Source organism: Curvibacter fontanus, from assembly GCF_054780335.1.
In genome coordinates this window covers 1-221,568 of sequence record NZ_BAAGWN010000016.1, presented here as the reverse complement: position 1 = coordinate 221,568, position 221,568 = coordinate 1, and the positions used below count along the sequence as shown (strand labels likewise).

Here is a 221,568-nt window from a genome sequence, read left to right as displayed (position 1 = left end):
CTACGGACATTCCGGACTGCTCAACATGATCAAGACTTATGACCTTCTCATTTTGAAAAAGGAAGAGGGTGGGCATTGGTCGGTCGGATTGAAAGCCAAAGCGGACGGCATAGACAGCGGCGACAGTCTTCCTGCATCTGCATGACGACCGCATGACCCCGCAAGACATCCTCACCTTCTGGTTCGAAGAACTCACGCCCAAGCAGCACTTCAGCAAAGACACCGCGCTGGACGCGCAGATGCGCGAGCGCTTCGGCGCCACGCTGGCCGCCGCGGCGCGTGGCGAGTTGCAACCCTGGCGCACAGACGCGCCGGGCCGGTTGGCGGAGATCATCGTGCTGGACCAGTTCAGCCGCAACATCCACCGGGACACGCCGCTGGCTTTTGCGCACGATGCGCTGGCACTCACGCTGGCCCGGGAGCTGGTGGCCTTGAAGCTGGACCAGGCCCTGCCCATGGCGCAGCGCGTCTTTGCCTACATGCCCTATATGCACAGCGAAGAGCTGGCCGCACATGCCGAGGCGCTGCCCCTCTTCTCCTTGCCGGGCCTGGAGTACAACCTGCAGTTCCTGCACCGGCACACGGACATCATCCGGCGCTTCGGCCGTTACCCACATCGCAATACCATTCTGGGCCGGGCCTCCACGCCCGAGGAGCTGGCTTTTCTGCAGCAGCCCGGTTCTTCGTTCTGAGCCGCACCCCTACCCCGGCGCTCGCATGGACCATCCTTTGCTGACCCTGACCCCGGTGAACCCCGATGTCTGCAGCGTGCACGCCCCCGATGGCACACACGTGGGCAACCTCAAGCGCATCGGCGCGGCCTGGAAGTTCAAGGCCATCGGTTACGACGCCGCGGGCAAGGTGGTCCCAGGGGGCGGCCCGCTGACCGACAGGCACAACACCGCGTTCAGCGCGCCGGATGCCACCGAGGTGAGCGCCAAACTCGGTGTCATGCCTCTGGGTTAATCTCGCGGCCAGACAAAGAAGGAAACACCATGAAAAAACTCAAGGTCCAGATCCATCTGGAGATGACCGTGCCCGGCGACTGGGAGCTGGTCCAGACCTCGGAAGGCACGCCCGTGCTGAAGCTGCCCAACGGTCAGTACCTGGACCTGGCCATCGAGCCCCTGTTTGCCGACGACCCCGAAGACACCTGGCGCAGCACCGACAGCGACGCGGCGCTCAACGACATACTGGACATGGTGGAGAGCGAGGAGATCAGCTACGAGTTCGTGACGCACTGAGGCGTCTGCGCTGCGCCGGATGGCTCAGCGCTTTTTCTCGACCGGGTTGGCCAGCAGTGCCGTGGCCGGGTAGGCCCGCAGGAATTCCCGCGCTTTCTCCACGGGGGCGCTGAGCCAGGCGTCCCACGCGCCTTCGTTCAGGATGACGGGCATGCTTTTGTCGCTGCCGGGCTGCTGGTAGCGGTGCATCAGCGCATGGCTGTTGGCGTTCACGGTCAGCAACGCGTAGCTGACGATCACCTCGCCCTCAAGCCCTTTCCAGCACTCCCACAGACCGGCCACACCCATGGGCTTGCCGTCCACCCGGGCGATGCGGGTGGGCACGGCCTTGCCGCTGCGCCAGTCGTCCGCCAGAAAGGCCATCATGGGCACGATGCAGCGCTGCCCGGCCAGCCAGGCCTCACGGAAGTTGGTGGAGGTGCTCATGGTGTCGGCCCGGGCGTTCACGAGTTTGGTGGAACGCAGCTTGGCGTCCGACGCGGACTTGACCCAGCGCGGCACCAGGCCGAACTGCCCGGCCACCAGCGCGCGCTGAGATGGGTCGGGATGGGCAGGCGCTTCGGCTTCGCTCCCAACAAGACGGATGAACACACCCGGCTGGCGCGGCCAGACCTCGCGCCCCAGCGGCGCCTCGGGTGCAGCCACATGAAAGGCGTCGGGGTAGAGCGTGTTGGGCAGGGTCTCGTAATGGGAACTCATGGGCCCATGCTATCCCACGGCCACTGCGCAAACCATTGATCTCGGTTATTCTGGCCTGGCCCCATCGAGGGCCATGTAAAAAACACGAGGAGACACCATGTTCAAGAAGCTGTTCTGCGCAGCGGTTGCTGCGCTGCTCGCCAGCTGCGCCGGCACGCCCCCTGCCCCGCCCAACGATCCGGTGACGCTGCGCGTCAACATGTTCCGCGGGGCCAGCAACATCCCGGTCTACATGGCCATGGAGCGCGGTGCTTTTGCGCGCCGCGGCATCACGCCGGTGCTGCAGTTCACACCCAACTCGGACGCGCAGCGCGCGGGCCTGGCGGCGGGGCAGTTCGAGATTGCGCACGCGGCGGTGGACAACGCGGTGGCGATGGTGGAGGTGGCGCACGAGGACGTGATCATCGTCGCCGGGGGCGACTCGGGCATGAACGATTTCTTCGTGCGCCCGGAGATCACGCACCTGGCCGATCTGCGCGGCCGCAACCTGGTGGTGGACGCGCCCAACACGGCCTACGCGGTGCTGGCGCGCAAGATCCTCAAGGACGCGGGCCTGACCAGCGGCAAGGACTACGCGCTCAAGCCCATCGGCGGCACACAGGGGCGGGTGGCCTCGCTGGCCACGCAGGGGGGCGCGGGCACCATGCTGAACCCGCCCTGAAGCTACCTGGCCCAGCGCGCCGGCGCCAAGAGCCTGGGCAGCACGAAAGAACTGTTCGGCGCCTACCAGGCCTCGGGGGCCTTCGTGATGCGACGCTGGGCCACGGCCAACCCCGGCGCGCTGGAGCGTTACCTGGGCGCCTACATCGAAGGCTGCCGCGCGGCGCAGGACCCGGCCCAGCGCGAGCCGGTGATCATCGTGCTGCAGCGCGAGCTGAAGCTGGAGCGTGGCATTGCCGAACTGGCCTACAAGGACCTGCTGACGCCCGGCCATGGCCTGGCGCACGACTGCGCCTTCGACCTGGCGGGGTTCCGCAACGTGCTGGCGCTGCGCGCCGAGATCGAGGGCCAGTGGAACGGGTAGGCCCCCGCACCCGACAAGTACCTGGACCTGGGCTACTACACGCGGGCCCGCGCCGTGCCATAACAACACCCCGGGCCCGGAACGTATCGGCCCGGCGCGTTTTTCGCTACAGTACCTCCCACATGCGGAGGACCGCAGTCGGGAAAGAAACGTCATGCAGCCATCGCGCCAAGGATCACGACGCCGGGCCAGGGACACCGTGCTGGAAAAAGGCATCCTGGTCACGGTCTTCGGCATCGTCTTCCTGATCTCGCCGCTCATCCTCAAGGGTTCAGGCACGCTGGTCGCGGTGTCCAGCGGTATGCGCACCGCGGGCTGGTGGGTGCTGGGCCTGGGCCTGTTGCTGATCGGCCTGCACCTCTTCCTGCTGCGTTTTGCCCGGGAGGTGCGCCCCGAACCGGAGGCGTCGGTCTCGCGGTTCCAGCATTCGATCCTGCCCGATGAGCTGCTGTACCCGCCCAGCCGCGTGCGCCTGGAGCCCATGCTGCGGGATGCCCCCGAGACCGACCCCTTCGAGCCCTCCACCCTGCCGGCCGAACTGGAAGCGCAGGACGTTCTCGCGCCGCCGCGGCCCGAGCAGGCCTGGGGGCCCAGGGTGTGGGCGCAGATCGAGTGGCGCCGCTTCGAGGCGGTGTGCGAGGCCCTGTTCGCGCAGGTGGGTTTCCAGACCCGCGCCCAGCCCCACGGCGCGGATGGCGGGGTGGACATCTGGCTGCATTCGCGCAACGCCCAGGGGCCGGTGGCCGTGGTCCAGTGCAAGCACTGGCAGCGCAAGCCGGTGGGTGTGAAGGAGCTGCGGGAGCTGCTGGGGGTGATGGCCTCCCAGCAGCTCAAACGGGGCACCTTTGCCGCCAGCGGCCGCTACTCCCGGGAAGCGCTGCAGTTCGCGCACGACAACGGCATCAATGTGCTGGACGGGGCGGCCCTGCTGGCGCTGATCGCCCGGCGCAAGCCCGACCAGCAGCAGGCACTGCTGAACGTGGCCTACGAGGGCGACTACTGGCGGCCGACCTGCGCGAGTTGCGGCACCAAGATGGTGGAGCGCCATGTGTCGCAAAGCGGTTCGGTGTTCTGGGGCTGCACGGACTACCCGCGCTGCCGCAACACCCTGTCGATGGCCCACGCGGTCTGAAGCCTTGTACGCAGAAACCGCAATCTTTCACAAGCCGGGCCGCATAAACTGAGATGCTGACCCGGCCGTCACCGTGCAGCTCGACCCCACCACCCTGATTTTCCTGAACGTCGCCAATCTGCTGGCGATGTCCATGGCCTTGCCGCTGGTGATGGGGCAGAACCCGAGCCCGGCCGCGCACCGCGCGCGCGCCTCGCTGATGATCAGCGCCGCCGCCTGGCTGGCCCTGATCCTGGCCGGTTTCTGGCGCGAGCAGTGGCCGGACCAGTTGCTGTCCAGCCTGGCCATGGCCCTGCTGAGTTTCAGCAACTGGCTGATCTACCAGGCCTTGAGCCATTGGCTGGGGCCGCGCCCGCTGGGCCGCCTGCTGCTGGCACTGGTGCTGGCCACGCCTGTGGGCTACGCGCTGAGCTTCGGCAGCTACCCGGTGCGCGTGGGCTGGGCCAATCTGCTGATCGCGGGACAGTTGCTGATCCTGGCGCGCGCCACGCTGCTGCCCACGCGCAGCGAGTTCGGCCAGGGCACCTGGCGTTTCCTGATGTTCGGCTGCGTGAGCGTGATGGCCGTGCTGACCGCCACGCGCGGCATTCTGGGCGCCTGGTTCACCGAGCTCTACCCCTTCTTCCACGCGCCCACGCCGGTCAACCTGACGGCCCTGGTGGCGACCAATGTGACGCTGGTGCTGGGCAATATCGCCATCCTCGCGGCCTGGCGCGAAGAGGCGCAGCAGCAGTTGCGCACCCTGGTCATCACCGACGCGCTCACGGGCCTGTCCAACCGCAACGGCTGGGCCGAACAGGCGGGCCGTGCCCTGCGTTACGCGCAGCGTCACGACTACCCGCTGTCGCTGCTGATGATCGACCTGGACCACTTCAAGCGCATCAACGACACCTACGGCCACGAGACCGGCGACGCGGCGCTGCAGTTCTTCGGCGGCCTGCTCAAGCGCTGCCAGCGCGCGGGCGACGTGAACGCGCGCCTGGGCGGCGAAGAGTTCTGCGTGCTGCTGGCCCATGCCGACACTGCGGCCTCCCTGGCTTTCGACCAGCGCCTGCGCGCCGAACTGGCTCAGGCCGCGCCACAGGCCATCCACTTCGCGCTGGACTTCAGCACCGGCCACGCCCTGCGCCAGGGCCGGGACGAGACGCTGGAGGCGCTGATGGCGCGCGCGGATGCGGCGCTCTACCGCGCCAAGCACGCCGGCCGCGGCCACCTGGTGTCGGCCAACGCAGCGACCCGCTGAGCCGGGGCCCTGCGTCCGACCGGCAGCCCCCATATTCATGGAAGCCCCATGTTCATGGGAGGTCCGATGGAGCGCTTGCTGGCAATATCAACGGCTGACCCAATGATCTGGACGCCACGACTGCTCTCGACATGACCGAACTCGCCTACAGCGCCGCCGCCGAGCGCAACAAACAAGCCATCCTGACGGTGCTGCGCACCTTCCTGCCCCCCAGGGGCGTTGCGCTGGAAATCGGCTGCGGCACGGGCCAGCACGTAGCCTGGTTCGGCGCCAATCTGCCGCAGTGGACGTGGGAGCCCACGGACCTGAAGGCCGATCTTTTCCCCGACATCATGGTGCGCATCGGCGAGGCCCGCCTGGGCAATGTGCTGCCGCCGCGGCTGCTCAATGTGCTGGGCGAGGCCTGGCGCATCGAGCGCGAGAACCCGGACCTCATCTACTGCGCCAACATGCTGCACATCGCGCCCTGGTCCTGCTGCGCGGGGCTCATGCGCGGCGCCGCCCGTCATCTCGCCGCGGGCGGCCGGCTGGTGACGTACGGGCCCTGCCTGGAAGACGATGTGTCCACCTCGGAGGGCAACCTGAAGTTCGACGCCGCGCTGCGCGACGAGAATCCCGACTGGGGGATACGCCGGCGCGAAGCCGTGGAGCAGGTCGCCCACGCCGCCGGCCTGCAACTGGCCGCGCGCCACGCCATGCCGGCCAACAATCTCATGCTGGTCTGGAAGCGGGCAGACTGACACCTGGAAGGCTTCGGCCTGGGCGCCTGGATCCTGGCAGCGGTGTGCACCGTGGCCTGTTTCCCGATGGGCTCGGTGGTGGTCATCAAGCGCATCCGGCAAAGCCGGAAGCTTGAACGCCTGTCCACGCCGGAGTCCGGAACCGACCCGGCCGCCACGGACAATGCTGCACACTGATCCCGCACGGTTGGGGCAGGCGGTGACCGTCGCGCTGTTGTTATTCGGAAATGCTTCATTTTTGATAGCAAATAAATCATTGCTCTGTGCCAACTCCGTCACGCTGCGGCCGCCTCCGCGCCGTGCCGGGCTTCGATAATTCAGCCATGGATACGGTTCAAAACATCGTCTGGGCCATCATGACGGGCGGGCTCTTGTCGCTCGCCCTGCTGGCTGCGGCCGACGCACTCATGGTGCGCACGTTCGGTGCGATCCGCAACCTGCTCCTGATCAGCATCCTCGGCAGTGCCTGCGTGCTGCTGTCGGGCCTGCCCGAGGTGCTGTTCCCGGACCTGCCCGAACGCCTGGTCATGGCGCTCAAGGCCGGTTTCGGCCTGCTGAGCAGCGCGCTGGGCCTGCGCTTCCTGGGCATCTGGACCGGCGGCGACGAGGAAGACCACGTGGTCTATCGCATCACGGTCTGGGGCTGCTACGGCATGCTGATCGCGTCGCTGGTGATGGCCATCCTGGCCACCCTGGTGCCGCACGATGACTTCCGGGAGCTGCTGGCGCTGACGGCGGCGCTCAACGGGGTGGCCGCGCTGCTGTGCATGGTGATCGCGGTGCGGGCCGCTCTGCTGGGTGACCCGCTGGCGCGCTGGCTGGTGCTGGCCTGCGTGCTGCTGGTGGGCATGATCAGCGGTCTCTACCTGCATGCGCTGAAGATCGAGAGCTGGAGCCTGGGCATGGCGATCGGCACCGCCAGCTGCGCGCTGCTGTTCATGCTGATCGTGATGGTGTTGATGGTCGTGCGCAACCGGCAGCAACGACTGCTGGCCCGGCTGGCCCGGCTGGATTCGGGCTGGGACCCGGCCACCGGCCTGCCCACCGGCGCCAAGCTGCTGAGCGAGGTGGAACACGCCTTCTGGCGCACCGGCCGCCTGCACGGCCAGTGCATCGTGGTCTGCCTCTACCTGAGCAATCTCTACGAACTGGGCGACTCCCTGGGCCGCACCAGCGACAACCAGATCCTGGCTGCCACGGCCGCGCGCATCCGCCGCGCCGCGGGCTTTCGCTGCGTGGTGGGCATGTACCACCCGCGCTGTTTCATCGTGGTGTTTTCCATCGATCGCAAGCGCGCCTTCGACGAGGCCGTCATCACCCGCCTGCAGGGCCTGGTCACCCAGCCGCTGCAGGTGGTGAGCGACAAGGACAAGCGCCAGCAGTTCACCCCACAGGTGGGCGTGGCGGTGCGCACGGTGCAACCCGACCTCGCCGTGCCGCAGGAGGTGATCGACGAGGTGGAGCACGAGGCCATGACCGAGGTGCGCCGCCCGGCGGGCGACGACGACCGGATCGACACGACCTGGTAAGGCTCAGGAATCCTCTGCGAAAAAACGTGAAATAAGTCACAAAATCGGCTCGCCCTGCGCACCATAATCGCTGGATGCCCATTTCCGAAGTCGCCATCTGGTCCGCCATGCTGGGAGGTCTGCTGACCCTCACGGCATTGTCGCTGGCTGATCTGGTCCTCAACCGCAAGGTCGGCTCGCTGCGCAACCTGTTCTTCGTGCTGGTCGTGGGCGCCAGTTGCCTGGTCATGACCGGCCTGCCCGAGGCGCTGTGGCCAGGCCTGCCCATGAAGCTCTTGCGGGTGCTCAAGGGCAGCCTGGGGCCGCTGGCCGGCGCCCTGGCCCTGTATTACCTGGGCATCTGGCTGGGCGGCAGCCGCGAGGACCGCACGGTCGGCCGCATCACGACCTGGGGCGCCGGCGCGCTGTTCCTGGCCGCCGTTGTGCTGGCCCTGCTGGTGGCGCGCTCCGGCCCCGCCGAATTCGAACAGCTGCTGCTGGCCACGGCCATCGTCAACATGGCGGCGGCGGTGATGGGCCTGATCGCCACGCTGCGTGCGGCCGCGCTGGGCGACCCGCTGGCGCGCTGGATGGTGCTGGCCTGCGTGCTGCTGGCCGCCATGGTGACCGGCCTGTACCTGCGCGGTCTGAACGTGCCGGGTTTCGGCCTGGGCACCTGGATCGTGACGGCGGTGCTGACCGTGCTGTATTTCCTGGTCTGCAGCGTGCTGATCTTCGTGCGCAATCGCCAGCAGCGCCAGCTCACGCGCCTGTCGCGCCTGCAGGTCGGCGCCGACCCGGCCACCGGCCTGCCCACCGGCTCCCTGCTGCTGTCGGAGGTGGAACACGCCTTCTGGCGCTCGGGCCGCCTGCACGGCAGTTGCACGGTGGTGTGCCTGCACCTGCGCAATCTCTACGAGCTGGGCCAGGCAGCCGGCCACGGCGTGGAACACCAGATCCTGGCGGCGATGGCCGCGCGCATCCGCCGTGCGGCGGGTTTCCGCTGCGTGGTGGGCCTGTACCACCCGCGCTGTTTCGTGGTGGTGATCTCCACCGATCAGCGGCGCGATTTCGTCAACGAGACGGTGGCGCGGCTGCGTTCCACCGTGGGCCGCCCGCTGCTGGTGATCGGCCGCGACCAGGGTCGCCACGACTACACACCGCAGCTGGGCGTGGGCATCGTCACGCTGGAGCAACCGGCCCAGGCCATCCCGCTGGACGTGCTCAACGAGGCCGAGCGCCAATCCCTGGGCACGGACGGCGGCCCGGTCAGCGTGAGCTCCATGCTGCCGACCCAGCAGGACACCATCGACACCACTTGGTAAGGCGCGACGGCGGCGCGGATAATGCGCTGTCATGAACCTCCTCACCACCCTCTTCCCCCTGGGCTGGCAGCACTACCTGCTGGGCGGCCTGCTGATCGGGCTGGGCACCGCCCTGCTCTTCCTCTTCACCGGCCGCATCGGCGGCATGAGCACGGTGTTCTCCAGCAGCTGGTCCTGGCTGGTGCGCCGCCCCTTTTTCCAGCAAACGCGTTTTGTGGAGACCCGCGGATGGCGTCTGGTCTATGCGGCCGGGCTCATCGTCGGCGCGCTGGCCTGGTGGCTGGGCTGGAGCGATGGCACAGCCCTGGCCACCAGGGTGCCGGCCTGGCAACTGCTGGTGGGCGGCTTCTTCGTGGGTTACGGCGCACGCCTGGGCAATGGCTGCACCTCGGGCCACGGCATCTGCGGCCTGGGTTCGCTGCAGCTGCCCTCATTGGGCGCGGTGCTGACCTTCATGGCCACGGCCTTCCTCACGGCCAATCTGGCGGCGAGGTGGCTGGCATGAGCAAGAACAACTTCAAGAGCGCCCTGGCCACGCTGGCCGCGGGCGCGCTCTTCGGTTTCGGCCTCTCGCTCGCGGGCATGGTCAGACCCGAGGTGGTGCTGAGCTTCCTGCGCTTCGAGGACTGGGGCCTGATGCTGGTGATGGGCGGCGCGGTGCTGGTGACGCTGCTGGCCTACAAGGGCCTGCCGCGCCTGCTGGCCCGTCCCCTGCTGGGCGGCAGCTTCGGCGCCCACCCCAGCGTGTGGAACCGCGACACCGCCCTGGGCGCCGCACTCTTCGGCGTGGGCTGGGGCCTGTGCGGTGTCTGCCCCGGCCCGGCCATCGCGGGCCTGGGCACGGGCAACGGGGACCTGCTGTGGGCCCTGGGCGGCATCGCCCTGGGCGCGCTGGCGCAGGGCCTGCGCGCGCGCAGCTGAGGCCTGCGCCCATCTCCTGGGTGACAGCGGCGCGGGCCGGGTGCAGGCATGCTCGTGTTTCGTTCGGAAGGAAGCCCCATGAACGCCGCCACCGCTGTGCGTTTCTGTGTCAGCCGCGCTGACCTGCATGCCACCTGCCTGCTGCCCGACCCCGATGCACCCACCGCGCGCGCCCTGGCCGAAGGCGAAGTGCGTTTGCGGGTGCACGACTTCGCGCTGACGGCCAACAACATCACCTACGCCGCCTTCGGCGACAAGATGAAGTACTGGCAGTTCTTCCCCAGCGGGGCCGGGGGCTGGGGCTGCATCCCGGTCTGGGGTTTTGCCGAAGTGGTGGAATCGCGCAACCCCGAGGTGGCCACAGGCCAGCGTGTGTATGGTTACCTGCCCATGGGCCACTACCTGGTGGTGCAGGCCGCGCGCGTGAACCCGCGCGGCTTCATGGACGCCTCGGAGCACCGGCGCGAACTGGCCGCGGCCTACAACCAGTTGATCTTCTGCGCCACAGACCCGGCCTACGACCCCGCGCTCGAAGGCCCGCAGGCCGTGCTGCGGCCGCTGTTCACGACCTCTTTCCTGATCGACGACTTCCTGGCCGAGCACAAATTCTTCGGCGCGCACCAGCTGCTGCTGTCCAGCGCATCGAGCAAAACCGCCTACGGGACGGCCTTCTGCCTTGCGCGCCGCTCCGGCGGCCCCATGGTCCGCGGACTGACCTCGGCGGGCAACCTGGACTTCACGCGCGGACTGGGCTGTTATGGCGAGGTGATGCGCTACGACCATGTGCAGACCCTGGACCCGGACACGCCCACGGTCTACATCGACTTCGCGGGCAACGCCGGCTTGCGCCGCACGGTCCACGCGCATTTCGGCACGGCCCTGGCCTACAGCTGTTCGGTGGGCGGCAGCCACTGGGAAGCCCTGGGTGGCGCCAGCGGCCTGCCCGGGCCGCGGCCCGAACTGTTCTTTGCCCCGGCCCAGGGCAAGAAGCGCAGCGCGCCTCCCCCCGAGGGCTGGGGGCCGGCAGGCTTGGAAGAGCGCCTGGGCCTGGCGTGGTTGGCTTTCATGCAGAAGGTGAACGCGCCCGAGCGCCCCTGGCTGGTGATCCGCGCAGACCGCGGCGCCGAGGCCGTGAGCGCGGCCTACCAGCAGGTGCTGGCCGGGCGCAGCGATGCGCGCGAAGGACTGATGCTGGCGCTCTAGGGGCTCTCTGCCTCACTCGCGTCGCACGCGCGACGCGAGTGAGGCAGAGAGCCCGCTAGTAGACTGAATCTGTGAGATCGCCGGCAAGCGGCTGACCAGCACTGCGGCAGGCAAGGCGCAAAGCACAGACGGGCCCGTAGGCCCGGCGAGCATTTGCAACGCCGCATGGCACAGCGAGGGGCAGACGAGTGCCAGTGAATCTCACGGATTCAGTCTACTAGGGTTTAACCGTGGCCGGCAGTTCGGCCTTGGTCAGCAGCTTGCGGTATTCCAGCAGTTTCACCCTGAGCCGGCGGTGGTTGACCGGGCCGGTGCGCAGCAGCATCTTCTGCCCGGCGGCCAGCGACTGGAACTTGTCGTCGGCGAACTCGTAGCGGGTCCAGGGACGTTCGGAGGCGATGGGGCCTTTCACGTCCACCAGGGCGACGGCCAGCGGGTCCTCGATCACCGGCGTGGCGAGCAGCTGGTCGATGACGGCGATCAGGCGGTCGTTGAAATAGGCCTTGGGAAACCCGAGCTCCACATAGGCCTCCTGGAACAGCGGATAGAGCCTGGCGTAGAGCTGCACGGCCTTCTTCGCATCCACGGATTCGATGAACTGCACCAGGGACACGTAGCGCTGCCCGTTGTCGGGGTTGATGATGTCGATCTCGCCCCGCTTGAGCGTGGCGAAGCGCCCGGCGGTGGGGGGCACGGGCCACATGCTGGGCGCGGCATGTTCGCGACCCAGGTTGTCCACGGTGGCGACCACCCGGCGCACGAAGCTCTCCAGCAGCAGGAAAGTCAGCACGTTCTTGCGGCCCACCAGGCTGTTGAGCTCCTGCTGCACGCGCGCGTCGGACTGGCCCAGGGCGGGCAGGGGTTTGGGCGCGGCCGGCTCGGCGGCTTCGATGGCCTGCACCGGATGGCGGATGACCGGCGGCGGATCGTTGGAGGGCACGGGCGTGGCCGTGACGGCCGGGCCGCTGACGGGCTGGCTCACGGGTTCGGGCTTGGGCGGCGCAGGCTGGGGCCAGAGCAACCAGGCGGCAAGGCCCAGCAGCGCGGCGGTGACGAGGACGACCAGGGCGATTCTGCTTTTGTTCATGGACGCACACCAAGGCAGGGTTGCGGGAAGGCCATGCTAGCACCGCCCCTGGACGGCACCAAATCAGGCGCGTCACCATTTGTAATCACAGCGCTTTTCTGGCTTACCATGCGGGACTGGTGCCGTTCCGGGACCGCAACCCATGGAGGACTTATGGCCAAAGGTGAACAACGCAGCAACAAGATGGCAAAGAAACCGAAGAAAGACACTTCGCCGCCCAAGACATCGACCTCCGACCGTCCGATGCCGCCGGTCACGGCCGTCATTCCGCGCGGCAAGGAAAAGAACAAATAAGACCGTCCAGCCGGTGCCCGCCAGCGCAGCGGGTCCGGGCCTGTACGCCCCGACGACAGCGCGAGGGCAATCCCAACTGGAGACTTCATGAGCCAAGCCTGCAAGATCCTGATCCTCGGCGCGTCCTATGGCTCGCTGCTGGGCATCAAGCTGGTGATGGCCGGCCACCGGGTCACCCTGGTGTGCCTGCCCAACGAGGTGGATCTGATCAACCGCGAAGGCATACGGGTGCGCCTGCCGCTCAAGGGGCGTGAAGGCCTGGTGGAGCTCGACTCGCGTCATTACCCCGGGTTGCTCAGGGCCGCCGGCCCGGCCGATGTGAAACCGGCCGACTACGACCTGGTGGGCCTGGCCATGCAGGAGCCGCAGTACCGCAGCCCCGGTGTGCGTGAGCTGCTGGACGCGGTGGCCAGGAGCCGCGTGCCCTGCATGTCCATCATGAACATGCCGCCCCTGCCCTATCTGGCGCGCCTGCCCGGGGTGGCCACCGAAGCCTGCCGTGGCGCCTACACCGACCCCACCGTGTGGGACAGCTTCGGCCCGGCCAGCATGACACTGTGCAGTCCCGACCCGCAGGCCTTCCGCCCGCCGGAGGAAGCCGTCAATGTGCTGCAGGTGCGCCTGCCCACCAACTTCAAGGCTGCGCGTTTTGTCTCGGACACGCACACGGCGCTGTTGCGCAGCCTGCAGGCCGACATCGAGGCCATCCGTCATGAGGTGGATGGGCAGAAAGTGGAACTGCCTGTGAAACTCAAGGTGCACGACTCGGTCTTCGTGCCCCTGGCCAAGTGGAGCATGCTGCTGGCCGGCAATTACCGCTGCGTCACGCCGCAGGGGGTGCGCCCCATCAAGGAGGCGGTGCACAGCGACCTGGCGACCTCGCGCGCGGTCTATGACTGGGTCGGCGAGCTGTGCAAGTCGCTGGGCGCCAAAGAGGAGGACCTGGTGCCTTTCGAGAAATACGCTGCGGCCGCGCAGGGGCTGGCCAGCCCCTCCTCGGCGGCGCGTGCGCTGTACGCCGGCGCGCCCCACATCGAACGCGTGGACCGTCTGGTGCAGGCCGTCGCGGCGCAGAAGGGCCTGCGACACCCCGCCGTGGACGAGGTGGTGACGCTGGTGGACGCGCAGCTGGAACGTAACCGCGCGGCAAAGAAGTAAGCTCCGCCCTGCCGGTTCTCGGCAGGGCAGATGGCCGCCAGCCCGTCGGCGGCAGGCGGAGGTCCCCCGAACGGGGCGCCCGAAGACGGGCCGCGCGGTGGCCGGAGCGGCCCGTCTCAAGGCTGGTAATAGGCCTGCACCGTCTCCCAGGCCACGGTCTGCAGGTGGTGCGCCACTTCGGGTGGCAGACCGGCGTTGTAGGCCAGGCCTACGGGTGACTTCTTGAACAGCGATGCGTACACGGTGCAGGCCGCCAGGTAGGTGCCGGCCAGGCTGGGGTGGCGCTTGTCAGCGACGTAGAGGTTGAGATCGGGCTTTTGCGCGATGGAACGCGCGAAGGCCAGGCCGGCGGGGATCACGAAGACGTCGTTCTCGTTGCCGGCCTGCGTGTAGGCCTCGGCCAATTGCGCGGTCATCTCGGGCGCGTCCTGGTAGGCCCAGGACATGAAAAACACGGGCTTGGCGCCGTGCTTGCGCACGGTGTCGCTGTGCTTCTTGGCGTAGTCCTTGAAGACGGTCTTGAGCTGCGGGTGCAGCGGGCACTGGCTGCAGTCCATCATGATGGCCACGTCGAACAGCTTGTCCAGCTTGTTGAAGCTGACCACGTTGTTGGCGCCGAAGGAGTAGGCGCCGATGGCGTTGGGACGGAAGTAGGCGTCGACGTCGTGCCAGTCGAAGCCCGAACCGCTGATGGTGACCGAGCTGGCGCGGTGGCGGAAACCCGGCATGCCCTGCGAGATGAGCCGGCCCACATGGCCGTGCAGGCTGTTGTTGTAATAGAAAAAGCTGTTGCCGATGTAGATGGCCGAAGCCGGATTGGCAATGCCGGCGTCGAGCAGGCGCGGCTTGGTCTGTGCGCTGGCCGTCAGGGTGGCCAGGGACAGAAAGACCACCCCCAGGAAAACCCGTAGCCGGGCGGCATGCATGCGTGTCATGAATTGCTCCTCTTTGTTGTGGAATGCGTGCAGGCAAACTCTACCAGGGCCTGATTTTCTTTACAAAGGCAAACGGCCCCAAACGCCGGCGCCGGTCGGCCGCTCGCCCACCCGCCGCGTTAGAGGAGGCATCGTCAGGAGCATGACCATGAAACATCTGTACGTACTGGCCGCCACCCTGCTGTACACCGGTCTGTGTGCGGCCCAGGAAGAGGGGCTGGTGATCTCCTCCACCCCCGTGGTGCAGAAAGTGGCTGTGCCGCGCCAGGTCTGCACGACTGAACAGGTGGCGGTGCAGCCGCCCAAGCGCGGCGCGGGGGCGGCCATCGGCGCGGTCGCCGGCGGCATCGTCGGCAACGCGGCCGGCCAGGGATCGGGTGCGGCCACGGTGCTGGGCGCCATCAGCGGCGCGGTGATCGGCGACCGCATCGAGGACAACCCGCCTGCCGAACTGCACGAGGTGCAGCGCTGCAGCACGCAGACCTTCTACGAGAACCGCACCGTGGCCTACGATGTGGAGTACGAATACGCCGACAAGCGCTACAAGGTGCGGCTGCCCTACGACCCGGGCCAGACCATCGCGTTGCGGGTGGCGCCCGAGGATCTGGGCGAACCGGGTGCGCCGCCGCCCCGGCCCATCGTGACGGCGCCGGTCTACGCGCCACCCGTGGTGGTGATGTCGCCCCCGGTCTACTACGTGCGGCCCTATCCCTATCCCTACCCCTATTACTACTACCCGCCCGCCGGTGTGCAGTTGCGCTTCGGCTATGGCGGTGGCTACCGGTACCACGACCACGGCCATGGTGGCGGCCACAACCCCGGCAACATCGGCCGGCGTTGATCTTCCTGGCAGGACACTGGACGCACATGCCCTTGCCACCCGCTCGTGCATGGATCCGCCCCGCCCTGATCGGCGGCCTGATCCTCTCTGCGGCCATGGCCCTCACGCCCGCGCTGGCCGGCGACTGGTCGGTCGATGCGCCGCTGGACGAAGCCGGCGCGCGTGCCCTGCTCGAGCGCCTGGGCTACGGCGCCACCCCGTCCAGCCTGCGCCAGACCACGGGGATGACAGCACGCCGTTACCTGCAACGCGCCCTCCAGGACGTGTCGGTGCTGCCGCGGGAAGTGAGCGAGCGCATCGCACGCATGCCCGTGCAACAGGCCCTGGAACCCCTGTGGCAGCGCCTGGGTCCGGGCGGCAGCGAACGCAAGGGCATGGACGAAGCACCGAAGGAAGAGGTGCAGCGCGAGATGAACCGGTACGCCGCGGCCACGGTGCAGGCCCGCCTGCTGACCATGGCCAACAGCGACAACCCGGGGCGCGAGGTCTTGCTCTCGTTCTGGCTCAACCACTTCTCCATCTACGCGCCCAAGGGCCCGGTCAAGCTGTTGGCCTGGGACTACGTCGCCGCCCTGGACCGCGCGCTGCGTGAGGATTCCTTTGAAGCGCTGCTGCGCGCCAGCTTTCTGCACCCGGCCATGCAGGTCTACCTGGACAACGCGCAATCCACGGCGCCCGATTCCCGCGCGGCCACCTCGGCGACGGGGCGCGGACGGCAACGGGGCATCAACGAAAACCTGGCGCGTGAGCTGCTGGAGCTGCACACCCTGGGCGTGGACGCGGGCTACACCCAGTCCGACGTGCAGGCCCTGGCCCGCATCATCACCGGCGCCGGCGTGTACACGGCCGGCATGCAGGAGCGCAATCTGGAGCGCGCGGGCGCCGTGCGCAAGGGCCTGTTCCTGTTCGATCCGCGCCGCCACGACTTCGGCGAGAAGACCTTCCTCGGCGAGCATTTCCCCGGTGGCACGGCGGGGCTGACCGAGATCGATCGTGCGCTGCAGCTGATGGCGCGCCACCCGGCCACCGCGCGGCGCATCAGCGCCAAGCTGGCCCGGCGTTTCCTGGCCGACGAGCCGCCGGCGGCCGTGGTCGAGGCCATGAGCGCGGCCTGGCTGCGCAGCGGCGGCCGCATCTCGGCCACGCTGCTGGCCCTGCTGGAGTCCCCGGCTTTCGGCGCCTCGCTGGCGCAGCCTGCCAAGTTCAAGGAACCGCTGGACTACCTGCTCTCGGCGGCCCATGCCGTGTGCGGCGACCGGCCGCTGAACAACCCGCTGCTGCTGGCCGCCAGCGCGATGGACATGGGCCAGGCGCCGCTGATGCACACCACACCCGACGGCTACGGCACGCAGGAATCGGACTGGCTCTCGCCGGCGGCCATGGCCAAGCGCACGCGCCTGGCCATCGGCGCTGCGGCGGGTCGCATGCCGCTGGCCGATGGCGCCCAAGGCGACGAATTCCAGGCGCGGCCCGATCGCCCGCAGGACCTGCTCAAGGGCACGGCCTGCAGCACCGACGGGCAGGCGCTGACACAACTGCTCGGTCCGCCTTCCGAAACACTGCGCCAGCAGGGCGCCGCCCTGGGCGCGACGGAGCGCGTGGCGCTGCGCCTGGCCTCCCCCGCCTTCATGCGCCGCTAGAAAGAGGACGTGCCCATGTCACTGCAACGTCGCCGCCTGCTGCAAGCGCTGCCCGCCACCCTCGCCCTGCCCCTGCGCGCCTGGGCCGCCGAAGGCCGCACCGTTGCGCCCGGACGCTTCCTGCTGATCTTCCTGCGCGGTGGCTTCGACGGGCTGTTTGCCTTCGCCCCGCAGGAAACGCGGCTGGCCGAACTGCGCCCCACGCTGTCGCGCGCGCTGCTGGCCGAGGGCAAAGCCCTGGGCCAGACGGGTTTTACCGCGCACCCGGGGGCCGCGGACCTGGCCGCGCTGTACGCCGCGGGTGAACTCAGCTTCGCGCCCTGCGCCGGCACGCTGGACACCAGCCGCAGCCATTTCCAGGCGCAGGATCTGTTCGAGATCGGTTCGGGCGCCATCCACGGGCGCACCGGCTTCATGGCTCGGGCGGCCGCGCAGCTCGGCGCCGGCAGCGGCGCGATCAGCTTCACGCGCGAGATCCCGCTGGCCTTTCGCGGCGGAGAGATCCCACCGGCCGTGGCCCCGCTTTCGGGCAGCGGCTTGAACCTGCCGCAGGGGCGCCTGCTCGATGCCATCCGCGCCTCGCACCGGGGACAGGCCACCGGCGAGGCGATGGAGCAGGCCCTGGCCACGCAGGCCGAGATCGAAATGGCCACGGGCATGGAGCCGCGCGCCTCACGCGGCGCGCCCGGCGGCAACGGACTGTCATCGATGATGAAGACCATGGGGCAGATCCTGCGCGGCAACCGGCGCATGAGCCTGGCTTTCATGGACATCGGTGGCGTGGACACGCATGCCAACGAGGAAGCGGCGCTGACACGCCTGCTGCCGGCGCTGGGCGAAGGCCTGCTCACGCTCAGGAGCACCCTGGGCGCCGAGGAGTGGCAACGCACGCGGGTGGCCGTGCTCAGCGAATTCGGCCGCACCGTCCGTGAGAACGGCACGCGCGGCACCGACCACGGCCACGGTGGCCTGTGCCTGCTGGCCGGTGGCGCACTGACGGGCGCCGGTTTGCTCGGCGGCTTCGACGGACTGGCCGACGGTGCACTGAACGAGAACCGCGACCTGCCGGTGCGGGCCGACTGGCGCGACCTGCTGGCCAGCGCCATGCGCGAACCCTGCGGGCTGGATGCAGCCGCACTGGATGCCGTCTTTCCGGGCCGGCCGCGCCAGAGCTACCGGGTCTGAGGCCCGGTGTGTGCCGCCCGCGCCTCAGGCGGGCGCGCCGGCGGGATGGATCACCTTGGTATAGGGATGGGGCTCCCCCTCGACCCACCAGTTGGCCCAGTAACGACCGGCGCCATCGGGCGCATCCGGCTGCAGGGTAAGAAAGTTGCGGCGGGCCATCACGCAGTGGCTGGTGGCGGGGAACTCCAGCATGCGGGTGCTGATGCCACGGTCGATCTGCTCCACATGCCGCGCCACGTGCTCCAGCACAAAGACCTCCATCGCCGACGAGGGCGGGTGCACGATGGCGCTGCTGGTGAGCTGGTTGATGATGCGCGCGTTGCCCTCACCGCCGTCTTCGCGCGCGGATTCGATGACACCCAGCGCCGCGACGTGCACGTCGCCCGAGAGGAGGGTGACACGCACACCCCGGGCGCTGAGCTGCAGCAGCCGGTGGATGAGGCGCAGGCGCTCGGCCCTGTGCGGCGGGCTGTCCCAGTGGTCGCGCAGGTCGTCCTCCATCTCCTGCTGGCCGGGCAAGGCGCCCAGCAGCTTCTCGATCAGCTCCAGGCCCGGGTGCACCACGGGCACGCTGCTCATGACAAAGAGGTGCCTGAGACCGCCGGCAGCCTCCTGCTCGGCCAGCCACTGGTAGACCGCGGCCCAGCTCCGGGGGCTGAGCACCTGCTCGGCCTGCAGCAATTCAACGCCATCCTGCGTGCGTGTGGCGCGCGGGCAGCGCTCGCTGCGCATGTCCAGCACCAGCAGGCCCAGCGCGCCGATGCGGCAGGCACTGTTGTGCTGGTCCTGGCCCGGCAGGGTGGCCGGCGGCAGCGCGCCGATGGCCTGGCGCTGGAACAGCGCAAAGGCGGCGCGCGCCACCTCGAAGATGCCCTGGTAGACGGCGCACTGGTGCTGCTCGACCGGGTAGGAGCCCCAGCCGTCCATGATGTCGTGGTCGTCCCACATCATCACCGTGGGCAGGCTGGCCAGGGCGGCGGCCACCTCGGGCTGGGACCAGCGTTCCAGATAGAGCTTGCCGAAGAATTCCTCCACCTTGCGGCGCAGACCGGCCGTGAACGCGGCCTTGAGGCGTTTGTCCCAGGGCAGCGCGCTCCAGGCCTTGAGCTCGGGCACCATGACCCACATGGCGTCGCTGTAAACCTGGTCACCGCCCAGCAGCAGCAGGTGCAGGGGCCCGTGTGTCTGGCCCTCCACGCGCTCCTGTCCCCTGTGCAGGCGAGCCAGGCGCGCCCACTGGGCATAGGGCGCCTTGACCGATTTCATGGCACGCGGATCGGAAAAACCGTTGCACGAGGCGTAGCCCAGGGCCGGCAGGGTATCGCGTGCGGGCACGCAGAAGGCGTGGACCTCACCCCCGATGCTGTAGCCCACGTCCTGCGCGGCCGCACCCTGCGCCACGGCGAATTCGAAACGCCAGGCCGTGCAGGCCTGGCCGGGCACCGGGGCCTGCGTGACCTGCACCGGGCGGCCGCCGGCCGTGAGCACGGGCGCCGCGTCGGCGCTGTCCTGCACCCAGAGCGCGCTGACGCGCCACTGGCCCTGTGCGCAGTCGAGAAATTGCAGGACGGGACCGAGTCGTTTCATAGCGCCTCCCTGGTTCGAGATCGCGCGACTTTAGCCGCTCGGGCCTGCGCCGTCATCCCCTGAACGTGGGAGATGTCGCCATACCGCACAATCTTTGCCCATCACCTCATGGGAGCGGCCCGGACTGTAAACCCGCGCTGACTGCGTCGCGCGTGCTGCGAACGAGCGCGTCAAGCCAGGGCGCGGAACATGGTGCGTCTGGTGTTGGTGAAATGCGGCCGCACGATGTCGCTCCAGGGCGTGCCGCGCACGGCCAGCCAGGGCGGCGAGCCCAGCACCTGTTCGGCCACCAGGTCATAACAGGCCAGCGAGTACGGTCCCTGGTCGTGGTTGTAATAACGCTGGGCCAGGATGCAGCCCGGCACGGCGGCCAGGCCGGGCATGTGCTCGGTGTCGTACCAGCGCTCCAGCTCGGGCTGCCAGCCGGCTTCCGGGTCCGTCTCGACCACGTAATGGAAAACCGGGGCCTCGCCCTGGGCATGGCCCGGGGCGGCGTAGACCTGCTGCAGGCGCGAGACGCGGATGTCACGCGCCGCCGGTATGCGCCGGCCCAGCGCGGCGTCCAGCGGCGGCAGGGCATCCCCGTCGAGCTGGGTGCGCGCCGGCAGACGCGCATAGAGATAGGCCTGCCCGTCCTGCGCACAGGCCAGGCGTTGCAGCCGCAAGCCGCTGTCGGCGCACAGCTGGGCGGCGGCCGCGGCCAGGCGCTCCGTGGACGCGAGCTCGAGCGTGAACTGCAGCAGCAGGCTATCGGTCGGCGCTTGCATATTCAGTGCCCGATCCGCAGCGCCACCAGGAAACGCGACACCATGTTGTAGGCCGCCACCGTGGCCACCAGATCGATCTGGCCCTGGGCATTGAAGTGTTCGCGCACCTCGGCATACAGCGCCTCGGGCACCTCGATGTCGCGTGTCATGGCATCGGTCAGGCGCAAGGCCACACTTTCGGCCGGCGACAGGGGCAACCCGGCCGAAAGCGGCACGGCGCGCAACCCGTCGATGAGCGCCTGCGCCACACCCGCCTTCAGCGCGTGCGGCACATGGGCGTCGAACTCGTAGGGCGCGCGGTTGAGTACGGCCACGCGCAGGATGACGAGCTCGCGCAGGCCCGCGGGCAGGCTGTTGCGGTTGCGCACGGCCGAAAGCATCTGCTCCCAGCCCTGGGCGATGGGCGGGCTGTTGAGCAGCACCTGGTACAGCGGCGAGATGCGACCGCGTTCGGCCTGGATCTGCGCCTCCTGGGCGGCCAGTTCGGGACGTGTGCCGGGGGTGACGGGAGCGATGCGCATGGGGGAGTGAATTTCAGTCGGGTTGGATGTTCTTGGCCTTGACCACACGGGTCCACTTGGCCGTGTCGTTCTTGAGCAGGGCCGCGAGCTGGGCCGGCGTGGATGCAGCCACCTCGGCGCCCGAGGCCTGCAGCCTGGCTTTCACGGCCTCGTTGCCCAGGGTGCGGCGCACCGCCTGATTGACGCGGTCGATCTCGGCCGCCGGTGTGCCCTTGGCGGCGAACAGGGCGTACCAGTTGTCGGAGTCCACGCCGGGCACACCCATCTCCTCGAAGGTCTTGACCTCGGGCAGCAAGGGATGGCGTCTGGTCGCGGCCAGGCCGATGGCCTTGAGGCGGCCCGACTTGATGTGCGAGATGAGACCGGGAATGTCACCGAAGAAGCCGTTGACGTGGCCGGCGATCACATCGGTGATGGCCGGCGCGGCGCCCTTGTAGGGGATGTGCATGAGGTTGATCCTGGCGGCGTCGTTGAGCAGTTCCATGGCCAGGTGCGGCACGCTGCCCGTGCCCGAAGAGGCCATGGTCAGGGGCTTGCCCGGGTTCTGGCGACTGGCCGCGACGAATTCGGCGCCGGTGTTGTAGGGCGCGCCGGCCCCCACCACCAGGACTTCGACGTTGTTGACCACCCCGGACACGGGCGTCAGGTCACGCTGCGGGTCATAGGAGAGTTTGTCGTACAGCGCGGGGTTGATGGCCACCGCCCCCACGCTGGTCAGCCACAGGGTCTGGCCGTCCGGGGCCGAGCGCGCGACGTATTCGGCCGCGATGGCGCCGTTGGCGCCGGCCTTGTTCTCGATGATGACCTGGTGACCCAGCTCCTTGCCCAGCTGCTCGGCCAGGGTGCGCGCGACAAAATCCACCGGGCCACCTGGCGGGAAGGCCACGATGATGCGGGTGATTTTGGCTTGCTGGGCCAGTGCAGCCGTGGCCAGCAGCAGGGACAGACAGGCCAGGCCGAGCGTGCAGGCACGGCGGATGGGGTGGTGCAGCTTCATGTGGATCTCCTCGCTTTTATGGAATGTGATGCTCTTCAGTCGCAGCGCACGGACATGCCGCCGTCGACAACGATCTCGGTGCCCGTGACAAAACGCGATTCGTCGCAGGCCAGGAAAAGCGCGGCATTGGCGGTGTCACGCCCGTCGCCCATGAAGGGCAGCGGGATGCGCGACTGGCGCTGCTGGAGCAGGGCCTCGACATCGCCCCCCGCGCGCTGGCCGGCCAGCCGCACCTCGACCATGGGCGTGTGCAGCTGCCCCGGCACCACCGTGTTCACGCGCAGGCCCTGCTTGGCGTACTGCACGGCCAGCACGCGCGAGAACTGGATGACGCCGGCCTTGGTGGCCGCGTAGGCGATCTGCGCGGCGCCGGTCCAGCGCAGTCCCGAGGTGGAGGAGATGTTGACGATGGCGCCGCTGCCCTGTTCCAGCATGTGCGGGATGACGTGCTTGCACGTCAGGAACACGCTCTTGAGGTTGTGGTCGATCTGTGCATCCCAGACCTCCACGCTCATCTCCACCGGGCCGCCCTTGGCCGAGCCGCCCACATTGTTGACCAGCACGTCGATGCGGCCGAACGCGCTCATGCAACGGGCCACGGCGTCGGCGATGGCCTCACCGCGGGTGACGTCGCAGCTGACGCCGACGAAGCGCCCGCCGGCGGCGCTGACCAGGCGCTCGGTCTCGGCCATGCGATCGAGGTCGCGGTCCAGACCGAAGATGCGGGCCCCCTCCTCGGCGAAACGCACGGCGATGGCCCGCCCGTTGCCCCAGCCGGGGCCGACCGAGCCCGCGCCGGTGACAAAGGCGACCTTGCCGGCGAGGCGGCCAGGATGGGGAGTGGAAGTGCTCGTCATGCGTTCAGTGCTCGAAGCGGTAGAAGGCCTGTGGATTGCGCACCAGCAGCAGCTCGCGCTGCGCAGGGTCGGGCGCGATGCGGACCAGCGCGTTCACCAGCGCCCCGTCATCGGGCATGTGGGTATGGTTGGGGTGCGGCCAGTCCGTGCCCCAGAGGCAACGCTCGGGGTAACTCTCCATGAGCAGGCGGGCCAGGACCACGCCCTGCGCATAAGCGGGTGCGGCAAGCGGCTTCGAATCGATGCGGTCGATGCCGCTGAGCTTCACATGGAACAGCGGGTTCGCGAGCAGGGCATGCAGGGCCAGAAAATCGGCATGTTCCGCACCGAGGGTGGCGTCGACCCGGCCCATGTGGTCAATCACCACAGGAACGGCGCTGCGCGCCAGCACCGGCCCGAGGCGGTGCACCAGGCCGCTCTCGAAATGCACCTGCAGGTGCAGGCCGGCGGCTTTGAGCCGCGGTGTCAGCGCCACGACCTCGTCCACGCTGGCCGCGGCGGCCAGGTGTGTCATGAAGTTGAAGCGCACGCCGCGAAAACCCACGGCGGCCAGGCGACGCAGCTCAGCGTCGGCCACATGGGCCGGCACCAGCGCCACACCCAGGTAACGCCCCTGCCCGGCCTGGATCGCGTCTCCGACCACGCGGTTGTCGAAACCGTGCACGGCCGACTGGACGATCACGCAGCGGCCGATGCCGAGCTGATCGTGCAGGGCGAACAGCGTTTCCTTGGGCGCATCCACCGGCGTGAAGTTGCGGCCGGGTGCATAGGGGAAACGCTCAGCCGGGCCGAACACGTGCACGTGGGCATCGCAGGCGCCGGGGGGCAGTTGCAGGGTGGGACGGGAAGGCTGCGTCCGGTAGGTCTGGACGGGCGTCTGGAGATCGGGCATGGCAACCATTGTGGTGCGGCAGGGTCGTTTTCTTCTCCACTATTTATCAATACCAGCTATCCGTAGAATGCATACAACCTGAAACCGGCAGTTGACCGCTTGCTTCCTACTGGAGAGTCGTATGCACACGGGCATGTTCGGCCGCAAAACCCGTCACGTCCTGGCTGAAGGCGCTACGCACCCGATTGCGCCGCTCTGGCGCGCGCTGGCGGCGTTGCGCCTCCTTGCTGGCACCAGCCAGCCGCGTCGTTGCGCCTTGCCAGCCCACCCCAGATCAGCCCACTCGGGCGCGTCCAACCGCCGGATTCAGGTTTCATGGACCTGACCCGCCTGCAGTACTTCGTGGCCGTGTCGGAGGCCGGCAGCTTCAGCCGGGCGGCGGCGGCCCTGCACATGTCGCAGCCGGCACTGAGCCGGCAGGTGCTGCTGCTGGAGGAGGAGCTGGGGCAGCGCCTGTTCGAGCGCACCGGTCGCGGCGTGCAGGCCACCGAGTCCGGTACGGCCCTGCTGGCCCATGCGCGCGGCATCTTCGACCTGGCCGAACGCGCCCGCGTAGACATGCGCGAGCGCCAGGCCAGCCCGCGCGGCCGCCTGACCGTGGGCCTGCCGCCGCGCCTGGCCCATGTGCTGACGGCCGACCTGGTCGAACGTTTCCACGCCCAGTTCCCCGAAGCCACGATGACGGTGGTGGAAGGGCTGAGCATCCGCCTGCGTGAATGGCTGGTGGCGGGCCGCATCGACGTGGCCTTGATGTTCGACCCGCCGGCCTCTCCGCAATTCCAGCAGGAGACCCTGCTGCGCGAGCCCCTGGTGCTGATCAGCGTGCAGGCCCTGCCCAAGCGCATGCGTCTGGCCGATGTGGCCCAGCGCCCCCTGGTCATGCCCAGCGGACCCAATGCCCTGCGCCAGCTGCTGGAGCAGCACACCCGGCCGCGCGGCCTGCCGCTGCAGCTGGTGGCCGAGGTCGATTCCGTTCAGACCGTGCTCTCGCTGGTGGCGCGCGGCGTGGGCGACACCGTGCTGCCGCAAGGCGCCATCCGGGCCTGGACCTACCCGCAAAAGCTGAACGTGGCGGCCATCCACACCCCGGCCATGCGCAACCTGCTGGTGCTGGCCGTGCCCACCGCGAGGCCGGCCACGCGGCTGAGCCGTTTTGTCAGCAAGGCCTTGCGCGAACTGGTGACCGAGCATTTCGACACCGCGGCCTGAGGCGGCAGCGCTCAGCCGGCAAGGTGTCATGCCTGAAGAAAACATCAATAGAATGAAGACAGATTCCAGACACACCATGAATCCGAACGACACCCCGCCCTTCTACATCGGCCGCACCGGGCCCTTCGACCAGCAGTTCGACGCCTGGACCGACCGGCCCCTGCTGATCTCCATGGAGCAGGGCGGGATCGACTGGCCCAGCTCCTGCCGCAACGGCACCTGCCGCACCTGCATGACCCAGTTGGTGAGCGGCACGGTGCGCTACGAAATCGAGTGGCCGGGTCTGGCGTCCGAGGAGAAGGAAGAGGGTTATGTCCTGCCCTGCGTGGCCCACCCCTGTTCGGATGTGACGCTCAAAGAGGGCTACTGAAACGCCGGGCTGAGCCGGCTTCAAGCCAGGGCATTGAAGCGGGTGCCCAGGCTGCCCGAGGTGGCCAGGGGCTGGTTGCCGATGGCGGTGGGTTGCAGCAGGGTCTGCACGCTGGCCTGCTGCATGTCCATGGCCTGGTGCAGCACGTAGATCTGCACGCTCTGCGCCAGCCGCGCCGAGGGCATCTGGCTGGCGATGGCGATGATCTGGTTGCTGATGCCGTCCATGGTCGATACCGGGTGGTTCCACACCCTTTATCGGCAGGCCGGTCGACAACTTGAGCCAGGAACCGACGATCAGGCGTTGAGGGTGCCGCGCAGCAACTCGGGCAGGCGCTCCGCGCCCATGCGGAAACCGCAGGCCTGGGCGTGGCCACCGCCGCCCATGCTTTCGGCCAGGGGGATGCAGTCGAAGCTGCGCTGTGAGCGCAGGCCCACCTTGATGAGGCCGCCCTTGCTGGCGCTCCACATCAAGGCGTAGGTACCGCTTTTCTTGCTCAGCAACTCGCCGACCAGGCTGTGGAACATGCCCGGCGCGTTGACCATCAGACCGGCCTGGCCGTTGAAAGTGACGGTCTCGGCGCCGGCCGCGATGTCCTCGCAGAGCTTGCTGAACTTCTCGTCCATGGCTTGGCCACGCAGCATGAAGGTCGCCAACTCATCGTCGGACCAGGAGGCGATCTGCGCCCAGCGCTCGAAGTCCATGGCCTCCATGTCGAGCGCGGCCAGGAAACCCGCGCTCTCGGGGTATTGCCAGGCCCAGATATCGCGGTCTTCGATGTAGCGCACCAGGGCCGGCAAAACGCGGTCGGACTGGAAGAACTCCCAGGCCAGGCGCGCGCCGGACTTGCTCATGTCGAAGTGCACCACACCGCAACGGCAGGCAAAACCCGTGAGCTTCTCGGCCGCGCTCTTGTGGTGGTCCAGCATGACGAGCTTGGCAGCGCGTTGTTCGATGGCCGACATGATCTCGGGCGCGAAGGAGAAGTCCAGGATGTAGACCGCGCGGCCGTCCAGCGCCGGCAGCTCGTCCACGGTCTTCACGTCGCCATGGTCGCAGGGGCGGAACTCGGCGCGGCCTTCGTAATACAGCCAGGCTGCCAGCGCGGCGCCGAAGCCGTCGGCGCAGCGCGCGTGGTAGAGGATGAGCGGCGAGGGATCGTGGCGGTCGGGATGGACCAGCAGTTGCTGGGGCAGCAGGGTTTTCATCGGGCGGGTTTCCTGGAACGGGGGGCAGCCTGGGGTGGCGCGGATTTTTTCGCGACGGGCTTGCTGCGGATATGGCCGGCGCTCTGGAGTTCCTCCTTGCGCAGCTGGCGCTCGGCGTCCAGCTGCCTGCCCTCGGCCAGCCAGCGCGCATATTCCTGCGGCGTCTCCAGCGAGATGCGGCCCAAGGCGCCGGATCGGAAGTCGTGGATCAGCAGCTCGGCGGCCTTCTGCAGGTTCACCTGGTTGCCGGCCTGCAGCGCGCCGCGGTTGCGGCCGATGGCTTCGAGCAATTCCTCGCTCTGCAATGCATCGATTTCTTTGAGCTGGTAACGTGCGGCCAGCTCGGCAGCGTAGTGCGGCTTGAGATAGTCCAGCAATTCGAGCGCCACCTCCTGGTCATCGAAGGCGTTGCGACCCACGGCGCCGCTGGCGGCCAGGTTGTAGCCGCTTTGCGCGACGATGATGCGCGGCCACAGCATGCCCGGTGTGTCGAACAGATAGAAACCGTCTTCGAGCACGATGCGCTGCTCGTTGCGCGTGACGCCGGCCTCGTCGGCCACCTTGGCCGCGCCCTTGCCCACCAGACGGTTGATCAGCGTGGACTTGCCCACATTGGGGATGCCGCAGATCATCACGCGCAGCGGGCGCGCCATGCTCGCGCCACGTGTGGGCGCCAGTTCACGGCAGGGTGCGATCAGTCGCCTGGCGGCGTTGCCGTCGGTGGTGTCCAGGGCGATGGCCCGCGTGCCCTCGCGGCCGTTGTAATGCGCCAGCCAGAGCGCGGTGCGCGTCGGGTCGGCCAGGTCCTGCTTGTTCAGCACCTTGAGGCTGGGGCGTTGGCTGGTGAGCGAGGCCAGCATGGGGTTGGCGCTGGAACCCGGCAGGCGCGCGTCCACCATCTCGATGACCACATCAATGTGCTTGATGCGCTCCTCGATGGTCTTCTTGGTCAGATGCATGTGACCGGGGAACCACTGGACGGCCATGACGGGAGGGTATTCTTTCGTGTTGGGGGCAGGGGAATTGTCGCCGAGACGGCTTGATATCTGGATAGGGAACTGCTTTCGTGGCAGGCCGGGTCTCGCCCCGGCATCGTCACAACAGAGAAGATGCCGCCCGAAAAAAGAAGTGCCACCCGGAGGTGGCTTTGCGCAGTGAGCCGGCGAGACGGTCAGAACACGTCCACCGACCCTGTCCGCGCCACCTCCCCAAACAAACCCTTGCGCACCAGGTCCGGATGGCTGCAGACCTTGTTGCGGCCGTTTTTCTGGGCGTAGTCGATGGCCTGCTCAGTGCGTTCCAGCGCGGTGCTGGGCGAGTCATCGGCCAGCACACGGGTGAAACCGGCGCTCACCGTGACCCGACCGACCTGGGGGAAGCTGAACTTCTCGACATTGGCGCGCATGCGCTCATAAGCGCCCAGGGCCAGGGCCTCCTCGGGGCAATGGAAAAGCACGGCGAATTGCTCGCCACCGAAACGGTAGAGCCGGTCGTGCGTGCGGAAGGTGCTGTTCATGATGCGCGCCACCAGCAGGGTGACCTCTTCCATGATCAGGTGGCCGTGCTTGTCGTTGAGCAGGTGGAAGTTGTCGATGGCGATGGTGCCCAGCCAGTAATTGGGCGGCACGCGGTGGCGGCGCTCCTTGCCAGGGGCCGGTTCGTTCTTGGCGTCCTCCAGGATGCCGTCCATCTCCTCGAGCACGGCGCTGTAGAAAGTGTCGTCCAGGGACTTGCGGTTGAGCAGGCCGGTCAGCGCATCACGGTCGCTGTAGGCCAGCAAGGTGTACATATTGCGGTAGATGTGGTGCAGCTGCTCGATGGTCTGCCGGTCCGCGGGCTCCAGGATACCGGCGGTGTGGACCTCGATCACGCCCTGCTCGGCATCGGCGCGTGAATCGGCAAACAGCGGCAGATAGTAGATGCGCGGGCCCTCGGGTCCGGCCCAGGCCACTTCGATGACCTGGCGCCCGTTCAGGCTGCGCAGCCGGTCATAGGACTCCTCCAGCCTGGGCAGGCTCTGGAAATCGATGCGCAGCGGATCCACCACCTTGCCGCCCCCACGCGCATCCAGCGAGACCAGGTCCAGCCAGCGCTTCTCGTTGTCCTCGACACTGACACGGGAGATCACCACGCGCTGGATCGGCGCCAGGTCGATCAGGGCCTTGGCCAGCGTCAACTCCAGCAGATCACGATCACGGTGATCGGTCAGCTTGATCAGGTGTTCGGTGAGGGTCGCCATGGTGCGGTCCACTATAGCCGGGAAAGCCCCAGACGTCACCCCCGGTTTCCCGGGAGCAGACGGGGAAGGAAATCAGCCCCGGGCAGCCTGGCGCCAGGCTTCCAACGCCGCTGCGCCGTCTTCACGCTGTTCGGCCAGGCGGGCCAGGGCCGCCCAGGCCCGCCGGCGCAGCGCCTCGTCGGCCAGTTGCGTGAGGGACTGGCGCAGGAGCTGCTGGGCCTTGCCCCACAAACTCAGGTGCATGCAGGCCACGCCGGCCAGGTACTGCAGCAGGGCTTCGCGAGGATTGCCCATCTGGGCCGCCTCGATGCGCGCCAGCCACACACCATCGGGCTGGCCCGGGGTCTGGTGAAAACCCCGCTCCAGCACCAGCACCAGGCGCAGGCGCAGTTCCTGCGGCAGTACCGAGCCGGGACGCACCAGTTGCTCCCACACCGGCAGCAGCCACTGCTGCACCAGCGCAAAGTCCCCACCCAGGGCCAGCATGCGCTCGCCGGCCTGCAGGGCCACTTCGGGCATGCGGCGCTCGCTCTCGTCCAGCTGGGTCCAGGCCTTGTGCAGTTGGGCCGGATCGTGGCTGGTGCGCAGCCATTCGGTGACCAGCCCGCGCACGATGCTGCGGCTGGCCGATTCGGAGAAGGCGCGGTGTTTGCCCAGCAGGCGCGCCGTCTCCAGCGCCAGCCGGGACTGGCCCGCCAGGCGCGTGACTTTGAGGCGCAGGCGCAGCGCCAGGGTGCGGCGCGCCACGCCCTGGGGCAGCTCGTCCAGGCGCTGCAGGGCGGCCTGCACGTCGCGGTCATCAAAGGCCCAGCGGGCCACGCGCAGCTGCACGCCTTCGCGCACTTCCTGTTCGTCGCGACGCTTGCCCTGGGTCAGGGCCAGGGCCTGGCGCACGTGTTCGTCACGGCCCGCGCGATCCTGCAAGGCGTGGGCGCACTCGGCGGCCAGCAGATGCAACAGGGCCATGAGCCGCGTGCTGTGCGGCAGGGCCTGCTCGGCGCGCGACAACGATGCCGTCTGGCTCACCACGTTCTCGGCCGCCTTGCGGGCGCGGATGTAGCGCCCCGCCGTCAGATGCGACAGCGCGTCCAGCAGGCCCTGCTGCAGCACACGTTCCTGATGGCGGATACGCCAGCGCCGCGCCTCGCCCGGCAGGGCCAGCAGCAGGGACATGCCGCGCAAGGCCGCATAGAACAGCAGGAAAGCCGCCAGCAGGAGCAGCAGCACCAGATTGAGCGAAAGATCGACGCGGTAAGGCGGCCAGAACAGCGTGACCGTGCCCTGGTTGTTGCCGGCGAACAGCGCCACCGCCGCCGCCATGGCGAAAAGGGCCAGAAACCAGAGCAGATTGCGCATGGGGTCCGCCTGCTGCCTTCAGCGCCCGGCAGCGGCCGTGGCCAGCGCCGCCAGCGTGTCGTCCACCCGCGGCAATTCAAGCGACTTCATCTGCTCGCGGGTCTGCTGCAACAGGGCCGCGGCCGCGCGCAGGCGACGCGAGTTGGCGTCGAAATATTTCTCCAGGGCCGCAGCCGCCTTGAGCAGGTCGGCCCGGGCCGCTTCGGGCTGGCGCGCCAGCAGGCCCAGGCGGGCGTTGAGCAGGAGCAGCTTGAGGTTCTCGCGCACAAAGAAGGACTGCGCGGGCGTGAGCAGCGCGGCTTCGGGGTGGTCGATGCGACGCACGCGCACCAGACTCCGCATTTCGTCCAGCACCGCTTGCAGGCTGCGTTGCCACCAGGCCTGCAGACCCGCCACGGTCGTGCGCGACGGGGCAGGCGGTTCGTCGACCGCAGCCGACGGCGCAGGGGCCAGGCCCACCGCATTGGCCAGCGGCAATTCGTCGACCAGACGCACCAGCTCATCGAACCGGGCCAGCAGCGTCGGCGTATCGATGTGGGGCGTCGCCTTGATGCGCGCCATGTCGCGCGCCAGCGCGCGCTGCACGGGCGCCAGCCGGGCCTGCGGCACGCGCTGCACGCGTTGTTCGGCGGTGCGCAGCGCCGCCAGCAGGGGTTCCACGCTGCCGGTCAGCTGGGCCTGCTGCTGCGCCAGGCGCAGGGCCGATTCGATGTCCACCACCAGGTTCTCGTCGCGCGAACGCGTCAGGCTCTGCATCAGCTCGTCAAGCTGGCTGCGCTGCAGCGCCACTTCACCCAGGCGCGCTTCCAGCACGGCCTGGCGGGCCGCCAGCTCGCGCTCCTGCTCCTGGGTCTGGCGCGCCAGCGTGCGGGCCTCGGCCGCGTTGGCCCCGGCATCGGCGGTCTGGCGGGCCAACTGGTCCTGCAGGGTCGACAGGCGATCCCACAGCAGGACACTGAGCAGGAGGGCCAGCAGGGCCGCAGCGCCCAGGGCCAGCACCAGGGGACGCGATACCGGGGTCGCCGGCGCAGCTTCGACCGCAGCAGATGGCGCAGACACCACGGGGCCTGCAGGCTCCGTGCTGCCGGTGGCTTGGGGTTCCAGGGGCTCGGGTGTCGTCATTGCATCGATTCTATCGAGGCCCGGACGTCGGCCAGGGCCGGGCGTGACTCGCGCACCAGGGCAAAACCGGCCGCGCGTGCGGCCTGGGCGATGCGCGCATGCGTGGCCACGGCGCGCGCAGCGCGCCAGTCCTGCTGCGGCAGGCTGGCCTGCAGGTTCGACACGGCCTCGCTGCTGCTGAACAGCCAGACCGAGCCGTCACCGGCCGCCGCCCGCGCCCGTCGTAACTGCACGGCATCGAGCTGCGGACGTTGGCGCTGGTAACTGGCGACGAAGTCCACCTGGCCACCGGCCGCGCCCACCTGGCGCGCGAACCAGTCGCGCCCGGCGCCCTGTGGGCTGCTCTCAGCCGCATCGGCCCCGCGCACGATCAGTACACGGCTGCCGGGAACGATGCGCTGGGCCACCAAGGCCCACAAGGCCTCGGAATCGAACTGCGGCGCATCGGCCGGCGGCGCGGTGATGAGGGACGCGGGCAGGCCGGCACGCAAAAGCGCCTGGACCGTGCCGGGGCCGGTGGCCCAGGCCTGTACACAAAGGTGCGCATCGGCCGGCCGGGCCGCAAAAAAACCGTCCACGGCATTGGCGCTGACGAACATCAGGCCCAGACACGTGTCAAGTTGCCGCCAGGCCTGCTGAACCGCCGCCATATCGGGTGCCGGGGCGATCTCTATCAGGGGCAGGGCCTGTGCGTCGTGCCCGGCCTGCCGCAGCGCCTGCACCCAGTCCTGCGCTTCGCGCCGGGGGCGGGTGACGATGACGCGCATGGTGCTCAGTGCTTCTCTGTGTCCAGCGACCCGCCGGCCCGCAGCACGCCATCCCTGAGCCGGGCCGCCACCTGGGTGCCCAGCACTTCGGCCGCGGCCAGATCGGTCGCCGGGGCTGACGCATCGGCACTCACCAGAGACACGCGCCCCTCGGGGTCGCCCCAGGCGGCCTGGATGCTCAGGCTTGAGCCCGCCAGCGTGGCATAGGCCGCCAAGGGCATGGAGCAGCTGCCACCCAGGGCCCGGCTCACGGCGCGCTCGGCCGCCACGCGCAACCAGGTGCCCGGGTGCGTCAGCGGCCCCAGCGCCTCCTGCACATCGGCGCGGTCGCTGCGGATCTCGATGCCCAGCGCGCCCTGGCCGGCGGCGGGCAGCATCTCGGACGGCGCGAAGACCGAGCGGATGCGGTTTTCCAGGCCCAGGCGCTTGAGGCCGGCCGCGGCCAGCACGATGGCGTCGTACTGGCCTTCGTCCAGCTTGCGCAGGCGCGTGTCGAGGTTGCCGCGCAAGGGCTCGATCTTCAGGTCAGGGCGGGCTGCACGCAGCAGGGCCACACGGCGCAGGCTTGAGGTGCCCACCACGGCGCCCCGGGGCAGCGCGGCGAGGTTGGCGTATTTGGGGGAGACAAAGGCGTCACGCGGGTCTTCGCGCTCCATCACACAGGCCAGCACGAAACCCTCGGGCAGCTCCATGGGCACGTCCTTGAGCGAATGCACGGCCAGGTCGGCGCGGCCCTCTTCCAGTGCGACTTCGAGTTCCTTGACGAAGAGGCCCTTGCCGCCGACCTTGCTCAGCGAGCGGTCCAGGATCTGGTCGCCCTTGGTGGTCATGCCCAGCAGCGTGACGCTGTGGCCCCGCTGTTCCAGCAGGGCCTTCACGTGTTCGGCCTGCCACAGGGCCAGGCGGCTCTCACGGGTGGCGATGGTCAGTTTCATTTGGCTGTCAGTTGTCGTTCGAAAGCACGGATTCATCAGTCGTGGAATACGGATTCATCAGTGGGCCGGCGATGCTAGCATGGCATCGCCCAGCTTTAGTTTTACCACTACACCGCACATCGCCATGCCCGCCACCGTCGCCCGCTCCAGAGACAACGAACGCCCCCTGGTTGAAGACATCCGCCTGCTCGGCCGCATCCTCGGCGATGTGATCCGCGAACAGGCCGGTACGCCCGCCTATGAGCTGATCGAACAGATCCGCAAGCTCTCGGTGGCCTTCCGCCGCGACGCCGACACCGAGGCCGACAAGACCCTCAAGAAACTGCTCAAGGGCCTGAGCGACGACCAGACGGTCAGCGTGATCCGCGCCTTCACCTACTTCAGCCACCTGGCCAATCTGGCCGAGGACCGCCACCACATCCGCCGCCGCGCCGTGCACGAGCGTGCCGGCAACGAGCAGGAAGGCAGCATCGACGTGGCGCTCTCGCGCCTGCGCTGGGCCGGCATCAGCCCCAAGATGATCGCCAACACCCTGGCGCACAGCTACCTCTCGCCCGTGCTCACCGCCCACCCCACCGAGGTGCAGCGCAAGAGCATCCTGGACGCCGAGCGCGACATCGCGCGCCTGCTGACCCAGCGCGACGAGATCAAAACCCGCGCCGTCGGCGTGGACCCGCGCAAGGACATGCTGACCCCGCGCGAACTCGCCAGCAACGAGGCCCTGCTGCGCGCGCGCGTGCTGCAGCTGTGGCAGACCCGCCTGGTGCGCAGCAGCAAGCTCCAGGTGGAAGACGAGATCGACAACGCGCTCAGTTATTACGAACCCACCTTCCTGCGCGAGATCCCGGCCATCTACGCCAACCTGGAGCACGAGCTGGGCCAGGCCCATGTGCACAGCTTCCTGCGCATGGGTCACTGGATCGGCGGCGACCGCGACGGCAACCCCAATGTGGGCGCGCACACCATGGTCATGGCCCTGGGCCGCCAGGCCGAGGTGGCCCTGCGCCACTACCTGACCGAAGTGCACCTGATGGGTGCTGAGCTGTCCGTCTCCGACCTGCTGGTGGGCTGCAGCCCCGAGATGCGCCGGCTGGCCGACAGCTCGCCCGACACCAGCGAACACCGTAAGGACGAACCCTACCGCCGCGCGCTGACCGGCATGTACGCGCGCCTGGCCGCCACCCTGCAGGCGCTCACCGGCACCGAGGCCGCCCGCCACGCCGTGGCACCGCAGAACCCCTATGCCAGCGCCGCCGACTTCCTGGCCGATCTGCAGACCATCGACGCCTCGCTCAACGCCCACCACGGCCAGGCCCTGGCGCAGCAGCGCCTGCGCCCCCTGATCCGCGCGGTGGAGGTCTTCGGTTTCCATCTGGCCACGCTGGATCTGCGCCAGAGCTCGGACAAGCACGAGGAAGTCATCGCCGAACTGCTGGCCACGGCCCGTGTCGAGTCGCAGTATTCGAAACTCGACGAAATGGCCAAGCGCGCCCTGCTGCTGCGCCTGCTGGGCGACGCCCGGCCGCTGCGTGTGGTCGGTGTGGACTACAGCGCGCGCACGCAAAGCGAGCTCGCCGTGTTCGAGACCGCGCGCCAGATGCGTCAGCGCTACGGCCATGAGGCCATCCGCCACTACATCATCAGCCACACCGAGACGGTGAGCGACCTGCTGGAAGTGCTGCTGCTGCAGAAGGAAGTGGGCTTGATGCGCGGCACATTGGACGACCCCCACGCTGACGCCGCCCCCCAGGGGGGCGCTCACGCCTTGGGGCGGCCCGGCGGCGTCCGGGACGAGCCCGGCTGCGTGAGCGACCTGATCGTCGTGCCCCTGTTCGAGACCATCGAAGACCTGCGCCAGGCCGCGCCCATCATGCGCGACTACTACGCCCTGCCCGGCATCGCCGCCCTGATCCGGCGCAGCGGCGGCGAGCAGGACATCATGCTGGGCTATTCCGACAGCAACAAGGACGGCGGCATCTTCACCAGCAACTGGGAACTCTACCGCGCCGAGATCGCCCTCGTTGAATTGTTCGATCAATTGCACGGTGTACAACTGCGCCTGTTCCACGGCCGCGGCGGCACCGTGGGGCGCGGCGGCGGCCCGAGCTACCAGGCCATCCTGGCCCAGCCCCCGGGGACGGTGCGCGGCCAGATCCGCCTGACCGAGCAGGGCGAGGTGATCGCCTCCAAATACGCCAACCCCGAAATCGGCCGGCGCAACCTGGAAACCCTGGTGGCCGCCACGCTGGAGGCCACCCTGCTGCAGCCCACCAAGCCGGCCGCCCCCGCCTATCTGAAGGCCGCCGCAGCGCTGTCCGAAGGCAGCATGGCCAGCTACCGCGCCCTGGTCTACGAGACCCCGGGGTTTGCCGAGTACTTCTTCGGCGCCACCCCCATCCGCGAGATCGCCGAACTCAATATCGGTTCGCGTCCCGCCTCACGCAAGGCCACGCAGAAGATCGAGGACCTGCGCGCCATCCCCTGGGGCTTCAGCTGGGGCCAGTGCCGCCTCACCCTGCCGGGCTGGTACGGCTTCGGCACGGCGGTGGAGCAGTTCCTGAACGCCGGCAGCGCCAAGGACAACAAGGAGCGCCTGGCCCTGCTGCAGAAGATGGCCCGCCAGTGGCCCTTCTTCAAGACCCTGCTCTCCAACATGGACATGGTGCTGGCCAAGAGCGACCTGGCCCTGGGCTCACGTTATGCCGAGCTGGTGGGCGATGGCAAGCTGCGCAAGAAGGTGTTCACCCAGATCGAGGCCGAGTGGCAGCGCACGGTCAACGCCCTCACGCTGCTGACCGGCGAGAAACAGCGCCTGGCCGGCAACGCCGCGCTGCAACGCTCCATCCGCCACCGTTTCCCCTACATCGACCCGCTGCACCATCTGCAGATCGAGCTGATGCGCCGTTACCGCGCGGGTCAGGCGGATGAGCGCGTGCGGCGCGGCATCCACATCTCGATCAACGGCATCGCGGCGGGCCTGCGCAACACGGGCTAAGCGGCATCAGCCGGGCACCAGCGACCCGTAGACGGGCACACACGGGCCCGTGCGCTGTTCAGCCAGACCTGCTCATCCTCCAGCAGCAACGCGCTTGAGGGGTCGATGTCGAAGGCGATCCGGAGTTCACGTCCGACATGGACATTCTCGATAGGAAGCTCCCAGCTCAGGAAGACCTGGGTGCACTCCTGGTCGGGCGGGAAGTCGGCCACATCAAAGCCGCTGCTGTGGCGCTTGATGACGGCGTGAGGCTGGCCCGTATCGAATAGCACGACCGTCCCCCTGACCAGAGGAATTCGAAGACCGGTCGCCGGGAAATGCAGGTCCAGACCCCTGTCCTCGCTCAGAAAGAGATTGCAAAAAGCCGCACCGCCATAACGTTCGCCGTCATGGTGGTACTTCGCGCCGCGGCAGACCATCAGGGCGACGTCAGAGGAGGCCAGCACCTCCTGCAGACCGCGCGCGCGCGTCCAGTCGGCCACCGCCTGCACACAGTGGCGGTAGTCGGGCCAGCGGGCTCGCGCACGTGCCAAAGGCAATGGTTCGACGTCTCCGGGCTCCAGGTCCAGGCGCAACGCTATCTCCCTGTTCCAATCGGCCACCAGCCTTGTAGGGGGCGCCGGCACATCGACTGTTCCTGTCAGCACGACATCACTCACGCTCCGGCTGCGGATGGCATCACCACGCCAGTAATAGGATGCAAGGACATGTCGCATGGAATCCACTTTAACCCTCTGTGGGCTACCGCACATTCATCGCGCGAGACAAAAAGTACATTGGCATGAATCTGGGCGAGCCATCTCCAACCCGCCCCACTCCAAAAGCCCTGAATGTCCGCCAAACCCGAGCCCCAACCCCAGCAGAACCATCTGCTGGCAGCCTTGTCACCCGAGGTTCAAGGACGGTTGTTCCCCTACCTGGAACTGGTGCCGCTGCCCTTGCGCGCGCTGCTGTATGAATCCAAGCGCCCCATGCGTCACGTTTACTTTCCCACCGACTCGATCGTCTCGCTGCAATATGTGATGGAAAACGGAGCGTCGACCGCCATCTCCGTAGTGGGCAATGAGGGATTGCTGGGCATCACCCTGTTTCTGGGCGGTGAAAGCACGCCGAGCCGGTCGCTGGTACAGAGCGCCGGTTACGCCTACCGGCTCCCCAGGCTGCGGGTCAAAGAGGAGTTCAACCGCCACGGCCAGTTGCTGATGCTGATGCTGCGCTACACGCAGGCGCTGATCACGCAAGTGTCCCAGACCGCCGTTTGCAACCGACACCATTCGATCGACCAGCAGCTCTGCCGCTGGCTCCTGCTTTCCATGGATCGCCTGTCTCACAACCATCTGACCATGACACAGGAATTCATCAGCCACATGCTCGGCGTTCGCCGCGAAGGCGTGACCCAGGCTGCATTAAAACTGCAGCGACTCGGCGTGATTTCATACCAGCGCGGATTGATCAAAGTGCTGGACCGCGCGAAGCTGGAGACTCTGAGTTGCGAGTGCTATGCCGTCGTCAAAAAGGAAACCGATCTGCTGCTGGATTACATACCGCAGCGCCAAGTGATCACGAATACCGACGCCATTCCGGTTGCGGCGCTTTGAGCCTACATCCGGGTGATGCCTCACAAGGCATCACTGAGGCCGGTACACGCACTTATCACCCAAAGCCTGGCGCTCCACGGTCACGGCCGACAAGCCGGGCACCTTGGGCTGCAACTCCTTCCAGATGAAGGTGCAGAGGTTTTCCAGCGTGGGAACGCCCAGGCCCGCGACTTCATCGAGGAAATGGTGGTCCAGCTTCTCCCGCAGCCCCTCGATCTCGCGGCGGACATAGCCTAAATCCAGCACCATGCCCGACTGGCCCTGCGGCTCGCCGCGCACAAAGACCTCGGCGTAATAGGTGTGGCCATGCACGCGCCGGCTGCCCGCCGCCTCGATATCGCGCCGCAGGGTATGGGCCGAGTCAAAGAAAAAACGTTGGCTGATCTCGTACATCACCGAATTCCGATCATCTTGTGCGACTGGATGCCCAGCCGCCATTGCGGGTGTTGCTGACAGTATTCAATCGCGCGTGCCGTGTTGGTCGCACGATCCGGCCCGTCCATGGGCTGCAGAAAGAAATGCTCGAAAGGCAGGCCTGCGAAACGCGCCGGGTCCACATTCACCTGCGGGTAGACCAGCTTGAGTTCGTTGCCCTTTGTGAGCACCACCTCGGCATCGGCCTTGGGGCTGACGCAGATCCAGTCCAGCCCCGGCGGCGGCGCCACCGTGCCATTGGTCTCCACGGCGATCGTGAAACCGCGCGCATGCAGAGCGGTGGTCAGCGCCTCGTCCACCTGCAACAAAGGCTCACCACCGGTCAACACCACGTAGCGACCGGACCGCCCCTGCGGCTCCCAGCTTGTCTCGACGGCATCGGCCAGCGCATTGGCCGATGTGAACTTACCGCCGCCCGTGCCGTCCGTACCCACAAAGTCTGTATCGCAAAACTTGCAGACCGCTGCCGCCCGGTCTTCCTCGCGCCCCGTCCACAGGTTGCAGCCCGCAAAACGGCAGAACACGGCAGCCCGGCCTGACTGCGCGCCTTCGCCTTGCAGGGTGTAGAAGATCTCTTTGACGGAGTAGGTCATGGGGTGGGTAGGGGTGCGATGGTGTGATTTTCGCAGGTTATGTTCTTCCTCGTCTGTATTGGTCTGCATAGGGCACAGGGATTCACCCCCGAAGAATTGACCACCTAATCTTCAGTTCGCCAGAAATCTCGCATTTCCTTCGATTTCTTGCGGCGCTCCAACCAGACCGCATAGGGGATGAATAAAGCCAACTCGATAAGTAGAAGGATCCAGACGCCATATTTGCGCTGAATCCCAAGGATTTCAGCAAGCAACTCCGCACAAAAAATGGCAACCGGTATCCCAACAAAAACAGCGACCATGAACACAAGGAGCGACGCACTATCGCTCGACCCTCTACGATTGGACTTCTGGTCAGAGAAGCCTCCAAGAACCGCAAAGATCAGGAGAATGAATGGGGCGCCGACTATCAACCATCCCCAACCGTCGGCGCCACGGGCGAACGCCGAAGGGGAAGTCGTGACTAAGGTAAGGGCAACGAGTCGACGCATGTCGCTTACATTCTTTCGGGAAACCCGCCCCTTGGCAATCGACCCATGATCAACACACCAGTGCAACAATAAGCGGAGGCCAGTGCCTTTGGGTTTAGAGATAGGAGAGAGTATGAAACTCGACCCCAAGTATCCAATGCAAACCGGCGGAATATTGCATGCTTGGCAAAGCCAAAATGGCGATTTCAAGCACGCGTTTCTCAAATTAGATTTGGACTGCGAAACTGACAAGCATCCAGGCATTCTCATCATCGCGGACGAAGCCTTCCAGAATGCCTTCGCTATCGCCGTAGATAACTTACAAAAGGAACTGCCAGCATTGGCAAAAAAGGTTTCCGAAAAATCAGTTGCCTATTGGTGGCTAGAAAAGGATCTGAATGAGCGCAAACGGATCCTTTCCGGCTTAACAAGCCACCCCGTTTTCGCAGACATCAGATAGGAAATGTCGTCTTCTTCAAACAAGGACGTGCCATGGCGCGTCCTTGTTGTCTTGGTTTCTGGTATTCGGTTCCCACCGCCGTAATGAGGAGGCGAGTAGCGCAGGGAGCGGCGGAAAAAGAAGCGCAGATGTTTGAGGCGTTAGCCGAGTTTCTGCGCTTCCCGCCGGTCCCGAGCAACGCAGCGTGCCCGCGCAGCGGGTCGACGAATCCGGCTCGCCTTTCTTTTGGGTACTTTGCTTTGGCGAAGCAAAGAAAAGTACCTCGCCCGCCGGGGCGAGACCCGGCCTGCAACGATCGCCCGGGCGCAGAGCAAAGAAGAAACGAAGCCCTAGAATCCCCCGCATGCCCCCCGCAGCCGCCCCCCATCAGCCTTTAGCCGAACGCCTCCGCCCCAAAACCCTGGGCGAAGTCATCGGCCAGCAGCAGTTGCTGGGTGTAGGCATGCCGCTGCGCATCGCCTTCGAATCGGGCCAGCCGCACAGTTGCATCCTCTGGGGGCCGCCGGGCACGGGCAAGACCACGATTGCGCGGCTCATGGCCGATGCCTTTGGCGCGCAGTTCATCAGCATCAGCGCGGTGCTGGGCGGCGTGAAGGACATCCGCGAGGCGGTGGAGCTGGCGCAGGTCGCGCTGGGCCAGAGCAAACGAACGATCGTGTTCGTGGACGAAGTGCACCGCTTCAACAAGAGCCAGCAGGACGCCTTTTTGCCGCATGTGGAGAGTGGCCTCTTCACCTTCATCGGCGCCACCACCGAGAACCCCTCCTTCGAGGTCAACTCCGCCCTGCTCTCGCGCGCGGCGGTCTACGTGCTGCAGTCGTTGAGCGAAGACGATCTGAAGCAGATCGTCCAGCGCGCGCTGGACATCAACGCCGTGCCGCCCATGGACGACGCCGCCCGCGACCGGCTGATCGCCTACGCCGACGGCGACGCACGCCGCCTGCTCAACACCCTGGAGACGCTGGCCGTGGCGGCCACGCAGCAGAAGCAGGAACGCATCGACGATGACTGGCTGCTCAGGGTGCTGGGCGAGCGCATGCGCCGTTACGACAAGGGCGGCGAGCAGTTCTACGACACCATCAGCGCGCTGCACAAGTCGGTGCGCGGCTCGGACCCCGACGCCTCGCTCTACTGGTTCATGCGCATGCTCGACGGCGGGGCCGACCCGCGCTACATGGCGCGCCGCCTGGTGCGCATGGCCAGCGAGGACATCGGCCTGGCCGACCCGCGCGCCCTGCGGCTGGCGCTGGACGCGGCCGAGGTCTACGAGCGCCTGGGTTCGCCCGAAGGCGAGCTGGCCCTGGCCGAATGTGTGGTGTACCTGGCCATCGCGCCCAAGAGCAATGCCGTCTACAAGGCCTATAACGAGGCCAAGGCCTTCATCAAGAAGGACGGCACCCGCCCGGTGCCCATGCACCTGCGCAATGCGCCGACCCAGCTCATGAAGGAGCTGGACTACGGCAAGAACTACCGCTACGCGCACGACGAGGAGGGCGGTTTTGCCGCCGGCGAGCGTTATCTGCCCGAGGGCATGGCCGAGCCGGGTTTCTACCGACCCGTGGAACGCGGTCTGGAGATCAAAATCGCCGACAAGCTGCGTGCGCTGCGCGCGCTGAACGAAAAGAGTCGGAACCAGCCATAAAAACGGGACCGGACGCAAGTGGCATGAAGCTTGCTGATGGGAATCTATGGATATCTTCCTGCAGCAAATCATCAACGGGCTGGTGCTGGGCAGCATGTACGCGCTGGTGGCCTTGGGTTACACCATGGTGTACGGCATCATCGGCCTGATCAACTTCGCCCACGGCGAGGTGCTCATGGTCGGGGCCCTGGTGAGCTGGACGGTCGTCGGCCTGCTGCAGCCCCTGCTGCCGCCCTGGCTGGTGCTGGTGATTGCGCTCATCGTGGCCTGCGTGCTGGCCGCGGCGCTGAACTACAGCATCGAGAAGGTGGCTTACCGGCCGCTGCGCAACAGCCCGCGCCTGGCGCCGCTGATCACGGCCATCGGCATGTCCATCCTGCTGCAGACGCTGGCCATGATCATCTGGAAGCCCAACTTCAAGTCCTATCCCACGCTGCTGCCGAGCACACCTATCCAGCTCGGCGGCGCCAGCATCACGCCCACCCAGATCATGATCCTGGTCGTCACGGCACTGACACTCGCCGCACTCATGTGGCTGGTGCACGCCACCAAACTCGGCCGTGCCATGCGCGCCACCGCCGAGAACCCGCGTGTGGCGGCCCTCATGGGCGTGCAGCCCGATCGGGTGATCTCGGCCACCTTCATCATCGGCGCCGTGCTGGCCGCGATCGCCGGCGTGATGTGGGCCAGCAACTACGGCACGGTGCAGCACACCATGGGTTTCCTGCCCGGGCTCAAGGCTTTCACGGCGGCGGTCTTCGGCGGCATCGGCAACCTGGCCGGCGCGGTGGTGGGCGGTGTGCTGCTGGGCCTGATCGAATCCATAGGCGCGGGTTACATCGGCGACCTCACGGGTGGCGTGCTGGGCAGCCACTACGCGGACATCTTTGCTTTCATCGTGCTGATCGTGGTGCTCACGCTGCGGCCCTCGGGCCTGCTGGGCGAACGCGTGGCGGACCGGGCTTGACCATGAAACACTCCCAGGCTCCGCTCCCTTCGTTCGCTGCGCCACCCCCCTTGCAGGGGGCAACGCCAGTGGCCCGGCAAAGCCGGTTCCACGGCGTTCGGCGCTCAGTACATTTCATGCGTTGCAAGACTGCAGGCAACGTGACATGAACAGTCGTCACCGCCTCATCGCCATCCTGGTCGCGGCCATCGGCCTGCTGGCGCTGCCGCTGATCCTGCAGGGCTACGGCAATGCCTGGGTGCGCATCCTGGACATGGCCCTGCTCTTCGTGCTGCTGGCCCTGGGCCTGAACATCGTGGTGGGCTACGCCGGCCTGCTGGACCTGGGTTTCGTGGCCTTCTTCGCCATTGGCGCCTACATGTTCGGTCTGCTGGCCTCGCCCCACCTGAGCGACCACTTCCCCGCCTTTGCCGCGATGTTCCCCAACGGCTTGCACACACCTCTATGGCTGGTGATTCCGCTGGGTGCCCTCTTGGCGGGCGCTTTCGGCGTGCTGCTGGGCGCACCCACGCTGCGGCTGCGCGGCGACTACCTGGCCATCGTGACCCTGGGTTTCGGCGAGATCATCCGCGTCTTCCTGAACAACCTGGACCACCCGGTCAACATCACCAACGGCCCCAAGGGCATCGGCCAGATCGATTCGATCAAGTTCTTCGGCTTCGACCTGGGCAAGAAGCTCAACGTCTTCGGTTTCGACGTGGCGCCGGTCACGATGTACTACTACCTCTTCCTCGCCCTGGTGGTGGTGAGTGTGGTCATCTGCCACCGCATCGAGTTCTCGCGCATCGGCCGCGCCTGGATGGCGATCCGCGAGGACGAGATCGCCGCCAAGGCCATGGGCATCAACACCCGCAATATGAAGCTGCTGGCCTTCGGCATGGGCGCCACCTTCGGCGGTGTCTCGGGCGCCATGTTCGCGGCCTTCCAGGGTTTCATCTCGCCCGAGTCCTTCAGTCTCATGGAGTCCGTGATGGTGGTGGCCATGGTGGTGCTGGGCGGCATCGGCCACCTGCCGGGCGTGATCCTGGGCGCGGTGCTGCTGGCCTCGCTGCCCGAGGTGCTGCGTTACGTGGCCGGTCCGCTGCAGGCCATGACGGACGGGCGGCTCGACGCCTCCATCCTGCGCCAGTTGCTGATCGCCCTGGCCATGATCGTCGTCATGCTGCTGCGCCCGCGCGGCCTCTGGCCCTCGCCTGAACACGGCAAGGTGCGACGTACCAAGGGAGGACCGGCATGAGCGCGCACGGCCGCCCCGAAGCGCTCATCCCGCAGCGCATGGCGCGGAGGGCATCCCTATGAGCGAGGTGTTGTTGCATGTCAGCGGTGTCTCCAAGCGCTTCGGCGGTCTGCAGGCGCTCAGCGATGTCAATCTGCGCATCGCGCGCGGCATGGTCTACGGCCTGATCGGCCCCAACGGCGCGGGCAAGACCACCTTCTTCAACGTCATCACGGGCCTGTACACACCCGACAGCGGCACCTTCGAGCTGGCCGGCCTGGCCTACAAGCCCACGGCCGTGCACGAGGTGGCGCGCGCCGGCATCGCGCGCACCTTCCAGAACATCCGCCTCTTCGCCGACATGACCGCGCTGGAGAACGTGATGGTGGGGCGGCACATCCGCTCGGGCTCGGGCCTGCTGGGCGCCATCTTCCGCACGCGTGGTTTCGAGCGCGAAGAGGCCGCCATCACGCGCCGCGCCAACGGACTGCTGGACTACGTGGGCATCGGCCACCTGGGTGACTACAAGGCGCGCACCTTGAGCTACGGCGACCAGCGCCGCCTGGAGATCGCCAGGGCCCTGGCCACCGAACCCCAGCTGCTGGCCCTGGACGAGCCCGCCGCCGGCATGAACGCCACCGAGAAGGTGGAGCTGCGCGCCCTGATCGAACGCATCCGCCAGGACGGCGTGACCGTGCTGCTGATCGAGCACGACGTGAAACTGGTCATGGGCCTGTGCGACGGCGTCACCGTGCTCGACTACGGCCGCCAGATCGCCGAGGGCACACCGGCCGAGGTGCAGAAGAGCGAGCAGGTGATCGAGGCCTATCTGGGCCAGGGCGGCGCCAAGGCCGCCGCGGAGGCCACGGCCACATGACAACCTATGACGCCCGCTGCGCGGGCATGATCTCGCGCCAAAGGCGCCTCAATGACGCTGGCAAAGCCCGCATGACTTTCATCATGGCGCCCGCGGCGCCGTCATTGATGCTGCACAGCGGCGAAGTCATGCCCGCGCAGCGGGCGTCATCACGTCCATGGAGCCAGCCATGAGCCACGACGCAGACATCCTGCTGCAGGTCAGCGGCCTGAAGGTGGCCTACGGCGGCATCCAGGCGGTCAAGGGCGTGGACTTCGAGGTGAAGCGCGGCGAGCTGGTCTGCCTGATCGGCTCCAACGGCGCGGGCAAGACCAGCACCATGAAAGCCGTCACCGGCACCCTGCCCTGCCTGGGCCAGCTGCACTACCTGGGCAAGCCCCTGCGCGGCCAGGGGCCCTGGGACCTGGTGCGCCAGGGCCTGGCCATGGTGCCCGAGGGGCGTGGTGTCTTCACGCGCATGAGCATTGCCGAGAACCTGCTCATGGGCGCCTACACGCGCGACGACAGCGACGGCATCGCCGCCGACCTGGAGCGCATGTACACCCTGTTCCCGCGCCTCAAGGAACGCCACACGCAACTGGCCGGCACACTCAGCGGCGGCGAGCAGCAGATGCTGGCCATGGGCCGCGCGCTGATGAGCCGGCCCCGGCTGCTGCTGCTGGACGAACCCTCCATGGGCCTGAGCCCCATCATGGTGGACAAGATCTTCGAGGTGGTGCGCGAAGTCTCCAGCCAGGGCATGACGGTGCTGCTCGTGGAGCAGAACGCCAGCCGCGCGCTGGGCATTGCCGACCGCGGCTACGTCATGGAGTCCGGCCTCATCACCCTCAACGGACCCGCGCAGCAACTGCTGCACGACCCGGCCGTGCGCGCCGCCTACCTGGGCGAGAGCTGAAGCTCAATCCACCTTCGCGCCTGAGGCCTTGACGACCTGCTCGTACTTGGCAAGCTCGGCCTTCATGAAAGCGGCAAACTCCTCGGGCGTGGTGGGCACGGGTTCGGCCATCAGGGCGGCAAAACGGGCCTGCGTCTCGGGCGCCTTGAGCGCGGCCACAAAAGCCTGGTTCAGGCGGGCCACCACATCCCTGGGCGTGCCCGCAGGCGCCACCAGCCCCCACCAGGTGTCCACCGCAAACCCCTTGAGTGTCTCGGCCACGGCCGGCACCTGCGGCAAGGCCGGCGAACGCTTGAGCGTGGTGACGGCCAGGGCCTTGAGCTTGCCGGCGCGGATATTGGCCGAGGCCGTGGCCAGGTTGTCGAAATTGAAATCCACCTGCCCGCTGAGCAGGGCCAGCTGCGCCGGGTTGCCGCCGTTGTAGGGAATGTGTACGGCGTAGATGCCGGCCTGGGCCTTGAACAGTTCACCGGCCAGATGGCCCGCGCTGCCGTTGCCGCCGCTGCCGTAGTTGAGCTTGCCGGGGTTGGCCTTGGCGTAGGCGATCAGGTCCTGCAGGGTCTGGACAGGGAGGCGCTGCGCGGTCTCGGCATTCATCACCAGCACATTGGGCACACGCAGCATCTGGGTGATGGGCGCGAAATCGGTGTCGGCCTTGTAGGGCATGCGGCTGTAGAGCCAGGGGTTGACCGCATGCGTGGCGGTGGCCGCAATGCCGATGGTCAGGCCGTCAGGCGCGGCCTTGGCCACGGCATCGGCGCCGATATTGCCACCGGCGCCGGCGCGGTTCTCGATGATGACGGTCCCCAGCGTGTCCTTGACCCCTTCGGCCAATGCACGCGCCGTGATGTCGATGGGGCCGCCCGCGGCATAGGGCACGATCAGGCGGATGGGTCTGGTCTGGGACAGGGCTGGAAAGTGGTTGGCCAAGGCGAGCATGGCCAGGATGAAAAGGGGAAGGCTGCGAGGTTTCATGCCGCCATTGTGCAGAATCCGGTCACATCCCTTTACAAGACTTTGCAGTGGTCTGTCGGCTGCCGGGCCGGCCTGCCGCGTTGCAGGTCCATGGAAGTCGTTTCCATACGTCAACCCAGAAGGAGATCCGCATGAAGACCAAGATCGTGTTCAGTATCCTCGCCCTGGCCGCCGCCGGCACCGCCCTGGCCCAGTCCGCCAGTACGGGCAGCGCCCCCAACCCCACGGCCACACCGCGCGCGGACCAGCGCGAGGCGAACCAGGAACGCCGCATCGAGCAGGGCGAGAAATCGGGTCAGTTGACCCCGCGCGAGGCCAACCGCCTGGAAAACCAGCAGGGCCGCATCGAGCGCGCCGAGGACAAGGCCAAGGCGGACGGCAAGGTCAGCGCCAAGGAGCGCGCCCATCTGAACAATATGCAGGACCACGCCAGCCGTGACATCGCCCGCGAAAAGCACGACCGCCAGCGCGACATGAACCACGACGGCCGCAAGGACAGGCCGCAAGCCCAGCACGCCGAACGCGGCGAGCGTGGTGAACATAACCGTCGTCGCTGATCCAGCGCTGGCCGGCCATGCGCCCAAAGGGCTGGCAGTCACCTGACTGCCAGCCCTTTGTTTTGTCCCAAGGTGGGGAAGACCGGGTTCAGGCCGCAAGCACGGCTGCGCCGTGCTTGTCAGCCTCGCTGGTGAAGGCGTCGGCGTAGAACTCTTCCTCGGGCAGGCCGGCCTGCGTGTAGTCCTGTCGGGCCGAATCGACCACGATGGGGGCGCCGCAGGCATAGACCTGGCAGGCTGACAGGTCGGGCAGGTCCTGCAGCACCGCCTGGTGCACGAAGCCGGTGCGACCGGCCCAGTGGTCTTCGGGCAAGGCATCGGACACCACGGGCACGTACTTCAGGTTGGGCATCTCGCGGCACTTCTGCAGCACCCAGTCCTGCAGGTAGAGGTCAGCCGGACGGCGGCCGCCCCAGTACAGGGTGGCCGTGCGCGTGATGCCTTTGTGCTGCATCTGCTCGATCAGGGCCTTGAGCGGCGCGAAGCCCGTGCCCGAGGCCAGCAGCACCAGGGGCTTGTCGCTGTCCTCACGCAGGTAGAAGCTGCCGTAGGGGCCTTCGATGCGCAGGATTTCCTTCTCTTTCATGACGCCGAACACATGGTCGGTGAACTTGCCGCCCGGCATGTGGCGGATGTGCAGCTCCATCGTGGCCCCCACCGGCGGCGTGGCCGTGGGCTGGCCGGCACGGCTGTGCGGCGCGTTGGCCATGGAGTAGCTGCGCCGCGCGCCGTCGCGCAGCAGGAACTCGACGTACTGGCCGGCGTGGAACTGGAAGTTGTCATTGGCCGGCAGTTGCAGCACCAGGCGCATCACGTCGGGCGAGAGCCGCTCCATCTGGTTCACGCGCACCGGCATCTTGCGGATGGGGAAGGCCCCGGCCTCGGTCACCTGGCGCGACGCCAGCACCACGTCGCTCAGCGGCAGGCCGCAGCAGGTCAGCACATAAGCGGCGGCTTCCTCGGCCTCGCTCAGGGCCTTGCTCTGGTGCGGGCCATGCACCACCTCGCCGGAAAGCTTCTTGCACTTGCAGGAACCGCAGGCGCCGTCCTTGCAGCCATAGGGCAGGCCGATGCCGGTGCGGATGCCGGCGGCCAGGATGGTTTCCCCCGGCAAAACCTCGAAGCTACGGCCGCTGGGCTGCACCGTGACCTGGTGGGAAGACATCTTTTCGTTATCCTTGAACAGTTTTTCAACGCAAAGACAGGAATTTTGCCAGTGTTAACAAGCCCCTTGGGCGCGCTGCCCATGCGTTTCCGGCGCCAGCGTGTGCTGATCGTCGGCTGCGGCGACGTGGGCCTGCGCGCCGCCACCGCCCTGCCCGCCCGTGTGCGGGTGCTGGCGCTCACCTCCACGCCCACCCGCCGGGGCGAGCTGCGGGCCCGCGGGATCACGCCGCTGCCCGGCAATCTGGACCAGGGGGCCACGCTGCGCCGCCTGGCCGGCCTGGCCACGCATGTCCTGCATCTGGCGCCGCCCCCGGCACAAGGAAAGGACGATCCACGCACCCGCGACCTGCTGCGCGCCCTGCGGCGGCGCACGCCACCGGCCGCTCTGGTCTACGGCTCGACCAGCGGGGTCTACGGCGACTGCGGCGGCGAGTGGGTGGCGGAAACCCGCGCCCTGCAGGCCGGCACGGCACGCGCGCAGCGGCGCGTGGCGGCGGAGCGACAGCTGCGCTTCTACGGCCGCAGCGCGGGGGTGCGCACCAGCATCCTGCGCATCCCCGGCATCTACGCCCCGGATCGCCTTGGCGGCACGCCGCGCGAACGGCTGCTCAAGGGCACGCCGGTGCTGCGCGCCGAGGACGACGTCTACACCAACCACATCCACGCCGACGACCTGGCCCGCGCCTGCCTGACCGCGCTGTGGCGTGGTGCGCCGCAGCGCGTCTACCACGCCAGCGACGACAGCGAGCTGAAAATGGGCGACTACTTCGACCTGGCCGCCGGGCTCTACGGCCTGCCCCGACCCCCGCGCCTGCCCCGCCTGCAGGCCGCGCAGGAACTGCCCCCCTCGCTGCTGAGTTTCATGAGCGAGTCGCGCCGGCTCGAAAACACGCGCCTGAAGCGTGAATTGCGTCTCACATTGCGTTACCCCACGGTGACGGCCGGCTTGCGGGCGACCTGAGATCGCCCGGATAATCCCTGTATGTCCCCCCTGCGGCACTCCCTGGCGACGCGACGCGGCACGTCCGGCTTCACCCTGATCGAACTGGTCATGGTGCTGGTCCTGCTCGGCATCCTGGCGGTTTTCGTGCTGCCGCGCATCGATCTGACGCGCGGCTTCGACGAGGTGGGCTACCGCGATGCGGTGCGCGCCACGCTCGAATTCGCACGCAAGAGCGCCGTGGCCGAGAGGCGCAATGTGCGCGCCACCCTCGTCGGCAACAACCTGACGCTGACGATAGAAAACGTCGGCCCCGAAAGTTCCACCGGTCTTTTCCCGCGTGCACTTGCCTTGCCGACACCCGATCGACGCTGCGGCGGCGCCGCCAACCAGCTCTGCGCCCCCGGCGGCCTTGCATTGAGCGGTCCGGCCACGCTGGACTTCGGCCCCTTGGGTCGGCCGTCGGGTGCAGCCACCTACACCGTCACGGGTGACGCACCCTGGACCGTCACCGTCGAGGCGGAGACCGGCCATGTGCACTGAACCGCGCAGGCTCCCAGACCGGTCGCGCCAGCGCGGTCTGACCTTCATCGAGCTGATCTTTTTCATCGTCATCGTGACGGCCGGCCTGACCGGCATCCTGCTGGTGCTGAACCAGACCAGCAGCAGCAGCGCCGACCCCATGGTGCGCAAGCAGATGCTGGCGATTGCCGAGAGCGTGCTGGAAGAGGTGCGCCTGCAGGCCCACACCTGGTGCGACCCGGATGACGTCAACGCCACCACGGCCACCAGCGCGGCCGGCTGCACGGGCGGCGCTGGCGGACCCAACGACCAGCTCGCCACGGCGCCCACCTCCGGTGAAACGCGCGGCAATGCCGTCACCCCCTGGGATCATGTGATGGACTACAACAACGCAACCATCACCAACAGCCTGGCCGGCACAGCCTACCCGGGCTACAGCGCCGGCGTGCAAGTGCTGCAGGAAGCGCTGGGAGGGATCGCGGCCGGTGAAGCCCTGCGCATCCGTGTCACCGTCACGCGTGGCGCCGACAGCGTGGTCCTCGAAGGCTACCGCACGCGCTACGCGCCGAATGCCCTGCCATGAAACCCCACCACCGAAGCTCCACACCGCTGCGGCGCATGGCCGGTTTCACCCTGGTCGAGGCGATCATCGTGATCGTCATCACGGGCATCCTGGCCGCCATCGTGGCCGTTTTCATCCGCGCCCCGGTGGATGGTTATTTCGATTCGGTGCGCCGCGCCGAACTCACCGACACGGCCGACGTGGCCCTGCGCCGTCTGACACGCGACGTGCGCCTGGCCCTGCCCAACAGCCTGCGCGTGACCACGACGGGCGGCATGAACTACATCGAGTTCATCATGACCAGCGCCGGCGGACGCTACCGTGATCCGAGCGACGGCTCCACCGGCGGCAACTTCCTCAGCTTCACGAACACAGGCAGCACGACCTTCGACGTGCATGGCCCCATGCCGGCCATGAATCCGACGGTTGATTACATCGTGGTCTACAACCTCGGTCCCAACCACACACCGACAGACACGGCTGCCGATGCCTATGCGCCGGCAGACCCTTGCACCAATTGCAACCGGGCGCGCATTTCCAGCTTCACCGGCAATACCGTGACGCTGGTGAGCAACCCTTTCCCCACGCAGGTTCCGCCCCTGCCCTCGCCCAGCGGGCGGTTTCAGGTCGTTCCCGGCGCCACCAAGGCTGTGACCTACAGCTGCCCGACGGCGACGGCAGGTAACCTCACGCGCTACTGGAACTACGGTTTCAACGCCGCGCAACCCACCAGCTTTGCCAGCGGCAGCCAGGCCCTGCTGGCCGCAGGCGGCGTCACCTGCGCCGTGGCCTATGCCCCCAGCCTCGGCGGACGCAACGGCCTGCTGGAAGTGCGGCTCACACTGACCTCGGGTGCCGGCGCCAACGCCGAGACCGTGACGCTGCAGCACCAGATCCGCGTGGACAATTCGCCATGATGCGCCCCCTCGCTCCCCGGCTCCAGCGCGGCTTCACCGCCATTTCGGCCATCTTCATCATGGTGGTGTTGACGGCGCTGGGCGCCTTCATCCTGAGTGTCTCCACCGGCCAGCAGATCGGCTCGGGCCTGGATGTGCAGGGGGTGCGCGTCTACGAGGCGGCGCGCAGCGGCGTGGAATGGGGTCTGTACCGCCAGCTGCGCGATGGCAGTTGCGCTGCCAGCACCAGTTTCGCACCCGCCGCGCCCACGCTCTCGGCCTATACCGTCACCGTGAGCTGCACGGCCACGGCCGGGACCAACGGCGGGCCGGCCACCTACGAAGTGCGGTCCTGGGCCTGCAACCAGCCCGCGCTGGGCGCCTGCCCCAACACCAGCCCCGGCGCCCGTTACATCGAGCGCCGGCTGGACGTGACCTTCAACCAGTGATGCGGAGATGCCCGTGAAACGCCTGTCCCGTCTCCTACTGTCTATGGCGCTGTCCGGCATCACAGCCACTTCGCTGTGGGCCCAGACCACAGTTACAAATGCCCCGGCCAGCTGTGTGAGCGTTGCAGGCCCCGACGGCCTGGCCTGGGCCAATCCACCCAATGCCCAGACGCAGAACGCCATCGGCGCTACGCGCTCCGTCAACGACGGCGAAATCAGCGACTACCTTCAGTGCTCGAACTACGGTTTCACCATCCCGGACGGCAACCGGGTCACCGGCATCACGGCCACCATCCGGCGTCAGGCCAACAACACCAACGTGATCGACGACACCGTGGTGCTGCTGCGCGCCGGCGCCCGGGAACCGAACAACCTGGCCACGACAACCACCTACTCCAACGGCAGCTACCGCGACGACACCTATGGCGGGACAGGCAATCTCTGGGGCGCGGAATGGTCGATCAACGAGATCAACGCCACGGGCTTCGGTCTGGCCCTCGCCGCGCAGAAAAGCAACAACTCGGGCGGCGCCCGGACCGTCAACGTGGACGTGATCAGCCTGGGCGTGACCTATGTGGCTGACAACAGTTACCCCATTGTCTCCTCCATGGTGCTGGCCGATCCCAGCCCCACCAATGGAGCCGCCACCGTTTCGTGGACGGTGACCTTCAGCAAATCCGTGACAGGGGTCAACGCCGCCGACTTCGCGCTGGTCCAGGCCGGCGGTGTCAGCGGCGCCAGCATCACCAGCGTCAGCGGCAGCGGCGCAACGTGGACGGTCACGGCCGGTACGGGCACAGGCACCGGCACCCTGGGTCTGAACTTGGTGGACGACGATTCGATCCGCGACCTGGCCAACAACCGCCTGGGCGGCACAGGTATCGGCAATGGCAATTTCACCGGCGCGGTCTACACCGTGACGGCGGTTCCCTGCAACCCGCCGAGCAACATCCCTGCGGGCGTCTCCGTCAGTTGCGTCTGCGACAACTTCAACCGCGCCAGCCTCAATCCCTCGACCATCTTCGGCCAGAACTGGATCACCTCGACCAGCGACGGCACCGGCATCCTGCCCAGCATCGTCGCCAGCAACTACCTGCGCCTGACCAACAACACGGCCAACAACGCCAAGGCGGCCACCGTGCCCGCGGCCTTCCCGGCTGCCGGCAACTACATCTCGGTCGAGTTCCTGCATTACGCCTACAACGGCAGCGGCGCCGACGGCATCGCCGTCACGCTGTCAGACTACAACGTGCCGGCCGTGCCGGGCGCTTATGGCGGATCGCTCGGTTATGCACAGCGCACCGGCATCAACGGTTTTGCCGGCGGCTGGATCGGCGTGGCGCTGGACGAATATGGCAATTACCAGAACCCCACCGAAGGCCGCAACGGCGGCCCGGGCTTCCGGATGGATTCCGTGGGCGTGCGCGGCTCGGGCAGCGGCACCACCGGCTACCCCTGGCTGTCCGGCACGGCCGCGAATCTCTCGCCGGGCATAGACGCGGCAGGCGCGACGCCGGCGCCGGGGTACCGCTACCAGATCGTGGTCGATGCACGCAACGCGGGCTCGGCCACGCCTCAGACCATCGTGTCGGTGAACCGGGACACGGGTGGCACCGGTGCCAGCTATGCCAGCCTGATCAGCCCCTTCGACGCCTATTCGGCCAACCCGGCCCAGGCCCCGGTGCCGGCCAACTGGCAGATTTCCTTCACCGGCTCCACCGGCGGCGCGAACAACATCCACGAAATCGGTGGTCTGCGCATCTGCGCGCAAACGATCGTGCCGCCCAACGGCGGCGTGGCATCGGGCTTTGCCGTGATCGACGAGGCCTACGGCACCCCGGCCATCGCCGTGCAGAACTACCTGACAGGCCGCATCTACACCAAGCTGGCCGGCACGCCCTTCAAGCTCAACGTCGCGGCCATCAACAACAACCAGATCCAGACCGGTTACGCGCTCAGAGGCACCAAAACCGTCAACGTCAAGCTGGTCGACAACAGGGACGGCGTTTGTGTGCTCAACAGCGCACAGGCCAACTACTGCAGCGCCGCCTGCCAGGCCAAGACAGCGGTGAGCGGCGGCAGCCAGACGCTGAGATTCGTCTCGGCCAACGCGGGCCAGAAGCAGAGCACCGACTTCACCATCCCCGACGCCTGGAGCAATCTGGTGGCCATCGTCGGTGACGACACCACCACCGCCTGCTCCACCGATGCCTTCTCGGTGCGTCCCCTGAACTTCAACACCCTGAGCAGCACCGCCAGCAACGCCGCCCTGACCGGCACGCCGGCCCTGCGCGCCGGCAGCGACAGCTTCAGCATGACGGTGGGCACCGCCACGGCCGGTTACGCCGGCGCGGCTGCCGTGCCGACCATCAACCCTGCGGCTGTAACGGCCAACGCGGCAGGCTGGACGGTGGGCACCCTCAGCCCGGCCAGCTTCCCCGCCGCCACGGCCTCCAGCTCCACCGGCAGCAGCTTCACCTACAGCGAGGTCGGTCACTTCCGTTTCCTGGGCTACGACCCGGCGAGCAACACTGCCTCGCCGCGCGGCGTGTACGACCGCACCTGGACTGCGGTAGACCAGGGCGCGCAGCAGGACTGCATCACCGGCAGCTACGCCAATACGCGCGACATCAGTGGCACTTTCGCGAGCAACACCAACTACGGCAAGTACGGCTGCCTGTTCGGCATCACGGCCAACAGCGCGCTGTTCGGTCGTTTCATCCCCGACCGTTTCACGCTGGTGTCGGGCAGCGTCACACCTTCGTGCACCGGTACCACGCGCAACTTCACCTACATGGGCCAGGCCCGTCTGGGTGTGGCCTACCAGCTCGAAGCGCGCAACGGTTTCGATGCCAAGACCGTGAACTATGACAACACCCTGTACGGCAGCGGCGTGCTGCCGGCGCCCGCGCTGCTGGCCGAGGACCAGACTGCGGCCAACCAGGGCTGCGAACTGGGCAACGGCGTGGGTGGCCGCCTGAGCGGCGCACCCACCGCCACCTGGGCAGCCGGGGTCTACACAGCCTCGACAGCCACCGCCAGCTTCAGCCGCCCGGGCACGGCTGCGCCCGGCACGCTGGACGCCAGCACCCCAACGCAGTGCACCAACACACGCACCAATGCCGGCAACCCCTTCTGGAACCTGGACCTGGGTGTGTTGGTCACCGAAGGCACGGCCGTTATGGCTGCGGCCGACATGAACGCGGGCAGCACGGGCACCTGCAGCGGCGCTGCCTGCAATGCGAAAAAGCTGGGCAGCACGGGCATGGTGCTGGGCCGCCTGAACCTGCTCAACGCCTACGGCTCTGACGCCCTGCCCCTGCTGGTGCCCGTGCGCGCCGAATACTGGAACGGGACGACCTGGCAACTCAATGCGGATGACAGGTGCACCACGCTGGGCGCGACGACCCTGGCCGTGGGCAATGTCACCCCGGCCAGCGGCTCCAGCCTGAACGTCACCAGCGCCAGCCTGGCGCTGAGTCCCGCTGCGACGATGAGCGGCGGCGTGACGAACTTCCGCATCAACCCGAGCATCAGCCCGAGCGTGAGAGGCGCCGGCAGCGTGGACCTGGTGCTCAATCTCGGCGCGGGCGTAGCGAACAGCAACTGGTGCGGCAGCTGGACCACCGGTCCGGCCGCCGGCACCGGCACCGCACCCAGCCCCGATCTGAGCTTCCTGCTGGCCAACTGGTGCGGCAGCAACGCCGACCGCGCACCCGCAGCCCGCATCCGCTTCGGCAGCCCCACCGCTCCCTACATCTATCTGCGTGAACGCTACTGAGCAAGTGCGCATACGCCAGCCATGCACACGCCGCTGGCTTGAGAAAGGTTAGATCGTGGAGAAAGGTGCCCGGGGCCGGGTCAGCCGCCGCGCCAAAGAAGTGGCGTCGGTGTCTACTTGATCCAGGACGAGAACGGTCAGCCTCTGTCGAGTCGTACCTTGCGCTCTCGCTTTGAGAAAGCACGCGAGTTAGCCAAGGTGGACTTCCAGTTTCGAGATATCCGGGCCAAGACCGCGACCGACACCGGGGACCTTGCCCATTCGCAAAAGCTGCTGGCGCACAAGCATCGGGACATGACCGAGCACTACGTCAAAGCACGCATCGGGGATAGGGTCAAGCCCCTGCGTTGAACGACCGGGAGGCGTTTCAGTCGTACACCGTCGAGCGGTGCCCCAGCGTGACAACGGACACCAGAAGTTGGCCGTGTTCAATGCGGCAGATCAGGCGATAGTCACCGACACGGTAGCGCCAGTGCCCTGCAAATTCGGCTGTCAGCGCTTGTCCCCTGGCGGTTGGGTCTTCGAGCCGGCAGACACCGGCCATGTAGGTTTTGATGCGCTTTTGGACTGAGGAATCGAGCCGCCGGAAAGTGTTGGCCGCCGACTTTTCGTACCTCAGATCCCACATTCGCGGTACAGATCCTCAGCGGCGATGCTGGGCTTGCCCTTGTTGACTTTGATTGCGGCACGGAGGGTTTTTTCCTCGGCGCGGAGTTCGGCTTGCTCGACGAGCCATTCCTTCATGTAGGTCGCGATTGGCTTGCGATGCGCACGCGCCTCGGCCTTGAGCATCACGACCACATCGGCCGGCAACTCAATGGTCTCGGTTTGCAGTCTGCTCACGCTCGATACGCTCATGATCGGAGCCCTCCAGCCCAAATTGTAGGCCGTTTTGTAGAAAGCAAGAGGGATTTGTAGAAACGGCCAGCCTCCAAAAAGAGGCGAAAACCGTGTGGTGCCCGGGGCCGGAATCGAACCCGCGCACGAAGTGCGCTTCAACATGACCGCCCTTGGGCGTGCCGGTTCGCGAGAGAAGTCATGTCTCAGGATAAAAGACATGGTGCCCGGGGCCGGAATCGAACCGGCACGCCTTGCGGCGGGGGATTTTGAGTCCCCTGCGTCTACCAATTTCACCACCCGGGCGGAGATGGCCATCCACGAGGGATGAAGGCCGAAATTATGGCACAGTGGCGGTCATGAAGTACCCGACCATCGAAGACGCCATCGGCAAGACGCCGCTGGCGGCCCTGCAGCGCATCGGCACTGCCGACAACGCCGAGCGCGGCAACGTCATCCTCGGCAAGCTCGAAGGCAACAACCCGGCCGGCTCGGTCAAGGACCGCCCCGCCCTCTCCATGATCAAGCGCGCCGAGGAACGCGGCGAGATCAAGCCCGGCGACACGCTGATCGAAGCCACCTCGGGCAACACGGGCATCGCCCTGGCCATGGCTGCGGCCATCAAGGGTTACCGCATGGTGCTGATCATGCCGGAGGACCTGTCGATCGAACGGGCCCAGACCATGAAGGCCTTCGGCGCCGAGCTGATCCTGACCCCGAAGTCCGGCGGCATGGAATACGCGCGCGACCTGTCCGAGCAGATGGAAAAGAGCGGCAAGGGCCGCGTGCTGGACCAGTTCGCCAACCCCGACAACCCGCGCATCCACTACGAGACCACGGGCCCCGAACTCTGGGAACAGACCGGCGGGCGCATCACGCATTTCGTGAGCGCCATGGGCACCACGGGCACCATCACCGGCGTCTCGCGTTTCCTCAAGGAAAAGAACCCCGCGATCAAGATCATCGGCGCCCAGCCCAGCGAGGGCTCGCGCATCCCCGGCATCCGCAAATGGCCGCAGGAATACCTGCCCAAGATCTATGACCCAAGCACGGTGGACGAACTGGTCTCTGTGAGCCAGAGCGACGCCGAAGAGATGTGCCGCCGCCTGGCGCGCGAGGAAGGCATCTTTGCGGGCATCTCCGCCGCCGGGGCCTGCTGGGTGGCGCAACAGATCGCCGCGCGCGAGAAGAACGCCACCATCGTCTTCGTGGTCTGTGACCGCGGCGACCGGTACCTCTCCACCGGCGTCTTCCCCGCCTGAACTTGTGAATAAATCTACTGCGCATGAACGAGGCCTACCGCTACTGCCCGGCCTGCGCCACGCCGCTGGCCTTCATCAGCCAGCAGGAAGACGGCGGCGCGAAAGAGCGCCTGCGCTGCCCGGCCTGCAGTTGGACGCACTGGAACAATCCCACGCCGGTGCTGGCCGCCGTGGTCGAGTACCAGGGCCAGATCCTGCTGGCGCGCAACGCGGCCTGGGAAGGCAAGATGTACGCGCTGATCACCGGCTTCATGGAAGCCGGAGAGACACCGCAGGAGGGCATCACGCGCGAGATCCAGGAAGAAACGAATCTGCGGGCGCTGGAGCTGAAGCTGATCGGCGTCTACGATTTCCAACGCATGAACCAGGTGATCATCGCCTACCATGCGAGCTGCGAAGGCGAGGTGCGGCTCTCGCCCGAACTGGTGGACTACCGCCTGTTCACGCCGGACAAGGTCAAGTGCTGGCCCGCCGGCACGGGTTATGCCCTGGCCGACTGGCTGCGCTCACGGGGCCATGAACCCCAGTTCATCGAATGGTCGCGCCCCACACAAAACCACGTGCCACCCGTCTGACTCCAGGATTGCTTAAAATTAAGCCAATTTTGATATATCTGGACCTGTGATGAACATTGACCGAGAACTCGACACCCGTGGCCTGAACTGCCCCCTGCCCATCCTCAAGGCCAAAAAAGCCCTGGCGGAAATGACGAGCGGACAGACCCTGCGCGTGGTGGCCACCGACTCCGGCTCGGTGCGTGACTTTGCGGCCTTCGCCAAGCAGACTGGCAACGAGCTGCTGGAACAGGTCACCGAGGGCAAGGATTACATCCACGTTTTGAAACGTAGATAAGGCCAACCCCCACTCCGTTCGCCCTGAGCCTGTCGAAGGGCTGCTGAGGCTTCGACAGGCTCAGCCCGAACGGAGGTGCTCTCAGCGTGAACGGAGTTCAGTGACTCAGACCGCGAGCGACTTCAGATAGTCGCGAAAACGCGCGCCCACCTCAGGGTGCGCCAGGGCCAGTTCCACGGTGGCCTCCAGAAAACCTTCCTTGCTGCCGCAGTCATAACGCTTGCCCGCATAGGCGTAGGCGTAGGCCGCCTCGTGCGTCAGCAGGCCCGCAATGCCGTCGGTCAGCTGGATCTCGCCACCCGCGCCACGCGGCTGCAGGCGGATCTGCTCGAACACGGCCGGGGTCAGGATGTAGCGGCCGGCCACGGCCAGGCGTGAAGGCGCCACCTCGGGCGCCGGCTTCTCGACGATGCGCTCGATCTGCAGCAGGCGCTCGCCGGCCGGCGTGCCGGCCACGATGCCGTAGCGGCGCACCTGCTCCTGCGGCACCTCCTGCACGGCCAGCACCGAGCGCCCCAGGCGCTGGTAGACCTCGGCCATCTGAGCCAGCACAGGCTGGCCACCGGGCGGGCCCATCATCAGATCGTCGGCCAGCAGCACGGCAAAAGGCGAGTTTTCCGTCAGGTGCTCGGCACACAGCACGGCATGGCCCAGGCCCAGGGCACGCGGCTGGCGCACATAGGAACACAGCATGTCCTCGGGCTGCACCGAGCGCACCAGGTCCAGCAGGGCCTGTTTGCCCGATTGCTCCAGCTCGTTCTCCAGCTCGTAGGCGGTGTCGAAATGGTCTTCGATGGCGCGCTTGTTGCGCCCCGTCACGAAGACCATGTGGCGGATGCCGGCCGCATAGGCCTCTTCCACCGCGTACTGGATCAGCGGCTTGTCCACCACGGGCAGCATCTCCTTGGGCGCTGCCTTGGTGGCGGGCAGGAAACGCGTGCCCAGGCCGGCCACGGGGAACACCGCTGTCTTGATTTTGTTATTCAACTTCGACTCCCTTCAATGGCTATGACGCCCGCTGCGCGGGTATGACCTCGCCGCCAAGCGGCATCGATGACGAAATGACTGAAGTCATGCGGGCGCAGCCCGCATCTTCCATACGCCGCAGGCGCAAGATCATTTTGTCATGCTTCATGCGACCAGCCGCGCCAGCTGGTCCCGGATCTTGGCCAGCGTGGCCGTGAAGTCGGCCATGCGCTTGTTCTCCTGCTCGATCACGGCCGGCGGCGCCTTGGCCACAAAGGCCTCGTTGCTCAGCTTACCCCTGGCCTTGGCGATCTCGCCTTCCAGACGCGTGGCTTCCTTGCCCAGGCGCAGCTTCTCGGCGGCCACATCCACCTCCATGTGCAGGCACAGGCGGGCTTCACCCACCACGGCCACGGGCGCGGCCTGGGCGGCAGCGGCCCATTCGGCTTCGGCCTTGAAGACCCTGACCTCGCTGAGCTTGGCCAGGGCCTGCAGCACCGGCGCCCACTGCTCCAGGAAAGCCGACTCGCCGGCGCTGCTGGCCACGGCGTAAAGCGGCAGGCGCGTGGAGGGCGAAACGTTCATCTCGCCGCGCAGGTTGCGGCAGGCGTCGACGAACTGGCGCAGACGGGCCACCTCGGCCATGGCGGCGGCGTCGATGCGCTCAGGCTGGCTCACGGGATAGGCGGCCACGCTCACCGACTCACCGGCACGGCCGGCGACGGGCGCCACCTTCTGCCACAGCTCCTCGGTGATGAAGGGGATCAGCGGGTGCGCCAGGCGCTGGATGGTTTCCAGCGTGCGGATCAGGGTGCGGCGCGTGGCGCGCTTTTGCGCATCGTCGCCGGTATTGATCTGCACCTTGGCGATTTCCAGGTACCAGTCGCAGAACTCGTTCCAGACGAAGTCGTAGAGGGTGTTGGCGACGTTGTCCAGGCGGTAATCGGCAAAACCCTGGGCCACTTCGGCTTCGACCTGCTGCAGCAGCGAAACGATCCAGCGGTCGGCGGCACTGAAGCTCAGGTAGCCATGGAAGGGGCCGCCGGGTACACATTGCTCCTTGGTGTGCTCCTCCAGGCCGCAGTCATGGCCCTCGCAGTTCATCAGCACGAAACGCGTGGCGTTCCAGAGCTTGTTGCAGAAGTTGCGGTAGCCCTCGCAGCGCTTGCTGTCGAAATTGATGTTGCGCCCCAGCGAGGCCAGCGAGGCGAAGGTGAAGCGCAGCGCGTCGGCGCCGAAGGCCGGGATGCCTGCGGGGAACTCCTTCTCGGTGTTCCTGCGCACCTGGGGCGCGGTCTCGGGCTTGCGCAGGCCGACGACGCGCTTGTCCAGCAGAGCGCTAAGCGCGATGCCGTCGATCAGGTCCACCGGATCCAGCACATTGCCTTCGGACTTGCTCATCTTCTGGCCCTGGGCGTCACGCACCAGGCCGTGGATGTAGACGTGCCTGAAGGGCACCTTGCCGGTGAAGTGGGTCGTCATCATGATCATGCGCGCGACCCAGAAGAAGATGATGTCGTAGCCCGTGACCAGCACGCTGGAGGGCAGGTAGAGGTCGAAGTCCTCCGTCTGCTCGGGCCAGCCCATGGTGCTGAAGGGCACGAGGGCCGAGGAGTACCAGGTGTCGAGTACGTCCTCGTCACGCACCAGCTTCTTGCCGGCGCCGGCCTTGGCCTGCGCTTCCGCTTCGTTGCGCGCCACGATGACGTTGCCAGCCTCGTCGTACCAGGCCGGAATCTGGTGACCCCACCAGAGCTGGCGCGAGATGCACCAGTCCTGGATGTTGTTCATCCACTGCTTGTAGGTGTTGACCCAGTTCTCGGGCACAAACTTCACCTGGCCCGAACCCACGGCGTCGATGGCCTTCTGCGCGATGCTCTTGCCCGTCGGGTCCTGGTCGGACACCTTGCTCATGGCCACGAACCACTGGTCCGTCAGCATGGGTTCGACGATCTGGCCCGTGCGCGTGCAGATGGGGACCATGAGCTTGTGCTTTTTGGTCTCGACCAGCGCACCGATGGCTTCCAGGTCCTTGACGATGGCCTTGCGCGCCACGAAGCGGTCCAGGCCACGGTATTTCTCGGGGGCGTTCTCGTTGACGGTGGCCTGCAGCGTGAGCACGCAGATCAGCGCCAGCTTGTGACGCTGGCCCACGGCATAGTCGTTGGTGTCATGGGCCGGCGTGACCTTGACGACACCGGTACCGAACTCCTTGTCCACGTACTCATCGGCAATCACCGGAATCTGACGGCCCACCAGGGGCAGGGTGACTATCTTGCCGATCAGCGCCTTGTAACGCTCGTCTTCGGGGTGCACCATCACGGCCACGTCGCCCAGCATGGTCTCGGGGCGGGTGGTGGCCACGGTCAGCGAACCTGAGCCATCGGCCAGGGGGTAGGCAATATGCCAGAGCGAACCGTCCCTCTCTTCGCTCTCGACTTCCAGGTCGGACACGGCGGACTGGAGCACCGGGTCCCAGTTGACCAGGCGCTTGCCGCGGTAGATGAGCCCTTGCTCGTACAGACGCACAAAGGTCTCGGTCACCACCTTGGACAGCTTCTCGTCCATGGTGAAGTACTCACGGCTCCAGTCCACGCTGTCGCCCATGCGGCGCATCTGCGTGGTGATGGTGTTGCCGCTCTGCTCCTTCCACTCCCAGACACGCGCCACGAAATTCTTGCGGCCCAGGTCGTGGCGGCTGACCTTCTGCTCCTGCAGCTGACGCTCCACCACGATCTGCGTGGCGATGCCCGCGTGGTCGGTGCCCGGCACCCAGACCGTGTTGGCGCCGGCCATGCGGTGGTAACGCGTGAGCGAGTCCATGATGGTCTGGTTGAAGGCGTGCCCCATGTGCAGCGTGCCCGTCACGTTGGGCGGCGGCAGCTGAATGGCGAAGGATGGCGCGCCCGCCTTGGCCTTACCCGTGCCGCGGAAACCGGCGGCGCCATAACCCCGCTTCTCCCACTCGGGCCCCCACTGGGCCTCCAGCGCGGCGGGTTCGAAGGACTTGGACAGGCTGTTGAGGCCCGGTTGCTGGACGGTGTCGGTCATGGTACGGACTGGAAATGCGAAACGGCGCCCCTGTGGGCGCCGTTCCGGGGAATGTCTGGGAACTGACCTGATTTTACCGGGCGGACCGCCGGATAACCGTCTCAGGCCGCCTGAGGCAGCTCCCGGGCCGCCCGTATGCACTCGGCCAGCACTTCCCGGCTGCCGATCTGGTTGGCCAGGATCAGGATGAGCCTGGCGTTGAGCAGCTCGGACTGCTCGCGGTTCAGGCCCGTGTGGGCGTCCAGCAATTGCTCGTAAAAGGTGTCGGCGTCCTGGAAATGGGGGGTGGTTTTCATGAACTACTCCTTGATGCCGATGGCGCGCTCGATGGCCTGGATCAGGCCGGCGTCCACGCTCTCGCCCGTGGCGGCGATGTAGGCGTCGGGCCGCACCAGGGCCCAGGCATGGCCGAAGACATGGCAGGCCCCCTGCAGATGGCCCTGGGGGTCGATCACGTGTTCCATGGCCTGTGCCGCCGTGTCCGGCCCCACCACCTGCACGCAACGCACCGGGGCGGCAACGCCCAGGTGGCGCAGGCGCTGGGCCGCCGCGGCCGAGATGTCGCCGAAGACCAGCACCAGCAGCTGGCCGCCGGCCCAGGCGATCAGCTCATTGACGCATCCGGCACTGTGATCCGCCCAGCGAAAGCTCACGTTCTGGACCGACAGCCCGCCGCTGCGGTCACAGATGCCCGAATGGGTGTAGCTGTTGGCCACGGCCATGCGGCCGGTGTTGATGAGCGCGCGCGCAAAGGGGTGCTGGCGCGCCAGACCGATGGCGGCGCTGCGGAAGGTGCGCTCCATGCCATCGGCCGGGCGCAGGAAACGCGCCGTGCGGTTGGTCACCATGACGTTCTGTGCCGCCGCTTCATGGCGTTCCTCGTCATAACTCTCCAGCAGGCTGGCCGGGGCCTGGCCGCGCAGCACCGCGGCCAGCTTCCAGGCCAGGTTGTCGGCATCGGCCACGCCGGTGTTGCCGCCGCGCGCACCGAAGGGGCTGACGATCTTGGCCGTGTCACCCATGAAAAAGACGCTGCCCATGCGCAGCCGGTCCAGGCACTGGCTGCGGTAGGCGTAGGGACCGACCCAGACGATCTCGCAGTCCGCATCGGGGCCGAACTGCCCCTTGAGGCGCTCGCGCACCACCTCCTCGCGGCTCACGGCCTCGGGGTCGGCGTTGGGCTCCATCTGGTAATCGATGCGCCAGACCTCGTCGCCCATGAGGTGCTGCCAGACCGCGCGGTTGCCGTTGAAGGGCGCCTCGATCCAGGTGTGGCGCTCCTGCGGCGGGCGGTGCTTGAAGCGCACGTCGACGATGCACCAGCGGTCGTCGCCGCGGCGCGAGGTCATGGTGGCGCCGGTCCAGGCGTGAAAGGGCGAGTGCGATCCGCTGGCGTCGATCACGTGCTCGGCCTCCAGCGTGTAAGGGCCGGCCGGCGTCTCCACGGTCAGCGTCGCATGATCCTCATGCTGCTCGAAACCGGTGACACGGGACTTCCAGCGCAGGTCCACCTGGCCCAGTGCGTGGATGCGCTCGACCAGATAACCCTCGATGTAGAACTGCTGGATGTTGATGAAGGGCGGCTGGGCCGACAGGCTGTAGCTGCTGTTCTGCCGCAGGTCGAAGGCATAGACCTCGTCCTTGCCGGCGAAGGTGCGGCCCACGCTCCACTGGATGCCCTTGGCCGCGATGCGCTCGTAGACCCCCAGGCGCTGGAAGATCTCCAGCGACTTCTGCGTGTAGCAGATGCCGCGCGAGGAGGCCCCCTTGACGCCCACGGTGTTGTCCTCGTCCAGCAGCACGGCCGCCACGCCCAGCCGGGCCAGGCCGCAGGCCAGGGTCAGGCCCGTGATGCCGGCGCCGACGATGACGATCTTGTGGCGCGTCACTTCGCCGGACTTGAGCTCCGGCGGCTCGACAAAGGGGTACTCGGGCAGTTCGTAGCCCGACCCTTGCGTGAATTCGTAGCCATTCGTGCAGGCCACGTCGCGGTAGGCGGCGCGTGCAGGATCACCCTCGGGCGGCCGTGCGGTGTTCATGCGCGGTCCTTCTGCGGGCTGCGTGCCGCCAGCTCGGGCCGGTCGTTCTGCCGGGGCTTGAGCGGCGCTGTCGCTTTGCCGGCCGCGCGCTCCTGGCGCCAGACGGCCTTGCGCGCGCTCCACTCGTTCAGGCGCGCATGGGCTGTCTTGCTTTCCTGCAGCATCTGGAACTCGTCGGCCACCTGGGCCGAGAGCTCGAGGCGGATGCCGTTGGGATCGAAGAAATAGACGCTCTTGAAGACATGGTGGTCGGTCACGCCGATCACCTCGATGCCGTTCGCCTCCAGCCGCGCCTTCATGGCCTCCAGCTGCGCGATGCCGTCCACGCGAAAAGCGATGTGGTTGACCCAGCGCGGCGTGTTGGCGCTGGGCTCGGCGGCCACGTCGTCGCCCAGATCGAAGAAGGCGATGAAGGAGCCGTCCTGCAGGCGGAAGAAGAAGTGCGTGTAGGGGCAGTACTCGCCCGTGCTGGGCACGTGGTCGCTCTGGATGATGTGGTACAGCGGCAGGCCCAGGATGTCTTCGTAGAAGTGCCGCGTCTCCTCGGCGTCGCGCGCGCGGTAGGCGTAGTGATGCAGCTGCTGGATGGGCGGGGGTGGCGGCAGGCCGGCGGCGGGCTGGGACATGGCGGCTCCTCGGAATTTCTTTATGCGTAATGCATTCACCTGAACGTAACCATTGTCGCCACAGCCCGCACCCCGCGCAAGAGCCGGGGGCGCCCAGCACGGGGCTAAACTCCGGGCAGTTGCTCCGTTTACCCATGTCGTCTACATCCTCCTCCACGCCCTCCCGCCTGCGCAAACTCTTTCCTTTCCTGAACTGGCCGCGACCCACGGCAGGCCTGTTGCGCGGCGAAGCCCTGGCCGGCCTGGCCGTCGGCCTGATGGTGATCCCCCAGGGCGTGGCCTACGCCGTGCTGGCCGGCATGCCGCCCGTCACGGGCATCTACGCGTCCATCCTGCCGGCCCTGGTGGCCGTGCTCTTCAGCGCTTCACCGCGCCTGTCCGTCGGCCCGACCGCCCTGACCTGCCTGCTGGTCGGCGCCGGCCTCACCGGCCTGGCCGTGCCGGGTTCGCCCCAGTGGGTGCAGCTGGCCGTCTGGCTGGCCCTGCTCAGCGGCCTGCTGCAACTGGCCCTGGGTTTCATGCGCTTCGGCTGGCTGCTCAATCTCGTGAACTCGCCGGTGCTCACGGCCTTCACGCAGGCCGCCGCCGTGCTCATCATCGCCTCGCAACTGCCGGATCTGCTGGGGCTGCAGTCCGAGCACGCGCACTGGAGCCAGGCCCAGGCCTGGCACCTGCCTTCGCTGGCCTTCGGTCTGGGCAGCCTGCTGCTGCTGCTCGCGGCCCGGCGCTGGCGGCCGGCCTTTCCCACGGTTCTGTTTGTCGTGCTCGGTGCGGCCGGGCTCTCCAGTCTGATGGGCTTTGACACCGCAGGCGGCCATGTCGTGGGCGCCCTGCCCACCGGGCTGCCGCCCCTGGGCCTGCCCGAGCTGCCGACGCCACAGCTGCTGGGCCAGCTGCTGCTGCCCACCCTGGTCATCACGCTGGTCAGTTTTCTGGAAACCGCGTCGAGCGCCAAGGTCGACAACGAAAGCCGCGGCGCACGCTGGAACCAGGACCAGGACCTGATCGGCCAGGGCCTGGGCAAGATCGCCGCCGCCTTCAGTGGCGCCTTTCCCACCAGCGCCTCCTTCTCGCGCTCTGCGCTCAATCTCTACGCCGGCGCGCGCACGGCCTGGGCCACGATCTTCTCGGCGGGGGTGGTGCTGATCGCGCTGTGGATCCTCGTCCCCGTGCTGCGCCACGTGCCCCAGGCCGTCCTGGCGGCCATCATCGTCGCGGCCGTGCTGGGCCTGCTCAAGCCGCGGGAATTCCTGCGCCTGTGGCGCATGGCGCGCGTGGAGGCCGTGATCGCCGCCCTCACCTTCCTCATCACCCTGGCCGCCGCGCCCCAGCTCTACTGGGGCGTGCTGGCCGGCGTGCTGATGTCGCTCAGCTATTTTCTCTACCAGCGCCTGCATCCGCGCATCATCGAAGTGGGCCTGCACCCCGACGGCAGCCTGCGCGACCGCCACCTCTGGAAGCTGCCGCCGCTGGCGCCCGACACCTATGCCCTGCGCATGGACGCGGCGCTGGACTTCGCCGCAGCCGCCGAGTTCGAGCGGGCCATCGTCGAGTACCTGTCCGAGCACCCGGACACCCGCCACATCTGTCTTTTCGCCCAGCCCATCAGCCACATCGATGCCACAGGCGTGGACGCCTTCCTCAAGCTGGGCAAGCAGCTGCGCGAACATGGCGTGCTGCTGCACATCAGCGGCATGAAGCTGCCGGTGGAAAAAACCTTGCTGCAAGCCGGCTGGAAACTGGGCGACGCCGGGCACCGGCTCTACCGGACCGAGGCGGAAACCCTCGCGGCGCTGCGCACGCTGGCCTGAGCCGGCATCGCGCCCGATCTGCGCAGCACGCTCAACTGAATTTCAGGAACAGGCCGCGCCGGCCTGCACGTCTTGATGCAGATCCACACCGCGTGGCCACAGCGCCCAGCCAGGGCCGCCGGATGCCTCGATGCAAAGCGCCGCGCCGTGCACAGGCTGTCGCAGCTCCAGTCTTGCCGCGTGCAGCCACAGGCGCCGCACCCCGAGCAGCCCCGCCACCGCCCGGTTCAACGCGCCCTTGCCATGCGTGGCGTCCCCGAGAATGGGATGGGCGATGTGTTTCATGTGCCGGCGCAGCTGGTGGCGCCGGCCCGTGAGCGGCTGCAACTCCACCAGGGCGCAGCGTGTGCTCGCGAAATCACCATAAGCCAGCGGCAGCTCGTAGCGCTCCAGCGTGCGATACCGCGTCTGCGCCTCCTGCAACCCGGTGCGGCCGGCACGGGCATCGTCTTCCATGCGCTTGAGCGGGTGGTCGATGAGCCCCGATTCCGGTGGCCAGCCGCGCACCACGGCGCGGTAGGTCTTGTGCACCAGATCCGGCGCCTCGAAGGCCTGCCCCAGCGCACGGGCCGTGTCCGCATCCAGCGCGAACAGCAGCACGCCGCTGGTGCCCTTGTCGAGCCGGTGGGCGGGCCAGACCGGGCGGCCCAGCTGGTCGCGCAGCAGCTGCAGGGCAAATGACGTCTCGCCGGCGTCCAGGCCGGTACGGTGCACCAGCAGGCCCGGCGGCTTGTCCACGGCCACGAGCTGCTCGTCCTGATAGAGAATACGCAACATGCTTTTTCTGCTCTCGCCCGCCAAATCGCTGGACTATGACACGCCCACCGGCGACGTCCCCCACACCCACCCCCTCTTCACCAAGCAATCCGCCGAGCTCATCCAGCTCCTGCGTGACTACTCGCCGCAGCGGATCTCCGATCTCATGGACCTGAGCGATGCGCTCGCCGGCCTCAACGTCGCGCGCTACCAGGCCTGGCGCCCGAAGTTCACAGCCAGGAATTCCAAACAGGCCGTGCTGGCCTTCGACGGTGATGTCTACGACGGCCTGGATGCCAGGACGCTCAAAGCCGAGGACCTGGACTGGGCGCAGGAACACCTGTGCATCCTCAGCGGCCTCTACGGTGTGCTGCGTCCGCTGGACTGGATGCAGCCCTACCGGCTGGAGATGGGCACGGCGCTGGAGAACCCCCAGGGTAAGAACCTCTACAAGTTCTGGGGCAGGCAGATTGCCGATTACCTCAACGAACGCCTGCAGGCCGACAAGACGCCCGTGGTCGTGAACCTGGCCTCGCAGGAATACTTCAAGGCCGTGGACACCAAGGTGCTCAAGGCCCGCGTGATCGAATGCGTGTTCGAAGACTGGAAGGGTGGACAGTACAAGGTCATCAGCTTTTTCGCCAAACGTGCACGGGGGCTGATGGCGCGTTACGCCCTCACCAAGCGCCTCACCACACCCAAACAGCTGGAAAAATTCAATCTCGATGGCTACGCTTACGAAGCGGCCGCATCCGAACCGGATCGTCTGGTGTTCAGGAGAAAAGTGGACGCATGAGCATGTCCGAACGCCACCCATCTTGTTCCATCTCCCCCTGGGAGAAGGCCAGGGGGAGGGCGACCGCAACGTGCCATACCCTCACCCCGCCCTCTCCCAAAGGGAGAGGGAGAAAGAAACCGACCCATGACCCGTCCTGAAGACTCGTTGCTCGGCAAGGCCGTGCCCTATGTGGACCAGTACGACGCCACCCTGCTCTTCCCCATCCCCCGGCTGACAAAACGCCAGGAGATCGGCGTGCCCGCCATCCTGCCCTTCCTGGGCGCGGACCTGTGGACGGCCTACGAGCTGAGCTGGCTCAACACGCGCGGCAAACCCCAGGTGGCCCTGGCCCAGGTCACCGTGCCCTGCGAGACACCCAACATCATCGAGAGCAAGTCCTTCAAGCTCTATCTCAACAGCTACAACAACACGAAATTCGCCGACACAAGCGAGGTGCTGTCGCGCCTGCGCGCCGACCTGAGCGAAGCCGTGTGGCGCGACTCCGGCAAGACCGGGACCGTGGGTGTGAAACTCATCGCGCCCGAGCTGTTCGACCGGCAGCCCATCCACGAACTCGACGGCCTGAGCCTGGACCGGCTGGACCTGGAATGCACGCACTACACACCGGCCCCGCAGCTGCTGAGCGCCGCCTTCGACGAACAACCGGTCAGCGAGGTGCTCACCAGCCATCTGCTCAAGAGCAACTGCCTGGTGACCGGCCAGCCCGACTGGGGCAGCGTGCAGATCGCCTACAGCGGACCGCAGATCGACCAGGCCGGCCTGCTGCAATACATCGTGAGTTTCCGCAACCACAACGAATTCCACGAGCAATGCGTGGAACGCATCTACATGGACATCTGGGCGCGTTGCAAACCCGCCAAGCTCACGGTCTACGCGCGCTACACGCGCCGCGGCGGCCTGGACATCAACCCCTGGCGCACCAGCCACCCGCAGGCCCTGCCGGCCGACATCCGGACCGCGCGGCAGTAAGCGCCTCCCCCAGAGCCAGGTCTCAGGGGCGACCTTGCGGCCATTGCAACTCCAGCAGTTTCCAGCCCGCCCCTGCTGTCTTCTGCACCGCGCATTGGTACCCGGAACGCACCATGGCCGCACCAAAGCTGGCCTGGGCATGGATCGCGCCCGAGGCCAACCAGACTTCGGTCATCCCCGCCCAGCGCTTGTCGTTCGCAGGCGCGGGTGTCGCTGGCCGTGAGGCGTCGGCCCTGGGCTTGCCCAGGGTCTTCAGCGCCGCCAGGGCGTATTGCTGGCAGGCGTAGCTGGCATACAGCGCATCGTCCTTGTCGGCCGCATGCGCCAGGCCGCAAGCCAGAACAAGAAGCAGGCCCCGGCCCGCCTTACTGGCCGGCATCGCGGAAAGACCGTAGCGGCGCCAGATCCGGGAACTTGCCCGCCCGCTTTTCCTTCATGGCCGTGACGGCCTCCATCACGTGCTTGTTGCTCCAGACCGCCCCCTGCAGCCAGCCCATCTGCTTGAGCGCGTCGTCCACGCCGTGGTCGCGTGCGTAGTGCAGGGCCTGCTTGCTGCCCCAGATGGCCACGGGGGGTTTGCTGGCAATGTCCTTCGCTGTTTGCAGCGCAGCGGCCAGCAGGGCCTCGGGCGTGTCGAAGACCTGGTTGACCAGGCCGTAGCCCAGGGCCTGGGCCGCCGGCATGCGCCGGCCCGTGTAGGCCAGTTCCTTGACGACGCCCAGCGGGATCAGCTTGGGCAGGCGCTGCAGCGTGCCCACATCGGCCACCATGCCGATATTGATTTCCTGGATGCAGAAGAAGGCATCGGCCGTGGCGTAACGCAGGCAGCAGGCGCTGACCATGTCCACCGCGCCGCCGATGCAACCGCCCTGGATGGCCGCGATGACGGGCATGCGCAAGGTCTCCAGCCTGGTGAAGGTGGCCTGCATATCGGTCAGCAGGTCGAAGATCGCTGCGCGGCCTTCGGCGCTGTGGTCGTCCAGCGTGATGGCGCCGCCAAAGGTCTCCAGCGCCATGCCGGCGCTGAAGTGCTTGCCGGTGCTGCTGATCACCAGCACCCGCGCCTCGCCGCTGGCATGCAGCTGGGTGAGCACCTGGTCCAGCTCGCGCCAGAACTGCGGGTGCATGGTGTTCATCGCCTCGGGGCGATGGAGCACCAGGTGGGCAATGTGATCGGTGATGGAGAGGGTGAAACAGTGCAGGGTGTTCATGCCCTCACTGTACTAGTAGACTGAATCTGTGAGATCGCCGGCAAGCGGCTGACCAGCGCTGCGGCAGGCAAGGCGCAAAGCACAGACGGGCCCGTAGGCCCGGCGAGCATTTGCAACGCCGCATGGCACAGCGAGGGGCAGACGAGTGCCAGTGAATCTCACGGATTCAGTCTACTAGGAGAGCCAGTCGCACCTGAGACGGCGCATCAGGTGTGCATGCCGGCGCCAGTCCACATAGAGCCGCGGCGTCACGCTGGCCAGCAGGCACAGCGGCCAGGCCCAGAACACGTCCAGCACAAAGGCCGGCAACCAGCCGACCCAGCCCATCAGCCAAAAACAGAGCACAGCATCCCAGAGCTGGTATTCCAGCGGATGTCCGTCCCTGTGCTCCAGATGCCAGTTCCGGATGCGCTGTATCTCCGTCAGGGTCAGAGGGGGTGTCATGGAAGCCTCCTGAACACGAGCCCAATGTAAGTTTGACGTCAGTCTCTGTCAATGCTGGATGCCCAGACATCGGACTCAGAACAGAGGCAAGGTATTTGCTCCTGAATTGATAGCTTCAGATTCAGACTTGTTCTTGTCTTCCGCCTGCTGCGCCGCAGCATCTTCGGCGCCGATCCGGCGCAGCGAGCCCACGCGCACGCCCAGCAGGCGCAGGCGACGGCTCAGGTCCACGCGCTTGAGACACAGGCCTGCGGCCTGGCGTATGGTTCTGGCATCCGCCGTGTAGTGCTCCAGGGTCTGGTCGCGCGTGACGCTCCTGAAGTCGTCGTAACGCAGCTTGATGCCGATGGTCTTGCCCACATAGCCCTTGCGCTGCAGGTCGGCGGCCACGCGCTCGCACAGGGCGGTGAAGATGGCGCCGAGTTCCGCCCTGTCGCGCACGGCATGCAGATCGCGCTCGAAAGTGGTCTCGCGGCTCAGCGACACCGGTTCGCTCTCGGTCACCACCGGGCGTCCGTCGCGCCCCCAGGCCGCCTCATGCAGCCAGGCGCCGTAGCTTTTGCCGAAGTGCCCGATCAGCCCCTCGCGCTCGCGCGCGGCGAGTTCACCGATGGTGTGGATGCCCTGGGCCTGCAGCTTCTCGTCGGTCTTGGGGCCCACGCCGTTGATCTTGCGGCAGGGCAAGGGCCAGATCAACGCCTGCAGATCGTCGGGCATGACGATGGAGATGCCCCTGGGTTTGTCGAACTCGCTGGCCATCTTGGCGATCAGCTTGTTGGGCGCCACGCCGATGGAGCAGGTCAGGCCCGTGGCGTCGAAGATGCTTTTCTGGATCAGACGCGCCAGGCTGCGGCCGCCGTCGCGCTGGCCGCCCGGCACCTCGGTGAAATCGATGTACTGGCCGTATGCGAAAGCTCTAGTTCGTATCCATTGAATTTTTTCTGTTTCCAGAGTCGAATTTGGACCAAATCCTCACCAATGGTACTCATTACCTTGTTTTTTTGTATTGCAATAGACGTTTTTCAGTGATTTTTGCCAGTTGGAATACATCGCTATATCTCGCCTAGTCCCCTTCAACGGAGGCTCCAATAGGCGACAGCAATTGAACGACGTCGACTCCCAGGGCAACCGCGATTTTTTCAATGTTGTCGATAGACACATTCCGCTCGGCTCTTTCAATGCCCCCAATATAAGTGCGGTGAAGGCCTGCAGCCTCGGCCAATTTCTCTTGGGAAATTCCGATCTTTAGTCGAAGCTCACGCATCTGTCCAGCAAGACACTCGCGAGCAGACATTCGGGATGTTTTTCTACGGGGCATGTGCCCGATAGCTTCCCTGCATTGACGACTATAAGTCTACAGACTATAAGTATCCTTTTCAGATTCTGGAGTTCCGATGCTGCAGACATTGAGACCAATATCCACAACCGATCTCTCTTTGCTTAGTAGGTTTGCTGAGAGCAGGCCCGTGGAGGAGCTCCTTCCTTCAAAGTTAAGTGAGCCGATCCTGTTGTCCCTCGCGTTGGATCTTCGCCGTGTCGAATTGATGGTGAAACAGGACGCCGAGGCTTCGAGCAGCCTGAGCGTAGCGGTGTATCTCGTTGTGAAGTACCTCATGCTTCTGGCATCTCCAAAAGGAGATCGCAAGATATCGATTCCAGAGGAGTCACTCATTCAGGCCGTACAGATCCTCTCTATTACCGTAGAACGCGAGATCGTGACGCGAATCATCGGGGTGAGTGACCAGAATGGAGACGAATACCTTTTAAGCGCGTTGAGAACGATAAAGGTCTAGTCTGTCTGCGGCTGAAGATTCGCTCAAGAAAAGCCATGGGAGACGTTCCAGTCGATTTTCCTCGTGGGTTTACCGCGCCAACGGTTCCTGGAGCTCAAGCCAAATTCATGGCTCGAAAGATTGATGGTCGATATGTGGTGGGACCGACCGCATCTGAATTGCACGAACGATGGGTCTATTGCGAAGATCTGGCTCAGCAACTGGCGGAGCGAACGCGTCGCAAGCGGGCGGCTGGCCTCGTTTCTAACCTGGACGTCTTCCACCGAGAAACCGAGCATCGTGTTCGCGGTCAAGGTTGGGGCCTCAGCAACGACGAGGTAATCTGGCTGATGAAACGCACGCGCGAACTCGCGGGGCACTCCACCCCATCGTCTCCAGAAGGCTAGTCTCGGACTAACCACCAAGCATCCCGGATACCACCATGCTTGACCGAAAAGTCAAAGGACTGGGCCTGCCGATCCTGTACCTGGACTTCGACGGTGTCCTTCATCCCGAGTATTGCTACTGGCATCCTCGCAAGGGCCCCTACCTCAAAGCTCCTGGCCACAGCCTGTTCGAACATCTCGCTTTACTGGAACGACTGCTCGAACCCCATCCTGAGGTCAGGATTGTGCTCTCCACCACCTGGGTGCAGACCTACCAGTTTTCTGAAACTGCCCGCAAGCTTGGCCCGTCTCTTCGACCACGGGTGATCGGCGCGACGTATCACACCGGCAAGAATGCCGAGTGAGTCGTGCGTGATCATTTGTCCACGATACTAGACAAGTAAACATGGCCTATCGACTTGGCAAGGCTTGCTTTTATTGTTCTGGGATTTTGGTTCTAATAAAAACCAATAAGCCTAAAATTTCATTTATTGGTCTTAAAGAAATCCAATAGCATCAAGTCCTAAATCGATCTATTGATCAACCCATGGCAAAAGATCTCTCTACGCCGGCCGAGCTCGAAGTAACGTTGGGTGAGCAAATCCGTGCTGCTCGATTGCTACGGAACTTATCCCAGGAAGCGCTGGCCCGGGATGCTGGTGTCTCCCGTACAGCGGTGCGCAATCTTGAGGGCGGGAAAGGAGCCACGGTCGAGACTCTGGTGCGGGTCCTAAAGGCCATGGAAAGGACGGATTGGATCTCAATGCTGCAGCCGACGGTCACCATCAGTCCGCTGCAGATGCTGAAATCTATATCGCCCCGCCAGCGGGCTCGTGCATCAAAAGAGCAAGATTGACTGAAGCTCCCCCGGAGAATTCACGGCACGCCCGGTGCCGCAAGTAATGTCAAAGCGGCAATACCATGACCATGTGGTGTCATCTAGTATCTGCATTGAACTTTTCGGCAAGCCACCCAATCTCAGTTCAAGAAATACTTGTGTAATTCATTAAATTAGTGTGGTTCACAGTCGTGGCGGGAATGTCAGTTCAAGGCTGACTGCAGTCACTTGACTTCGGAGCGTCAATGACTGCTGCCATCGACACCAGTCACTGAGCAGCTCGCTGACTGGGTGGCCGCTATCGGGGCCCATGAATTAGCGTTGTTGAACCTTCGCTCCTTGCTAAAGCAGATATTGAATCAGCGCCTACCAGCCCGTTTCGGAGTTGCCGGGACCGTGCTGTGCGGTGCTGCTGTTGCCAACCTCAGTTGCTGTCCCTGCCACTGCACACCATAGCCTAGCCGCTTTGCCATGGCGTAGACGGCCGCGTGGCCGTGCTGGCATACCAGTCGCCGTACGTCGGGCATCTGACCCAAGGCCGTAGCTAGCAGGGTCGTGCCCACGCCCCGACCATGCAGGGCGGCGGCCACTGTGAGGGCAAGTTCCCAACTGCCAAGCCGGCGTGTGGGGGTGAGCTGAAGCACGGCGACCAAGCCTAGGTCTCCCGGAAGCCAAGCCCCCAAGCATCGTTGCCGCTCCCAGGCCAAGCGAGCCACCCAGCGCAGCAGGGCCTCGTCGCTGAGCGTGGCGCCGAAGCGAGAGTACCGGTGCTCGGCCGGGAGGGCCAGCAGGTGCAGGCCCAGCGCACCACGGTGCACGGGCAGCAGCGGCGAGATCTCAAGCCTCGATGGCCACATAAGTCAGCGGGGCCGAGGCGCAGAGCCGGCGTTCGCCGCTACTCGACGACTCAGCCCACATATCTACCTGCACACGGATGGAGCGCCGGCCGGTGCCGATAACGCGGGCCGTGACCTCGACCACATCCCCCACCCTCGCCGAGGCGACGAAGTCCAGCTGTTCGGTGCCCGCCATCACCACGGGTCGACGCACCTGGCGCGTGGCGGCCACGAAACCGGCCTTGGCCATCCAGGCCATGGCGGGACCGCCGTGCAGCACGCCGCGGTGGTTCACATGGCCAGGGAAGACGATCTCAGCCACGGTGGCGCAGGCCATGGCCGTGTTTTCGGCACCGGCCTCATGCCTGGCCTGCGCCACCTCGGCTGCCTCAGCTGCATCGGCGGGCGCCTCGTCAGCCTGGCGCACCATCACGAACTCACCCGAGAGGCAGTGGGTACGTGCACCGCTGAGCAGGTCTTCGGCGATCAGGCGGGTGTCTACGGTGACGGACCGGCGGCCCCGCTGCAGCACCTCGGCGCGGCACTCCACCAGATGGCCCGCAGGCGCTGGTGCGGCAAAGTCCAGCCGGCTCACCGCGGCCGTGACCACGGAACCACGCAGCACCTTGCTGCCCACGATGAAGGCCATGCGGTCGAGCATGGACAGGGCCGCACCGCCGAACAGGGTGCCGTGGTGGTTGGATTGATCGGGCCAGACCATGTCGACCACGACCAGGGACATGTTGGGGGTGTCCGCGGGCGCGGACGTTTCGGGCTCAACGAGTACAGACAAGGTGCTTCCTCCGGTTAAGAAGGCGGGAGCACGGCAAAACCAGGCGCAACGCACGCGGACACGGCCACACGCGCTGACCCGAAGACGCAGGCGCGCGGAAGACGAAGGCAGGACGAAGCACCACCGATCTTGCTCGAGGACACCCCGCCCCATGCACAATCACATCGCCCCGTGGCAGGTCTCCTGGCTCTCGGGTCGTCGTCCGCTGCGGCCTTCCCGGCATATAGCCAGTGGTTGTCAGGCAGCGGACTCGCCGATCACAGTTGCGGGGGCAGCCACAGCTTGGATGGCGTGTCCATCCCTCTGTCGTTCCCTTTTCATTCCTGCTGTTGGGCAGGAAACCGCGAGGCGAGTTCAGTATACGTCCTAGGCTGCGACGGTGGCGCGCAGCTGACGCGCCGCGCCCACCATATGCGTCAGCGCTGGCAACACCTCGGACCACTGCCGGGTCTTGAGGCCACAGTCCGGGTTCACCCAGAGGCGTTCGGCCGGAATGCGCTCGGCGGCCTTGCGCATCAGCTGCACCATGTGTTCCTGCGTCGGGATGTTGGGTGAGTGGATGTCGTAGACGCCGGGGCCGATCTCGTTCGGGTACTTGAAGTGGTCGAAGGCATCTAGCAGCTCCATGTCCGAACGTGAGGTCTCGATGGTGATGACATCGGCATCCATGTCGGCGATCGAGGCAATGATGTCGTTGAACTCCGAATAGCACATATGGGTGTGGATCTGCGTCTCGTCACGCACGCCGTTGGCCGTGATTCGGAAGGACTCCACCGCCCAGTCCAGATAGACCTTCCATTGAGAACGACGCAGCGGCAGGCCTTCGCGCAGCGCGGCCTCGTCGATCTGGATCACTTGCACGCCGGCCCGCTCCAGGTCCAGCACCTCCTCGCGGATAGCCAGCGCCAGCTGTTTGCAGGACAGCGCACGCGGCTGGTCGTCACGCACAAAGGACCAGTTGAGGATGGTCACCGGGCCCGTGAGCATGCCTTTCATGGGCTTGGCCGTGAGCGATTGCGCGTAGCGTATCCACTCCACCGTCATCGCCTTGGGGCGGCTGATGTCACCGAAGAGGATGGGCGGCTTCACGCAACGCGAACCATAGGACTGCACCCAGCCGAACTGGCTGAAGGCATAGCCCTCAAGCTGCTCACCAAAGTACTCCACCATGTCGTTGCGCTCGGCCTCGCCGTGCACCAGCACGTCCAGGCCCAGGGCCTCCTGCTCGCGCACGCTGCGTTCAATCTCCTTTTTCATCGCAGCCTGGTAGCCGGTCTCGTCCAGGCGGCCGGCCTTGAACTCGCTGCGTGCATGGCGGATCTCGGCCGTCTGCGGGAAGGAGCCGATGGTGGTGGTCGGGTAGACAGGCAGTTGCAGCAGGGCGGCCTGCTTGGGTGCGCGCTGGGCATAGTTGTGTTCACGCTGGCCCAGGCTGTCGCTGATCGTGGCCACGGCGGCCTGCACAGCCGGGTTGTGCACACGCGGTGAAGTGCGCCGTGCAACCAGCGCGGCCTGGTTGGTGGTAAGCGCGTCTTGCACCGCAGCGCGCCCCTCACGCAGGGCGGTGCCCAGCACCTGCAGCTCATCGAGCTTCTGCAAGGCAAAGGCCAGCCAGGATTTCACCTCGGCATCGAGCTTCTGTTCATTGTCCAGGTCTACCGGTACATGCAGCAGCGAACACGTGGGGGCGATCCACAGGCGGTCACCCAGGCGTGCGCTGAGCGGCTCCAGCCAGTCGAGCACCGCGTTCAGATCGGTCTTCCAGATATTGCGGCCGCTGATCACCCCCAGCGACAGCACCTTGTGCGCCGGCAACAGATTCAGCACGGGCAGCACGTCGTCACGGCCCTGGACCGCATCGATGTGCAAGCCGGCCACGGGCAGGTTGGCAGCCAGATAGCCATTCTCCAGCAGGGGACCGAAGTAGGTCGCCAACAGCAGCTGGACCTTGCAGCTCTTGAGCTGGTGGTAGGCGGTGTTGTAGGCGTGTTGCCAGTCAGCATCGAGCTCGGTCACGAGCAGGGGCTCGTCGATCTGCACCCAGGTCACGCCCTGCGCGGCCAGGGTCTCCAGCAGTTGGGCATAGACGTCGAGCAGGCGAGGCAGCAGGGCCAGCTTGTCGGAATCATCCTTGGCTTTTCCGATGGCGAGGTAAGTGACGGGCCCGACGATGACCGGCTTGACCTTCACACCCTGGGCCTTGGCTTCGGCCAGCTGTGCCAGCAGGCGCGAGGCATCGAGCTTGAATTCGGTGGCGGCCGTGAACTCCGGCACGATGTAGTGGTAGTTGGTGTCGAACCACTTGGTCATCTCGCCCGCGGCCACACCAACGCAGCAGGCACTGTGCTCGTCGGTCCCGACGGCAGAACGGCCCCGTGCGATGCGGAAGTAGTTGTCCAGGGCTTCGCCGTGGAAACCCCGCACGCGCTCGGGCAGATTGCCCAGCGTAAAGCTCATGTCCAGCACCTGGTCGTAGAAAGAGAAGTCGCCCACGGGCACCAGGTCCAGCCCGGCCTGCTGCTGCCAGTGGCGCTGGCGCAGCTGGGCGCCCGTGGCCTGCAGGGTTGCGCGCGAGGACTCGCCTTTCCAATAGGACTCCAGGGCGAATTTGAGTTCACGCTTGGCGCCGATACGGGGGAAGCCTAGGTTGTGGATCAGGGCCATGTTGTTGTTGCCTATCGTGTGTGTGATGTCGAAGCTCGGCATCCTAGGCAAGCAGACCCATTACGTAAAATGGTTTTATTTCAATCATCCATGAGATTGGCTCATATATGCTGGAACGCATCCATCTGGCCATCGTGCAGGAAGTCGCCAAACAGGGTTCGTTGACGGCCGCCGCCGACACCCTGTGCCTGACCCAGTCAGCCCTGAGCCATTCAGTGAAAAAGCTGGAGTCGCTGCTGGGCACGGCCATCTGGCTGCGCGAAGGGCGCCAGCTCATCCCCACTCAGGCGGGTGAGTACCTGCTGGCGGTGGCGAACCGTGTGCTGCCGCAATTGGACCAGGCCGAAGAACGCCTGCGGCAATACGCCGAGGGTGAACGCGGCACGCTGCGCATCGGCATGGAATGCCACCCCTGCTACCAGTGGCTGCTCAATCTCGTGGCCCCCTACCTCACGCGTTGGCCCGATGTGGACGTAGACGTGAAGCAGAAATTCCAGTTCGGCGGCATCGGCGCGCTGTTCGGTTTTGAGATTGACCTGCTGGTCACGCCCGACCCCCTGTTTAAACCCGGGTTGCGCTTCGAACCCGTGTTCGACTACGAACAGGTGCTGGTCGTCCCGCGCAGCCACACGCTGGCCGGGGCGACCCATGTGCTGCCAAAACAGCTGGCGCAGGAGATCCTCATCACCTACCCCGTGGCACCCGAGCGGCTGGACGTGTTCAACCAGTTCCTTACGCCCGCAGGCATCGCGCCGCGCCAGCACCGAACCATCGAGACCACCGACATCCTGCTGCAGATGGTGGCCAGCGGCCGTGGTGTCACGGCACTGCCGCGCTGGCTAATCGAGGAGTACGCCGAACGCATGGACATCGTGCCCGTGCGCCTGGGCCGGCACGGCCTCAAGAAACAGATTTTCCTGGGCCTGCGTGAATCGGATGGCGATGTGGATTACCTGCAGGCCTTTGTGGAGCTGGCGAGGGGCTGAGGCTAGGGCCTGGAAATTCCTGAATCTCTGGTATTCCAAAGGTAATAACAAGGCTGGGAAACCCGTCGGCACATGGTGTCCACTCTGCGCTTTCCACGCTACCGTCCGCACCTGGCCGGATCAGTGTCTACCCGGGGCGTGCCACAAGCTGACTCTGACCAGCCGTTCTAGCCCGCTTGTAAACCAAGATCGTAGTCCGCCGGCGGTTCTCGGCGCATCCTACGTGCCCCTCAACTCGATGGGAGACCATCATGGAAACAGTAGGTAACACCACACATCGCGAGCCGTGGAACAAGGGCAAGATCGTAGGGCAGAAGGCGCCGTTCAAGCCCAAGGACATCTGGGCACTCCGCGTCCGCCTTCAGATGGAAGGACGCATACGAGAACTTGCGCTCCTCAATCTGGGCATCGACAGCAAGTTACGTGGATGCGATCTCGTCGCGCTCAAAGTCCGGGACGTCTGCCATGGCGACCAGGTGGCAACCCGCGCCATCGTCATGCAGCACAAAACTCAGCGTCCGGTTCAGTTCGAGATCACCGCAACCACTCGAGATACCCTGCAGGCGTGGATCAAGTACGCTGGGCTGAAACCGGACAATTTCCTGTTTCCCAGCCGACTTCACGAGTCGCCCCATCTCGGAACCCGGCAGTACGCGCGGATTCTCGGGCACTGGGTTGACGAACTAGGGCTTGACCGTGCCGACTATGGAACGCATTCGATGCGCAGGACCAAGGCGACGCTGATCTACCGGCGAACCAAGAACCTTCGCGCCGTGCAGTTGCTTCTCGGGCACGCCAAGCTGGAGTCGACGGTGCGGTACCTAGGCATTGAAGTTGACGACGCCCTCGAAATCTCTGAGCAAACGGAGATCTGAGGGGTGGGTGGTGTCCACCCGGACAAACAGGCCGGGTTGGGCATCCTGCTTTTCAGCTATGGATCTCCACGCAGAGATGGCGTTAGCGACCAAGTAGCAGCCGCTCAGCATTAGTTACCGACCGGCGGCTATCGCTGCAATCTGGCCCTTGACCTGTGGGTTGTTGGGGTGCAGCAACTAAGGCAAATGAACACCAGAGGCCGTTAGCGCCGATGGCGCTCAACCAAGCTCGGAGCCAAAGTCTGTCGTTCCATGCCGCATTTGGAGAATATCCCCCTAGGCTGAAGATTGAAGGCCAGTTGTTGCTAGATCACGACCAGGTAGCTGGCCTGATACCCAGGATTCTCCAATTGAAGCGACTCGCGCCCTGAGAGCCTGCAGCGGGGACTCAGCGAATAGCCAGCCGGGTTCGAGACCACCCTGCATCGCCCCACCTGATAGTCGAAACTGTCATGAGCATGCCCATGGATCCAGAGATCCGTCCGATACATCAGCTCCGATAGGTCGGAGGCAAAAGCGGGTGTCAATGGATGGCCAACGTACTTGCGGTGCACGCTCAGGCGATGGGGTGCATGATGGCTGATCACCACCGTCTTGCCGATGAACTCACGCCGTAGCTCGCCTTCCAGCCATGTACGGGATGCCAGGTGATCAGCCAGCATCAGGGCCGGCGTGATCCGCCCCGTGGAGGCCTCGGCTGACCGGGTGTGAATCTCAAAGAAGTCCTTCAGATAAGTCCCCGCCAACTCCATGGCGCTGGGTGCTGGACGCGCCCTATCGACGGCGAAGTCGGTCCAGAGGGTCGTCCCAAGAAAGCGGACACCGCCGATAACGCAGGCGTCGTTGTCCAGGACCTGGATGAGCGTGCCGGCAGTCGCCTCCCGCAAACTCGCCCGGACATCTTCCCAGGTCTGTCCATAGAACTCATGGTTTCCCGCGACATAGAGTACGGGGACAGGCCAGTTTCGGAAATGCCGGATGGCCTCAACCCCGGTATGGATGTCCCCTGCCAAGATCAGTAGCTCAGCGTCCGGGTGGGGGTCGACCAGGAGCTCTACCCTCAGATCCTCAGGCAGAAGTTCCAAATGCAGGTCAGAGGCGACTTGGATTCTCAAGCGTGTTCAACCAATGTAAGGATTGGTACTCCAGCCCTATCTCCCAATATAAGAGCTTCATGCATGTGCCAGCTGCACTGTGCTTTCCGGGTTAACAAGGTCATTCTCACCTAAAGAGGGGCTTGATGCTCGACGTGTTCTTGCTCCGGAGCTCCGCCTCACCAATTCTGTAGTGCAGCCGAGGAGTGTGCATTGTGTCGCACGCAGTAGCAAATGCCATCCTGCACTCTTTAAGATGGGGCACTCGATAGCACTCAGAGAATGAAATGGCCAACTTTTCCAGCCAGCTTAAGGCAGAGATCTCCCGTATTGCCCGTAAAGAGATCCGCGCCGAAACCCAAGCCTTGAAGAAGGCATCAGCCCAGTACCGCACTGATATTGCGGCACTCAGGCGGCGTATTGCCGAGCAGGATCGCGTGATCGCCAGGCTGCGTAAAGGTAAGCCGCCTCTTGCAGTGGGGCTAAGTCATGTCTGCGGCCGTATCGCTCATAGATGATGGAAATAAGCGGTATTGAGCTTGTAAGTGTGGAGCCTTCCCACCTTGGGACCACGCAGCACAAACCCCGCCTTGAGCAACGTCTGCATGCCGTTTGTGACTGTAGCGATGGTCAGGCCCAGTTCATCAGCAAGCTGGCTGAGATTCAGAGGCTGTCCAGAAATGGGCAGGAGACCGACCAATTTCCAGAGAAGCAACGCAGTGGCTTGAGTCAGGCCCGGCTGCTTTGCCAAACTGGCAATGGCACGTTCTGTCAGGACGATTGCGCGTGATGCGGGCGCCATACTTATAATTAATTTTATTAATATAATTTATTATATACATTTTGGAAGGCGCATGGATATTGCGCTGACAAGGCACCTCAACATCCATGACCGCTAAAAATCCAAGACAAATGTCGAAATTTCGCTCGCCCACAATCCACCGGCAGAAATCACTGCGCTAGCGTCGGCTGTGATGGCAATGTCGGTTCAAGGCTGAGTGCCGTCACTTGATTTAGAAGGGCCAATGACCGGTGTTACCGGCGCCGGTGACTAGGTGGCTCTCGGCCTGGCCGGCCGGATCAGAACGCGAAGCGGCCGTTCAGGAGGACAATAACCGCAAGTGATCGAGGCTAGCTCACTCATTTCATAGGTCTTTTTAATGCCACCTTCAGTCCATCCCAATGTGAACAAGCGCAGGAGTCGTCGTCTACGCAAGAAGCTGCGCATCGCTGAGTTTCAGCAACTCGGCTTTGACTACTCTATTGTCTGGTCGCAGCTTCCGACTGTCAGCCAGCAAGACCGCTTCATCAACGGATTCTTGGAGGAAATTATCGTGGCAAGAGACTTACTACTCGGTGGCGGCTGCACAGAAGGTGCGATTGTCGGTGCTGTTCAAAATCCGACTGAGCTTGATCGCGACGCAGTTCTGTCCTGGTTGCGAGCTATCCCGGGTGTTGTTAAGGTCCATGTTGGTCCATTGGTAGACGCTTGGCATGGTGATTATTGACTCGCAGATACATGCCCTTCCGTGAAAGCAAACATTAGCCGCCGGTTAAAAATGGTCTCTCGGTTTCTCGAGTCGGTTGACCACTTCGGGCTGATTGCGATCAGTGGGTTGTCCGTTGCGAAAGAACGCAATCAGCCTTGAACTGACATTGCCACCACTACCGACTGGTGTGCAGCGATTGCCGTCGGTCGCGGCCGTGCCGACAAGTCACGGTTTCTTCCCTGCAGCAGTCATTCGGGTGCACGAGCCCTGGCCGATCCGACGGCCGGTTTCATAGGAAGAGCCGACACCGACCGTATGCTGCATCGCAACGTCATCGTGAACGACTACTGCCCCGATTTCCAACCGGCACTCTCGACCCGAAGCGGCTACTCCCCCGTCCAAGAGACCGGTCGCTCACTGGTGACGATCACCCAACGACATTCAGCCGATCATTGCACTCGCCGGTGCTTCCACTGCGTTTGCCCGCATCGCGAGTCACTCCTCTGCTGATGGCTGAATGCGCTTATATGTCTTGCCCTGGAGGACGCGCTGGACCTGCTCGAGGTTCCTTGCGCCCACCGATTCGAATATTTGCTGGGGCGATCGCCCTTTAGTGGCTAGGTTACGGATGGCGTGTTGAATTCCGCCGAAATCTGACCCACTTAGGACAGTGATTTCCATCCAAAGTTGACCCACGTAGGCCCTACCCTGCTAGTTTTAAATGCAGGGGGAAATTAGGAGTGATAGACGTGGCGACATTGAATGTCATCAGACGTTGGGCACTGCGAGAACAGATGTCCATCCGCGAGATCTCCAGGCGTACAGGCCTGGCTCGCAACACGGTGAAGAAGTACCTGCGGTCCGACGAGACCGAGCCCACATACGCAAAGCGGGTCAGCCCAAGCAAGCTCGATCCCTACGCCGAGAAGCTGACCACCTGGCTAGGAATCGAGGCAACAAAATCGCGGAAACAGCGGCGCAATCTGAAGCAGATCTACACATCAACGGCTTGTGTGCAGTGGGAAGCGGTCATAGTACAAACACGACTGGATGACGGCACCCAGCTCTTGGCCGGCAGCGCTATTTCATACTACCAAGCCACACCGCATGCGAGCGCTATATGGCAGTTTGCGACTTCACGAGAGAAATCACGAACCTGAGGCAGACTGCATGAAATCCAAGTACGTGCCTACGACTAAAGCTGGAATATCCTATTTGGAGCTAATGTCAGATGGGACATGGCCCAACGCCTTGGACAAAACCTTGGCTTCCTGCAACAGTAGCAAGCCATAAGCCTCGATCTGTGCTGCATGCAACCTGGCACTGGGACCGAATACGCCAATTGACCCCGCCACCCTGCCTGCGCCATTGAAAAACGGGGCGGCCACTGCGACCGCACCCTCAATTAATTCATCCTTGCTGATGGCGTAACCACGCTTGCGAATTTGCGCGAGTTCAGCGGGATACCGCGTCAGATCAATCGGGGAACCGGTTGCATAGCTCTTCAATTCGCTCGCATCGTTCACCGCATAAGCCAGGATGGCTCGCCCACTGGCGCCCAACAGGATGCGTTCTTGATAGCCTGCTCCTCGTTTGAAACTCAAGGGTTGGGCGCTTGGCAGTTCAGCAATGCAAAGACGATAGGCCCCCTGCGGAACAAACAAGGCCACCGTCTCTCCAGTCTGTTCCCAGATTCGGCGCATGACGGGCTGTGCCAGCGCGCTGATGTCCAGACTGGACGTCCACACATGTGCCAGATGAGCTACGGACGGACCCAGTCGGAATTTTTGCGGTTCTCCGACCGATATCACAAAGCCGCTCTGCTCCAGCGTGTGCAGCAGGCGATATAGCGTGGGCCGACTCAGATCGACGCGCTTGAGCAGTTCAGCGACTGAGAGTTCGTAATCGGTGGCGGTAAACGCCATGAGGATGTCCAGCGCGCGGTCCACCGCACGGACGCTGTCGCTCATTTTTTCAGTCTGGGCCAATCCACTTTCCTTCGAATGACGGGCAGAGGCCGCATCGTATCCCGGGCAGAACCAGGCAACGGCGGTGGCTGGAGGTTTTCTTGAGAAAGCGTTTGACATAGCTCAAATAGTCCGTACAATGGACACTGTTCTTATCTGATGGACATCAAAGGATCGGCATTTTTTACGGAAATGCCGGCTTTCACAACCGAAGGAGACCGCACTCATGAACAAGGAAATGTCTGAAACGCTTACCCGTGTCGGCCCCGGCACCCCCATGGGCAACCTGATGCGCCGCTACTGGGTCCCTGCCCTGCAATCGAGCGAGATTGCCGATCCCGACGGCCCCCAGGTGCGTGTCCAGCTGCTGGGCGAGAAACTGCTGGCTTTCCGCGACAGCGATGGCAAGGCCCGTCTGATCGACGAGTTCTGCTCACACCGCGGCGTCTCGCTGTATTTCGGCCGCAATGAGGAAAACGGCATTCGCTGCGCCTACCATGGCGTCAAGTTCGACGGCGATGGCAAGTGTGTGGACGTGCCGTCGTCGCCACAAGCCTGCGAGCGCATGCACATCAAGGCCTATCCCTGCATCGAGCGCGGCGGCATCGTCTGGACCTACATGGGCCCGGCCGACAAGCAGCCGGCACCGCCGGAACTCGAATGGTGCACGCTGCCTGCAGACCATGTGTTCGTCTCCAAGCGGCTGCAATATTCGAATTACCTGCAGGCGATGGAGGGCGGCATCGACACCGCGCACGTCTCGTACGTGCACAGCTTCGAAGTGGATTCGGACCCGATGCACCAGGGCGTCAAGGCGCTTGACTACATCAAGGCCGATGGCAATGTGGTGTTCGAGATCGAAAAGACGCCTTTCGGCTTGAGCCTGTTCGGCCGCCGCAACGGCGAGCCTGACTCGTATTACTGGCGTGTCACGCAGTGGCTGTTCCCGTGGTTCACGCTGATTGCCCCTTTTGGCGGGCATGCGCTGGGCGGTCATGTCTGGGTGCCGATCGACGATCACAGCTGCTGGGCCTGGAGCATCAACTGGCAACCCGGCCGGCCCCTGTCAGCAGAGGAGCGTTCGGCAATGGAGGCCGGCAAGGGCATCCACGTGGAGTACGAGGCACCGGGCAGCTTCATCCCCAAAGCCAACAGCGACAACGATTACATGATGGACCGTGTCGCCCAGAAGGAAAAGCGCGCCTACAGCGGTATCTTCGGCTTCGCTGCGCAGGACTACTCGCTGCAGGAAAGCATGGGGACGATCCAGAACCACGAGGCCGAGCACCTGCTGCCGACCGACAAGGCGATCGTCATGGCACGGCGCATGCTGCAAGAAGCGGCGCTCGGCCTAGAAGAAGGTCAGAATCCGCCGGCGCTGGACGCAAGCCAGCAGCGGGTGCGTCCGGCCGGCGTGCTACTGCCCAAGGGGCAAGACCCAGTCGAATGGGCGCGAGAGAACCTTGCCGACGGAATCAGCAAGCCGGTTTTCAGCCTCTGATGCCGACCGAACCTCAATAAACAAAGGAGACAAAATGAAAAATCTCAAACGGTTCATCGCTGTAGCCGTGTTCTATGTCTGCGCGTCCGTATCGGCGTGGGCCCAAAGCGCTGGCGCCGACTGGTCGCCCAGCAAGCCGGTGCGCATCGTTGTACCCATTACCGGCAGCACCAACGACGTGCTGGCTCGCCTGGTCGCACCCAAGCTGCAGGAAGCGCTGGGCCAGCCTGTGGTGGTAGAGAACAAGCCCGGCGCGGGCGGCAATATCGGTGCCAACGAGGTCGTCAGATCCGCGCCGGATGGCCATACCTTGCTGGTGGGCTACAACGGACCTCTGGCGATCAACGTCACGTTGTTCGAGAAAATGCCCTACGACCCGCTCAAGGACTTGGCTCCCATCACGCTGGCCGTGAAGGCACCACAGTATCTGGTGGTCAACCCCGCCACCGGCATCACCAGCGTGAAGGACTTGGTAGCCAAAGCCAAGGCTGCACCGAGCCAGTACTCCTATGGCTCGGTTGCTCTGGGTAGCGCCTCGCACCTGACGATGGAGATGTTGAAGTCGGCCGCGGGCTTCCACATGACGCACATACCTTATCGGGGTGCCGGTCCGGCCGTCACGGACCTGATTGCAGGCAACATCCAGGCCGGCTTTTTCGTGCCAGGCAATGTGCAGCAATTCGTCAAGGAAGGACGTCTGCACCTGCTGGCCACCTCTGGCAGTAAGCGTTTTGGAAGCACGCCAGATATTCCAACGCTTGTCGAGTCGGGTTACAAGGATTTCGAAGCCACCTCCTGGATCGGTTTTCTGGCCCCGGGCGGCACGCCGGCACCCATCATCGAGCGCTACAACCGCGAGATCGTCAAGATTCTCAACCAGCCTGACATCAGAAAGCGGTTGATCGAGATGGAATTCGATATCGTGGCCTCCAGCCCCAAGCAGTTCAGCGACTGGATCCGCACCGAGATCGGGCGTTGGGGGAAGGTCATCAAAGATACCGGCGCAAAGGCAGAATGAGTATGGGTCAAGCACGCTTGGGAGGCAAGACCGCCTTGATCACGGGTGGAGGTTCCGGCATTGGCGCGGCTGCCGCCAAATGTTTTGCGCAGGAAGGCGCGTCCGTTCTGCTGGTCGACGCCAACGCCGAAGCATTGCAGCGCACCTGCGAGGCTATCCGCCAGGCCGTGCCACAGGCACGCGTGGCCAGCGCCACAGCGGATGTCTCTGATACGGCGGCAGCACTTGCTGCGGTGCAGTCAACAGTAGCGCAGTTCGGTGGCCTGGACATTCTGGTGAACAACGCCGCCATGCGCAACTACAGCGCCACGGCGGCGGTCACACCAGCTGAATGGCAGGCCATAGTGGGCGTCAATTTGGTGGGTATCTCCAATTACTGTCAGGCCGCGCTGAAGTACCTACGAGCTTCGGGGGAAGGCAGTATCGTCAATGTCTCATCGTGCTATGCCGTAACTGGCCGCAAGGGCATGGCCCTGTACGATGCGACCAAGGCGGCGCAACTGGCCTATACCCGCACGCTGGCCTTCGAGGAGGCCGAGTATGGTGTCCGTGCCAATGCGATATGCCCGGGCTCGACGCTGACCGACTTTCACGTCGGGCGTGCACAGCAGACAGGCAAATCCGTGGAGCAACTCCGGACAGAGCGTAAGGACACTTCGCTGATCGGCCGGTGGGCTAGTCCGGAGGAAATTGCCTGGCCCATCCTTTGGTTGGCGTCCCGCGAGGCATCTTTCATCACCGGGACCACCCTGATGGTTGACGGTGGCCTTCATATCATGTAACTCGATGGGGCCTTGCCGGCTCCATCTTTGTGGCGCGCGCTCGTCATGCCCTCACACCTCCTCCAAGCACTTGTCTTCAATATCCGATATGAGGCACGCGACATCATCAGTGTTGAGCTTCGCCCTGCCACGCCCGAGGTCGTCTTTCCAAGTGTGGAGGCCGGCGCCCACATCGATCTTCATCTGGACACCGGACTTGTAAGAAGCTACTCCCTAACCAACCCTGGCGAGTCCAACCGGTACGTGGTGGCCGTTCTCAAAGATCGAGCAAGCCGTGGTGGATCGCGCTACGTGCATGAGCAGCTGCGAGTTGGACAATTCATTGCGACAAGCGTGCCGCGGAATCACTTTCACCTCCATGAAGACGCAAGACTGAGTGTTCTACTTGCGGGAGGTATAGGCATCACCCCTCTTGTTGCCATGCTTAAGCGCCTTTCGGCGCTTAAGCAACAAGTCCATCTTATCTACTGCGCGCGTAGTCGACTGGATGCCGCATTTATGACCGAAATCACGGAACTGGTCACTAGAAGCAAGAAGAATTCCATCACTACATTTTTCCATTTCGATGATGAAAACGGCGCTCCGCCCAACATCACTCGATTGCTCAGCAACTTTCCGCCGGACACTCACTTTTACAGTTGCGGGCCAGGGCGGATGCTGGAAGCCTATGAAAAGGCGTGCGTTCAGCTAGGCTACAAAAATTTTCACATGGAACGCTTCGCCGCTGCTGATTTGCCAAAGGGCCGAGCCGTCGACCAAGAAGGGTACTGGGTTGAGTTGCGAAGGTCTAACAAGACAATTCACGTTCCGTCAGACTCGACTCTGCTTGACGCATTACAGACCGCTGGCTGCAAGGTTGAGTCCAGCTGTCGGGAAGGGCTGTGCGGCGCCTGCGAAACACGCGTTTTATCGGGCGACGTCGAACACCGAGACAGTATCTTGACCAAGGAAGAACGTGCGGCTAACAAATCGATGATGATCTGCGTTTCGAGTTGTCGATCTGGAACATTGGTACTGGATGCGTAAAGAGGCCTGGATTTGGCGAGCTTCTATTTTTTTGAAAAGCCGAACCCGAATCCGGATACGCTGTCGCGCTCACTACTATGAATGCCGCTTAGGGCGAAGGACAACCTGTTGACTTCAGGACAACCTTGAGCGTACCCACGCCTGGCTACGAAGCATGGCTGGCAGCAATTGCTCGGCCATTTCACTTGCGGTCATGCGGTCGGCGCGACTGGAAAGACTCAGAGCGCCGACAACCAGGCCCCCCATGTTGTACAGAGGGACAGCGATCGACCTGACCCCTATTTCAATTTCCTCGTTACTTAATGCATAGCCATTTTCGGCGCAGGCCTTGAGCAGCTTGCGCAGACGAATCGGGTCCGTGAGAGTGTGTGGAGTCAACCTGTGCAGAGACATGGCATTGAAGAGGATCTCAAACTCCGCCGCTGGACGCGAACTTAGAAGCACACGGCCGGTGGCCGAGCAGTGCAGAGGAAGGCGCGACCCCACCCCCAGACCTACGGTCAGACTTTTACGGGCCGTCGATCGCGCGGCGACCATGACTTCCGTCCCGTGCAGAACGGCCACGGATGCCGACTCACGTGTGCGTTCGCTCAAGGCGTCCAGAGTGGGCTGCAGAAGGCGCGGTAGACGAGTGGATGCCGAGTAGGCGTAGGACAGCCGCAGTATTCCGTGGTTCAACCAGAAGCGCTTGCCGTCGGTCTGGGCGTAGCCGCCCTGGCACAGAGTCAGTAGGCAACGTCGGGCCGCAGCCGGGCTTATGCCGACTCGGCGAGCTGCCTCGGACGAGGTCAGTCGGGAGTGCATTTCATCAAAGGCCTCGATCAGACGCAAGCCTTTGGCCAGGCCGGCGATCAGGTCCTTGTCATTGACAAGTGGAACTGGAGGGTGTGTGTCCATCGCATCGATTCTGCATTGATGGTGGTCAAAAGAATTTCACCAATTTTGCGCTATTCGCAAAATTGACTTTATCAAACTGAGGCCGGAGCCACACACTTCCCCCCTGTTTTCGCCATCCGTCTGGTTCATCCGGACAGTCATTACCCGAGGAGAAGAGACTTGAGACAACTGATGATTTGGCTGTGCGCCGCTTTCGCCTGGACCAGCCTTCACGCCGCCGACTTTCCGAGCAAGCCGATCCGCCTGATCGTGCCCTTCCCCGCGGGGGGCACAGCCGACGTGCTACCGCGCATCCTGGCCGAAAAAATACGCCACCGCTTTCCGGCCGGCGTGATCGTGGAAAACAAGCCGGGCGCCGGCGGCAATATCGGCGCCGATATCGTCGCCAAATCCGAACCGGACGGCCACACCTTGCTGGTTGCGCCGCCCGGCCCCCTTGTGATCAATCAAAGCCTCTACCCCAAACTGCCCTACGACGCCACCAAGTGGGTGCCGGTGACCGTGCTGGCCGCCGTGCCCAACGTCCTGGCCGTCAGCAACCAGTTGCCGGTGAAAAATGTGCAGGAGTTCATTGCCTACCTCAAGGCCAACCCCGGCAAGGTGTCCTATGCCTCGCAGGGCAACGGATCGACCTCGCACTTGACGGCCAATCTGTTCCAGCTGCTCACCGGGACACAGATGACCCACATTCCCTACAAGGGCACGGCACCGGCGCTGACCGACCTTGCCGGCGGTCAGGTCGACGTCTTCTTTGACAATCTCGGCGCCTCCGCCCCGCTCCACAAAGGCGGAAAGATACGCATCTTCGCCGTGGCCGACAGCAAGCGCTCGCCGGCTGTCAAAGAAGTGCCGAGTTTCGCCGAAGCCGGTCTACCGGGCATGCAGGCGGTGACCTGGTTCGCGGTTGTCGCACCGCCTGGCACCCCGGCTGCCGCGGTGAAATCTCTCAACAACGCCCTGGTCGAAGCGCTCAATCAGCCTGATGTCCAGTCGCGCTTCGCCGAGCAGGGCGCCGAAGTCATCGGCAACACGCCCGAAGAAATGGGCCGTTTCATGCACAGCGAAGCCATACGCTGGGCCAAGGTCATCAAGGACGCTCACGTCACGGTCGACTGATCGACGCGCAGATCCCCCAACGCAAGGTAACCATCATGAGCCAGATTCACCCCATCCAGTGGGTGCGGGGGCAGCACACCCGCGTGCCCTACGCTGTCTACCAAAACCAGGATGTTCTCGAACAGGAGCAGAAGCGTGTCTACGAAGGACCGGCCTGGAATTACCTTTGCCTGGAAGCCGAGCTTCCGGAGCCGGGTAGTTACCGCACGACCTTCGTCGGGCGGGCGCCCATCGTCGTGGCGCGCGACAACGATGGCGAGATCTACGCCTTCGAAAACCGCTGCAGCCACCGCGGCGCGCTGATCTGCCTGGAAAAGGCCGGCACGGCCAAAGACTTTCAGTGCGTCTACCATGCCTGGACCTACGATCTGCAGGGCTCGCTCAAGGGCGTGGCCTTTGAGGCCGGCCTCAATGGCGCCGGCGGCATGCCGGCCACCTTCTGCAAGGAAGACCATTCGCCGCGCAAGCTTCGCATCGCCACCTTCTGCGGCCTGGTGTTCGGCAGCTTCAGCGACGAGGTGGACGGCATCGAGGACTACCTCGGCCCCGAGATCTGCGCGCGTATCGAGCGGGTGCTGCACAAGCCCGTGGAGGTGATCGGGCGCTTCACGCAGGCGCTCCCCAACAACTGGAAGCTCTACTTCGAGAACGTCAAGGACAGCTACCATGCCAGCCTGCTGCACCTGTTCTTCACCACCTTCCGCCTCAACCGCCTGTCGCAACGCGGCGCGGTCATCGTGAGCGAGTCAGGCGGACACCACGTCAGCTATTCGATGGTGGATGCACCGCAGGCCGAGGCCGGCAAGCAGTACCAGGAACAGGGCCTGCGCTCCGACCAGGAAGGCTACAAGCTGGCCGACCCGACGCTGCTGGCGGGCTTCAAGGAATTCGAGGACGGCATCACGCTGCAGATCCTCTCGGTCTTTCCGGGCTTCGTGCTGCAGCAGATCCAGAACTGCCTGGCCATCCGCCAGGTACTGCCGCGCAGCGTGGAAAAGACGGATCTGAACTGGACCTACCTCGGTTACGCCGACGACACAAGCGAACAACGCAACGTACGCCTCAAGCAGGCCAACCTGATTGGCCCGGCCGGCTTCGTTTCCATGGAAGACGGCGCGGTCGGCGGCTTCGTGCAGCGCGGCATTGCAGCGGCTGGTGAAGATCAGGCCGTGATCGAAATGGGAGGCGACAGCACCTCGTCGAGCCCGTCACGGGTGACAGAAGCCTCGGTGCGGGGCTTCTGGAAACTCTACCGCCGCCTCATGGACATCTAGGAGCCAGATTGATGGACACCGCTACCCTACGCGAAAAGATCGCGGCTTTTCAGGCTGCCTACATCCGCTGCATCGACAACAATGAACTCGAGAGCTGGCCGGACTTCTTCCTGCCGCAATGCCAGTACACCGTCACCACCGCTGACAACCAGCGCGACGGTCTGGCCGCCGGCCTGATCTGGGCCAGCAACCGCGCCATGCTGCAGGACCGCATCTCCGCCCTGCGCCACGCCAACATCTACGAGCGGCACAGCTACCGGCACATCGTCGGCTTGCCCTTCGTCACGGACAGCCAGGCGAAGACGGCCAGTGCCGAAACTCCCTTCATGGTGGCGCGCATCATGCACGACGGAGAGACCAGTCTGTACTGCACGGGGGTCTACCACGACGTGTACGACACGGGCACCGATACGCTACGCCTGCAAAGCCGCATCGTGGTGTGCGACAGCAGCCGGATCGACACCTTGCTGGCCGTGCCGCTGTGAGCCGGAAGGTCGTCCGCATCGCGCTGCCTGTCGGCGATCCGAACGGTATCGGGCCGGAAATCGCCCTCAAGACCGTTGCCGCCTATGCCGGACGCGATGACGTGCAGATCACGTTGTTCGGACCCCAGGCGGTGCTCCAACGCACGGCGTCCCAGCTGGGACTCGGCCCCCTGCTGGACGCCTGCGCGGTCGTTCCGACTGAGGCGGGGGTCAGCAGCACCTTTGTGCCGGGGCAGGTCTGTGCCGAAGCCGGTGCCGCCATGATCGCTGCGGCCAGTGCTGCCATCGCGGCCGCACGGCGCGGCGAGTTCGACGCCGTGGTCGCCGCGCCGCACCACGAGACGGCCGTGCACCTGGCCGGCATTGCCTTTTCCGGTTACCCCTCACTGGTCGCACGCGTCTGTGGGCAGCCCGAAGACAGCGTATTCCTGCTGTTGGTCGGGGGTGGCCTGCACATCGTGCATGCCACCTTGCACGAGAGCGTGCAGCACGCTCTGGACCGACTCAGTCCCGAGCTGGTCGAGCAGGCCACGCGGGCTGGGGTGCGCGCCATGCAGCGCTTGGGCGTGGCAGCACCGCGCATTGGCCTGTTTGGCATCAATCCACATGCCGGTGAGAACGGCTTGTTCGGCGATGCGGACGAGCGCATCACCCGACCTGCCGCTGAGCGTCTGCGTGCGACCGGCCTGCAAGTGGACGGTCCCGTGGGTGCCGATGCCTTGCTGGCGGATCGTCGCCACGACCTCTATGTCGCCATGCTGCATGACCAGGGCCATATCCCGGTCAAGCTGCTGAGTCCCAAGCAGGCCAGCGCCCTGTCCATCGGCGCCGATGTGATCCTCTCCAGCGTGGGCCATGGCTGTGCCATGGATATCGCCGGACAAGGCATCGCCGACGCAAGGGCCATGATCCATACCGTCGCGCGGCTCGCCGCCGTGCCGGTACCTCTTTGAATATTTGAATGACGCATCAGATCAAGATCGACGGCAGCGAAATCGCCTTCTCCTGCGAGCACGGCGAAACCGTGCTCGACGCCGCCGTGCGTAACGGCATCGAACTGCCATACTCCTGCCGCAAGGGCGTGTGCGGCAACTGTCGCGGCGTGGTACTCGAAGGCCAGTTGGTGCCCGGCACCGCCGGCGGCAGTGCCGAGGCCGGCATCCACGCCGACAACGAGCACCTTTTCTGCCATGCCCAGGCCGCCAGCGACCTGTTGATCCGCCCGCGCAGTTGGCAGCGCGTCGACCCCCATGCCCGCAAGATATTGCCGGCCAAGATATTCCGCATCACACAGCCGGCCAGCGATGTGACCGTGCTGCAGCTGCGTTTTGCCGCCGGCCAGCGCGCCAAGTTCCAGGCCGGCCAGTACCTGCAGGTGATCCTGCCTGACGGCCAGCGCCGCTCCTTTTCCATGGCCAACGCCCCGCATGAAAGCGACGGCGTGCAGTTGCATATTCGTCACGTACCGGGTGGCCACTTCAGCATGGGTGTTCTGCCCGGCCTCAAGGCTGGCGACCTGCTGCAGCTCGAACTGCCGCACGGCGACTTCTGGCTGCGCGAGGATGGTGAACGACCGCTGATCATGGTAGCCGGGGGCACCGGTTTCGCCCCTATCAAGTCCATCATCGACCACATGGTGCGGCGCAAGATCAGCCGTCCGCTGGTGCTGTACTGGGGCTCGCGGCAAGTGGAGGGACTATACGCGTCGGAGGTGATAACCAAATGGCAGCAGATACTGCCGGGATTGCATTACGTGCCGGTGGTCAGCGATGCCCCCGCAGGTACGTGGCCCGGCCGCACCGGCTTGGTCCACGAGGCTCTGCTTGCCGACCATGTTGACCTGTCCAGCCACGATGTCTACGCCTGCGGAGCGCCGGCTATGGTGGCGGCGTTACGACGTGTCTGCGTTGAGCAGATTGGGCTTCCCGAGGACAGATTCTTTTGTGACGCGTTCGTTAGTCATGCTCCACGAAATGTCACGGAGAAGATCTGATTGAGAGTCAGCGAAGCCGAGTCCACGGAGCCGGCAGCAGCGCAGTCGAACAACCCGTCTATCTATTGCCCTTGATACAGGTGAGACCGAGCGGTGGCAAACTGCCAACATAGGGTGTGAGGGCGATGTCTGTGTCGCCTGAAGCCCACTGAACCGCATGGTGCTGACCATCTTCCAGTGCCACGACCCCTTTCAGCCTCAGTAACGCTCCATCGCACAATGCATCTACTTGGGCCTTCAAGGCCGGTGTTGACATGGGATTTGCGAGCGGAATAAAACTAGCTTCAGCATGGTGATGGTGCCCGTCCGCGCCACGCGGCGATGGCTTCGTAGAACCGGCCAGGCCGGAGACAAGCGCTTGGACCTGCGACCACGCTAGTGACGCTTGGGCCGACTCTGCGATGCCTGCGTGCGGATTCAATCGATTCAGTGCGTTAGCCAAGAATGCGCCGGATGCCCGATCGACTTTGGTGATGATCACCGCATCGGCCGCCTCGATCTGCGCGCGCGCTTCAGGCTGCGCCTCGATCAGGGCCAGACCGGCCGGCGCACTGGCGGTGGTCAGCACGCCGGCCAGCCGATAGCGCTCGCGCAAGAAGGGTACTGTTTCAAACGCAGCGATGATCGGCCGGGGATCAGCCAGGCCGGTTGTCTCGATCAGCACGGAAGAAAACGCCGGGCGTCGCCGGTGCAGGCGGTCCCACCAGAGTTCGGTGAGCGCCTCTTCCAGCCCGGGCAGGCCGGTGCAGCAGACGCAGCTGTTGGACAGCAGCATGGCGCTGTCCATGGCGCTGGCCAGCAGGCGGTCGTCAAAACCGATCTCGCCGATCTCGTTCACCACCAGCGCGGCATCGGCCAGCGCAGGATCGCGCAGCCAGCGTTTCAATAGCGTGGTCTTGCCGCTGCCCAGGTAGCCGGTCACGATCCAGACAGGGGTCCGGCGGCTGGTCATTTGTAGCCAGGCTGATGACCCAGGCGGGCAGAAATGGCGTGGCCGGCTTGCACCACCAGGGCGGAGAATTTGCGCAAGCCGGTCTTGCTGACCCGCTGCGCGGGCCCGGCCAGTCCCACGGCGGCCACCACCGCGCCACTGGCATCGAAGATCGGTGCTGCCACGCCGCGCATGCCGTCTTCAGACTCCTCGTCGTCGATGGCATAACCGCTTTCACGCACCTGCGCCAGGATTTTCGTGAGCTTGGCCTTGTCGGTCACCGTGTGCTCGGTGCGCGGCTGCAGTTTGGCCCGCATGATGTGGGCCACCACCAGTGGCGGGCTGTAGGCCAGCAGGGCCCGCCCTTCGCTGGTGCAATACGCCGGCATGCGTACACCGAGGTAGGAGCGGGTGCGGATGGCGTGGGGACTGTCGATGTTGCGCAGGTAGAGGATTTCGGCGTCGTGCAGCACCGCCAGGTGCACCGTCTCGCCGCTTTGGGTGCTCAGCGCGTGCAGGTGCGGCACCGCCTGCTCCGACACGTCCATGCGCCGGCGTACCTGGGCACCCAGAGAAAACAGCAGTAGTCCGAGCCGGTAGCGGCCATCGACCGGGTTCTGTTCCAGAAAACCTTCGGCCACCAGCGTGCTGGCCAGCCGGTGAGCCGTGCTCTTGGCCACGCCCAGGCGTTTGGCCAGGGCCGTGATGCCCAGCTCCGGCTCTTCCGGGGTGAAGGTCTTAAGCAGGCGCAGTGCGCCGCCGACAGACGAGAGGCGGCGCGACGGGCTGTCCGGGTCCGGGGTCGTCACCGTTGGGGCTCGATGGTCATGTGGATGGGACCTTCCACCCCTTGTCCGACCAGAGAGCGCAAGGCCAGGTCGGTTTCCTGCAGGCTGAAGGTGTGGGTGCTCATGGAGGTGACATTATGGCGATTGCCGCCGATGAGCTGCAGCGCCAGTTCCACCGACTCGTAGGAATGCCCGCGCATGCCCTTGACGGTCAGGAAGTTGGCGATGATGCGGTCGCTGTCGAAGGCCGGGATCTTCTGCCGCTTCTGTCCGCCCAAGATGACACGGCCGCGCTTGCGCGCCAGCTCGATCGCGCTGAGCACCGAGGCAGGCCCGCCGGCCGCGCAGTCGATCACCAGGTCGGCCATGCGCCCGCCGGTAAGGTCGGCCACGGTCTCCAGCAGGTCCTGCGCCTCGATGTCGATGGTGTGGTGCGCGCCCAGCTGCCGGGCCAGCACCATGCGCTGGCGGTCGGTCTCGCTGCCCAGGCCGGTGAGGATGATCTGCTCGGCCCCCGCCTCGCGCGCAGCCACCACGCAGGCCAGGCCTTGCTGGCCGGGCCCCTGGATCAGCACCGTCTGCCCCGGCCCGGCGCCGCCCTGCAGATAGGTCCACTCGATGCCATTGGACAGGGGCAGGGCCAGGGCCGCGTGGCGTGCCGAGACACCGGGCGGCACATGGTGGAACACCGTGTTGAAGTGCAGGTGCTGCTGCTGCGCAAAACCGCCCCACAGGCCGGGCGCCACCGACAGCCCGGTGGCGCCGTAGCGCAGCCCGCCCAAGCGCCAGTCGGTGGCATTGCACAGCCGGAACTCGCCCGAGCGGCAGTACTCGCAATGGCCGCAGGGCAGGTACTCCTCCAGCGCGACCAGATCGCCTTCTTTCACGTTCCAGTGCCGGGCCGCGAATGCGCCGATCTGCTCGACATGGCCCACGGTCTCATGGCCCAGGATCAGTGGGCCGCGCGCCTGAGGCAGGTTCTGGTAATAGCCCCAGTCGCTGCCGCAGACTCCCGTGCTGGCTACGCGCAGCACGCCGGATGCAGCATCCGGAGGCGGCACCTCAATGTCGCGGATCTCCGTAGTTCCAGGCGCAATTGCAACCGCCGCCTTCATCGAATGCCCTCGGTGACAGTCATCGGGTATGGCGTTGTACTCATACCGAGTCGTGCGGCTTGTTAGGCTCAGCCCGCAACGCATCTTTCGCCGCCTCATGGAAGGGCTGGCCTTCAGGCAGAACGATCGCCACGGAGCGCACCTTCTGGACCCGTGGTTCGGTGCCAGGCGGGGGCGTCCCGCGCTCGGCCAGCGCCGTCGCCGCGGCCATCAGACGACGGCGTGCTTGCACAATGCCGCGGTCCGTCCCGGTGAGATGCTCGCGGGTGCGGTTCTGGATTGGCCCCATGCTTTCCTGCAGGGAGGAGTCCTGCACGGCAATGCCTTCGATGCCGCTGTAGAGTTCGCCGGAGCGCTGCTTCTCGCGGTCCATCAGGTAATCGTTCGACTTGTTGGCCAGGGGAATGTAAGTGCCGGGCACGTACTTGCAATGGATGCCGTGGCCCTCCTGCATGGCCTGGCGCTCGGTCGTGCTGAGCGCGCGCGTGGGATGGTAGTCGAAGCTCCAGGCCCAGCAGTTCTCGTCGTCGATCGGCACCCAGAAATGACCATGCACCGGATGATCGCCGCGCGGCGGCACCATGGTGAAGCAGGGCATGATCCAGGGCGTGATGCGCCAGTACAGCTTGCCGGCCTCGGCCTTGCGGCGCGCCCCGATCAGCAGCCCGCCCTCGGCGTCGACCACTTCGAACTGCGGCCGCAGGTCCTGCATGTTGTAGTCATTGCCCTTGGCGCCCTTGAAGAGCGGGTCACGGCTCAGGCCGCCGCGATGCAGGAAGGAGACGTGGCTGGAATCGATGCCGCCTTCGAGCGCCTGCAGCCAGTTGCATTCCTGCAGCCGCTTGGACATGAAGCTCTGCTCGGCGGGCACGGTGGCAAATTCCCACTCGGGCGCCGGCGGCTGGTGCTCGGGCGGGCCCATGTAGATCCAGATCACGCCGCCGCGCTCGATCAGCGGATAGGACTTGAGCTTGACCTTGTCGCACAGGCGGCTGCCCTCCGGTTCCGAGGGCACGTCCACGCACTGGCCGTTGACGTCGAACTTCCAGCCGTGGTACGGGCAGCGCAGGCCGTTCTCCTCGTTGCGGCCGAACCAGAGCGAGACCCCGCGGTGCGCGCAGAACTCGTCCATCACGCCAAGCCGGCCCTGCGTATCGCGGATGGCGATCAGGCGTTCGCCCAGCAGCTGGACGCGCACCGGCGCGCAGTCGGGCGCGGGCAGCTCCTCGGACAGGAGCGCCGGCAGCCAGTAGCGACGGAAGAGCTCACCCATGGGCGTGCCCGCATCCGTCCGGGTTACGAGTTCGTTTTGTTCCTTGTTCAACATTCTGATCTCCTGTTCCGTATAGAAGAATGATTTTCCTTTTGGAGGAACAACGATACCATACCGTCAAACAATTCTGCAACCCACAGGAGACATCAGTGATCAGGAAACTTTTCCCCATCGTCGCGCTTATCGGGCTCTCAACCTTCGCTCTGGCTCAGGCCCAACCCAAAAACGGCGACTGGCCCAGCAAGCCAGTTCGCGTCGTCGTTCCCTACGCCCCGGGCGGCTCCGCGGATACGCTGGGGCGCATGATCGCTCAACAACTACAGTCATCTCTAAAGCAGACTTTTGTAGTCGAGAACAAGGGTGGCGGTGGCGGCACCATCGGCTCAGCTATGGTGGTCAAAGCCCAACCAGACGGCTATAGCCTGGTGGTATCGGGCATCGGCTCGCATGTCATTGCGCCGATCGGCATCAAGGCCTTCAATCCGATGAAAGATTTCACGCATATCGCACTGTTGGGCGGACCGCCTACTGTCTTGGTAGTTCATCCGTCGCTCCCAGTAAACACTCTCAACGAGCTGATTACCCATGCGCAAAGGATGAAGGAAGGCTTGAGCTGGGGCTCTCCTGGACAGGGCACACACGGCCACCTGATAGGCGAATTGTTCGCCAAGCAAACCAAGGTGCAGCAGACGCACATCAGTTACAGGGGTGCGGCCCCGGCCGTGACAGATCTGGTGAGCGGCCAGATTCCGGCGGCCTTCGTAACCTACTCTTCGGCCAATGCATTCATCGCGAGCGGAAAGCTCAAAGCCTTGGCGGTTACGGCCAGCAAGCGCCTGGCTGATATGCCCAACGTACCCACCTTCACCGAACTGGGTTACCCCGCCCTCACGGCCACGACATGGTTCGCCCTGTCCGGCCCGCCAGGCATGTCGCCAGCGCTGGTCAAAAAGATCAATGAAGAAGTGCGTCACAACTTGAAGACCGAGGCCGCACAGAAGCAGATGGGCTTTGAAGGCATGGAGACGCAAGACTGGGACGCCGACACCTTCACGCGCTTCGTCGACAGTGAGATCCAGCGCTGGACGCCGTTGGTGCAGTCGATCGAAAGACCGAAAAGCCCCTGAACGGGATCTCGCAACCATGACCAAACTACAACTTTCCGTCGCCATGGGCGACTACGACCGCACCCGCGCGCTCTATGACGGCCGGGTCCAGATCGACGGCGTCGACCCGGTCTACATGCTGCTCAACCCGGAGGAGATGTTTTTCCGGGCCATGCGCAGCCGCGACTTCGACATCGCCGAACTGTCCTTCTCCAGCTACCTGGTCAAGCACTCGCAGGGGGATTGTCCCTACATCGCGGTACCGGTGTTCCTGTCGCGCGCGTTTCGCCACACCTCGATCTATGTGCGCAAGGACCGCATCAAGCACCCGGCCGACCTCAAGGGCCGGCGCGTGGGCCTGCCCGAATACCAGCTCACGGCCAATGTCTGGGCCCGTGCCATCCTGCAGGATGACTATGGCGTGCGGCCCGAGGACATCACCTGGGTGCGCGGCGGCATCGACACGCCGGGACGGCCGGAGAAGATAACGCTGCAATTGCCGCCGGGCGTGAAGGTGGAAGCCGCGCCCGAAGGCAGCACCATCTCGGAACTGCTGGACCGTGGCGAGATCGACGGTTTCATCGGGCCGCGCCCGCCCAACCGCGTGGCCCTGCGCAACCCGAACATCGGCTGGCTGTTCGACGACCCCACGGCCGAGGCCAAGGACTACTACCGCCGCACCGGGGTGTTTCCCATCATGCATGTGGTGGGCATCCGCAAGGAACTGGCGCAGGCCCATCCCTGGCTGCCCGCGGCGGTCGTGAAAGCTTTCACGGCGTCCAAGGCGGAGGCGCTGGAGCTGCTGTCCGACACTTCGGCCACCAAGGTGACCCTGCCCTTCGTGGAAGAGCAGCTGAAGGCGGCACGCGAATCTTTGGGCGAGGACTATTGGTCCTACGGCGTGCAGGCGGCGCGCAAGACGCTGGAGACCTTTGTCCGACACCACCACGCCCAAGGCCTGTCGAAGCGGCTCATGGCGGTGGAGGAACTGTTCCACCCCGCCACCTACGAGACCTACTCAATCTAATTTCGCCTCACATTCCGACTCAAACGAGCAACGTCGAATCGTATGCATCTTGACAAAATTCCCGTACAGATCAATCAAATCCGGCTGGAAAGCCCAGACACAGCTTCCTTTGACCTGGTCCCGCTTGACACCGATTTCTTGCCTCCGTATGGCGCAGGTGCACATGTCGACATCGAAATTCCTGGGGGACTGCAACGATCCTATTCACTACTGCTTGCCTCGTCTAGACCGCACTACTACCGGATTGCCATCAAGCGCGAAAATGACAGCCGCGGCGGCTCTGCCTGGTTCCACGACACAGCGCGTGTCGGCGCCCGGATTCAAATCTCGCCGCCCGTCAACGACTTTGCCCTGATCGAGAATGCTCAGCATAGCGTGTTCATTGCCGGAGGGATCGGCATCACCCCGTTCTTGTCTATGGCAGAACGCCTGAACGAACTCGGGCGCACATGGGACCTGCACTATTCCGCGCGCCGCCAGACGCATATGCCATTCCTGGAAAGCTTGGACAGACTTGCAAGCAAAGGATTCGGAACAGTTCTGAAGCATGTGACTGGCGACACAGGCAGGCGGATGGACTTGGAGAGCGTCATCCAGTCCACCCCGGCAGGGGCACACCTCTACTGTTGCGGCCCCAGCGGGCTGATCGATGCCTTCATTGTCAACACTCAACGCCGTCTTTCCAACTGCGTTCACTACGAGCGATTCAACTCAAGTCAGGAGGCAGCCGTTGATGGAGGGTTTGATGTGCAATTGATACGAACCGGTCGGACACTGCCTGTCCCGCAAGGCAAATCCATCCTTGACGTCTTATTGGATGCCGGAATCAATGCCCCCTTCGCCTGCACGCAGGGAATCTGTGGAACATGTAAGGTCAAAGTTGTGAGCGGCACTCCAGACCACCGAGATGACTGCCTGACGGATGAAGAGCGTGCGGCAGGAGATGTCATCATTACTTGCTGCTCGGGCTCGTCTTCGCGTGTCCTATCCCTTGATCTCTAGGTGTTGATGCCGACGCCAGTACGGCTAAGGGACCGAGGATCATTAATTGGGCGTGGCTGGATCGGAAAGTTGAAGCCCGTCGCTGAAGCGAACGCCTCGATCCACGACGTCTGGTTCTGATCGGTGGTCAGCACTTGGCCGTTGGCGTCGAAAAGGGCTCAGGTGGCTGACTCATCTAAGCCTCACACGTTGAGCAGTTGCTTCCGTGGCCGGAGAGTGTCCCCTTCGGGACGGCAGCACCAGTTCGTGGACCGCGATAGCGGCCACCCGCTGGTCCAAGTAGGGCCGTCATGACCATCTGCGGCAAAAAGTGCCTTGAACGGCCGCTTCGCGCTCTGAAGCGGCCGGCCATTCTGCGAGCTGCTCAATGACTGGTACCAGCGACAGCAGTCATTGGCGCCCCGAAACCAAACGACGGCAGCCAGCCTCAAGCAGGCGTTCGTCCGCCGCCGGCCGGTTGGCAGCGGTTGCTGCCGTTCGAGTTTTCAACGTGCATGCCCTTGGCGTGCCGGATTGCGATCACTCCTATTCATGCATCGTGGTAAGGCGCAGAGACAGGTTTCAGGCGCGTAGTTGACATTGCTAGAGAGTTGACAACAGCGTGCAGAGATCTGCAAGCTCGACGAGCAAGACTGCAGCAGCATCAAGCATGGTGCGATCAATCACCTGGGCGTGTCGCCAGCGTTGATGGCTTACCGCGAGCACAAGGCCATGCTGGGCAAGACTTAGGCCGGCGAGAAGTTCCCGGCGGTTGTGATGATGGGGGCTGGCTGGATGGTGGTCCCCGACATCAAACCAGGCAAGTGATGGTGAGTGGCTGACCCGCCCTGGGTCAGCCACTCAGTCGGGATCGCTGTTTGCAGGTGATCCCGTCCTTTTTGTCAGTTGGCGCAGCAGCGCTGTGGCCAACCAGCCATCACTTTGATCCACCCGAAGCCTTGGCCACGTAGGCCGCCAGGGCGGCAATTTGCGCATCACTGAGTTTGCCGTTGTAGGACGGCATCTGCCCAATCCCGTTGCGCAGCGCGGTGGCCACGCGCTTGGCATCGGGCTTGAGCTCGTCCAGGCTGGGGCCCACGGCGCCTTCGGCTCCCGCGTCCTTGAGCGCATGGCACAGGGCGCAGGCAGGCACCGCGCCTTGGCCGAACAACACCTTGCCTTGTTGAAGTTGCGCGGCATCGTCGGCGGCGTGCACGGGCAGCACTGTGAATGCCAACGACCACAGGGCAGCGACCAACGCGTGTTTTTGGATTGTGCGCTTCATGCCACGCTCACTTTCACGGCGTGGTCGGCCCAGCTGGTGTTGTTGTAGCCGCCCGCGTTTTCCATGCGTTGTTCGGGCTGCACGTTGCCTGCGGTGTCGGTGGCTCGGCTCGCCAGGGTGAACTGGCCCGCCGGCAGGCGTGCCGCAAAAACAAACTGCCGCCACGCAAAGCGGCCGAGGTCGGGCCCCACCATGCGCGCGAGCTGCCAGGTTTTTCCGCCGTCCAGAGAAACCTCGACCTTGGCCACCGCGTTCATGCCGCCAAACGCCACGCCATGGATCTGTGTGTCACCCGCTTTAAGCGGGGCGCCGTCCGTGCCGGGACCGTTGATCCACGACTTCACCGTCATTTCCTGCACCGATGGCTGCGACGGGTCGCCCTTCGCGCCGGGCGGTGAAATGCGGTAGCCGTGCGACATGATGCGTGCGTCGGTCTCCTGAGCGGTGAAGGCCAGGCGTTTGACGTACTTGATGTTGTTCACGCCCGTGTAACCCGGCACGATCAAGCGCAGTGGGCCGCCGTGGGCCAGCGAAATCGGCACACCGTTCATTTCCCAGGCCAGCAGGGCATCGGCGAGTGCGGCAGCAGGCACCGAGCGTTCCACGATCACGCTCTTGGGGTCCAGTCCATCGGGGAGTTTTTCGCCGCCTGTGCCGGTGAGGTAGGCCATGCCGGCCTCCACGCCGCCCAGGGCATCCACCACCCAGCGCACCGGCACACCGCTCCACACCACACAGCCTGCTGCGCCCACTTGCCAAGGCGTTCCACTGGGCTTGTTGGGGAAGTAGCCGCGTCCGTTGCCAGAGCATTGCAACACCATCGCCGTGGTCTCGATGCCCATGCGCTTGAGGTCGCCCAGCGTGAGTTTGCGCGGGTTCTTCACCCCCTCGATGTTGATCTCCCAGGCATCGCGGTTGCCCAGGATCGAGACGTCGGGCGCGGGCAGGTTGTTGCGGATGTAGAGCTGCTCGGACGGCGTGATTACGCTGGTGCCGAACACACTGCGCTTGGTCTCAATGGTGGTGCTGCTGTGCACGATCAGGCTGGCCGGGTCCTTCCAGCCCACGTACGCTGGCAGAGGCTTGGCAGCACCGGCCACGGCGACGGGCGCGGTCTCACCAGCAGCGGCTGCGGTGCGGCCAAAGCTGGCCAGACCAACGGCAGCCAAAGCAGCGCCGCTGCCGGCCAGCAGGTGGCGCCGGGGGAGCGAGGTGGGTTGTTGGTTCATTTCTGGGGTCTCCGGTGGTTGGGCGTCGTGCGCCGGTTGGGGTGAAAGGGGTGAGCGGTTGATTCGTTGACAGGGACGCGGTGCCTCAGCCTGGCCCGGACACGGGAGGTGCCTGCAGTGCCGTCTGCGCGACCGCCAGTGCCTTCTTTTTCTGGGCCACCAGCAACAAGGGCTTGCCCTCGCGCGAGCGGATCACCTTCCAGTGCACGTTGCTCCACCAGCCGCTGGCCTCGCGCAGGTCCACAGGCTGGTCAAAGGCATACACCGTCACCATGCCGCCCTTCTCGAAGAACGTGGTGAGGTGGTAAGCGAGGTGACCTTCGATATCGCATGGCCGCATGAGTTGGGGAAACCCGGGCACCACGTTGGCGTCCCGCATGCCCAGGTGCATGAGCAACTGGCGCTGCTCCATGAAACTGCCCCGCAAGCTGCGCTCGTGGTATTCGTGGTCGATCGCGTCGCGCACCATCGCTGGCGGTCGCACGGCTAGCACCCCGCCGCTGGTGCCACCGGCCAGCAAAAGCGCAGCCAGAAAACGCTGCAAGCCGCGTCGCGCCAGCAGCGGCTGCGGCTTTCGGTACAGGTGTGCCGGTGCGTCGCTGGCCTCGAAGGCGATCGCCAACTCGGCGCGCGCGCGCAAATCGAATTCGCTGTCGGGCAGGAAAGGCGCGTCGGTATCGGGGCTCATGTCTTGGTCCTGCGAAACGGGGTAACGTTGACATCGGCCTTGGGTGTCGCAGGTACCCCCATGGCCAGCTTCAAAGCGTCGCGCGCACGGGCTAGGCGCGACAACACCGTGCCGGGCGCGATCTCCAGCGCCTCGGCCATCTGGGCGGTGGGCATGTCGTCGAAATAAAACATCACCAGCACCTCGCGGTGGATGGGCGCCAGGCGCGCGAGCGCCTTGACGACATCGAGTTTGTCGTCCAGCCCCGCGTCGGGCGCCGCTTGCTCGGGCTGCTCTTCATCGTCCAGCGACTGCATGCTGGGTGCGGCCTGGCGAAAGGCGGCGCGGCGCATGATCTGAAAGAGCCAAGCCCGTGCCAGCGCAGCGTCGCGCAGTTGCTCCCGGTGCTTCCAGGCGTTGGCAAAACAGTCTTGCACCACGTCTTCGGCAATGGCGCGCGAACCAGTGAGCGCCCACGCACTGCGCAGCAAAAAACGGTAGTGCTCACGCACCCATTGGTTATAGCGGGACTCGGCAGACTGGAACAGCATGGTGATCAAGAGCGCTGCGTGGCTTGGTTCATTCCGTGGCGCTCATCGGTACTTTCCCTAGGGCTGTCGATCAAGGCCCCCGCGTCCCACCCAGCGACGGAAATTCCGCTTCCGCACCTTTGGCTGTGCGCTGCTGCAGGGTGTGCAGTCGGCGTTGCATGCTCTGGATCTCCACCGTCTGCCCGGCAATGATTTCCTCGGCCAACTGCCGGGTGACAGGATCGCGCCCATGCTGCAACACCAGCCGCGCCATGTCCACAGCGCCGGCGTGGTGCGGAATCATCATCGCCAGAAAGTCCTGGTCGGCCTGGCCTGCGTAGCCCGGGCTGTGCATGGCCTGCATCATGCGGGCCATCGATTCGTCCATATCCCGCTGGAATGCGCTGGTGTGCGCGGCGCTGGCGCCGTGGCTGGTGTGCGCGCCGCTCATGCCGTCTGGCCCTTCTCGCCCACACGCACGTAGACGAGGTTGATGCTCTTTTTGTTGCGCAGCGCGCCAGAGGGCAGCGTCAGATTGCCCAGGGGGATCTGCGCAATGAAGGTCGGGCGCAGCGGGTCGCTCACATCAAATGCACTGCACACGGTCTGGCCCGCGTTGGGCGTGCCGGGCAGCTCGTCCTGTTCGTGGGCCACATACAGCAGCGTGTTCTCGGGGTTGGTCCACAACCCGTGCGACTCGCGGCCACGGCTGGAGAAGGTGCCCACCACCTTGCGCTGTCCGCCCGGAGCGCTGCGGTCGATGATGGCGATCGGGCTCGACGCCACGCCGCCGGGGCCACCATCGTCGATGCGCGCCAGGCTGGCATAGACCACGCTGCCGCGCGCATTGCGCACGAACTCAACGTGGTTGGGCCGCGCGCCCATGCCCAGCGGCACGGTGTCGATCAGGTCGAAGCCACCCTGCGTCGAGCGGCAAGACACCGCATCAGCCAGCTTGTGCGAGAACCACACCTCGGCACCGTCGGGTGTGGTCTTCATGAAGGGCGTGAAGCCGGGTTTGTCCTGTGCGCTGATGTCCAGCGTGGTCAGCCGCTGCGGTTGGCTGTGGCCATCCGCGCCGGGGTTGACGCGGAACACGTCGATCTTCGACACCTTCTGGCTGGCCACAAAGGCCAACGTACCCTCACGGTTGAACCACACCTGCGCCGGGCCGCTCAGCGTGGGCAGGTATTGGCGAACCGCGCTGGAGCCCGGGCTGTCGGCCCCCTTGAGCTGGCGAACGGCACGATCGACGCCGACGATGGCAATGCGGTCTTCACCGCGCAGCGTGACCCACAGCTCGCGGCCGTTGCGCGTGAAAGTGGGCTCGTGCGGTTCGCGGCCCAGCAGCAGGCCACTACTCAGGCGCTCGGGGTTGGTGGTGGGCCCAGACGCAGGGTTGGGTGTGTTGCCGATGACGCGGCGCTGCTCGGCGTCGATCAGATAAATGTTGCTGGAGCCGCGCCCGCTGGTGGCCAGCAACCGGCCATCGGGCGACGGCACCGCGCCGTGCGCATCGATACAGCCGTGGTACAGCGGCTTGTGGACCATCGCCGCGTGCGTTGGCGCCACGCCGGCCGTCACAAAGCGAAACGGGGGACGAGGGTCTTCGTCAAAGCTGGTCAGGTTGATCGTCGACTCGACGGTGTTGGTCTTCGGGTCGATGACCACCAGCGTGTTGGAGTCTTCATTGGTGATGAAGACGCGATCGCGCGGGTCGATGCCGGTCGCTGCGGCTCCCGCTGAAGCGCCGGACGGGGCCTGGGCATGTGCTGCGGGCAGCGCGCTGGCTGCCGCGGCGGCCAGGGTGTACTTGAGAATGTCGCGGCGTTGGGTGGTCATGTTTGCTTTCTGAGTTGGTGTGGAGAGTGATCGCTTGGGTCGTGGGCCGGCAGCCGCCGATGAACCACTGCCCAGCGCTTGCTTCAGGTCAAGAGCGCGGCTCAGGCCGTTTCATTCCCTGGCGCGAGCCGACAGCGCGTCGCGCCGACGCCGCCCTGGCCTTCAGCGCGGGGTGCCAAGTTGCCGATAGACCTCGGCCGACACCTGCGCCAGCACGCTGCGGTCGGCGTCGGACGACAGGGCGTAGCCGAAGGGACCGTCGACCCAGTAGAAGACATTGACCGCACCTTCGCGTGCGAAGCGGAAGGCCGTGTCTGTGTTCTTCACGCCGGCCTGCAGTGCCTTGTCCGGCCTCGCGGCACTGCCCACGTCGGCGACATCGTTGGACACGTACAGCGTCAGCTTGCTGCCGAGCTCGTTGCGGTACATGAACTGCGCAACCGGCCCCTGGCCACCCGGCAACAGGCGCCCGCCTTCCAGCGTGTAGCCCTGGGCCTGCAGGTGCGGCGGCTTCATCGGCGCGCCCATGCGCTTGGACAGCCATGCCACCAACTGGTCCTCGTGCGCCGCGTCCACCTCGACCGGGCGGCGCGCGTCGGGACTGTATACCGCGTGAGCCACCGCCGCGCGCTGCGCGAAGCCGCCCGCTGACGCCAGCGTCAGGCCGCGCTCGGCGGGTGCCGCGGCGGCCATGCGGCCGGCATCGTCGCCCCCCGCGGGCAGGCCGCCCCGCAAGCCCCAGCCAGTCGCGCCGCTGATGACGGCGATGGCGATCCCAGCGGCCAGGCGCTGGAGGTACCAAGGCGTCTGCGGCACGGCGCGCGGGCGCGCCGATTTCAGCAGGCGCTGCGGCGGCTGTTCATCCAGCACGGGATCGAACAAGGCGTGCAGTTCGCGCTTCTGCGCCCGGTAGGCCTCCAGGCGCTGCGCGTCTTCAGGGCGTGCGGCCAGATAAGCGGCGATCTCGACCTGGCGCTCAGCGGGCAGGCGGCCATCAACGAACGCATGCAGGTCGGCCTCGGTGACCGGGGGAATGGACGGTGGCGGACGGTCGGTATTCATGGGTTGATTCGCAATACATTCATTTGACGACTTTCAGCCGCACCGGTTCTGCGCGGCCTTCCATCAGGCCGCGCAGGCGCTCACGGCCTCGCGACAGGCGCGACATCACGGTGCCGATGGGGATACCCAGGGCCTGCGCCACATCGGCATAGGCCATGTCTTCCAGCGTCACCAGAAGAAGCACTTCCTTCTGCTCGACGGGCAGCAAGTCCAGTGCAGCCTGCAGATCCAGTACAGCCAGCCTGTCGGTTTGTGTCGGCGCCACCGGCACTTCGGGCGTGTCGTCGTCCATGGTCACGGTGTGCAGCCTGGGACGGCGCACGCCATCGACGTGCAGGTTGTGCATGATGCTGAAGAGCCAGGCGCGCATGTCGGCCACGCCGCCCCACAGGTTCGACTTGGCCCAGGCCCGCTCCAGCGTGTCCTGCACCAGATCGTCGGCGTCGTCACGGTTGTTCACCAGCGCGCGCGAATAGCGGCGCAGGCGCGGCACCCAGCTCAGCAGGCTTGCGTCGTCTTGCATCGGGGGGTCGTGGCCTGAGGGACTGGACGGAAGTCGACAGCAAATGTCATTCCTTGATGATGTGCCAGACGTCTTTGAAGTTGTCGCCGGCGCGGTCGCCGGGCTTCTGGTCGGCCTGGTAGGTGTAGACCGGCTTGCCCTTGTAGGCCCACTGGCGCGCACCGTCGTCGCGCATGACGATCGTGTATGCACCGGCGGGTTGGTCGCTGGCGGCGGCCATCGCGGGCGGCCACAGCGCGGCGCAGCCGCCGTTGCAGGTGCTCTTGCCGCTGCCTGCCACGTCCTTGTCGAAGGTGTAGAGCGTCATGCCCTTGGCGTCGACCAGCGCGCCGTTGGCGAGCTTGGCCGGCGCGTCGGCAGCCATAGCGCCGGTGAGTGGTGCCGCGAAGGAAGCCGCTGTGATCAGCAGCGCGGCCAGAGTCGAAAGGTGCTTCATGGGGTTGTCCTTTGGGGTCTGGTGGAGAGTAGCCACGCTGCGTGCCGTTCAGTAAGCCGCAGCCACCGCCAGCTTGGGGTCGATCTGCCAGGTTTCACTGACGATCTTGCCTTCACGGAACGTCAGCACGTAGCGCACCTTGATGGGCATCTTGCCTTCGAAGACGACGTTGGCCGAGACGGTGGCGCCCTTGGGGTTGGCCGATTCTTCAATCTGGCCGACTGTGAGCTTCAGTGGGCCGACGGCCTTGCCGAACTTCTCCCAGGTGCCGCGAATGGCATCGGTGGTGGCATAGGTGCCGTCGAGTGGGCCGCCTACCCAGTTCAGCTGGGCCTGGTCGGCATAGGCACGCATGACGATCTGGGTGTCGCCCGAGGCGATGGCCTGGAAGTGCGTGCGGGCGTCGTCGCTGGGGGCGGCGAAGGCGCTGCCGGAGGCGAGCGTCAGGGCGGTGGCGGCGAAAGCGAAAGTCTTGAACATTGTGGGCTCCGATGAAGGGTTGGTGTGAAGTGAAGGGGGGTGAGTGCGGGACGAAGGGTCAGATAGGTCCCGACAAAAGAGCAGACGGCGTCGGCATGCGGTCTATTCCAGAGCGTGCAAAGAAATTTAGGGTCAGGGCCCTGGGCCGTGAATTCGAGGCTTCAGCCCAGCAGGGCCGGCACCCAGCGGTTGATGAGCGCGCCTCCGACGATGAGCCAGCCGAACAAGATCAACGCCAGCAGCAGCGGCTTGGCCCCGGCCTTGCGAATGGCGCCGATGTGCGTGGCCAGGCCGAGCGCAGCCATCGCCATCGCCAGCAGCGCGGTGTCAATCTCGGTCGTCACTGCCACCACCGACGCCGGCAGCCATTGCAGCGAATTGAGCAACACGACCGCGACGAAGCCGAAGGCGAACCAGGGCACAGCGAGTTGACCCTTGGCGTGAGCATGCTCTGCCTCCACTAGGGCTTGCAGGGTGCTGTCGCGCGCCAGCCAAGCCGACAGCATCACCAGGAACGGCGCCAGCATCATTACTCGAACCATCTTCGCGATGACGGCCGAGTTGGCTGCGTCCGGGCCCACCGAACGTGCTGCGGCCACCACCTGGGCCACCTCGTGGATGGTCGATCCGACGTAGATGCCGAACCCGTTGGCGCCGCCGGGGATCAGCGCCCAGTGCCGGTTCAGCTCGAACAGCGCCGGGTACAGGAAGATCGCCAGCGTGCCGAACACCACCACCGTGGCCACCGCCACCGTGACCTGCTCGGCGCGCGCCTTGACCACCGGCTCGGCGGCCATCACCGCAGCAGCGCCGCAGATGGCACTGCCAGCGCCGATCAGCATCGCCGTCTTGCGCTCCAGGCCCAGCCAGCGCGTGCCGATGAGGCAGGCCAGTGCGAAGGTCGAACCCAATATCATCGCGTCGATGGCGACACCAGCGATGCCGACATGGTCAATGTCCTGCACGGTGAGCCGCAGGCCGTACAGCACCACGCCCAGGCGAAGCAGGTTCTGCTTGGAGAAGTTGACGCCGGCGCCGCTGGCTACCGCCAAGCGCGGGGCCCACGGGTAAACCGTGTTGCCCACGATCATGCCCAGCACGATGGCCAGCGTCAGCGCACTGAAGCCATGGTCCTGCAGCCAGGCGATGCGGCCCAGCGCGATACCGGTGGCAGCCAAGGCGCCGCTCAGGGCCAGGCCGGGGAGCATGCGTGCGAAAGCCGATGCAGAGGCCAATGTGCGTGGCTCAGGAAGTACGTTGATGGTCATGCTGCTTGCCTCCGGTTGAAGTTCGTGAGGACAAAGCTTCCGGCTTCATGGATGACCCGTCAAACGGGTTGTATCGCTAAGATGTACCCATCTAATCGCTTTGCAAACGAATCCGCCATGAATACCCTTCGCCTCACGCTGCGACAGCTGCAGATCTTCGTGGCGGTTGCGCGCAGCGGCACTACCACGGCAGCCAGCGCCGAGATTGCGCTGTCGCAGTCGGCCACCAGCTCGGCCGTGAATGAACTTGAGCGGCTGCTGTCGCTGCGCCTGTTCGACCGCGCGGGCAAGCGCCTGCTGCTCAACGACAACGGCCGTGCGTTACTGCCGCGGGCCCTGGCGCTGCTGGACGGTGCCGCCGGCATCGAGCTGATGTCCCGCGATGGCAGCGCCCAGGCGCAGTCGCTGCGCATCGGCGCCAGCACCACCATCGGCAACTATGTGCTGCCCAGGCTGCTGGCCCGTTTTGTCGCAGCGCAACCGGGCCATGCCAGTGCCTGGCGCTCAAAGGTCGTGATCGGAAACACGGCGGCCATCTGTGACGCGGTCGCTGCGTTTGAACTGGACGTGGGCCTGATCGAAGGGCCTTGCCACCAAGCGGCGCTGGCCGTCACGCCATGGCACCAGGACGAGATGGTGGTCGTTACATCGCCTGACAGCGCGTGGGCACGAATGAGCCTGGCCGGCGAGCGGGTGCCAATGCGGACACTGCGTGAAGGGGTCTGGCTGTTGCGTGAGTCGGGCTCGGGAACGCGCGAGGCCACCGACCAAAGTCTGCTGCCCCACTTGCGCTCCTACCGTCGAAGCATCGAGCTGGGAAGTTCGGAGGCGATCAAACATGCGGCCGAGGCGGGTATGGGGGTGGCCTGCCTTTCGTCGTGGGTCGTGAGCGACGCTTTGGAGGCCGGCCGCCTGTGCCGCATCTCCACGACCTTGCCGCGGCAGCTCCGACAATCTCACCTGGTCGTGCATCGCGACAAACAGCCCACCGCTTCGCTGCTGGCATTTGTCGACCAGGTATTTGGCGCCGAGAACACGGCGCCATGAAATGTGACTCCATCGAGGTCAGGCCTGAGCAGCTCGCCAGTCGGCGCTCAAAGTTTATCCACGCACCTTCAACGAGATTCACGGCAGGCTCACCTGCACAAATGCCGGATGCGGATGGCGACGTCAAGACTGCCGCATATCCACATACCGCGCGCGATGTCTTGGGCATTGCGATCCAACGGCCACCCCTTGTTTCCTTCTTTATTTGCGGCGAGAGCAATGATCAGAATGTTGCAACAGCATCAGGTCAAAGTGAACTATTGCCCGTCTATCACGCACTTTGAGGAGCACAGGGAACCCGGGTGGCGGGTATTGCGCTACGGACACTGAAGGACCAAAAGAAGTGATTCGCCCTCCCTGCTGGCGCTTGAAGAAGGCCTGCCCATGGTCCAGAACACCGTTTCGTCCGTGACGCAAAGGGCCATTCCAGAACTTTGCACTTCGCTACAGTGCCGAACGACCGGTACAGGTAATCGATCGGTCGCTTGAGATCCTGACCGGTAAGCGACCGCTTGCGTTGGCGCCCATGGACTCTGCCGTCGAACCTAAGTGGCAGCAATCAGCCTTGAACGGACATCGGCCACGATTGAGTGAACTACCGCCCCTGGCCGCCAGCGTGAGTACCAGGCGTCGCCAGGGAGCTGATCTTCAGCGCGGCGGCCCTGCCGGCCAGAGTCTGCTTGCGACATACCCCGGGGAGACCCGGTCCCGGCCAAAAGCGGTCACTGAGTGATCCTTTTTGGGGGATAGACGTTCCGTGGCGCTCGTAGCGGCAGCCGGCCGTTACATTGCGGGGTTTCACGGTTTGTTATGAGCGCGGCTCTGCGCTATATTCGTGAGAATTCTTCAGACAAAACAAGCACTTAGCTTGCAGCAAGGGAGGCGCCAGGATGAACGTCCGTCCATGTAATTCCGCACTTTTTTGCGGTCCATATCACGTTAGATGACAGACGCCGCCCCATCCGTCGCCTCACCATTGCTAGCTCTCGCCGAGCAAGTAGGGAAAGCCGTGGCCGTAATTGCTTCGCTGCTTCTTGTCGTCTCGGTCTTCTTCGACTACAGCTTCTTGCTTGCCATCGGCCTTTCCTTTGACGAGATTCCAAGCTCATTGTCTGAGCATGTCAGAAGCGCAATCCTGTGGGCGCCAAAAGTGCTTCTGACGGCCCTTGCATTTTTCATGTACGGGTTATTCCTTCGGAGGGTGGAAGGCGGAAAGTCCGAAGAAGAACTTATTGCGAGTTCGCCAACGCCCCGGTTTACACGGGCATTCCGAAAGTTCGGAGACTTGGTTGTCCCCGTTGTCGGCTCACTTGCAGCCTTGGTTGGACCATTCCTATCCAACGACCTACAGTGGGCCTACCTGCTCTTTATCCTGCTGTGGGGGTTTCTTGCGTTATCGGTAATCAATCACCCTCGCTTGGGAGCTTCGCTTTTGGGCCTACGCGCTCGACTGTTCGTCATGATCCCAATACTGCTTTCTATGGCTGGACTTCACGGCTATCAATCTGGTACTCGTATGCTCACAACGGCAACGCCGAAATGGGAGATGGTTCTCCGTGATGGATCAACGACGACGAAACAGACTCTATTGGGCATTCGTCGATTTGGTGGCTTCGCAATCGTTGTCGACCAAGCAAGGCTCGTCAGTGTCATTCCAAACGACGCCATAGTCTCTGTTAAGAATCTTGTGTCTCCGGTGCAGAGCGAACTAAATGCCTGCCGCTGGTTTGGCGTTTTATGCCAGTCTGCACAGAATCTGTCATCTAACCCTGCGGTCCAGGGGACGCTGCGCGATAAAGCCGCGCAGCGCCCCTGACCTCCACGTTGAGAGTCCGCTTTCGCTGTCGACGACGGTCCGCTATGGGTCGAAATCGCCAGTTAATGGACCGCGATAGCGGTAGATCGTTGGTCCAAGTCGGGCAGTCTTGGCCATCTTTGGCGGCCGATCCCTTGAACGTCCGCTTCGCGTTGTGAAGCGGCCCGTCAGCCTGAGAGCCCTTCAGTGGCTGGTATCGATAGGAGCGGACATTGGCGCTCCGAAACCAATTGGCAGCAGCCAGCCTTTAGTGGGTGTTGGAATTACCTTTGGCGTTGATCAAAGGACTCGGCAAACAGAAGCGCGGTGAACTGGCTAAAACAATTGCCCCGTGCGAGCTTGCGCATGCAAGTCCTGCGTCATTTCTATCACGTTGGCCGATGTTTCGATCTCCTCCCATTCGGCAAGGCGGATTAAGGTGCCAATACGCACGCCAAGCAATCGCAAACGACGCTCAAGTGGCGCGCGCTTTAGGCATTTCCCAGCAGCAGCGCGAATGACTTTTGAGTTGTCTGTGTAATGCGGAAGCGTCAAGTCACGGGTGACGCTCCTGAAGTCATCGTAGCGCAGCTTGATGCCGATGGTGCGCCCCACGTAGCCCTTGCGCTGGAGGTCGTCGGCCACGCTCTCGCAAAGGGCGGTGAAGATAGCACCGAGCTCGGACTTGTCGCGCACGGCGTGCAGGTCGCGCTCAAAGGTGGTCTCACGGCTGATCGAGACCGGCTCGCTCTCCGTCATAACGGGCCTCTCGTCGCGTCCCCAGGATGCCTCATGCAGCCAAGCGCCGTTACTTTTTCCGAAGTGGGCAATGAGCCAGTCGCGCTCACGTCCTGCGAGCTGCCCAATAGTTTCGATGCCGTAGCTCCGGAGCTTCTCATCCATCTTGGGACCAACCCCGTTGATCTTGCGGCATGCAAGAGGCCAGATTATGGACTCCAGATCCTCGCCGTGCACGATCGAGATGCCGTTCGGTTTGTTGAACTCACTGGCCATCTTTGCAAGTAGTTTGTTGGGCGCAACTCCGATGGAGCAAGTCAATCCCGTGCCTTCGAAAATTTCCTTTTGAATGAGCCGGGCCAGTACTCGTCCACCAGAGCGCTGACCACCAGGCACTTCGGAAAAATCAATAAACACCTCATCAATGCCCCGGTTCTCCATGACGGGCGCAATGTCTTTAATGATGGATTTGAAGCGTTGGGAATAGCTTCGATACTCTATAAAATCCGTTGGCAGCATGATGGCTTCGGGGCAAAGCTTTGCTGCCTTCATCATGCCCATTGCCGATCCCACACCGAATTTGCGCGCCATATATGTGGCAGTGGTTATTACGCCGCGCCCGGTGTAATCCCTAAGTCGTCCAAATCCGCTGACAGGGATTTGACTCAATGCAGCCCGCTCTGTGGCCGCATCCCACGCAGTGTTGGGGTTCATTTGCAGCTTATCTTCACGAATCCGCTGCAACGCCAGATCAATGGCGCCGCGCCCGCCGCCAACTACCACGGGAAGTCCTTTGAGTTGAGGATACCTTAGCAACTCCACAGATGCGAAAAACGCGTCCATGTCGAGGTGTGCGATGCGTCGAATTGTGGGAGAGGCCATTTCTGCGATCTATGACAAAGGACCGTCTTTGGAACGTTTGTAGTCTATGGAGTTCGCGCGACTCGCCGGCACCTTTTCGGAGGCTGAATGAGACCCCTTATATACAAGGGGAAAGAAATGGCCGAATACTGCGACGGGGGCGTCTGCCTAGCCCTACTTCAGTTCAAACTAGATTAGTCAGCAAAGCTTGTGGTCAGAACTTGGGGGTTTTATCCACAGTGCCATGTCATTTCGACATGTTTACACTGTACCGCAAGAAAATGCCGAGGTATTTCTGCGAAAAATGGCGTAGCCAATCGAGCGCAATGCAACTTCCGCGCGCCGAGGAGATCGAGCGTCGGCTACGCCTATTATTTTTCTATTGTGTCATCAAGTAGCCTACTCAGCGGCGTATTGCGTGTCCAAAGCACACTCAATTCATCGTATTGACGCTCACGAGTCGCATTCAATTCAGTTTGAAGACTGAGGATTTTGGCCTCTAGCTCCATGATGCGCGCTCTTAAAACTGCGCGAGAACTGTCTGCGTATTTTGACGAAGACTGGCGCTGCATGCGCCTTTCTACCTCGCACGCCTCCTCGTACGCCTCCCGGATCAGCCTCCGTCCGCCCCATGCCTTGGTCGATAGGGCATTGCGCTTGGGCGCAATTCGGAACTTCTTCTTGACGTGCGCCTCGATGTTCTTCCATGTAACAGGTACTTCGGCGTCGGGCAGCAGCCGCACCATCTCCACAATTTTCTTGGCGACTTCAAGCGTCAGAGTTTCCTTGCGCCCACCCTTCCGGACGCCCTTGGGCGCATTCGTACTATTCATTGCCGGCCTCGTGGTCATCGTCTCCGTCCACTTCCAACAGGTCACGCTGGTCCTGCTTACCTAACTCCGTTTGCACAAACTGCGGATACTTCAGCTCGAAAGCTTGAATACTTTCCTTCACCCCGGCCCTGCCACCGAGCCTCGCCTCTAACGCTCGCTCGTGTCCGGGGGCACCGTGGTACGAGGGGTTGTGGTACTTAATCAGGGCACCCGAACGATTGCTCTCCTTATTCAGCTGTTCAGCGAAACCAGTAAGTGCGAACGCTTCACCTAGCTTGTTGGCGAAAGATCGGTCCTTGATCTGATCATTGATTTCATGGAATCTCGCGATCAGCTCCTTGGCCATCTGCTCAGGGTTTAAGCCTTCGCGCACGAGAGTCAAGATGTGTCCGTCTAGTGTCTCAGGATTGTCAGCCAATTGCCGATGACGAGCAATCAGCAGTGCCTCCAACTGGTTCACAATACTGCGGAACACAAGATCGGCATCCTTCTTGACTCTTTCATTGGTCGGCAGATGGCCCTTCACTACCAAACCTTCATTACACGGCGCGCATTTGTAAGACCGGCACGGTCGTTCGTGGTGCTGATGAAGGCAGACCCCGTAGCGCTGCGGGTAAAGGACGATGATCTGATTCGCTGTACGTGCAACGGGCCGGTCTTCGGTTGCCTGCATGATGTCGTTCATGCTCGTGACAGCGATGTTCGCTTCACCAAGCGCCACAATCTGTGTTTTTAGCCCGTACTCATTTTCAATTGCCCCGAGCCTTTGCAGGCCCTGAGTCATGTCCCACAACTCCTTGACGTCCGGCATGGCGGCCTGATCGGCCTTGTGCTCAGCGCCTCTCAAGTCGTAGGCTTTGAGCTGATTGATGCTGAGGCGGTTGGCCCACTTGTTCGCAAGCACATCCGGTAAGCCTGAATCAAGCGCCTGTGAAGTTAACCACCGCCGCGGATCATGGGTGTTTATGTATGCCGTCTCTACGACCCCGTCCACCACCATCTTGATATCCAGCTTTTCAAACAGTGTTGGCTCTTTCTTCCAGTCACTCCGGTATTGTTTACCTGAAGATGGCTTTCTGTCATTTTCGGTCTGCCGCAAGCGAAGGACTAGCGAGTTGTATTTAATAGAACCAGGTAGGTAGGGCGTTTGCGCGCTGTCAAACAGCATCAGCATGTTAGACAAACGCCCCTGGTAGTGATTGCCACGCGTCACTCTCCGAAGGTCCTCCATCGCCTGCTTCACCCTTGCCAACAAGACAGGCTCTAGGTCGGACCATCCAACTGCCAGGATTGATTCTCTTGTGTACTTTGCGCCAGCGTACCTGTGAGTCCCGGAGTTAGTTGTCTTCTTTATGAAGCCCTTTCGGCGCAGCTCTTCCCAAATCGGTTTCACATTAGATTCTTTTTTTGCAGTCGGTTCTTGGCTTTCCAAGTTCGTGATCTTCCAAAGCGCTTTCTTATTGATATCGGTTCCTCGCAGATGCTCAAGCTCAGCGGGCAGGTACAGAACGTCAGGGCGCTCCGAGTACCAGTTCACCAGCATTCGGGAACGTTCGCCGTGCTGCCTAATGACGTCGATACACAAGTCGGCGAAGGCGATCATGAAATTGAGGATCGGTTTCCCGCCCCACGCCGCCCCTTTGGATCCTTTGACCAGCAGCATCTGATGCACCCGCTCCAAGGATTGACCATCACTGCCAACATCAGGTTCAGATGTGCGCATCATGTAATCCTCCAAAGTGAAGCGATCGTCCGCTGCCATGCAGAGCGGCTCGTTCACCCGGTTGGGACAGCACATATTGAGTCCCATCACCGCCAAGGCTACACGGTCATAAGCAGACAGCCGGTCATCGCCTCGAAACATAGCCGTCTGCGCATCTGACAGGGCTTCAATTTGCCGCTCCAGGATTGCCACTTTCTTGGCCCTGAAGTTCCTACTTGTGCTCTTGCTGAGTGCCCAAAGCTGCGATTTGGTCTGCGGCGCAATGTTCCATGCCAACCGGTCTGTGACGCCAGCAGCACCAACCAGATCGATTTGAGCACGAAGGGCCAAAAGGTTCCCGTACAGCCCGCCTGCAGTGCCTGGTGATGCTTTGGCTCGTTCAACCACGACGTCTTCAAGCTCGGTCAGATGCACCCGCCTGAGTTGGTACAGCGGCGCGTCGATTTGGGACAGGAGCCGCCATCCAGGTAACTGGCCGTATGGGTCCTTGATTTCACCCTTCAGGGCGATCTCAGCCATGATGCATTTGAGCGCCAGTGCATAGGCAGGATCCTTGCCTTCAAAGTCGGCGAGGGCTGGGGCGAAGCTAACGTCCAGGAGCTTTGTTTTGTAGCGGGTCCAAAGAGGCCAGTGGTCCGAGTCGAAGTCGATTTCTGGCCAGCGCGCATTCATGCGTGTCCTGCAGTCCTCAAGCCAGGCTTTCTGCGCCGAGCCGCGCTGCGCGATGTCCAGTTCGACGAAAACGTCTTGCCTTGCATTCAAGAACTTTCTCCTAGCCCGGCAGCCGGATTCTTCAACTGGCAAATACTGATCACCACGCGGATCGCATTTCTAAGTTGCTTGTACTTTTGAACCTCGTGTTGCAGGGCGAGCCCCTGCCCCTCGAAATCGGCGATCTCCCGATTTACCAGATCCAGGTTGATCGTGTGGTCGGCATCCCAGCACGGCCGGAACTTGTTGCAGTCGTAGCAGGCAAGTGGCGCGTACCCGCACAAGCTTTGCCTACCGCACGCCGCAGTCACCTCACGGCGTCCTGTGGCAAGGTCTTCACTGACAATGGGATTGTCCTTCGCGATCTGGTCGTGCCTGCTGATCGCCCGCGCCATTACGTCTTTGTAGACAGGAAAGTGCTGATCGAATGCCGGTTGAATTGCGTCGCTAATTCGGTCGAGAACCCCTTGAAAAAAGAGATCGACGTATCGCTGGCATGCGGCATCTGTAGCGTGTCTTAAAACTACAGCGATACTTGATGCAGAGAGCCCAGAGAGCGCGAGCTGGGTTCCTACAGTGTGCCGCAGTGCGTTGAAACTTAGGCTGCGGCGACCAAGCGTAGCGATGGGGTTTAAGTAGCTTACTCTGAAGGACCCGGAGCTCCCAGACATTCCATGATTCGCATTCGCGTGGTCATGGTGCCATGTTCCGTCGGCTTTCAGTCGTCTTGCTGGAAAGAGTGCTAGTTTGCTGAGGTCGGCTTCGTCAACCAAGTGGCCGTATCGCTGAACGACGTGCTCTCTCTGAAGTTGAAGAATCTCGCCGAGATCGGCGGTGATTTTGATGGCGAGACGGTACGGGCTGTCTACCCGAGTTTTGACGGGCAGCATGTCGAGGAACCAGGTCAACTGGCCGGTCACCTTGTTTTCATCTCGGGTTAGATCCATGAGCCTCAGCTTGCGGTAAGTCTCCGGCCGGAAGAAGACTTGGAAAGCGAGCATCGCAAACGCGTAAATCCCAATTTCGACTTCCCCGGCCTCATATGCATTTTCAACTGCAGTAAGGGTCTGGGCTACCGCAGCACGACTCAATGCTTGCGACAAAATCCGCTTGATCGCCTCGCCTCGCTCACCCCTCGCCGAGACCAAGAGAGGAAAGTCTTCTGGCCGCAAGGCTGATTCGAAGATCGACTCATTGCCTCGGTTCGCCTGAAAGAAGCGCTTGAAGCCCTGCAGATTTGATTGGGATTGTTCCTGCTTGAGGCTCTCAAGCGCAGCAAGGTACGCGAGGTCGATTTGCTCAACAACGGCAGTCGTTATCCCGGCATCCTGGCACTTGAGCAGAATGGTCCTTATGCGGGAGTACTCGTTAAATATCGTTTTAATCGATACACGGTTACGGCTGTTGATCAATGCTGTCTTCACTGCAATAAGGAAGGGCCGAGAATATCCCTTGGCAAGCATGGTGAGATCGAAGCTGAATTCTTCTGAACTCTGGTCCCTGCCATCACTCACCACGCGGGTCATAGTCCACAGCAACTCATCCTCAGTGCGGAATTGGTCCCCAGTGCTATTTGCTGCAGCCGTGTTCACGTATCCGCCTTTCGCTGCAATTTGAGACGTTCGGCTCTCATGCTTTCCCACCAATCAGCGATGTCAATGGCTGCCGCGTCGAAGGCTGCCCGGCGCGCATACAAATCCGGCATAGCGCTGTTGTTGGTCCAGCCGAAGCGATCTTTCATTTCACTCTTGGTTTGGTCACTGCCGCCTTTTTCTGCGACATAGAGTGTGGCGGCTGAGTGCCGCAATGTGTAGGCCACTAGCTCATATTCTTCGGCTTTCACATATGCATCTCCGGACTCCCTTGTCAGCATGCCCTGTTCTTGCATCCTTACCTCCGCCTCATTGAAGACGAGGCTGATGGTTTTCCTGTTTCGGATCGGACCGGCCCCCAGCACCTCAAGAAATAGGAAGCCCTTGGATTGGTTTTTTAGCCGGCGTGCCAGCAATTCGGCTCGCTCTGAACGGATGTAGTCCGATATTGCCTCCGATGTCCAAGGCCACAGCGTTATGGTGTACTGAGAGTTGTAATTGACAGAGTTGGACCGGGCTCCTTTTTGCACAGGCGTTCCTGAGGTAGGTGCCTCGTCTCTCCTGGCAATGTTGTCCTTAATCTCAAGGTAGCGGCCCTTGAAGTCCTCCAACTGAAGGTTCCCAATCGCTCCCGGTCGCAGACCTTCACAGGCGAGCAAGAACACTGCCCGATTTCGCTTCATGGTGGAACTGGCGCCCTTACCACGACCGAAGATTGCTTCTGGGTTTGAATAGGCAGCAGTCATCAGTTGCTTAAAACGCATCGTCGGAAGGGATCTCACCTGCGTCGGGTGCTTGCTTCCGGATCCCTTGATTTTGCTTTTCAAGTCATTGATGGAGGCTGCGTACCTGTCCTTCAACTCGCGGCGTGTTTGGGCAGATCGGATGCGTGGATCTAGGACAGCCACAAAGTACCAGTCGAGGAAGGTCGCGATCTGCACCAGTCGTGCACTGGCAGTAGCGCGCGTCACCGCCCCGGGTCGGTCTCTGTGAGCAACAACTTCGGTCTTGGCCAAACGAGAGAGCATTTGCGGAGTCATTGACTCGATCTCCTCCATCGGTCGATACGCCAAGTTCGCCAGCCACCCCACCTCCTGCGAGTGAAGACAGTGCCCTTCAAGTGCTCGGTGGGGCAGAGTCACTCTGAAAGCTTGTACAAAAGCTTGCAGCAGCCTTAGACCCCCGGTGACAGCCGTCCGGGTGTTGGGGTTGTCGTACTTTAAGTTGATGAATAGAGTGAATGGACCATGGAGTTCTCCAGCGTGGGTCAGTACAAGCGAGCGTCCGTTTGCTTCAACGAGTCTCATTTGAAATACTCAAAATAGATAGTCACTCATCAGCACAATGCATTGTCGATAGGATACAAACCTGCACCACATGCAAGGTCATCACTCTACCGTTTTTCGAGGTATCTGATGATTAAATACAAATGTGGGATTTGATGACTCATTGGACCTCGTCCACGCCGCGGTCCTCCATGAGCGGCGCGATCTCGGTGATGACGTCCTTGAAGCGACGCGAGTATCTGCGGTATTCGTCGAAATCCACGGGCAGCAGGAGAGCCTGGGGACAGAGCTTGGCGGCCTTCATCAGCCCCATGGCCGAGCCCACGCCGAACTGGCGCGCGGCATAGGTGGCGGTGGTGATGACACCACGACCGGTGTAGTCCTTGAGCCGCGGGAAATCGGCCACCGGTATCTCCGACAAGGGCAGACCGGCATGCTTTTGCAGCAGCGCATCATCGGGCCGGCGCCGCGCGCCGCCGATGACCACGGGCAGGCCCTGCAGCTGCGGGTAACGCAGCAACTCGACCGAGGCGTAGAACGCGTCCATGTCGAGGTGCGCGATGCGACGGATCGATGCGGTGGCTGGGCTGGCGGGTGCGGACACCGGGCTAGCATAGCGCGCCATCGATGCAGAATACGGGCGTTCACCACCCGCTCCGGAGACCCCATGAAAAAACGTCACTTCCTAAGCGCTGCCCTGGGCGCCAGCGCCTTGTCTCCGACGGCGCAGGCCATCTCCGCAGGCCAGCGCGGCCCCACCCTGCTGACCGTGACGGGCGCCATCGGCCGCGGCAACCGCGGGCCGCTGGACAAGGCCCTGGACCAGATGATGGTCAAGCAGCAGCTGGCTTTCGACAAGGCCCACGTGTTTGACTTCGAGGCCCTGCGCGCACTGCCCAGCATCACGATCCGGCCGACGCTGGAATACGATGCCAAGCCCCACACCCTGCGCGGCCCCCTGCTGGGCCATGTCATCGAGGCCACCGGCGCGCGCCTGGACAACACGCTCAAGCTGATGCTGCGCGCCATCGACGGCTACACCGTGAACCTCACGCTGGCGCAGGCGCGGCGCTACCGCTTCATCGTCGCCACCCACCTGGATGGCCAGCCGATGCCGCTGGGCGGGCTGGGCCCGCTGTGGGCGGTGTTTGATGCGGACCGCCACGCCGACGTGATGGCCCACCCCCTGGCCGAGCGTTACGCCCAGTGCCCCTGGGGGCTGTACCACATCGAGGTGCAGGCCACTCAGGCCGTCGGATAGGTCCCGGGCAGCAGGATGCTGCGGTCCACCGTGTTGACGTCGGTGCGGCCGCAGAAGGCCATGGTGATGTCCAGTTCCTTGTGCAGGATCTCCAGCGCCCTGCTCACACCGGCCTCGCCCATGGCGCCCAGGCCGTAGGCCATGGCGCGGCCGATATAGACCGCACGCGCACCCAGGGCACGGGCCTTGAGCACGTCCTGGCCCGAGCGGATGCCGCCGTCCATGTGCACCTCGATGCGCTGGCCCACGGCATCGACGATGGCGGGCAGGGCCTCGATGCTGCTCTGAGCGCCGTCGAGCTGGCGGCCCCCGTGGTTGGAGACCACGATGGCGTCGGCACCGGTGTTCAGCGCCAGCTTCGCATCCTCCACATCCTGGATGCCCTTGAGGATGATCTTGCCGCCCCAGCGCTTCTTGATCCACTCCACGTCGCCCCAGTTGAGCGCCGGGTCGAACTGCTGGGCGGTCCAGGCCGAGAGCGAGCTCATGTTCTCCACGCCCTTGACGTGGCCGACGATGTTGCCGAACTCGCGCCGCGGCGTGCCCAGCATGCCCAGGGCCCAGCGCGGCTTGGTCGCGATGTTCAGGATATTGGGAAGGGTGAGCTTCGGCGGCGCCGACAGACCGTTTTTCAGGTCCTTGTGGCGCTGGCCCAGGATCTGCAAGTCCAGCGTGAGCACCAGGGCCGAGCAGCGCGCGGCCTTGGCCCGCTCGATCAGGCGCTCCATGAAGGCGCGGTCCTTCATCATGTAGAGCTGGAACCAGAAGGGGTGGCCGTCGGTGCCCTTGCTCACATCCTCGATCGAGCAGATGCTCATGGTCGAGAGCGTGAAGGGGATGCCGAACTTCTTGGCCGCGCGCGCCGCCAGAATCTCGCCATCGGCATGCTGCATGCCCGTCAGGCCCACGGGCGCGATGGCCACGGGCATGGCCACGTCCTGGCCGATCATGGTGCTGCGTGTGCTGCGCCCTTCCATGTTCACGGCCACGCGCTGGCGCAGCTTGATCTTCTGGAAGTCGCTGCTGTTGGCGCGGTAGGTGCTCTCGGTCCACGAGCCGCTGTCGGCGTAGTCGTAGAACATGCGCGGCACGCGCTTCTGGGCCAGGACCCGCAGGTCTTCGATATTGGTGATGACGGGCATTCTTGTGTCTCCAGATCAGATGTGCTGGAGATTATCCGGGGATTCGGACCTCCGCTTACCCAAGCCCAAAACCGAGGAACGCCGTGGAACCGGCTTCGCCGGGCCACTGGCGTTGCCCCCTGCAAGGGGGGTGGCGTAGCGAACGAAGGGAGCGCAGCCTGGGGGTAATCCTTATTCGCCAAAACAGATGCCGAGGTCTCGGCCCGTCTGCAGGGTGTCGCTGTCGGCCGGCACCGCCTTCATGCGCCCGGCCACCTCGGCCAGGGGCACGTAGATGACGTTCGGATGGGACAGGGCCGCCATCACGCCCGAGTGGCCCTCGTCCAGCGCACGCACGGCAGCGGTGCCGAAACGCTTGGCCGCCAGCCGGTCGAAGGTGGTGGGGCTGCCCCCGCGCAGCAGGTGCCCCAGCACCACCACGCGCGCGTCCTTGCCGGTGCGCTCGGCCAGTTCCCTGGCCACCTGCTCGCCGATGCCGCCCAGGCGTTCGGCATGGCTGGCCTCGGCCGCCGCCAGCAGGGCACGCTGGCCCTGCCTTGGCTGCGCGCCTTCGGCCACCACCACCAGCGAGTACAGGCGGCCGTGGGCATCCCGCTCGCGGATCGCGGCCGCCACCTTGTCGATGTCGTAGGGCATCTCGGGCATCAGGATGGCATGCGCCCCGCCCGATATGCCCGCGTGCAGGGCGATCCAGCCCGCATAGCGGCCCATCACCTCCACCACCATCACCCGCTGGTGGCTCTCGGCCGTGCTGTGCAGGCGGTCCAGACACTCGGTGGCGAAGGAGACGGCGGTATCGAAACCGAAAGTGGTGTGGGTCTTGTCCAGATCGTTGTCGATGGTCTTGGGCACGCCCACCACGCGCAGGCCGCGGCGGTGCAGTTCGTTGCCGATGGTCAGCGTGCCGTCACCGCCCGCGATGACCAGCGCATCGACGCCCTCGCACCGAAAGTAATCCAGGACCTCGCCGGAACGGTCCTGCTCCACCGTGCTGCCATTGGCCTGGCGCACGGGAAAATGGAAAGGGTCGCCCTTGTTGGTGGTGCCCAGGATGGTGCCGCCCAGGTGGGCGATGCCGCGCACACGGTCGCGGGTCAGCACTTCCGTGCCGCCCTGGGGATAGTGCTGCGGCGCCAGGATGCCGTTGAAGCCGTCGCGGATGCCCACGCATTCCCAGCCGCGGTTGGCAGCGGCCCACACCACCGAACTGATGACGGCGTTCAGGCCCGGGGCGTCGCCGCCGCCGGTGCTGATGGCGATGCGTCGGATGGGTGGATTCATGCGGGCTCTCCTCGTACTTCTTCATGGGCAAGACAGGCAGGATATGCCGCTTCCCGCCTCGACCGTTCAGTTGTACCCCACCTCGCGCTGATGGCGTATCGCATGCACGATGGCCACGTCCAGGGTCTCGACATAGTCGTACAGCGCCACATAGCCCGTGCTGCCGCGGGAAATCACCAGTTCGCGGAACCCGTGATTCACGGTGCGGCCGATACAGGGATGCTCTTGCAGGATGTCCAGCGCCTGGGTGATGAGGCGCACCGTCTCCTCTGCATGTTCAGGAGCGACTTGCAGCAGGAAGTCCACCAGCCTCTCCAGATCATCCGCGGCCGCTTCGGACAGCAGCCATTGCGTCATGGGCGCGCCTTGCGTGCCGGTAGCACGCGTGCGGCGGGGCGCCTGGCCGTTTGCCCTTGCGCTTTCTTGAGCAGGTAGTCCGAAAAGGTCTGGCCGTCCAGCACCCGGCCCGAGTGCGCCAGTCGGGCACGCGAGGCCAGCGCTGCCTGCTCCATGGCCGCCACACCTTCCGTCCGCGCCAAGGCGGACTCGATGGCGGACACCATGAAAGCATGCGCGGTCGTGTGCTCCGCTTCCGCAACCCGGCTCAGGCGCTCACGGGTGGCGGTGGGCAATTTGACGGACAGGGTAGACATGGGGAGGCCTCGGAAAAGATGGTGACACCATGGTAACACCACACAAAAGGCTTGTCCCTGCGTTTTCAAGCGACATGGTCTGCGCACGCGCTAGCAAGTTCATGTGCATCGGATCTGTTATGCCCCGCTCCTCGGGCACCAGGGCCCGAGGAACTGACACTGTAGATGTCAAATGTAAGGCCGTAAGGCCGGGCCCCGGCCCTCCAGGGCCGGTGCTGAACTTCGCCAACTGGCCCAGGGCATGGGCGTGCACGCGGTGCGCGCCACCGCCGCCGAGGAGTTCACGCGCGCGCTGGAGCAGGCCCCAAATGCAAAACCACAGCGGACACCCAGCGCCAGGTGCTTATGACTTCGGCCCGCTCTTTGCTTGCTCCGACCGGCGCTGCTTTGGCGCTGTTGGAGCCCCCTGCCTGGGCAACCATTAACGGCGTGCTCGATCCTGTGCCCGTGGAAGCGCTAACGCTGGCGCCCGCCAAGATAGCGCACAGGCTCAGTAGTGCTGATGCAAAAAGTTTCAAGACGGCCTCCGAATCTCAGGCGCAGGCCTCACCGGGTTCGTGGCCGCAGGACGGCACAGCAGCAGCCTCGGTCGCGACGGGGGCGCCGTCCCTGAAGGTCTCGGTCGCGGTGTCGTAGCCCTTTTCCTGCAGGTAGCTCACCAGGCCGGCGTCCATGCTGTTGGCGTGCCCGGGAAACCATTCGACCAGGGCCTCGATCATGCTGTCGATGTAGGCCATCTCGCCATTCAGCGCGCGGCGTTCGACTTCCTTCATCACTTCCAGCACGCTGGTGTGCTGACCGAAGTGGCAGAAGTCGGGCTGGATGCCGCAGGCGAGCATCCAGCGCTCTTCCTGCGCGAAGTGCTCGACGGTGTGCGCGAGCAGTTGCTGGTAGACCGGCAGCTTCTGCTCAGTCGCGGCGGCCGTGGTGGCGTTGACCAGGTCCACGAACTCCCGGTGGGTGTGGTCGGTGCGGGCATCGCCGAGCAACAGCTCGTCGCTCCAGCTCAGGGTGTGGGTGGCGGACATGGTCATTCCTTCTCGGGCCGGATCGGCATGTCGGCAAGGGCCCCGGGCCTGGCGCTGAACGCGTGCCGACGCGCTGCATGGCCGGGGCCGCAGGCCTCCGGCCGGGTGAGGGCATGGGACGGGGGGCGAGCTTGCCGGATTTGGTTCCGGATCATAGCCCAGCCCCGGATTTCAGAGTCGGCGCCGGCGGGGCACCACACCGAGCTGCACGGTCTGTTGCAAGGTCGTGGCCCCCAGCTGCAGGGCCTGGCGCGGCGGCTCGACCAGCAGCTCCGGATGCCAGACGCGCAGCTCGACCTTGCCGGCCGGCAGGCCGTCGAAGCGGGCGTGGCCGCTCTCGTCGGTCTTGAGCGTCCAGGCGGAGTCGCTCACGAAAACATGCCCGCGCATGGAGCCGTGCAGATGGCAGCCCAGCAGCACGACACCGGGTTTGTCCAGCACCAGCTCCATGGCGGCCGGCGGCTGCCCGGCCGGGCGGCCCGCCAGGCGGAACTCGAAACCCGGGGGTGCATTCGGGTCCAGCGCGGCCAGCCCGGTGGCCAGCGTGCCGCGCACATGGTGGTCCCAGCGGTCGAGGTTGGCAAAACGCAGGCGTGTGCCCGGCACCACCACGGTCAGGGCCGGCACGAAACGCATGCGCTCCTGCTCGATCAGCACGGGGCCGGGTGGCGCCGGCGACGCGGGCGCTGCCTGCCCGACCGGGTAGAGCACCACCACGGCATCGGGCAGGGGCTTGCCGTCCCGGTCCTGCACCTGGACGTGCAGGCCGGCAGCCTGCGCGGCCCAGCAGGCCAGCTGTGTGGTGGCAATGCAGAGGAATCTGCGCATCTCAGTGCTCCGTGATGACGTCGCGGTGCATGGGCGCCAGCAGGGCCAGCAGGCGGTTCTGCTGCGCGTAGGGGATGCCCCTGGCGTCCATGGCCGCCTGCAGGTCTTCCACCAGGGCGTGGAACTCATGCTTGCGGATGCCCATGTCGGCATGCGCGGACTTCATGTCCGCACCCTCGTATTTGCAGGGGCCGCCGCTGAGCTGGCAGAACTGGTCGCTCAGGCTGGCCTTGAGGGTCTGGGCATTGGTGTCCTTGAAGTGATGCTTGATGCGCACATCCTGCAGGACGCGCCCGACAAACTCGTCCATGAGGGCGGTGATGCCGGCTTTCTGGCCCAGCGCCTGGTACAGCGTATCGGATGCGGGCAGGGTCTGGGCTTGCGCACCCAGCAGGCCGCCCAGGAACAGGCAGCAGGTGTAGAGGAATTTTTTCATGAAGGATCTCCGTGGGTTGAGTCAGTGCGCACCGTGGTTCAGAAGGCGACCTGACCGGACAGGTAGTAGCCGGTCTGGCGACGGCCTTGCGTGATGCCGGGCACGATGCGACCCAGGTCCACGTACGCCAGGGTCAGCGACAAGTGCTTGCTCGGCGCCCAGGCCACGAAGAGATCCTTCCAGTCGTCCTCGGCCAGGCCATCGCCCAGGCCCGAGGCCGCCCCCAGGGCTTCGAGGTTGTTGGGTTTCTTGCGGTACTCGGCCCCGATCGCCAGATTCTTTTTCAGCAGGTAGGCGGCCGAGATTTCCGTTTGCAGGCTGCGGCTGCTGCTGCCGGGGGATTTGCCGCCAAAGCCGAGCAGGCCGTTCTGGTTGGCATTGGTGGAGCGCAGGGTGGCGTTGAGCAGCAGGCTTTGGGCCAGCACCAGCTTGGTGGCATTGACATACACATCGGTCCCGCTGTTTTGCACGCCCAGGAAATCGAAGACGGACTGCAAGGAACCGGGGCGGACCTGCTTGTGTTCCAGGCCCACCGCGATCTGCGGCATCCAGCTGTCGCTGTCGAGGATGGCGTCGCCTGCGACCTTGACCTTCAGGCCGAGCACATCCATCTGGATGTGCTGGCCCGGCGTCACGCCGAAGGCGGCCACGCCGTTGAGGGCGATGGTGGGCGAGGCATCAAAATCCTGCCGGGCCAGGGACAGTTCGACACGGTCTTTCAGGCCGATGGCCACGCCGTAGCTGTTGAGGCTGTAGTCCTGGGTGCTGGCGCGCGTGAGGTAGCTGCTGACACCGATCTCGCCTTCTGTGGCGTTGGTGCCGATGACGGCCCAGGGCGTCAAGCCACCACCGGCCGAGCCGGTGATGGAGCTGACACCGCCCGTGAGCAGGAGTTTGCCGGTGTCGGCCTGGGCCAGGATGGTGGTGCAAGCCAGGCAGGAGAGCGTGGCGTACCGGAAGAGTTTATTCATCAGGGTGGCTCCTAGTAGAGGTACAGACCAGCTGGCCTGCCTACCGGATACGCAGCCCGGCAGCGATTGGATTCAAAAAAAGCAAAAATATTTTCAGTCACCAGACCTGGCACGAAAACGTGCCGGACCTGGTCCCTGGGTGCAACGCCAGACAAGTCCGTTCGCGTTGCGCTTGTCGAAACGCATCCCTTGCAAATCAACAGCTTGCAGATGCCTTCGACAGGCTCAGGCCGAACGGAGGGACTTGTTCAGCACATTCCTACAGCATGCGCTGGATCAGGCTGCCCTTGAACAGCACGGGGCCGGTGGGCCCGCCCGCGCCGGGCACGCCGCCCAGCGGCTCCAGGCTGATCGCCAGCGTGGGCACTTCGCGCACATCCGACTCACCCGCGGTGAGCTTGACCAGCGGCCCCTGCCCCAGCACCCCCAGCGAGCGCGGCGCACCGGCCGGCGGCAGGGCCCAGAGCTGCAGGGATTTGTCACGGCCTTCCTGGAAGCCGCCCACACGCTGCAGGACCAGGGTGTTGTTCCTGGGATCGAAGGTCACCAGCATGGAGGCCGCCGACCGGTCGTCGGCCAGGACCGCCACATACTGGATCTGCGGGGCCGCCTGCAGCTGCTGGCGCAGTTCGGCGATTTGCGCACCAGACTGCGCGCGCAGGCCCTCGTTGACCTGCAGGCCCACCGCCACGGCCGTCACGGTGGCGGCCACGCCCGCTGCGGCAATGCCGCGCCAGACCAGCAGGCTTTGCCACCAGCCGGGGCTGGCCGAAGGTGTCGTGCCGGGCGATGCCTGCGCCCGGACCTGCAACAGGTTCTGGATGCGGATCCAGACATAGGGCGGCGGTTCGATCGCCGGCTGCAACTCGGTCAGACCGGCCAGGCGGCCCTGCCAATGCTGGCAGGCCAGCTGGACGGCGGGCTGCTGCCGCGCCAGGGTCTCGAAGCGGCGGCGGGCGCCGCCACGCAGCGTGCCCAGGGCGTAGCTGGCCGCCAGGCGGTCCAGCAGTTCGGGATGATCATGCAATCTCATGGTCGCATCTCAGTGGGTGGCGGCCATGCAGCCGCGCAATTGGTTCAGACCGCGACGGATCCAGGTCTTGACCGTGCCCAGCGGCAGGCGCAGCTGTTCGGCCAGCTCATGGTGGCTGAGATCGCGCAGATAGGCCAGGCCGAGCACTTGGCGCTGGCCGTTCTCCAGCTGCTGCAGGCAACGGTGCAAGGCGCGCGCCTGCTGGCTGGCGTGGACCTGGTCCATGGGATTGGGCGCATCCCCCTCCAGGGTCTCGGCCAGGGTTTCGTCGAGCTCCTCGGTGCTGCCGGCCCGCTCGGCCGTGCGCCGCCGCAAGAGGTCCAGGGCACGGCTGCGCACGATCAGGCCCATCCACGCCATCGGGGGGCTCAGGCTGGCGCGGTAATCACCGGCCGAGCGCCAGATGTAGAGATAGCTCTCCTGCACCACATCTTCAGCCCACTCCTTGTGGCGCAGCACCCGCATGGCCAGGCCGAACAGCAGGGGGGAGGTGCGAGCGTAAAGCGACTTCAGCGCTGCCGCATCCTGACGAGCGACCTGGTCGAGCAAGGCCGTCAATTCCAAATCCTGGTCATCAAGCATCATGACGCGATTGTGCTTGATCGGGACGCAGCCCGCAGATCGGCGCGTCAACCTGGGTGAGGCAGGACATACAAGAAGCATGCAGGGAGTACGGGGCGGAGCGGCCGGCGGATTCAGACCGGGCCCATGCCCCGGCAAAGACAGGGGGCTTTTGAATCCGGACGCGACGGCAGCGCGTATTCGAAGTGTCGGCTCAGCTTGTGCCGATGCCGGTCTGACCGGCCCCTCCATTCTTGAACCCAGCAAGGAAACCATCATGACTTCCAAGATTGACCTCACCCCCCTGCCCAGCGCTGCGCGCCGCTCCTTCATGAGCCGCACCGGCACCCTGTCCGCCGTGGCCGTGGCCATGCTCGCAGGCCGGGAAGCGCTGGCCCAGGGCATGGGGGGCGATACCACCGGTGATCTTCAGATCCTCAATGTGGCCCTCGGCCTGGAACATGAAGCCATCAACGCCTACCAGCTGGGCGCCACCAGCGGCCTGCTGCAAAAGCCGGTGCTGGACGTGGCCGTGCAATTCCAGGGACATCACATGGCGCACCGCGACGCCTTGATCGCCACCATCCTCAAGCTCGGCGGCAAACCGGTGATGGAGCTGAAACTGGACGACTACGCCCGGGCACTCAAGGCCCACACCTTGAAAAACCAGGCCGATGTGCTGGGCCTGGCCGCGCGGCTGGAGCTGGGCGCGATCAACGCCTACCTGGGTGTCATCCCCGCCTTCGGCAGCAAGGATCTGGGCAAAGTGGCCGCGCGCCTGGCCGCCGACGAGACCATGCACTACACCGTGCTGACGCAGGCCCTGGGCCGCGCCCTGCCGGCCGGCGCCCTGAGCTTCGGCGCCTGAGTTTCATCTCCTCTTCACCCCGGATGCAAGGAAAGATGACCATGACCACCCGCACTCTCACGGCCCTGGCGGCCGCCTCCCTGCTGTCGGCCTGCGCCATGTCGGGCGGCATGTCCATGTCCGGCTCGGCACAGACCGGTGTCCCCGATGCCGTGCGTGTCCCTGCCGGCCACAGCGTCGTGCTGGAGACCGTGGGCAGTGGCGAGATCACCTACGATTGCCGCGCCAAAAAGGACATGGCTGGCGCCTTCGAATGGGTTTTCATCGGCCCCGATGCCCGCCTGATGGACCGCAGCGGCAAGGCCGTGGGCCGTTACTACGGCCCGCCCGCCACCTGGGAAAGCAACGATGGCTCGCGCATCACCGGCGCCCAGCTCGCCGTCGCGCCCGGCGGTGAAGGCAACATTCCGCTGCAGCTGGTCAAGGCCAACCCGGCCATGGGCATGGGCGCCATGCAGGGTGTGAGCCATGTCCAGCGCCTGGCCACCCGGGGTGGTGTGGCGCCGGCCATGGCCTGCGGCGCGGGCAACGCCGGTCAGAAGTCGGTGGTGAAGTACCAGGCCGACTACATCTTCTGGCGCGCGAACTGAGCGCCAGTGAGGGCGTGGCTCAGGCGAGCCGCGCCCGGTGGCGCTCGATCTGCGCCCGCACCTGGACCGGCGCGGTGCCGCCCAGGGTGTGGCGCGCATTGAGCGAGCCGCGCAGCGAGAGTACGTCGTACACGTCTTTCTCGATGCTCCTGTTGAACTGCTGCAGAACGGTCAGCGGCAGCTCGGACAAGTCGCAGGCGTGGCTGATGGCGGCCTTGACCGCGTGCGCCACGGTCTCGTGCGCATCGCGGAACGGCAGGCCCTTCTTGACCAGGTAGTCGGCCAGGTCGGTGGCGGTGGCATAGCCCTTGAGCGCGGCCTGCTCCATCGCTTGCGCGTTGACCGTGATGCCGCCTTCGAGCTTGCCCGTTTCAGGATTCAACTGACCGCCCACCATCTCGGTGAAGATGCGCAGCGTGTCCTTCAGGGTGTCCACCGTGTCGAACAGCGGCTCCTTGTCTTCCTGGTTGTCCTTGTTGTAGGCCAGGGGCTGGCCCTTCATGAGGGTGATCAGACCCATGAGGTGGCCCACCACGCGACCGGTCTTGCCGCGTGCGAGTTCGGGCACGTCGGGGTTTTTCTTCTGCGGCATGATGGAAGAGCCGGTGGTGAAGCGGTCCGCTATTCTGATGAAACCGAAGTTCTGGCTCATCCAGAGGATCAGCTCCTCGCTCAGGCGGCTGATGTGCACCATGACCAGGGAGGCGGCCGCCGCGAACTCGATGGCGAAGTCCCGGTCGCTCACGGCGTCCAGGCTGTTCTGGCAGACCCCGTCCATGCCCAGGGTTGTCGCCACGCGCTCGCGGTCCAGCGGGTAGCTGGTGCCCGCCAGTGCCGCGCTGCCCAGGGGCAGGCGGTTGACCCGCTTGCGCACGTCGGCCATGCGCTCGGCGTCGCGCGCGAACATCTCCACATAGGCCAGCATGTGGTGGCCGAAACTCACGGGCTGGGCCACCTGCAGGTGGGTGAAGCCGGGCAGGATCACCTCCACGTTCTGCTCGGCCACGGTCACCAGGGCTTTCTGCAGGTCCACCAGCAGATTGCCGATGAGGTCGATCTCGGTGCGCAGCCACAGGCGCACGTCGGTGGCGACCTGGTCGTTGCGGCTGCGGCCGGTGTGCAGGCGCTTGCCGGCGTCGCCCACCAGCTGGGTCAGGCGCGCCTCGATGTTGAGGTGCACGTCTTCCAGGTCGAGCTTCCACTCGAACTTGCCGCTCTCGATCTCGGCGATGATCCGGGCCATGCCGTCGCGGATGGCGGCCAGGTCGGCCGCAGCGATGATGCCCTGCGCCGCCAGCATCTCGGCATGGGCCAGGCTGCCCGTGATGTCGGCCTGCCACAGGCGCTTGTCGAAAAAGACGCTGGCCGTGTAGCGTTTGACCAGATCGCTCATGGGCTCGGAGAACAGCGCCGACCAGGCTTGGGATTTCTTGTCGAGTTGGTTTTGGGACATGGCTGGCGGGCGTATAAGAGCAAGGTGGGCAAGGCTGGCGTGATGGCCATTGTGCGACCACGGTCATTTCACCAATAATGGGGGCGGCCCCAGGGCCGATTCCCATCATCCATGAAAGACACCCAGATTTTATCGGCCTTCCAGGAACTGGCCCCGGAAAGCACGGCCAGCGCCGCGCCGACCGTGCTCCTGTACGACGCCTGCCAGGTGGGTGTGGCCCTGCGTGCCGTGCTTTTCGTGGAGGCCGTGGTGGCCGTGGGCGCCATGTATGGCACCGGCACGGCGCTGGACTGGATCGTGCGCCTGGCCCTGCTGACCGGCAGTGCCCTGCCCGCCACGGTGTTCTGGCTGGTCCTGGCCTGCCTGTTCAAGCGCCCGCTGGGGCGCCTGCCGCGCCCGGCCCAGTACGCCACCGGTGTGCTGCTGGGCGCACTGGCCGGCCTCTATGGCTGCAGCATGCTCACGCTGGCCGGCCTGCTCAGCCCCGCCCCCTGGGTGGCCAGCGCCAGCAGCGGCGCCCTGCTGGCCGGCGTGCTGGTGGCCGTGCTGGCCCTGCGCGCGCGCGGCCGCACCCCGGCCGACACGGCGGCGCGCCTGTCCGAACTGCAGTCACGCATCCGGCCGCATTTCCTTTTCAACACGCTCAACAGCGCCATCGCCCTGGTGCGCGCCGAACCGGCCAAGGCCGAGGCCCTGCTCGAAGACCTGAGCGACCTGTTCCGTCATGCCCTGGTGGACCAGGGCGAATCGGTCACGCTGGCCGACGAAATCGCACTGGCGCGGCGTTACCTGGACATCGAGCAGGTGCGCTTCGGCGAGCGCCTGCAGCTCGAGTGGGCGCTCGACCCCTGGGCCGAGGAGGCCCGCCTGCCCCCCCTGCTGCTGCAGCCCCTGCTGGAAAACGCCGTGCGCCATGGTGTGGAGCCCAGCCCCAGCGGGGCGCAGGTGCGCATCTCCACCCAGCGGCGCGGCTCCACCGTGGTGATCAAGATCACCAACACCGTGCCGGCCGGCCCGGGCCCGCACGGCCACGGCGTGGCCCTGGGCAATGTGCGCGACCGCCTGCGCCTGCTGCACGACGTGCAGTGCAGCTTCCACACCGTGCACAAGGACGGCATCTACCAGGTGCGCATGGAGGTGCCGGCATGAAAACCGCAGTACACAGCACCGGAGGAGGCCCATGAGCATGGGTCTGCGCACCCTCATCGTCGACGACGAGTCGCTGGCCCGCAGCCGCCTGCGCACCCTGCTGGGCGACTGCAAGACGCCGCTGATCAGCGTCGAGGGCGAGGCCGCCAACGCCACCCAGGCCATCGAGCTGCTGCGCCGCCAGCCCTATGACCTGGCCCTGCTGGACATCCACATGCCCGGGGCCGACGGCCTGACCCTGGCCCAGACCCTGCGCGGCCTGCCACAGCCGCCGGCCGTGATCTTCGTGACCGCGCACGCCGAACACGCGGTGCAGGCCTTCGAGCTGGAGGCCGTGGACTACCTGACCAAACCCGTGCGTCTGGAACGCCTGCAGCAGGCCCTGCAGAAGGTGGAACGGCTGTTGCGTGGCCGACCCGATGCCGCTGCGACCACACCCGAAGAAGTGCTGCTGATCCAGGAGCGCGGACGCACCGAGCGCGTGCCCCTGGCCGAGGTGCTGTACTTCAAGGCCGAGCTCAAATACATCACGGTGCGCACGGCGGGCAAGACCTACATCCTGGACGGGGCCTTGAGCGAGCTGGAAGAAAAATACAATGCCCGCTTCATGCGTGTGCACCGCAACGCCCTGGTGGCCCGCCGGGCCGTGCGGGCTCTGGAAAAACACTACGATCCGGAAGAGGGTGAGGGCTGGGCCGTGCGCCTGAGCGGCACCGACGAACTGCTTGCCGTCTCGCGCCGCCAGCTTGCTGCCGTGCGCGAAGCCATCGCTTCCAACTGAGACCCACGCTCACGAAAGGACCTCCCCATGATGGAACTGCTGACGGACCCCCAGGCCTGGATCGCCTTCGCCACCCTGACCACGCTGGAGCTGGTGCTGGGCATCGACAACATCATCTTCATCTCCATCCTGGTCGACAAGCTCCCCCCTGACAAGCAGGTGCTGGCGCGCCGGCTGGGCCTGTTCATGGCCATGTTCATGCGCATCGGGCTCCTGCTGGTGCTGTCCTGGATCATCGGCCTGGTGGCGCCGCTGTTCACCGTGCTGAACCAGGAGATCTCCGGGCGCGACCTGATCCTGATCGCCGGCGGCCTGTTCCTGATCTGGAAAAGCACCGGCGAGATCCACCAGTCGCTCGAGGGCGAAGAGGGCCATGCCTCGGGCGCGGTGCGGGCCACCTTTGCGGCCGTGATCCTGCAGATCATGATCGTTGATCTGGTGTTCTCACTCGATTCCATCATCACCGCCGTGGGCATGGTGGACGAACTCGCCGTCATGATTGCCGCGGTGATCGCCTCCGTTGCCTTGATGATGGTGTTCGCCGGCGCCATCGGGCGTTTTGTGTCGGAGCACCCGAGCATCAAGATGCTGGCCCTGTCCTTCCTGGTCGTGGTCGGCGTGGTGCTCATCGCCGAAGGTTTCGACCACCACGTGCCCAAGGGCTACGTCTACTTCGCCATGGCCTTCTCGCTGGGTGTGGAGATGCTCAACATCCGCATGCGCAAGCGCTCGGCCAAGCCGGTGCAGTTGCACACCGAGTACACGCGCAAACCTTGAGGGCTGGCATTTACTGACGGATCACGTCGGCGCCGGCCGGCGGCCTGAAGCGGAATGTCTCCGCCGGCAGGTTCACATTGAGCTGCACACGGCTGAAGGTCAGCAAGGAACGCTGGCCGAAGTTGTCGACGATCTCCAGCGCGGCCAGCTCGGCCGTCTTTTTGCCGCCCGACTCGACCTCGCGCAGGCCCACGCGCACGGTCTGAACCTGGCCGTCGCGCGCACGCGGCGTGGCCAGCACCCACTGCAGGCCATCGCGCTCGGGCCCGTTGGCCAGCTGGTAGTCGGCCTGCAGGGCGCGCAGATCGGGGGCGGCGGCGATCAGCGCCGCCGGCGTGCTGCCCAGGGCGCTGGCCTGCGCGCGCGCCGTGACCTGGTTCAGGTCCACGTCATGCAGCCACAGGGTCTGGCCATCGGCCACGATGGTCTGGGCCAGGGGCTTGCCATAGACAAAACGGAAACGCCCGGGGCGCTGGAACTCGAAACTGCCGTTGGAGATGCGCGTGCGGGCCACCTGGCCCTCGCGTGGGGGCGCCGTCACCACCTGGGTGAAATCGGCGCGGCCGCTGCTGGCGGTCTTGAGGAAGAGTTCAAGCGCACTCAGGCCGTCGGCGCGAGCCACCATGGCACAGGAAGCTATCGAAAAAATAGCAAACAGTTTTTTCATGTGAATCATTCGGCGCCCGCCGGCACCAGGATGTCGCGCTGGCCGTTGGTGCTCATGGCGCTGACCAGGCCGGCCTTCTCCATGTCTTCCACCAGGCGCGCCGCGCGGTTGTAGCCGATCTTGAGGTGGCGCTGCACCAGGGAGATGCTGGCCTTGCGGTTCTTCAGGACGATTTCCACGGCCTGGTCGTACATGGGATCCTTCTCGCCGGCAGGGCCGCCCTCGCCCGGGGGGCCGTCCTCGCCGTCGACCGTGCCACCTTCGAGCACACCCTCGATGTAGTCGGGCTCACCCTGACTCTTGAGGTAGCTCACGACGCGGTGCACTTCATCGTCGCTGACAAAGGCGCCGTGCACGCGGATGGGCAGGCCCGTACCGCTGGCCATGTAGAGCATGTCGCCCATGCCCAGCAGGGCCTCGGCGCCCATCTGGTCGAGGATGGTGCGGCTGTCGATCTTGCTGGACACCTGGAAAGCGATGCGGGTGGGGATGTTGGCCTTGATCAGGCCGGTGATCACGTCCACGCTGGGGCGCTGGGTGGCCAGGATCAGGTGGATGCCGGCCGCACGGGCCTTCTGCGCCAGGCGGGCGATCAGCTCCTCGATCTTCTTGCCCACCACCATCATCAGGTCGGCCAGCTCGTCGATGACCACCACGATGTGCGGCAGGCGCTCCAGCGGCTCGGGGCTCTCGGGCGTGAGGCTGAAGGGGTTGTAGAGGAACTGCCCCTTGGCCTTGGCTTCGTCGATCTTGTGGTTGTAACCGGCCAGGTTGCGTACGCCCAGCTTGCTCATGAGCTTGTAACGGCGCTCCATCTCGGCCACGCACCAGTTCAGGCCGTGGGCCGCCTGCTTCATGTCGGTGACCACGGGCGCCAGCAGGTGCGGGATGCCTTCGTAGACCGACATTTCCAGCATCTTGGGGTCGATCATGAGCAGGCGCACGTCGCGCGCCTCGGCCTTGTAGAGCAGGCTCAGGATCATGGCGTTGATGCCGACCGACTTGCCCGAGCCCGTGGTGCCGGCCACCAGCACGTGCGGCATCCTGGCCAGATCGGCCACCACGGGGTTGCCCACAATGTCCTTGCCCAGGCCCATGGTCAGCATGGACTTGGCCTCGTTGTAGACCTGCGAGCCCAGGATCTCGGACAGGCGGATGGACTGGCGCTTGGCGTTGGGCAGTTCCAGCGCCATGGTGGTCTTGCCCGGAATGGTCTCGACGACGCGGATGGACACCAGGCTCAGCGAACGCGCCAGGTCCTTGGCCAGGCCCACGATCTGCGAGCCCTTCACTCCGATGGCCGGCTCGATCTCGTAGCGCGTGATCACGGGGCCGGGCTGGGCCAGCACCACCCGCACCTCGACACCGAAATCCTTGAGCCGCTTCTCGATCATGCGGCTGGTCATCTCCAGCGTCTCGGGAGCGACGGTTTCCTGCCGTGTCTGCGCGCCGTCCAGCAGGTCCACCTGCGGCAGCTTGGAATCGGGCATGTCGCTGAACAGGGGCTTCTGGCGCTCCTTGGCCACGCGCGTGCTCTGCGGCACCTCGACCAGCACGGGCTCGATCAGCACGGGCGGTGCATGGTGCTCGATGGTCTCCTCGCGCTCCCCCAGCACACCCTCTTCGCGCTCGCGCGCGGCCTGCTGGCCCAGGGCCAGGTCCTGCGCCATCTCGCGACGCGCGCGGCGTGATTCGATGAAGTCCTGCAAGCCGCCACCGATACGTTCGGCCACATGGCCCCAGGAAAAGCGGAACACCAGGGCCACGGCCAGCACCCACAGGCCAATGGCCAGCAGGGCCGAACCCGTGACACCGAGCCAGCGTGCCGCCAGCGGCCCCACCAGATAACCCAGCACACCACCGGCGTGGCCGGGCAAGCGCGGCTCCAGGCTGTAGAAGCGCGACCATTCGATCGTTGTGCTGGCCAGCATCAGCAGCAGCAGGCCGACCCAGAAACTCGTACGGCTGGCCACAAAACGCGCCAGCAAGGAAGGCGCAGCGGCAGGCTCTGCCTCCGGCAATTCGTGGGCACGCAGCCAGCGCGCCAGCGCCGAGAGCCAGCCGCGCACGGCGGCGGCAAAACACCACCAGACCGAGAAACCGAAAAGGTAGTAGCTGGCATCGGCGATCCAGGCGCCGAGCTGGCCACCCCGGTTGCGCACCGGCGCACCGTCTCCCGAGGTGGACCCCGCAGCGTCGAGCAGGTTGTGGCTGGCCAGGACCAGCAGCCAGTAGACCAGCAGCACCAGGCTGACAAAGAGCAGCAGCTCACCGGCAAACCGGCCGCGGCGGGCAGGCGCTGCGGCGCCGGAGTCTTTGGAATTGAGCGTGTGAAGTCGGTAGGTCATGTAGGCAGACAAGGGGGCGTCTTCACCTGGGGTGAAACGCCACATTCAGCGCGGCTTGGCGCGGCGTTCCTTGACGTGCATGGCGCCGCCTTCGAGCGGGGTCACGAAGCCCTGCTCCTCGAAATCCTTCATGACACGGCTGACCATCTCGCGCGAGGCGCCGACCATCTTGGCGATGTCCTGGCGAGAAAGCTTGTCGCGAATGATCATGTCGCCCGCCGGAGCAGCCTTGGCCGCATCGAGCAGCACATTGGCCACGCGGCCGTAGACGCTCATCAGCGCCAGCGAGCCGATCTTGCGATCGGCATGGCGCAGGCGCTGCACCAGGCCGCGCATGATGCCGTAGGCCATGGGCGCGCTTTCGGCCAGGCTGCGCAGGAATTCGGTGCGGCCCAGTTCCAGCACGTCGGTCTTGGTCTCGGCCTCGACCGAGGCGGAATGCACGTCGTTGTCGATCAGGCTCATTTCGCCGAAGTAGTCGCCCGTCTGCAGGGTGGCCAGGATGACTTCGCGCCCGTTGCCGGTGTCCGTCATGAGCACACGCGCGCGACCCGAGAGAATGATGGACAGGGCGTCGGACTTCTGGCCCTGCGCCACCACGCGCTCGCCGCGCTTGACGCGCCGTTTCACCACGGCTGCCGCCAGCGCTTGCAACTGCTGATCCGACAGCATGGAAAACAGCGGAACCCGGCGCAACAAATCCTGATTGGTCAGCATTGACATAAAGCGGCCATTCTGCGCGTGCGTTGATCAGTTCTTACAATGGCTGGGCGGGCTCAGGGAGCCCCCCCGACCGCGGCACGTTACGCGGCACTATTGATTATTGACCAAAAGATTCACGAAAAAACCAAGGTTTCCAGAATGTCGCAGAACAAACACGCCAAGGTCCTGATCCTGGGCTCCGGCCCGGCCGGCTACACCGCCGCCGTCTACGCAGCCCGCGCCAATCTCAACCCGGTGCTGGTCACCGGCATGGCCCAGGGCGGCCAGCTCATGACCACCACCGAGGTCGACAACTGGCCGGCCGACTCCGACGGCGTGCAGGGCCCGGAGCTGATGCAGCGATTCCAGGCCCATGCCGAACGTTTCAAGACGGAGATGGTGTTCGACCACATCAACAAAGTCGATTTCAGCAAGCGCCCCTTTACGCTCACCGGTGACAGCGGCATCTACACCTGCGATTCGCTCATCATCGCCACCGGCGCCTCAGCCAAGTACCTGGGCCTGCCCTCCGAGACGGCCTTCATGGGCCGCGGCGTTTCCGGCTGCGCCACCTGCGACGGCTTCTTCTACCGAGACCAGGTCTGCTGCGTGGTCGGCGGCGGCAACACCGCCGTGGAAGAAGCGCTCTACCTCTCCAATATCGCCAGCAAGGTCTACCTGGTGCATCGCCGCGACAAGTTCAAGGCCGAACCCATCCTGGTCGACAAGGTCATGGAGAAGGTCAAGGCCGGCAAGATCGTGCTCAAGACCTTCCGGACCCTGGACGAGGTACTGGGCGATGCCAGCGGCGTGACCGGCATCCGCCTCAAGAGCACCGTCGACGGCAGCACCGAGGACCTGGAGCTCAAGGGCTGCTTCATCGCCATCGGCCACGCCCCCAACACCGAGATCTTCCATGGCCAGCTGGCCATGGAAAACGGCTACATCGTCACCCAGGGCGGCCTCAAGGGTTTTGCCACCCAGACCTCGGTGCCCGGCGTCTTCGCCGCCGGCGACGTGCAGGACCATGTCTACCGCCAGGCCATCACCAGCGCCGGCACCGGCTGCATGGCCGCCCTGGATGCCCAGCGGTATCTGGAGCAGGAGGCGTAAGCCCCCTGCCACCCCAGGCTCCGCTCCCTACGTTCGCTACGCCACCCCCTCCTGCTTCGCGGAGGGGCGCACCCAGCAGCCCGGCAAAGCCGGTTCTGCGGGTGCCCTGGAACAGGGCCGGCGCTGCGCGCGACCTTGGCCTCCGGAATTTAGCTATAATCGCAGGCTTTGCTGGGCTTTCTGGTTCAGCATGGGTTACCGCCACCCTTTCTGGCGAGGTGAAGCGCTCACGTCAGTGACCGCTGTTTAACGGAGTGTCCTCATGGCACGCGTATGTGAAGTGACGGGCAAGGGCCCGATGGTCGGGAACAATGTTTCCCACGCCAACAACAAAACCAAGCGCCGGTTCCTGCCGAACCTGCAATACCGTCGTTTCTGGGTCGAGACCGAAAACCGCTGGGTCCGTCTGCGCGTTTCCGGCGCCGCCCTGCGTCTGATCGACAAGAATGGCATCGACTCCGTGCTCGCCGACCTGCGCGCACGTGGCCAAGCTTAAGGAGCTGAATCATGGCAACCAAAGGCGGACGCGAAAAAATCAAGCTGGAATCCACGGCCGGCACCGGTCACTTCTACACGACCAGCAAGAACAAGAAGACCATGCCCGAGAAAATGGCGATCATGAAGTTTGATCCCAAGGCTCGCAAGCACGTGGAATACAAGGAAACCAAGCTGAAGTGATTCAGCCCGGCTCCTGAAAAAAGGCCCGCTTCGTGCGGGCTTTTTGCTTTCTGCCACCAGGACAAGACCCTATCAAGAAGATGGATCAATGATTGTAATGAGAATTATTCTCATTACAATCATTGCAGCGAATGGCCACCACCTTCTGGAGGAACCCGATGTCCTGTCCCCATGACGAGCTGAACCCGCCCTGCCTCGAATCCCTCGTGGCCGGTACCTTTGCGCTCATGACCTGCTGGGCCACGCCCCAGGCCGAGACCGGCGCGCCCAGCAGCCGGCAACGCACGATGATGGCACGCAAGATCGTCTCCAATCTGTTTTTCCTCAAGGGCCATCCCCATGCCAGCCCCGGCCTGCGCCAGGTCATGGCACGTGCGCACGAACGCTGGGTCCTCGTGACCGAATCGGCCGGTGATGCCTCGTTCGTGACCCTGGCCTCGGACCCGCAGGCCGCCCTGCCAGGCGGCCTGCTGCACTGAGCGGGAGCCACGTATGTGCCAACGCCAAGCCACACCGGACGTCCTCCCCCTCGGTCTCACTGCGACTGAGCAGCCCCTGGCCGTACCTGTGCCCAGCAGCGGTTCGCGCCGACGACGCCTGTGGGAACTGGACGGCCACGCCTACTGCCCGGTCGTCGGCGTCTGCCTGCCCCTGCCCCAGTTGCGCCGGCTGGCCGAAAAGGCCCTGGGCAAGCTGGGCCAGTACAGCGACTATGAAGTGCATTGCACCGTCGTGACCGAATGCCGGCGCCGCTCGCCCCTGTCCGAAACCCTGCACAAGGAACTCGAAACCCGCTACGCCCTGGTGCTGCGGGCCGCGCAGCAGCTCAAGAGCACCGAAGCCTTGGGTGTCTGGTGGAATGACTGCCGCGCCGGCGCCGACTGGGCCGGCGCCCTGTGGGCGGCCCTGACCCATCCGCGCTGCGACACCGAACTGGAACAGCGCATCCTGGGTGAAGTCCACATGATGCAGCACCAGGTCGGCATGGCGACACGCGCCGACCTGAGCCGCCTTGAGACCCTGTACGAGGAAAACGCCATCCTGGCGCGCGAACTGGCCGGCGCGCAGGAGCGCAGCCAGCAGCAGACCAGCCACTACAGCGCCAGGCTGGAGCAGCAGCAGGCCGAGACCCTGCGTCTGCGCGCCGAGCTGGTTCGGGCCCAGACCCGTCTGCACCAGCAGGATGAAACGCTGGCACAGCTGCAGGCCAGCGCCCCCGGTCTCGCGGCGCGTCTGGAACTGGCGCAACAGAACCGCTTGCAGGAAGAAGATCTCCAGGCCCAGAAGCGTCTGCTGCAACAGGCCCGACTGGAAGCGCAACAGCAGCGTCAGCGCGCCGAGACTTTGCAGGCCCGACTGGACACCGCCCAGCATGACCACGCTCCCCAGCAAGCGACGCCCGCCGCTGCACCGGACCTGGACAAACGCTCGGTGCTCTGTGTGGGAGGCCGCACGGCCAGCGTGCCGATCTACCGCCAGGTCATCGAGCACACCGGCGCGCGTTTCCTGCACCATGACGGCGGCGCCGAAGACAACAGCAATCTGCTCGACGCCACCCTGGCCGCCGCCGACCTGGTGATCTGCCAGAGCGGCTGTATCAGCCACAACGCCTACTGGCGCGTGAAGGACCACTGCAAGCGCACTGGCAAGCAGTGTGTCTTCATCGAAACCCCGAGCCGCACGGCGCTGGAGCGGGCGCTCAGCGAGATCGATCTGACGGGAAACTGAGGCAGGCTGGCCGGCTCAGACCACCACCGGCTCGGGTTCGAGCCGGATGCCGAATCGCTCGTAGACGCTGGTCTGGATGGCCTTGGCCAGGGTCATGACCTCGCCACCCGTGGCCCCCTGCTCACCGCCGCCGCGGTTGACCAGCACCAGGGCCTGCTTTTCGTAGACGCCGGCCTGGCCTATGGACTTGCCCTTCCAGCCGCAGGCGTCGATCAGCCAGCCAGCGGCCAGCTTCACCGTGCCGTCGTCCAGCAGGTAATGCACAATCTTGGGCTCGCGCGCGATGATGTCGGCGCACTGCTCGGGGCTCACGGTCGGGTTCTTGAAAAAGCTGCCTGCATTGCCGATCACGGCCGGGTCAGGCAGCTTGGCGCGGCGGATCTCGCAGATCCAGTCGAATATTTGGCGCGCCGTCGGGCTGTGCAGACCGGTCTCGGCCATCTTGCGTTCCAGGTCCAGATAACCCAGCACCGGTTTCCAGGCCTTGGGCAGCGCCAGGCGCACCCGGGTGATCAGGGCGCGGCCCGCCAGCCCGAAGCCCGGGGCACGGCCATCCGCCGCATGCTTGAACACCGAATCGCGGTAGGCAAAACCGCACTGCGCGGCGTCCAGCGTGAAGGTTCGGCCGGTTTCCAGGTCGATGGCATCGAGCGAGTCGAAGCGGTCCTGCAGCTCGACGCCGTAGGCGCCAATGTTCTGCACCGGCGCAGCACCCACGGTGCCCGGGATCAGCGCCATGTTCTCCAGCCCGGGCCAGCCCTGGTCCAGCGTCCAGCTCACAAAACCATGCCAGTTCTCGCCGGCTCCGGCCTCGACGATCCAGGCCTTGGGCGTCTCCCCGACCAGACGCCGGCCCGTGATCTCGACCTTGAGCACCACCGGCTTCACGTCCCCGGTCAGCACGATATTGCTGCCTCCACCCAGCACGAATTTGGGCGCCGGGCCCAGGTCGGGATCGGCCAGGAGGGCGCGCACGTCGGCCTCCTGCAACACCCGGACCAGGGTATGGGCCCGGGCGACGATGCGGAAGGTGTTGTACGGCTGGAGCGGGACGTTTTTCTCGACTAACATCGGTCTGATTCTCTCATTGGGCTCAGCCTCAGAAAAATACCGTCATGCCTTCTTTCGACACCGTCTGCGAAGCCGATATGGTCAAGGTCAAAAACGGCGTGGAAAACGCCGCCAAGGAGATCGCCACCCGCTTCGACTTCAAGGGAAGCTCGGCCAGCATCGAGATCAAGGACAAGGAAATCACTGCGCTCGGCGATGCCGACTTCCAGATCGAGCAGATCCTGGAAATCCTGCGCAGCAAGCTGACCAAGCAGGGCGTGGACGTGCGCTTTCTGGACATCGGCGATCTGCAGAAGATCGGCGGCGACAAGGTCAAGAAACTCATCAAGGTGCGCAACGGCATCGAGGCCGAACTGGCCAAGAAGATCCAGCGCCTGATCAAGGACAGCAAGCTCAAGGTGCAGGCCGCCATCCAGGAAGACAAATTGCGCGTCACCGGCGCCAAGCGCGACGATCTGCAGGCCGTGATGGCCCTGTTGCGCAAGGATGTCAGCGACGTGCCCATCAGCTTCAACAACTTCCGCGATTGAGGCCGGCGCCATGAACTGCCGGGTCCTGCTGCTGCTTTGCACCATCGTCGTGATGGGCGCAGCGCGGGCGCAGACCGTGGAACTGTCGGGCATCCTGGGCGGCAAAGCTCTGCTGGTGGTCAACGGCGGGCCGCCCAAGAGCGTGGCCGTGGGCCAGAGCCACCAGGGCGTCAAGGTGATCGCCGCCGAAGCCAACCAGGCCATTGTGGAGGTGAACGGCACGCGCCAGACCCTGCGCCTGGGTCAGGCCCCCTTCAATGCCGATGCCCGGGCCGAAGGCGGCGACCAACGCCGCATTGTCCTGCATGCGGGCGCCAACGGGCACTTCCGCACCGCGGGGCAGATCAACGGACGCACGGTCAATTTCATCGTCGACACCGGCGCCTCGGTGGTGTCGCTCAGCGTCACCGACGCCGACGCCATCGGCCTGCCCTACAAGTCAGGGCAGATGGTGCAGGTCGGCACCGCCAACGGCGTCACCGTGGGCTGGGTGACCAAGCTGGCCACCGTGCGCCTGGGCAGTGTGGACGTCTACGATGTGGAAGCCCTGGTCACCCCGGCCCCCATGCCCTACGTGCTGCTGGGCAACAGCTACCTGACACGCTTCCAGATGACCCGAACCAATGACCAGATGGTGCTGGAGCGCCGGTATTGACGCTGCTGGTATCCTAGGCTTGAACTCCAGAACACGCACCGTGATTGTTCAAAACGAAAACGAGTACGAAGACCTGCTGGGCCTGTGGTCGGACCTGGAGTCCGGCCTGGGCATCCTGCTGGGCAGCCCCCTGAGCGTGCAGGAATTCGAGCAGCGCGTCTGGCAGTACGACCGCTGGATGCAGGCCCTGCTGCAGCGTGATGCCGACGTCGGCCTCTACCTGCTGTTCCAGCTGGCCACCAATTCCTCGGTGGGCTACAGCGCCTCGCACAGCCTGGTCTGCGCCACCCTGAGCCACCTGATCGCCACCGAGCTCAAGCTAGAGCCCAAGGAGCGCGACAGCCTGGTCCACGCTGCGCTGACCATGAACATCGCGATGACCGAGATGCAGGACCAACTGGCCCTGCAGACCGACAAGCTCAGCCCCCCCCAGCTCGAAGCCATCCGCCTGCATGCCCCCAAGGGCGGCCTGATGCTGGCCAACAGCCTGGGCGTGAACGACCCGCTGTGGATCGAGGTGGTGTCTTCGCACCACGACGACTGCACCGAAAAGATCGAGCTGCGCCTGCTGCCCACCCACAAACGGCTGATCCGCATCCTGCGGGTGGTGGACCGCTACGCCGCCATGATCTCGCCGCGCAAGTCACGGGAAGGCCGTAGCGCCACCGAGTCCGTGCGCACCATCATGACCGGCGCCAATGCCTATAACGACGAGATCGGCCATGCGCTGGTGCGCGCCGTGGGCCTGTGCCCACCCGGCACCTATGTGCGCCTGGAGGACAACACGCTGGCCATCGTGATGCGACGCAGCGTGCGCCCCAATCTGCCGCATGTGGCGGTGGTCTCGGGCGCCGATGGCCAGGTGCTGGCGCAGCCGCGCCTGCACCGCACCCTCAGCGGCCGGCCGGTCATCCAGGCGGCGCTCGCGTCCGCGGTGGTGCGCCTGCGCTTGAACCACCACCTGATCCTGCAGCTCGGCGCGCACGCCGCCCAGGCGGGCTGAGCGTACGGCCTCTCAGGGCTTCTTTTTCTGCCCGAGCCGGGTTTCGACGCCACGCGCCAGGCGGCCGATGTTCTCGGCATGGCGGTAGATCAGCAGCAGGGACATCAGGCTGACGGTAAAGAGCACCGCTCCCTCCATGTACCAGGCCAGGCCGTCGCCGAAGATGTAATACAGGGGCGCGAACACGGCCGCCACCAGCGCCGCCAGCGAGGAATAGCGGAAGAAGAGCGCGATGATGACCCAGGTCCCCAGGGTGGCCAGACCCAGGGCCCAATGCACCCCCAGCAGCACGCCGGCTGCCGTCGCCACCCCCTTGCCGCCCTCGAAACGGAAGAACACCGGGTACAGATGACCCAGGAAGGCCCCCAGACCCACCAACGCCACCGTGCCGGCCTCCAGCCCGTAGGGCTTGCCGTACCACTGAACCAGGGCCACAGGCAACCAGCCCTTGGCGCCGTCCAGCAACAGGGTAAGGACAGCGGCTTTCCTCGAACCCGAACGCAGCACATTGGTCGCCCCCGGATTCTTGCTGCCGTAGCTGCGCGGATCGTTCAGACCCATGACGCGGCTGACAATGACTGCAAAGGACAGAGAGCCCAGCAGATAGGCGGCCACAGCGGCCAGGACGGGATAGGTGGCAGACAGGGAATCCAAGGCTCTACTCCTCAAGCGGCCCTGCTCATGGCAGGGGCTGTTTTGATATTGGCCGCTATTCTGCCAGTGGCACGGGCCGGGAGGCGGCGACCTTGCGATCGGTCTTGTCGTTGTACATATGGCCATCTGCCGCATGCAGCAACTGGTCCAGGTTCTGGCCGGCATCGGGATACAGGGCCACGCCAATGGACACGCCCACCTGCAGCATGCAGCCCTGGTAGTCGATCGGTTCCTGGATGGAAATGCGCAGGCGCCGGGCGATGATTTCCAGCCTGTCGGCCGAGATGTTCTCCAGCAGCACGATGAACTCGTCGCCGCCCCAGCGCGCCACCGTGTCATTCTGCCGCACGACCGCCTGGGCGCGGGCGGCCACGGTCACGAGCACCGCATCGCCGGCCTTGTGGCCATGCTGGTCATTGACCGCCTTGAAGTCGTCGAGGTCCAGAAACAGCAGGGCGCACAGCTGGGCCGTGTGCCGCTGCTGGCGCGAAAAGGCCATCAGCGCGCGGTCTTCGAACAGCCGGCGATTGGGCAGACGCGTGAGATCGTCGTACATGGCGCGCTGCGCCATCAGGCCGCGGTTGCGGATCAGCAGGAAGAGAATGGCCGCCACCCCCAGGCCGGCCAGGCCGGCGCCACCGCGCAGGGACCAGCGCAGCAGACCCGTGTTGTCGGCCTGCAGGGAGCGCACCGCGATCGCCCAGCGCCCACCGGGCACCTCGATCTCCTGAACCAGGATGTCGGGTGCATCGAACAGGGCCAGCTCTCCCCAGACCGGCCCGCCCTCCAGGCCCATGCCGTCGCGACCGCGAATGGCAAAATCATAATGCTCGTCGGCCACCTCGGCCTGCACCATGCGGAACAGCGAGTCGGAGTCGATCACCGTGGACAGCAGGCCCCAGTAGCGCCCTTCGATCATGATGGGCATGCGGTAGATCATTCCGCGCCCGCCCTGGGCCAGCGCCACAGGACCTGCCAGGGCGGCCTGGCCGCTGCTGGTGACCTTTTCGATCAAGGGCCACTGCCCGGGAAAGTCAGGATAGTAGAGGCCGATGGCGCGTTCATTGCCCTCCAGCGGATGCACGTGCAGCAAACGGTAGCCCACGGCGACGCCAAAGTTGCGCACATGGTGGCTGCTGCGGTAGAGCTCGGCGAGGATGGCCCGGACCTCGCGCGCCTCCATGGTGCTGTTGCGCACGGCCAAGTAGGCGGCCAGGCCGTTGTTGAGGTTGAGCAAGGCGCCGAGCTCACGCTCCAGGCGCACACGCAGGCCCGTCGCGTAGGACAGGATCTCGAACTGGCGCTTGCTCGCACGATCCTGCAGCAGGGAACGCAGCACCACCTCGCCCGCGACCTGCAGCAAGACCAGAACGATCAAGGCGCTGAGCAACGCCACGGCATGTCTGGACAGGAAGGTCCGACTCGAAAACCGCATGAAAGAGACTCCGGTGACAAAATCATTCTCGCAGAGTCTGTGTCATACCGTGCCGGGAATATGACGCCCTTTACGCCGCCTATTCCGCCAGCGCGCACTGCACCGGCCGGGCGCCGAGCGGCTGCACGCAGACCTGCGGGGCTATGCCCACGAGGTAACCGCGTCGTCCGCCGTTGATCAGGATGCGCGGCAGCACCAGAATGCTGCCCTCGATGTAGACCGGCATTTCGCGTCGTGCGCCGAAGGGCGAAGTGCCGCCCACCAGGTAACCGCTGTGACGGTTGGCCACCTCGGGCCTGCAGGGCTCGACCGACTTGGCGCCGATCTGCCGCGCCAGATTCTTGGTGGAGACCTTGCGGTTGCCGTGCATCAGCACCACCAGCGGCCTGGCATTCTGATCCTGCATTATCAGGGTCTTCACCACCGCGTACGGGTCCCAGCCCAGCACCTGGGCGCTGTGCTGGGCGCCGCCATGCTCCAGGTACTCGTAGGGATGCTCGCTGTAGTCCACCTTGTGGGCCTTGAGCAGCTGGGTGGCGGGGGTTTCGGATACGTGGTCATTCTTGGCCATGCCGGGATTTTCCATCAGTCAGCCAGATCACACACCGTCAGCCTGATGCCACAATCCCGCCACATGAACGCCCCGCAAGACACTCCGCCCCTGCGCCACAGCAGCGCCGAAGACGCGCTGGCCCTGCTCTCGGGCACGGCGCTGATCGCGCTGGCCGTCGCGTTGTTCCAGCACGCGCAGTTGCTCAGCGGCGGCACGGCCGGCATCGCCTTTCTGCTGCACTACGGCACGGGCTGGGGCTTCGGGCCGGTGTTCTTCTTGCTCAACCTGCCCTTCTACCTGCTGGCCTGGCGCCGTATGGAGCGGGCCTTCCTGCTCAAGACCATGATCGCAGTCGCCCTGCTCTCGCTGCAGACCGAGCTCATGCCACATCTCATCAGCTTCGAGCAGGTGCGTCCGCTGTACGCGGCGCTGCTGGGCGGCGTGCTGTTGGGGGTGGGCTTTCTCATCCTCTTTCGCCACCGCGCCAGCCTGGGGGGCGTGGGCATCCTGGCCTTCTGGCTGCAGGAGACCAAGGGCTGGCGTGCCGGCCACGTGCAAATGGCCGTGGATACGCTCATACTGCTGATGGCGCTGGCCACCACGCCGCTGCTGCAGGTGGCCCTGTCCGTGGCTGGAGTCGTGGTGTTGAACCTTACGCTGGCCATCAACCACCGCGCCGGCCGCTACATGGCAACCTGAAGAACAACATCCAGGAGAGCGACGATGAACACCGCCAATGATTCCACCAGTGCCCTGCTGCGCACAACGCTGGAAGCCGCACTCAAGCGTCAGCGCGCCGCCTACCTCGCCAACCCCGTGCCCGATCATGAAAGCCGCTGCGCCGACCTGCGCAAGCTGGAACGCTTCGTGCGAGAGCACCAGGACGCCATCTGCGACGCCATCAGCGCCGACTACGGCAACCGCTCGCGCCACGAAACCCTCTTGACCGAAATCATGCCGGTGCTCAAGGGCATCCACCACACACTCAAACAACTCAAGCGCTGGATGAAGCCACAGCGCCGCGGCATCGACCGCCTGGCCTTCGGCCTGGCCAGCAACCGCGTAATCCCGCAGCCCCTGGGCGTGGTGGGTGTCATCGTGCCCTGGAACTTCCCGCTCAACCTCAGCCTGCTGCCGCTCACCGCCATCTTCGCCGCCGGCAACCGCGCCATGGTCAAGATGAGCGAGAACTCGCGCCACCTGGCCAAGCTACTGATCAAGGAAATGCCTGGCTACTTCCCCGAGGAGAAGCTGCAGTTCTTCGACGAGACCGGTGGGGTGGGCATCGCTTTCTCCAGCCTGCCTTTCGACCATCTTCTCTTCACCGGCTCAGGGACAACGGGCCGCGCCGTGATGGCCGCGGCCGCTGCCAACCTCTGCCCGGTCACGCTGGAACTCGGCGGCAAGTCGCCCGCCATCGTCTGCGAGGATTTCCCGTTGCGCACGGCGGTCGAGCGTCTGCTCTACGTCAAGTACCTCAACGCCGGCCAGATCTGCACCACGGTGGACCACGTCTACGTGCCCCAGCGTCGTATCAAGGAATTCATGCGCCTGGCCCAGGAGATCATGCCCAGGCGCTATCCGAAGCTGGACTCGCCGGATTACACGGCCATCATCGACGAGATCGCCTACGCGCGGCTGCTGCACGCGCTGGACGAGGCCAAACAGCGCGGCGCCCAGGTGATCCCGCTGATCCCCGGCAAACCCTTCGATGCCAAGCTGCGCAAGATCGCGCCGCATATCGTGCTGGACGCGCCCGCCGACTGCCTGCTGATGCAGCGCGAGATCTTCGGCCCCATCCTGCCGGTGATCGCCTACGAAGACCTGGAAGACGATGTGATCAAGCGCATCAACGCCGGGCCGCGGCCGCTGGCGCTTTACCCGTTCACCAACGACAAGGCCGTGCAGGTGCAACTGCTCACGCGCGTGATGTCGGGCGGTGTGTCCATCAACGATGCGCTTTTCCACGTGGGCCAGGAAGAACTGCCTTTCGGCGGTGTCGGCGCATCGGGCATGGGCCACTACCACGGCTTTGAGGGTTTCCTGACCTTCTCCAAGCTGCGCCCGGTGTTCCACCAGGCGCGCTTCTCCACGGCCAAGCTGCTGGCACCGCCCTACGGGCCACTGACGGACAAGCTGCTGAAGTTCCTGCTGAAGTAGACCGTCATCGCCCGCCAGCCCACCGCGTTCGCCCTGAGCCTGTCGAAGGGCTTCGACAGGCTCAGGGCGAACGGAACTGCAGCGTGCGCTTGCTCAGACTGCCGGGTCGCGCATCTCCTTGCGGATCGCGTCGACGGCCTTGAGCAGCTCCGGGCTCAGCGTCGTGCCCCAGGCGTTGAGGTCCTCGTCCAGTTGGGCCACCGAGGTCACGCCGATGATGGTGCTGGCCACCTGCCACCTGGTGTAGCAGAAGGCCAGGGCCATCTGTGTGGGCGTCAGACCATGTTCGCGCGCCAGCGCGTTGTAACGACGCGCGGCGTCCAGCGCCTCGGTCCGGCCCCAGCGCTGCTTGCGCACGCTCTCGAACTTGGCGATACGGCCGTCCTTGGGCGCATCGGTCCCGAGGAAACCGCTGGCGTCGTACTTGCCCGTGAGCAGGCCGAAGCCCAGCGGCGAATAGGCCAGCAGCGAGACGCCCAGGCGGTGCAGGGTTTCGTCCAGCGCGTTTTCGACCGTGCGGTTCACCAGGCAGTAGGGGTTCTGCACCGTGGCCACACGCGGCAGGCCGTGCTGCTCGGCCAGGCGCACGAACTCGTGCACACCATAGGGTGACTCGTTCGAGAGGCCGATGGCGCGCACCTTGCCGGCTTTCACCAGCTTGCCCAGGGCCTCCAGCTGTTCGTGGATAGACGTCACCGTGGGGTCGTCCTTGGCCGGGTCGAAGTACATCGCACCGAACATGGGCACGTGGCGCAGCGGCCAGTGGATCTGGTAAAGATCGATCACGTCGGTCTTCAGGCGCTTCAAGCTGTCGTCGCAGGCAGCCAGCATCTCGGCCGGCGTCACGTTGGGACTGCCCTTGCGCACCCAATCCATGCCGCGTGAGGGGCCGGCCACCTTGGTCGCCAGATGCATCTTCTGGCGAGCACCGGGGCGGTTGGCGTACCAGTTGCCGATGATCTTCTCGGTCGCGTTATAGGTCTCGGGCTTAGTGGGCACGGAGTAGATCTCGGCCGTGTCGAGGAAGTTGATGCCGCGCTCCAGCGCACGGTCCAGGATGCGGTGGGCGGTGGCCTCGTCCACCTGTTCGCCGAAGGTCATGGTGCCCAGGCAGATGGGGGTGACGTGCAGATCGCTCTGGCCGAGTCGGACGTTTTTCATTGTTTTATCTCTCAACAGAAAGACGAGGAGTTTACGGAGTCTTCAATATCCCCGCTTGCCGCGCGCGTTCCTCCTCCTGCAGACGCAATATGCGGCGTTGAACCTTGCCGGTGGTGGTCATGGGCAGGGCGTCGATGAACTCGACCTCCTTGGGGTATTCGTAGGGCGCGAGCTTGCCGCGCACATGCTGCTGCAGCTCGGCCACCAGCGCCGCCTCGTCACCCAGCGCGGCGCGCGCCTCGGTGGTCAGCACCACATAGGCCTTGACGAGTGCGCCGCGTTCGGCATCGGGCTTGGGCACCACCGCCGCATTGGCCACGGCCGGGTGCTTGACCAGGCAGTTCTCGATCTCGCCGGGGCCGATGCGGTAGCCCGCGGCCTTGAACATGTCGTCCGCTCGGCCCTGGTACCAGAGATAGCCGTCGGTGTCGCGCAGCGCCAGGTCACCGGTGCGGCACCAGTCACCGGTGTACTTGGCGCGCGTGCCAGCCTCGTTCTTCCAGTAGCCGAGGAAAAAGATCGGATCCGGCTGGCCGTGCACGTCCAGGCGGTGGATCGCCACCTCGCCCACCACGCCGGCCAGGCTCTCCTTGCCCTGTTCGTCGATCACCGCCACGCGGTGGCCCGGGTAACCCTTGCCCATGCTGCCCGGCTTGGCCGGCCAGAAGATGGAGCAGTTGCCGACGATATAGTTGACCTCGGTCTGACCGAACATCTCGTTGACCGTCACCCCCAGCTCTTTCTGGCAGTAGGCAAACACCGCGTCGCCCAAGGCCTCGCCCGCGCTCATGATGGCCTGCAGCCTGAGCTTGAAAAAATGCCTCGGTTGCGGAAAGGCCTTCATCATGGCCTTGAGCGCGGTCGGGAAGAGGAAGGTGTGCGTGACCTCGTACTTCTGCAAAAGCTCGAAGGCGGTCTGCGGGCTGAAACGACCGTTCCAGGCCACGATGGGGCGCCCGAAATAGAGTGCGGGCAGGAGCGCATCCATCAAACCGCCGGTCCAGCTCCAGTCTGCGGGGCTCCAGAAGACGCTGGGCGTGCTGGGCTTCGGCAGCGTCGGCAAGGGCCCCGAAGCCTGCGGATCGAAGCCGAACCAGTTCTGGCTGCAGATGAAACCCGTGAGGTTGCCGATCAACGCGCGGTGCGGGATCAGCGCGCCCTTGGGATTGCCCGTGGTGCCGCTGGTGTAGATCAGCACGGCCGGATCCTCCGCACGGGTGGGCCGCGGCGCGTAAGCCGGCGGCTGTGTTGCCAGCAGCGCCGTGTAGTCCAGGTCGGCCAGGGCTACCGCGCCGCCACCGGCGTCCCCACTGGCGCTGTCGCCCACACCGATCACGTGCCGCAGCGCCTCGCAGCTGCCGCGCAGGTTCTGGATGGCGAGGAGGGCAGCGTCGTCGCAGATCAGCACCGAAGCCGCGCTGTCGTTCAGGCGAAATTCAAGCGCATCGGGCCCGAACAGGGTGGACAGGGGCATGGCCACCGCCCCCATCTGCAGCACCGCCATATAGGCCACGGCTGTCTCGAAGCGCTGTGGCAGCACGATGGCCACGCGGTCGCCGCGCCTCACGCCCAGCGTGGCCAGGGCCGCCGAAAGCCGGTTGGCCTGTTCCTGCAATTCGGCATAACTATGGGAGCGTGCCCGCAGGCCCGCCCCGTCGGCATGGATGGCGATGCGCTGCCCCGCATCCGCCGCCTGCGCCCAGCGCCGGCAACACACCTCGGCGATATTGAAGGTCTCGGGCACCTGCCAGCGGAACTGGCGGTGCAAGGCCTCGTAGTTGTCCCGCTTCTGACTGCGCGCCATACGGTGTCTCCTTATGATGGCGTTCTAGGATGGACCAAATGTACCAAGCCCGCCGCCCAGCCCACAGCGAATTCGCCCCCGTCCGCAACCTGAAGTACCACGTCTGGCGCTGGGGCGAGACCGATTCCGCCCTGCCCCCGCTGGTGCTCATGCACGGCTGGATGGACGTTGCCGCGTCCTACCAGTTCGTCGTGGACGCTTTCAGCCCGGCTTTTTTCCAGGGCCGCACCATCATCGCGGCCGACTGGCGCGGTTTTGGCCTCACGGAATGCCCGGGACACGACAACTACTGGTTCCCCGACTATCTGGCCGATCTCGACCTGCTGCTGGACCACTATGCTGGCGACAAGGCTGTGGACCTGGTCGGCCACAGCATGGGCGGCAATGTGGTCATGCTGTATGCCGGCGTACGCCCCCAGCGCATCCGCCGCCTGGTCAACCTGGAAGGCTTCGGCATGCCGGCCACCAAAGCGGCACAAGCCCCTCGCCGTTACGCCAAATGGATGGACGAGCTCAAGAGCCTGCACCGCGGTGAACTGGCGCTCAAGAGCTACGCCAACGCCGACGGCGTGGCACGCCGCCTCATGAAGACCAACCCGCGCCTGGGCGAGGACAAGGCCCAGTGGCTGGCCCGGCACTGGGCCCGCCCCAACGCGCAGGACCAGTGGGAGATCCTGGGCGACGCCGCGCACAAGATCGTCAACGCCCAGCTCTACCGCGTGGACGAGGTGCTGGCCGCCTTTGCCGCCATCACGGCCCCGGTGCTGTCCGTGGAGGCCAGCGACAACCAGATGGAGCAGTGGTGGGAAGGCAAGTACACCCTGGCCGAGTTCCACGAACGCCTGAAAAGCGTGCCCCAGCTGCGGGAAGCCCAGATCCAGGACGCCGGCCACATGCTGCACCACGACCAGCCCGAGCAACTGGCCGCGCTGATCGAAAACTTCCTCGCCTGAACCCCTTGGCGCCGGGGGTGGGCCAGAAGCTGCGAAAATACGAGCTTCAGGCGGAAAACGTGCTTTTCGGCACCCCGCCCCCACGCACAGAACGCACACAGGATTCCCCATCATGGACGCAGAACAAATCAATGCCATCGGCACCAAACTGGCCGACCTGAGCCAGCGCACGGTCGAGCTCCGGAGGTATCTTTGACTACGATGCCAAAGCTGAACGACTGAGGACGGTCAACGCCTCGCTCGAAGACCCCACGGTCTGGAACGACCCCAAGCGTGCCCAGGAACTGGGCAGGGAAAAGAAGGCCCTGGACGACGTAGTCGTCACGCTGGACAAGCTCAGCAGCGAGCTCTCCGACAACTCCGAGCTCTACGACATGAGCAAGGAAGAAGGCGACGAAGCCGGCCTCAAGACCATCTCGGCCGAAGAAGCCAAGCTCTCCGAGATCGTGGAGAAGCTGGAATTCCGCCGCATGTTCAACAACCCGGCCGATCCCCTGCCCGCCTTCCTGGACATCCAGGCCGGCGCCGGCGGCACCGAGGCCTGCGACTGGGCCAGCATGCTGCTGCGCCAGTACCTCAAGTACGCCGAGCGCAAGGGCTTCAAGGCCACGGTGGAAGAAGAAACCCCGGGCGACACCGCCGGCATCAAGAGCGCATCGATCAAGATCGAGGGGGACTACGCCTTCGGCCTGCTGCGCACCGAAACCGGCGTGCACCGCCTGGTGCGCAAGTCGCCCTTCGACTCCTCGGGCGGTCGCCACACCAGCTTTGCCAGCGTCTTCGTCTACCCGGAAATCGACGACACCATCGAGATCGACATCAACCCGTCAGATGTGCGCACCGACACCTTCCGCGCCAGCGGCGCGGGCGGCCAGCACATCAACAAGACCGACTCGGCCGTGCGCCTCACGCACATCCCCACCGGCATCGTGGTGCAGTGCCAGGACGGCCGCAGCCAGCACAGCAACCGCGACGTGGCGTGGAAACGCCTGCGCAGCCGCCTGTACGACCACGAGATGCGCAAACGCCAGGAAGAACAGCAGAAGCTGGAAGACAGCAAGACCGACGTGGGCTGGGGCCACCAGATCCGCAGCTATGTGCTGGACCAGAGCCGCATCAAGGACCTGCGCACCAATTACGAGACCTCGGCCACCCAGAAAGTGCTGGACGGCGACCTCGACCCCTTCATCGAAGCCTCCCTGAAACAGGGCGTTTAAGCCATGCACCATCCATCCCCGTTCGGGCTGAGCCTGTCGAAGCCCTCATCCCCCCAAGAGCCCTTCGACAAGCTCAGGGCGAACGAATGCAGTCATCACTGCGTCCATCACATTTCATGCGGAGTTCACCATGCGTGAAGGACAAGCCAACGTCATCCGGCGCGAAGACTACGCCGCACCGGCCTACTGGATCGACACGGTCGACCTGAGCTTCGACCTGGACCCGGCCAAGACCCGCGTGCTCAACAAGATGACGCTGCGCCGCAACCCGGCCGTGGCGGCCCAGGCCCTGCGCCTGGACGGCGAAGAGCTGAACCTGGCGCGTGTGCTCGTCAACGGCCAGGGCACGAGCTTCAAGATGGACGGCGGCCAGCTCCTGCTGGAAAACCTGCCGGAAGGCGAAACCCCCTTCGAGCTGGAAATCTTCACCACCTGCAACCCGGCGAAGAACAGCAAGCTCATGGGCCTGTACGTGAGCAATGATTCCTTCTTCACGCAATGCGAGGCCGAGGGTTTCCGCCGCATCACCTATTTCCTGGACCGTCCCGACGTGATGGCCAGCTACAGCGTGACGCTGCGCGCCGACAAGAAGAAATACCCGGTGCTGCTGTCCAACGGCAACCTCGTCGAGCAGGGCGAGCTGGAGGACGGCCGCCACTTTGCCAAGTGGGTGGACCCGCACAAGAAGCCTTGCTACCTCTTCGCGCTGGTGGCCGGCCAGCTGGTCGCACGTGAGCAGCGCATCACCGCGCGCAACGGCCAGGACCACCTGCTGCAGGTCTTCGTGCGCCCGGGCGATCTGGACAAGACCGAGCACGCCATGAACTCCCTCATGGCCTCGGTGGCCTGGGACGAGGCGCGCTTCAATCTGCCGCTGGACCTGGAACGCTTCATGATCGTCGCCACCAGCGACTTCAACATGGGTGCCATGGAAAACAAGGGCCTGAACATCTTCAACACGAAGTACGTTCTGGCCAACCAGGCCACGGCCACCGATGCCGATTTCTCCAACATCGAAAGCGTGGTGGGCCACGAGTACTTCCACAACTGGACCGGCAACCGCGTGACCTGCCGCGACTGGTTCCAGCTCAGCCTGAAGGAAGGCCTGACCGTCTTCCGCGACCAGGAGTTCAGCCAGGACCTGGCAGGTGACCTGTCGGCGCGCGCCGTCAAGCGCATCGAGGACGTGCGTGTGCTGCGCACCGCCCAGTTTCCCGAGGACGCCGGCCCCATGGCCCACCCGGTGCGTCCGGACTCCTACATCGAGATCAACAACTTCTACACCGTCACCGTCTACGAAAAAGGCGCCGAAGTCGTGCGCATGCAGCAGACGCTGACCTCGCGCGAAGGCTTCGCCAAGGGCATGGCCCTGTACTTCCAGCGCTTTGATGGCCAGGCCGTGACCTGCGACGACTTCGCCCAGGCCATAGCAGACGCCAACCCCGGCTCCGAACTGGCCCGCCTTTTGCCCCAGTTCAAGCGCTGGTACAGCCAGGCCGGCACGCCGCGCCTGAGCGCCACCGCGCAATACGACGCCGCGACCCGCAGCTACACGCTGACGCTGAGCCAGTCCTGCGCCCCTACCCCAGGCCAGGCGGTGAAAGAACCCTTTGTCATCCCGGTCAGCCTGGGCTTGATCACCACCGACGGCAGCGCCCTCCCCCTGCAGCTCGAAGGCGAGAGCCAAGCCGGCGCCAGCTCGCGCACCATCGTGCTCACCGAAGCCAGCCAGACCCTGCGCTTCATCAACGTCGATGCCGAGCCCGTTCCCTCGCTGCTGCGCGGCTTCAGTGCCCCCGTGGTGCTGGCCTACGACTACAGCGACGAACAGCTGCTGGCCCTGCTGGCCCACGATACCGACCCCTTCAACCGCTGGGAAGCCGGCCAGCGCCTGGCCGTCAAGCGCGCGCTGGCCTTCATCCGCGGCAGCGCCCAGCCCGGCGAGGCCAAGGTGCTGGACGCCGCTTACGTCGAAGCCATGCGCCAGGTGCTGCGCCACCCCAGGCTGGACGCGGCCTTCAAGGAACTGGTGCTGACCCTGCCGGCCGAGACCTATATGTCCGAGCAGTTGGACGTGGTGGACCCGCAGCGTGTGCACGCCGTGCGCGAGTCCATGCGCCAGCAGCTGGCGCTGGAGCTGCAGAGCGACTGGCAATGGGCCTACGAGGAACACCATGACACGGGTGCCTACCGCCCCGACGCCCTGTCCTCCGGCCGCCGCGCCCTCACCGGCCTGGCCCTCACCATGCTCTGCCTGGCCGCGCGCGAGACCGGCGACATGATCTGGCCCGGCAAGACCTACCAGCGTTTCAAGGACGCCGGCAATATGACCGACCGCTTCAACGCCCTGGGCGCCCTGGTCAACAGCGGGCACGAACTTGCCGGCCAGGCGCTGGAGCGTTTCCACGCCCTGTTCAAGGACGAGGCCCTGGTGCTGGACAAATGGTTCGCCCTGCAGGCCGGCAACTGCGACCGCGGCGGCCAGGTGCTGCCGGCCGTGCGCCAGCTCATGAACCACCCGGACTTCAACCTGCGCAATCCGAACCGCGCGCGCAGCCTGATCTTCAGCTACTGCAGCGCCAACCCCGGCGCCTTCCACCGTGCCGACGCGGCCGGTTATGTCTACTGGAGCGAGCGCGTGCTGGAGCTGGACGGCATCAACCCGCAGGTCGCCGCCCGACTGGCCCGCGCGCTGGACCGCTGGAAGAAACTGGCCGAGCCCTACCGCCACGCCGCGCGCGAAGCCATCGCCCGCGTGGCCGCCAAGCCCGACCTGAGCAACGACGTGCGCGAGGTTGTGACCCGCGCCTTGGCAGAATGATGACGAAATGATCTCGCCGCTGCCGCGGCATTGATGACGCGGGCTACGCCCGCATGACTCAAGTCATTTCGTCATCGAAGCCGCGCAGCGGCAAGATCATGCGCGCAGCGCGTCATCCATCCCTACGGAGAAGAACATGAGCAGCAAGATTTCCCTCACCCGCTACCTGGTCGAACAGCAGCGCAGCCACGGCCACATCCCCTCCGAGCTGCGCCTGCTGCTCGAAGTGGTGGCCCGCGCCTGCAAGAGCATCAGCCAGGCCGTCAACAAGGGCGCCCTGGGCGGGGTGCTGGGCAGCGCCGGCAGCGAGAACGTGCAGGGCGAAGTGCAGAAGAAGCTCGACATCATCGCCAACGAGGTGCTGATCGAAGCCAATGAATGGGGCGGCCACCTCGCCGGCATGGCCTCGGAGGAGATGGACAGCATCTACGCCGTGCCCAACCGCTACCCCAAGGGCGAATACCTGCTGCTGTTCGATCCCCTGGACGGCTCCAGCAACATCGACGTCAACGTCAGCATCGGCACCATCTTCAGCGTGCTGCGCATGCCCGAAGACGACCGCAGCGTGGACGAGGCCGACTTCCTGCAAAAAGGCAGCCAGCAGGTGGCCGCCGGCTACTGCGTCTACGGCCCGCAGACCACCCTGGTGCTGACCGTGGGCGACGGCGTGGCCATGTTCACGCTGGACCGCGAGCAGGGCTCCTTCGTGCTCACGCAGGAAAACGTGCAGATCCCGGCCGACACCAAGGAATTCGCGATCAACATGAGCAATATGCGCCACTGGGACGAACCGGTGAAGCGCTACATCGACGAATGCCTGCAGGGCAAGGAAGGTCCCAGGGCCAAGGACTTCAACATGCGCTGGATCGCCAGCATGGTGGCCGACGTGCACCGCATCCTGACCCGCGGCGGCATCTTCATGTACCCCTGGGACAAGCGTGAGCCCAACAAACCCGGCAAGCTGCGCCTGATGTACGAAGCCAACCCCATGAGCTGGCTGATCGAGCAGGCCGGCGGCGCCGCCACCAACGGCCGCCAGCGCATCCTGGACATCCAGCCCGCCAGCCTGCACGAGCGCGTCAGCGTGATCCTGGGCTCGAAGAACGAGGTGGAGCGCGTCACCTCCTATCACCACGGCAAGGTATAATTTTGGGTTCAGTGCCGGTGTAGCTCAGTTGGTAGAGCAGCTCATTCGTAATGAGAAGGTCGAGGGTTCGATTCCTTTCTCCGGCACCATTCCGACAACCCGTAGTTCCATAAGAACTACGGGTTTTTTCATGGCGCAGCAGCAAGCGCTCGCACAAAGAAAAAGCCGTTGCACTCGCATGCAACGGCTTTTTGTTTTTTGGCGGAGTGGACGTCCCCCTTAATACCAATAAATACGGGTAAAAATTTGGCATATGATTTTTTACCCCACAAAAAACCCCACTAATTACCAGCCACAGTAAACGCAATCCATCTAGCCACGCCCAAGACGAATTCAGGCTAGGGCGGGATCCCGGTCCCGACACTCGCTACATGCCCGCTGGCCGCTCATCCCACCTCATCGTTGCATAGGTGCGCATGGGGCAGCGTTTCCCCTGTTGAGTTCGAGTGCCTGTGCATCTAAGATACACATCGGAGTGCAGACGTCTGCACTCACCCCTGCCATTGCTCACTGGTCGAAGTCATCCAGTAAGATGCGGGTATGAGGAGAAAAAATACTGCTGAAAGACCCGTGGCGCATTTCGCTGGCCATGAGACGTTTCCTTTGCGGCAGATGTGGCTCAAGAAAGCGTTCGACCAAGCCAAAGATGGCGTGGTGAAACGCTCCGCCTTCGCTGACGAGGCAGCCATCGCCGAATTTGGCGTCGGTAAGAACATGGTGGCAGCCATCAGGCATTGGGCCTTGGCGTGCGACGTGATCAAAGAGCCCGACGGCAACGCGGATTACCCGTTGACGGAAAACGGGCGGCTCATCTTCTCCGACGACGGCTACGACCCTTACGCCGAACATCCCACCACGGCTTGGTATTGCCATTGGTGCCTTGCGGGCCGGGGAACCCGTGCGACAACTTGGTATTGGCTTTTCAACCACGTGGTGGGCCCGACGTTCACGCGCGATGAGCTCGAGGAGCCCTTGGCCGACTATGCCAAGAGCATCGACGCCAATCGGCGTCTCTCGCCTGCGACCTTCTCGCGCGATATCGAGACTTGTATCCGCGGCTATGCGCCCCGCGCGTCTGGCGCGTCGCCCGAGGAATACGCGGAGCCCATGCTCGCCGAGCTCGGCCTCATCTACGAGGAGAAGAAGGGGCATTTCGCCTTTCGGAGAGGCCCGAAGTCCACTCTGAGCGACGGACTGTTCGCATTCGCGCTTCTGGATTTTTGGAAGAGCAAGGGCGGCAGCCAGAACTCGTTAGCCTTCGAGACCATCGTGTATGGGGAAGGCTCGCCGGGCCGCGTGTTCAAGCTCGACGAAGAGTCGGTCGCCGAGCGACTTTTTGGACTGGCCGACCTTACGCGCAACGCGCTGACCTGGACGGACTCGGCAGGCTTGCGCCAAGTCATGCGCGACCCGTCCAAGGGAGCTCAGCTCCCCGATCGCATGTTGAAGAAGGCCTACCATGGCTAAACGCGACGACGAGCCACTGTCGGAGTTCGTAAGCATTTCGCGGCTGTATCAGCGCTCGATCCGAATCGACGTCGACCTGGGGCGAACTGACGCCCTCGACGGCTACATCTGCCACGCGACTGCGCGCGGCGCTCTGGAGAGCATGGCCACTCAGCTCGCGCAGAGCAATCAACGAGCCTTCACCCTTACCGGCCCCTTCGGCGGAGGCAAGTCATCGTTGGCCGTCGCGCTCGCAAGCGCCCTCTCAGAGTCCAAGCCCGTGCGCCAAAAGGCTCGCGACTTGCTGCGCACCTCGGAGATTCCGTCGTTCGATGAGGCGTTCGCATGTAGGCGCGGCTGGCTGATTCTTCCGGTCGTCGGCAAACGGGCAAGCGTCGTCGAGGAGCTCACCAAGGCTCTGCACAAAGCGCGAGGAACACGAGGCGAGCCGAAAAGGCTTACCCCCACCGCTCTGATCGATCAACTCTGCGAGGCCGCGGAGTCGCGAGTCTGGGACGGCGTCTTAGTCCTGATCGACGAGATGGGGAAGTTCCTCGAAGCCTCCGCGCTTGAGCTCGGGGACGATGTCAACTTCTACCAAGACCTGGCTGAGCGCGCTGGCCGCCTGAAAGGCAAGATCGTCGTCGTCGGCATCTTGCATCAGGCGTTCGCCCAATACGCGAAGCGCCTGGGCATCGAGACTCGCGACGGGTGGGCGAAGGTCCAAGGCCGCTATTCCGATATCCCGCTCGTCGCCGCGAGCGACGAGGTCGTCGAGCTCATTGGGCGTGCGGTGATCAGCAAGATCCCGGAGGATCGAGGTGACCCGGCGGCCGAGGCTGTTGCCTCGTCGATCCGCGCGCGGAGGCCGGCCGTCGGCCCCGATTTCGCCACGAGCCTCGCCAAGTGCTGTCCTCTGCATCCGGCGATGGCTGCCCTTCTCGGGCCGATTTCCAAGCGTCAATTTGGCCAGAACGAGCGCAGTGTATTTGGTTTCCTGGCCTCCGTGGAGCCACATGGGTTCCGTTCTTACCTGCAGGCGACGCCCTCAAAGAGCCGGCGCTGGTATCGGCCCGACGATTACTGGGACTACCTGCGAGCTAATTTGGAGCCGGCGATTCTGGCCTCCCCCGACGGACACCGCTGGGCGCAGGCCGTGGAGGCCGTGGAACGGGCCGAGGCGAAGAGCGGCGACAAGCTGCTTGTCGCCTTGATGAAGAACGTGGCAGTCATCGACCTGTTCCGCAACGGTTCGGGCTTGGCCGCGGAGCTCGACGTGCTCGCTGCGATCTTCTCGGATGTTCCTAGAGAGCGCGTCGACGCGGCGCTCTCCGAGCTTGCCGCAATGCGGGTGCTGCTGTTCAAGAAGCACATCTCGGCCTGGTCAGTATTCGAGGGCAGCGACTTCGATATCGAAGCGGCCATCGCGCAGACGCGCTCCGCTCAGCCCGCGCTCGATTTCGGCCTGCTATCGAGCCTCGCGAACCTTCATCCCGTGGTCGCCAAGCGGCACTATCACAAGACCGGGACAATGCGCTGGATGAACATGGCGCTCTGCCGGCTGGCCGACGCCTCGAAGCTCGCCGAGAAGTTTGAACCGGCGCGAGGCGAGTTCGGAACGTTCCTCCTCGCCCTGCCCGATCGAGGCGCGGATCTCAAGGGTTCGTCGCGCTTGGCTGCGCAGCACGCGCGGCTGCGGCCTTGGCCCGTCGTGGTGGGTGTGCCCCCGAACTTCGCGAAGATCGAAGACCTGGGCTCCGAGCTCGTCGCGCTTCAACAGGTCCAAGCCCGGCATGAGCTCCAAGGCGACGCCGTCGCGCGGCGAGAGGTCCACGCCAGGCTTGCCGAGGTCCGCTCCAGCCTCCAGGAGGAGCTGCGCGCCGGCATCCTCAACGCGCGCTGGCAGTTCGACTCTGAGCCAGCGGAGAGTGGGCTGAAGCTGTCCCGCATCGCCTCCAAGCTGGCCGACAAGCTTTACGACCAGGCCCCCGGGGTGTGGAGTGAGCTCGTGAATCGCGAGAGCCCGTCTAGCAACAGCGTCAAGGCGCGTCGCGATCTGATGCATAGGATGCTCTCACACGAGAGCCTGGAGAACCTCGGCATCGAGGGATTCCCTGCGGAGCGCGGGCTGCATGTTGCGCTTCTCGCCCACCCGAAGCTGCATGTGCAAGCGCCTGATGGCCAATGGAGGTTCTCGGCCCCGCGCGACGACGAGTCCGCGGGCTTCAAGGGTCTCTGGGAGGAGACTCGAAAGCTGCTGGGTGACTCCGCGGCACGCGTTTCGGCGACTGATATTCACGCGCGTTGGGCGGCCCCTCCGATTGGCATGAGGGCCGGCATCATGCCGGTCTACCTGACGGCCTTCCTGCTCTCCAACAAGGGAAACTTGGCGCTCTACAAGGACGGCGTGTTTGTCCCCGAGCTGACCGAGGCAGACCTCGACGAATACCTTCAAGACGCAAGCCGATTCTCGCTGCGTTGGATCGTGATCGACGAGCAAAAGACGGCAATTCTCGAAGGCGTGGCAAAGGTCCTCTCCGAGCTCGGAGCCGCGCCGGAGTCCATGGACCCCTTAGAAGCCGCGCGCGGCCTGGTGGCCGTCGTCTTCGCCTTACCGGCCTGGTCGCAGCGCACGATGCGCTTGAGCGCCAAGGCCCGCGCAGTTCGCGACACCCTTCTCAAAGCGAACGACCCTCACCGCGTGCTGTTCGTCGACCTGCCGGCCGCACTTGACGGGAAAGTGGGGGCCCAGTTCGTCGAGGAGCTGCGCGCGCCGGTCGCCGAGCTTGTGGGCGCATACGACCAACTCTTGCTCGGGATAGAAGAGGCCATGCTCGCCGAGCTTGACGCTTCTCGCGATGACCTGGCGAGTCTGCGCCGCCGGGCCGAGACGCTCGAGGGTGTGAGCGGCGATCTTCGCCAAGAGGCGTTCTGCGCTCGCTTGGCCAAGCACGACGGTGGCCGCGCGACCATCGAAGGCATTCTGAGCTTGGCTGCGAACAAGCCTCCGCGAGACTGGAACGACCGCGATATCGACGCAGCGAGCCTCGACATCGCCCAGGCTGCCCTGCGATTTCGGCGCGACGAAGCCTTCGTGGCAGTCAAGGGCCGCAAACCCAAGACTGATGCGTTTGCGGTGGTTTTCGGAGCCGGTCCCGAGACGCGCACGCTCTCTCGCGCGTTTTCCGTCTCTGACAAGCACGCGCCGAAGTTGGACAAGCTCGTCGACAGGCTCGTCGCGGACCTGATGGCGCAAGGCCTGGACACCGAACTGCTGTTCGCGGCTCTGGCGAAGACTGGCATGCGGCTCAGCGAGAAAGACATCAAAGACAGGAGTTCCACCCATGGCTGAACGACATGTGCTCGGTATCTCGGGCGGGCGCGACAGCGCGGCGCTGGCGGTTTACGTTAGGCAGCATCGTCCCGAGCTCGACGTGGACTACTTCTTCACCGACACCGGCAAGGAGCTGCCGGAGGTCTATGAGTTCCTAGGCCGCCTCGAAGGCTTCCTGGGCAAGCCGATCGCCAGGTTGAATCCGCGTCGCGATTTCGACTTCTGGCTGCGCGAATACAACCACTTCCTGCCCTCGCCTCAAACCCGTTGGTGCACCCGCCAATTGAAACTCGCGCCGTTCGAGCAGTGGGTCAAGCCAATGCTCGCTGCGGGGGACATGGTGACAAGCTATGTAGCGATCCGATCCGACGAGGACTACCGCGAAGGCTACAGCGCAAAGCATCCCAACCTGACGGTGAGCCTGCCCTTTCGGGAGGCGGGGGTCGACAAAAAGGGGGTGCACGACATCCTCGAGTCCTCGGGCGTTGGGATGCCGAAGTATTACGACTGGCGCTCTCGCAGCGGCTGCACCTTCTGCTTCTTCCAGCAGAAGATCGAGTGGGTCCGCTTGAAGGAGCGGCATCCTGACGCGTTCGAGGAGGCAAAGAGCTACGAGAAGAACGCCTTGGAACATGGCTCGCCCTTCACGTGGTCGAAGGGCGAATCGCTCGACGAGTTGGAGAAGCCAGCCCGCGTGATCCAGATCGTGGCGGACTACGATCGCCGCAAGCAGCGCGACCTGGCTAACCGCCCGATCAACCCACTGCGTCCAGCGTCGATCGCCGGCTCCGAGGACATCGACGACCTCTTCGGCGAGGACGAAGGCGGCGGCGCATGCGTCGTATGCCACAAATAGGTTAGGGCGTCCTACTCCGCAAGCCGGAACCTGCAGCGTGGCTACCCCACCTCCCAGCGCCGAACGCAAGCGTCCCGCCGAAACGATGCTTGCTGCATGGGAAGCGGCCCTTCATCTGGGTATTACCCCGGAGCTCTTGTTCTACTACACGAGTCGTGGCTTTCAAAAGCGCCCAGGCGAAAAGAGGCGGCTCCTTACCCATGACGTCAAAGGCTTAACTAGATTCTCGATTTCGGAGCTCGATGCATTTGACAGCTACCTGAGGGAGCCATGGGCGGAGATCGGTGAAGCGCGCCGCGATCCACCACAAAAAGTGCTCGCATATCTGCACGCTGAAAGCGCGGGCTCTTGCATGCGGTGTGGATCGGGCATCTCAGTTGAAACAGCCCACATCGAGCCGTGGGCGAGTTCGCGCTGCAACCATCATCACAACTTACTTCGGATTTGCTCGGCTTGTCATAGCGAGCATGACGCGCATCACAGCCTCCCGACAGAAGAGCTTAGGAGGCTGAAGGCAGCTGGCATCGAACGGCTTAGAGCGAACCTGAAAAGCCGCTTGAGCCTCGGGCCAAACTTTCCGTTGCCGAAGGCTGACCCGCTATTTGTCGGGAGAGTAGAGGAACTTGAAGACATTTGTGACTCACTGCGCACTGACCGATATATCTTCGTTCACGGACCAGGCGGCATTGGGAAAACACAGCTCGTCCTAAGGGCCCTTCAAGTCGCCGATACGGGAAGGCCTGTTTTGTGGGTCGAGGCGGAACGATACGACAGTATGCAGGCGCTGAGAGCGGCGTTGGATATCTCACTACGAAGCGTGCAGCAAGGTGGCACCGAGCCGCTCGATTCCCTCTTGGACAAAATGCAGGCCTGTTTGGTCATCGATGGCTTGGAGCAACTCAAGGCGCCGGGCATTGACGCTGTCGACGACTGGATAACGCAATTGCAAGCCAGTCTTAAAGACACGCAAATCATTGTCACTTCGCAGGCGGACCTAGCTCAAGCGCAAGTAGACCATCACGTGCAGCTCAAAGGAATAGAGATCGAAGCAAGCGAGAAACTCCTCTCTCATTACCTAAGACCCAACACGCCTACCGACGTCTACAGCATAAGCAAACTCATTTCATTCTCTGACGGCCACCCGTTGACACTTCGCATCACCGCAACGTTGATCAACTACTTTGGGTCGAGCTCCGTCGCGCTGAACCAAATCCAGCTGCGCGGCGCCGATCTTCTCGAGATCCAAAAAAGGTCATCGCAAAATAGGCTCACGTCCCTTAAGACATGCCTTTCTCTCGCCTACGATGCCCTGACTGGGGACGAGCAAAAGCTTTTGTATGTAGTCGCCAACGCGCCTGGCGGATTGTTTAGCCGGATGCTCGATCACGACCAGACCTGGGTCAGCGACGGCCAGTCTGCAATCGCGGCCACTCGGCGCTGGGGCCTTATCGAAGTAAGGGGCCAAGGGGAAGCGCGGGAGCGGGTCCACATGCTTTCGCCCATTGCCAGCTACGCGGTTGCTCGCTTGCGGGAAGAGCGGCCTCAGGAGGCTCGGCGCCTTGTCATGCAATTGGCGAAGGAATTCGCACTGATGGCGGCGGTGATCGACATGCACTCGGAGGAGAATAGCGGTCTGCCGAACATGCTGGGCCGGTTCGAAGAGGAGTTGCCGAACTTGCTTCGAGTTCTCGATCTCGCCGAGGGAGAGCTTGGTGACGCTGAGCTGGGCGTGATGGCCACCGGGGTTTGCTCGGCGCTAATGCGATATTTCTTCGTGATTCAATTGGGTGACGTTGGCAGTCAAGTGATGCTGCGCGGCGCCCGGATTGCTATGCGCGAAGGGAGAATGAAGAGCGCAAGCGGCCTGCTGACGCGAATGGTCGCCCTCGCTCATCGAAGTCACGAACGTATCGACATCAAGCCGGCCATTGCCCTACTCGACGAGATCGAGATCCAGGGACGAGATGCAGAGACCCGCGGTAACGTGGCTCTCTGCCGCGCAGCGGCCGCCAGCTTTGGACGGAAGCAGGGCGTGGTCCAAGCGCAAGCTCTTGCCGCCATCGAGCACTTCGAGGAAGCGCTTGCCTCCGCGTCAAAGACGGTTGACGAAAATGAAGGCACTGAGAGCATCGAGAACGACCTGTCGTCAGCCTATGCCCTCTTGGGCGGTGCGCTGCTGGCGCAACGCGAATACGAAGCGGCGGCGAATGCCTATCGAAAATCACTCGCGATGGTACGAGGCCAATCCATCGCTGTCAATAAAGGTCAGCTCCACCATCAGATCGGCAACTGCGAGGCATATCTCGGAAACCATAGTGAGGCAGCAACCCGCTACACGATGGCGGCGAGTCAGTTTTACACGATAGGCATGCGCGCCTATTTGGGCAATGCGCTAGGCGAATTCGGAAACCTGCTCCTCGAGATAGGCCTCGACGGCGACTGGCCAACCTTGCCAAATATCGAAATTATCGAGGCAGGCGTCGACGACATTGCAGGGACGCTCGAAGGTTGTTTCGGCCAACATCCCTTCGATCTGGCCGCTTGCTCCGGCGCGCTTCGCAACCTGCTCGGAATGACCTTTCTAATTGGCTTCAGCAACGAATTGAGCCCTTTGGCCTTTCCGTCTAGCTTGCAGTCAGAACTGCTGCCTTGGGCGGAACAGGCGGTTTACGACATGGACGACGTTTGGATGGACGAGCTGGGCGGAGATGCAGTTCATGAATTGAAGGCGCTGCTCAACCTCGAAGCAGCGGTTGCGCAGTTCGAACGCAACGTCCGGAATGCAAAATCTGAGCAACTCGATATCGCCCCGCTCGCAGCTGCATGTGCGGGGGTTGGTTTTTGGGGCAGTCCCCGCCAGAAGGACAACTGGCTCTTCGTCTACTTGGCGCGGCGGTGGGGCGTGCCTAGCGGAATGCTCGACGACCTCAAGGGACGACTAGCTCGGTGGGCTCCAGACCAGCCGCTTCTCTTACATTTGCGCGCGGCGAGAGTATCGTGAAGCCCCTGGCCACGTTTGTGATGTCCTCTGCGTTGTGAGCGCGGTTCCCATTCCGCCCAGTCACGGCGCCTTTGTCGACTCGTCCGCGATCAGCACCAGCTTGACAGCCACGCCTTTCGGTGCCGCAAGGCCGTCGATGGTATCTTGCGGAGTGGTAATTTTTCCGTAGTGCAATTCCAGACGCACATTGTTCAAAATGTCTTGCTTGGCTTTAACACCAAGCCGCAACTTATTGGACAGCGTGGCCAAATCCAGTTCCGCCCACCCATAGTGGGCGATCAGCATGCGCTCCAGCCAAATCGCAAGCCGCATTCCATCGTCGTCTTGGAATGCGAGCGACTGATCGCCACCACGAACTGCGATCATCGAGCGGTGGCTCCCTGTCGCGTCCACATATGCGGTCGCCGGATTCTTGGGGATTTTCTCGCCAAGCAAGAATGCCTTCACGACAACTTCGGAATCGCGCGCCATCTTGAATGCCGCTGGGCGAGTCAATTGATTCGCGGTAGCTTGCGCGAACTGAGCGGCGACATCGAAACGCAGCCTGCCAACTACCGCGAGCTTCTCGGCCTCAGCTCGCTTCAGAAAGTCGGCAATTGGCATCGCCAGGACTCGGCCTGGCGCATATTGCAAGTCGAACGCGCCTGCGGCGGTTTTTAGGCCGACGGCGACAAGATCCCTGCTATCGAAGCGAGCGAGATGGTGAGGAAGGGCCTCGTGAACTTCCGCGATCGCGAAGACGGCAGATCGGTTGGCACCTTGACCTCCCTTGGTGGCGACGTTCAAGTCGCACTGTTGCGTCACGTGGATCAGGCACTCGCCGCCAGCTTTGAGGTTTGAAGCCAGGACCGAACCAAATGGGAGCGTGGAGTTGAATCGCTCCTCCGGTTTTTCCACTGTCGGTCCGTAGAACGCATCGCCTGTGGGCCAACCGCTCCAGACGTAGTGCGAGAAGAAGGCCCGAGCCACCTCGGGGTTCACAATTGGCGACATGAAGCGAGTCTTCAATCCATCGGCGCCGTCCATGTGCTTGCGAAAACAAACATCTAGCTCGCAGATTTTTTTGGCCACAGTTTTGTCGCGTTCCACGTGCCAAAGATACTCGCGACTAATGAGGTCCCCGAGATGTCCATCAAATGGATCGTTGTCAACATTCGCGGTGAGGTGAACGCGCTGGATAGCAGCCGCGTCCAAGTTCCACAGCGTAGTCTCGGCGGCATCCGCCGCCCTCTTGAGCGCGTCGGACCAACTGCGTATGAATGCGCGCATGCTTTGGGAGGCCGCGCGCTGAGCCATTAGCTGATCGAAAAGAACACGCAGCCCGCGAGCCTTGAAATCCGCAGAAGCCAGATCCGACTTTGGAAGTATCCAGAGGCCGGCAGCGCTGATCTGGGATGCCTTGCTGAACTCTTGCCGGTGCTTCGTCAACTCCGCTTCGGCTGTTGACATCGCGACGATGGGCGGCATGAGCTTGTCGCCCGACTCCGCCGAAAGTTCTCCCAGATATTTTTTCAAATCGTCAACCGGCGTTGCGCTCCCAACCAGGACCAAATCCAAGAACAAGAAATCAAAAACTACGGCTTCGGCACGCGGGGGGCGCTTGCCGACAAAATGAATTTCATAGGCTGGCGCAGGAAACGCCAAGTCGAATTCCCGACGTAGCGCGCTGCCACGGTCAGCGCGCGTAAGAAAGTTCGAGAACCTCCCAAGAAGGTCCGCGCTAGCCTTCCCGCGAAACCAATCGGTGAGAAGGAAGTCTTGAACAAACGCGTCGGATGTCAGGAAGTGCTCGAAGGCCTTGGAATCACCATTGAACGCGCTCACGTCCATCTTTTCCGCACAGAGAATCAATAGCTCCTTAACCTCTGGTCCGTCGACATCACCAAGGACCGCCTCGATCTCAGGCTCGCTCTCGCGAAGCTGCGCGTATACGAACTGAACCAATTCGTCGTCGACGACAAGAATTCGGGGCGGTTTGGTCTGGCCCCCGTCCGGCACGCCTTGAACTGCCGCCTCCGCCGCCGGGGCCTCGGTCTTGCCCCCATCCTCTTGGTCGGGCTTCTTGTCAACCTCGGCCGCTTTTCTGATCTCGTGTGTGATCACTTTTCCTCCCTGGGAAGCTCTAGAACAAAGGTCCTGAGCCTTCCGTCCGCATCCGGAGACTCGTCGAGATAGAGCTTGCCACCGTGATACGAAGCGAGCTCCGAGGCTATGTAGAGGCCAAGGCCCTTGCCTTTTTTTCGCGTCGAGAAGTAAGGCTTGAAGATGGCTTTCGCATAGCGCGGATCGACACCAGGTCCGTTGTCTGTGACGGTAATCGCACTGGCTCGCGTGTCGATGTCGACATGGATAGTCGGCGTGCCTTCGCCCTCCTTCAAAGCCTGTCGGACCCAATGCAGCGAGTTCACAATAAGGTTTTCGAGCGCCTGTGCAACCAAGCCGCGCACCATGTGGACGCCGAACTCGTGCTTAGGCGGCTTGCCGTCGACAGTCACTAACGCCTCGACGCCGTGTCGGACCATTCGAGCTTTGAAGCTATCAACTATAGTCTTGGTCTGCGCTACGACATCGTAGGTCTCTTTGCGGTTGCGCCCAGAGGGGCTCATCGCATCCACGGTTCGTATCCTTTTATTGGTTGCGACGATCTGCCTGCGCAAGTTGTCGATTACCTCGACCACATCAACTCGGCGCGTTCCGTCTTCTAGTTGAGCAAGAAGCTCGCCAGTGCGCTCCGTAAGGCGCGCAAGCTCGTGGACCACGACTTCGACAACTAGACCGATGTTGGCGAGCTCGAGCAATTCGACGCGCGTTTCCTGAGCCATGTCGAGCGCCCGCTTGATCGTCCTCACATATTCAATCTGATCGCTAATCGCCTCCCGAACTTGAAGCACCTTGTCCTTGTGCTCGGCAGGAACCTCCTTCGCGATTTGATTGAATGCCTTAAGGGTCCGCGCGAGATTGTTCTCGCTTTGCCGAAGCGACTCCTCTGTCGACTCTTCGGCGATTGCGATCTTGACTTGCGCCTCTTGAGTGGCGCTAATTTGTCCCCGTAGATCCGCGACGATCTCCACGCCCAGCAATGTCTTGAGCAACTGCTGCTCGGGGCACGAGACCAATCTCTCCCGATTAGATGCATCGATCAGCCGAGGATTGCGCTCCGATGAAATCGCCACGCTGCCGACCGTCTGGTATCGGTTGAGGGCGTAGCCCTTCGTTCTTAGCGCGCGGCTGTCCCACTCCAGCCAGTCGTCGTCCATTCCGCCGGTTTGCCCAACCCTGAATCCGTCGCGGTAAATAGCGAAGCCACCGCACCACACGTTCAACTCGTTGGAAATATCGGTGCGACTGCGATCAACCGCCTGAGCATTGAGCGACTGGCGATTGAACCAGAGGCACGTCGCCTCGAACGGACCAAGGCTTTCGAAGAGGCTCTGCGGGACGGAGAGCCGGTCCGAGAGCTCCGCCGACTTCCAGGCTCGTTCGTCAGGTGCATCGCTGCCTCTCCATAAAAGGGACCGTCGCATGACGCTCCCCTCCGAATCCACTCCTCCGGGATCGAAGACAATGTGCGCGCGAAACTGCGAGCATTCCGCAAGCCAATCGGGGAGAGTGGCGATCGGTTGCCGCTTTCCATTCAGCAGAACATCCACAGGAAACCGCTTGCGCCGCTTGGCGAAAGGGTCTTGGAGGCGGCGGAGATACTTCTGGACGAACGAGGCGATCTTCTCCTGAGTCCAAAACGAATTCAGGTCGGCGACCTCAATCACGGTTCCCGACACGTCGGCGGCAGCTGGTTCGGCGGGCTCCACTTTAACTTCAATTTGATGAAGGAAAAGAGAAGGGTCGTTGAAGTCCTCCCAGTTGAACCGCACCTGGTGCCATAGACGTTGGCCAGCCATCTTGGATTTGACTACGGCAACTTGTCCAAGACGCATCATGGAGAGGCGTCCTATACCTTTCTCGCCCAGAATTATTGGATCGCCAGACTTGGCGGCTTTCTTCGCCAGCAGCTTGCCAGGCGTTCCAATAACTAGGAACCGACTGTCGAGGTCGTCCGCGCTCATGCCGGAGCCTGTGTCCTGCACAACAATTTTGAACTTCGTCGCAAGAAAACCTTCGACAAACGTCGCCACCGCCTGCAGCCCGTTTATCGCGGCCTGGTCGAACTCATGGAGCATGGCCGCGCGTTCACGCGAAGCGAGCTCGGACGCCAGGGCGCCTTGAAACGCCTCCCGCGCCGCCTCTTTGCCGATCTTTGGCGGTGTAGCCAATAGGCGTTCTCGCAGCAGCGACAGAGTCGCGGCGTCTGCGGGAGCATGCAGCAGCACCTCCACTCGCGGGGAACCAGCGTCGAACGCGTTCTTGATCAGTTCATTGAGCGCGACATCGTCGGAGGTAATCAGCTCCGCGCCCATCTGCCGAAGCGCGCGCGCGGCCACACGAAACGAATTAGCCATTGGATGAGTCTCCAGAGAATCTTTGCATCAGACGCCCTCCGCGATGGCGGCGACCGCGAGGCTCATGTCCTCGTCGCTCAAAAACGGAGCTTGGGCGTAGACAAGGCCCTGTTCTCCGTTGAGCTTCGCGGCCAAATGGCCCCTCCCAAGAAGCAACTCCGCGCCTGGCCGGTCAAGTGCGATTTTTGAGGTCGCTTCGCTGGCCACCTTCAAGATCAGCCGGTTCCCCAAGTTTTCGCGGAGCTGCATCGGCATAACGTCTTTATCGGGACGCTGTGCAGCGAAGATCAAGTGAATACCGGCAGCCCGCGCTTTAACGCCGAGCCGCTGTACGGCCGATCCCACCGCCTGCTTGTAGCCGTCCTCCAGCATCCAATCTGCGAACTCGTCGTGAACGACGAAGAGCATGGGAAGCCTCTCCTCGGCCCCGGACTTGGCGTTGTAGGTGGACAGATCGCGAGCGCGTGCGGAGGCGAATCGGCGATAGCGGCTCTCCATCTCCTCCACCAGCTCGTCGAGGAGCTGCGTCGCGCGCTCACGACTGGTCACGATGGGCTCCCGCATGTGGGGCAGCGCTTCGAGTGCCGAATAGTCAACGCCCATTTTCGGATCGATCAGGGCGATCTTAGCGAGCGCAGGAGAGTTGGTGGCGGCGATGTCCAGCAAGAGCGCCTGGATCAACACCGACTTGCCGCTGCCCGTCGCGCCCGCCACGAGGGAATGCGGCTCATGCGAGGAGAGGCCTCCAAACTCCGAGCCCAGGTTCAAGTAAAGGATCGAGCCGTTGATTTCCTGGAGGCCCAGGACGAAGGAAGTGTTGATGCCGGCGGCGTTGCGGTTCACCGCGCGGCGCGACCAAAGCTCCCACAGCGACACCGACTGGCGCTTCTCGCCGGCCACCGTCACGACGATCGCTCCGGGCTTGGGCTGCACAGTCACAAGGTTGATCGCGTGGGTGGTCAGGAGCTGAGTGCGCTTGGCCTCGATGTCCTCCACCCTCAACTTGTCTGACCCCGCCAGCCTCACAAGGCATCCGTTGGGAGTGAGCCTGGTGCCCAGGATGCCCGCCTGAAGTCCGTAGCTGTTCAGGGCCGTCTTCAACTTGCGAGTCGTCTCCTCGGCCCACTGCCCACGCTCGTCAAGCCGCTCAGAGGATCCCGCGGCCTTCGCTTCGATGAGGCCGGCAAGCTCGGCGCCGCACCACCCGGCGCCAGAGGAGCCGATGGCGGCTTGAGATCCGGCGCTCGCGGGGCTCGTGGAGGCCGTCGAGGGCGTCGGAGTAACTGGCGCAGCTTCTTGCCCGGCCGGAGGGGCGGCCGGAGTCTCAACCGTCTTCGCCTCGCCGCCGTTTGAAGATCCGGACGCCAGCCCAAGCGCGGGAGAAGTGCCTCCTCCGACGACAGGTCCCGCATCGCCAGCTCCACCGCCGAGTGGCGAGAGCCTTTCGATCATGGAAGTCCACGACACGCGCCCAGCGGGAGGCATAGGGTTGCAATCGAGCCATGGCGTCATCGGGCCGAGGCGGGAACGCACCGCGGCAGGGTCGGATTCGCTCGCGTAGCCCTCGACCAGTGCGCGCAGATCCGGGCGCTCGAAGACCTCTTGCCACGCCTCCACGCCATCGGCTTCCTCCAATTTGATTTGATCGGAGTTGAAGCTGTTGGCCGCGTCGGCCGTGTGCACGAAGACGTGCGAGTAGCCGCGCAGCGAAATTAGCGCATCACCGTCCCGCAGACCGGAGCGCGCGCGCTGCAGCAGATCCGAGCACGCGGGCGGTACGTCGGCGTCGAGGAGCAAGTCGGCTAGCCTAGCGAGCCACACGTCGCGATCCAATCGTCCCGGGTCGCCGAACAGGGCGGAGCGGAACGTGGACAAGGTGGCCATCAACTGCGCCTTGGATGATCGGCGCGCCTCGGCGGCGCCCGGCGCACCCACGTATTTGGCTTCGCAAATCGCGATATGCAAGTGGACGACTCCATCGCGCTCCTCGACGCACAGGCCAAGCAAGTCGGCGATTCGACTCTCCTTCTGCGCGAGCCAGGTCGCGTAGTCGTCGAGGAGGAAGAAGACGGTGAAGGCGGGGCGCGAGCCCGAGCCCGACAGCGCCAGGAGCTCGTGGGCCACCAAGTGCCGGCTCATGACCAGGCCCAGCATCTCTCCGGCCGATACGCCGCGCTTGGCGGCCCTCAGCACAATGTCGCCCGAGACCGACAGGGCGTCCTTCTCCATCCGCGTGGCCAGTTCGTCGAGGGCGTCGGGAGGGATCGAGAGGCCCAGCTCGGAGAGCCTGCGCCGCGCCAGCACTCGCAGCAAGCGCAACTCGGAGGTCGAGCTCACGATCATATTGCGGCCGTTGGTGCTCGCGCGACGGTATCGGACCACCGTGATGCCGTTGGCCTGGAGCTGGCGCTTGTCCAAGAGCTCATCGTAGGTCGCGACCCACTCGGCCAGCCCGTGGGCGTCGTCAAGCGTGGCTTTGAGAGCTTCGTTTTGCAGCGAGATGCGGCGTACGGGCAGCAGGAGCTGGCCGTCCACGGGGTCCTCCTGCCTGACCAGGGACGCGACCGCCGAGACGTAGGTCCAGCCGGTTGCGGTCTGCATCGGACAGGTCAGGAACGTAGTTGATTTGAGCTCGTTCTCACCGGAGACACTGCGATAAGACCAGCGCGAAGGGGCATGCTCGAGGCTTGGGCGCTCATTGATCCAGCCGAACTTCGCCCAGTCGACCGAGGCCGTGCGCGACACCACATCGTGCAAGAATGCCACGTCGTAAGGCCGAAACGCCCCGGCTTCTCGCACGGGCGTAGCCGATGCTGGAACGACGGCAATTCGAAGCTTGGACATGAACGTGTCGGAGGTCTCGCTAACCACCGGCATGTCGGGGTCGTCGCCCGCCTTGCTAACCAACTCCGCATAGACGCGCCGCAGCTTGGCGGGATCGCGATGGCGTACGGAAACCCCGCATTTGAAGTCCTCGTGGGACTGATCCCCCGACAACTCGCGGACGACGGCCAGAGGCAGCTCCGCGGCGTCCGCGTTGTAGAGGACGACATTGAGGTTGTCGGCCTCGTGCGGCTGCAGCCCCACGTAGCGCGAAAGCAACTCGCGCACCTGTTTGGCCGCGCTCGTCGGGTCCACGTCGGTGAGCGTGTCATCCTCGCCCCGGACCGGCGCCTCCAAGAGGCTGTAGCCGTTGACCGTGCTGCTCTCCGCGACCAGCATGGGCTCGCCGCCTCGCGAGATCGTCGCGATCTCCGGATAGAACGGGTGGGCGAGCTCGTCGAAGAACTCCCGGAAAAAGATGTGCCGGTCCCCGAAGAGCACGTCCTTCCCACCGAGGATGTGGCTCACCAGGCCAGCAGCGCGCCGGCTCTTCACCGCGAGCGCCTTCATGCGCTCCGGATGCCAAGGAGGAACGATCAGGCAGGGTTGCTCGCCGACGACCTTCACGGTTCCGATGGAGAGAATCTCGGAGACCAGCTCCGATCGGCAGACGTCGCCGCGGGCGTGCGTCGAGAGCGTCCGCAGCAGCGCGGCGAACGAGTCCGCCTGCCCCATCACGGCTTCGCCGTGTAGCCCCACCGCCACGAAGTCCTCCAGTGCCTTCGCGTAGTCCTCTTCGAATGCCTTCCAGGCGGCTCTGACGGCGTCGCGTTGTTCGTTCGTCAGCTTCCCGCGCTCGTGGAGGTCCTCGATCCTCTTCTTGATCTCCGCGCGCAGGCTTCGCAGCTTGCCCGCCTGCGGCACCAGAGATCCCGCGTCGCGCTGGAAAGTCGCCTCGAGCGTGCTGGTGTCCGAGAGCGAAACGCTTTGCACGCCGCCCTTCTTACTCACCATGCGGCGGGGGACCTCGGTACAGGCAACCCCGCCCTTCTCGCGCAGGCGCTCCATGTCGTCCACGAGAGACATGCCGATGGCGTCGGGCTTGTAGGACCAGACGAGCTGCGTCTTGTCGATGATCTCTTCGCCGCCCGCGCGGCGCTCGACGAGCGCGACCTCGAATTTGATCTGCAAGGAATTCCGGGCGACCGACGTCACCGGCTTGGGCTTGTCCTTGCGGTTCTTCTGCTCCCAGTCGAAGAACTCGGGGTAGCGAAACAGCGGGTCGGGGAGGTCGGCTGTCCCCATGCGCTCAACCTTCCACTCCGCCTTCGCCCCCAGGAGCTCCTTCAAGCCCCGATACATGGCACCGAAGTAGGAGCCCACATCGTGGTTGAAGCGCTCGCGCCACTCCTTGCGGCCCTTGCTCACGGTGAATCGGAGGAAGCGCTCGGCGCCGGACTCCTTGGCGCCGGCTACCAGCGTGTGGGCCACCTCGATAACGCCGCGCAGGAAATCCGTACATTCCGTCGGTTTGCCGAAAATTACCTTTTCCCAACGCGCGTTGAGCTTGGCGTCGTCGCGCTCCATATGGCGGCGGTGGAGATCGTAGAACTCCTCGTCCTCCTCGTTCCAGTCCGAGCGCCGCTGTCGCGCCTTGAGGTCTTCCAGATGCTTGCGCCACTTCTCTGAGAGCGCCATGGGCTCTGCGCAGTCATGGTCGAAGAAGTAGATCGTCGCCTCGGCCAGGTCGAGCTGCTTTTCGCGCGGCTTCTCGAAAATGTGGTGGACGCCGTCGCCTTCCCATTCCAGTTCCGCAAGAGCGGCGACCGCTTGCTCGTCCGAAGCCGATGCCTCGATGAACGCCACGATGGTTGGCATCACCGTCGCTTCGATCTGCGCGGCGTTCTCGTCGAGGCGTTGGCGCATCTCCTCCGCGTCGATCGGCTGGCCGGTGGGACGCAGGCGACGCAGCAGAGGCGCGCGGTTAGCGTAAAGCTTCTCAAACGCCTTACGCCACGGCGTTATCGCCACCCCATAGGTCTTTGGATTCGAAAAGAAGGAGGTGTCGCGCGGGAGTCCGACGCACGGGAGCGCCCAGCCGATCGCGTCGCGGATCGCACGACCGTGCGAGGGCTGCGAGGCTTCAGCGATCTTCGAGCAGAACTCGCCGAGTTGGATCAAAGACAAGTCGACCACGGCTAGCAGGCCGCGAAGCGCGGAGGCGAAGACCTGCCGATCCTCGGGAGTCGGCGCCATGGACGCGACGTGGCACGTCGCCTCGACCCAGGCCGCTTCATGGGCCCGCAATTCCTTGGCCCCCAGCCCCGTAACGTGCTGCAGCGTGTCCGCCTGGTTCTGCTCAGTCCCGTTGGCGGTAAGGAGCGCCAGCTTGCTGGTGCCCGCGTTGCGGACGAAGCCCGCGTTGCGATCGGTCAGCGCCTCAGGCGGCAGTCCTTGGCCAATAACCAAGGACTCAGGGATTTTGACGTCGACCAACTCCGCAAGCTGCTGGTTACCGACCACTTCCCAGACCACCGCGGCGATCTGCTCTGGCGAAAGCTTGTCGAGCCGGAACATGGCAGTCGATTGCGAGACGCCCTCCTCGGGCCGGGCGTCGCCAAGGCGCTGGGCAAGGATGGTCGCCGCGACGCGCCCGATGATTTTGTTGGAGAGCATCAGACTTGCCCTCCTGAGGCGAATGGGTTTTCCACGAAGGAGCAGGAATCCGAGAGGCGTCGGACAAGCCCGAGCCCGGCCAGGCGCGCTTCCAAGTTGGCACGGTTGTCGCTGAGCGCCTCCTGGTCAACCAGCTTCTCGTTTATCAGCCGAGCGCCTTCGACGTCGCCGACGACGAGACCGTAGCGGGACTTCGCCTCGGCCAAGAACTCGTCGAATTGCATGCGGTTTTCGACGATGGCCACCACAAGCGATTTGAGCAGTCGATCGTTTGGAGCGTAGCGCGTCCTGCGAGACAGCCGCCGCGAGCTCAGCCCGATCGCGCGAGACCATGCAGGATGGATTTTGTCGACGTGCTGCTCGTGGCGAGAAAGCGCTTTCTCGACGAGCTGCTCGACCAGTTGGTCCCCATCCTTGTTCAGCGCGTCAGCATCGTCGCCACCGTCTTCCGGCGGCCACTGGAAGCGCGATCGCAGCACCGCGGCGCAGGCGGCCTTGGGATCGGACGACGCCAAGGCCGAGCCCCACTCTGGCGACAACTTCGTCGATTCGATCGAGAACCGGATGGCAGCCGCCGAGTAGCCTTGATTCGCCAGATAGGACTCGGCCGAAAGAGCCCGGACCTTGGTGCGCTCGCGCGAAACCATCTCGCAGACGATTTCGACGGGCTCCGCCTGGCCCGCTTGCGCCTTACCGCGCTCGAGGAAATACAACATGAGGTTCAGGCCGGTGATCGAGATGAGGTGTTCGAGTGCGTCGTATACCGGCATGTCTCGTGACAGGATCGCGAGCCAGTCCTCGCAGAGGCGATCAAAGCGCGGCAAGGACGCATAGGGCAGATATCCCACGGGCCGGTCGTCGGGAGCGGTCTGGGGCGGCCCTTGCAACGCGCGCACGAGTCGGTTCATCGGAAGCGATTGATCGTACAGGCGCGCGACGAGCTTCTCGCCGAGCTCAGGCCCGCGCTGGGCGCGCGAGAGCATAAGATAGATGAGCTCGCCCGTTCGGGCGAAGAAGCGCCGGTCGTTGGAGGCGGCGCCCTTCGCATCGACGCGCAGGTCCTCGTAGAGCGCGTCGGGCCCGAACGGGAACACGAACTTGGAGCTCCAGCGCTTGTTGCTGCGCGCCTCGAACGACGAGGAGCGCAGCAGCTCCACGGCGCGAGCGAAATCCTCAAAGTCGCCGAACGCTTCGCGCAGGTAGGCGAAGTCCGCCTCGGCGAGGCCCTCAGCGTCTTTTTTGAATCGTTCGCTCCAGGCGTTCCATTTTTCGGGCTCGGAGAGAGGGCGCGCGCGGATGGTCTCGACGAAGGGGTTGTTGAACAGAAGGGCTCGGAGCCTCAGCTGCCGCTGTGGCTTGTATCGAGGCGCCGCATCCCCGGCGGGTCGCAATGGCGCGTCGGTGTTGGATCCCAGAACGGTCAAAAATTCCAATACCGCCAAGTGCGGAAGCTGCTCGTCGTAGAGACGATGGCCCCAGACGTGCTCGTCGACGGCGAAGTCGACGCTGTCGATTCTTGGCCTCATTGCGGCGTCCTGACGGTAACAGGTTTCGAGTAGCCGTGGCCACTCATTTCGATCTCGATGAATCGCAGGGTGAGCGCGTTCGCGCCGTCGTCCGAATCCTCGTCGTCGGCCGACCTGTCCTTCTTGGCGAGTTCGGCTTTTCGGAGCAATCGCGCCTTGAAAGCGAGCATGTCTTCGAGGCACTCATTTGAGAAACTGCCAGGCAAAGCGCCTTCAGCCACTCGGCAGAGAAACTCGAACCTGACAGGGGTGAGCTGCAGGCTCGCGGAGAACCAAGCGCCTTCGGCGATGGCTACTTCGAGGACGCCGCTGCCGGAGACGCCGTCGAGCGCCACCTTCATGCCTACACCCTGGGTTCTGCGAGCCGGCGACTCCGTGTCGCACAACACGCTGATCCGCGACTGGGTGAAGCCGCCCGAGCTCGCGACGAAGAGCTTGTCCGGATTCTCGATCAACAAGCCCGTCATGACTCGGTTGAGCCCGCGAACGAGCCGGGAGCGCAGGGCATCGCTGATGTTTCGCTTAGCCGCCAATCCGGACATCATGTCCAAGTAGTCGCCCGCGAATCGGAACGCGGTCATCGACCAGAAGCGGTAGTCCGGGTCATCCTTGGGCAAGACGAAGTAGAGCCGGCGCCTCTGCGACGCCAGGCGCGCCAGGAAGGCCGCGGCGCCGTCGTCCACGCGAGCAGCCTCTTCGCCTTCCAAGTAGCGGTGAAGCCCCGCCAAGTAGCTGGGCGTGGCGCCGTAGACGGGGTCCGAGGCCAGGTGACTGGCAAAAGAGTCCTTTAACTTCGGGTCGTCCGCCCCATACACCATGAGCCCGTCCGCCCCGTTGGTGGTCTCCGAGCCGAGGCCGAACGCTGCGAGAGCCCGAAAGATCGGCTTGTTCGAAGCGCGCCGCTTCAAATTGGCCCCGAACACGTTGTCGTAGATGCTCGCCATCTCAACCGTCCCGCGCTCCTGGATCTTGGGCACGTCCGAGCAGGACATCAGCCCTTCCTTTGCTTCGAGGTGACCCAGGATCATGTTCGACGCGAGCGCGAGCAAGTCGCGGATCGGTAGGTGGGTCCCGTTGGCCCGGGAAATTTCGGCAAGGGCGGACAGGCGCTTTCTAAGGCGACCTTGGTCTTCGGCCCCCAACATCCGATTCCTGTTTTCTATGATCGGACATACCCGGCCGTTACCGTGCCACGAACATGAGCCGCACTTCGTCCATTCAGGGTGCTCGGAGACGGCTCGAAGCACGTCTTCGACAGCCTCTGCGCGAGCTTGGCGGCTCAGATCGAACAGCGCAAGCCGGTCGGGAGCCGCCGCGCGTTGAAGGAACGCCTCTTGAATGGGCACTCGAAGCGGATGCGCGCGGCCTTGGCGACGGCCGCATTCCCGCAACCTCTCCAAGATTTGCCCGTGGTTGGCCACCAAGACAACGAAGCGCTTGTCTTCGGCGGCCAACACCGATTGCTCGAAGAGGCTCAACGCATCGTCGCTCTCCGAGTCGGACAGCTCAGTCAAATCCTTGACGAAGATGGCCACCCGTCCATCCGACAGGGAAATCTCCTTGACGGGCTTCTTCTTGTCCGTCCAGTCGGCCGCGGTTCCCCCCATGTGGCCCCAGAGGGTTCTGGCGTGATACGTCTTACCGTCTCCGGCTGTTCCGGCAATTAGGATGGATCCAGGAAGACCAGAGTCCACACGCGCCATGATTTGCCCGAGCAGGGGGCTCGTGAGCTGGATCGGGCTGACGTTGGCACGGCGAAGGGCGTCGACGGTGTATTCGTCGAAAAGTGTCGTGTTCGACGGAGTTGGCCCATAGGACCGCAGAAAGCGCACCCAGCCGCTAGCTGGATGACCACCTAAAGCTGGCGCGGCCGGCTGTACCGCCGTAGCGTTCGTCATTCTTACTCCCCGTTGAACAACCGGAGGGCCGGACTGCCCTCCCCTTTGTCTTTTGCGGACGTCTAGGCGCCCTCAAAGGCCATTATTGCCGATAAGACGTCAGGGGGAAATTGCACCACGCCAGTGAGACGCGCGATGAAAAGTGAGGCGGAAAAGGGGGGGGCAACGGGCTTGAGCGTTGTCCTAATCGGCGGGTTGAACAGCATGTAGCCGAACTTTTTTGTGGGTGTGGCCGTCTTCGCTGAACGTGTTGCCAAAGGTGATATTGGTCGCGTCCTGACCCTTGATCAGCATGTCAGCCTTGCAAATGACGTGGGACTCGGGGTTGAGCTCCTAGCCAAAGACCGTCAGCCTTGCCTGCGGGTTGTGATCGACCAGGAACTCGCCCGCCACGCTACGTATCCCGTTGATACCGGCTGTGGGTCGTAAATGGTGCGTACCACGCTGGGCATGCTGAGCACGTCGCCATCGTCCATGAAGATGAGTTTCTCCATCAGGCGGATCGCTTTGGGTCGGGAAACGAGTTCAGGTGGGTGGGAAGAGGTTCCCCGACTGACTCAGCCAGATTAAGTCCTGCCCAGTCACTCAAGCATCTCGCTTAGCTTCCGACCGGGCCTTCACAAGCGGCGCCGCCGCAAAACTGTTTGCCGACAGGAAGCGTTAACACACCCGCCAATGGTCACCGGAAGCAATCGCTGCATATTGACCGTTCACCACCACGATGCCAGGTTCAGGCAGGAACCAAACATTCGCGTAGTACTTCCAGTACCCGGAGACTGTGCGCCCGTCGCCTATCTATAGGGATCTGCCAGATTTCCTGTAGCGTGAGGCTCGCCATCACAAGCCGGATAATTTCTGCGTAGAAATCCTCCCGGTTGAGTAACACCAGAATTTTCCCATTAGCCTGTCTGCGCGCCAGAGGCTCACATAGCAGGGAAGTCAGATATGTGTAGTTTTTGAAGGTCGGCTCCAGGAAATGCAACCAATACGGCCACTGGCGGTTGACCTCCTGGAAATGCTCTCGGGCAACATCTTCCCAACTTTCACGCTGCGCAGACGGGAGACCCATGAATTTAAGATGCATCCTTCCCATGGATCCGATACAAACGGATGGCTCGTCACTCAAAGCATCCATTAAGCGGATCACGTCCTGGGCAGCCCGTGCATCCATTGATGGCGCATAGGGAAACAGTTGGATCAGTTCGGCGCATTCGGGCAATTCCGAGATCGGATCGGATTTCTCCCTCAGCATGTTTTCTTTTCTTATCGCCGTTCTCAACCAGCCGGGTAAAGAACCCGTCACGTCGCGATTTGCCTGTTCTGCCGATCCCAGTAACTTAAGCCGATCCATATAGAACTGACAAATCAGATCGACAAGGGGTATGGGCTCATCAGAGCGCTCAGCGCGCATTGCAGTATTCAAAGTGGTCATATAAATAAATAAGCAGCATCGAGTACAGACCTCGTCAATCCGGGGCAGCAACTGGTCTACCGCGTCTCCCTAGGCCGAGCGCTAATCAACCGCCTTGCGCCGCGCCTGTGGCTTACGAGCGCGCTTTTGACCTGAATGCCCTGATCAGCACGGATCAAAGATTCCCGAGAACAGTCGACATGCCAGCCTCGATATCGGCTTGGGATAGCATGATTTCGTCGCTAGTGGCGCGCGAGATGGCGCGATTGGCGGCGTGCTGCAGCACGGCCTCGACGTTGGCGATACTTTGCTGGCCCAAATCGGATGCAATTCTGTCGGCAGTCAGGCCCTTGCCCAGTCGTAGATTACGTTTAACGATCCAGTTAGCCACGTGTGATGCGATCTGATCTTCTTGCGGCAGTTCGAATTCAACCTTCTCGGTGAAGCGTCCGCCACGTAGCAGCGCTCCGTCGATCTGGTCCGGGTTGTTTGTGGCTGCGACAATGAGTACGTCACGTACACGGTCGCCAGCACCATCCATTATGGTCAGCAGCTTATTGGTGGCTTCGGTGCAGTTCGAATACTCTCGGTTACGCAGCAGGTCGTCGGCCTCGTCGATAAAGAGGATTGCCGGGCGCAGTTCCTTCGCCTTGTCATAGATTTTTTGCAGGCCATTGGGGTTGCGAGACAGTTCAGCACCCGAAGTCGGCAGGAACGCCCAGCCAACTTCCTTGGCCAGGGACTTGCACACCGTGGTCTTGCCGGTACCGGGCGGACCGTAAAAGAGCACGCCAGTGGGCAGCGAGCCACCCAGGCGCTCTATGCGCAGCGGGTCGCGTAGGCGATTGGCCAGCATGTCAAGAGACTCCCTGGATTGGGCCGACAGGATCAATTGATCCAACGGGATAGCAGATTCGGGCGTGGAACCGCGGCGGCCTTGAACCCGGCGCAGCGCGGCCATGAAGTCATCGAAAGTGACTTGACGCCCACTATCGCGGCCATGCAGGTAGGACGGAAGCTCTTCGGTCACAGCCAGGATGCGTTTAACGGAGAAGCCGTTCCAACGCGCCGCGACGTTATTGATCGTGGCTTCGTCAGCGCTGTAGCCCTTGAGGTTGTCAGCAAAGCCCTTGGTCAGCAGACCGATGCGGGCTTCCATGTCGGGTGGGGTGACTTCAACTTTGAAGTCAAAGCGACCCTCGCGAACCGCAGCACTATCCAGTCGGTCCATGTGGTTCGTGGCAGCGATCACCAGTACTTTGTGCTTGCGGATGTCGACCAGCAGAGTCAGCAGAGCATTGACCACATCGGTGTCTTCCTTGACGCTGGAATGACCGGAAGAACGCTCAGGTATGAAGCTGTCGATCTCATCGATGAACAGTGCGCAGGGCTGACGACGGATGGCTTGGTCAAAGGCACGCTTAATGCGGGTAGTACGCTCGCCAACCCACTGGCTGGCCACATCAGCATGGGTCAACTTGAGCAATGGCAGCTTCAGCTCTCCGGCAAGGGCTTCAGCGAACACAGTCTTGCCGTTGCCAGGCTCCCCGGACAGCAGGATTCCGTTGCGCGGGGCAACGCTGTTTTCTCTACGGCCTACGATGGCCTGTCCCGTGTGCAGGAGGCGACTCTTAAGCTCTGTATTGCCGTAGATATCCTTGAAGGAAATCAATGCCCTCTCGATCCGAGCGATCTGCTCGCCATCGTCTCGGTCTCGGCCGCCGGTCTGGGTATGAACGCGATTGCGCGCGAGACGACGAAGCACAGGGATGCCGTAGTACCAGTCGAAGTGGAAGTCGAGCCACGTCAGCCCGACCACTGCCACATAGGTTGCGGGAAGCGCCAGATCTATAAGGCCCTGCTTACGGCCCCAAATGGCAAACCAGAACGCAACGACACCTAGGCCAAGGATCAAGCTAAGTGCGTTCGCATAAATATGCTGCTCATCACCTTCATCAACGGTAAATCCAAAGCGTTGCTTGAGGATCAGTGCTACCACGAGATAGATGAGACGCACAACGTGAGAGAGGATTGTCAACCCTATTGCATAGGCCAGAAACCCGCTCAAGGTATGGCTGTCGAGGCCACCCACCTGCCCTTCGCGCAAAAGTGGATACGAGAAGCGCGGCACCTCCGTTCTCCATAGCAAAGCCGTTAGCATTACGAATGCAATAGCAGCCGTCACAAACAGGCTCGCCAGCTTTAACGGCAGATACAAAGTGAACCGAAATATTTCACCGAGCATTTTTATTCTTTCATGAGAAAAAATGACATGACTCGAATCTTTGTCAATAGTCATGCACTACAGCGCTCCTAGCTTTTTTGGTTTCTATCGACCGAAAAGCGCGGCCTTTAGCGATCTCCAGATCAGGTAGATCTCTGTCAGCTCTTTTTGCATGGGATTTGTCGGCTCTTCTAGTTGTCGCAGTCCAAGCTTGTCGATGTAGGGCTCTATTTCTTCGTCGATGGACGGTGGGTTGCTGAAAACCGGCAGGCGGGACCCCGGGCTGCAGCGAGCTGCGGCTGTTTTCAGAAGTTCACGCCCCGCCGCGCTATCCATCAACCAGTGACGTATTTTTCGCACCCCCTCAGCATCTTGGATTTGCGCGTTCTGGCGAAACATCGACCTAGTGGAAAGTTTGTTGTTTTGTGACACGTCATCGCTCCATTTCGCTTCGAATATCGGCGCCGTCATTCAAGTTCTCACAGAACGCCTCCCTGTCAACCCCCAAAAAAAGAAACCCGGGCATTCGGCCCGGGTGTTGGTAAATCATCCTGCATCAACCCTTTGCGCCAAAGAAGACGTTGTCAGGCAGAGAGAACAGTTACTACAGTCCTTCGCTTGCTTTCACTTCCTTGGTGCTTGCGACGGTTCGGTGTGCTTGCGCATTCGAGGCGTTGTCTTTGAGGCATGCGCCTTGCTAGCCAGAGCGCCTCACCTCCACCAGCCAGGCCCGCTTCTGCAGGGAAAGTTCCATGAGGTACATCGGTCACAAGCGCATCAGGTGCACCGCTTCTCGACTTCGCCGACTCCTCTCCTTGAGATGCTGCAAGAGGTTTTCAAGGTCAGAATCAATGTTCAGTCGAATCGTGAATTCAGTACCAATCGGACTGGAGAGCTTCAGACGAATCGTTTATCAGCCCACCTTCCGCCTTACCTCGACGCCGCAGTCAGGTATTCCCCAGCCATCTGGAAGCCCTTGACGTTGGCGAAGACTGGGTCCGCGTCCATGTGCATGATCGATGCGTGCTCCGGGAATTTCCGCTTCATGTAGTCGTAGAAAACAGTAGCCCCTCCACCAGTGAAGAGGATGGCGTCCAAGTTCTCCAGTTTCTCAGTTTTGAAGATCAACTGATCCACCGATTCAGTCAAAACTGCCTCGATTGCACAGGCATGCTCAGCCATTGGGTACGTTTCGCCGCCCGTTATGAACGAATCGGCGCAAGTACGGATCGCGGTATCAATGCGATCAATGATCTCGAAATTGTCACGCCAGTTGCTGTCGATGCCGTCGGCAACGGCGCAGGCGCAGGCCAGCATGGACTTGGAGTACGCGCCGGAAAGCGGCCAGTTGGGCTGGCGGCCACAAGACATGAACCAACCAAGGTTGCCGCCACCGGCATCGACAACCAGCAACGAGGAGGAGTCGTTCAAGTCACGGCCGCTTTCCAGGCTGTGGTTGATGAGCGCCCCCTGAGGCTGCACGATGACCGAGACACGCTGGACCGAGACGCGGCTAACCTCTTTAGGTTCGGTTGGATCAGGCAGCAGATGCTCCCCGACTAAACGGGTTTGGAGCTCCCCCTGATAGCGAGTGAAGTTTTTCAGGGGCAAACCGACGACCAGGTGCTTGATGACCATCTCAGCCGGGTGGCCGACGTCCTTGGACATGTAGTAAAGCGCACCGCGCAGTAGCGCCATGTACTTATTGCTCAAGCAGTAGTCATCAAACACAGGCCGAGGCTCGCGGCCAGAACTATAAAGTACCGCATCGCGACCGACAAAGTAGTTCACGCCATCGACTTTCACCACTGCGCCATCTGGTTCGTTGTTCATTGCGCTGCGCGGAGACATACCGGCCAGGAGCCGGGGAGCAAGGCTGGGAAATATTTGGGTGGAGACAGTCACACCGGTTGGTTCATAGTGTCGACCGAGGCTGACTTTCACTGAAAAATATCCGACATCCGCGGCACGGACATCAACAACGACGGGGGTATTTGATTTCATTTCTGGCATTCCTAGAAAAAAGGCAACACAAGCGCGTGCTGGACCTGATGATCAAAGGAATCCTTGGAAGCGTCAAACGATGCAGACCGAAACGTGGCCCGAAGATGGGCTAATCAATCAAGCCGAGGATGACGTTCGACATCGTTGCCGATGCCCTGGCTATAAGGCCCAACACTAGAATCATCTTCCACAGCGACCTCGGCATCTAGTCCGAAAGTCGGCCATGACGGCCACGCAAGCCCTGTACGACATGACTGCTTTGATGAGCCGCATGGGCAACTGCTGGGACAACCTGCACACCGAGATTTTCTTCATCCGCCTGAAGAAAATGCGAGGGCATGGCACGAACTGCGCGATGCGAGCCGGTGCGCAGGCCCATCTGTTCTATTTCATCGAGGTGTTCTATAACTGGAGTCGCCGTCACTCTGCGTTGGGCTACGGCTCGCCTGTTCGGCTCCTTGAGGACTGGATCTACAAGCATGCGTGTCAGTAATCGAAGTCGGCATGAGTTCTGCCCGCTGGAAGGCGAAATTCGACAGACACCTCAGATTGCTGAGTGCTCTAGCGAGTAGATCAGTCCGGGGAGCAGCATGAGGCGGCCTGGCTGCAGCTTAGTCAGATCCAAGGGATGAGGGAATGTTCCATCGAACTCGTAGCGTTCGCCGCTTTCCATCCACAGGTGCTGGGGGATGGGCTCACTCATGAACGTACCAATGACGGGGCCACGACGCTTGAGGCAGCGGGCCGGAATCTCGCAATCTACGATCTTCCCCAGGTCTGAGATCGTCATGGCTTCAAGTACCGTATCGAGATTGTCGAATCCTTCAACCGAGCCTTGCGGTTTGACTCCACCAACGCATAGTCCGGTAGACAAATAGTAGATCGCGATGCCTAGATCGGGCGTTTTTTGTTCGCTCATATAACTAGACTACGACAAAAACTAGTCATGTCAATGTGGCGAGTTCTATCCTACTAAGGTTGAAACTCGTCGTCATCCAAGCTTGCGCCATTTCATTCAAAAATTTCGCAAATCCGCGCACTCATTGGATACCACGATCGATCAAAATTTCGATGTCGGCGCTGCGCCAGCGAACTGCACGCTCGCCAATCAGAACAGGCTTTGGGTAATAGCCAGCTCTTATTCCCCTATAAAGCGTAGCGCGACTGATATTCAGTCTTTCAAGCACTTGCGGGGCGCGAAGTAGCGTACTTGAACGTTTTTGAATTGCAGAGTCTTTCATTGGGCGTGGACAACCCAGCGCAACGCAGTCACCAGTCCTCGGCCTTCTTTTCCGTGGTGATTACGTCGTTCCTTCATCCTTCGGAGGCTGACGAGGTTCGCCTGGCTATTGGTAGGTAGCCAACCTGTCACACACATATCCTGTACTTCTAGGTTTGAGGTGCGCATTTCCCCGAGGTAGCTGAGCCTGGTATCAGCTTGGGGGGGCTCAGATCTTCAGCAGATCTATACCGTCCTGGATAAGGCTGCCGATTTGACAGCTGAACTTATTCTATGGTGCACCTACAGGGTGTCAAACGATCAGGACCAGTGACGCATGTCGCTGCTTTCGATCACCTGCCGTGCCAAAGCATTGAGCCCCCGCGTGCAGGGCACTTAGATACATTCAATCGCGTTGCATATGAGTCGCAGACGGATCGCCTGTCTGTATCAAAGGTACGGTTCAGTCGATTCTCGAGAATGCCCTAGCTACCGCTGGCTTGAAAACAGCACTGAAACAGGCCGAGGAGACCACGAAAGGCTGATTCTGGCCTATCCAGCTGTCCGGACCGGCGCAGGCTTTGCCGCACCTACCATTCAGTTGGAGTTCGGGGCACGCGCAACTGGCGAACCCAATCAAGTTCATCCGATGTCATGCGACATGGCGCTTCTGATCGAGGGCCTAGATTCTCCGACTGCGCGCCCCTAATCATGACCACTTAGCGGACAATCTTGGAAAAGGCCACGGCCGCCCATGTCTACTTTCGTCAAGACCGGCTGTGGGTCGAGCGCCACTCGCGGCAGTGGTACAACCTGGCCGCTATGGCCTTAGCCAAGACCTAGCACAGCGACATGGCTATTGCGGATCACGCACTTCAGGAAGCTGAAGTTCACTGGAATCGTCGGGGTCCGTGGTGCGGTGGTGTTCGGTGAGGTCGACACCGCGGCCGAGGATATCCATGAGTTCTTGCTTGAGCCGGAACAGGATACTGCTATCCAGGAGCTTGAGGCCGGGGGTGGCGATGAACAGGCGCATCTTTTGGTTGGGCGCCACAGGCAGACCGGCCGCGAAGTTCTCGCCGAGCCAGACGCGGGAGACGCCGGCATCGGCCATGGCTTTAACGAAGCGCGGATTGTTTTCGGTAAGCCGCCATGTGGCCTTGAGGCGCTGAGTCTTTTCTTTCTCGGCCATGGGGATCGTGCCGATGTAGGCACCAGCGATGTCGAGACGGAAATGGCCCATGTCGAGGCTGACTTGCTTGCGGGCCTCGAGGTCGGCTTCCTTGACCATGGCGTTGACGACGGTCGGGCTGCCAGCCGAGACCGGTGGTTCAAATCCGGCGACCTGGCAGTAGCGGCGTGCCGCGAACTCGTGGCGTAGGCCGTGGGCCGTGACGCCCAGCGTTGCCCGGGTAACGCCAATTTTTCGCATCTGGTAGTAGAAGTGGCGCAGGGATTGCTCTAGAGTGCGCCCGCGAAGTGCCAAGATGCGCTTGGGGTGATGGTCTGCGACGAGCTTGGCACATTCCAAAATCTCACGCTGCCAGGCCGCCGCTTTTTCTTCGTTGTCAAATCGCACACTGCGCTCCAATCCCCCTTTTGTTCCGTACTTGATACGCAGGTGGTCGCCCATGTCGCATTCGTGTGGCTTGATCATGATGGACTCTTTAACGCGCAGTCCAAAAGCTGCTTGAAATTCCAGTTGCAGTGCTGTGGTTGGGCAGTTCGCGCGTACTTTCTCCAGGACGACGTCAAAGTCGACGGCCTTCTCTTTCCAGGCCTTGGATTCCCTTGCGACTATTGAGCGCGGCGGTATCGGGCTGATACCGTTGTCAAGCAACAAGGCGTTGAGCCTGGCCGCGGTGGGCAGTATGTGCCCCTTACCAATAAAGTTGAAAAATCGCCGCAAGCGTGAAAGTCGGTTTTGGATGGTGCTAGTGCTGAGCTGGCGAGCGTTCCAGCGTTTGATGAGTCTGAGCAGGTGTGCTTTGCCGAGCTCGCTCAGGTTGCGCACGGCCGCGCCATCTTCTCTCAGCTCGGCAATGATCAGCTGTAGTGTGTCGCCGTAGGCGTCGGATGTGGCTTCGGATACTGGACGCTTACGCCCGGTTCCCGATTTGATGGTGAATTCTCCTAGGAACGCCGCAACTTGCTTGTGCGGGTTGTTCGGGTACTTGCGCTGGGCGCGCATCATGGCATCGATGCCTGCGCCAGCACCCCGAGCACTTGGTTCGGTCCCCGCCTTGGCAGCAGAGTGCCTCACTCTGTCACGTTTTTTCTCTTCTTTCATTTATTGGCCGATCCTTTGTGGTGTTTCTCGGACCGTCGTCACGACAGGTACTCACGCATTCCGCAGCACCCGTCTCTTTCTGTCACCGACATCCCGCTCCTGTGTCTAAAACTTACCGCTCATACACACCCCGCAGGGCGCATTTCTCATCCGACCGCATCCGAACATGACGATGCAAATGGATGGCACTCGCCCACCGCGGGTATACGGGTTCCTGCCACTCACGCCAAAAAGTGACTTTCCGGCGCCTGGCGGATTGACCCGCCATGCTTTCTTTGGTATCGCCCATTGCGGCGCTGGTGACGTATCCCCTTTTATTTTGCGAGCCCGGGTGGGCTTTCTGTCAGTACGGTTCGCAACATTCGTAAACAAACTGTCCTGCCACGTCGTTGCGAGCGAGAGGCAACACCTATCGGTGTCACTTGAGTCACGCTTTCGTGGCGGCTCAAGGGGGCTGGATTCCTAGTCCAGGGTCGTCGACGGTGACCAACCTGTTCACACCCTCATGAGGGTGGACATGTTCATTCACTTGCCCTGCACTGACATATGCAGAGCCCGGATCCAGCGGTTCATCCTGCAAAGCCCTTGTAGGCCCCGATGGGGCTCCCAGCTCAAACGCTAGGCGGCTTTGTGGATCTCTTAGCGAGTCGGCGGCATCGGCCTGTAGGCCTCAGCGCAACTCCATCGAGACGTTGGTTGGAACGTGAATGTGTATTCGCATTGCTGCTTGCCCAGCCCCAGCTCTACGCCCTTCACCAGAAGAGCCATGAGTGGCGACCCATCCAAGGGTCATAAAACAGTTTTCTTGCGAACGGGCCTCATTCGAGGTCACTGCTTCCAAGGCAACCAGTTGGTCTTAGCTCACGGGACTCATCCCGTTCACGTCTGACGACAACTTACTTTTCCTACTGTCGTCGACCCATTTTCATTCCCGTTGGAGCGTCATAGCCATCGCCATTGGCGTTCCCGCGGGGGTGGGTTGAGGAACTGCACCTATTGCCGTACTTGAGGTCAGCAGTAGCTGAGCATCGTTCGGGGATTCGCCGTGGCGAGCCAGGTGGGATGTCGGATCAGTTGTCGCGTTCGCTCTGCGGCTCAAAAGGCGCGGAGCCTTCTGCATGTTCCGGCTTTCGCCGGGCCCCAAGGACCGCGCTGCGATCCCAAGGTGTTGTATGCGGAAACTGGTTCCGCGTGGTGCCCAATGGGCTTCACGGTTTGTACTGTAGCGGGACTTATTCCTGGGGTCAAACGATTGTGACCAACTTCTCTATCCGATCGTGTTATCCACAAATTCAAATATTCTGTCGCTCGTGCTTTGTCTCTTTCACCGCTTCCGTCAAGACCTTGTGGCAGTAAGGCCGGGTGATCTCTCTCCTTTGAATCACTTCTCGAAACCGTTGCTGGGATCTCGCCCTCGCGTCCTGTTGATATGTCGTCGTGAGCGCTCAGCATTTGCCGTCTACGGTCCCTTGATTGAAGAAGGACTCGCTCGCAGAAGACACCGGTTGGCGGCTCATTCTTCGGGGCTGGTCCTGACGAAAGCGATCCTCCAGCAGAGCACTCATGTCCCGAAATGAGTTGAGATTCCTGGGGCCAGTCTGGCTTTCTCTCTTAGAAATTGGGCGGCTATCGTCGATTTTTTGGAAAGCGGAAATGATTGCCAGCCATCCAACCCACCTGGATATTTTCTGGCTTCAAACCGGCAATCATTGCCACAGCACCAGCAGCTGTGTACCCTTGCTGGCGTCAAAGTGGCAATGATCTCCACCGCGCCAAGCTGCGGAAGGTTCTCTATGGTTGCAAAGTGGCAATGATTGCCGGCACTGGTCTTGATCGTTTGACAAACTGAAAAGCTCTGAGAGGATTCCATACAGCACACATGTGTTGTCTTTTTTGGAGCGTTTATGAAACCTGAAACTTCTGTAGTCGTCGATGTACGTGCTGTCGATGTCGGCTACTTTTCCGTCAAGCTGACCTTCGGTCGGAAGGTCCTTAGCGGCATTCCGTCGATCGCTGTGAATCATTTCCCAAGTTTGGCTCCGCGCCTCTCGCAAGGAATGTCACCTCAGTCCGTTCTGAATGGTCGTCCGAATGGGTCGTTGGTCGAAGTCGACGGTGTCGAGTATTTCGTCGGACGTGACGTAAACCTCTTCAGCTCGGGCCAGGAGCCCCGAGATGTCCTGCCGGACTATTGCTTGTCTTCCAAATATCTGGCGCTGGTCCGCGGCGCCATGCACTACATGTGGCTCGACGCCGGTGGCCCCAGCGAACTGGTCATCAAGCATCTCGTGCTGGGCCTGCCACTTACGACATACCAGGAGCACCGGGAAAGGCTTCAGTCTCGTGTTATCGGCGAACACCTTTTGCCAGACGCCACCCAAGCCGACTCGTACCGTCGGATCACGGTTGAAAACTGCAGCGTCATCGTGCAGCCTCAAGGCGCTCTGGTGAATTACGGGAATCTGAACCGTCGCATCTACGAGGACCATTTTTCTATGGTGGTCGACGCCGGCGGCGGCACACTCGACTGGTTCGTAACCCGCGGTCGCAGCCCGAACTGGCAACGCTCGGGTGCCTATAACAAGAGCATGTTGGCTTGCTCCTACGCCGTTGCCGACAAGATCGACCGCGGCTGGCGCGACAACTTCGACGTCATCGAGCGCATCGACCGCGCAATCTGTGAAAAGCGCGAGTCATTTACTGTTTCGGGAAGGTCGTACCGCCTGACGGACTATGAGTCTGACATCACCGCTATCCTCAAGGAGTCGGTGGATCGTATGCAGGCGAAGGTCGTATCGTTCGACGGGCTGGATACCATTCTGTTCACCGGCGGTGGCGGTGCGCTGTTCTATGAGTACTTCCGTAACCGCTTTCCGCACCTTATCCACATCATGCACATTGACGAGGAACCGGTGTACTCGAACGTCAAAGGCTTCCAGCTCGCCGGCGAGATCCTGTCGCGTCCGAAGCTCACGTAGGAGACGCGGCGACCATGGCAATGGATGTCAAGAATAGCGAGGTCGGCCTAAGGTTCTCGGTGCCGGCGGAGATGGCCGATGTCTATGAGCGCCTTCGCAGTTCGGCGCCCAAGCGTCGCAGCTTTGAAGCGCTGCACCTCATGCGGCTCGGCCTGGCGTTTGAGCGGCTGTCCCAAGGGGGGATGCTGGCAACAGTATCGGGCCGTGTGGCGTCGGTTGGACCGGCCGCTGCTCCTGCTGTTACACCCGAACCGGTCAGTCGTCCAGAAGTGGTTGAACAACCATCGGCGGAGGAGCGGCAACCGATTGACGGCGGCTTCTTTGAAGTCCGGTAGTCTGGAAAGTTTGGGGCGCCTTGGCCTAAACTGCGGCCTAATTCGTTAGAGTAACCATCATGACAAAGAAGCGCAGTCGAAGGCTTCGCAAAAAGTTGCGTGTCGGCGAGTTTCAGGAACTCGGTTTCTCCTGGGAGGCTAAATTCAAATCGCTTTTGACCCCGGAGCAATCCGAGGCACTTATCGACTCCCTGCTCTCGGAGGTCATTGAACCGGAGGGGCTCGGATTCGGAGGTTGGGCAAGTGGCGGATTCATCGTGGGTTTCAAGCGTGGCTCGGTCTCGGAATCGCAACGAGAGACCGTGTTGAAGTGGCTCCGATCTCGTGCGGAGATCGACGAGGTCAAGGCAAGCGGCCTTGTTGATGCATGGTACGGCGAAGATAAAGGGGAGGAGCTCGAGTAGTTTTTCCGGACCGGTCACGGAGGTAGCGCATGGCCTGCAATGCTTGATCGATGCGTACCGGTCTTCTGCAGGTGCAGAATTACAGGCCGCGATGAACGCGTGCTTTCCGGACATCTCGTCTGAGTGGAGCTCCTTGTTCGAAAGTTGGACCCCAATCATCAAGCGCAACACCTACATACTTTCCGTTTCGGAGCACGCGAAGCATGAAGATCTCCACGGAAGGCTGTCGATGTGGCGTGCGTATGGCGGGAGTGCGGGCGTCGCGTTCATCTTCAACGGCGGTCCCATGTTCCGGCCATCTAATGCGTTGAAGGCCTACAGCAGCCCTGTTGCCTATCTCGAGCCGGACGGTGTTGCTGCAGAAATGAGAAAGATTACGGCCGGACTGCGCCGGCATGTCGCACACGTCCAACAACAAGGCAGAGAATGGTTAAAGCACGGAATGTTTGAGGCGTTTCGCTTCGCGGCGATCTGTACCAAGCACCCTGCATTCCAAGAGGAGCGTGAGTGGCGAGTTGTCTCTACACAGATACTCCACGAGAGCGAAAGGCTCAAGCCGATACCTGAGCTTATCGGTGGGGTTCCGCAACTACTTCTGAAGCTCAAGCTCGAAGATGTCCCCGATGAAGGGTTGTATGGGTTGTCGATGCCAGAATTCTTGGACAAGATTCTGATTGGCCCTTGCGAGCACCCTGAGGTCATAGCAGCTTCTTTGGCGAGCCAGCTCAAGGCACGGGGCTTTGAGAATCCCGAGAATAGGATTCACATTACCGGCGTGCCCCTCCGTCAAAACCAAAGATGAGTGCACAGCCCCCTTCAACTGAGCGGGTTGCCTAATTCGGACGTTGAGAGTCCCCTTTCCTGGTCGGTGACCGTCCGCTTTGGGTCGAAAAGAGCCAACTGAAACTGCAAAAACCGCCCGAAGGCGGTTTTTGATTCGGAAGTCGTCCTAACCAGCGATGCGCTGATCCGCTACCCATACTCAGAGGCGCATCCGGCGCGGCGTCAGTTCACCAGATCGGCCTCCGTGACCAGATCGCTGAAGCATTCGCCGCGCAGGGCCTGCAGCAGGTTGTCGGCAGCGCGGTGCTCGATGGCCAGGCGTACGCGCCTGACGGCGGAGCCGATATGGGGCGTGAGCACGGTGCCTGGGCTGTTCAACAGGCCGGGATGGACCTCGGCCGGGCGGTCGGGCAGCAGCCAGTCCTCCATCTCATAGACATCCGCGGCGTAGGCGCCGAGGCGCCCGTCTTGCAGCGCCTGGGCCACGGCCGCTTCGTCGACCACCGAGCCGCGCCCGATGTTGACGATGATCTGGCCCGGCTTGGCGTGCGACAAGGCCCGTGCGTCGAGGAGGTGGCGCGTCTGCGCCACCAGGGGCACGGCGAGGATGAGGTAGTCGGCCCGGCGCAGGGCGGTGTGCAGGTCGACGTGTTCCACCCGTGCGTCCCGTGCCTGGGGGTCCACGCCGAGCAGTTCGGCGCAGCCGAAGCCCATGAGCCGGTCCACGATGGCGCCCCCCACGGCGCCCAGCCCGGCAACGGCCACGACGGAACGGTGCAGGCCGGTGCCGTAGAACACGGGACGCCAGCCGCCATAACCCTGGCGCACCGCGCGGTCGCCGGGCAGGATGTGGCGCGCCGCGGCAATGGCCAGGCCGATGGCGAGTTCGGCGGTGGGCTCGGTCAGCAGGTCGCGTACAAAGCTCACGCTGACGCCGGCCTCGGCACAGGCGCGCAGGTCGAAGTTGTCATGGCCCTTGAGCGCGCAGGCCACGCCCCGCAGCCGCGGGGCGTGCTGCAGGAGGCGCCGGTCGACGCGGTCGGGCATGAAGGCCAGCATGCCTTCGGCGTCGGCGAGGTGGTGCATGAGCTCGTCGTCCGTCCAGGGGTGGGGGCCGGGGTTCATCACCACGCGGCCGTGGGCCTGGAGCCTGGTCAATACCTCGGCGTGCACAGGCTGGGTGACGACTATCTTGGGCAGGGGCGGTGTGATCATCATTTCAGGCGTTTCCTCAGGGCGGCGCCGATGCTGTCGACGACCAGCACGCAGGCCAGCACGGACAGAAGGATGGCCGAGACCTCGTCATACTTCACCAGGCGCAGCGCGGCCATCAGCTCGAAGCCGATGCCGCCAGCGCCGACGATGCCCAGCACGGCCGAGGCCCGGAAGTGGTATTCCCAGCGGTAGATGGTGATGTCGGCCAGCTGCGGCAGGACCTGGGGCATCACCGCGTGCACGATGACCTGGAAGCGGCTGGCGCCGGCGGCCAGCGCGGCCTCCAGCGGCTTGGGGTCCACATGCTCGATCGCTTCCGCATAGAACTTGCCGACCATGCCGCTGGAGTGCAGGGCCAGCGCGAGCACGCCGGGCAGCGCGCCGAAGCCCACCGCGGCGACGAAGATGATGCCCAGGATGATCTCAGGCACCGAGCGGAAGGCGGCAAGCAGGGCCCGCATCAGGCGGCCCAGCAGCGGGTGCGGCGTGGTGTTGGGTGCGGCAAGCAGCGCCAGCGGCAGCGACAGGACGACGGTCAAGGCGGTGCCGGCGATCGACATCGCCAGGGTGTCGCGCAACGGCGTGAGCCAGTGCTCCCATCGGCTGAAGTTCGGCGGCACCATCTCGGAGCCCAGCTGCCGGATGGCGGGCGCCCCTTCCACAAAACGCTGCAAGTCGAAGAAGCCCGTGATGTGCAGCGCCACGGCGCAGATGGCCAGCACGATGGCGGCAAATCCGAGCCGCTGCAGCAGGCGCTGCCGGTCGGCCGCCACGACGGACTCGAAAGTCAGTGCGCTCATTTCATGCGTCCCAGGTCCAGCCTGAGGATGGACGCCGTGTCGCGCAGCACGTCATAGGCCTGGTCGTCCGTCGGGGCGAAGGCTTCCACCCGGAAGGATTTGAGGATGTCCTTGTCTTTCATGTCGAGGAAGGCGGTGCGGATGGCCTGCTTGAGGGCCGGGTTGAGGTCCGACTGCATGACGATGGGGTAGTTCGGGATCGGAGCCGACAGGTCGAGCTGCACGAGCTTGTTGCCGTCGACGATGCCGCGAGTGATGAGGCTGTCCAGGATGGGCTTGGACAGGGCGCCGGCCGGGACCTGGCCCGTCTGCACGGCGCGTGCCACCGCATCATGGGTGCCCAGGTGGACGGGGCGGTAGTCTTTCTCGCCGTCAAGCTGGTACTTCTTGAGCAGGTGCGCGCGCGGCGCCAGATGGCTGGAGGTGGAGGCCTGGTCGCCGAAGCCGAAGGGCTTGCCGCGGACGTCCGCCAGGGTCTTGACGGGCCCGCCCGCGGTGGCGATCAGCACCGACTGGTAGGTCGGCGAGCCGCGTTCGACGCCGACGGCAAAGGGCTCGATGGCCGGCGCCTTGGACTTGGCCAGCACGTAGGAGAAGGGGCCGAAGTACGCCACCTCGATGCGGCCGAAGCGCATGGCCTCGATCATCGACGAATAGTCGGTGGTGACGGTGATCTCGATGTCCTTGCGCAGCGCCTGCTCGAGATGGCGTTTGAGCGGCTGGGCGTTCTGGATGATGCTGGCGGCGTTCTCGTCGGGCAGCAGGGCGACGCGCAGCCGGGCGGGGTCTTTGCCCTGCGCGTGCAGCGGCAGCCAGGCGGCCAGCGGCGCGGCGGCGATGAGTCGGGTGGCTAGGCGGCGGTTCAGCATGGTTGCAGTTCCTTGGGTTGGGTGGTGGGTGAGGGGATGGGTCTTGCCAGGTCCACGGCGACGGGGTCCGGCGGCGTGGACGGGGCGTGGGCGTAGAGCTGCGCTTCGGTGCTGGCGGTGAGGGCGGCGGGCGCGCCGTCGAAGACGATGCGGCCCTGGCGCAGGCCGATGATGCGGTCGGCGTAGCGGCGGGCCAGATCCACCTGGTGCAGGCTCACGATGGCCGTGAGACCGTCTTTCTTGCAGATCTCGTGCAGCAGGGAAAGCACGGCGCCGGCGGTGGTGGGGTCGAGACTGGCCACCGGTTCGTCGGCCAGCAGTAGGCGGGGGCGCTGGACCAAGGCGCGGGCGATGCCCACGCGTTGCTGTTGCCCGCCGGAGAGCGTGTCGGCGCGGGCTAGCGCCTTGTCGAGCAGGCCCACGCGCTCGATGACGGCCAGGGCCGCCAGCTTGTCCTCCCGGCTCCAGGGCAGCAGCGAACCCAGGAGGCCGCGGCTTGCCAGGCGGCCGATGAGCACATTGGCAAGCACCGACAGGCGTCCGATGAGATGGTGCTGCTGGAACACCATGCCGCAGCGGCGGCGGTGCTCGCGCAGGTTGCGGCTGGACAGCGCAGCCGCGGGCAGGTCCGAGGCCAGGACTTCACCCCCCGAGGGCCGCACCAGGCCATTGATGCTGCGCAGCAGGGTGGACTTGCCGGCGCCGGAGGCGCCCAGCAGGACGAGGAACTCACCCTGCTCCACCTGCAGGCTGGTGCTGTGCAGGGCCTGGTGGCCGTCCGGATAGGCCACGGAAACGTTCCGCAGCGTAAGCAGGGGGGCTGGGGCGGACAAGGTCATGGGTGGTGTCTCGGTGGGGCGGTTTCCCGATGTCCGGCGGGTCTTCAGGTGCAAGACCGGCCGGGACGCGTTTGCTTCCTTGGGGATGCAGCGCCAGTCTGCCGGTGCAAGGTGTCATCCAAATGAAACTTGCCGGTCTCAGAATCAGGGCATCCATAGACCGCATCTATGTCAGGACTCAGTCTTCTCGCCGCCCTCAAGGCTTTTGATGCCACCGCACGCTGGGGCAGCATGACTGCGGCCGCCCGCTTTCTGGAGCTGCAGCAGCCCACGGTGTCGGCGCACATTCAGCGGCTCGAACAGGAATATGGCGTTGAACTGCTGTACCGCCGGGGACGCCGGCTAGAGCTCACGGCCTTCGGCCGCGCGCTGCTGGACCACACGCGGCGCGCCTTCAGCGCCGAGGAAGACGCCCACGCCCTGCTGGCTGCAGCGCGCAGCCGCTATGCCGGGCGCCTGGTGGTCCACGCCATCGGGCCGTATAACGTCGTGCCCATCGTCAAGGCCTATGCCCAAGCCTATCCCCAGGTCAGTGTGGTGGTGGGGGTGGGTGATTCGAGGACCATCACGGCGAAGATCGCTGATTACCAGGGCGACGTGGGCGTGGTGCTCAACCATGCGGAGGTTCCCGAGCTGCATGGCATGCCCTACAGGACGCAGCGACTGGTGGTCTTTGCCCACGCCGACCATCCGCTGGCGCAGCGCGGTGCGATCGCGCTGCAGGATCTGCAGGGACAACGATTTGTCATGCGGGAGGAAGGCTCGACCACACGCCGGGTGTTCGAGCAGGAGCTCGCGGACCGGGGGGTCCGCATCCAGGCGGCGCTGGAAATGGGCAGCCGTGAGGCGGTCCGCGAAGCGGTGGCACAGGGGCTGGGGCTGGGCATCGTCGCGGAAACCGCCTACATCCCCGATCCGCGGCTGGTCAAGCTGCAGCTGCGCGACAGCGTCATGGCGACCCGGGTTTACATCATCTGCCGTAGCGAGCGCAGGCAGTCGCCGCTGATCGCCGCATTCTTCGATCTGGCGGGCCAGCTGGGCCGTGATCTGGATTGAGGGCGGTGACCAACAAAGAAGCCGCCCGAAGGCGGCTTCTTTGTTGGGTGTGCCGATCTGACTCAGACCAGCAGGGCGTTCACCCGCTTCACATACGCCGCCGGGTCCTCCGGCAGGCCGCCCTCAGCCTGCTTTGGGCTGCTGCCGGCTCTTTGGACCCCCACCTAAGCTTCTGACGCTTCTTGAGAAAGTCCCCTCGTCTATACGCCGCCTCGACCGCACTGCCGATGGCATGCGCCTATGCGTCATCTCCAAGACCTTGTTCGGGCATCGCGTCGTCTCCGAATCCCAATCCCCCGAAGGTTGATCTGGAACCATGCACTGTGGACAGCAACGTATCTAAGAGCAGCTGTACCTTTGTCCCTGGAAACAACAACCTCGCTCCCGGAGCCTTGGGGGTCGTTAGCAGAGCAGTCATCTTGCAGAATGTCAGAAACTAATATATACTTCTGACAAACGGATCCCACCATGAGCTCCCTAGCCCAAGCTATTCTTTCAGCCGCCCAGGCCTTGCCCGAGGGAGGTCTGCTCTCGCCCAAGGAGTTCTTGCATCTAGGCTCCCGAGCAGCGGTAGATCAAACCCTCACGCGTCTGACGCGTGAGGGAAAGCTGCTGCGTGTAGGTCGTGGGACTTATGCCCTCCCCGTACAAAGCCGCTTCGGCACCCGCCCCCCCTCCACACAGACCGTGGTGCAAGCCATCGAGTCGGTCAGTGGCGAACTGGTAGTAGCCAACGGCGCGGCCGAGGCCAATGCCTTGGGACTGACAACGCAAGTGCCAACGCGAGAGGTTTTTCTCACCTCCGGACCATCGCGCAAACTGCGTCTGGGCAACCGCAGCGTCGAGCTCAAACATGCCAGCCGCTGGCAACTCCTGCTGGGTAAGCGCCCGGCCGGCATGGCCATCCGCGCCTTGTCCTGGCTTGGGCCTGAGCGAACCTCAACAGCGCTGCAGACCTTGCGAAGCAAGCTGTCGACTGAGGAATGGGCCGCCCTACATGCTGCACGTGCCACCCTTCCTAGCTGGATGGCACGTGCCGTCAGCGAAGTGAGCATGCATGGCTGAATCCTGGTTCAGCCTTAGCCGGCAGGACCAAGCTGAAGCCCTGGAAGTGGCGGCAGGTCGAAGCGGCCGCCCGGCCCACCTGCTTGAAAAGGACATATGGGTCGTCTGGACCTTGTCAGCGATCTATGGCTCAGCGTTGGCCGAAAAACTGACGTTCAAGGGCGGAACCTCACTGTCCAAGGTTTACAAGATCATTGACCGGTTCTCAGAAGACATCGATCTCACCTACGACATTCGTGAATTGGTGGGGGACCGACTGCGTGACGGCAATCCCATCCCGGCATCGTCAAGCCAGGAGAAGAAAATCAGCGGCGCGGTGCGCACGCGTCTACCCGACTGGATCAAGGGCACGGTTCAGCCGATCCTCGAGAGCACCCTGGCTGCCGCTGGCTTGAAAGCCACGTTGACACAGGCCGGGGACAACCAGGACAAACTGATCCTGGCCTACCCAGCCGTCCGGACGGGCACAGGCTATGCCGCACCCACCATTCAGCTAGAGTTCGGAGCACGCGCAACTGGTGAGCCCAATCAAGTTCACCCAGTGTCATGCGACATGGCGCCTTTGATCGAGGGTCTTGAGTTTCCGACTGCGCGCCCCCTGGTGATGGCCGCTGAGCGGACGTTCTGGGAAAAGGCTACGGCCGCCCATGTTTACTGTCTTCAGGGCCGACTGCGAGGCGAGCGCTACTCCCGGCATTGGTACGACCTGGCTGCCATAGCCAAGACCGGACACCTCGACAAGGCTATTGCGGATCACGCACTTGCCCATCAGGTCGCCGAGCACAAGTCGATGTATTTTCCGGAGAGAGACGCCACCGGCAATTGGGTCGACTACGTCGCGGCTGTGTCTGGTGCGCTCCAGCTTATCCCCGAAGGCGAATCACTCAAGGCACTGGCAAATGATTACGCAGCGATGCTGGAAGATGGTCTGCTCGCGGTGGAGCAGCCAGAGTTTTCTGAACTTCTCGAAAGATGTCGAGCTATACAGAGTCGTGTCCATCAGTCAGTCGGCTGAGGACCAGCACTCCCTTGCCGCCTAGATGGCAGGACCTTCCGACCGGCTACGCCGTCTAGCGTGATGTGCCCGCCTTCGCCCAGTCGGCCATCAGGCCCTGGCGCTTCTTGAACAGATCCCCTCGCCGGTAGGCTGCCTCGACCGCATTGCCTATGGCATGCGCCAGCGCCATCTCCACAACCTCGTTCGGGTAACTCGTCGTCTCCGAAGCCCAGTCCCTGAAGGTGGACCTGAAGCCGTGCACCGTGATGTCTTTGCGGTTCATACGCTTCAGGACAGCGGTCAACGACATGTCCGAGAGCGGTTGTCCCTTTGTACCTGGAAACAGCAAACCCGCACGATGATCCTTGGAAGTCGATAGCAGCAGTACCAGCGCCGCATCCGAAAGCGGCACACGATGTTCCCTGCCCGCCTTCATGCGAGCCGCGGGTACGGTCCAGAACTTCTCCTCCAGATCCACCTCGTCCCAGGTGGCACCTCGCACCTCCCCTGAGCGCGCCGCAGTCAGGATGGTGAACTCCAAGGCGCGCGCGGCGACACCGCCAACCTCCCTCAGGGACTTCATGAACGAGGTCACCTCCTTGAAGGGAAGTGCTGCGTGATGAACGACCTTCTTGGTTTTGCTAGGTTTGGCCAGGAGGTGGTCCAGGTGTCCACGCCAACGCGCCGGATTTTCGCCAGATCGATACTTGCGCGCAGTCGCCCAATCCAGCACCAATTCAATTCGGCTTCTGAGCCGAACGGCGGTCTCCGTCTTGCTCGTCCAGATCGGCTCCAGGATGGCGAGGACGTGCCCTTGCAAAATGTCGCGCACATCCATCTTGCCAATCACCGGATGGGCATAGGTCTCCAAAGTCGAAATCCACTGCGCGCGGTGCTTGGCGTTCTTCCACTCGGACTCGTGTGCCGAGATGTACTTTTCCGAGGCTTCTGCAAAAGTGATGGTCGTTGCCTGGGTGGCAATGAGCTCTGCGCGCTTGCGTCGCTTCTCGGCGACCGGATCGACTCCCTCGACAATCTGCTGCCTTGCGATCCTGGCCGACTCCCTGGCCTGCGCAAGCGAGACGTCTGGAAAACCACCCAGACCGATATCCCGCCTCAGGGATCCAACCTTGGCGCGCAGAATCCAGCTGCGAGCGCCCCCAGGGCTGACCTGTAGGCCCAGACCGGCGACACCACCCACCATGGTCAGTCCTGGCTTCTTGATCCGGCCAACGGCCAGCGCCGCGAGTTCATCCGCCTTTTTTGGCATTTACATCCTACCCCACATAAAACCCAACATCGATCATGCTATTACAAGAGATCGCCTGAGGCAAGGTGAGACAAGCTGAGATTTTCTATTTCCTTTGGAATCAATGACTTAGAAGCGTTCAGGCGAGAAAAAACCCCGTAGATCAATGATCTACGGGGTTGGTTCTGGCGGAGTGGACGGGACTCGAACCCGCGACCCCCGGCGTGACAGGCCGGTATTCTAACCAACTGAACTACCACTCCACGTGGCGCAACGTTTGCCCGGCTTCTTGCGAAACCGGACCAAGTGCTGCAAAACTTGGCGACCCTACGGGGATTCGAACCCCGGTACTCACCGTGAAAGGGTGATGTCCTAGGCCTCTAGACGATAGGGTCAAAACCTGGACTGATTTCCATCTCGACGAAAGATTGGTGGAGGTAAACGGGATCGAACCGATGACCTCTTGCATGCCATGCAAGCGCTCTCCCAGCTGAGCTATACCCCCAATTCGTTTCGACAATCTTTTTCAAGACCATCGCGTCGAGCCTCAAATTATAAGCTGAAATTCAGCCTCTTTGCAAACGGGCCAGAACTTTTTCGCGGGGCAGCAGCTCCAGCACAGCGTCCAGCGAGGGGGTCTGGGGCGTGCCCAGCACCAGCACACGCACCGGCATGGCCAGCTGCGGCATTTTGAGGCCGGCTGCGGCCAGCACTTCCTTGATGGCGGCAGCAATGCTGGTCTTGTCCCAGGCACAGGCGGCCAGCTTGTCCTTGAGCTGGGCCAGCACGGGCCTGACGGTCTCCGTCACGTGCTGGGCCAGGTCCTCGGCTTTCGGGCTCACGTCGCCGTAGAAAGCCTGGGCCCAGTCGGCCAGGGCCACGATGGTGTCGCAGCGGTCCTTGAACAGACCGCAGATGCGCGGCAGACGCTCGTCGGCGGCAATGCCGCGCTTCTGCAGTTGCGCCGCCACCAGCGGGGCCAGGGCCTCGTCGGCCAGGGCCTTGAGGTGCTGGGCGTTGACCCAGCGCAGCTTGGCTTCGTCGAACTGCGCGGCGCTGCGGCCCAGGTGATCCAGGTCGAACCATTCCAGGAACTGCGCGCGGCTGAAGATTTCGTCGTCGCCGTGGCTCCAGCCCAGACGCGCCAGGTAGTTCACCATGGCATCGGGCAGATAGCCTTCGTCACGGTACTGCGTGACGGGCTTCGCGCCGCTGCGCTTGCTCATCTTCTCGCCCTGCTCGTTGAGCACGGTGGGCAGGTGGGCGTAGACGGGCGGTTCCTTGCCCAGCGCCTTGAAGATGTTGATCTGGCGCGGCGTGTTGTTCACGTGGTCGTCGCCGCGGATCACGTGCGTGATGGCCATGTCGATGTCGTCCACCACCACGCAGAAGTTGTAGGTGGGCGTGCCGTCGGGACGCGCGATCACCAGGTCGTCAAGTTCCTCGTTGCTGATCTCGATGCGGCCCTTGACCTTGTCCTCCCAGACCACGGCGCCACCCTGCGGGTTCTTGAAGCGCAGCACGGGTTTCACGCCGACGGGCACCGGCGGCAGGGCCTTGCCGGATTCGGGGCGCCAGGTGCCGTCATAACGCGGCTTGAGCTTGGCGGCCATCTGGCGCTCGCGCAGGGCATCGAGATCTTCCACGCTCATGTAACAGGGATAGACATGCCCGGCGGCCTGCAATTCGGCCAGCACGGCCTTGTAGCGCGCCATGCGCTGCATCTGATAGAACGGGCCTTCGTCGTAGCTCAGGCCCAGCCAGGCCATGCCTTCGATGATGACGTCCACGGCGGCCTGGGTGGAGCGGTCCAGGTCCGTGTCCTCGATGCGCAGGATGAAGTCACCGCCCTGGGCCCGTGCAAAGGCCCAGGGGTAAAGCGCCGAGCGGATGTTGCCGAGATGGATGAAGCCCGTGGGCGAAGGGGCGAAGCGGGTACGAACGCGTTGTGTCACGGGTGCCATCAGTTCAAAGGGTGTCGAGGCCGCGCAGCAGATCGTCCTGCACGTCCTGCGGGTGTTCCAGGCCCACGGCCACGCGGATCAGGCCCTGGCCTATGCCGGCCGCCTGGCGTTGCGCCTCGGACAGCTTGCCGTGCGAAGTGCTGGCCGGGTGGGTGAGCAGGGTCTTGGTGTCGCCGAGGTTGGTGCACAGCGACAGGGTCTGCAGCGCGTCCAGCACGTGGAAGGCGCGCGCGCGCGCCTGCTCCGGGTTGGCGGACTTCACATCGAAAGACAGCACGGCACCACCGCCAGACATCTGCTTCATGGACAGGGCGTGCTGGGGATGCGAGGCCAGGCCCGGGTAGTAGACGCGGGCCACGGACGGATGCGACTGCAGCCACTCGGCGAGCTCGTGCGCGAGCGCACTCTGCGCCCGCATGCGCAGGTCCAGCGTCTCCAGGCCCTTGAGCACGACCCAGGCGTTGAAGGGCGAGAGCAGCATGCCGCTGTTTTTCTGCACGGGCAGGAACTTCTCACGCACGAGCCTCTCGCTCGCGCACAGGGCGCCGGCCATGACACGGCCCTGACCATCGAGGTATTTGGTGCCCGAATGCATGACGATGTCCGCGCCCAGTTCGACCGGGCGCTGCAGCGCCGGCGTGGCGAAACAGTTGTCGACCGCGAACAGCGCGCCCGCGTTGTGCGCCATCTCGGCCAGCGCCGCAATATCGCAGACCTCGGTCAGCGGATTGGTGGGTGTCTCGGCAAACAACAGGCGCGTGTTGGGGCGGATCGCCGCCTTCCATGCCGCGAGATCGGTCTGCGGCACGACCGTGGACTCGACGCCGAAGCGCGCGAATTCCGAGCCGATGAGCTTGATCGTCGAACCGAACATGGACTGGGAAAAGACCACGTGGTCGCCCGTCTTGAGCAGACTGAAGCACATCAGCATGATCGCCGACATGCCCGAGGACGTGGCCATGCAGGCCTCGGTGCCTTCGAGAGCCGCGAGCCGCTGCTCCATGCTGCTCACCGTCGGATTGCCCGAGCGGCCGTAGGTGTAGCCCTCTTCCTCGCCGGCAAAGCGGCGCGCGGAGGCTTCCGCGCTGGGCTGCACATACCCACTGGTCAGATAAAGGGCCTCGGAGTTTTCGCCGTACTGGCTGCGCTCGACGGCCGCGCGCACCGCCAGCGTCTGCAGGCGCAGGCCTTCGGGTCGGGATTTAGCGCTCATGCTCATTCCACCTGGTGGTTGGGCAGGGCCAGGCGCGAGGTGTCGGCATCGTCCTCACCGCCCTTCACGCGTGCCGAGTTCATGCGTTCGATGTCCGCCGCCTGGATGTCGCCGGTGACGTAGACACCGTCGAAGCAGGAGGCATCGAAGCCGTTGATCCTGGTGTTGAGCTTGCCGATGGCATGTTTCATCGCATCGACGTCCTGGTAGATCAGGGCATCGGCGCCGATGATCTGGCGCACCTCTTCCACGCTGCGGCCATGCGCCACCAGCTCTTCCACCGTGGGCATGTCGATGCCGTAAACGTTGGGAAAGCGCACCGGCGGCGCGGCGCTGGCCATGTAGACCTTGTTGGCGCCCGCCTCGCGCGCCATCTGCACGATCTCGCGGCTGGTCGTGCCGCGCACGATGGAGTCGTCCACCAGCAGCACGTTGCGGCCCTTGAACTCGCTGCCGATCACGTTGAGCTTCTGCCGTACGCTCTTCTTGCGCACGGCCTGGCCCGGCATGATGAAGGTGCGGCCCACATAGCGGTTCTTCACGAAGCCCTCGCGGTAGGGCAGGCCCAGCAACTGGGCCAGCTGCATGGCGCTGGGACGGCTCGATTCGGGGATGGGAATGACCACGTCGATCTCGCTGGGCGGCACCGTGGAGATCACGCGCTTGGCCAGGGTCTCGCCCAGGTTCAGGCGCGCCTGGTAGACCGAGATGCCGTCCATGACCGAGTCGGGACGGGCCAGGTAGACGTATTCGAAGATGCAGGGGTGCAACTGCGGCAGGTCGGCGCATTGCAGGGCGCTGACGTGGCCGTCCAGGTCCACGAACACGGCCTCGCCCGGGGCGATGTCGCGCTCGAACACATGGCCCGTGCCCTCGAGCACGACGGATTCGCTGGCCAGCATGACGGTGCCATCCGGACTGCGGCCCATGCACAGCGGGCGGATGCCATAGGGATCGCGGAAGGCCAGCACGCCGTGGCCGGCGATCAGTGCGATGACGGAATAGGAACCACGCAGGCGTCTGTGCATCTGACGCACGGCAACGAACACATCGCCCACGCGCAGCGGCTTGCCGCGCGTGGCCTTGTCCATCTCGTCGGCCAGCACGTTGAGCAGCACCTCGGAGTCGCTCTCGGTGTTGAGATGGCGATGGTCGGTGTTGAACAGCTCGGCCTTGAGCGCCTGCGCATTGGTCAGGTTGCCGTTGTGCACCAGCACGATGCCGAAAGGTGCGTTCACGTAGAAGGGTTGGGCCTCTTCCTCGCTGTAGGCATTGCCTGCCGTCGGGTAGCGTGCCTGGCCCAGGCCGCAGTTGCCCGGCAGCGCGCGCATATTGCGGGTACGGAACACGTCCTTCACCATGCCCTTGGCCTTGTGCATGAAGAACTTGCGTTCCTGCTGGGTGACAATGCCGGCCGCATCCTGCCCGCGGTGCTGCAAGAGCAGCAGCGAGTCATAGATCAGCTGGTTGACGGGTGCGTTGCTGACAACGCCGACGATTCCACACATGGTTTCACTTCCAGTCGGGAGCGCACGGCCTGTCCGTGCGTCACCCGATCAATCAGGGCAAATACTTTCCCACACTCCGCGGCAGCACCGGCTTGAGCAGCTTGAGCGCCTCCACCGATATACGCGCCGCCTCGGCCTCACGCCACCAGACCTGGCTCTTCAAGGGCGACATCAGCACCAGCACGGTCAGCGCCAGCAGCAGGATGAGCCCGCGCAGCAGGCCGAAAACGCCACCCAGCACCCGGTCCACCGGGCGCAGGCCGGCCTGCTCGATCAATTTGGGCAGTCCCCAGACCAGCAGGCCACCGAGAAACACCGCCGCCACAAAGACCAGCACAAAACCGGCGATGTGGCTCAGCGCCTCCGAGTTGCCGCCGATCGGCAGCTGGCGGCCGACGTCGGCGCCCAGCCATTGGGCCAGCACGAAGGCCAGCAGCCAGTTCAGCACCGACAGCACCTCGTAGACAAAACCACGCCACACGCCCAGGGCGATCGAGGCCAGCAGGGCCGCGATGAAAATCCAGTCCAGTGCGCTCATGCCCATTCCTAGAGGCTCAGCACGGTGCCCGGCAGGTCGAGTTTCTTGAGCTTCTCCGCAACACGCTCGGCCTCGGCCTTGCTGGCAAAAGGACCGGCCCGCACGCGGATGCGTTTGCCGTCCTTGGTTTCCACGGCCTGGGTGTAGTTCTTGAAACCGGCACGCTCGATCTTGCTGCGCGCGTCACGCGCGCGGTTTTCGTCGGCAAAGGAGCCGACCTGTACCACGTACCGGGTTTCGGCAGCCGGTCTGGTTTCGGTTTTTTTCGGCTCTGCCTTCGCTTCGGGCTTGGCGGCCTTGGGCTCGGGCTTGCTCTCGGCCTTGGCGACCGGCGCCGGTTTGACAGGCGCCGGTGTGGCCTCGGTGACCGGGCCTGAAGCGGAGGCGGTCGGTACGGTTTCGGACGCCGCGAGGGCCGGCGCAGGGGCTGCGGGCAGGCTCAGCGGCAACACCTTGTTCTTGTCGGGAATCTCGATGGGCAGGTCCACGGCGACGGGGCGGGGCTGCTTGTCCACCAGCAGGGGGAAACCGATGACCCCGATCAGCACCAGGATGGCGGAACCGATCAGCCGATTCTTGGCTCGACGGCGCAACACCTCCACGCTCTCGGGCTGCGCGGCGGGAGCGGTCTGATCGTCACCACCCTTGCGGAACTTGAAAAAGGCCATGAAGTCGGGACTCAGGTTTGGAGATGCTGGGCTTGAAGGCTCGGCACGCCTTCCTTCAGAACGCCACCGACCGTGTAGAACGATCCGAAGACCACGATTCTATCAGCGGGGTCCGCTTGGCGAAGAGCCGCGCCCAGGGCCAAGAGGGGGTCGGCAAAGAGCGCGGAGGTCCCGGCCACACGCGCATTCAGCGCCTGGCACTTGGCCTGCAGATCGGCCGCACTGGCCGCGCGGGGCGTGGGTAAATCACTGAAATACCAGCGGTCCACCAGGGGCATGATGCGCGCCAGCATGGGGGCCAGATCCTTGTCGGCCATGGCGCCGAAGACGGCATGCGTGGTCGGAAAATAGCCCATGGCGTCCAGGTTGGCGGTGAGCGCGGCCACCGAGTGCGGGTTGTGCGCCACGTCCAGCACCAGGGTGGGCTGGCCCGGGATGATCTGGAAACGCCCCGGCAGCTCCACGAAGGCCAGGCCGTTGCGCACGGCCTGGGCCGTCACCGGCAGTTGCTCGCGCAAGGCGCTCAGCGCGGCCAGCACGCCCGAGGCGTTGACCAGCTGGTTGGCGCCCCGCAGCGCCGGATAGGCCAGGCCGCTGTAACGGCGGCCCCGGCCGGCCCAGTTCCACTGCTGCTTGTCGCCCGAGCAATTGAAGTCGCGGCCGGCACGCCAAAGGTCGGCATCGATGGCGGCCGCATGGTCCAGCACGCTCTGCGGCGGGATGGGGTCGCTCACCACCACGGGTCGGCCGGTGCGCATGATGCCGGCCTTCTCGCGGCCGATGCTTTCGCGGTCGGGGCCCAGCAGCTCCATGTGGTCCAGGTCGATGCTGGTGATGACGGCGCAGTCGGCGTCCAGGATGTTGACGGCATCGAGCCGCCCACCCAGGCCCACTTCGAGGATGGCCACGTCCACGCCCGCCTGCGCGATGCAGTCCAGGATGGCCAGGGTGGTGAATTCAAAATAACTCAGCGAGATCTCGCCGCCGCCAGCCGTGCGGGCCTGCTCGACGCGCGCGAAGCACGGCAGCAATTCGTCGGCCTTCACCACACCCCCCCGCAGGCGCAGGCGCTCCTCGAAATGCACCAGATGCGGCGAGGTGTAGACGCCGGTGCGGTAGCCGGCCTGGCCCAGGATGGACTCCAGCATGGCGCAGGTCGAGCCCTTGCCATTGGTACCGGCCACGGTGATGATGGGGCAGTCAAAATGCAGGCCCATGCGCTGGGCCACGGCCTTGACGCGGTCCAGGCCCATGTCGATGGTCTTGGGATGCAGGCGCTCGCAATGGGCCAGCCAGTCGGAAAGTGTGTTCAAGCTCGACATATCCGACAATTGTCCCGGAAATAGGAAACACCCCTGAGGCGGCGCAGCCGCCTCCCCCTCAAGGGGGCAACGCCAGTGGCCCGGCAAAGCCGGTTCCACGGCGTTTCCCGCTTAGAACATCCTCCATCCAGCAACCATTCGATTCTCGACGCCACTGAAATGACCCGCTCCATCACGCTCTACGGCATCCCCAACTGCGACACCGTCAAGAAGGCGCGCGCCTGGCTGGCCGAACAGCAGGTGGAGGTGCAGTTCCACGATTTCAAGAAGCAGGGTGTGCCCGAGGCCAGTCTGGACCACTGGCTGGCCACGGCCGGCTGGGAAAAGCTGCTGAACCGCCAGGGCACGACCTGGCGCAAGCTGGACGCGGCCACCCAGGCCGCTGTCACCGATGCCCGCAGCGCCCGCGCCCTGATGCTGGCCCAGGCCAGCGTGATCAAACGCCCCGTCGTTGAATGGAACGCAAGGGACGTGAGCGTGGGTTTCGATGCCGCCAACTGGTTGAGCCGCCTCAAGTAAGCCGCTGCCTTAAAATCGCGGATTCGCCCCTGAAAACAGAGCACCACACCATGACCCAGCAATACAACGGCGTGACCGTCGCCACCCAGGCCAACGTCTATTTCGACGGCAAGTGCGTCAGCCACAGCATCACCCTGGCCGACGGCACCAAGAAGTCGGTCGGCGTGGTCCTTCCCGCCACCCTGACCTTCAACACCGGCGCGCCCGAGATCATGGAATGCGTGGCCGGCAGTTGCGAGTACAAGCTCAAGGGCACCGACGCCTGGGTCAAGTCTGTCGCGGGCCAGAAGTTCAGCGTGCCCGGCAACTCCTCGTTCGAGATCCGTGTGACCGAGCCCTACCACTACATCTGCCACTTCGGTTGACCCCATGGCCACCATCCTGCAAAACCTCCCCATCGGCCAGAAGGTCGGCATCGCCTTCTCGGGCGGCCTGGACACCAGCGCCGCCCTGCTGTGGATGAAACTCAAGGGTGCCGAGCCCTATGCCTACACCGCCAACCTGGGCCAACCCGACGAACCCGATTACGACGCCATCCCGCGCAAGGCCATGGAATACGGCGCCAGGCTGGCACGCCTGATCGACTGCCGCCGCCAGCTGGCGCACGAAGGCATCGCCGCGCTGCAGTCCGGCGCCTTCCACATCTCCACCGCCGGCGTGACCTACTTCAACACCACGCCGCTGGGCCGCGCCGTCACCGGCACCATGCTGGTGGCCGCCATGAAGGAGGACGAGGTCAACATCTGGGGCGACGGCTCGACCTTCAAGGGCAACGACATCGAGCGTTTCTACCGCTACGGCCTGCTGACCAACCCCTCGCTCAAGATCTACAAACCCTGGCTGGACCAGCTCTTCATCGACGAGCTGGGCGGCCGCGCCGAGATGAGCGCCTTCATGACGCAGCACGGCTTCGGCTACAAGATGAGCGCCGAGAAGGCCTATAGCACCGACTCCAACATGCTGGGCGCCACGCACGAGGCCAAGGACCTGGAACACCTCAACAGCGGCATGAAAATCGTGAACCCCATCATGGGTGTCGCTTTCTGGAAAGACGAAGTGGCCGTCAAGCGCGAGGAAGTGACCGTGCGCTTCGAGGAAGGTCAGCCGGTCGCCCTGAACGGCGTGCAGTTCAGCGACCCGGTGGAACTGATCCTGGAAGCCAACCGCATCGGCGGCCGTCACGGCCTGGGCATGAGCGACCAGATCGAGAACCGCATCATCGAGGCCAAGAGCCGCGGCATCTACGAGGCCCCGGGCCTGGCCCTGCTGCATATCGCCTACGAGCGCCTGGTGACCGGTATCCACAACGAAGACACCATCGAGCAGTACCGAGACAACGGCCGCAAGCTGGGCCGCCTGCTCTACCAGGGCCGCTGGTTCGACCCCCAGGCCATCATGCTGCGCGAAACAGCCCAACGCTGGGTGGCCCGCGCCATCACCGGCGAGGTCACGCTGGAGCTGCGCCGCGGCAACGACTATGCCATCCTCAACACCACGAGCCCCAACCTCACCTACGCGCCTGAGCGCCTGAGCATGGAGAAGGTGGAAGACGCGCCCTTCAGTCCCCTGGACCGCATCGGCCAGCTGACCATGCGCAATCTGGACATCACGGATACCCGCGCCAAGCTGGGCATCTATTCCGAAACCGGCTTGCTGTCGGCGGGAGTGGGGGCGGAGTTGCTGTCGCTGGGGGGCAAGGGCAAGAAGTAAGCTCTTTTTGCTTCGGTATCTGGAAGGCCGCCTGCGGGTGGCTTTTCTGTTTCTGCGTTGCATTGTTGCTCGCAAGGCACTGCGGGTCTCGCCCCGGTGGGCGAGTCACCTTTTCTTGCTTCGCAGCACACAAGAGAAAGTGACTGCCCTTGTCGGGGGCGCATCCCGGCAAAGCCACACCAGCAAAAACACAACCCAAGAAAAAAGCCTGCAACTTTTCAGTTGCAGGCTTTTTTGTTTTGGTGCGGCTGGCAGGAATTGAACCCACGACCCCTTGGTTCGTAGCCAAGTACTCTATCCAACTGAGCTACAGCCGCGAAGAAAAAGATTATAGCACGGCTTTTGAGCGCGTTCCGTGCGCAGGCGCAGGCGCTGTGCGTCGGGTGCAAACCACGGTGGCTGGTCGCACCCGCCAGGATGGGCTGAAATTTGCCCGCAGCGGCAAAGGAATCGACTAATCTAGAGCCAAAGTCATAAAACGGAGATCACGACCATGCAAGCAATCCGCTTGGCTGGCCTGCTGGCAGGCATCGGCCTGAGCCTCGGCACGGCCCCGCTGCAAGCCCAGCCCAGCACCAGCGGCCCCATACGCCTCGGCCTCATTTTTCCGCTCACCGGCGGCTCCTCCGACATGGGTAACAGCGCTCTGGTCGGCGCCCAGGTGGCGGTGCAGGAGATCAACCAGGTCGGCGGCTACCTGGGCCGATCGCTCGAACTCGTGGTGCGTGACGACGAGGCCGACAATGATGTCGGCCTCAAGCATGCCGAGGATCTGGTACTCAAGGAGAAAGTGGTGGCCACCATCGGCTTCTGCAACAGCGGCGTGGCCATGAAGGCGCTGGACGTGTTTCAGAGCAACAAACACACGCTGATCGTGCCCTGCGCCACCGGCACGGCCATCACGGCCAAGTATCTGGCCGCGCAGAGTTTCATCTTCCGGACCTCGGCCCCGGACCAGCACCAGACCCAGTTCCTGATCGACGAGATCGTCAAGCGCGGCCTGACCAAGGTGGCACTGTTGGTGGACACCACCGGTTATGGTGATGCTGGCCTCAAGGATCTGGAGGCCGCCCTGGGCCGCGCCGGGCTCAAGCCTCAGGCCGTGGTGCGCTTCAAGGTCGGCGTGAAAACACTGGATGAGGAACTCAAGGCTCTGAAAAACTCCGGTGCCGATGCCCTGATCGGCTGGACCGTCGGCCCCGAGCAGGGGGTGATCTCGGCCAGCCGTGCGGCCGTAGGCTGGAAGGTGCCACAGTTCGGCCCTTGGGGGCTGTCACACGCCTCGGCTTTCAACACCTCGGCGGGCAAGGTTGAAGGCACCCTGATGGTGCAGACCGTGCTGCCCAACGTCTTCCTGGAGCGCAACAGCTCCTTCCTGCGCAACTACAGCAAGGTCCGCAAGGAACAACCCATAGGTTCCATGATGTCGGCCGCGCAGACCTACGATGCCGTCAACCTGCTGGTGCGCGCCATGTTCGACTCGCGCGGCGATTTTTCTGGCCCCGCCATGAAAAAAGCGCTGGAGAACCCCAGCGGCATCTACCGTGGTGTGGTCACCACCTATGACCGCCCCTTCTCCGACAAGGACCACGACGCCATCTCCCTGAACATGCTGTGGCTGGGCACCTGGCGCAATCAGGAGCGCGGCTACTACTACAAGGAAGACGAGAAACGCGCCACGGTGATCCGGCGCAAGCAGCAAGGATAGGACCGGCCGGATGAAATGGTAGGGCGTGCAGGACTTGAACCTGCGACCAAGGGATTATGAGTCCCCGCCGGACGCTATTTTGGTCTGTTGAAGACTGTTTGTAAAATCTCCCAAATCCAATGAAATCAAGAGGGTAGATGCGAACTTCGTGTTGCCTCTGTTGAATTGGATTCGTCAAAACTGCGCCCCCGTGGCTACATGGTGGCTACATGAAACGACCAGGGAGACCAAGGGATTATGCGTCCTTTAAAGAGCACACCGGTTGATTTGAGCGAGCCCCAAGAGCTCACTGTGGGGCTCATCGAGCGCCTGAAATGTCCGGAGGGCAAGGCACAAGCCTTCTTGCGTGACCGCAAGGCGCCCGCGTTGCGCGTGCGCGTAACCACCTCCGGCGCCAAGGCCTATGTCTTCGAAGCCAAGCTGGGTCGTCAGACCATACGCCGCACCATCGGCGATGTGCGCTCCTGGACCATCGATGGCGCCCGCACCGAGGCCAATCGCCTGCGCGTGCAGATCGACCAGGGCGCAGACCCGCGCGAAGTCGAGCGACAAAAGGAAGCCGAGCGCTTATCGAAGGCAGCAACAGCAGCCGTGCAAGCCGTCACCGTGGGCGAAGCCTGGACCACCTACATCGAAGCCCGGCGCCCGCGCTGGGGTGAGCACCACTACAAAGACCACATCCGCAAATCCAAGGCGGGGGGAGAGCCCGCGATACGCGGCACACGTGGACGCGGAGAGACCGTCGCCGGCCCCATCTATCCCCTGCTCGCCCGCAAGCTGCGCGACCTCACTCCCTCCGCCCTCAGTACCTGGGCTGAAAAGGAAACCACCAAGGGGCCGACCTCGGCGCGCCTGTCCTGGCGTCTGGTGCGTGGCTTCCTCAGCTGGTGCGCCGAGCATCCGCAGTACGCCCAGGTCCTGCCCCCGCAGAACCCGGCCAAGGCCAAGGTCGTGCGCGAGGTGCTGGGCAAGCCCAAGGTGCGGCAGGACTCATTGCAGCGCGAACAGCTGGAGGCATGGTTTGCTGCCGTGCGCGGCCTGGTGAACCCCATGGCCTCGGCCTACTTGCAGACCCTGCTCCTGACCGGCGCCCGCCCCGGCGAAATCCTGGCTCTGCGCTGGGCCGATCTCGACCGCAAATGGAAGGGTCTCACGATCCGGGACAAGGTGGAAGGCGAACGCATCATCCCATTGACCCCTTACGTGGCCCACTTGTTCGAAGGCGTCCCCAGGGTCAATGACTGGGTCTTTGCCAGTCCATCCAGCGAAAAGAAGATGGCAGGCAAGGCCATGAGCACACCGCATAAGCTGCATGAACGGGCCTGCCAGGTGGCGGGGATCAAAGGGCTGACCCTGCACGGCCTGCGCCGCTCCTTCAAGTCGCTGACCGAATGGCTGGAAATCCCTGCTGGAGTGGTAGCGCAACTCATGGGCCACAAGCCCAGTGCAACCGCTGAGAAGCACTACACCGTGCGCCCGCTCGACCTGCTGCGCCTGCACCACGAGAAAATCGAGGCATGGATTCTGGAACAGGCCGGGGTTGAATTTGTGGCCGAGGAAACCGGCACGAAGAAACTACGCGCCGTGAAGTAGACCCTGTGCAGCAATTGGCGGCAAAAGGCTCTGCATTTCCTGTAACGGTAACCGTTACGGTAACGGTTACCGTATCTGTACCCGTATCAGCTATCTGTACCGGATGAATGACTGAGCTAGTTGCTCACCCGCCACTTGGCCTAACTCAACCAGCGCGGTCTCGGAGTGGCGCCGGGATGTCTCGAAAACCGGGTAAGCTGGCCCGCGCGAGCCACCGCAGGCCATCTCTGAGCGGCTTGAAAACTATCACACCTAGTGTTATATTATGAGCAAAGGCAAGAAGCCGGCCAGTACCGTTGCAGCAAAGAAGCCCGAGGCCAAGCAGACGCGGCCTGTGGCGCGCGTTTTTAAATCGAAGAGCTTTGCGCGGGATGCACGCAAGGCGGGCATCGAAGACGATGAGTTGTGCAAGGCGGCCAGGGAGCTCGAAGAAGGCAAAGGCGAAGACTTGGGCGGCAACGTCTGGAAAAAGCGGCTCAATGAGAACCGGAGCCGCTCGATCGTTGCGACCAAGCCCGGAAGTTTCTGGCTCTTCGCCTACCTCTTTTCCAAGAACGACAAAGAAAACATCGATCAGGACGAACTGGAAGCCTTTAAGAAATTGTCCAAGGACCTGGGCTCCAAAGGGATCGCCGGTCTGGAAAAACTGGCCAAAGACGGCGGCGCCGTGGAGATTTGCAATGACGACGAAGACGACCAACATCCGTAGCAAGGCAAAAGCCATCGCGAAGCCGACCGCGCGCAAGACGGTTCCGGTTCAGAGGCCCGCGACCAGGAAGCCCAAGAGTGCGGCCATGGCTGCTGTTCTTGAGCTCGCAGGTGATATGGAGCGCTCCGGCCTGATCAACAAACGAACCATGCGCGAATACGAAGAGCTTTGCACGGCTCCTCCGGAGTACACACCGGCCGACGTCGTCAAGATCCGCCGCCGCGTGCATGCTAGCCAAGGCTTTTTTGCGCGCAGCCTGAACGTGAGTCCCTCCGCAGTCCAGCAATGGGAATCCGGGGCCAAGCGCCCCAGTGGCAGCGCCGCGAAACTCCTCTCTGTCATCGAGAAGCACGGGCTGGAAGTGCTCGCCTAAGAGGCCCCAGGCGGTTCTAGCCCGCCCAGCGTCTTGGCGCTAAGCGCCCTGCATTCGACCTCGCTTGAATGCAAAGCCCCGCTTACTCTAAAAGCAACCAAATACCGTATACGGTTCCGGTCGATTCTCGTTCGCCAACATAGGCGTTACCAACCATTCCGCGCGGTGCATTCTGATTTTTCGTTGCCAATTGGGATAGAAAAACCGACCAACGGCCTCCAAAGTAAGGGGCGGCATAAAAATACTTTCCTGTCAACTCCTGTAACGGTAACGGTAACTGGAGTTGAGAAACATCTGCGGATGCAAATAATGAGAAGCCATGTTCAACAAGCCTGTAAGGCAACGACGTGGCACAAACAACTCGAATTCTCGTCCCGCTAGATCGCGAAAACCGCTCGGCACTGCCGACTCCGGAAGCCGCGTACCACCTCAACCGCGCCCAGCAAACCCTGCGTCTGTGGGCCATGCGAGAAAACGGGCCACTACAGCCCATCCGCGTTAATGGCCGCCTAGCCTGGCCTGTGGCCGAATTACGCCGACTCTTGAACGTTCAGGCCATCGCCTAAGCCGTCCGGGACGAACATGCATACGCGCTACCCCTCGGACGCGGAGTGGACGCAGAGCCGCGTCGATACTCTGCCGCGTCACTGGAGCAATGACCTCCTGAGTATCTGGGCCGAAACCGCCGCTCACAACCCATACAAAGCCAACGTCCAGCTTCGCGAAACCACGGAAGCCCTGCTCCAGGTCCGCATACCGCTGGACGCCTCGGATTCCACGATCTGTGAGGCCGCAAAGGCACTGGCGAACCTCTGCGCCAGCCGGGCTGAGATCTTCCACAAGATAGAGCCCCTGCGCTCAGCCATGGAGCGTGTATGCCATCGGCAGAGCATCAAACCGCCTCCCGGGGAAATGGCAGATCGTCCCTCCATCGCGCGCATGTGCTGCCCCCTCTGGTGGCGACGTCGCCTGAGACGCCACCAAGGGCAGGTTGTCGAGGCCGCCGCCATCCAGCTGGGCCACGTCAACAAGAGCCGCGATCTATATGTGAGCAACGAGCGATTCCGCGCACGTCAGCAGCAAAACGAACGCAACGCAGCAAGCCTGGACAGCACCATTGCACGGAACGAATTCGGCCAAGAATTCACCCTGGCGGAACTGGCGGCCACCAGCCCGGCGAACAAGCGCGTACGCCGCTGCGAACTCATGACTAGGATTTCTGGATTCGAGCGCATCGCCTTAGACATGGGCCATGCCGGACTCTTCATGACACTCACCTGCCCGAGCCGGTTCCATCGGTGGCGGACCGTCAATAGCGGCAAGACCGTTATCTCAAACCCGAATTTCGATCCGGCAGAAACGCCTGCGACGGCGCAGAAATACCTTTGCAATGTTTGGGCACTCATCCGATCCGCCCTTGCACGGCAGGGCATTCGCCTTTATGGGTTCCGAATTGCAGAGCCCCAGCATGACGCAACACCCCATTGGCATTTCCTGGTGTTTTGCCCGAAACAAGCCATGCAGGCCGTAATTGAGACGGTACGCGAATACGCATTGAGGGACAACCCTGATGAAAAAGGAGCCCAGGAGCACCGCTGCGATTTCAAATCGATTGACTGGAGCAAAGGCAGTGCCGCCGGGTACATCGCCAAATACGTCGCCAAGAACATTGACGGCCACGGGGTAGGAGATGACTTCAACGGGAAGCCTGCGACGGAATCAGCTGCCCGCGTCGAGGCCTGGGCCACAACGTGGGGCATACGCCAATTTCAGCAAGTTGGCGGCCCTCCCATCGGGGTATGGCGGGAACTACGCCGAGTGGAGAAACTACCCGCTGGAGCACCGGCCCATCTGCGCCAGGCACACGATGCCGTCAACAAGGTAGCGGTAATCGAAGGCCGGGAGAACGCGTCCGTTGCCTGGGATCACTACTGCAAGGCGCAAGGCGGGGTTTTCTGCGGTAGAGACGCGCAGATCAAACTTGCAATGCTCACCCCTGAAAAGCCAGGCCGGTACGGCGACGAGCCTGCGCCCCGTCCGTATGGTGTTGAGACCACGTCCACTGAAACCTATACAGAATCGGGCAGTGACAGCATGTCCAGTCGCGTCGTGAACTGGGTAGTGGAGTCTGCGCGCCACACCTGGGAGATCGTTTTCAAGAAGAGCAAACCGGCTGACGATCGGAGGTCTGTTGCGGAGAGGGAGGAGCCCGCGCAGCCTTGGACTTGTGTCAATAACTGTACGAACATGTGCGCGAAAATCCAATCAAATATTTCAGATTTCCCTAGAAGATCAAGTTGAAAGACAATTAGCGACCTCCACAAAAGAAAACTGGGGGAGGAAAAAAGGGAGTGCGCTAAATGTCCGTCATTGCAGCAGTTACGTCGTATCTATCGCAACACATTCCTGGAGCGACCGTTTGGCTTACAGGGGCTGTCGTCAAGCCATTAATAGGCAAGAAGGCAAAAGCTCTTCTAAAAAAGCGTAGCGAGCGCAAGTCTTATAAGCAGTCGCTCGAAAAAGCTTATACGCAATTCGCATCTGAATTTCCAGAGCTTGCCGCGTCATTTTTTGATGAGCACTTCTTAAAAGTTGTCGTAGCAGATGAACTTCTTTGTTTCCTGACTCGCGATAGGACGCCCAACGCAGAAAAGATCATCCACTCATACGCTCAGCAATTCACAGCCGAGCCCATGGTAGATCTTCACAATGCAGTCTGGAGATTTCTTCAAATCGCTGAACAGCAATTCAAATTAGAGGAATCACTTCAACCTCTGCTCGACAGCCGGCAAACTGAAGAAGCTCTTCGGATCCTCAAAAAAATTAATTTACCTACCGAGTTGCATCCTGCTGGGCGTACGCTGGCTAGCGGAAAAATCTTCGCGCATGGTCTCAACACGGATGAACTATCAGCCGTCTTTAACATGGTTTCCCGAGACCTTCTTGAGTGGCCACAACTTATCGACGGGGAACACTGGATCGACAGACCAGAGCTTGAGTTGATTCATCAAAAAGTATCCTCTAATCGAAATTCTGTATCGTTACTTCTTGGCCCCCCTGGAAGCGGCAAGTCGGCGCTTATGTCACGTCTGGCCAAAAACCTAAGGAAGGTCTGAACAAGTCCACCGAACGGCCCCTTGAATCGTTGATCGTGGCAAAGGAGTTGTGCCGATGGACCAGATCAGTTTCGCCGATGCCGAATACGCAGGCAAGAGGAAGAAGACCCGG

General features: G+C 63.8%; 213 protein-coding genes, 7 tRNA genes, 3 pseudogenes and 1 riboswitch (1 of these 224 only partly in view). Of the genes and pseudogenes, 109 read left to right on the top strand and 114 right to left on the bottom strand.

Annotation, left to right across the window (positions count from 1 at the left end; genetic code table 11):
• The 4 genes in view from ACYVH8_RS12145 to ACYVH8_RS12130 are tightly spaced (at most 29 nt apart) and all read left to right on the top strand, a layout consistent with a single transcriptional unit that may run on beyond the window.
• A protein-coding gene (locus ACYVH8_RS12145; protein ID WP_460489071.1) for an NYN domain-containing protein crosses the window boundary here: on the top strand, nt 1-145 show its 3' portion. It extends 662 nt beyond the left edge of the window; only the last 145 of its 807 coding nucleotides appear in the window; its start codon lies off the left edge, out of view; it ends in the stop codon at nt 143-145.
• A 7-nt stretch (nt 146-152) separates the two neighbouring features.
• Entirely contained in the window at nt 153-692 is a 540-nt protein-coding gene (locus ACYVH8_RS12140) for a DUF924 family protein (protein ID WP_460489070.1), read from the top strand.
• 25 nt (nt 693-717) lie between these two features.
• Entirely contained in the window at nt 718-966 is a 249-nt protein-coding gene (locus tag ACYVH8_RS12135) for a hypothetical protein (RefSeq protein ID WP_460489069.1), read from the top strand.
• A 29-nt stretch (nt 967-995) separates the two neighbouring features.
• A complete protein-coding gene (locus ACYVH8_RS12130) occupies nt 996-1,244 on the top strand; it encodes a hypothetical protein (protein WP_460489068.1) in 249 nt (82 codons plus the stop codon).
• Between the two features lie 24 nt (nt 1,245-1,268).
• On the opposite strand, the gene ACYVH8_RS12125 is transcribed toward ACYVH8_RS12130, so the two are convergent.
• Nucleotides 1,269-1,943: an SOS response-associated peptidase gene (locus ACYVH8_RS12125; RefSeq protein WP_460489067.1), complete on the bottom strand. Its 675-nt coding sequence runs from the start codon at nt 1,941-1,943 to the stop codon at nt 1,269-1,271.
• A gap of 97 nt (nt 1,944-2,040) precedes the next feature.
• Here ACYVH8_RS12125 and ACYVH8_RS12120 point away from each other — a divergent pair, with 97 nt between their 5' ends.
• From ACYVH8_RS12120 to ACYVH8_RS12075, 10 genes are all read left to right on the top strand, one after another.
• On the top strand, nt 2,041-2,604 hold the full coding sequence (locus ACYVH8_RS12120) for an ABC transporter substrate-binding protein (protein ID WP_460489066.1): 564 nt from the start codon (nt 2,041-2,043) through the stop codon (nt 2,602-2,604).
• An 84-nt stretch (nt 2,605-2,688) separates the two neighbouring features.
• Nucleotides 2,689-2,967: a hypothetical protein gene (locus ACYVH8_RS12115; protein WP_460489065.1), complete on the top strand. Its 279-nt coding sequence runs from the start codon at nt 2,689-2,691 to the stop codon at nt 2,965-2,967.
• A gap of 154 nt (nt 2,968-3,121) precedes the next feature.
• Nucleotides 3,122-4,099 carry a restriction endonuclease gene (locus ACYVH8_RS12110; RefSeq protein WP_460489064.1) on the top strand — a complete coding sequence of 326 codons (978 nt, stop codon included), beginning with the start codon at nt 3,122-3,124 and terminating at the stop codon, nt 4,097-4,099.
• A gap of 73 nt (nt 4,100-4,172) precedes the next feature.
• Entirely contained in the window at nt 4,173-5,342 is a 1,170-nt protein-coding gene (locus ACYVH8_RS12105; RefSeq protein ID WP_460489063.1) for a GGDEF domain-containing protein, read from the top strand.
• 131 nt (nt 5,343-5,473) lie between these two features.
• Nucleotides 5,474-6,082: a DUF938 domain-containing protein gene (locus ACYVH8_RS12100; protein WP_460489062.1), complete on the top strand. Its 609-nt coding sequence runs from the start codon at nt 5,474-5,476 to the stop codon at nt 6,080-6,082.
• Between the two features lie 323 nt (nt 6,083-6,405).
• Nucleotides 6,406-7,611: a diguanylate cyclase domain-containing protein gene (locus tag ACYVH8_RS12095; RefSeq protein ID WP_460489061.1), complete on the top strand. Its 1,206-nt coding sequence runs from the start codon at nt 6,406-6,408 to the stop codon at nt 7,609-7,611.
• A 74-nt stretch (nt 7,612-7,685) separates the two neighbouring features.
• The gene (locus ACYVH8_RS12090; protein WP_460489060.1) at nt 7,686-8,915 is read left to right on the top strand and encodes a diguanylate cyclase domain-containing protein; all 1,230 of its coding nucleotides are present in this window, start codon (nt 7,686-7,688) and stop codon (nt 8,913-8,915) included.
• Nucleotides 8,916-8,946: 31 nt separating this feature from the next.
• The gene (locus tag ACYVH8_RS12085; RefSeq protein WP_460489059.1) at nt 8,947-9,420 is read left to right on the top strand and encodes a YeeE/YedE family protein; all 474 of its coding nucleotides are present in this window, start codon (nt 8,947-8,949) and stop codon (nt 9,418-9,420) included.
• Nucleotides 9,417-9,836: a DUF6691 family protein gene (locus ACYVH8_RS12080; RefSeq protein WP_460489058.1), complete on the top strand. Its 420-nt coding sequence runs from the start codon at nt 9,417-9,419 to the stop codon at nt 9,834-9,836. Before ACYVH8_RS12085 ends, ACYVH8_RS12080 begins: the two co-directional genes overlap by 4 nt.
• A gap of 78 nt (nt 9,837-9,914) precedes the next feature.
• Nucleotides 9,915-11,039 carry a DUF2855 family protein gene (locus ACYVH8_RS12075; protein ID WP_460489057.1) on the top strand — a complete coding sequence of 375 codons (1,125 nt, stop codon included), beginning with the start codon at nt 9,915-9,917 and terminating at the stop codon, nt 11,037-11,039.
• A 217-nt stretch (nt 11,040-11,256) separates the two neighbouring features.
• Here the strand turns inward: ACYVH8_RS12075 and ACYVH8_RS12070 are convergent, their stop codons facing one another.
• A complete protein-coding gene (locus ACYVH8_RS12070; protein WP_460489056.1) occupies nt 11,257-12,126 on the bottom strand; it encodes a DUF3014 domain-containing protein in 870 nt (289 codons plus the stop codon).
• Between the two features lie 153 nt (nt 12,127-12,279).
• Here ACYVH8_RS12070 and ACYVH8_RS12065 point away from each other — a divergent pair, with 153 nt between their 5' ends.
• Both ACYVH8_RS12065 and ACYVH8_RS12060 read left to right on the top strand, forming a co-directional pair.
• On the top strand, nt 12,280-12,420 hold the full coding sequence (locus ACYVH8_RS12065; protein WP_460489055.1) for a hypothetical protein: 141 nt from the start codon (nt 12,280-12,282) through the stop codon (nt 12,418-12,420).
• Nucleotides 12,421-12,507: 87 nt separating this feature from the next.
• Nucleotides 12,508-13,578 (top strand): ketopantoate reductase family protein, encoded by a 1,071-nt coding sequence (locus tag ACYVH8_RS12060; protein WP_460489054.1) that lies wholly within the window; start codon nt 12,508-12,510, stop codon nt 13,576-13,578.
• A 116-nt stretch (nt 13,579-13,694) separates the two neighbouring features.
• Here the strand turns inward: ACYVH8_RS12060 and ACYVH8_RS12055 are convergent, their stop codons facing one another.
• Nucleotides 13,695-14,513, bottom strand: a complete 819-nt coding sequence (locus ACYVH8_RS12055; protein ID WP_460489053.1) for a DUF4886 domain-containing protein — start codon at nt 14,511-14,513, stop codon at nt 13,695-13,697.
• Nucleotides 14,514-14,661: 148 nt separating this feature from the next.
• Between ACYVH8_RS12055 and ACYVH8_RS12050 the strand changes: the two genes are divergently transcribed.
• Genes ACYVH8_RS12050 through ACYVH8_RS12040 form a run of 3 tightly spaced genes read left to right on the top strand, consistent with a single transcriptional unit; the run spans nt 14,662 to nt 18,179 of the window.
• Nucleotides 14,662-15,354 carry a glycine zipper 2TM domain-containing protein gene (locus ACYVH8_RS12050; protein WP_460489052.1) on the top strand — a complete coding sequence of 231 codons (693 nt, stop codon included), beginning with the start codon at nt 14,662-14,664 and terminating at the stop codon, nt 15,352-15,354.
• A gap of 26 nt (nt 15,355-15,380) precedes the next feature.
• A complete protein-coding gene (locus ACYVH8_RS12045; RefSeq protein WP_460489051.1) occupies nt 15,381-16,994 on the top strand; it encodes a DUF1800 domain-containing protein in 1,614 nt (537 codons plus the stop codon).
• A gap of 15 nt (nt 16,995-17,009) precedes the next feature.
• Nucleotides 17,010-18,179, top strand: coding sequence for a DUF1501 domain-containing protein (locus tag ACYVH8_RS12040; RefSeq protein WP_460489050.1), 1,170 nt, complete (start codon nt 17,010-17,012; stop codon nt 18,177-18,179).
• Nucleotides 18,180-18,203: 24 nt separating this feature from the next.
• On the opposite strand, the gene ACYVH8_RS12035 is transcribed toward ACYVH8_RS12040, so the two are convergent.
• The 6 genes from ACYVH8_RS12035 to ACYVH8_RS12010 all read right to left on the bottom strand — a co-directional run bounded on the left by ACYVH8_RS12035 (nt 18,204) and on the right by ACYVH8_RS12010 (nt 23,800).
• Complete coding sequence (locus tag ACYVH8_RS12035) at nt 18,204-19,766, bottom strand: alkaline phosphatase D family protein (RefSeq protein ID WP_460489049.1); 1,563 nt, start codon at nt 19,764-19,766, stop codon at nt 18,204-18,206.
• Nucleotides 19,767-19,936: 170 nt separating this feature from the next.
• Complete coding sequence (locus tag ACYVH8_RS12030) at nt 19,937-20,533, bottom strand: hypothetical protein (RefSeq protein WP_460489048.1); 597 nt, start codon at nt 20,531-20,533, stop codon at nt 19,937-19,939.
• A gap of 2 nt (nt 20,534-20,535) precedes the next feature.
• Nucleotides 20,536-21,054 (bottom strand): carboxymuconolactone decarboxylase family protein, encoded by a 519-nt coding sequence (locus ACYVH8_RS12025; protein ID WP_460489047.1) that lies wholly within the window; start codon nt 21,052-21,054, stop codon nt 20,536-20,538.
• Nucleotides 21,055-21,067: 13 nt separating this feature from the next.
• Nucleotides 21,068-22,051 (bottom strand): Bug family tripartite tricarboxylate transporter substrate binding protein, encoded by a 984-nt coding sequence (locus ACYVH8_RS12020; protein ID WP_460489046.1) that lies wholly within the window; start codon nt 22,049-22,051, stop codon nt 21,068-21,070.
• A 35-nt stretch (nt 22,052-22,086) separates the two neighbouring features.
• Nucleotides 22,087-22,908, bottom strand: coding sequence for an SDR family NAD(P)-dependent oxidoreductase (locus tag ACYVH8_RS12015; protein ID WP_460489045.1), 822 nt, complete (start codon nt 22,906-22,908; stop codon nt 22,087-22,089).
• A 4-nt stretch (nt 22,909-22,912) separates the two neighbouring features.
• Nucleotides 22,913-23,800: an amidohydrolase family protein gene (locus tag ACYVH8_RS12010; RefSeq protein ID WP_460489044.1), complete on the bottom strand. Its 888-nt coding sequence runs from the start codon at nt 23,798-23,800 to the stop codon at nt 22,913-22,915.
• A 315-nt stretch (nt 23,801-24,115) separates the two neighbouring features.
• Between ACYVH8_RS12010 and ACYVH8_RS12005 the strand changes: the two genes are divergently transcribed.
• Together ACYVH8_RS12005 and ACYVH8_RS12000 are read left to right on the top strand one after the other, a co-directional pair.
• On the top strand, nt 24,116-25,009 hold the full coding sequence (locus ACYVH8_RS12005; protein ID WP_460489043.1) for a LysR family transcriptional regulator: 894 nt from the start codon (nt 24,116-24,118) through the stop codon (nt 25,007-25,009).
• Nucleotides 25,010-25,085: 76 nt separating this feature from the next.
• The gene (locus ACYVH8_RS12000) at nt 25,086-25,379 is read left to right on the top strand and encodes a 2Fe-2S iron-sulfur cluster-binding protein (protein WP_460489042.1); all 294 of its coding nucleotides are present in this window, start codon (nt 25,086-25,088) and stop codon (nt 25,377-25,379) included.
• Between the two features lie 20 nt (nt 25,380-25,399).
• Here ACYVH8_RS12000 and ACYVH8_RS11995 read toward each other — a convergent pair whose 3' ends face one another.
• The 8 genes from ACYVH8_RS11995 to hemC all read right to left on the bottom strand — a co-directional run bounded on the left by ACYVH8_RS11995 (nt 25,400) and on the right by hemC (nt 33,006).
• A complete protein-coding gene (locus tag ACYVH8_RS11995; protein ID WP_460489041.1) occupies nt 25,400-25,606 on the bottom strand; it encodes a putative motility protein in 207 nt (68 codons plus the stop codon).
• Nucleotides 25,607-25,675: 69 nt separating this feature from the next.
• Nucleotides 25,676-26,587 carry a DHH family phosphoesterase gene (locus ACYVH8_RS11990; protein WP_460489040.1) on the bottom strand — a complete coding sequence of 304 codons (912 nt, stop codon included), beginning with the start codon at nt 26,585-26,587 and terminating at the stop codon, nt 25,676-25,678.
• On the bottom strand, nt 26,584-27,573 hold the full coding sequence (gene ylqF / locus ACYVH8_RS11985) for a ribosome biogenesis GTPase YlqF (RefSeq protein ID WP_460489039.1): 990 nt from the start codon (nt 27,571-27,573) through the stop codon (nt 26,584-26,586). The genes ACYVH8_RS11990 and ylqF overlap by 4 nt, the downstream gene beginning before the upstream one ends.
• 185 nt (nt 27,574-27,758) lie before the next feature.
• Nucleotides 27,759-28,826: a GGDEF domain-containing protein gene (locus tag ACYVH8_RS11980; RefSeq protein ID WP_460489038.1), complete on the bottom strand. Its 1,068-nt coding sequence runs from the start codon at nt 28,824-28,826 to the stop codon at nt 27,759-27,761.
• 72 nt (nt 28,827-28,898) lie between these two features.
• A complete protein-coding gene (locus ACYVH8_RS11975; RefSeq protein ID WP_460489037.1) occupies nt 28,899-30,182 on the bottom strand; it encodes a heme biosynthesis HemY N-terminal domain-containing protein in 1,284 nt (427 codons plus the stop codon).
• Between the two features lie 18 nt (nt 30,183-30,200).
• Nucleotides 30,201-31,304: a uroporphyrinogen-III C-methyltransferase gene (locus tag ACYVH8_RS11970; protein WP_460489036.1), complete on the bottom strand. Its 1,104-nt coding sequence runs from the start codon at nt 31,302-31,304 to the stop codon at nt 30,201-30,203.
• Nucleotides 31,301-32,071 (bottom strand): uroporphyrinogen-III synthase, encoded by a 771-nt coding sequence (locus tag ACYVH8_RS11965; protein WP_460489035.1) that lies wholly within the window; start codon nt 32,069-32,071, stop codon nt 31,301-31,303. The genes ACYVH8_RS11970 and ACYVH8_RS11965 overlap by 4 nt, the downstream gene beginning before the upstream one ends.
• Nucleotides 32,072-32,076: 5 nt before the next feature.
• Nucleotides 32,077-33,006 carry a hydroxymethylbilane synthase gene (gene hemC / locus ACYVH8_RS11960; protein WP_460489034.1) on the bottom strand — a complete coding sequence of 310 codons (930 nt, stop codon included), beginning with the start codon at nt 33,004-33,006 and terminating at the stop codon, nt 32,077-32,079.
• A gap of 124 nt (nt 33,007-33,130) precedes the next feature.
• Here hemC and ppc point away from each other — a divergent pair, with 124 nt between their 5' ends.
• Nucleotides 33,131-36,001 (top strand): phosphoenolpyruvate carboxylase, encoded by a 2,871-nt coding sequence (ppc, locus tag ACYVH8_RS11955; RefSeq protein WP_460489033.1) that lies wholly within the window; start codon nt 33,131-33,133, stop codon nt 35,999-36,001.
• Here the strand turns inward: ppc and ACYVH8_RS11950 are convergent.
• The gene (locus ACYVH8_RS11950; RefSeq protein WP_460489032.1) at nt 35,998-36,717 is read right to left on the bottom strand and encodes a hypothetical protein; all 720 of its coding nucleotides are present in this window, start codon (nt 36,715-36,717) and stop codon (nt 35,998-36,000) included. The two genes, ppc and ACYVH8_RS11950, sit on opposite strands and share 4 nt — an antisense overlap.
• 114 nt (nt 36,718-36,831) lie before the next feature.
• Here ACYVH8_RS11950 and ACYVH8_RS11945 point away from each other — a divergent pair, with 114 nt between their 5' ends.
• Nucleotides 36,832-37,599, top strand: coding sequence for a Crp/Fnr family transcriptional regulator (locus ACYVH8_RS11945; protein ID WP_460489031.1), 768 nt, complete (start codon nt 36,832-36,834; stop codon nt 37,597-37,599).
• A gap of 30 nt (nt 37,600-37,629) precedes the next feature.
• Here ACYVH8_RS11945 and ACYVH8_RS11940 read toward each other — a convergent pair whose 3' ends face one another.
• The 3 genes from ACYVH8_RS11940 to ACYVH8_RS11930 form a co-directional block, all read right to left on the bottom strand.
• Nucleotides 37,630-37,995, bottom strand: coding sequence for a 6-pyruvoyl trahydropterin synthase family protein (locus tag ACYVH8_RS11940; RefSeq protein ID WP_460489030.1), 366 nt, complete (start codon nt 37,993-37,995; stop codon nt 37,630-37,632).
• On the bottom strand, nt 37,992-38,627 hold the full coding sequence (gene queE / locus ACYVH8_RS11935; RefSeq protein WP_460489029.1) for a 7-carboxy-7-deazaguanine synthase: 636 nt from the start codon (nt 38,625-38,627) through the stop codon (nt 37,992-37,994). The genes ACYVH8_RS11940 and queE overlap by 4 nt, the downstream gene beginning before the upstream one ends.
• Before the next feature lie 104 nt (nt 38,628-38,731).
• Nucleotides 38,732-39,118 (bottom strand): hypothetical protein, encoded by a 387-nt coding sequence (locus ACYVH8_RS11930; protein WP_460489028.1) that lies wholly within the window; start codon nt 39,116-39,118, stop codon nt 38,732-38,734.
• Between the two features lie 112 nt (nt 39,119-39,230).
• On the opposite strand from ACYVH8_RS11930, the gene ACYVH8_RS11925 reads away from it, so the two are divergent.
• The 7 genes from ACYVH8_RS11925 (at nt 39,231) to ACYVH8_RS11895 (ending at nt 45,154) form a co-directional block, all read left to right on the top strand.
• Entirely contained in the window at nt 39,231-39,557 is a 327-nt protein-coding gene (locus ACYVH8_RS11925; protein WP_460489027.1) for a hypothetical protein, read from the top strand.
• Between the two features lie 343 nt (nt 39,558-39,900).
• Entirely contained in the window at nt 39,901-41,199 is a 1,299-nt protein-coding gene (locus tag ACYVH8_RS11920; protein WP_460489026.1) for a replication-associated recombination protein A, read from the top strand.
• Between the two features lie 46 nt (nt 41,200-41,245).
• A complete protein-coding gene (locus ACYVH8_RS11915) occupies nt 41,246-42,166 on the top strand; it encodes a branched-chain amino acid ABC transporter permease (protein WP_460489025.1) in 921 nt (306 codons plus the stop codon).
• Between the two features lie 145 nt (nt 42,167-42,311).
• Nucleotides 42,312-43,403: a branched-chain amino acid ABC transporter permease gene (locus tag ACYVH8_RS11910; protein WP_460489024.1), complete on the top strand. Its 1,092-nt coding sequence runs from the start codon at nt 42,312-42,314 to the stop codon at nt 43,401-43,403.
• 58 nt (nt 43,404-43,461) lie between these two features.
• Nucleotides 43,462-44,259, top strand: a complete 798-nt coding sequence (locus ACYVH8_RS11905) for an ABC transporter ATP-binding protein (RefSeq protein ID WP_460489023.1) — start codon at nt 43,462-43,464, stop codon at nt 44,257-44,259.
• Entirely contained in the window at nt 44,256-44,432 is a 177-nt protein-coding gene (locus ACYVH8_RS11900; RefSeq protein ID WP_460489022.1) for a hypothetical protein, read from the top strand. Before ACYVH8_RS11905 ends, ACYVH8_RS11900 begins: the two co-directional genes overlap by 4 nt.
• Nucleotides 44,429-45,154: an ABC transporter ATP-binding protein gene (locus ACYVH8_RS11895; RefSeq protein WP_460489021.1), complete on the top strand. Its 726-nt coding sequence runs from the start codon at nt 44,429-44,431 to the stop codon at nt 45,152-45,154. Before ACYVH8_RS11900 ends, ACYVH8_RS11895 begins: the two co-directional genes overlap by 4 nt.
• Nucleotides 45,155-45,157: 3 nt before the next feature.
• On the opposite strand, the gene ACYVH8_RS11890 is transcribed toward ACYVH8_RS11895, so the two are convergent.
• The gene (locus tag ACYVH8_RS11890; protein WP_460489020.1) at nt 45,158-46,129 is read right to left on the bottom strand and encodes a Bug family tripartite tricarboxylate transporter substrate binding protein; all 972 of its coding nucleotides are present in this window, start codon (nt 46,127-46,129) and stop codon (nt 45,158-45,160) included.
• Between the two features lie 131 nt (nt 46,130-46,260).
• Here ACYVH8_RS11890 and ACYVH8_RS11885 point away from each other — a divergent pair, with 131 nt between their 5' ends.
• The gene (locus ACYVH8_RS11885; protein WP_460489019.1) at nt 46,261-46,686 is read left to right on the top strand and encodes a hypothetical protein; all 426 of its coding nucleotides are present in this window, start codon (nt 46,261-46,263) and stop codon (nt 46,684-46,686) included.
• 88 nt (nt 46,687-46,774) lie between these two features.
• On the opposite strand, the gene ACYVH8_RS11880 is transcribed toward ACYVH8_RS11885, so the two are convergent.
• A complete protein-coding gene (locus ACYVH8_RS11880; protein ID WP_460489018.1) occupies nt 46,775-47,851 on the bottom strand; it encodes a CDP-6-deoxy-delta-3,4-glucoseen reductase in 1,077 nt (358 codons plus the stop codon).
• A 45-nt stretch (nt 47,852-47,896) separates the two neighbouring features.
• Between ACYVH8_RS11880 and ACYVH8_RS11875 the strand changes: the two genes are divergently transcribed.
• The 7 genes from ACYVH8_RS11875 (at nt 47,897) to ACYVH8_RS11845 (ending at nt 55,354) form a co-directional block, all read left to right on the top strand.
• Nucleotides 47,897-48,814, top strand: a complete 918-nt coding sequence (locus tag ACYVH8_RS11875; RefSeq protein ID WP_460489017.1) for an NAD-dependent epimerase/dehydratase family protein — start codon at nt 47,897-47,899, stop codon at nt 48,812-48,814.
• Between the two features lie 21 nt (nt 48,815-48,835).
• Nucleotides 48,836-49,336: a pilus assembly FimT family protein gene (locus tag ACYVH8_RS11870; RefSeq protein ID WP_460489016.1), complete on the top strand. Its 501-nt coding sequence runs from the start codon at nt 48,836-48,838 to the stop codon at nt 49,334-49,336.
• Complete coding sequence (locus tag ACYVH8_RS11865; protein ID WP_460489015.1) at nt 49,326-49,898, top strand: type IV pilus modification PilV family protein; 573 nt, start codon at nt 49,326-49,328, stop codon at nt 49,896-49,898. The genes ACYVH8_RS11870 and ACYVH8_RS11865 overlap by 11 nt, the downstream gene beginning before the upstream one ends.
• Entirely contained in the window at nt 49,895-50,794 is a 900-nt protein-coding gene (locus ACYVH8_RS11860) for a type II secretion system protein (protein ID WP_460489014.1), read from the top strand. Before ACYVH8_RS11865 ends, ACYVH8_RS11860 begins: the two co-directional genes overlap by 4 nt.
• Nucleotides 50,791-51,222 (top strand): agglutinin biogenesis protein MshP, encoded by a 432-nt coding sequence (locus tag ACYVH8_RS11855; RefSeq protein ID WP_460489013.1) that lies wholly within the window; start codon nt 50,791-50,793, stop codon nt 51,220-51,222. Before ACYVH8_RS11860 ends, ACYVH8_RS11855 begins: the two co-directional genes overlap by 4 nt.
• Nucleotides 51,223-51,235: 13 nt before the next feature.
• On the top strand, nt 51,236-55,003 hold the full coding sequence (locus ACYVH8_RS11850; RefSeq protein WP_460489012.1) for a DUF6701 domain-containing protein: 3,768 nt from the start codon (nt 51,236-51,238) through the stop codon (nt 55,001-55,003).
• 117 nt (nt 55,004-55,120) lie between these two features.
• Complete coding sequence (locus ACYVH8_RS11845; RefSeq protein ID WP_460489011.1) at nt 55,121-55,354, top strand: tyrosine-type recombinase/integrase; 234 nt, start codon at nt 55,121-55,123, stop codon at nt 55,352-55,354.
• Between the two features lie 16 nt (nt 55,355-55,370).
• Here the strand turns inward: ACYVH8_RS11845 and ACYVH8_RS11840 are convergent, their stop codons facing one another.
• The 3 genes from ACYVH8_RS11840 to ACYVH8_RS11830 all read right to left on the bottom strand — a co-directional run bounded on the left by ACYVH8_RS11840 (nt 55,371) and on the right by ACYVH8_RS11830 (nt 56,146).
• Nucleotides 55,371-55,631: a type II toxin-antitoxin system RelE family toxin gene (locus ACYVH8_RS11840; protein WP_460489010.1), complete on the bottom strand. Its 261-nt coding sequence runs from the start codon at nt 55,629-55,631 to the stop codon at nt 55,371-55,373.
• A complete protein-coding gene (locus tag ACYVH8_RS11835; RefSeq protein WP_460489009.1) occupies nt 55,619-55,846 on the bottom strand; it encodes a hypothetical protein in 228 nt (75 codons plus the stop codon). Before ACYVH8_RS11835 ends, ACYVH8_RS11840 begins: the two co-directional genes overlap by 13 nt.
• A gap of 215 nt (nt 55,847-56,061) precedes the next feature.
• A tRNA-Leu gene (locus ACYVH8_RS11830) sits at nt 56,062-56,146 on the bottom strand.
• 53 nt (nt 56,147-56,199) lie between these two features.
• Here ACYVH8_RS11830 and cysM point away from each other — a divergent pair.
• From cysM to ACYVH8_RS11815, 3 genes are read left to right on the top strand one after another with little or no spacing between them, the layout of a single operon-like run.
• A complete protein-coding gene (gene cysM, locus ACYVH8_RS11825; RefSeq protein ID WP_460489008.1) occupies nt 56,200-57,102 on the top strand; it encodes a cysteine synthase CysM in 903 nt (300 codons plus the stop codon).
• A gap of 23 nt (nt 57,103-57,125) precedes the next feature.
• Nucleotides 57,126-57,677: an NUDIX domain-containing protein gene (locus tag ACYVH8_RS11820; protein ID WP_460489007.1), complete on the top strand. Its 552-nt coding sequence runs from the start codon at nt 57,126-57,128 to the stop codon at nt 57,675-57,677.
• A gap of 49 nt (nt 57,678-57,726) precedes the next feature.
• Nucleotides 57,727-57,954: a sulfurtransferase TusA family protein gene (locus tag ACYVH8_RS11815; protein ID WP_460489006.1), complete on the top strand. Its 228-nt coding sequence runs from the start codon at nt 57,727-57,729 to the stop codon at nt 57,952-57,954.
• 105 nt (nt 57,955-58,059) lie between these two features.
• Here ACYVH8_RS11815 and galU read toward each other — a convergent pair whose 3' ends face one another.
• From galU to ACYVH8_RS11790, 5 genes are all read right to left on the bottom strand, one after another.
• Entirely contained in the window at nt 58,060-58,941 is an 882-nt protein-coding gene (galU, locus tag ACYVH8_RS11810; RefSeq protein WP_460489005.1) for a UTP--glucose-1-phosphate uridylyltransferase GalU, read from the bottom strand.
• 144 nt (nt 58,942-59,085) lie between these two features.
• The gene (locus tag ACYVH8_RS11805; protein ID WP_460489004.1) at nt 59,086-61,971 is read right to left on the bottom strand and encodes a valine--tRNA ligase; all 2,886 of its coding nucleotides are present in this window, start codon (nt 61,969-61,971) and stop codon (nt 59,086-59,088) included.
• A gap of 101 nt (nt 61,972-62,072) precedes the next feature.
• Entirely contained in the window at nt 62,073-62,267 is a 195-nt protein-coding gene (locus tag ACYVH8_RS11800; RefSeq protein WP_460489003.1) for a DUF2783 domain-containing protein, read from the bottom strand.
• A 3-nt stretch (nt 62,268-62,270) separates the two neighbouring features.
• Nucleotides 62,271-64,010: an FAD-dependent monooxygenase gene (locus ACYVH8_RS11795; protein ID WP_460489002.1), complete on the bottom strand. Its 1,740-nt coding sequence runs from the start codon at nt 64,008-64,010 to the stop codon at nt 62,271-62,273.
• Nucleotides 64,007-64,636, bottom strand: a complete 630-nt coding sequence (locus ACYVH8_RS11790; RefSeq protein ID WP_460489001.1) for a VOC family protein — start codon at nt 64,634-64,636, stop codon at nt 64,007-64,009. The genes ACYVH8_RS11795 and ACYVH8_RS11790 overlap by 4 nt, the downstream gene beginning before the upstream one ends.
• Before the next feature lie 134 nt (nt 64,637-64,770).
• On the opposite strand from ACYVH8_RS11790, the gene ACYVH8_RS11785 reads away from it, so the two are divergent.
• The gene (locus tag ACYVH8_RS11785; RefSeq protein WP_460489000.1) at nt 64,771-66,447 is read left to right on the top strand and encodes a SulP family inorganic anion transporter; all 1,677 of its coding nucleotides are present in this window, start codon (nt 64,771-64,773) and stop codon (nt 66,445-66,447) included.
• Between the two features lie 42 nt (nt 66,448-66,489).
• Here ACYVH8_RS11785 and ACYVH8_RS11780 read toward each other — a convergent pair whose 3' ends face one another.
• Nucleotides 66,490-67,224 carry a pseudouridine synthase gene (locus ACYVH8_RS11780; protein WP_460488999.1) on the bottom strand — a complete coding sequence of 245 codons (735 nt, stop codon included), beginning with the start codon at nt 67,222-67,224 and terminating at the stop codon, nt 66,490-66,492.
• On the opposite strand from ACYVH8_RS11780, the gene yaaA reads away from it, so the two are divergent.
• Together yaaA and queF are read left to right on the top strand one after the other, a co-directional pair.
• Entirely contained in the window at nt 67,223-67,999 is a 777-nt protein-coding gene (yaaA, locus tag ACYVH8_RS11775) for a peroxide stress protein YaaA (RefSeq protein ID WP_460488998.1), read from the top strand. The two genes, ACYVH8_RS11780 and yaaA, sit on opposite strands and share 2 nt — an antisense overlap.
• 126 nt (nt 68,000-68,125) lie before the next feature.
• Nucleotides 68,126-68,971, top strand: a complete 846-nt coding sequence (gene queF / locus ACYVH8_RS11770; protein WP_460488997.1) for an NADPH-dependent 7-cyano-7-deazaguanine reductase QueF — start codon at nt 68,126-68,128, stop codon at nt 68,969-68,971.
• Nucleotides 68,972-68,993: 22 nt separating this feature from the next.
• On the opposite strand, the gene ACYVH8_RS11765 is transcribed toward queF, so the two are convergent.
• The 5 genes and pseudogenes from ACYVH8_RS11765 to ACYVH8_RS11745 all read right to left on the bottom strand — a co-directional run bounded on the left by ACYVH8_RS11765 (nt 68,994) and on the right by ACYVH8_RS11745 (nt 71,890).
• Nucleotides 68,994-69,350, bottom strand: a complete 357-nt coding sequence (locus ACYVH8_RS11765) for a hypothetical protein (protein WP_460488996.1) — start codon at nt 69,348-69,350, stop codon at nt 68,994-68,996.
• Nucleotides 69,337-70,182 (bottom strand): enoyl-CoA hydratase-related protein, encoded by an 846-nt coding sequence (locus ACYVH8_RS11760; protein WP_460488995.1) that lies wholly within the window; start codon nt 70,180-70,182, stop codon nt 69,337-69,339. Before ACYVH8_RS11760 ends, ACYVH8_RS11765 begins: the two co-directional genes overlap by 14 nt.
• A 174-nt stretch (nt 70,183-70,356) precedes the next feature.
• Entirely contained in the window at nt 70,357-70,626 is a 270-nt protein-coding gene (locus tag ACYVH8_RS11755; protein WP_460488994.1) for a hypothetical protein, read from the bottom strand.
• Between the two features lie 75 nt (nt 70,627-70,701).
• Nucleotides 70,702-71,523: pseudogene (locus ACYVH8_RS11750) on the bottom strand (Y-family DNA polymerase); the annotation flags it as partial.
• Between the two features lie 166 nt (nt 71,524-71,689).
• Nucleotides 71,690-71,890, bottom strand: a complete 201-nt coding sequence (locus tag ACYVH8_RS11745) for a helix-turn-helix domain-containing protein (protein WP_460489178.1) — start codon at nt 71,888-71,890, stop codon at nt 71,690-71,692.
• A gap of 130 nt (nt 71,891-72,020) precedes the next feature.
• On the opposite strand from ACYVH8_RS11745, the gene ACYVH8_RS11740 reads away from it, so the two are divergent.
• The 3 genes from ACYVH8_RS11740 to ACYVH8_RS11730 all read left to right on the top strand — a co-directional run bounded on the left by ACYVH8_RS11740 (nt 72,021) and on the right by ACYVH8_RS11730 (nt 73,640).
• The gene (locus tag ACYVH8_RS11740; RefSeq protein WP_174252885.1) at nt 72,021-72,419 is read left to right on the top strand and encodes a hypothetical protein; all 399 of its coding nucleotides are present in this window, start codon (nt 72,021-72,023) and stop codon (nt 72,417-72,419) included.
• A 421-nt stretch (nt 72,420-72,840) separates the two neighbouring features.
• Entirely contained in the window at nt 72,841-73,149 is a 309-nt protein-coding gene (locus tag ACYVH8_RS11735) for an HAD domain-containing protein (RefSeq protein WP_174252886.1), read from the top strand.
• Nucleotides 73,150-73,331: 182 nt separating this feature from the next.
• Entirely contained in the window at nt 73,332-73,640 is a 309-nt protein-coding gene (locus ACYVH8_RS11730; protein ID WP_174252887.1) for a helix-turn-helix transcriptional regulator, read from the top strand.
• Between the two features lie 341 nt (nt 73,641-73,981).
• Here ACYVH8_RS11730 and ACYVH8_RS11725 read toward each other — a convergent pair whose 3' ends face one another.
• The 3 genes from ACYVH8_RS11725 to metE form a co-directional block, all read right to left on the bottom strand.
• Entirely contained in the window at nt 73,982-74,479 is a 498-nt protein-coding gene (locus tag ACYVH8_RS11725; protein WP_371733847.1) for a GNAT family N-acetyltransferase, read from the bottom strand.
• Nucleotides 74,460-75,251, bottom strand: coding sequence for an acyl-CoA thioesterase (locus tag ACYVH8_RS11720; RefSeq protein ID WP_254606957.1), 792 nt, complete (start codon nt 75,249-75,251; stop codon nt 74,460-74,462). Before ACYVH8_RS11720 ends, ACYVH8_RS11725 begins: the two co-directional genes overlap by 20 nt.
• Before the next feature lie 156 nt (nt 75,252-75,407).
• Nucleotides 75,408-75,612, bottom strand: a riboswitch (cobalamin riboswitch).
• 5 nt (nt 75,613-75,617) lie between these two features.
• Entirely contained in the window at nt 75,618-77,915 is a 2,298-nt protein-coding gene (metE, locus tag ACYVH8_RS11715; protein ID WP_174251194.1) for a 5-methyltetrahydropteroyltriglutamate--homocysteine S-methyltransferase, read from the bottom strand.
• Nucleotides 77,916-78,022: 107 nt separating this feature from the next.
• On the opposite strand from metE, the gene ACYVH8_RS11710 reads away from it, so the two are divergent.
• Both ACYVH8_RS11710 and ACYVH8_RS11705 read left to right on the top strand, forming a co-directional pair.
• Nucleotides 78,023-78,901 carry a LysR family transcriptional regulator gene (locus ACYVH8_RS11710; RefSeq protein ID WP_174251195.1) on the top strand — a complete coding sequence of 293 codons (879 nt, stop codon included), beginning with the start codon at nt 78,023-78,025 and terminating at the stop codon, nt 78,899-78,901.
• Nucleotides 78,902-79,152: 251 nt separating this feature from the next.
• Entirely contained in the window at nt 79,153-79,776 is a 624-nt protein-coding gene (locus ACYVH8_RS11705; RefSeq protein ID WP_174251196.1) for a tyrosine-type recombinase/integrase, read from the top strand.
• 305 nt (nt 79,777-80,081) lie between these two features.
• Here ACYVH8_RS11705 and ACYVH8_RS11700 read toward each other — a convergent pair whose 3' ends face one another.
• Nucleotides 80,082-80,891 carry a metallophosphoesterase gene (locus ACYVH8_RS11700; protein ID WP_460488993.1) on the bottom strand — a complete coding sequence of 270 codons (810 nt, stop codon included), beginning with the start codon at nt 80,889-80,891 and terminating at the stop codon, nt 80,082-80,084.
• Nucleotides 80,892-81,157: 266 nt separating this feature from the next.
• On the opposite strand from ACYVH8_RS11700, the gene ACYVH8_RS11695 reads away from it, so the two are divergent.
• Nucleotides 81,158-81,388 (top strand): hypothetical protein, encoded by a 231-nt coding sequence (locus tag ACYVH8_RS11695; RefSeq protein WP_174252890.1) that lies wholly within the window; start codon nt 81,158-81,160, stop codon nt 81,386-81,388.
• Here ACYVH8_RS11695 and ACYVH8_RS11690 read toward each other — a convergent pair.
• Nucleotides 81,379-81,672 carry a MarR family transcriptional regulator gene (locus tag ACYVH8_RS11690; protein WP_174252891.1) on the bottom strand — a complete coding sequence of 98 codons (294 nt, stop codon included), beginning with the start codon at nt 81,670-81,672 and terminating at the stop codon, nt 81,379-81,381. The genes ACYVH8_RS11695 and ACYVH8_RS11690 overlap by 10 nt on opposite strands.
• Nucleotides 81,673-82,054: 382 nt before the next feature.
• On the opposite strand from ACYVH8_RS11690, the gene ACYVH8_RS11685 reads away from it, so the two are divergent.
• On the top strand, nt 82,055-82,378 hold the full coding sequence (locus ACYVH8_RS11685; RefSeq protein ID WP_174252892.1) for a 50S ribosome-binding protein YggL: 324 nt from the start codon (nt 82,055-82,057) through the stop codon (nt 82,376-82,378).
• A gap of 722 nt (nt 82,379-83,100) precedes the next feature.
• A pseudogene (locus ACYVH8_RS11680) lies at nt 83,101-83,376 on the top strand (IS21 family transposase); the annotation flags it as partial.
• 195 nt (nt 83,377-83,571) lie between these two features.
• On the opposite strand, the gene ACYVH8_RS11675 reads toward ACYVH8_RS11680, so the two are convergent.
• On the bottom strand, nt 83,572-84,330 hold the full coding sequence (locus tag ACYVH8_RS11675; RefSeq protein ID WP_174254255.1) for an IclR family transcriptional regulator: 759 nt from the start codon (nt 84,328-84,330) through the stop codon (nt 83,572-83,574).
• A 223-nt stretch (nt 84,331-84,553) separates the two neighbouring features.
• Between ACYVH8_RS11675 and ACYVH8_RS11670 the strand changes: the two genes are divergently transcribed.
• From ACYVH8_RS11670 to ACYVH8_RS11655, 4 genes are read left to right on the top strand one after another with little or no spacing between them, the layout of a single operon-like run.
• Nucleotides 84,554-85,828: an aromatic ring-hydroxylating dioxygenase subunit alpha gene (locus ACYVH8_RS11670; protein WP_174252893.1), complete on the top strand. Its 1,275-nt coding sequence runs from the start codon at nt 84,554-84,556 to the stop codon at nt 85,826-85,828.
• A gap of 34 nt (nt 85,829-85,862) precedes the next feature.
• Nucleotides 85,863-86,846, top strand: a complete 984-nt coding sequence (locus ACYVH8_RS11665) for a Bug family tripartite tricarboxylate transporter substrate binding protein (protein ID WP_174252894.1) — start codon at nt 85,863-85,865, stop codon at nt 86,844-86,846.
• Nucleotides 86,843-87,628, top strand: a complete 786-nt coding sequence (locus tag ACYVH8_RS11660; RefSeq protein WP_371733798.1) for an SDR family NAD(P)-dependent oxidoreductase — start codon at nt 86,843-86,845, stop codon at nt 87,626-87,628. Before ACYVH8_RS11665 ends, ACYVH8_RS11660 begins: the two co-directional genes overlap by 4 nt.
• A 45-nt stretch (nt 87,629-87,673) precedes the next feature.
• The gene (locus ACYVH8_RS11655; RefSeq protein ID WP_174252895.1) at nt 87,674-88,654 is read left to right on the top strand and encodes a PDR/VanB family oxidoreductase; all 981 of its coding nucleotides are present in this window, start codon (nt 87,674-87,676) and stop codon (nt 88,652-88,654) included.
• A 114-nt stretch (nt 88,655-88,768) separates the two neighbouring features.
• Here the strand turns inward: ACYVH8_RS11655 and ACYVH8_RS11650 are convergent, their stop codons facing one another.
• Nucleotides 88,769-89,551, bottom strand: coding sequence for an IclR family transcriptional regulator domain-containing protein (locus ACYVH8_RS11650; RefSeq protein ID WP_174252896.1), 783 nt, complete (start codon nt 89,549-89,551; stop codon nt 88,769-88,771).
• A gap of 159 nt (nt 89,552-89,710) precedes the next feature.
• Between ACYVH8_RS11650 and ACYVH8_RS11645 the strand changes: the two genes are divergently transcribed.
• From ACYVH8_RS11645 to ACYVH8_RS11625, 5 genes are read left to right on the top strand one after another with little or no spacing between them, the layout of a single operon-like run.
• Nucleotides 89,711-90,667 carry a Bug family tripartite tricarboxylate transporter substrate binding protein gene (locus ACYVH8_RS11645; RefSeq protein ID WP_254606866.1) on the top strand — a complete coding sequence of 319 codons (957 nt, stop codon included), beginning with the start codon at nt 89,711-89,713 and terminating at the stop codon, nt 90,665-90,667.
• Nucleotides 90,668-90,702: 35 nt separating this feature from the next.
• Nucleotides 90,703-91,941, top strand: coding sequence for an aromatic ring-hydroxylating dioxygenase subunit alpha (locus ACYVH8_RS11640; protein ID WP_174252897.1), 1,239 nt, complete (start codon nt 90,703-90,705; stop codon nt 91,939-91,941).
• Between the two features lie 11 nt (nt 91,942-91,952).
• Nucleotides 91,953-92,426, top strand: coding sequence for an aromatic-ring-hydroxylating dioxygenase subunit beta (locus tag ACYVH8_RS11635; protein ID WP_174252898.1), 474 nt, complete (start codon nt 91,953-91,955; stop codon nt 92,424-92,426).
• Nucleotides 92,423-93,379 carry a PdxA family dehydrogenase gene (locus tag ACYVH8_RS11630; protein WP_254606867.1) on the top strand — a complete coding sequence of 319 codons (957 nt, stop codon included), beginning with the start codon at nt 92,423-92,425 and terminating at the stop codon, nt 93,377-93,379. Before ACYVH8_RS11635 ends, ACYVH8_RS11630 begins: the two co-directional genes overlap by 4 nt.
• An 8-nt stretch (nt 93,380-93,387) precedes the next feature.
• Complete coding sequence (locus ACYVH8_RS11625; RefSeq protein ID WP_174252899.1) at nt 93,388-94,419, top strand: 2Fe-2S iron-sulfur cluster-binding protein; 1,032 nt, start codon at nt 93,388-93,390, stop codon at nt 94,417-94,419.
• 58 nt (nt 94,420-94,477) lie between these two features.
• On the opposite strand, the gene ACYVH8_RS11620 is transcribed toward ACYVH8_RS11625, so the two are convergent.
• The 4 genes from ACYVH8_RS11620 to ACYVH8_RS11605 form a co-directional block, all read right to left on the bottom strand.
• Nucleotides 94,478-95,341: a CobW family GTP-binding protein gene (locus ACYVH8_RS11620; protein WP_460488992.1), complete on the bottom strand. Its 864-nt coding sequence runs from the start codon at nt 95,339-95,341 to the stop codon at nt 94,478-94,480.
• A 26-nt stretch (nt 95,342-95,367) separates the two neighbouring features.
• Nucleotides 95,368-96,159 carry an IclR family transcriptional regulator gene (locus ACYVH8_RS11615; RefSeq protein WP_174252901.1) on the bottom strand — a complete coding sequence of 264 codons (792 nt, stop codon included), beginning with the start codon at nt 96,157-96,159 and terminating at the stop codon, nt 95,368-95,370.
• On the bottom strand, nt 96,156-97,172 hold the full coding sequence (locus tag ACYVH8_RS11610; RefSeq protein WP_254606868.1) for a zinc-dependent alcohol dehydrogenase: 1,017 nt from the start codon (nt 97,170-97,172) through the stop codon (nt 96,156-96,158). The genes ACYVH8_RS11615 and ACYVH8_RS11610 overlap by 4 nt, the downstream gene beginning before the upstream one ends.
• Nucleotides 97,173-97,293: 121 nt before the next feature.
• Nucleotides 97,294-98,580, bottom strand: a complete 1,287-nt coding sequence (locus ACYVH8_RS11605; RefSeq protein ID WP_174252903.1) for an aromatic ring-hydroxylating dioxygenase subunit alpha — start codon at nt 98,578-98,580, stop codon at nt 97,294-97,296.
• A gap of 95 nt (nt 98,581-98,675) precedes the next feature.
• On the opposite strand from ACYVH8_RS11605, the gene ACYVH8_RS11600 reads away from it, so the two are divergent.
• The 3 genes from ACYVH8_RS11600 to ACYVH8_RS11590 are packed head-to-tail and all read left to right on the top strand — an operon-like array spanning nt 98,676 to nt 101,661.
• Nucleotides 98,676-99,653 (top strand): Bug family tripartite tricarboxylate transporter substrate binding protein, encoded by a 978-nt coding sequence (locus ACYVH8_RS11600; protein ID WP_174252904.1) that lies wholly within the window; start codon nt 98,676-98,678, stop codon nt 99,651-99,653.
• A gap of 16 nt (nt 99,654-99,669) precedes the next feature.
• On the top strand, nt 99,670-100,659 hold the full coding sequence (locus tag ACYVH8_RS11595) for a PhnD/SsuA/transferrin family substrate-binding protein (RefSeq protein WP_174252905.1): 990 nt from the start codon (nt 99,670-99,672) through the stop codon (nt 100,657-100,659).
• Between the two features lie 42 nt (nt 100,660-100,701).
• Entirely contained in the window at nt 100,702-101,661 is a 960-nt protein-coding gene (locus ACYVH8_RS11590) for a PDR/VanB family oxidoreductase (RefSeq protein ID WP_174252906.1), read from the top strand.
• 916 nt (nt 101,662-102,577) lie between these two features.
• Here ACYVH8_RS11590 and sorU read toward each other — a convergent pair.
• The 11 genes from sorU to ACYVH8_RS11535 form a co-directional block, all read right to left on the bottom strand.
• Nucleotides 102,578-102,925 carry a SorU family sulfite dehydrogenase c-type cytochrome subunit gene (gene sorU / locus ACYVH8_RS11585; protein WP_008904214.1) on the bottom strand — a complete coding sequence of 116 codons (348 nt, stop codon included), beginning with the start codon at nt 102,923-102,925 and terminating at the stop codon, nt 102,578-102,580.
• Nucleotides 102,922-104,154 (bottom strand): SorT family sulfite dehydrogenase catalytic subunit, encoded by a 1,233-nt coding sequence (gene sorT / locus ACYVH8_RS11580; protein ID WP_008904213.1) that lies wholly within the window; start codon nt 104,152-104,154, stop codon nt 102,922-102,924. Before sorT ends, sorU begins: the two co-directional genes overlap by 4 nt.
• An 85-nt stretch (nt 104,155-104,239) precedes the next feature.
• On the bottom strand, nt 104,240-104,842 hold the full coding sequence (locus ACYVH8_RS11575; protein ID WP_008904212.1) for a hypothetical protein: 603 nt from the start codon (nt 104,840-104,842) through the stop codon (nt 104,240-104,242).
• Nucleotides 104,839-105,372, bottom strand: a complete 534-nt coding sequence (locus ACYVH8_RS11570; protein WP_174254254.1) for an RNA polymerase sigma factor — start codon at nt 105,370-105,372, stop codon at nt 104,839-104,841. Before ACYVH8_RS11570 ends, ACYVH8_RS11575 begins: the two co-directional genes overlap by 4 nt.
• A gap of 70 nt (nt 105,373-105,442) precedes the next feature.
• Complete coding sequence (locus ACYVH8_RS11565; RefSeq protein ID WP_008904210.1) at nt 105,443-105,802, bottom strand: DUF305 domain-containing protein; 360 nt, start codon at nt 105,800-105,802, stop codon at nt 105,443-105,445.
• Nucleotides 105,799-107,193: a YncE family protein gene (locus ACYVH8_RS11560; protein WP_008904209.1), complete on the bottom strand. Its 1,395-nt coding sequence runs from the start codon at nt 107,191-107,193 to the stop codon at nt 105,799-105,801. The genes ACYVH8_RS11565 and ACYVH8_RS11560 overlap by 4 nt, the downstream gene beginning before the upstream one ends.
• A gap of 162 nt (nt 107,194-107,355) precedes the next feature.
• The gene (locus ACYVH8_RS11555) at nt 107,356-108,255 is read right to left on the bottom strand and encodes an anti-sigma factor family protein (RefSeq protein WP_174252888.1); all 900 of its coding nucleotides are present in this window, start codon (nt 108,253-108,255) and stop codon (nt 107,356-107,358) included.
• A gap of 19 nt (nt 108,256-108,274) precedes the next feature.
• Nucleotides 108,275-108,778, bottom strand: coding sequence for an RNA polymerase sigma factor (locus ACYVH8_RS11550; RefSeq protein ID WP_008904230.1), 504 nt, complete (start codon nt 108,776-108,778; stop codon nt 108,275-108,277).
• Nucleotides 108,779-108,824: 46 nt separating this feature from the next.
• Nucleotides 108,825-109,142 carry a COG4315 family predicted lipoprotein gene (locus ACYVH8_RS11545; RefSeq protein ID WP_231624607.1) on the bottom strand — a complete coding sequence of 106 codons (318 nt, stop codon included), beginning with the start codon at nt 109,140-109,142 and terminating at the stop codon, nt 108,825-108,827.
• 120 nt (nt 109,143-109,262) lie between these two features.
• Nucleotides 109,263-109,694, bottom strand: coding sequence for a nuclear transport factor 2 family protein (locus ACYVH8_RS11540; protein ID WP_008904227.1), 432 nt, complete (start codon nt 109,692-109,694; stop codon nt 109,263-109,265).
• Nucleotides 109,695-109,855: 161 nt separating this feature from the next.
• The gene (locus ACYVH8_RS11535) at nt 109,856-110,962 is read right to left on the bottom strand and encodes a YeiH family protein (RefSeq protein ID WP_008904226.1); all 1,107 of its coding nucleotides are present in this window, start codon (nt 110,960-110,962) and stop codon (nt 109,856-109,858) included.
• A gap of 117 nt (nt 110,963-111,079) precedes the next feature.
• Here ACYVH8_RS11535 and ACYVH8_RS11530 point away from each other — a divergent pair, with 117 nt between their 5' ends.
• From ACYVH8_RS11530 to ACYVH8_RS11520, 3 genes are all read left to right on the top strand, one after another.
• Nucleotides 111,080-112,009, top strand: a complete 930-nt coding sequence (locus ACYVH8_RS11530) for a LysR family transcriptional regulator (RefSeq protein ID WP_008904225.1) — start codon at nt 111,080-111,082, stop codon at nt 112,007-112,009.
• Nucleotides 112,006-112,293 (top strand): hypothetical protein, encoded by a 288-nt coding sequence (locus tag ACYVH8_RS11525; protein ID WP_133156668.1) that lies wholly within the window; start codon nt 112,006-112,008, stop codon nt 112,291-112,293. Before ACYVH8_RS11530 ends, ACYVH8_RS11525 begins: the two co-directional genes overlap by 4 nt.
• A gap of 659 nt (nt 112,294-112,952) precedes the next feature.
• Nucleotides 112,953-113,825 (top strand): hypothetical protein, encoded by an 873-nt coding sequence (locus tag ACYVH8_RS11520; RefSeq protein WP_174252912.1) that lies wholly within the window; start codon nt 112,953-112,955, stop codon nt 113,823-113,825.
• A 315-nt stretch (nt 113,826-114,140) separates the two neighbouring features.
• Here ACYVH8_RS11520 and dinB read toward each other — a convergent pair whose 3' ends face one another.
• The 6 genes and pseudogenes from dinB to ACYVH8_RS11490 all read right to left on the bottom strand — a co-directional run.
• The gene (gene dinB / locus ACYVH8_RS11515) at nt 114,141-115,424 is read right to left on the bottom strand and encodes a DNA polymerase IV (protein ID WP_174252913.1); all 1,284 of its coding nucleotides are present in this window, start codon (nt 115,422-115,424) and stop codon (nt 114,141-114,143) included.
• A 350-nt stretch (nt 115,425-115,774) separates the two neighbouring features.
• Nucleotides 115,775-116,236 carry a hypothetical protein gene (locus ACYVH8_RS11510; protein ID WP_174252914.1) on the bottom strand — a complete coding sequence of 154 codons (462 nt, stop codon included), beginning with the start codon at nt 116,234-116,236 and terminating at the stop codon, nt 115,775-115,777.
• Nucleotides 116,229-118,721: a hypothetical protein gene (locus ACYVH8_RS11505; protein ID WP_174252915.1), complete on the bottom strand. Its 2,493-nt coding sequence runs from the start codon at nt 118,719-118,721 to the stop codon at nt 116,229-116,231. The genes ACYVH8_RS11510 and ACYVH8_RS11505 overlap by 8 nt, the downstream gene beginning before the upstream one ends.
• A complete protein-coding gene (locus tag ACYVH8_RS11500; RefSeq protein ID WP_174252916.1) occupies nt 118,718-120,262 on the bottom strand; it encodes a site-specific integrase in 1,545 nt (514 codons plus the stop codon). The genes ACYVH8_RS11505 and ACYVH8_RS11500 overlap by 4 nt, the downstream gene beginning before the upstream one ends.
• Nucleotides 120,259-121,569: a site-specific integrase gene (locus ACYVH8_RS11495; protein ID WP_174252917.1), complete on the bottom strand. Its 1,311-nt coding sequence runs from the start codon at nt 121,567-121,569 to the stop codon at nt 120,259-120,261. The genes ACYVH8_RS11500 and ACYVH8_RS11495 overlap by 4 nt, the downstream gene beginning before the upstream one ends.
• Nucleotides 121,570-121,714: 145 nt before the next feature.
• Nucleotides 121,715-122,173, bottom strand: a pseudogene (locus tag ACYVH8_RS11490) (Y-family DNA polymerase); the annotation flags it as partial.
• Between the two features lie 42 nt (nt 122,174-122,215).
• Here ACYVH8_RS11490 and ACYVH8_RS11485 point away from each other — a divergent pair.
• A complete protein-coding gene (locus tag ACYVH8_RS11485; RefSeq protein ID WP_460488991.1) occupies nt 122,216-122,809 on the top strand; it encodes a putative pterin-binding protein in 594 nt (197 codons plus the stop codon).
• Here ACYVH8_RS11485 and ACYVH8_RS11480 read toward each other — a convergent pair.
• The 10 genes from ACYVH8_RS11480 to ACYVH8_RS11435 all read right to left on the bottom strand — a co-directional run bounded on the left by ACYVH8_RS11480 (nt 122,794) and on the right by ACYVH8_RS11435 (nt 130,766).
• Complete coding sequence (locus ACYVH8_RS11480; protein ID WP_460488990.1) at nt 122,794-123,951, bottom strand: alpha-hydroxy acid oxidase; 1,158 nt, start codon at nt 123,949-123,951, stop codon at nt 122,794-122,796. The genes ACYVH8_RS11485 and ACYVH8_RS11480 overlap by 16 nt on opposite strands.
• Before the next feature lie 171 nt (nt 123,952-124,122).
• Nucleotides 124,123-125,232, bottom strand: coding sequence for a 6-phosphofructokinase (locus ACYVH8_RS11475; RefSeq protein ID WP_460488989.1), 1,110 nt, complete (start codon nt 125,230-125,232; stop codon nt 124,123-124,125).
• A 66-nt stretch (nt 125,233-125,298) separates the two neighbouring features.
• On the bottom strand, nt 125,299-125,589 hold the full coding sequence (locus ACYVH8_RS11470) for a type II toxin-antitoxin system RelE/ParE family toxin (RefSeq protein WP_460488988.1): 291 nt from the start codon (nt 125,587-125,589) through the stop codon (nt 125,299-125,301).
• On the bottom strand, nt 125,586-125,885 hold the full coding sequence (locus ACYVH8_RS11465; protein ID WP_460488987.1) for a hypothetical protein: 300 nt from the start codon (nt 125,883-125,885) through the stop codon (nt 125,586-125,588). Before ACYVH8_RS11465 ends, ACYVH8_RS11470 begins: the two co-directional genes overlap by 4 nt.
• Before the next feature lie 533 nt (nt 125,886-126,418).
• Complete coding sequence (locus ACYVH8_RS11460) at nt 126,419-126,913, bottom strand: hemerythrin domain-containing protein (RefSeq protein WP_460488986.1); 495 nt, start codon at nt 126,911-126,913, stop codon at nt 126,419-126,421.
• Between the two features lie 171 nt (nt 126,914-127,084).
• Nucleotides 127,085-127,741 (bottom strand): cupredoxin domain-containing protein, encoded by a 657-nt coding sequence (locus ACYVH8_RS11455; protein WP_460488985.1) that lies wholly within the window; start codon nt 127,739-127,741, stop codon nt 127,085-127,087.
• Between the two features lies 1 nt (nt 127,742).
• The gene (locus ACYVH8_RS11450; RefSeq protein WP_460488984.1) at nt 127,743-128,177 is read right to left on the bottom strand and encodes a group I truncated hemoglobin; all 435 of its coding nucleotides are present in this window, start codon (nt 128,175-128,177) and stop codon (nt 127,743-127,745) included.
• A gap of 38 nt (nt 128,178-128,215) precedes the next feature.
• Nucleotides 128,216-129,148: a DUF3034 family protein gene (locus tag ACYVH8_RS11445; RefSeq protein ID WP_460488983.1), complete on the bottom strand. Its 933-nt coding sequence runs from the start codon at nt 129,146-129,148 to the stop codon at nt 128,216-128,218.
• A 259-nt stretch (nt 129,149-129,407) separates the two neighbouring features.
• Complete coding sequence (locus tag ACYVH8_RS11440; protein ID WP_460488982.1) at nt 129,408-130,181, bottom strand: anti-sigma factor; 774 nt, start codon at nt 130,179-130,181, stop codon at nt 129,408-129,410.
• A 9-nt stretch (nt 130,182-130,190) separates the two neighbouring features.
• Nucleotides 130,191-130,766, bottom strand: coding sequence for a sigma-70 family RNA polymerase sigma factor (locus ACYVH8_RS11435; protein WP_460488981.1), 576 nt, complete (start codon nt 130,764-130,766; stop codon nt 130,191-130,193).
• A 253-nt stretch (nt 130,767-131,019) separates the two neighbouring features.
• Here ACYVH8_RS11435 and ACYVH8_RS11430 point away from each other — a divergent pair, with 253 nt between their 5' ends.
• Both ACYVH8_RS11430 and ACYVH8_RS11425 read left to right on the top strand, forming a co-directional pair.
• Nucleotides 131,020-131,610, top strand: coding sequence for a ferritin-like domain-containing protein (locus ACYVH8_RS11430; RefSeq protein ID WP_460488980.1), 591 nt, complete (start codon nt 131,020-131,022; stop codon nt 131,608-131,610).
• A 41-nt stretch (nt 131,611-131,651) separates the two neighbouring features.
• Nucleotides 131,652-132,200: a DUF3455 domain-containing protein gene (locus tag ACYVH8_RS11425; RefSeq protein WP_460488979.1), complete on the top strand. Its 549-nt coding sequence runs from the start codon at nt 131,652-131,654 to the stop codon at nt 132,198-132,200.
• 19 nt (nt 132,201-132,219) lie between these two features.
• Here the strand turns inward: ACYVH8_RS11425 and argH are convergent, their stop codons facing one another.
• Entirely contained in the window at nt 132,220-133,653 is a 1,434-nt protein-coding gene (gene argH / locus ACYVH8_RS11420) for an argininosuccinate lyase (protein WP_460488978.1), read from the bottom strand.
• 111 nt (nt 133,654-133,764) lie between these two features.
• Between argH and ACYVH8_RS11415 the strand changes: the two genes are divergently transcribed.
• The 3 genes from ACYVH8_RS11415 to ACYVH8_RS11405 are packed head-to-tail and all read left to right on the top strand — an operon-like array spanning nt 133,765 to nt 136,360.
• Nucleotides 133,765-134,802 carry a sensor histidine kinase gene (locus ACYVH8_RS11415; RefSeq protein WP_460488977.1) on the top strand — a complete coding sequence of 346 codons (1,038 nt, stop codon included), beginning with the start codon at nt 133,765-133,767 and terminating at the stop codon, nt 134,800-134,802.
• A 37-nt stretch (nt 134,803-134,839) separates the two neighbouring features.
• The gene (locus ACYVH8_RS11410) at nt 134,840-135,583 is read left to right on the top strand and encodes a LytR/AlgR family response regulator transcription factor (protein WP_460489177.1); all 744 of its coding nucleotides are present in this window, start codon (nt 134,840-134,842) and stop codon (nt 135,581-135,583) included.
• 27 nt (nt 135,584-135,610) lie between these two features.
• Entirely contained in the window at nt 135,611-136,360 is a 750-nt protein-coding gene (locus tag ACYVH8_RS11405; RefSeq protein WP_460488976.1) for a TerC family protein, read from the top strand.
• A gap of 10 nt (nt 136,361-136,370) precedes the next feature.
• Here ACYVH8_RS11405 and lolA read toward each other — a convergent pair whose 3' ends face one another.
• The 3 genes from lolA to ACYVH8_RS11390 are packed head-to-tail and all read right to left on the bottom strand — an operon-like array spanning nt 136,371 to nt 140,098.
• Nucleotides 136,371-137,027 (bottom strand): outer membrane lipoprotein chaperone LolA, encoded by a 657-nt coding sequence (gene lolA, locus ACYVH8_RS11400; RefSeq protein WP_460488975.1) that lies wholly within the window; start codon nt 137,025-137,027, stop codon nt 136,371-136,373.
• A gap of 5 nt (nt 137,028-137,032) precedes the next feature.
• Nucleotides 137,033-139,375: a DNA translocase FtsK gene (locus tag ACYVH8_RS11395; protein WP_460488974.1), complete on the bottom strand. Its 2,343-nt coding sequence runs from the start codon at nt 139,373-139,375 to the stop codon at nt 137,033-137,035.
• 45 nt (nt 139,376-139,420) lie between these two features.
• Nucleotides 139,421-140,098 carry a Crp/Fnr family transcriptional regulator gene (locus ACYVH8_RS11390; protein ID WP_460488973.1) on the bottom strand — a complete coding sequence of 226 codons (678 nt, stop codon included), beginning with the start codon at nt 140,096-140,098 and terminating at the stop codon, nt 139,421-139,423.
• 138 nt (nt 140,099-140,236) lie between these two features.
• On the opposite strand from ACYVH8_RS11390, the gene trxB reads away from it, so the two are divergent.
• The 5 genes from trxB (at nt 140,237) to ACYVH8_RS11365 (ending at nt 143,596) form a co-directional block, all read left to right on the top strand.
• Nucleotides 140,237-141,190, top strand: coding sequence for a thioredoxin-disulfide reductase (trxB, locus tag ACYVH8_RS11385; RefSeq protein ID WP_460488972.1), 954 nt, complete (start codon nt 140,237-140,239; stop codon nt 141,188-141,190).
• Nucleotides 141,191-141,452: 262 nt separating this feature from the next.
• The gene (gene rpmB / locus ACYVH8_RS11380) at nt 141,453-141,686 is read left to right on the top strand and encodes a 50S ribosomal protein L28 (protein WP_460488971.1); all 234 of its coding nucleotides are present in this window, start codon (nt 141,453-141,455) and stop codon (nt 141,684-141,686) included.
• A gap of 11 nt (nt 141,687-141,697) precedes the next feature.
• On the top strand, nt 141,698-141,868 hold the full coding sequence (gene rpmG, locus ACYVH8_RS11375) for a 50S ribosomal protein L33 (RefSeq protein WP_057676949.1): 171 nt from the start codon (nt 141,698-141,700) through the stop codon (nt 141,866-141,868).
• Between the two features lie 158 nt (nt 141,869-142,026).
• The gene (locus tag ACYVH8_RS11370; RefSeq protein WP_460488970.1) at nt 142,027-142,347 is read left to right on the top strand and encodes a hypothetical protein; all 321 of its coding nucleotides are present in this window, start codon (nt 142,027-142,029) and stop codon (nt 142,345-142,347) included.
• A gap of 13 nt (nt 142,348-142,360) precedes the next feature.
• Nucleotides 142,361-143,596, top strand: coding sequence for a DUF2325 domain-containing protein (locus ACYVH8_RS11365; protein WP_460488969.1), 1,236 nt, complete (start codon nt 142,361-142,363; stop codon nt 143,594-143,596).
• 15 nt (nt 143,597-143,611) lie between these two features.
• On the opposite strand, the gene murB is transcribed toward ACYVH8_RS11365, so the two are convergent.
• Complete coding sequence (murB, locus tag ACYVH8_RS11360) at nt 143,612-144,667, bottom strand: UDP-N-acetylmuramate dehydrogenase (RefSeq protein WP_460488968.1); 1,056 nt, start codon at nt 144,665-144,667, stop codon at nt 143,612-143,614.
• Nucleotides 144,668-144,711: 44 nt separating this feature from the next.
• On the opposite strand from murB, the gene ACYVH8_RS11355 reads away from it, so the two are divergent.
• Genes ACYVH8_RS11355 through ACYVH8_RS11345 form a run of 3 tightly spaced genes read left to right on the top strand, consistent with a single transcriptional unit; the run spans nt 144,712 to nt 146,855 of the window.
• Nucleotides 144,712-145,197 carry a YajQ family cyclic di-GMP-binding protein gene (locus ACYVH8_RS11355; RefSeq protein WP_460488967.1) on the top strand — a complete coding sequence of 162 codons (486 nt, stop codon included), beginning with the start codon at nt 144,712-144,714 and terminating at the stop codon, nt 145,195-145,197.
• Between the two features lie 10 nt (nt 145,198-145,207).
• The gene (locus ACYVH8_RS11350; RefSeq protein WP_460488966.1) at nt 145,208-145,852 is read left to right on the top strand and encodes a retropepsin-like aspartic protease family protein; all 645 of its coding nucleotides are present in this window, start codon (nt 145,208-145,210) and stop codon (nt 145,850-145,852) included.
• Nucleotides 145,853-145,892: 40 nt separating this feature from the next.
• Nucleotides 145,893-146,855 carry an HD-GYP domain-containing protein gene (locus ACYVH8_RS11345; RefSeq protein ID WP_460488965.1) on the top strand — a complete coding sequence of 321 codons (963 nt, stop codon included), beginning with the start codon at nt 145,893-145,895 and terminating at the stop codon, nt 146,853-146,855.
• Nucleotides 146,856-146,867: 12 nt separating this feature from the next.
• Here ACYVH8_RS11345 and plsY read toward each other — a convergent pair whose 3' ends face one another.
• From plsY to ACYVH8_RS11330, 3 genes are all read right to left on the bottom strand, one after another.
• Nucleotides 146,868-147,500, bottom strand: a complete 633-nt coding sequence (plsY, locus tag ACYVH8_RS11340) for a glycerol-3-phosphate 1-O-acyltransferase PlsY (RefSeq protein ID WP_460489176.1) — start codon at nt 147,498-147,500, stop codon at nt 146,868-146,870.
• 64 nt (nt 147,501-147,564) lie between these two features.
• Nucleotides 147,565-148,944: a GGDEF domain-containing protein gene (locus ACYVH8_RS11335; RefSeq protein WP_460488964.1), complete on the bottom strand. Its 1,380-nt coding sequence runs from the start codon at nt 148,942-148,944 to the stop codon at nt 147,565-147,567.
• A gap of 79 nt (nt 148,945-149,023) precedes the next feature.
• A complete protein-coding gene (locus ACYVH8_RS11330; protein WP_460488963.1) occupies nt 149,024-149,515 on the bottom strand; it encodes an aminoacyl-tRNA deacylase in 492 nt (163 codons plus the stop codon).
• A gap of 63 nt (nt 149,516-149,578) precedes the next feature.
• On the opposite strand from ACYVH8_RS11330, the gene ACYVH8_RS11325 reads away from it, so the two are divergent.
• Nucleotides 149,579-150,196: a YitT family protein gene (locus tag ACYVH8_RS11325; protein ID WP_460488962.1), complete on the top strand. Its 618-nt coding sequence runs from the start codon at nt 149,579-149,581 to the stop codon at nt 150,194-150,196.
• 24 nt (nt 150,197-150,220) lie between these two features.
• Nucleotides 150,221-151,657, top strand: coding sequence for a coniferyl aldehyde dehydrogenase (locus ACYVH8_RS11320; protein WP_460488961.1), 1,437 nt, complete (start codon nt 150,221-150,223; stop codon nt 151,655-151,657).
• Between the two features lie 93 nt (nt 151,658-151,750).
• On the opposite strand, the gene ACYVH8_RS11315 is transcribed toward ACYVH8_RS11320, so the two are convergent.
• Together ACYVH8_RS11315 and ACYVH8_RS11310 are read right to left on the bottom strand one after the other, a co-directional pair.
• Nucleotides 151,751-152,818 (bottom strand): aldo/keto reductase, encoded by a 1,068-nt coding sequence (locus tag ACYVH8_RS11315; RefSeq protein WP_460488960.1) that lies wholly within the window; start codon nt 152,816-152,818, stop codon nt 151,751-151,753.
• A 31-nt stretch (nt 152,819-152,849) separates the two neighbouring features.
• Nucleotides 152,850-154,622, bottom strand: a complete 1,773-nt coding sequence (locus ACYVH8_RS11310; RefSeq protein ID WP_460488959.1) for an acyl-CoA synthetase — start codon at nt 154,620-154,622, stop codon at nt 152,850-152,852.
• Nucleotides 154,623-154,660: 38 nt separating this feature from the next.
• Between ACYVH8_RS11310 and ACYVH8_RS11305 the strand changes: the two genes are divergently transcribed.
• From ACYVH8_RS11305 to ACYVH8_RS11265, 9 genes are all read left to right on the top strand, one after another.
• Complete coding sequence (locus ACYVH8_RS11305) at nt 154,661-155,575, top strand: alpha/beta fold hydrolase (RefSeq protein ID WP_460488958.1); 915 nt, start codon at nt 154,661-154,663, stop codon at nt 155,573-155,575.
• Nucleotides 155,576-155,687: 112 nt separating this feature from the next.
• A protein-coding gene (prfB, locus tag ACYVH8_RS11300) for a peptide chain release factor 2 (RefSeq protein ID WP_460488957.1) occupies nt 155,688-156,792 on the top strand; the annotation gives its coding sequence in 2 pieces (ribosomal slippage) (nt 155,688-155,768 and nt 155,770-156,792; 1,104 coding nt in all).
• Nucleotides 156,793-156,922: 130 nt separating this feature from the next.
• Complete coding sequence (gene pepN, locus ACYVH8_RS11295) at nt 156,923-159,613, top strand: aminopeptidase N (RefSeq protein ID WP_460488956.1); 2,691 nt, start codon at nt 156,923-156,925, stop codon at nt 159,611-159,613.
• A gap of 136 nt (nt 159,614-159,749) precedes the next feature.
• On the top strand, nt 159,750-160,760 hold the full coding sequence (locus ACYVH8_RS11290) for a class 1 fructose-bisphosphatase (protein ID WP_460488955.1): 1,011 nt from the start codon (nt 159,750-159,752) through the stop codon (nt 160,758-160,760).
• Between the two features lie 13 nt (nt 160,761-160,773).
• Nucleotides 160,774-160,849, top strand: a tRNA-Thr gene (locus ACYVH8_RS11285).
• Between the two features lie 481 nt (nt 160,850-161,330).
• The gene (locus tag ACYVH8_RS11280; RefSeq protein ID WP_460488954.1) at nt 161,331-162,227 is read left to right on the top strand and encodes a DUF4007 family protein; all 897 of its coding nucleotides are present in this window, start codon (nt 161,331-161,333) and stop codon (nt 162,225-162,227) included.
• Nucleotides 162,220-165,558 (top strand): ATP-binding protein, encoded by a 3,339-nt coding sequence (locus ACYVH8_RS11275; RefSeq protein WP_460488953.1) that lies wholly within the window; start codon nt 162,220-162,222, stop codon nt 165,556-165,558. The genes ACYVH8_RS11280 and ACYVH8_RS11275 overlap by 8 nt, the downstream gene beginning before the upstream one ends.
• The gene (locus tag ACYVH8_RS11270; protein ID WP_460488952.1) at nt 165,551-166,396 is read left to right on the top strand and encodes a phosphoadenosine phosphosulfate reductase domain-containing protein; all 846 of its coding nucleotides are present in this window, start codon (nt 165,551-165,553) and stop codon (nt 166,394-166,396) included. Before ACYVH8_RS11275 ends, ACYVH8_RS11270 begins: the two co-directional genes overlap by 8 nt.
• Before the next feature lie 37 nt (nt 166,397-166,433).
• The gene (locus ACYVH8_RS11265; protein WP_460488951.1) at nt 166,434-169,397 is read left to right on the top strand and encodes a hypothetical protein; all 2,964 of its coding nucleotides are present in this window, start codon (nt 166,434-166,436) and stop codon (nt 169,395-169,397) included.
• Nucleotides 169,398-169,457: 60 nt separating this feature from the next.
• On the opposite strand, the gene ACYVH8_RS11260 is transcribed toward ACYVH8_RS11265, so the two are convergent.
• From ACYVH8_RS11260 to ACYVH8_RS11220, 9 genes are all read right to left on the bottom strand, one after another.
• Entirely contained in the window at nt 169,458-171,500 is a 2,043-nt protein-coding gene (locus tag ACYVH8_RS11260; protein WP_460488950.1) for a hypothetical protein, read from the bottom strand.
• Nucleotides 171,497-173,854: an ATP-binding protein gene (locus ACYVH8_RS11255; protein WP_460488949.1), complete on the bottom strand. Its 2,358-nt coding sequence runs from the start codon at nt 173,852-173,854 to the stop codon at nt 171,497-171,499. The genes ACYVH8_RS11260 and ACYVH8_RS11255 overlap by 4 nt, the downstream gene beginning before the upstream one ends.
• A 27-nt stretch (nt 173,855-173,881) precedes the next feature.
• Nucleotides 173,882-179,353, bottom strand: a complete 5,472-nt coding sequence (locus ACYVH8_RS11250; protein WP_460488948.1) for an FtsK/SpoIIIE domain-containing protein — start codon at nt 179,351-179,353, stop codon at nt 173,882-173,884.
• The gene (locus tag ACYVH8_RS11245) at nt 179,353-180,879 is read right to left on the bottom strand and encodes a hypothetical protein (RefSeq protein ID WP_460488947.1); all 1,527 of its coding nucleotides are present in this window, start codon (nt 180,877-180,879) and stop codon (nt 179,353-179,355) included. The genes ACYVH8_RS11250 and ACYVH8_RS11245 overlap by 1 nt, the downstream gene beginning before the upstream one ends.
• Nucleotides 180,876-182,777 (bottom strand): hypothetical protein, encoded by a 1,902-nt coding sequence (locus ACYVH8_RS11240; RefSeq protein ID WP_460488946.1) that lies wholly within the window; start codon nt 182,775-182,777, stop codon nt 180,876-180,878. Before ACYVH8_RS11240 ends, ACYVH8_RS11245 begins: the two co-directional genes overlap by 4 nt.
• A gap of 730 nt (nt 182,778-183,507) precedes the next feature.
• Nucleotides 183,508-184,188 carry a hypothetical protein gene (locus ACYVH8_RS11235; protein WP_460488945.1) on the bottom strand — a complete coding sequence of 227 codons (681 nt, stop codon included), beginning with the start codon at nt 184,186-184,188 and terminating at the stop codon, nt 183,508-183,510.
• Between the two features lie 175 nt (nt 184,189-184,363).
• Nucleotides 184,364-186,487, bottom strand: a complete 2,124-nt coding sequence (locus tag ACYVH8_RS11230; RefSeq protein WP_460488944.1) for an AAA family ATPase — start codon at nt 186,485-186,487, stop codon at nt 184,364-184,366.
• Nucleotides 186,488-186,517: 30 nt separating this feature from the next.
• On the bottom strand, nt 186,518-186,883 hold the full coding sequence (locus ACYVH8_RS11225) for a hypothetical protein (RefSeq protein ID WP_460488943.1): 366 nt from the start codon (nt 186,881-186,883) through the stop codon (nt 186,518-186,520).
• A gap of 459 nt (nt 186,884-187,342) precedes the next feature.
• Entirely contained in the window at nt 187,343-188,416 is a 1,074-nt protein-coding gene (locus ACYVH8_RS11220) for a ParM/StbA family protein (protein WP_460488942.1), read from the bottom strand.
• 223 nt (nt 188,417-188,639) lie between these two features.
• Between ACYVH8_RS11220 and ACYVH8_RS11215 the strand changes: the two genes are divergently transcribed.
• Nucleotides 188,640-188,909: an IS3 family transposase gene (locus ACYVH8_RS11215; RefSeq protein ID WP_460488941.1), complete on the top strand. Its 270-nt coding sequence runs from the start codon at nt 188,640-188,642 to the stop codon at nt 188,907-188,909.
• A 51-nt stretch (nt 188,910-188,960) separates the two neighbouring features.
• Here the strand turns inward: ACYVH8_RS11215 and ACYVH8_RS11210 are convergent, their stop codons facing one another.
• The 4 genes from ACYVH8_RS11210 to ACYVH8_RS11195 all read right to left on the bottom strand — a co-directional run bounded on the left by ACYVH8_RS11210 (nt 188,961) and on the right by ACYVH8_RS11195 (nt 193,795).
• Complete coding sequence (locus ACYVH8_RS11210) at nt 188,961-189,335, bottom strand: hypothetical protein (RefSeq protein ID WP_460488940.1); 375 nt, start codon at nt 189,333-189,335, stop codon at nt 188,961-188,963.
• Between the two features lie 121 nt (nt 189,336-189,456).
• Nucleotides 189,457-189,657: a helix-turn-helix transcriptional regulator gene (locus ACYVH8_RS11205; protein WP_460488939.1), complete on the bottom strand. Its 201-nt coding sequence runs from the start codon at nt 189,655-189,657 to the stop codon at nt 189,457-189,459.
• A gap of 834 nt (nt 189,658-190,491) precedes the next feature.
• Nucleotides 190,492-191,925, bottom strand: a complete 1,434-nt coding sequence (locus tag ACYVH8_RS11200) for a site-specific integrase (protein WP_460488938.1) — start codon at nt 191,923-191,925, stop codon at nt 190,492-190,494.
• A 1,561-nt stretch (nt 191,926-193,486) separates the two neighbouring features.
• The gene (locus ACYVH8_RS11195; protein WP_460488937.1) at nt 193,487-193,795 is read right to left on the bottom strand and encodes a hypothetical protein; all 309 of its coding nucleotides are present in this window, start codon (nt 193,793-193,795) and stop codon (nt 193,487-193,489) included.
• Nucleotides 193,796-193,829: 34 nt separating this feature from the next.
• On the opposite strand from ACYVH8_RS11195, the gene ACYVH8_RS11190 reads away from it, so the two are divergent.
• Genes ACYVH8_RS11190 through ACYVH8_RS11175 form a run of 4 tightly spaced genes read left to right on the top strand, consistent with a single transcriptional unit; the run spans nt 193,830 to nt 196,444 of the window.
• Entirely contained in the window at nt 193,830-194,903 is a 1,074-nt protein-coding gene (locus tag ACYVH8_RS11190; RefSeq protein ID WP_460488936.1) for a ParM/StbA family protein, read from the top strand.
• Nucleotides 194,904-194,917: 14 nt separating this feature from the next.
• Complete coding sequence (locus ACYVH8_RS11185) at nt 194,918-195,238, top strand: hypothetical protein (protein ID WP_460488935.1); 321 nt, start codon at nt 194,918-194,920, stop codon at nt 195,236-195,238.
• A gap of 59 nt (nt 195,239-195,297) precedes the next feature.
• The gene (locus tag ACYVH8_RS11180; protein ID WP_460488934.1) at nt 195,298-195,642 is read left to right on the top strand and encodes a 50S ribosome-binding protein YggL; all 345 of its coding nucleotides are present in this window, start codon (nt 195,298-195,300) and stop codon (nt 195,640-195,642) included.
• 43 nt (nt 195,643-195,685) lie between these two features.
• Entirely contained in the window at nt 195,686-196,444 is a 759-nt protein-coding gene (locus ACYVH8_RS11175; RefSeq protein ID WP_460488933.1) for a DUF2971 domain-containing protein, read from the top strand.
• 203 nt (nt 196,445-196,647) lie between these two features.
• Here ACYVH8_RS11175 and ACYVH8_RS11170 read toward each other — a convergent pair whose 3' ends face one another.
• Genes ACYVH8_RS11170 through phnC form a run of 4 tightly spaced genes read right to left on the bottom strand, consistent with a single transcriptional unit; the run spans nt 196,648 to nt 200,148 of the window.
• The gene (locus ACYVH8_RS11170; RefSeq protein ID WP_460488932.1) at nt 196,648-197,643 is read right to left on the bottom strand and encodes an NAD(P)-dependent oxidoreductase; all 996 of its coding nucleotides are present in this window, start codon (nt 197,641-197,643) and stop codon (nt 196,648-196,650) included.
• The gene (gene phnE / locus ACYVH8_RS11165) at nt 197,640-198,440 is read right to left on the bottom strand and encodes a phosphonate ABC transporter, permease protein PhnE (protein WP_460488931.1); all 801 of its coding nucleotides are present in this window, start codon (nt 198,438-198,440) and stop codon (nt 197,640-197,642) included. The genes ACYVH8_RS11170 and phnE overlap by 4 nt, the downstream gene beginning before the upstream one ends.
• Nucleotides 198,437-199,309 (bottom strand): phosphate/phosphite/phosphonate ABC transporter substrate-binding protein, encoded by an 873-nt coding sequence (phnD, locus tag ACYVH8_RS11160; RefSeq protein ID WP_460488930.1) that lies wholly within the window; start codon nt 199,307-199,309, stop codon nt 198,437-198,439. Before phnD ends, phnE begins: the two co-directional genes overlap by 4 nt.
• Complete coding sequence (gene phnC, locus ACYVH8_RS11155; protein ID WP_460488929.1) at nt 199,303-200,148, bottom strand: phosphonate ABC transporter ATP-binding protein; 846 nt, start codon at nt 200,146-200,148, stop codon at nt 199,303-199,305. Before phnC ends, phnD begins: the two co-directional genes overlap by 7 nt.
• A 168-nt stretch (nt 200,149-200,316) precedes the next feature.
• Between phnC and ACYVH8_RS11150 the strand changes: the two genes are divergently transcribed.
• From ACYVH8_RS11150 to ACYVH8_RS11140, 3 genes are all read left to right on the top strand, one after another.
• Nucleotides 200,317-201,204 (top strand): LysR substrate-binding domain-containing protein, encoded by an 888-nt coding sequence (locus ACYVH8_RS11150; RefSeq protein WP_460488928.1) that lies wholly within the window; start codon nt 200,317-200,319, stop codon nt 201,202-201,204.
• A gap of 468 nt (nt 201,205-201,672) precedes the next feature.
• Nucleotides 201,673-202,269 (top strand): DUF6088 family protein, encoded by a 597-nt coding sequence (locus ACYVH8_RS11145; RefSeq protein WP_460488927.1) that lies wholly within the window; start codon nt 201,673-201,675, stop codon nt 202,267-202,269.
• Nucleotides 202,262-203,284, top strand: coding sequence for a nucleotidyl transferase AbiEii/AbiGii toxin family protein (locus ACYVH8_RS11140; RefSeq protein ID WP_460488926.1), 1,023 nt, complete (start codon nt 202,262-202,264; stop codon nt 203,282-203,284). The genes ACYVH8_RS11145 and ACYVH8_RS11140 overlap by 8 nt, the downstream gene beginning before the upstream one ends.
• A 55-nt stretch (nt 203,285-203,339) precedes the next feature.
• Here ACYVH8_RS11140 and ACYVH8_RS11135 read toward each other — a convergent pair whose 3' ends face one another.
• The 10 genes from ACYVH8_RS11135 to folC form a co-directional block, all read right to left on the bottom strand.
• Nucleotides 203,340-204,536: a tyrosine-type recombinase/integrase gene (locus ACYVH8_RS11135; RefSeq protein ID WP_460488925.1), complete on the bottom strand. Its 1,197-nt coding sequence runs from the start codon at nt 204,534-204,536 to the stop codon at nt 203,340-203,342.
• Nucleotides 204,537-204,701: 165 nt separating this feature from the next.
• Nucleotides 204,702-204,778: transfer RNA gene (locus tag ACYVH8_RS11130), tRNA-Asp, on the bottom strand.
• Between the two features lie 56 nt (nt 204,779-204,834).
• Nucleotides 204,835-204,910 (bottom strand) — tRNA-Glu (locus ACYVH8_RS11125).
• A 34-nt stretch (nt 204,911-204,944) separates the two neighbouring features.
• Nucleotides 204,945-205,020 (bottom strand) — tRNA-Ala (locus ACYVH8_RS11120).
• A 61-nt stretch (nt 205,021-205,081) separates the two neighbouring features.
• Nucleotides 205,082-206,479, bottom strand: coding sequence for a glutamate--tRNA ligase (gltX, locus tag ACYVH8_RS11115; RefSeq protein WP_460488924.1), 1,398 nt, complete (start codon nt 206,477-206,479; stop codon nt 205,082-205,084).
• A 4-nt stretch (nt 206,480-206,483) separates the two neighbouring features.
• Nucleotides 206,484-207,692: an O-succinylhomoserine sulfhydrylase gene (locus ACYVH8_RS11110; protein WP_460488923.1), complete on the bottom strand. Its 1,209-nt coding sequence runs from the start codon at nt 207,690-207,692 to the stop codon at nt 206,484-206,486.
• Nucleotides 207,693-207,694: 2 nt separating this feature from the next.
• Nucleotides 207,695-209,200, bottom strand: a complete 1,506-nt coding sequence (purF, locus tag ACYVH8_RS11105) for an amidophosphoribosyltransferase (RefSeq protein WP_460488922.1) — start codon at nt 209,198-209,200, stop codon at nt 207,695-207,697.
• Between the two features lie 52 nt (nt 209,201-209,252).
• The gene (locus ACYVH8_RS11100; protein WP_460488921.1) at nt 209,253-209,738 is read right to left on the bottom strand and encodes a CvpA family protein; all 486 of its coding nucleotides are present in this window, start codon (nt 209,736-209,738) and stop codon (nt 209,253-209,255) included.
• Nucleotides 209,739-209,746: 8 nt separating this feature from the next.
• Nucleotides 209,747-210,406 carry an SPOR domain-containing protein gene (locus ACYVH8_RS11095; protein ID WP_460488920.1) on the bottom strand — a complete coding sequence of 220 codons (660 nt, stop codon included), beginning with the start codon at nt 210,404-210,406 and terminating at the stop codon, nt 209,747-209,749.
• Nucleotides 210,407-210,417: 11 nt separating this feature from the next.
• Complete coding sequence (folC, locus tag ACYVH8_RS11090; protein WP_460488919.1) at nt 210,418-211,728, bottom strand: bifunctional tetrahydrofolate synthase/dihydrofolate synthase; 1,311 nt, start codon at nt 211,726-211,728, stop codon at nt 210,418-210,420.
• A gap of 159 nt (nt 211,729-211,887) precedes the next feature.
• Here folC and ACYVH8_RS11085 point away from each other — a divergent pair, with 159 nt between their 5' ends.
• Genes ACYVH8_RS11085 through argG form a run of 3 tightly spaced genes read left to right on the top strand, consistent with a single transcriptional unit; the run spans nt 211,888 to nt 213,957 of the window.
• Nucleotides 211,888-212,247 (top strand): ArsC family reductase, encoded by a 360-nt coding sequence (locus tag ACYVH8_RS11085; RefSeq protein WP_460488918.1) that lies wholly within the window; start codon nt 211,888-211,890, stop codon nt 212,245-212,247.
• 50 nt (nt 212,248-212,297) lie between these two features.
• Nucleotides 212,298-212,612: a pyrimidine/purine nucleoside phosphorylase gene (gene ppnP / locus ACYVH8_RS11080; RefSeq protein ID WP_460488917.1), complete on the top strand. Its 315-nt coding sequence runs from the start codon at nt 212,298-212,300 to the stop codon at nt 212,610-212,612.
• Between the two features lie 4 nt (nt 212,613-212,616).
• Nucleotides 212,617-213,957, top strand: coding sequence for an argininosuccinate synthase (gene argG / locus ACYVH8_RS11075; protein WP_460488916.1), 1,341 nt, complete (start codon nt 212,617-212,619; stop codon nt 213,955-213,957).
• Between the two features lie 240 nt (nt 213,958-214,197).
• On the opposite strand, the gene ACYVH8_RS11070 is transcribed toward argG, so the two are convergent.
• A tRNA-Arg gene (locus tag ACYVH8_RS11070) sits at nt 214,198-214,274 on the bottom strand.
• Between the two features lie 176 nt (nt 214,275-214,450).
• Here ACYVH8_RS11070 and ACYVH8_RS11065 point away from each other — a divergent pair.
• Nucleotides 214,451-215,665 carry an ABC transporter substrate-binding protein gene (locus tag ACYVH8_RS11065; protein WP_460488915.1) on the top strand — a complete coding sequence of 405 codons (1,215 nt, stop codon included), beginning with the start codon at nt 214,451-214,453 and terminating at the stop codon, nt 215,663-215,665.
• Nucleotides 215,666-215,681: 16 nt separating this feature from the next.
• Here ACYVH8_RS11065 and ACYVH8_RS11060 read toward each other — a convergent pair.
• Nucleotides 215,682-215,854: transfer RNA gene (locus ACYVH8_RS11060), tRNA-Ile, on the bottom strand.
• 78 nt (nt 215,855-215,932) lie between these two features.
• Between ACYVH8_RS11060 and ACYVH8_RS11055 the strand changes: the two genes are divergently transcribed.
• The 5 genes from ACYVH8_RS11055 (at nt 215,933) to ACYVH8_RS11035 (ending at nt 221,456) form a co-directional block, all read left to right on the top strand.
• Nucleotides 215,933-217,258 carry a tyrosine-type recombinase/integrase gene (locus tag ACYVH8_RS11055; protein ID WP_460488914.1) on the top strand — a complete coding sequence of 442 codons (1,326 nt, stop codon included), beginning with the start codon at nt 215,933-215,935 and terminating at the stop codon, nt 217,256-217,258.
• A gap of 265 nt (nt 217,259-217,523) precedes the next feature.
• Nucleotides 217,524-217,967: a type II toxin-antitoxin system RelE/ParE family toxin gene (locus tag ACYVH8_RS11050; protein WP_460488913.1), complete on the top strand. Its 444-nt coding sequence runs from the start codon at nt 217,524-217,526 to the stop codon at nt 217,965-217,967.
• The gene (locus ACYVH8_RS11045) at nt 217,939-218,340 is read left to right on the top strand and encodes a helix-turn-helix domain-containing protein (protein WP_460488912.1); all 402 of its coding nucleotides are present in this window, start codon (nt 217,939-217,941) and stop codon (nt 218,338-218,340) included. Before ACYVH8_RS11050 ends, ACYVH8_RS11045 begins: the two co-directional genes overlap by 29 nt.
• Nucleotides 218,341-218,922: 582 nt before the next feature.
• The gene (locus tag ACYVH8_RS11040; protein WP_460488911.1) at nt 218,923-220,641 is read left to right on the top strand and encodes a replication endonuclease; all 1,719 of its coding nucleotides are present in this window, start codon (nt 218,923-218,925) and stop codon (nt 220,639-220,641) included.
• A gap of 59 nt (nt 220,642-220,700) precedes the next feature.
• The gene (locus ACYVH8_RS11035; protein ID WP_460488910.1) at nt 220,701-221,456 is read left to right on the top strand and encodes an ATP-binding protein; all 756 of its coding nucleotides are present in this window, start codon (nt 220,701-220,703) and stop codon (nt 221,454-221,456) included.
• The last annotated feature ends 112 nt before the right edge of the window (nt 221,457-221,568 follow it).

What these genes read in the sequence shown, in the direction of transcription:
- ACYVH8_RS12140 (WP_460489070.1), top strand. Translation starts at nt 153, where the DNA reads ATGACCCCGCAAGACATCCTCACCTTCTGGTTCGAAGAACTCACGCCC.
- ACYVH8_RS12135 (WP_460489069.1), top strand. Translation starts at nt 718, where the DNA reads ATGGACCATCCTTTGCTGACCCTGACCCCGGTGAACCCCGATGTCTGC.
- ACYVH8_RS12130 (WP_460489068.1), top strand. Translation starts at nt 996, where the DNA reads ATGAAAAAACTCAAGGTCCAGATCCATCTGGAGATGACCGTGCCCGGC.
- ACYVH8_RS12125 (WP_460489067.1), bottom strand. Translation starts at nt 1,943, where the DNA reads ATGAGTTCCCATTACGAGACCCTGCCCAACACGCTCTACCCCGACGCC.
- ACYVH8_RS12120 (WP_460489066.1), top strand. Translation starts at nt 2,041, where the DNA reads ATGTTCAAGAAGCTGTTCTGCGCAGCGGTTGCTGCGCTGCTCGCCAGC.
- ACYVH8_RS12110 (WP_460489064.1), top strand. Translation starts at nt 3,122, where the DNA reads ATGCAGCCATCGCGCCAAGGATCACGACGCCGGGCCAGGGACACCGTG.
- ACYVH8_RS12100 (WP_460489062.1), top strand. Translation starts at nt 5,474, where the DNA reads ATGACCGAACTCGCCTACAGCGCCGCCGCCGAGCGCAACAAACAAGCC.
- ACYVH8_RS12095 (WP_460489061.1), top strand. Translation starts at nt 6,406, where the DNA reads ATGGATACGGTTCAAAACATCGTCTGGGCCATCATGACGGGCGGGCTC.
- ACYVH8_RS12090 (WP_460489060.1), top strand. Translation starts at nt 7,686, where the DNA reads ATGCCCATTTCCGAAGTCGCCATCTGGTCCGCCATGCTGGGAGGTCTG.
- ACYVH8_RS12085 (WP_460489059.1), top strand. Translation starts at nt 8,947, where the DNA reads ATGAACCTCCTCACCACCCTCTTCCCCCTGGGCTGGCAGCACTACCTG.
- ACYVH8_RS12080 (WP_460489058.1), top strand. Translation starts at nt 9,417, where the DNA reads ATGAGCAAGAACAACTTCAAGAGCGCCCTGGCCACGCTGGCCGCGGGC.
- ACYVH8_RS12075 (WP_460489057.1), top strand. Translation starts at nt 9,915, where the DNA reads ATGAACGCCGCCACCGCTGTGCGTTTCTGTGTCAGCCGCGCTGACCTG.
- ACYVH8_RS12070 (WP_460489056.1), bottom strand. Translation starts at nt 12,126, where the DNA reads ATGAACAAAAGCAGAATCGCCCTGGTCGTCCTCGTCACCGCCGCGCTG.
- ACYVH8_RS12065 (WP_460489055.1), top strand. Translation starts at nt 12,280, where the DNA reads ATGGCCAAAGGTGAACAACGCAGCAACAAGATGGCAAAGAAACCGAAG.
- ACYVH8_RS12060 (WP_460489054.1), top strand. Translation starts at nt 12,508, where the DNA reads ATGAGCCAAGCCTGCAAGATCCTGATCCTCGGCGCGTCCTATGGCTCG.
- ACYVH8_RS12055 (WP_460489053.1), bottom strand. Translation starts at nt 14,513, where the DNA reads ATGACACGCATGCATGCCGCCCGGCTACGGGTTTTCCTGGGGGTGGTC.
- ACYVH8_RS12050 (WP_460489052.1), top strand. Translation starts at nt 14,662, where the DNA reads ATGAAACATCTGTACGTACTGGCCGCCACCCTGCTGTACACCGGTCTG.
- ACYVH8_RS12045 (WP_460489051.1), top strand. Translation starts at nt 15,381, where the DNA reads ATGCCCTTGCCACCCGCTCGTGCATGGATCCGCCCCGCCCTGATCGGC.
- ACYVH8_RS12040 (WP_460489050.1), top strand. Translation starts at nt 17,010, where the DNA reads ATGTCACTGCAACGTCGCCGCCTGCTGCAAGCGCTGCCCGCCACCCTC.
- ACYVH8_RS12035 (WP_460489049.1), bottom strand. Translation starts at nt 19,766, where the DNA reads ATGAAACGACTCGGTCCCGTCCTGCAATTTCTCGACTGCGCACAGGGC.
- ACYVH8_RS12030 (WP_460489048.1), bottom strand. Translation starts at nt 20,533, where the DNA reads ATGCAAGCGCCGACCGATAGCCTGCTGCTGCAGTTCACGCTCGAGCTC.
- ACYVH8_RS12025 (WP_460489047.1), bottom strand. Translation starts at nt 21,054, where the DNA reads ATGCGCATCGCTCCCGTCACCCCCGGCACACGTCCCGAACTGGCCGCC.
- ACYVH8_RS12020 (WP_460489046.1), bottom strand. Translation starts at nt 22,051, where the DNA reads ATGAAGCTGCACCACCCCATCCGCCGTGCCTGCACGCTCGGCCTGGCC.
- ACYVH8_RS12015 (WP_460489045.1), bottom strand. Translation starts at nt 22,908, where the DNA reads ATGACGAGCACTTCCACTCCCCATCCTGGCCGCCTCGCCGGCAAGGTC.
- ACYVH8_RS12010 (WP_460489044.1), bottom strand. Translation starts at nt 23,800, where the DNA reads ATGCCCGATCTCCAGACGCCCGTCCAGACCTACCGGACGCAGCCTTCC.
- ACYVH8_RS12005 (WP_460489043.1), top strand. Translation starts at nt 24,116, where the DNA reads ATGGACCTGACCCGCCTGCAGTACTTCGTGGCCGTGTCGGAGGCCGGC.
- ACYVH8_RS12000 (WP_460489042.1), top strand. Translation starts at nt 25,086, where the DNA reads ATGAATCCGAACGACACCCCGCCCTTCTACATCGGCCGCACCGGGCCC.
- ACYVH8_RS11995 (WP_460489041.1), bottom strand. Translation starts at nt 25,606, where the DNA reads ATGGACGGCATCAGCAACCAGATCATCGCCATCGCCAGCCAGATGCCC.
- ACYVH8_RS11990 (WP_460489040.1), bottom strand. Translation starts at nt 26,587, where the DNA reads ATGAAAACCCTGCTGCCCCAGCAACTGCTGGTCCATCCCGACCGCCAC.
- ylqF (WP_460489039.1), bottom strand. Translation starts at nt 27,573, where the DNA reads ATGGCCGTCCAGTGGTTCCCCGGTCACATGCATCTGACCAAGAAGACC.
- ACYVH8_RS11980 (WP_460489038.1), bottom strand. Translation starts at nt 28,826, where the DNA reads ATGGCGACCCTCACCGAACACCTGATCAAGCTGACCGATCACCGTGAT.
- ACYVH8_RS11975 (WP_460489037.1), bottom strand. Translation starts at nt 30,182, where the DNA reads ATGCGCAATCTGCTCTGGTTTCTGGCCCTTTTCGCCATGGCGGCGGCG.
- ACYVH8_RS11970 (WP_460489036.1), bottom strand. Translation starts at nt 31,304, where the DNA reads ATGACGACACCCGAGCCCCTGGAACCCCAAGCCACCGGCAGCACGGAG.
- ACYVH8_RS11965 (WP_460489035.1), bottom strand. Translation starts at nt 32,071, where the DNA reads ATGCGCGTCATCGTCACCCGCCCCCGGCGCGAAGCGCAGGACTGGGTG.
- hemC (WP_460489034.1), bottom strand. Translation starts at nt 33,006, where the DNA reads ATGAAACTGACCATCGCCACCCGTGAGAGCCGCCTGGCCCTGTGGCAG.
- ppc (WP_460489033.1), top strand. Translation starts at nt 33,131, where the DNA reads ATGCCCGCCACCGTCGCCCGCTCCAGAGACAACGAACGCCCCCTGGTT.
- ACYVH8_RS11950 (WP_460489032.1), bottom strand. Translation starts at nt 36,717, where the DNA reads ATGCGACATGTCCTTGCATCCTATTACTGGCGTGGTGATGCCATCCGC.
- ACYVH8_RS11945 (WP_460489031.1), top strand. Translation starts at nt 36,832, where the DNA reads ATGTCCGCCAAACCCGAGCCCCAACCCCAGCAGAACCATCTGCTGGCA.
- queE (WP_460489029.1), bottom strand. Translation starts at nt 38,627, where the DNA reads ATGACCTACTCCGTCAAAGAGATCTTCTACACCCTGCAAGGCGAAGGC.
- ACYVH8_RS11930 (WP_460489028.1), bottom strand. Translation starts at nt 39,118, where the DNA reads ATGCGTCGACTCGTTGCCCTTACCTTAGTCACGACTTCCCCTTCGGCG.
- ACYVH8_RS11925 (WP_460489027.1), top strand. Translation starts at nt 39,231, where the DNA reads ATGAAACTCGACCCCAAGTATCCAATGCAAACCGGCGGAATATTGCAT.
- ACYVH8_RS11920 (WP_460489026.1), top strand. Translation starts at nt 39,901, where the DNA reads ATGCCCCCCGCAGCCGCCCCCCATCAGCCTTTAGCCGAACGCCTCCGC.
- ACYVH8_RS11915 (WP_460489025.1), top strand. Translation starts at nt 41,246, where the DNA reads ATGGATATCTTCCTGCAGCAAATCATCAACGGGCTGGTGCTGGGCAGC.
- ACYVH8_RS11910 (WP_460489024.1), top strand. Translation starts at nt 42,312, where the DNA reads ATGAACAGTCGTCACCGCCTCATCGCCATCCTGGTCGCGGCCATCGGC.
- ACYVH8_RS11905 (WP_460489023.1), top strand. Translation starts at nt 43,462, where the DNA reads ATGAGCGAGGTGTTGTTGCATGTCAGCGGTGTCTCCAAGCGCTTCGGC.
- ACYVH8_RS11900 (WP_460489022.1), top strand. Translation starts at nt 44,256, where the DNA reads ATGACAACCTATGACGCCCGCTGCGCGGGCATGATCTCGCGCCAAAGG.
- ACYVH8_RS11895 (WP_460489021.1), top strand. Translation starts at nt 44,429, where the DNA reads ATGAGCCACGACGCAGACATCCTGCTGCAGGTCAGCGGCCTGAAGGTG.
- ACYVH8_RS11890 (WP_460489020.1), bottom strand. Translation starts at nt 46,129, where the DNA reads ATGAAACCTCGCAGCCTTCCCCTTTTCATCCTGGCCATGCTCGCCTTG.
- ACYVH8_RS11885 (WP_460489019.1), top strand. Translation starts at nt 46,261, where the DNA reads ATGAAGACCAAGATCGTGTTCAGTATCCTCGCCCTGGCCGCCGCCGGC.
- ACYVH8_RS11880 (WP_460489018.1), bottom strand. Translation starts at nt 47,851, where the DNA reads ATGTCTTCCCACCAGGTCACGGTGCAGCCCAGCGGCCGTAGCTTCGAG.
- ACYVH8_RS11870 (WP_460489016.1), top strand. Translation starts at nt 48,836, where the DNA reads ATGTCCCCCCTGCGGCACTCCCTGGCGACGCGACGCGGCACGTCCGGC.
- ACYVH8_RS11865 (WP_460489015.1), top strand. Translation starts at nt 49,326, where the DNA reads ATGTGCACTGAACCGCGCAGGCTCCCAGACCGGTCGCGCCAGCGCGGT.
- ACYVH8_RS11860 (WP_460489014.1), top strand. Translation starts at nt 49,895, where the DNA reads ATGAAACCCCACCACCGAAGCTCCACACCGCTGCGGCGCATGGCCGGT.
- ACYVH8_RS11855 (WP_460489013.1), top strand. Translation starts at nt 50,791, where the DNA reads ATGATGCGCCCCCTCGCTCCCCGGCTCCAGCGCGGCTTCACCGCCATT.
- ACYVH8_RS11840 (WP_460489010.1), bottom strand. Translation starts at nt 55,631, where the DNA reads ATGTGGGATCTGAGGTACGAAAAGTCGGCGGCCAACACTTTCCGGCGG.
- cysM (WP_460489008.1), top strand. Translation starts at nt 56,200, where the DNA reads ATGAAGTACCCGACCATCGAAGACGCCATCGGCAAGACGCCGCTGGCG.
- ACYVH8_RS11820 (WP_460489007.1), top strand. Translation starts at nt 57,126, where the DNA reads ATGAACGAGGCCTACCGCTACTGCCCGGCCTGCGCCACGCCGCTGGCC.
- ACYVH8_RS11815 (WP_460489006.1), top strand. Translation starts at nt 57,727, where the DNA reads ATGAACATTGACCGAGAACTCGACACCCGTGGCCTGAACTGCCCCCTG.
- ACYVH8_RS11805 (WP_460489004.1), bottom strand. Translation starts at nt 61,971, where the DNA reads ATGACCGACACCGTCCAGCAACCGGGCCTCAACAGCCTGTCCAAGTCC.
- ACYVH8_RS11800 (WP_460489003.1), bottom strand. Translation starts at nt 62,267, where the DNA reads ATGAAAACCACCCCCCATTTCCAGGACGCCGACACCTTTTACGAGCAA.
- ACYVH8_RS11795 (WP_460489002.1), bottom strand. Translation starts at nt 64,010, where the DNA reads ATGAACACCGCACGGCCGCCCGAGGGTGATCCTGCACGCGCCGCCTAC.
- ACYVH8_RS11790 (WP_460489001.1), bottom strand. Translation starts at nt 64,636, where the DNA reads ATGTCCCAGCCCGCCGCCGGCCTGCCGCCACCCCCGCCCATCCAGCAG.
- ACYVH8_RS11785 (WP_460489000.1), top strand. Translation starts at nt 64,771, where the DNA reads ATGTCGTCTACATCCTCCTCCACGCCCTCCCGCCTGCGCAAACTCTTT.
- yaaA (WP_460488998.1), top strand. Translation starts at nt 67,223, where the DNA reads ATGCTTTTTCTGCTCTCGCCCGCCAAATCGCTGGACTATGACACGCCC.
- ACYVH8_RS11780 (WP_460488999.1), bottom strand. Translation starts at nt 67,224, where the DNA reads ATGTTGCGTATTCTCTATCAGGACGAGCAGCTCGTGGCCGTGGACAAG.
- queF (WP_460488997.1), top strand. Translation starts at nt 68,126, where the DNA reads ATGACCCGTCCTGAAGACTCGTTGCTCGGCAAGGCCGTGCCCTATGTG.
- ACYVH8_RS11765 (WP_460488996.1), bottom strand. Translation starts at nt 69,350, where the DNA reads ATGCCGGCCAGTAAGGCGGGCCGGGGCCTGCTTCTTGTTCTGGCTTGC.
- ACYVH8_RS11760 (WP_460488995.1), bottom strand. Translation starts at nt 70,182, where the DNA reads ATGAACACCCTGCACTGTTTCACCCTCTCCATCACCGATCACATTGCC.
- ACYVH8_RS11755 (WP_460488994.1), bottom strand. Translation starts at nt 70,626, where the DNA reads ATGACACCCCCTCTGACCCTGACGGAGATACAGCGCATCCGGAACTGG.
- ACYVH8_RS11745 (WP_460489178.1), bottom strand. Translation starts at nt 71,890, where the DNA reads ATGCGTGAGCTTCGACTAAAGATCGGAATTTCCCAAGAGAAATTGGCC.
- ACYVH8_RS11740 (WP_174252885.1), top strand. Translation starts at nt 72,021, where the DNA reads ATGCTGCAGACATTGAGACCAATATCCACAACCGATCTCTCTTTGCTT.
- ACYVH8_RS11735 (WP_174252886.1), top strand. Translation starts at nt 72,841, where the DNA reads ATGCTTGACCGAAAAGTCAAAGGACTGGGCCTGCCGATCCTGTACCTG.
- ACYVH8_RS11730 (WP_174252887.1), top strand. Translation starts at nt 73,332, where the DNA reads ATGGCAAAAGATCTCTCTACGCCGGCCGAGCTCGAAGTAACGTTGGGT.
- ACYVH8_RS11725 (WP_371733847.1), bottom strand. Translation starts at nt 74,479, where the DNA reads ATGTGGCCATCGAGGCTTGAGATCTCGCCGCTGCTGCCCGTGCACCGT.
- metE (WP_174251194.1), bottom strand. Translation starts at nt 77,915, where the DNA reads ATGGCCCTGATCCACAACCTAGGCTTCCCCCGTATCGGCGCCAAGCGT.
- ACYVH8_RS11710 (WP_174251195.1), top strand. Translation starts at nt 78,023, where the DNA reads ATGCTGGAACGCATCCATCTGGCCATCGTGCAGGAAGTCGCCAAACAG.
- ACYVH8_RS11705 (WP_174251196.1), top strand. Translation starts at nt 79,153, where the DNA reads ATGGAAACAGTAGGTAACACCACACATCGCGAGCCGTGGAACAAGGGC.
- ACYVH8_RS11695 (WP_174252890.1), top strand. Translation starts at nt 81,158, where the DNA reads ATGGCCAACTTTTCCAGCCAGCTTAAGGCAGAGATCTCCCGTATTGCC.
- ACYVH8_RS11690 (WP_174252891.1), bottom strand. Translation starts at nt 81,672, where the DNA reads ATGGCGCCCGCATCACGCGCAATCGTCCTGACAGAACGTGCCATTGCC.
- ACYVH8_RS11675 (WP_174254255.1), bottom strand. Translation starts at nt 84,330, where the DNA reads ATGAGCGACAGCGTCCGTGCGGTGGACCGCGCGCTGGACATCCTCATG.
- ACYVH8_RS11670 (WP_174252893.1), top strand. Translation starts at nt 84,554, where the DNA reads ATGAACAAGGAAATGTCTGAAACGCTTACCCGTGTCGGCCCCGGCACC.
- ACYVH8_RS11665 (WP_174252894.1), top strand. Translation starts at nt 85,863, where the DNA reads ATGAAAAATCTCAAACGGTTCATCGCTGTAGCCGTGTTCTATGTCTGC.
- ACYVH8_RS11660 (WP_371733798.1), top strand. Translation starts at nt 86,843, where the DNA reads ATGAGTATGGGTCAAGCACGCTTGGGAGGCAAGACCGCCTTGATCACG.
- ACYVH8_RS11655 (WP_174252895.1), top strand. Translation starts at nt 87,674, where the DNA reads ATGCCCTCACACCTCCTCCAAGCACTTGTCTTCAATATCCGATATGAG.
- ACYVH8_RS11650 (WP_174252896.1), bottom strand. Translation starts at nt 89,551, where the DNA reads ATGGACACACACCCTCCAGTTCCACTTGTCAATGACAAGGACCTGATC.
- ACYVH8_RS11640 (WP_174252897.1), top strand. Translation starts at nt 90,703, where the DNA reads ATGAGCCAGATTCACCCCATCCAGTGGGTGCGGGGGCAGCACACCCGC.
- ACYVH8_RS11635 (WP_174252898.1), top strand. Translation starts at nt 91,953, where the DNA reads ATGGACACCGCTACCCTACGCGAAAAGATCGCGGCTTTTCAGGCTGCC.
- ACYVH8_RS11625 (WP_174252899.1), top strand. Translation starts at nt 93,388, where the DNA reads ATGACGCATCAGATCAAGATCGACGGCAGCGAAATCGCCTTCTCCTGC.
- ACYVH8_RS11605 (WP_174252903.1), bottom strand. Translation starts at nt 98,580, where the DNA reads ATGTTGAACAAGGAACAAAACGAACTCGTAACCCGGACGGATGCGGGC.
- ACYVH8_RS11595 (WP_174252905.1), top strand. Translation starts at nt 99,670, where the DNA reads ATGACCAAACTACAACTTTCCGTCGCCATGGGCGACTACGACCGCACC.
- ACYVH8_RS11590 (WP_174252906.1), top strand. Translation starts at nt 100,702, where the DNA reads ATGCATCTTGACAAAATTCCCGTACAGATCAATCAAATCCGGCTGGAA.
- sorU (WP_008904214.1), bottom strand. Translation starts at nt 102,925, where the DNA reads ATGAAGCGCACAATCCAAAAACACGCGTTGGTCGCTGCCCTGTGGTCG.
- sorT (WP_008904213.1), bottom strand. Translation starts at nt 104,154, where the DNA reads ATGAACCAACAACCCACCTCGCTCCCCCGGCGCCACCTGCTGGCCGGC.
- ACYVH8_RS11575 (WP_008904212.1), bottom strand. Translation starts at nt 104,842, where the DNA reads ATGAGCCCCGATACCGACGCGCCTTTCCTGCCCGACAGCGAATTCGAT.
- ACYVH8_RS11570 (WP_174254254.1), bottom strand. Translation starts at nt 105,372, where the DNA reads ATGCTGTTCCAGTCTGCCGAGTCCCGCTATAACCAATGGGTGCGTGAG.
- ACYVH8_RS11565 (WP_008904210.1), bottom strand. Translation starts at nt 105,802, where the DNA reads ATGAGCGGCGCGCACACCAGCCACGGCGCCAGCGCCGCGCACACCAGC.
- ACYVH8_RS11560 (WP_008904209.1), bottom strand. Translation starts at nt 107,193, where the DNA reads ATGACCACCCAACGCCGCGACATTCTCAAGTACACCCTGGCCGCCGCG.
- ACYVH8_RS11555 (WP_174252888.1), bottom strand. Translation starts at nt 108,255, where the DNA reads ATGAATACCGACCGTCCGCCACCGTCCATTCCCCCGGTCACCGAGGCC.
- ACYVH8_RS11550 (WP_008904230.1), bottom strand. Translation starts at nt 108,778, where the DNA reads ATGCAAGACGACGCAAGCCTGCTGAGCTGGGTGCCGCGCCTGCGCCGC.
- ACYVH8_RS11545 (WP_231624607.1), bottom strand. Translation starts at nt 109,142, where the DNA reads ATGGCTGCCGACGCGCCGGCCAAGCTCGCCAACGGCGCGCTGGTCGAC.
- ACYVH8_RS11540 (WP_008904227.1), bottom strand. Translation starts at nt 109,694, where the DNA reads ATGTTCAAGACTTTCGCTTTCGCCGCCACCGCCCTGACGCTCGCCTCC.
- ACYVH8_RS11535 (WP_008904226.1), bottom strand. Translation starts at nt 110,962, where the DNA reads ATGACCATCAACGTACTTCCTGAGCCACGCACATTGGCCTCTGCATCG.
- ACYVH8_RS11530 (WP_008904225.1), top strand. Translation starts at nt 111,080, where the DNA reads ATGAATACCCTTCGCCTCACGCTGCGACAGCTGCAGATCTTCGTGGCG.
- ACYVH8_RS11525 (WP_133156668.1), top strand. Translation starts at nt 112,006, where the DNA reads ATGAAATGTGACTCCATCGAGGTCAGGCCTGAGCAGCTCGCCAGTCGG.
- ACYVH8_RS11520 (WP_174252912.1), top strand. Translation starts at nt 112,953, where the DNA reads ATGACAGACGCCGCCCCATCCGTCGCCTCACCATTGCTAGCTCTCGCC.
- dinB (WP_174252913.1), bottom strand. Translation starts at nt 115,424, where the DNA reads ATGGCCTCTCCCACAATTCGACGCATCGCACACCTCGACATGGACGCG.
- ACYVH8_RS11510 (WP_174252914.1), bottom strand. Translation starts at nt 116,236, where the DNA reads ATGAATAGTACGAATGCGCCCAAGGGCGTCCGGAAGGGTGGGCGCAAG.
- ACYVH8_RS11495 (WP_174252917.1), bottom strand. Translation starts at nt 121,569, where the DNA reads ATGAGACTCGTTGAAGCAAACGGACGCTCGCTTGTACTGACCCACGCT.
- ACYVH8_RS11485 (WP_460488991.1), top strand. Translation starts at nt 122,216, where the DNA reads ATGAAAAAACGTCACTTCCTAAGCGCTGCCCTGGGCGCCAGCGCCTTG.
- ACYVH8_RS11480 (WP_460488990.1), bottom strand. Translation starts at nt 123,951, where the DNA reads ATGCCCGTCATCACCAATATCGAAGACCTGCGGGTCCTGGCCCAGAAG.
- ACYVH8_RS11475 (WP_460488989.1), bottom strand. Translation starts at nt 125,232, where the DNA reads ATGAATCCACCCATCCGACGCATCGCCATCAGCACCGGCGGCGGCGAC.
- ACYVH8_RS11470 (WP_460488988.1), bottom strand. Translation starts at nt 125,589, where the DNA reads ATGACGCAATGGCTGCTGTCCGAAGCGGCCGCGGATGATCTGGAGAGG.
- ACYVH8_RS11465 (WP_460488987.1), bottom strand. Translation starts at nt 125,885, where the DNA reads ATGTCTACCCTGTCCGTCAAATTGCCCACCGCCACCCGTGAGCGCCTG.
- ACYVH8_RS11460 (WP_460488986.1), bottom strand. Translation starts at nt 126,913, where the DNA reads ATGTCCGCCACCCACACCCTGAGCTGGAGCGACGAGCTGTTGCTCGGC.
- ACYVH8_RS11455 (WP_460488985.1), bottom strand. Translation starts at nt 127,741, where the DNA reads ATGCGCAGATTCCTCTGCATTGCCACCACACAGCTGGCCTGCTGGGCC.
- ACYVH8_RS11450 (WP_460488984.1), bottom strand. Translation starts at nt 128,177, where the DNA reads ATGAAAAAATTCCTCTACACCTGCTGCCTGTTCCTGGGCGGCCTGCTG.
- ACYVH8_RS11445 (WP_460488983.1), bottom strand. Translation starts at nt 129,148, where the DNA reads ATGAATAAACTCTTCCGGTACGCCACGCTCTCCTGCCTGGCTTGCACC.
- ACYVH8_RS11440 (WP_460488982.1), bottom strand. Translation starts at nt 130,181, where the DNA reads ATGAGATTGCATGATCATCCCGAACTGCTGGACCGCCTGGCGGCCAGC.
- ACYVH8_RS11435 (WP_460488981.1), bottom strand. Translation starts at nt 130,766, where the DNA reads ATGATGCTTGATGACCAGGATTTGGAATTGACGGCCTTGCTCGACCAG.
- ACYVH8_RS11430 (WP_460488980.1), top strand. Translation starts at nt 131,020, where the DNA reads ATGACTTCCAAGATTGACCTCACCCCCCTGCCCAGCGCTGCGCGCCGC.
- ACYVH8_RS11425 (WP_460488979.1), top strand. Translation starts at nt 131,652, where the DNA reads ATGACCACCCGCACTCTCACGGCCCTGGCGGCCGCCTCCCTGCTGTCG.
- argH (WP_460488978.1), bottom strand. Translation starts at nt 133,653, where the DNA reads ATGTCCCAAAACCAACTCGACAAGAAATCCCAAGCCTGGTCGGCGCTG.
- ACYVH8_RS11415 (WP_460488977.1), top strand. Translation starts at nt 133,765, where the DNA reads ATGAAAGACACCCAGATTTTATCGGCCTTCCAGGAACTGGCCCCGGAA.
- ACYVH8_RS11410 (WP_460489177.1), top strand. Translation starts at nt 134,840, where the DNA reads ATGGGTCTGCGCACCCTCATCGTCGACGACGAGTCGCTGGCCCGCAGC.
- ACYVH8_RS11405 (WP_460488976.1), top strand. Translation starts at nt 135,611, where the DNA reads ATGATGGAACTGCTGACGGACCCCCAGGCCTGGATCGCCTTCGCCACC.
- lolA (WP_460488975.1), bottom strand. Translation starts at nt 137,027, where the DNA reads ATGAAAAAACTGTTTGCTATTTTTTCGATAGCTTCCTGTGCCATGGTG.
- ACYVH8_RS11395 (WP_460488974.1), bottom strand. Translation starts at nt 139,375, where the DNA reads ATGACCTACCGACTTCACACGCTCAATTCCAAAGACTCCGGCGCCGCA.
- ACYVH8_RS11390 (WP_460488973.1), bottom strand. Translation starts at nt 140,098, where the DNA reads ATGTCAATGCTGACCAATCAGGATTTGTTGCGCCGGGTTCCGCTGTTT.
- trxB (WP_460488972.1), top strand. Translation starts at nt 140,237, where the DNA reads ATGTCGCAGAACAAACACGCCAAGGTCCTGATCCTGGGCTCCGGCCCG.
- rpmB (WP_460488971.1), top strand. Translation starts at nt 141,453, where the DNA reads ATGGCACGCGTATGTGAAGTGACGGGCAAGGGCCCGATGGTCGGGAAC.
- rpmG (WP_057676949.1), top strand. Translation starts at nt 141,698, where the DNA reads ATGGCAACCAAAGGCGGACGCGAAAAAATCAAGCTGGAATCCACGGCC.
- ACYVH8_RS11370 (WP_460488970.1), top strand. Translation starts at nt 142,027, where the DNA reads ATGTCCTGTCCCCATGACGAGCTGAACCCGCCCTGCCTCGAATCCCTC.
- ACYVH8_RS11365 (WP_460488969.1), top strand. Translation starts at nt 142,361, where the DNA reads ATGTGCCAACGCCAAGCCACACCGGACGTCCTCCCCCTCGGTCTCACT.
- murB (WP_460488968.1), bottom strand. Translation starts at nt 144,667, where the DNA reads ATGTTAGTCGAGAAAAACGTCCCGCTCCAGCCGTACAACACCTTCCGC.
- ACYVH8_RS11355 (WP_460488967.1), top strand. Translation starts at nt 144,712, where the DNA reads ATGCCTTCTTTCGACACCGTCTGCGAAGCCGATATGGTCAAGGTCAAA.
- ACYVH8_RS11350 (WP_460488966.1), top strand. Translation starts at nt 145,208, where the DNA reads ATGAACTGCCGGGTCCTGCTGCTGCTTTGCACCATCGTCGTGATGGGC.
- ACYVH8_RS11335 (WP_460488964.1), bottom strand. Translation starts at nt 148,944, where the DNA reads ATGCGGTTTTCGAGTCGGACCTTCCTGTCCAGACATGCCGTGGCGTTG.
- ACYVH8_RS11330 (WP_460488963.1), bottom strand. Translation starts at nt 149,515, where the DNA reads ATGGCCAAGAATGACCACGTATCCGAAACCCCCGCCACCCAGCTGCTC.
- ACYVH8_RS11325 (WP_460488962.1), top strand. Translation starts at nt 149,579, where the DNA reads ATGAACGCCCCGCAAGACACTCCGCCCCTGCGCCACAGCAGCGCCGAA.
- ACYVH8_RS11320 (WP_460488961.1), top strand. Translation starts at nt 150,221, where the DNA reads ATGAACACCGCCAATGATTCCACCAGTGCCCTGCTGCGCACAACGCTG.
- ACYVH8_RS11315 (WP_460488960.1), bottom strand. Translation starts at nt 152,818, where the DNA reads ATGAAAAACGTCCGACTCGGCCAGAGCGATCTGCACGTCACCCCCATC.
- ACYVH8_RS11310 (WP_460488959.1), bottom strand. Translation starts at nt 154,622, where the DNA reads ATGGCGCGCAGTCAGAAGCGGGACAACTACGAGGCCTTGCACCGCCAG.
- ACYVH8_RS11305 (WP_460488958.1), top strand. Translation starts at nt 154,661, where the DNA reads ATGTACCAAGCCCGCCGCCCAGCCCACAGCGAATTCGCCCCCGTCCGC.
- pepN (WP_460488956.1), top strand. Translation starts at nt 156,923, where the DNA reads ATGCGTGAAGGACAAGCCAACGTCATCCGGCGCGAAGACTACGCCGCA.
- ACYVH8_RS11290 (WP_460488955.1), top strand. Translation starts at nt 159,750, where the DNA reads ATGAGCAGCAAGATTTCCCTCACCCGCTACCTGGTCGAACAGCAGCGC.
- ACYVH8_RS11275 (WP_460488953.1), top strand. Translation starts at nt 162,220, where the DNA reads ATGGCTAAACGCGACGACGAGCCACTGTCGGAGTTCGTAAGCATTTCG.
- ACYVH8_RS11270 (WP_460488952.1), top strand. Translation starts at nt 165,551, where the DNA reads ATGGCTGAACGACATGTGCTCGGTATCTCGGGCGGGCGCGACAGCGCG.
- ACYVH8_RS11255 (WP_460488949.1), bottom strand. Translation starts at nt 173,854, where the DNA reads ATGGCTAATTCGTTTCGTGTGGCCGCGCGCGCGCTTCGGCAGATGGGC.
- ACYVH8_RS11250 (WP_460488948.1), bottom strand. Translation starts at nt 179,353, where the DNA reads ATGCTCTCCAACAAAATCATCGGGCGCGTCGCGGCGACCATCCTTGCC.
- ACYVH8_RS11245 (WP_460488947.1), bottom strand. Translation starts at nt 180,879, where the DNA reads ATGAGGCCAAGAATCGACAGCGTCGACTTCGCCGTCGACGAGCACGTC.
- ACYVH8_RS11240 (WP_460488946.1), bottom strand. Translation starts at nt 182,777, where the DNA reads ATGACGAACGCTACGGCGGTACAGCCGGCCGCGCCAGCTTTAGGTGGT.
- ACYVH8_RS11235 (WP_460488945.1), bottom strand. Translation starts at nt 184,188, where the DNA reads ATGCGCGCTGAGCGCTCTGATGAGCCCATACCCCTTGTCGATCTGATT.
- ACYVH8_RS11230 (WP_460488944.1), bottom strand. Translation starts at nt 186,487, where the DNA reads ATGACTATTGACAAAGATTCGAGTCATGTCATTTTTTCTCATGAAAGA.
- ACYVH8_RS11225 (WP_460488943.1), bottom strand. Translation starts at nt 186,883, where the DNA reads ATGACGGCGCCGATATTCGAAGCGAAATGGAGCGATGACGTGTCACAA.
- ACYVH8_RS11220 (WP_460488942.1), bottom strand. Translation starts at nt 188,416, where the DNA reads ATGAAATCAAATACCCCCGTCGTTGTTGATGTCCGTGCCGCGGATGTC.
- ACYVH8_RS11215 (WP_460488941.1), top strand. Translation starts at nt 188,640, where the DNA reads ATGACGGCCACGCAAGCCCTGTACGACATGACTGCTTTGATGAGCCGC.
- ACYVH8_RS11210 (WP_460488940.1), bottom strand. Translation starts at nt 189,335, where the DNA reads ATGAGCGAACAAAAAACGCCCGATCTAGGCATCGCGATCTACTATTTG.
- ACYVH8_RS11205 (WP_460488939.1), bottom strand. Translation starts at nt 189,657, where the DNA reads ATGAAAGACTCTGCAATTCAAAAACGTTCAAGTACGCTACTTCGCGCC.
- ACYVH8_RS11200 (WP_460488938.1), bottom strand. Translation starts at nt 191,925, where the DNA reads ATGAAAGAAGAGAAAAAACGTGACAGAGTGAGGCACTCTGCTGCCAAG.
- ACYVH8_RS11195 (WP_460488937.1), bottom strand. Translation starts at nt 193,795, where the DNA reads ATGGAATCCTCTCAGAGCTTTTCAGTTTGTCAAACGATCAAGACCAGT.
- ACYVH8_RS11190 (WP_460488936.1), top strand. Translation starts at nt 193,830, where the DNA reads ATGAAACCTGAAACTTCTGTAGTCGTCGATGTACGTGCTGTCGATGTC.
- ACYVH8_RS11185 (WP_460488935.1), top strand. Translation starts at nt 194,918, where the DNA reads ATGGCAATGGATGTCAAGAATAGCGAGGTCGGCCTAAGGTTCTCGGTG.
- ACYVH8_RS11180 (WP_460488934.1), top strand. Translation starts at nt 195,298, where the DNA reads ATGACAAAGAAGCGCAGTCGAAGGCTTCGCAAAAAGTTGCGTGTCGGC.
- ACYVH8_RS11170 (WP_460488932.1), bottom strand. Translation starts at nt 197,643, where the DNA reads ATGATGATCACACCGCCCCTGCCCAAGATAGTCGTCACCCAGCCTGTG.
- phnE (WP_460488931.1), bottom strand. Translation starts at nt 198,440, where the DNA reads ATGAGCGCACTGACTTTCGAGTCCGTCGTGGCGGCCGACCGGCAGCGC.
- phnD (WP_460488930.1), bottom strand. Translation starts at nt 199,309, where the DNA reads ATGCTGAACCGCCGCCTAGCCACCCGACTCATCGCCGCCGCGCCGCTG.
- phnC (WP_460488929.1), bottom strand. Translation starts at nt 200,148, where the DNA reads ATGACCTTGTCCGCCCCAGCCCCCCTGCTTACGCTGCGGAACGTTTCC.
- ACYVH8_RS11150 (WP_460488928.1), top strand. Translation starts at nt 200,317, where the DNA reads ATGTCAGGACTCAGTCTTCTCGCCGCCCTCAAGGCTTTTGATGCCACC.
- ACYVH8_RS11145 (WP_460488927.1), top strand. Translation starts at nt 201,673, where the DNA reads ATGAGCTCCCTAGCCCAAGCTATTCTTTCAGCCGCCCAGGCCTTGCCC.
- ACYVH8_RS11140 (WP_460488926.1), top strand. Translation starts at nt 202,262, where the DNA reads ATGGCTGAATCCTGGTTCAGCCTTAGCCGGCAGGACCAAGCTGAAGCC.
- ACYVH8_RS11135 (WP_460488925.1), bottom strand. Translation starts at nt 204,536, where the DNA reads ATGCCAAAAAAGGCGGATGAACTCGCGGCGCTGGCCGTTGGCCGGATC.
- gltX (WP_460488924.1), bottom strand. Translation starts at nt 206,479, where the DNA reads ATGGCACCCGTGACACAACGCGTTCGTACCCGCTTCGCCCCTTCGCCC.
- ACYVH8_RS11110 (WP_460488923.1), bottom strand. Translation starts at nt 207,692, where the DNA reads ATGAGCGCTAAATCCCGACCCGAAGGCCTGCGCCTGCAGACGCTGGCG.
- purF (WP_460488922.1), bottom strand. Translation starts at nt 209,200, where the DNA reads ATGTGTGGAATCGTCGGCGTTGTCAGCAACGCACCCGTCAACCAGCTG.
- ACYVH8_RS11100 (WP_460488921.1), bottom strand. Translation starts at nt 209,738, where the DNA reads ATGAGCGCACTGGACTGGATTTTCATCGCGGCCCTGCTGGCCTCGATC.
- ACYVH8_RS11095 (WP_460488920.1), bottom strand. Translation starts at nt 210,406, where the DNA reads ATGGCCTTTTTCAAGTTCCGCAAGGGTGGTGACGATCAGACCGCTCCC.
- folC (WP_460488919.1), bottom strand. Translation starts at nt 211,728, where the DNA reads ATGTCGAGCTTGAACACACTTTCCGACTGGCTGGCCCATTGCGAGCGC.
- ACYVH8_RS11085 (WP_460488918.1), top strand. Translation starts at nt 211,888, where the DNA reads ATGACCCGCTCCATCACGCTCTACGGCATCCCCAACTGCGACACCGTC.
- ppnP (WP_460488917.1), top strand. Translation starts at nt 212,298, where the DNA reads ATGACCCAGCAATACAACGGCGTGACCGTCGCCACCCAGGCCAACGTC.
- argG (WP_460488916.1), top strand. Translation starts at nt 212,617, where the DNA reads ATGGCCACCATCCTGCAAAACCTCCCCATCGGCCAGAAGGTCGGCATC.
- ACYVH8_RS11065 (WP_460488915.1), top strand. Translation starts at nt 214,451, where the DNA reads ATGCAAGCAATCCGCTTGGCTGGCCTGCTGGCAGGCATCGGCCTGAGC.
- ACYVH8_RS11050 (WP_460488913.1), top strand. Translation starts at nt 217,524, where the DNA reads ATGAGCAAAGGCAAGAAGCCGGCCAGTACCGTTGCAGCAAAGAAGCCC.
- ACYVH8_RS11045 (WP_460488912.1), top strand. Translation starts at nt 217,939, where the DNA reads ATGACGACGAAGACGACCAACATCCGTAGCAAGGCAAAAGCCATCGCG.
- ACYVH8_RS11040 (WP_460488911.1), top strand. Translation starts at nt 218,923, where the DNA reads ATGCATACGCGCTACCCCTCGGACGCGGAGTGGACGCAGAGCCGCGTC.
- ACYVH8_RS11035 (WP_460488910.1), top strand. Translation starts at nt 220,701, where the DNA reads ATGTCCGTCATTGCAGCAGTTACGTCGTATCTATCGCAACACATTCCT.